This is a genomic window from Lentzea nigeriaca, from assembly GCF_016907955.1.
GTDB classification, from domain to species: domain Bacteria; phylum Actinomycetota; class Actinomycetes; order Mycobacteriales; family Pseudonocardiaceae; genus Lentzea; species Lentzea nigeriaca.
The window spans coordinates 1-163584 of the sequence record NZ_JAFBCX010000015.1; the positions used below are offsets into that span (position 1 = coordinate 1).

Below are 163584 nucleotides of genomic sequence, written 5' to 3' on the forward strand. Positions count from 1 at the left end.
AAGGCCCCCAGCTAGACCACTGGGTTGATAGGCCAGAGGTGGAAGACCGGTAACGGTTGGAGCTGACTGGTACTAATAGGCCGAGGACTTGTTACGAAGACGCTACGCATCCACTGTGCGGTTCTGGAAGAACAACCAGAACCGATGGTCGACGAGAGTCGGCTGGTTGTAATTTCATAGTGTTTCGGTGGTTATAGCGTTGGGGAAACACACCCGGTCCCATTCCGAACCCGGTAGTTAAGCCCTTCTGCGCCGATGGTACTGCACTGGTTACGGTGTGGGAGAGTAGGTCGCCGCCGAACTTAATGTGGCCCTGCGGGTCGAGTTGCCAAAAGCGACTCCCCGCAGGGTTTTTTCATGTTGAGCCGCCGACCGGGTGATGAGACCCGAGCGAGCGGGTGACGTGAGTCAGGCTCGGGTTGCCCGTCCCTACCGTGATCGTCATGAACGATCAGTGGGCAGGGGAGGCACCATTGCGGTGGCGAGCGCGCAGGAGGCGGGGCAGGCACGCCCGCGAGCCCGCGCCGTCCTCGCAGTCAATCCTGCCCGCAGTGCTCGGCGTCGTGCTGCTGGTGTGCCTGATTCTCCTCCTGCTGACGTACCTCTAGCGGGACTGCAGCGCGTCGAGCGCGACGGCCTGAGCGATCACGAGCCGGCGGTCGACGCCAGGATCCTGGATCTTGACGAGGTAGTGGTCTCGGATCCAGGTCTTCTTGTCGACGCTGAACACGGGAGCGCCGTTCTCCGTGGTGAAGTCGAAGTGATACCGCAAGGGGAACGGCGCTTCGCCCACGAAAGGGATCCACTGCCACAGCCGGCGAACGACCGCGACGATCTTGTTCCGCTCCGAGCCCGTCGTCGTTCCCCAGTTCGGCTGCTCGAGGTGCCACGTCGAGTTCATCAACGACCGCGCGAAGTCCTTGCGGAACAACCCGATCGACCGGCCGTTCGCGTCGGTCACGTCGTAGCCGCTGCCCAGGTCGAGCGCCTTGCGGGCGTTGAACTCGAACAGCACCTGGCTCTTCGACGAGTCGGTGTAGATCGTGATCCGCTCCTTGATCTTGAACTTCTTCTGCTCGGCGAAGCCGACCAGCTCGCCGGGTTGGCCGTTGTCGTCGACGAAGACCTCGTAGCGGTTGGTCATGAACGTGACCTTCTGGTGCACGTGCAGGACCTGCACGTTCTGCAGACTCACAACTCACCCTTCTCGACAGGCACCGGCCGCAGGTCCCCCGTGGGAAACCGCCGCTCATTGCGCTCGATCTTGGCGAACGCGGCCTCGACGAGGTCGACACCGAGCTTGTCCGCCAGCCTGGTGAGGTAGTGCATCACGTCCGCGAGCTCATCGCGCACGTTCCAGGCGAGGTCTGGGTCTTTCATCGCATTCTTCGCCTCTTCGGGCGTGAGCCACTGGAAGAGGTCGGTGAGTTCGCCGACCTCCGCGGACAACGCCATCACCAGGTTCTTGGGCGTGTGGTAGCTGTCCCAGTCGCGGGCAGCGGCGAACGCCCGCAACGCATCCCTCAGGTCCACGAGATCACGCTCACTCATGCCCACTAAGTACCACGTAGACGAACGAGCAAGAATGCCGGTCGATCAGGCATGGATCGTCCGCGTCAATGTTGATTGGCTCTGGTCATGTCAACATTGAGCGGAATCAAGCCGTCAACGATCCTCGTGCTCGGCGCCACCGGCAAGACCGGTCGTCGCGTCACCGAACTTCTCGGCCAGGCGGGGCGGCCCGCGTCGAGGTCGTCGGCGACGAAGTTCGACTGGACCGCCCCCAGTACCTGGGAACCGGCCCTCGCCGACACCACCGCGGTCTACGTCGTCCCGCCGGAGAACCCAGCACTGCTTGCGGAGTTCGTGGCTCTCGCGGTGAAGCTCGGGGTCACCCGGTTCGTGCTGCTGTCCATGCGCGGTGCACCGGACGACGACCCGTTCGAAGAGGCGATCAAGTCGTCCGGTGTCGAGTGGACGATCCTGCGGCCGACGTGGTTCATGCAGAACTTCGACGAGGACCTGTTCGCCGCGCCCGTCCGGCACGGTGAGCTGGCGGTACCCGCTGGTCAGGGCATCCACCCGTTCATTGATGTACTGGATATCGCCGAGGTCGCCGTCGTCGCAGTGACCGAAGCAGGGCACGCGGGGCAGACCTACGACCTGAGCGGGCCGGAGTCGTTGTCGTTCGCCGAGATGCTGGCGCGGATCGTCGAGGTGACTGGCGACCCGGTCCTCTACACCGACGTCGCCCCGGACGAGTTCGCCGCGTCGATGCGGGCGCTGGGCTACCCCGACGAGATCGCCGACCTCGTCACCATGTTGCTCGTGCGCATCCGCACGGGAGCCGAGGCGCACCTGTCCGACGGTGTGCAGCGGGTTCTCGGCCGTGAGCCGCGAACGTTCGCGGACTACTTGGGCAGCAGCAGCTTCGCCTGAAGACCGCGCGTGCCCTCGTTGGTGATCACGGCTTCGCAGAGCGCGCGCCCCGTGCGTGCGCGCCACTCCTGCGCCATGTCGCAGTAGCGCAGGCCCATCGCGTAGCTGAGCTGGCCGATGAGTTCGCCTTCGAGGAGCACCTCGAGGGTGTGCTCGCCGACGTGCGTGCCGTGGCTGATGCGGCAGTCGCGGAGTTCAGCGATGACATGGACGGGTGTCCGGCCGTTGACCACGCGGTGCAGCACGTGCTGATGGGCTTCCTCGCCGATTACAGTGACCTGCTGCTCGGCGGGCATCGTCGGCGCCGTGCCGAGGGCCTCGTGGTCGAGCAGCAGCAGCCGCGGAACTCCGAGGTGCAGGTGCACGCCGTAGTGGCGCTGGCCGCCGCCCATGATCCGGGCAGGACACGAGCCGACCTCGCCGCGTCGCGCCAGTTCGAGAAGAAGTGGCTGGTAGTCGGCTGCCTGGTCACCGCGCAGGTAGCCGGCGGTGATCGCGGACCCGTCACCGCGCAGCAGGTCGACCCGGACGGCGTGCTCGTCGTGCCGGTTGGCGGATTCCGGCACGAGCACCGCGGTCGCCGGAATGGCGTCGTCCAGGTAACGCGCGGACGCGTGCCGGGCGACCTCCGAGATGGCGTCCTGGTAGTGCGACTCCCCGACGATCGCGACCCGCCCCGCCGTGGACAGGCGCCGGATGCGGGTGCGGGTGCGCGTCGGGACGACCTGCTCGGAGGTCGCTCTGTTCTTGGTGCCGATGAACATCAACCCGAACAACGCGAGCCCGATGACGAAGCCCAGCGGGCCGAAAGCAACGGTCAGAACCAGCGCGAGAACGGCGACAGCGATCAGGACTGCGGCAGGCGAAGGCTCTGTGCGTTGCTGCATCGTCATGGGCCGTCCTCACGACTCGACATCCCCGTCACTCTCAGTGTCGGGGATGTCGGGCGATGTGTTTCAGAAATCGCTCGTTTGGCCTAGTACAACTGGCTTGGCACTCCAGCCCGTAACCGACAACGGTCGATCAGTGGACCAGGGTGAGGCGAGCGCGTCCTCGCGGTCCTGGTTCTCCGCCACCTGGCAGCGCAGTGAGGACGAGGCCGAACACCAGGCCGTTGAGCTCTTCCAGGCCGAGGTTCAGTTCTTTGGCGACGTGCAGGGGAGTCGAGCCGTTCTCGCGCAACACCTTGAACACCTTTGTGAGCAGCTTCGACGTCTCGCGGCGGGCCATGCCGCCCCTGAAGTCGTTGTGCGCCCTCGTCCTGGCCGTGAACCGGTCCTTCGCGACGTGCCAGTGCAGGTGGTTCGTGCCGGGCAGTTGCTCGTGCGGCATGAGGAACTCGGCGGCGAACTCCTCCGGCTCGTCGTGTCCCAGCAGGACGGCGAGCTGGACGGCCGCGTCGAACCGCGCCTGCTCCGGCGTCGCCGTCGGGTTGAGGAACACGTACGGGGTTCCGTTGTGCCAGAAGGAGAACGCTTCCTCGGCGGCGCAGTCGACCGGCAGCGAGAACACCCGGACGCCGTGGGACTCCAGCAGCTGCACCATGTTCGGTGCCGGCGCGATGTCGAGCCGCCACGCCCGGCGGGTGTCGCCCGGCGACGTCGTCGGCGGCGGCAGGTCCGGCTGGGGCAGCACGAACAGACGCTCCAGCCAGGCGTTGAACTCGATCGCGAGCTGCGCCGCGGCCTTCGCCTGGCTGTCGACCGCCGTGCCCTGCGGCCGGGGCGGTTCCGGTGCGGTGAGGAAGGCCGCGGGGAACCCGAGCGCACCGGCCAGCGACTCGGTCGTGGCGGGCTTGGGTCTGCGCAGGCCGCGTTCGTACTCGCCGATGGCCCGTGCCGGCACCCCGGACTTGCGCGCCAGTTCGGCCGCGGTGAGGCCGCGCCGGGTGCGGGCGAGCGTGAGTCGCGACGGGGTGAGCATGATCGAGCCATTCTCACCTCTGGCGCGGCCGGGCGCCACGCGGGGGCGGTGAGTCCGATCGGTTGCGCTTGGGCCGCTCGGACCACGGCGGTGGACAGCCTTGGCCTACGTGCGGGGTGACCGAGGCGAAGCCGCTGGTGGTCACCGGCGCCGTGGACGACGCCGAACTGCACCGCCTGACGGCGTCGTTGTTCAAGGATCTCCGCACGACCGGGCTGTGAAGGTCGTCCGGACCGAGACCGAAGCACCGGCCAACACCAAGTCGGGCACGGGGGCACAGCTCGGCGAGCTGATCATCACCCGGCACGTTCTCGACGGCGACGACCGCCACCCTGGGGAAGGTGATCACCGCCTACATCGGCCGCACCAAGGCCAGGTCGGTCGTCTGGCGGGACGGTGACCGCAAGGTCGAGCTCACCGGCGTAGCTCAGCGGCGCAGGGCGATGGGGAAGTCCACCTCCTCCGGACCGTCCACATTGGGCGTTCTGGTCTGCGGGAAGTTCATCGGCGGCAACGGGATCCGGTGCGCCCACCGTTCGATGATCTGGTTCTGAGGGGTGGGCTCCGGTTGCGACACCTCGCGCAACACCACGAGCCGATCCTCCAGCTGCACCGGGTACGTGACGAGGAACCACAGCTTGAGCCCCTCGCTGCGCGCGTTCTCGAACAGCGCGAACTGGTCGTGGTCGTTGTCCCGCATCATCGCGGTGATCGCGGGCCCCTTCGCGTAGTCGCTGCGCAACGGCGCGTCCGGCGACCCCGTTCCCCGATTGCCCTGCAACGTGCCGAGCAGGATCGGCCGCGACGGATGCCGCACCAGCCCGGCGTTCCAGTGATCGAGCCGCTGCCACCCCTCACCCGCCAGCAGCTCCCGCAACGTGCCGACCCGGTGGATCCAGTCGAGCAACCCCGGCGCGTTGGTGGGCCCGAACGGCGGCGAGGCGGCCCGCGCGTCGATGCCGGCGGCGATCGCCCGGTCCAGCACGGACAGGCGCAGGCCCAGCTCGGCCAGCCGCTCGTCGGTGGTCGGGGTCAGCTTGCGGAAGGCGGCGTTGGTCATGGGATCGACCGTAGCGACGGGGTCTGACAATTCCGGGAAACCGCAGGTCGGATACGTCGCGTCCAGAGTCAGGCCGCCACGGGCGTGAGCTGGTGCAGCACGTCCCGCTCACCCAGCCGTTCCTCCGCCCACTCCACCACGGCGTTCTCCTGCGCGAACACCACGATCTGCCGGTCCTCCGACAATCGCAGCAACAGATCCAGCACCGCCCGCGTGCGGGCATCGTCCGCCTGCACGGTGACGTCGTCCAGCAACAACGGACATGCCTCGGTCGCGAGGTGTTGAGCGAGCGCCACCCGCAGCAGCAGATAAACCTGCTCGGCCGTGCCCAACGACAACAACGAAGCCAGGTGCCACGACTCAGAGGCCGTGCACACGCGCACGGTCAGCGACAACGGATCCACGGCCGCGTCCACGTACCGCCCGTCGGTTACCAACGGCAGCCACGAACGAAGGGTGTTCTCCAGCGCCGGAGCGATCGTGCTGTGCACCTTCTCCCGGGCCGCGGTCAGGTAGCGCGAGGCCAGGTCGATCGCCTCGACCTCGGCTGTCACGTCGGCCAGCTCGGCGGCGGCGGCCTGCATCGCCTCCTCCGCCTCGGCGACGCTGGGCAGGTCGCGGGCGAGTTCGGCGACGGCCGCGGCCAGGGAGTCGCACGACGCGGCCAGGGAGGGGTCGACCGGGGCGCAGGCGGCGTAGCGCAGGGCGTCCGCCTGCAGGTAGGCGTGGTGGGTCTGGGCGGCGGAGAGCTTGGTCTCCAGGTCGTCGAGCGTGCCGTCGGCCAGGAGCACCTGCAGTTCGGCCCACGCGTTGCGTTCCTCCTCGGCCTCGCGCAGCCTCCGGTCCCAGCCGCGTTGCCACTCGGCGATCGCGCGCAGCAGGTCTTCCGGGCGTTCGCCGGAGCCGCCGATCGCGGTCACGGCCTCGCGCAGCAGGATCAGGGCGCGGTGGTGGGCGGCGGTGGCCTCGGCGACGGTCGCTTCCGCCAGGAGACGGTCCTCCAAAGCCTGTGCCAGCAACGGACGCTGAGCGGCCATCAACGCCTGGCGTGCCCGGACCTTGCAGTCGGTTTCGTAGTCGATCAGCAGGTTCGGCACGGACATCGCGTTGTCGACCTTGCCGCGGGCGGCCAGTTCCACGCGGACGACCTTCTCCGTGCGCGCCACCTCGCACAGCAGGTCGGCGTGCTCGGCCTCCCACGCGGCGCGGTTGGCCAGGCGCCACAACGTTTCGCGGTCCGGCGGGATGCCCAGCGACGCGCACGTGCCGGCGGCCTCGTCGTGGACGCGAACGGCTTCGAGGGCGACGGCGCGCTGTCCCTCGGCCTCCGCCAGTTTGCGGTCCGCGACGAACAACAGGCCTCGCGCCTGGTTGGCGGCTGCGGCGCGGTCGGCGGCGAAGGCCACGGCGGCTTCGCGCTGGGGTGCGTTGCCGCGGGCCAGGGCTCCGCCGACGCCGGCGACCAGCGCGGCGACGAGGACACCCGCGGCGGCCGTCTCCTGGTCCACCAGGAAGAGCAGCAGGCCGACCAGCGACGTCAGGCAGCTCAGGGCCAGCAGAGCGTTGCGCAGGAACGGGTTCGGCATCGCGATTTCCTGCACACGCGCGGCCGCGACGTCGGCCTCGACCTGAGCGCGCGCGGCGTTGGCGGCGGCTTCGTCCTGGTACTGGCGGGCGGTGTCCACCTCGATGGACGCGGTCGTCAGGCGGGAGCCGCTGGCCGGGTCCAGGCGTGTGGCCAAGCCGCGCAGGACCGCCGGTTCCGCGGTCGTGGCGGGCGACGGGCGGCGCTCGTTGTGGGCCGCGGCGACCGCGGCGGCGGTCTCGTAGGCGCTGGCGACGACGCGGAGGTCGTCGTCGACCGCGGTCTCGCCGAGCGGGAAGTCCGGAATGGCTTCCAGCTCGCCTTCCAGCGTCGCCGCCGAAGGTCCGGTCAGCACGCGCGGGGTGGGGGCGGCGCGCCACGCGGCCAGCGCGCGGTTGACCACGTGGGTCAGTTCCTCCTGCGCTGCCAGGCCGGACGGCGGTTTGTCGCCGAAGCGCTCCTGCAGTTCGGCCAGGCGAGCCGCGCGGGTGGTGAGCGCCTCCAACGTGAGAGCGTGCGACTGGACGGCCAACCGGGCGCGTGCCGCGGCGGCGGAACGGGCCTGGGCGCACAGTTCCAGATAACGCGAATGCTCCCGACGGGCCGCCACCAGGTCGGTTTCCGCTTCACGCAAGCGGTTGCGGGCGTTGTGCAACGCGTCGACAGGGGCGTTCAGCCGCAGCAACGCCTGCTCTACGGTGCCGTCGGTGCCCGCGGTGGCGGCGGCGCGGCGCAGGTGGTCCTGCAGGCCGTCGGCCGCGTCGAGCACCGACAACAGCTGAGCCTGGTCGACGCACGCGGTGGCGGCGAACGACATGCGGTCCAAGCCCACGTGGCGTGCGATGTCCTCGCAGGTGTCGTCGTCGAGGTCGCGGTCGACTGAAACAACCTCGCCGGAGTCCAGCGACACCGTCGCCGACACCCGCCACGACTCGCCTTGCCACGGGCGGTACCGCGGCGACGGTTCGCCGCACAGGGCCGCGCGGATGGCGGCGTGCCAGGACGACTTCGCGGACTCGTTCGCTCCCGACACCACGGTCAGGCCCGCCGCCAGCGGCAGCGTCCTGTCGTGCAGAGGCCCGAAGGCGTGCGCGGTCACCGATTCGATCCTCATCGCTCCTCCAACGCGCGCAGGCCCTTGGCGAGCACCCGGCCGCGCAACGCCGTGTCCAGGGACGGATCCGCGAGCACGTCACGCACGAACTGGCCGCGCACGGTTCGCTCAGCGGCCACGGAATCGAAGTCCAGCAAAGGAAACGCCTCGGTGTGTTCCGCCAGCAGCCCGAGCGACTTCGACGCCGACACGTCGAACACCTCGCGCGACACCGTTCCGTCCTCGTGCACGGTGCACAGAACGGCTCCGCGCTCGCCGGTTTCGCCCGGTGTCAACGGATCCGGGTTGCCGGGGAACGTGTACCGCGCGGCGTGCTCCGGCGTGTGCACATGGCCCAGGAAGGCGTGGTCCAGTCCCGTGATCGCGACGTCGTCCGGCGTGGATCCGTGGCACAGCGCCAGGTTCACGCCGGACCGGTTCACCGCGAAACCGTCCAGGAAGTCGCGCGCGGGACCAGGTCCCACGTGCGCGGCGCCCCACAGCGTGACGCCGTCGGCGAGCTCCACGGGCGTCAGGTTCTCCGAGGAGAACACGTGCACGTTCGGCGTCCAGTCCACCTGCTGGTAGACCGACTGCGCTCCGTACCAGTCGTCGTTGCCCGGCGCCAGGAACACCGGCACCGAGCAGTCGAACGACGAGCGCAGGAACGAGGCCGTGGAGGGGGAGCAACGATCGTGCTCGTACAGGTCGCCGGCGCAGAGCATCGCGTCGACGCGCGATTCCTCCGCGAGATCGACGATGCGGCCCAGAGTTTCGCGCAACGCCCGGCGTCGCGCGGGACCCGCGTTGGCGAAGCGGGTATCCAGGTGCAGGTCCGCGAACAGCAGCAGTTTCACGGGAGCCCTCGGGTGAGGTCGATGGTGCCGGACAGGGTCAGGGTCGGCTGAAGCGCTTCGACGACGGACGTGGTGTCCGTGTGCCAGCCGCGCAGTTCCGCGACGGTCGGGGTCAGTTCGTAGCCGTGGTGCCGGATCGCGCGGCTCAGCGCGTGCCATAGCTGCGAGGCGTCGTGCGCCACGTCCGCGTCCACATGGGACGGGAGATTGATCAGCAACGCGTGCACGGGCTGGTCGGTGTTCTCGGCACCGCAGGCGCGGGCGACCGACCGTTCCACCGCCGTGCGCAACAGCTCGGCGCAGCACCGGATCCGCACGCCGTCGAGCTGCTCCGGGCGCGCCAGCAGGTTGCCCACGCAGATCAGGCGGTCCTGGACGTCGGAAGGGAGACTCATCGCTGCAACCACCCCGCGAGCAGTTCGGTGTCGCGGATCAGCACGTCCAGATCGCCGCCGTCGCCACCGACACGGCACGCCTGCAGCAGGTCCACCGCCCACGAGCCGACGACGTCCTCCAGATGCCGCAACAGCTTTCCCTGCTCGGCGAGGTCGTCGAGCACGGCCAGCGCGATCTTCTGCCTGGTCGTCAACGCGCACTCCAGTACGCGTTCGACCTCGGCGTGCGGCATGCCGCGCCCGAGCCGTTCGCGCCGGAACCGGGCGTGCGAAGCGGCTTCCAGCGCGGCCCGGCAGCACGACGCCACGAGCTCGGCCCTCAACGCCTCCGGCAGGTCTTCGTCACCACGCATCGCACGCGCGTCGTTCAGGCACCGGCCGACGGGATCGTCGGACATGCGCACCTGCACGACGGATTCCTCGCCGCGGCACACCTCCCAGACGGTCGCCGGGAGCCTGAGCCGCCGCAGCGCCTCCACCAGCCGTTCGTCGTGCGTGAAGACGACGACCTGACGGGTCAGCCCGACGTCGGCGAGAACCTGGGCCAATCCGTCCACTTTGGACGGATCCATCGCCTGCACCGGGTCGTCGATCACCACGAACCGGAACGGGCTCTCGTCCACCATCGCGCGCGGCAGGAACAACGCGAGCCCCAGCGAGTGCAGCTCACCCTGGCTCATCACCGCCAGCGCCGAGTTCGAGACGCCGTCGACCGACACGTCCAGCTCGACGTTGCGCGTGCCGCCGAGCCGCACCGCGCCCAGGTCGACGTTGCTCTGCTGCCGCAGTCGTTGCCAGATCCGTTGCGACTCCTTGGCGAACGGCGCGATGCGCTCGGCCCGCAGCGTCGCCGCGGTCTTGCGGATCCAGTTCTCGGCCTCGGTCACGTCGGCGAGCACCTCGGCGTCCGCAAGCGCTTGCTGCGCCTGGGAGTGCCATTCGAACAACGCGATCGCCATCGGCCGCCACACGAGGTCGCGCCGGTCGATCTGCTCGCGTGCCACCGACTTCACCGTCTCGATCGTCGCCACGAGCTCGGCGTAGCGGTCGAAGAGCTCGCGCCGCAGCCGCACCGGGTCGTCGATCGAGACGCAGTCGTACCACGCCTGCCAGGCCTGCAGCGCGGAGGTCGTGTCGAGCATGTCCTGCGCTTCCAGCAGCACGTCCGGCGCCGGCTGGCACAACGCCCGCGCGGCCGCGACCGCCACGTCGAGCCGGTCCGCGGCGTCGTGCAGCTCCGCGGCGGCCTTGGCGAGGTGCTCGGCGCGTTCCTTGGCCTTGGCGAGCCACAGCCCGTCGAGCCTGCCGAGGTCGCACACCGGGCACGCCTGGTTGCCGCCGGACTCCTGCAGCTGGATGGCGAGCCGCAGGATCTCGCTGCACCGCAACGAGTCCTGCGCGTTGTCCGTCGCCACCATGGTCACCGCGCCGAGCGCCAGGTCCAGGGTCTCGCGGCACCGGTCGATCTCGTCGTCGGGCGGCGGCGCCAGGTCCACGATCTGGTGCAGCAGGCTGGTCCCGCCGGCGACGTCCGCGCCCAGCGCCAGGTCCGCGATCGCGTCGAGGTCGGGGGAGTCGCTGCCGAGCAGCTCGGCGGCACGGCGGGCGCGTTCGTCAGGGGACGCCGCCAGCTCCGCGCGCACACGTTCCCGCCGGTCGTAGGGACGGGCGACGATCTCGGCGAGGCGTTTGCGGTGCTCGGCGAGAGACTGCTGTGCCTCGGTTATGGCTTCCAACCCCAGTAGACGGTGCAACGCCTCGTAGAGGTCCTCAGGCTGTGCGTCGAGGACGGTCCCCAGCTCGCTGTAGGGCAGGAACGGCCGGTAGGTCTCCAGCGCGTCGTGCCATCTCCGGCCGTCGAACGGCTCGTCGTCCTGCGTCCACTCGCCCTGAGCCAGGTCCTCGTCGGCCGCCCAGCGTCTTCGGATCGTCGTCCGGTCCGCTTGCCCGGCTTGGACGAGCTCCAGTTCGACGGCGGTGTCGTTCTGGTGCAGGTTGCGCCAGCCCTGCCGCCACACGTCGTGCCGTGCACGGGTCCAGCGGGCGTTGTAGCCGGTCAGCGCCAGTTCCGCGGCCTCGGCGAAGCTCGACTTGCCAGAGCCGTTGCGTCCGGTGACGACCGTCAGACCCGGTCCCGGCGCCAGCGGCAGGCGTGCCTGGGGACCGATGCCGCGGAAGCCGCGCACCCGGATCTCGGACACGAAGATCCCCTGGCCGGGCCCGTCCGTCTGCTCCTTCGGCGCCTCCTCCTCGGCGGGCACGCCGGTGAGCGCGCGGTCCAATGCCGCTTCCCCGCGGCACGCCGCGATCACCAGTTCCGCCGCACGTGGGGTGAGATCGTCTTTGGCCAGTCGCCCGGCCATCAGTTCGAGTAACCCGGCTTCACCCGCCACGGTCACATTTCCTCCAGCTGCCACCACTCGATAGGGCGGCAACTTAGGCACCAAATGAGACCTACTGGTGAGTACTCACACGATCGGGTGGTGTTACATAGGGTGACTAAAGTAGTTCGGCCTCGTTATGGACCCCACACCTCGAGCGCCCGGATCACGAAGTACGCGTCGGGCACGTAGGTGCCGTGTTTGGGGTACGTGGTGAACTCCGCCTCGGTGGAGCAGTTCTCCCGCTGATAGACGGTCGCGTCCCTGCTCAGGCGGTTGACGAAGGACTTGCCGACGACGTTCAGCGGGATGCACTCGCCGGGGTTCGCGGTCTCCAGGTCGAGGCGCTGGACGGCCCCCGTGTAGTCGGGCCCGGCCCACACGCAGAACTCGCCCTTGTCGCAGCTCTTGTCACTCTGCGCTACGGCGATCCCACTCGAGGCAACCGCTCCTGCGGTGATCACCAATGCGGCGATGAGGCTCTTCGTCGACATGTGGGCGCACCTCCGTCTGGATCAGTGTGCGTCCGTTTGGGTCAAACCGCCAGACGATCTTGGAGCGCTTTGGCGTCGCGCGGGGCGTAGGCCTTGGCATCGTTGTCGAAGTAGACGAACACGTCGTGGTGCCGGCGCCACTTTCGGATCTTGGTCGCCCACATGTCGAGGCCTTCGTCGGTGTAGCCGCTGACGTACAGCTCGTCGTGGCCGTGCAGCCGCACGTAGACGAAGTCGCTCGTGACCTCTTCGATCAACGGGTACTTGCCGGCCGCGTCGGCGATGACCAGTGCGATGTCGTGGCGTTTGAGCAGGTCGCAGAACTCAGGTGTCGTGAAGCTGTCGTGGCGGATCTCGAGCGCGTGCCGCATCGGGCGTTCGGCGTCCGTCGTGGTGTGGGCCGGATCGACGCGGTGGTCGTGGCGTTTCGCGATCTCGGCGGCTTCGGTGGTGGTGCGGGGGAGGCCCTCGAAGAAGCGGGTCAGCAGGTCGGCGTCGAACTGCAGCGTGGGAGGGAGCTGCCAGAGGATCGGGCCGAGCTTCGGGCCCAGCGCGAGGACGCCGGACGCGAGGTAGTTTGCGAGGAGCTCCTTGCCGTCCTTGAGGCGCTTCATGTGCGTGATGAACCGGCTGCCCTTCACCGCGAACACGAAGTCGTCCGGGGTCTCGGCGGCCCACTTCTGGTAGCTCGACGGGCGTTGCAGCGAGTAGAAGGAGCCGTTGATCTCCACGGAGTTGAGCTGCTCGCTCAGGTAGGCCAGCTCGCGCTTCTGCGTGACGCCCTTGGGGTAGAACGTGCCGCGCCAAGGTGGGTACACCCACCCCGAAGTACCGATCCTGACCTCGCCCATGTGGTTATCGTGGCACGGTGGAGGCTTACCTACAGCGCATCGGCGCATCGCGGGACTCGTCGTTGGCGGAGCTGCACGAACGGCACCTGCTGAGCGTCCCGTTCGAGAACCTCGACACCCACATGGACACGAGGATCGTGCTGAAGATCCCGTGGCTGTACGACAAGATCGTGGTGCGGCGGAGGGGCGGGTTCTGCTACGAGCTCAACGGGTTGTTCGCGGAGTTGTTGCGGCACTTGGGGTACGACGTCCAGCTGCTGGCGGCGCGGGTGTTCAACGGCGAGGCGTTCGGTCCCCTGTTCGACCACCTGGCGCTGCTGGTCGACGACGCGTGGCTGGTGGACGTCGGGTTCGGGGCCTTCACGCTGCACCCGCTGTCGTGGACGTCGAGGGAGGACCAGGAGGACCCGTTCGGCGTGTTCCGGCTGGTGGATGCCGGCGACGACGTGGACGTGCTGATGGACGGTCAGCCCACTTACCGGCTGGAACGGCGGCCGCGCTCGCTGGCCGAGTTCGTGCCGACCTGCTGGTGGCAGCAGACCGCGCCCGAGTCGGGCTTCCGCAAGGGGCCACGGGCGACGCTGGCGCGCCTGGACGGGCGAATCACGGTGACGAACGAGAAGGTCGTGATCACGAAAGACGGCCACAAGACCTCGACTCCGGTCGAGGATCCTGCGGCCGCGTTTCTTCAGTACTTCGGCATTCACTTCCGGCAGAGCAACGCGTCCGGTGTCCTGCGCCAGTTGTAGGCGACACCGGCGATGTGCTCGTCCTGCGCGCACTGGCCCTTGTAGTGCCCGTTGGCCCAGTCGCCGCCCTGGTCCGGCAGGTTGTCGCCGCGGTCGAACCACAGCACCCGTGAGTTGCTTCCGGTGGCGATCGGTGCGCAGATCAGCGTGAAGCTCACGTACCCGACGGCCGCGTTTCCTTGCGGACATTGGAGTTTCGTGTAGCCGACGGCCCAGTCGTCGGTCACGTGCTGCTCGTTGGTGACCCTGGTCGTATTGCTCCACTGTGGACCGCTGACGCACAGGCCGCGGTTGCCGGTGTGGCTGACGCCGACGAGCTTTTCGTTCTGCGGACAGGATTCCTTGAGGAGCATGTTCCACCGGGTCTCGCGCGGGATCTGTCCGGTTCGTTGCGGGGCATTGACGAGACGGTTCCAGGCCGGCGCGCGCCAGTCGTCGCCGTCGTTGACACCCATGCGGTTTCCGTCGGCGTCCCAGTGCAACAGTGCCCAGCCGTTGCCACGACGGTTGTCGTGGAACCCGACCAACGGCCAGTACGCGAAGTCCGCGTCCGCCGCGATCAGGTGGTTCACGAACCGCTCGAACCAGTCGCGCGCCTTGGGGTTGCTCTCCTCACGGCCGCCGACGCCGAACTCGCTGATCCACAACGGCGCGGTGAAGTGCTTCTGCGCCTCGGTGACGTAGAACGCCTGGCGCTGCAGGACATCCGTCAGCTCCTGCGGCGACAGGTCCTGGTAGCGCGGGTCGCTCGTCTCGCCGGTTCCCGTCGCGCCGCTGTGGTTCGGCCCGGTGTAGCCGTAGAAGTGGGCGGAGTAGACGAGCTTGTCGGGGTTCGCGAGCGTGTGGCTGAGGTATCGCACGGGCTCCAGCGTCGGCCGTCCGTGCGCGAAGCCGTCGACGGGGATGCCGGTCCAGTTGATGCCTTCCACGATGACCAGCAGATCGGGTGCCGTCTGCTGGATGCGGTCCGCGGCCTGCTGCGAGGCCTTGTGCCAGTCGTGGTCGTTGCCCCAGCCCCAGTTCGGGTCGTCCCAGATGTTGCGGCGCACCTCGTTGTAGAGGTCCGCGCCGACGACGCGTTTGTTGGCCTTGTAGCGGCCGGCCATGAACGCCCAGTCGTTGATCCACTGATCCGTGCTCTGGCTGGTGTTCCACCGCTCGTTGCCGTCGACGCCGCAACACCACCTCGACGTGGTGGTGTGGTTGTTGAGGATGACGGCGAGGTTGTTGCGCGTCAGTTCTTCGATGACCGCGTCGTAGATCTCGAGCGGCCGTTTGCCGTTGAGCAGCGCGTCTTTCAGGCCGTTGACCGGGTTGGTGTCCTTGATCATCTGGTTGGAGAACGGCAGCCGGACGCTGTTGACGCCGATCTCCTTGAAGCCGCTGATGATCGTCGCCAAGGTCGTGCGGTCCAGCCCGAGAGGGACCTGGTCGGCCTTCTCGCCGGCGTGGTGGTTGGAGGGGTCGTTGATGTCGCCGGAACCGTTCCAGGTGCCGCTCGCACCGTGCCAGTTGCCGGACTTCAGCTTGAAGCGGTCGCCGTTGGCGTCGACGATCCACCGTCCGCGCGTGCTCAGCGGGCCGGTCCAGGACGCCGGTTCCGCCTGCGCGGGAGCTACGAGACTCGCGGCCAGGAGCAGGGTGGCCGAGACGCGAGCAATCTTCACGTATGTGACGCTAGCGGCACGCCGAGGCGTTGCGCCAGCTTTTGGGCGTTGCCCGGCGCGGCACCTTTCATGGTGTTGTCGAAGTAGACGAACGTGTCGCGGTCCCAGTCGCGGATCTTGCTCGCCCACTCGTCCAGCTGTTCGTCGCTGTAGGAGCTGATGTACAGCTCGTCGTGGCCGTGCAGGCGGATGTAGGCGAAGTCGGCGGTGACGGCCTCGATACACGGGAACGTCGGCGCGTCGGACACGACGTGGGCGACGTTGTGCTGCTGCAGAAGATCGAAGTAGGCGTCGGTGCGGAACGACTCGTGGCGCGGCTCGAAGGCGTGCCTGCCCGGCGGGAGGGCGGCGAGGAAGTCCTTCAGGACCGCGGGATCGAAGCGCAGGGTGGACGGCAGCTGCCAGAGGATCGGGCCCTGCTTGGTGCCGAGCGCGAGCGAGGACGTGAAGTTCTGCAGTGCGTCCTCGATGTGGCGCAGGCGTTTGTGGTGCGTGATCAGTCGCGAGCCCTTGACGGCGAACAGGAAGTCGTCCGGGGTCTCGGCCGCCCACTTCTGGTAGCTCGACGGTGGCTGGAGCCGGTAGAACGAGCCGTTGATCTCGATCGTGCCGAAGTGCCTGGCCAGGTGGCTGAGCCAGCGCCGTTGCGGGATGCCGCGGTAGAAGCCGTCGCGCCATTCCGGGTAGCGCCAGCCCGACGTGCCGACCCTGATCACGCGTTCCGGATATCCAGGCCGGGCTGTAGCTACTCTGTAGCACTTTTGTGCTATTTGAGCTACAGTTGGGTCATGCAGCTCAAAGCCATCGGACAGCGTGAGCTCCGCAACGACAACGCGGAGATCATGCGACGGGTCGAGGCGGGTGAGGGCTTCGTCGTCACCCGGAACAACAAGCCGGTCGCGCAACTCCTGCCGTATCGGGAGGAAGTCGTGTCCCGGCCACCGCTGGGTGATGTCCAGGTGCTGTTCGGAACTCTGCCGTCGGTCGACCTCGACCGCTGGGAGGCCGACCGGAAAGCGGCCGACGAGGTCTTCGGTGAGGACGACCCGATGGAAGACCCGTGGCAGACCTGAGCCGCTGCCTGCTCGACACCTGTGTCCTGATCAGGCTCGAGCGGGCGAATCTGGGCCCCTACCTCAACGCGCAGCCGTTCCTCAGTGCGATCACGATCGCGGAGCTGGCGTTCGGGCTGGACACCGACGACCCGGTCGAGCGCTTCGCTCGCACCGAGCGGTACTACGCGGCCGTGCAGACGTTCGAGGTGCTGCCGTTCGGAGTCGAGGAGGCCAAGGTCTACGGGCAGATGGCCTCGCTGGTGCGGCGTGCCGGCCGCAGCCCTCGTCCGCGGCGGATGGACCTGCAGATCGCGGCCACCGCCGCGGTCGCCAAGATGCCGGTGCTGACGATGAACGTCAAAGACTTCAAGGACATCGAGCGGCTCGTGGAGGTCGTGCCGATCCGTCAGGCCTGATCCGAACCAACCGCCGCAGCTAACCAATATATCGCCGCCTGACCAGCACCTTAGCAACGAGTCTTTGGACTTCGCCCGCAAACGTCTCATTGCAAGGGCAGCCGATATATCAGCGCGGGAGCGCGGTGAGGAACGACCGGACCTGCTCCAGGTGATCGATGCCGATGCCCCGGCGTGGGTCGACCGGCACCAGGAGCGTGCCCGGCCGGGCAGCCGCCCACTCCGGATCGCGCGGCTGGAACTCGTCGTCGAGCCACGCGATCGGCCGCGTGCCCGCCCACTCGGTGATCGCGGGAACCTTGCCGTGGTTGCCGTCGCGGTGGTCGGCCCCACCGCCGCCGAAGTCGATCCACTCGAGCTCGGGCAGCCCGAGACGCGGCCCGATGAACTTGTTCGCCTCGTGCTCCCACGTCGTCGCCCACACCAGGTCCGCACCCGTCGCGGCGGCGAGCGACAGCAGCCACGGTCCGTGCGACGGATCCAGCCACACGCGCAACGGCCGGGAGAAACCCGCGGGCCGGATGCGGTGCGTGGTGTAGCCGGCCGGACGCCGGGTCGGCTTCGCGAGGTACGGGTTCAACGGACCGTCGACGTCGAGAAGGATCGCTGGCCGGGACATCATGACCTGATCGAAACATCCGGACTGCTAATGATCCCGCGAATTCTCCCGATACGGGACACATGACTCTCACGGAGATCGCGGCCTGGTGCACGGCAGACCACGTGCGGGCCGCGCTCGAACGTCAGCTCGAAGGCGCGCTGGTGGAGGTCCCCGAGGACGACGACTCGCCCCGCCGGGCGTTCAGCGAGGCGTTGCGGCGGTCGTTGATGCTCCGCCAGAAGCACCCGTTCGACATCGTGGCCCTCGGGCTGCCCGACCTGCTGCGCTACCGCGACCTGGTGGCCGGGTCCGAGGTGACGTTGCGTGCCACGAACATCGAGGCCTACTTCATCCGGCAGGACGGCAGCGCGGAGCAGTACCAGCCCGAAACCGAGGACTGAGCCCGAACCGAATCGATGGCGAGTCGATCGGCGTTGCGGCAACGCGTGGACCGCCTGCAGGAACTGCGATCCCGGATCGACCGCATCCAGGTGACATCCGGTTCGGCGACCGCGCGGCCAGACGATAACGAGGACGAGTCGTACATCAGGTCGGCGTGGTGACGGTGACCGGCTTCGATGTTCTGCCGACCGAACTGCGGTCGCACGCGAGCAAGCTCGACGGGCTCGCCGAGCGGCTCGGCCAGGCCCTGCACGCCGCTCGGCACATGAGCATGGACGGCGCCTGCGGCGGCGAGGCGCCGGAAGAGCTGGTCTGCCAGGCATGAAGAAGCCCCGGCCCCGTCGAGGGAACCGGGGCTTCAGCAGGCCCTGCTAGGCGGGCACGGACGCCACGCCGGGCGCCAGGAACCGCTTGCCCGTCACCTTCTCCGAGATGCCCGTGCGGTCCAGGTAGGGCGTGATGCCGCCCAGCCAGAACGGCCATCCGGCGCCCAGGATCATGCACAGGTCGATGTCCTGTGCCTCCGCGACCACGCCCTCGTCGAGCATGATCCGGATCTCCTCGGCCAAGGCCTCCAGCGCACGGGTCTTGACCTCATCGCCCGTCAGCGGGGAGTCACCGAACTCCCAGAGCGCCAGGACCTCGGGGTCGACGGTCTGGTTGCCGGAGGCGTCCCACTGCCAGACGGCGCCCTTGCCCGCGGCGACGAACTTCTTCATGTTCTCCGACACCGAGAAGCGGTCCGGGAACGCGTTGTGCATCGTCTCCGACACGTGCAGCGCGACGGCGGAACCGACCAGCTGCAGCAGGATCATCGGCGACATCGGCAGGCCGAGGGGCTCGGTGGCCTTGTCTGCGACCTCGAAGGAGGTGCCTTCGTCGACCGACTTGATGACCTCGCCCATGAAGCGGGTCAGCAGGCGGTTCACGACGAACGCGGGCGCGTCCTTCACCAGCACCGAGGACTTCTTCAGCTGCTTGCCGACCGCGAACGCCGTCGCCAGGGTGGCGTCGTCGGTCTGCTCGGCGCGCACGATCTCCAGCAGCGGCATGACCGCGACCGGGTTGAAGAAGTGGAAGCCCACGACCCGCTCGGGGTGCTTGAGCTTCGACGCCATGTGCGTGATGGAGAGCGACGAGGTGTTCGTGGCGAGGATGGCCTCGGGGGAGACGTGCTCCTCGACCTCGGCGAACACCTGCTGCTTCACGGCGAGGTCCTCGAACACGGCCTCGATCACGAAGTCGGCGTCGGCGAACGCGGCCTTGTCCAGCGAACCGGAGACCAGCGCCTTGAGGCGGTTCGCCTCGTCGGGCGAGATGCGCTTCTTGCCGGCCAGCTTGTCGATCTCACTGTGGACGTAGCCGACGCCCTTGTCCACGCGTGCCTGGTCGATGTCGGTCAGCACGACCGGCACGTGCAGGCGGCGGATGAACAGCAGCGCCATCTGCGAGGCCATCAGACCGGCGCCGACGACGCCGACCTTGGTGACCTTGCGCGCCAGCGACTTGTCCGGCGCGCCGGCCGGACGCTTCGCGCGCTTCTGCACCAGGTTGAACGAGTACAGCCCGGCACGCAGCTCGTCGCTCATGACGAGGTCCGCGAGGCCCTCGGTCTCGGCGGCGTAGCCCTTGTCGAGGTCGTTCTCGCGCGCCAGCTCCAGCAGCTCCAGCGCCTTCAACGCACCCGGCGCCGCACCCTTGGTCTTGCCGTGCACGATCGCCTTGGCGCGCGCGACGGCGGCGTCCCACGCCTCGCCGCGGTCGATCTCCTTGCGCGGCACGGTGATCTCACCGCGCACGACACCGGACAGCCACAGCAGCGACTGCTCCAGGTAGTCGGCGGAGTCGAACAGCACGTCCGCGATGCCCAGCGCCAGAGCTTCCTTCGGCTTGAGCATCTTGTTCTGGTTCAACGCGTTCTCGAAGATCACCGTCACGGCGTCGTTGGCGCCGATCAGGTTCGGCAGCAGCTGCGTACCGCCCCAGCCCGGGAACAGGCCCAGGAACACCTCGGGCAGCGCGATCGCGGCCGCGTTCGACGCCAGCGTGCGGTAGTGGCACGACAGCGCGAGCTCGAGCCCGCCGCCCATGACCGCGCCGTTGACGAAGGCGAAGGTCGGGATGTCCGAGTCGGTGAACTTCTTGAAGACGTCGTGGCCGAGCTGGCCGATCGTCACGCCCTGCGAACGGTCGGAAGCCTTCTCCACGGCCGTCAGGTCGGCGCCGACGGCGAAGATGAACGGCTTGCCGGTCACCGCGATCGCGGCGGGCTGGGCCGCATAGGCCTCGTCGAACGCCGCACTGAGCGACACCAGCGACTGCGGACCGAACGTCGACGGACGGGTGTGGTCCAGGCCGTTGTCGATCGTGATGAACGCGACCGGCTTGTCCAGGCCCGGCACGGAGATCAGACGGGTCTTGGCAACGGTGACGACCTCGTCGGGGAAGATCGCCTTTGCTTCCTCAGCGGTGATGGTCACTTGCCACTCCAGTTCGGGTTCTCCCAGATGACCGTTCCACCCATGCCGATGCCGATGCACATGGTGGTGAGGCCGTAACGGACGTCCGGCCGCTCGGCGAACTGACGCGACAGCTGCGTCATCAGGCGCACGCCGGAAGAAGCCAGCGGGTGACCGGTGGCGATCGCGCCGCCCCACATGTTCACGCGCGGGTCGTCGTCGGCGATGCCGAAGTGGTCGAGGAACGCGAGCACCTGGACGGCGAACGCCTCGTTGACCTCGAACAGGCCGATGTCCTCAATGGACAGGCCGGCGCGCTCCAGAGCCTTCTCGGTGGCCGGAACCGGGCCGATGCCCATGACCTCGGGCTCGACACCCAGGAACGAGTAGCCGACCATCCGCATGCCGATCGGCAGGCCGAGCTCGCGCGCGGTCTCCTCCTCGGCGAGGATGCAGCCGGTCGCGCCGTCGTTCAGACCGGCCGCGTTGCCCGCGGTGATCCGGCCGTGCGGGCGGAACGGCGTCTTGAGCTTCGCCAGGTCCTCGACCGTGGTGCCCGGACGCGGCGGCTCGTCGGCGGTGGCGAGGCCCCAGCCGTTCTCGGCGGAACGGGTCGCGACCGGCACGAGCTCCGGGCCGATCTTGCCGTTCTTCAGCGCGTCGGCGTACTTGGCCTGCGAGGCGGCCGCGTAGGCGTCCGTGCGCTCCTTGGTGATGTGGGGGAACCGGTCGTGCAGGTTCTCCGCGGTCTGGCCCATCACCAGAGCGCTGGTGTCGACGATCTTGTCCGACAGGAAGCGCGGGTTCGGGTCGACGCCCTCGCCCATCGGGTGGCGGCCCATGTGCTCGACACCGCCCGCGATGGCGATGTCGTAGGCACCGAACGCGATGCCGCTCGCCGCGGTGGTGACGGCGGTCATCGCGCCGGCGCACATGCGGTCGATCGAGTAACCGGGGACCGACTTCGGCAGGCCCGCGAGCAGCGCCGCCGTGCGACCGAGCGTGAGGCCCTGGTCGCCGATCTGCGTGGTCGCCGCGATGGCGACCTCGTCGACGCGCTCCGGCGGCAGCTCGGGGTGCCTGCGCAGCAGCTCACGGATGACCTTCACGATGAGGTCGTCGGCACGGGTCTCGGCGAAAATCCCCTTGGGGCCGGCCTTGCCGAACGGCGTCCGGACGCCGTCGACGAAGACCACGTTCCGAACGCGTGCCGGCGCTGCTGGTGCGGCCACGGCGTCTCCTCCACTTGTGGTGACAACTCTGTCCACCGGGCAGGGGGTGCGCGACATCCCTACCGGTCGGTAACGCCAACTCTAGCCCTAGTTACTGGTGGGTAACCACAGCGGCACCCCTGTTCGTTGCGTCACACACCTTGCGCACGATCAGGAACAGTGGCAACCCGACCGGAGCCAGCAGGATCGTGATCACCAGAACGGGTGCCATCACCAGCGGATGGACGTTCAGGCGACGCCCTTCCAGGTACATCCAGCGCCCGACGAACAGGTCCCACGCGATCATGTGTGCCCACACCAGCGCCGCGCCCACGTCGGTGCTCATGAACTCGGCCAGCGCCGGCAGCTCCGGACGTGTGACCAGCGGCAACAGCTCGGGCAGCACCGGGATCATGAGCACGACGTAGATCGCCACCACCGGCAGGATGATCAGGTAGGAGTCGGCGATCCGCTTCGTCCACGACCACTTCGGCGCGAAGATCATGAGGGCCCAGAACGGTGCGGCCAGCAGGAACGTCAGGCTGAACAGGGTGGCGGTCATGCGGTCACGAGCTCCTTGTTGTTGTTCTGGCCGTGCGGCTGCCGTGCCCACACGATTCCCAGTGCGGTGGCGACGACGAGAGCGGCGGCGACGATCAGGGTGAGGCCGTCGGGGTTGACGATCGACTGGCCGCGCAACGCCTGCCAGGTGACGAGAACGGTCAGGCCGAGGTAGCCGCCGCTCAGCGCCCAAGCGAGGCGAGTGTTGGCCCACCGGCCGGCGAAGAAGATCAGCAGGGGCAGGACCTGCACCGCGTGCATGCCGATGAAGTGTCCGATGCGCAGGTCGCCGTGCACGGTGCTCCAGCCGGTGAGAGGCATGTACGAGCCGCCGTCGGGGCCGCCGATCGAGTGGCTGCCGATCACGCCGCCCTCACGCGACTGGCCGGCGCGCGGCTGGGTCATGAGGAAACCGACGCTCATGCCGACGAGCGCGACGATCAGGCTGAGCCGGATCGCCCAGCTCTGGGCCGGGTTGTCGAACTTCTTGCGGAACAGCAGGATCGCGATGACCAGGCTCGTGCTGAACAGCACCATCGCCAGCGCGCCCATGGCCCCGAACAACGCTCCGTCCAGCGGTGTCTCGAAGTTGAAGTGGCTGCGCTTACCTCTGGTGACCTGGAGGACGATGATCGCCATCTCGGCGACACCAGCCCCCGCGAACACAGTGCCGAGCCACCACGCGATCTTGTGCAGGCGCCCCTCGAGCAGGCTGGTGAACCACGCCAGCGAGGCGCTGTAGAGCGTGAACGACACCGCGAACTTGAACGGCTTGAACCAGATCGGCGAGTCGAGCAGGACCCGGTCGTCCAGCAGCATGCCGAGCGCGGCGATCGGGGTGAGCACGACCATCGACAGCGTGAAGAGCATTAACGGCCGGTGCCAGTGGTACGCCGTCTTCAACATCTGAACCCCCTCCAGAATGGATAGCGGAACTCTCCGCTATCGGGAAGGTACACTATCCATATGCGTGTTGGCGAGCTTTCGAAGATGTCCGGCGTCCCGGTGCCGACGATCAAGTACTACCTGCGCGAGGGACTGCTGCCCGCCGGCGTGCTGACCAGCCCAAACCAGGCGCACTACGACGACGAGCACCTCCGCCGGCTACGGCTGGTGCGCGCTCTCGTGGACGTCGGCGGTCTCTCCATCGCGGCGGTGCGCGAGGTCCTCGGCGCCATCGACACCCGCGGCGACTCACTGCACAACAAGCTCGGCGCCGTGCAGGAGGCCATCAGCGAGCCGGGCTCGGTCGAGCTCAACCCGCTCGCCGTCGAGGACGTCCGGGCCTTCTTCGAACGGCAGGGCGAGCGCAAGTGCGTCGACGTCACCGAAAGCAACGTGACGCACATGCTCGCCTCCGCGCTGTCGGCCGCGCGTTCAGTCGGCCACGACCACTTCCACGAGCTGCTCGACCCCTACCTGGAGGGACTGAAGATCATCGCCCAGGCCGACCTCGAGTACATCGCGCGGCGCGGTTCGTCCGACGACGTCATCGAGGGGATGGTCGTCGGCACGCTCATCGGCGATGCCGTCATCAAGGCCGTGCGGCGCCTCGCGCACGCCCAGGTGTCGCGCGACGTGATCGGCGACGGCTCCGACGACTGACGTGCCGAACTGATACATCGGCCGATATATCAGTTCGGCGTAGACGTGAATCATGACGACTCGTGTGCCGTGGGACCCCGACGACTACCTTTCGCTCGCCCGGCGGGCCTGCTTCATCTGCGAACTCCTCACCGGCAATCCGGACTACCCGCACCACGTCGCCCACCGCGACGAGGTCGCCGTCGTCTTCGCGAGCAGGTTCCCGTCGGTCTTCGGGCACTTCCTCGTGGCGCCGGTCGACCACCGGGAGCACGCCGTGGGCGACTTCACGCCGGACGAGTACGTGGCGCTCCAGCGGGTCGTGCACCGGGCGGGCACCGCTTTGAGTGAGCTGTTGCCGGTCGAGCGGCTGTACGTGCTGTCGCTCGGCAGCCAGCAGGCCAACCGGCACGTGCACTGGCACCTCGCGCCGTTGCCACCGGGCGTTCCCTACGAAGATCAGCAGATCGCCGTCTTCGAGCCCTCTCGCGGCCACCTCGATCTGCCCGACGACGAGGTCGCCGACCTCGCCAGGCGCCTCGGCGAACGCATGGCCGACTGATATATCGGTTACAACACGCCGTGCCACCTGCGCCTTAGCAACGACTCTTTGGACTTCGTCCGCAAAAGACTCATTGCAAGGGGCGCTGCCACCGGACCTCGCCGTCATGCCACTGGTCGGTGGCGGTGAGATCCGCTGAGGTGGCCACGGCGGCGGACGCATGGTGGTCGGGGTGGATGTGCGCGATCACGGTGTGAACCGGTTGCGTGCGGAGCCAGCCGACGAGACCTCGTGTTGCCTCGGTGGCGATGCCGCGGCCCTGCCACAGCGTGCCCACGACCCACGCGATCTCGGCGGTGTGGTTGGCGACGGTCGCTTGGACCGTGCCGGCGAGACAGCCTTCGTCGCGCACGAAGATCACCCAGTTGAGCCAGCGTTCGGCCGGGTCGGGGGAGCCCGCGACCAGTCGCTCGTAGCGGGCGAGGAGTGCTTCCGGCGAGTACGGGGCGCCGCCGATGAACGTGTGTAATGCCGGGTCGGCCAGCACCTCGGCCATCTCGGCGGCGTGCTCGACCCGCAGCGGAAGCAGGTCCAGCCGGGCGGTGGCGATCGGCGGCGCCTCGGTCGGGCGCGAGTCCGTGCGGTCGTTCGTCACGCGCCAGATGATCGCCCAGCTATCCTTTGCAATGGGTCTTTTGCGGACGAGGTCCAAAGACCCATTGCTAAGGAGCAGGTCAGGACTGTGGGAGGAACTGATATATCGGTGGTCAGGCGGTTGTTAAAGGGCGTGGCGGGATCTTTGCCCTCTGCAGGGTGGCGGTGAGTACGTCGTCCAGGGGCGTCGCTGTCAGGCCGAACGTCGACTCGATGCGGGACGCGTCAACGACGAACGGACGGTGCGACATGTGGTGCGTTTCCCACAACTCGTCCCACAGCGGGGCGGTGGCGCCCAGCAGGGTGAGCTCTCGGTCGGTCATCTCCGCGAGTCGTGGTGCCGGGGCCTCCGCCAGCTCGGCGAGCCGGGTGGCCATGGCTCGGACGGAGGAGATCACGACGGGTGCGTGCCAGGCCTGGCCGAGGGCGCGTTCGTCACTGGCGACGGTGACCAGGGCGCGCGCGGCGTCGCCGACCGGGGTGAACGAGTGCGGGGTGTCCAGCGCGGCGGGCACGACCGCCGGCAGTCCGGCCAGGACCTTGGGGACGACCATCGCGTTGAAGATCGAGAAGGCGTCGGGGCCGATGAACTGGCCCGCGCGCACCTCGGTGACGCGGACTCGGCCTTCGTCGTGTGCGGCCTTGGCCTCGAGCCACATGCGGGCGCGCACCTCGCCCTTGGGGCCCGTTGCGGCCAGCGGGTGGTCCTCGGCGAGGGGACCATCGACGGGGCCGTAGCCGTACAGGTTTCCCAGCATCACATAGGTGGTGCCGGTGCGTTCGGCGGCGGACAGGATCGCGCCGAACAGCGGCGGGACGGTCTGTGGCCACGTGTGGTACGCGGGCATGGCGGCGTTGATGATCGTGGTCGCGCCGGCCGCGACCTTCGTCAGGGCGGTGACGTCGCCGGCGTCGAGGGCGATCCTGGTGACCTGGGGGTGTTCGGGGCCGCCGCCGCCGGTGCGGCTGACCATCCTGACCTCGTCACCGGACTCGGCGAGCAGCAGCGCTGCGGCTGTGGCCGTGGCACCACGGCCGATGATCACGTGCATGATCCTCTTTTCGGGAACATCGGGTTCTGCGGATTTGCTTGATCCACTGTGGTGCGCGCGGTTCGTTCGCGGCACCAACCCGCTTGCCACGTTCCCGGAGGTTCTGGCCATGCATCGTGTCGTCTTCGTCGTGGTCGCGCCGGTGTTCTCGTTCGACCTCGCCATCGCGCGGATGGTCCTCGACGCCGCCGAGGGGTACGAGATCATCACGTGCACGGCCGACCCTGGACGGGTTGAGGCCGTCGGAGGTCCGGACGTCGTCGTCGACCATGATCTCGCCGCTGTCCGGGACGCCGACACGTGCATCGTGATCGGCGGTGGTGGCCGCGACACCGACGTGAGGGTGCTGGAGGCCGTCCGGGTGGCGGCCGAGGCGGGTGCGCGCATGGCGGCGATCTGCACCGGTGCCTTCGTGCTCGCCCAGGCGGGAGTGCTCGACGGGCGCCGTGCGACCACGCACTGGGGGCTGACCGACGAGCTCGCACGTCGTCATCCCGGCGTGATGGTTGTGCCCGACGTGCTGTACGTCGCCGACGGTCCGGTGCTCACGTCGGCCGGTGCCGCGGCGTGCATCGAGCTGTGCCTGCACCTGGTCCGCACTGATCTCGGTGCCGCCGCGGCGGCAGACGTCGGGCGACTGGCCGTCGTGGCCGCGCCGCGGCCGGGGGACCAGGCCCAGGTGGTCGACACGCCACTGCCGACCACCGGGGACACCTCGCTCGCCGCCACCCGTGCGTGGGCGCTGCTCCGGCTCGACGAGCCGCTCACCCTCAACGACCTGGCCACGCACGCCCGCGTGAGCGTGCGCACCCTGACCCGGCGTTTCCACGCCGAGACCGGGCTGAGCCCGCTGCGCTGGCTGTTGCACCGGCGCATCGACCGCGCCCGTCAACTGCTGGAGACCAGCACGATGCCGATGGACCTGGTGGCCCGTCACAGCGGACTGGGCAGCGCCGACTCGTTGCGGCAGCACCTCGTCCGCCGGACGGGTCTCACCCCGACCGCCTACCGCCGGTCGTTCAGGTCGACGGAGCGGTCGCGCTCAGCGCCTTCGCCATCGCTTCGAGGGTGAGCTCGATCTGCCACGACCGGGCCCCGCCGTCGCGCAGCACGCCTGCCACGGACTCGGGGGACAGGTCGGCCGGCGGTTGCCAGCAGGTGCGGCGCACGAGGTCGGGCAGCAGCAGGTTCTCGACCGGGAGGGTGTTGGCCTCGGCGATGGTCGTCAGGGCCGCGCGTGCGGCGGCCAGGCGGGCTGCGGCGTCCGGGTCCTTGTCCGCCCAGCGGTTGGGCGGGGGCGGGCCGTCGTGCTGGCCGGCGGGCTCGGGGAGCTCCGACTTGGGCAGGCCCGCGGCCTTGCGCAGCGCGTTCATCCACACGCCGGACATGCGGCGCTGGGCTCGGCCGCGGAAGACCGGCAGCGCGAGCAGCTCGGCTTCCGAGGCGGGGTTGCGGGCGGCCGCCTCCATCAGGGCGGAGTCCGGGAGGACTCGGCCGGGGGCGATGTCGCGTTCGCGGGCCACGGCGTCGCGGGCTTCCCAGAGCGCGCGGACGAGGGCCAGTTGACGCTGGTTGCGCACGCGGTGGATACCCGACGTGCGCCGCCAGGGGTCGGTACGGGGGCGCGGCAACGGCGCCGTCCGTACCGCCTCGAACTCCTCGAGCGCCCAGGCGAGTTTGCCCTGGCGCTCCAGCTCGGCCTCGAGAACGTCGCGGAGCTGAACGAGCAGCTCCACGTCCAGAGCGGCATACGTCAGCCAGTCGGCAGGAAGGGGGCGGCGCGACCAGTCGGCCGCGCCGTGCCCCTTCTCCAGCCGATAGCCGAGCAGTCGCTCGACCAGCGTGCCCAATGCCACGCGTTCGAACCCAGCCAGCCTGCCCGCCAGCTCGGTGTCGAACAGGGCGCCGGGTCGCAGCCCGAGTTCGGCGAGGCACGGCAGGTCCTGAGACGCCGCGTGCAACACCCACTCAGTGCCGTCCAGCGCCTGCACCAGTGGGTCTAGCCGTCCGCCCAAGGCGATCGGGTCGACCAACCAGGTGCCAGCGCCCTCCCGGCGCAGTTGCACCAGATAGGCACGCTGTGAGTAGCGGTAGCCCGAGGCTCGCTCGGTATCCACCGCGACCGGGCCCTTCGCCCCGGCGAGCGCGTCAGCGGCTCGCCGGAGCGCAGCAGGATCGGCGACCACGGGCGGGACCCCATCAGCAGGTTCCGTCAGCGGTACCGGATCTGGTCCGGTCGGTGCGGTTGGCTCGTCGGCGGGAACATCCACAGCGGATGACCCTACGACGAACGCACCACTCACAGGTGTTCTCGGCCGGTTCAGTGCTTCAAACCGGTATCTAGCGGATCACGCCGGCACGCATGGCCAGCGCGACCATCTGGGCGCGATCCCCGGTGCCCAGCTTCCGGCCGATCCGCGACAGGTGAGACTTCACCGTCAACGCGGACAGGCTCAGAGCCTCGCCGATTTCCTTGTTGCTCTGGCCATCGGCGACCAGCTGGAGCACCTCGACCTCACGCGCGGAGAGTTCCCGCGGCGTGTTGTCGGTGCCAGGCACCCGAGTACCCGCTGCGAGTACTGGTGCCACGCTCGGATCTGCGTAAACGCCGCCATCGAGAACCCGGCGCACGCCGTCGGTGACCACCATCGGCGAGGCGGACTTCAGGAGGTACGCCTGAGCGCCCGCCTGGAAGGCCGACCTGACCGCGTAGGGGTCGTCGGAGGATGCGAGGACCACGATGCGGGGCCAGCCCTGGGCACGGAGTTCCGTGACCAGGTCGATGCCGGTGCCATCCGGCAGACCCAGATCGAGGATCGCGAGGTCGCAAGGACCAGTAGCGAGTGCCCGCGCCCGAGCCTCCGCCACCGATGCGGCCTCATGCACTGTCCCGGCCCCCATCTGGGTGAGCCGAGCTGATATCGCCTCCCTCAGCAGTGGGTGGTCGTCGACCACCAGCACTGAAAAAAGCTCCTCCCGCGGGTGCGGGACCATGTTCGCCGGCAACGAGCCGGCTGGCGTGGTACGAACGGCCTGACCTAAGCCGACGGCAGCCACGTCACTACCTCCCTGGAGTCGGTCGTGCCCCCCGACCGGCACCGGGACTTTCGCCCAATCAGCCGCGCCACTGATCGACCGAAAGTGGTGTCGTCTGGGGCAGCGTAGCCGCCCAAGCGGGTCTACGGGACGATCAATCGGGTATCTATCCCTATTGAGTTGTGACAGATGGCCTCAGTTGTCACACGATTGGCTGACAGCTGGATAGGGGGAGTAACGCGAGATGCCCTCATGACGACGTATAGGAGTTGGTTGTGCCTAGCCTGACCGGTCCCGATCGAGCGCGGGCGTTGCTGCAGCGTGTGCCTCTCGTCGACGGCCACAACGACCTCCCGTGGGCTCTCCGGGAGTTCGGTGACGGAACGGGCGAGGACGTCTACACGACCGCCGCGAAGATCGATCTCACGGAGCGTCATCCCAGCTTGCACACGGATATCGTGAAAATGCGCGAGGGTGGCCTCGGCATGCAGTTCTGGTCCGTCTGGATTCCCGGCAGGCTGGCCGGCGACGGAGCCGTGACCGCCGTCCTGGAGCAGATCGAACTGGTCTACGAGCTGGCCGAGCGGTACTCCGGTCACCTGGGCATCGCCACCACCGCGGACGAGGCTGAAAAAGTCTTCGCGTCCGGGCGTGTCGCGTCCCTCCTGGGGGCGGAGGGCGGACATTCCATCAACTCTTCACTCGGAGTCCTGCGCGCCCTGCGCCGTCTGGGCGTCCGCTACATGACGCTGACCCACAACGACAACACGCCGTGGGCCGACAGCGCCACTGACCAGCCTGAACACGGCGGGCTCACCGAGTTCGGGCGCGAGGTCGTGCGCGAGATGAACCGCATCGGCATGCTCGTCGACCTCTCGCACGTCGCATCGAGCACGATGCACGCCGCGCTCGAGACGACCGTCAAGCCCGTCATCTTCAGCCACTCGTCGTGCCGCCACGTCGCCGACCATCCGCGCAACATTCCGGACGACGTCCTGGTGAAGCTGAAGGACAACGGTGGTGTGGCCATGATCACATTCGTTCCGAGCTTCGTTTCACCCCAGTTCGCTGAATGGGACGCAGCCCTTCGTGACGCCATGACGGCCGCCGGTGCGAACCACGCCGACATGACCGAGCGCAAGACGTTCAGCGAGAAGTGGATCGTCGACCACCCGGCGCCGACGGCCACGCTCGACGACGTCGTCGCGCATGTCGAGCACGCCCGTGAGGTCGTCGGCATCGACCACATCGGGCTCGGCGGCGACTACGACGGCGTCACGGCCCTCCCGGAGGGGCTCGAGGACGTCTCGACCTACCCGAACCTCATCGGGGCGCTGCTCGACAAGGGCTGGTCAGAAGACGACTGCGCCAAGCTCGCCGGCGCGAACATCCTGCGCGTGCTGCGCGACGCCGACAGCTGATCGGTCGTCCGTCAACCGATATATCAGTTCCCGTGACGGACGCTGCCTGCCGCTGACCTGCGCCTTAGCAATGAGTCTTTGGACTTCGTCCGCAAAAGACTCATTGCAAGGGTGCGGGGCTGTGCAACGAGACGTTTGACTTCGTTCGCAAAAGAGTCGTTGCAAAGGGGCGGGCGGCCCGGAGGGCGGGAGGGGACTGATATATCGGTGGTCAGGAGCGTTGGCCGAACATCGTGACGCCCACTGGTGGGAGGCCGACGGCGGTGGCCATCAGTTCGTAGAAGGCGGTGCCGTGTTCGGCCAGTTCGCCGTCGAGGGCGGTCCAGGAGGCGCGCAGTTCCAGGTCGTCGGTGCGGGCCGGGCCGGCGATGTCGCCGAAGCGGGCCGACGACGTCTGGGTGACGGTGCCGCCGAGGGCGGTGAAGCGGGCGCCGGACTGTTCGAGGGCCTCGGTCAGCCAGGACCAGCCGACCTCGGGCAGCAGGGGATCGGAGGCGAGTTCGTGGTCCAGTTCGACGCGCACGTAGGCCACCACGCGCAGGACGCCGCCCCATGCCTCGTCGCCGTCCGGGTCGTGCAGGAGCACCAGGCGGCCTGTCGACAGCTCGTCCGACGGGCCGGTGACCTCAGCCGTCAGCGCGTACGCCCACGGCGCAAGCCGCTGCGGTGGGCGGACCTCGGTGAGTTCGATCTCGGGCCTGTGGCGAACCGACTTGAGCGTCCCCACCGCCCGGCGGAAGATTTCCGGCTCGGTCACACAACTGACTGTAGGCCTCGCAAACCGACCGAGTGACGGCGGCACGCCGGGACGTGGGACCATGAAGGGAAAGAAAGAGAGATGACTGCACAGTGTCTGATCTTTTGGCACCCCTTCTCGTCGCCGCGCGTGGCGGCACCCCGTCGCACACCCCTGTCTGGTTCATGAGGCAGGCGGGGCGGTCGTTGCCCGAGTACCGGGCGCTTCGTCAGGGCACCGCGATGCTCGACGCGTGCATGGATCCGGAGATGGTCTGCGAGATCACCATGCAACCCGTCCGGCGGCACGGCGTCGACGGCGCGATCCTCTTCTCCGACATCGTGGTGCCGCTCAAGGCCGCCGGTGTCGACCTCGACATCGTCGCGGGCACCGGGCCGGTGGTCGCGAACCCGGTCAGGACGCTCGAGGACGTCGAGAAGCTTCCCGAGCTGCGCGCCGAGCAGGTCCAGCCGGTCGCGGACGCCATCGGGCTGCTGCTCAAGGAGTTGCCGGAGCAGGTCGCGCTGATCGGGTTCGCGGGAGCGCCGTTCACGCTGGCGAGCTACCTCGTCGAGGGTGGGCCCAGCAAGAACCACGAGCTCACCAAGGCACTCATGCACGGCAACCCCGAGTTGTGGCACGCGTTGCTGGCCAAGATCGCGGACATCACCGCGGCGTTCCTGCACGCGCAGCTCGACGCCGGGGTGCAGGCGGTCCAGTTGTTCGACTCGTGGGCGGGGGCGCTGTCCGAGCGCGACTACCGCGAGTTCGTGCTGCCGCACTCGAAGCGGGTGCTCGAGACGATCAGCACCGTGCCGCGCATCCACTTCGGCGTCGGCACCGGTGAGCTGCTGCCGGCGATGCGCGAGGCCGGGGCGGACGTCGTCGGTGTCGACTGGCGGATTCCGCTCGACGTCGCCGTGGACCGTCTCCAGAAGGCCGCTCCCGAGCTGCCGAAGCCGGTGGTGCAGGGCAATCTCGACCCGGCGTTGTTCTTCGCGGGCTTCGAGGCCGTCGAACGCGAGGTGCGGCGCATCCACGCCGAGGGCAAGGCGGCCGCGGGCCACATCTTCAACCTCGGCCACGGCGTCCTGCCCGACACCGATCCGGAGATCATCACCCGTACCGTCGAACTGATCCACAGCTTGTAATGCACGGAAGAGCACCGCACGTCGCCGTCGTCGGGGGAGGCATCTCCGGGCTGGCCGCCGCGCACCGGTTGCGCCTGCTGCTCGGGCCCGACGCCAAGATCACCGTGATCGAGCAGTCCGACCGGCTCGGCGGCAAGCTGCGGACCACCGAGCTCGCCGGTGTGCGGTTCGACGTGGGCGCCGAGGCGTTCCTGCATCGCAAGCCGGAGGCCCAGGAGCTGATCGACGAGGTCGGGCTGCAGGACGACGTCGTGCACCCGACCGCGGCCAAGGCGTCGGTGCACGCGGCGGGGCGCACGCACCAGCTGCCCGCGCACACGTTCATGGGCGTCCCGGCGAGCGTCGAGACGGTGCGGCACATGCTGTCGTCAGAGGGCGCGCTGCGGGTCGAGATGGAACCGACGCTGCCGCCCGTCGACCTCCACGGCGGCGACGTCGCTGTGGGCACGCTGATGAAGGACAGGTTCGGCCCGGAGATCGCCGATCGTCTCGTGAGCCCGTTGCTGGGCGGCGTCTACGCGGGCCGCGCGGACGAGCTCGGCCTGCGCGCCACGATGCCGCAGATCGCCACGCTGCTGGACAAGGGCGTCGGCTCACTGCTCGCGGCCGCCGCGATGATGATGCCCGCGCCACCGCAGCCGAGGGCCGCGCGCCCGCCGGTGTTCGCGTCGCTGCGCAACGGCGTCCAGTCGCTCGTCGACCGGCTCGCCGAGGTCGCGAAGCCCGAGATCAGGCTGGGCCTGCCGGTGCGCGTGCTGTCCTGGCAGGGCGACGGCTGGCGGCTCGAGATCGGGTCGGCCGCGACGCCCGAGTACCTGGAGTGCGACGGCGTCGTGCTCGCGGTTCCCGCTCCGTCGGCGCGCAAGCTGCTGTCCGAGATCGCGCCGCAGGTGTCCGCCGCGTACGGCAAGGTCGAGGTCGCCTCGATGGCCGTCGTCGCGCTGGCACTGCCGCCGGGTACCGAGCTGCCGGACCGCTCCGGCATCCTGATCGCGGAGGGGGAGCGGTACAGCGACCGCATCACCCCGTTCACGGCCAAGGCGTTCACGTTCTCCAGCCGCAAGTGGTCGCACGTCGGCGAGCCGGTGATCCTGCGGGGTTCGGTCGGGCGGCACGGCGAGACGGCGTTGCTGCAGCGCAGTGACGCGGACCTCGTGAAGGCCGTGCGCAACGACCTGTACGAGCTGACCGGGATCAAGACCGAGCCCATCGACTACGTGGTGCAGCGCTGGGGCGGAGGCCTGCCGCAGTACGGCGTCGGGCACGTCGACCTCGTCGAGACCATCGAGAAGGGCATCGGCGACGTCCCCGGCCTCGCCGTGGCGGGCGCCACGCTGCACGGCGTGGGCGTGCCCGCCTGCATCGCCACCGCCGACGCGGCCGCCGCCCGTGTCGCAGCACACCTGCTGGGCCGCGTTCGCCGCTGAGTCAAGTCTGGGAAGATGGGGTCATGGCGCGCCTGAACTACAACGAGCTCAACGACACCATCCGCTACACGATGTGGTCGGTGTTCCGGGTCGAACCCGGCAAGCTGCCGGAGGACCGTTCGGCGGCTGCCAGCGAGACCCAGAACTACCTGGACGCGTTGGAGGGCAAGGGCGTCACCGTCCGCGGTGTCTACGACGTGGCCGGTCTGCGCGCGGACGCCGACTTCATGATCTGGTGGCACGCCGAGGAGATCGAGCAGGTGCAGGCCGCCTACACGGGCTTCCGCCGCACCCCGCTCGGCAAGGTCTCCACGCCGGTCTGGTCGCAGGTCGCCCTGCACCGGCCAGCGGAGTTCAACCGCAGCCACATTCCCGCGTTCCTCGCCAACGAGGAGCCGCGCAAGTACGTCTGCGTGTACCCGTTCGTGCGCTCCTACGAGTGGTACCTGCTGCCCGACGAGGACCGCCGCAAGATGCTGGCGGACCACGGCAAGGAAGCCCGCGACTTCCCGGACGTGCGCGCGAACACGGTCGCGTCGTTCGCGCTGGGCGACTACGAGTGGATGCTCGCGTTCGAGGCCGACGAACTGCACCGCATCGTCGACCTGATGCGGCACCTGCGCGGCACCGAGGCGCGGCTGCACGTGCGTGAGGAGATCCCCTTCTACACGGGCACCCGCGTCCCGGCCGCCGAGCTCGTGACTAACCTGCCGTAACCCGGTACGCGCGGATGATCGTCAACTCGAAGGCGTTGCCCTTCGAGTCCGTCGCCGCCGCGCGCAACGAGGCGAACCTCGCGTCCGCCGGGTGGTAGATCAACGCGCTCGCGCCGCTGATCCCCGCCCGGCGCCAGGACGCGCCGTCGTCGAACGAGTACTCGACCCGCAGGTCACGGAGCTCACCGACGTCACCCTGCGACTGCGTGAGCAATCCCAGGCGCTGCAACGTTCCCGCAGGCACAGCGCCGTGCGCGTCGAGCTTCGGCTCGAACCGCACGACCGACATCGGCAGCGTCGCCGGCGCGGCGGCCGCGGCCGAGCGGAACGTCCACACCGCCGACACCCGCGTGCTCAGGTCGAACTGCGTACCGCGCTCGATCGACCGTTCCACCCGGTAGTCGGACGCCTGCGCGGGCAACCCCCGGTAGACGTCGCTGTTCTCACCCACCAGCACGCCGTCGCGGTACAACGCGGTCCGCTCGGAGTCGCGAGTGGAGCGGCCGTAGCCGTGGTTTCCGTCGGCGAGCAGCGGAAGGTTCAGCAACAGGTCCGTGCCGGTGCGGGTGGACGGGTGCGGCAGCCCCGGCCCGTACACCGGCTGTCCCTCGACGTGGGTGTACGTCCGGCCCGCCTCGTACGTCCGGTACGGGCTGACGAAGTACGCCGTGCTGTCCTCCTGGTCCACCCTGACGGTCGACTGCCATCGCACGTCCTCGGCCGTGACGAACTCCGTCACCCGGAGGTCTTCCGGCAGCATCCAGTCCCAGTCCAGGCCGCGCACGCCGAACGTGGTCAGCGGCGTCTGGGCCTTCAGCGAGAACGTGCGGGGCCGGTCGGCGTGGACCGTCGTCTCGATCCGCGCGAGCTCGTCGAGGCGAGGCGCCCGGACGAGCCCGGTCGGGTAGCCCACCACCTGATACGCGAGCCGGTAGGTCTTCAGCTGCTCGCGCCGCGCGATGGTGTCCTTGGTGACGAGGGACGAGAACTCGTTGCCGGGCAACGGGGAACCGAGCTGCTTGGTCTTGATCCGCACGCCTTCACCGAACGAGTCGAAGCTGCCCGCCGTGACGGCGCCGTTCAGGACTCGCCGGTACATCACCTTGGTGGACGGGTTGATGGCGTTGGGGTCGGGCGTGGTCAGCGAGATCGGCCGGGTCTCCCTGGCGTCGATCCGGACCGTGGTGACGGGCTCGGTCACGGCCATGCCCGGATGCACGATCTTGTTCGTGAGGAGCTGGCCGGCGCCGTCGAACTCCTTGATCTCCGAGTCGATCAGGTAGGTGCCCCTCGGCAGCCGCAACGCCTGGAACCCCGTGGCGGGCACGATCTTCGAGTACGGCACGTCCAGGCCGGTGACGAGGGTGGTGCCGGCGAACGGGTTGCCCCCGTCGGCCCCGATGTGGATCAGGGCGAGCCAGTTGCTCTCGGGTTCGCGCTCGAGGGCGACCGGTGTCCGGACCCGGTGCGGGCCCGACGTGGCGAGGACCTCGCCGGTGAGCATCCCGTCCGACGATCCCGCGCGCGGGTCGCCGGTGACATCGACGGACGAGGTGCCCTTCGCCGGCACGGTGACCTTGCCGGTGCTCAACGAGAACATGCCGGGCGCCGCGGCCGAGTCGATCGCGAGATCGAGGGTGACCACCGCGGCGGACGAGTTGGTGTAGGTGATCGTCTTCGTCACCGGGACGTTGCGGTCGTGCGGCCACTGGTGGCTGCCGAGATCGAGGGTCGCGGTGTCGGCGACGACCGGCTGCTCGATCGCCTTGGCCACGTCGATCCGGCCGGTGCCCTGGTCGAAGACACTGAGCCCGGCGGTGGGTTTGGCGGTCGACGCGAGCGCGGCCTTGAGCTGTCCCGCGGTCCAGTCCGGGTGCTGCTGCTTGAGCAACGCCGCCGCGCCCGCCACGTGCGGGGTCGCCATCGACGTGCCGTCCTTGGCGACGTGCTCGGAGGACCCGGCCTTCGCCGCGACGATGCCCACGCCGGGCGCGGTCACCTCGGGCTTGATGTTGCTGTGGGCGCCGACCTTCGGGCCGCGGCTGGAGAACGACGCGAGCTTGTCGTCGCGGTCGACGGCGCCGACGGTCAGCGCGGCTTCGGCGCTGCCGGGGGAGTTCACCGAGCCCGGTTCGCCGTCGTTGCCCGCCGCGACGACGAACAGCACTCCGTGTTTCGCGGTGAGGTCGTTGATCTCCTGCTCGAGCGGGTCGATCTCCTCGGTGTCGTCACTGCCGAGGCTGAGGTTGACGATCCGGGCACCCTGTTCGACGGCCCAGCGCAGGCCGTTGATGATCGCCGAGTCCCGGCAGCCGCGCGAATCGCAGACCTTGGCGTCGATCAGTTGCGCGCCAGGGGCGACACCGCCGTACGTGGTGCCGCCGCTCGCGATGGTGGCGGCGACGTGGGTTCCGTGTTCGTTGTGGGTGTGGTCGTCCTCCAGCGTGAAGTTGCGGAAGGCGATCTCCTTGCCCTGCAGGTCGGGATGCCGTTCGTCGACGCCACCGTCGACGACCGCGACCTTGACGCCCTGGCCGGTGATGCCGCGCCGGTGAGCGGCGGGTGCGCCGATCTGCTTGACGCTGCGGTCCAGCGCGGGCTCGCGGCGGCCGTCGAGCCACACCTTGTCGACGCTGTTCTTGAGCGACGACCAGTCGTCGGCCGCGAGGCGAGGTGAGCCGTCGACGAGCAACGGTGTCCGGTCGCGATAACCGAACTCCCGCAACGAGGTAACGTCGAAGAGACGTTGGTCGAGCCGGTTCGCCGCGAGCGGTGCCGCGGCGTCACTCGGGATGACGAGCGTGTGGCCGTCGGGCTTGCGGTGGGTGCGGAACGTGATCTCGGTCCGGTCTTCACCCGGCTTGATCGCGGTGACGAAGCCGTCGGGACCGAGTGAGACCTTGTCGCCGGTGACGAGCGTGATCTCCTCGGCTGTCGCATGTGGACTGTCAGCGGCCGACGCGACGGCGGGAACGGTGGCCAAGGTGAGCGCGATTACCGCGCTCAGAGTTCTGATGCGCATGTTTTACCCCCAGGACACAGGAAGTTAGCTTCCTGTCACGGGGAGTGCGCAGAGCTGAATGGCCGAATCGGAGGGTGATCTCGGCCGCCCGGCACGGACCGGGCGGCCGAGAACCGGGAACTAGCTCACCTTGTAGGCGTGGATCACCGTCACCTCAACGGTGTTGCCCTTGGCGTCCTTCGCCGTGGCCTTCAACGAGGTCCACTTGGCGTCCTTCGGGTGGTAGATCAACGCGCTGTTGCCTGCCACACCAGCGTTTCGCCACGACTTGCCGTCGTCGTGCGAGTACTGCACGCCGGTGATCCGCACCTTGCCCGTGTCGCCCTGGGACTGGGTGACCAGACCGAGGCGCTGCAACGTGCCCGCGGGCACCGCGCCGTTGTCGTCGAGTTTCGGCGCGAACCGCACGACCGAGAGCGGAATGGTGTCGACCACCCCCGGAGTGCCCTTCGACTTGAACGTCCACGCCGCGGACACCTTGGTGCTGAAGTCGAACTGCGAGCTCCGGTCGAGGCTCGCCTCGGCGCGGAAGTCGGCCTCCGGCAGCGGCACGTTCTGGAAGTTGCCGCCGTCGGTCTCGCCGAGCAGCACGCCGTTGCGGTACAGGGCCATCCGGTAACTGTCCACAGTGGAACCACCGCGGCCGTTGCTCGCGTCGCTCAGCATCGGCACGCCGATGAGCATCTGCGTGCCGTTGCGCTGGGCGTACGGGTACGGGGCCTCGGGCAGCGCCGGCGAGAAGATCGGCTGGTTCTCCCGCTCCTGGTAGGTCTTGCCCGGCTCGTACGTGCGGTAGCCGGACATGGCGTCCTCGCGGGCACCGTTCGCGTGATCGATGCTCACGATCGACTGCCAGCGCAGGTCCTCGGTCGTCACGTAGTCGACCGCCTTGCTGCCCGCCGGCACCGGGTAGAGCGCCGAACCGCCGCCGACGCCGTGCACCGACATCGGCAACTCGCCCTTGCTGGCCGTGCTGTCCGCCTTGAGGCCGCCGATGGTGGCCTCCACGCGAGCCAGTTCCTTCTTGCTCGGCGCACGCGTCAGGCCGTTCGGCAGACTGCCGCCGACCGGGTAGGACAACCGGTAGTAGGTGTTGGCGTCGGCCGCGGAGTTGGCGTGCAGCGTCGTGATCGACGCCAGCTCCTTCGGCGAGAGCGGCCCGCCGATCTGCCCCGCGGAGATGCGGTCGAGGCCACCGAACGAGACCAGCCCCGCCTGCACGGTCCTCTCACCGTGCGTGCGCTTCCAGGCCACCTCACCGGCCACGAAGCTACCGGTGGGCTCCGGTGCCTTCACCGACAGCGGCTGCGCCAGCCGCGCGTCCATCTTGATCGTCACGTCACCGGTCAAGTTCACCGTCGGCTGCAGCAGTATGTCCAGGCCGTTCGCCGAGCTGATCGACGAGTCGATCACGTAGGTGCCCTTGGGCATGCGGACCTTCTGGTCGCCGCCGCCGAAGATCGCCTTGAACGCCTCGACGTCCAGACCGTCGACGAACGTCAGCGCGTCCGGCGGGTCCTGCCCGTCGCGGCCGATCATGTCGATCGTGAGCGTGTAGCTCTCCACCTCGCGGTCGATGCCGACGAGGGTGCGGACGGTGTGCGTGCCGGACGTGGCGACGACCTCGCCGGTGTACGCGGCGTCCTGCGTGCCGACGCGGGCGTCACCGGTGACCTTGACGGCCGCGGTGCCCTTGGCGGGAACGGTGACCTTCGAGGTGCTCAGCGAGAGCATGCCCTGCGGCGCACCGCTGGTGAGCTTCACGTCGAGCGTGATGTCCGCGTCGGTCGGGTTGGTGTAGGTGATCGACTTGGTTTCCGGCTTGTCGTCGCCGTGCGGCCACTCGTGCCGCCCGAGGTTCACCGCGACGACGTCGGCGGTCAGCACCTGGTTGATCGCCTTGGCCACGTCGATGCGGCCCGCGCCCTGGTCGAACGCACTCACACCGGGCGTCGGCTTGGCCGTGGTGGCGAGCGCCGACTTGAGCTGGGCCGGGGTCCACTCCGGGTGCTGCTGCTTGAGCAACGCCGCGGCACCGGCCACGTGCGGCGTCGCCATGGACGTGCCGCTCGCCGCCAGGTGGTCGGTGGTGCCGGCCTTGGCGGCGACGATGCCGACGCCCGGCGCGGTCACCTCCGGCTTGAGCCCGCTGTCCCCGGCGCGAGGACCCCTGCTGGAGAACGGGGCGAGGCTGTCGTCGCGGTCCACGGCGCCGACCGACAGCGCGGCCTCGGCCGTGCTGGGGGAGCTGACCGAGCCCGGCGAACCCGAGTTGCCCGCCGCGATGACGAACAACGTGCCGTACTTGGCCGTCAGCTCGTTGACCGCCTGTTCCAGCGGGTCGATCTCCGGGGTGTCGCCGCCGCCGAGGCTCATATTGACGACCTGGGCGCCCTGCTCGGCGGCCCAGCGCATGCCGTCGAGAATCCAGGATTCCTGGCAGCCGTTCTCGACGCAGACCTTGGCGTCGATCAGCTGCGCGCCCGGTGCGACGCCGCCGTACTTCGCTCCCACGCTCGCGACGGTCGAGCCGACGTGCGTGCCGTGGCCGACCTTGTCGGTGTTGTCCGGGTCGGTCGTGAAGTTCTTCTCCGCGATCTGCTGACCCTTGAGATCCGGGTGGTTCTCGTCCACGCCGGTGTCGACGATCGCGACCTTGACGCCCTTGCCGGTGATGCCGCGCTGGTGGGCTGCCGGTGCGCCGATCTGCGCGACGCTGCGGTCGAGGCTCGGCTGCCGGATGCCGTCGAGCCAGATCTTGTCACCCGAGCCGGCCTGGGCCTTCAGCGCCGCCCAGTCGTTCGCCGACCGCGCCCCGAGTCTCGCCTGGCCGTCCACGATCAACGGCATCCGGTCCCGGTAGCCGAACTCCAGCAACGTGGTGACGTCGAAGAGTCTGCGGTCGAGCCGGCCCGCCGCCAGGGGCCCGAACGCGTCCTTCGGGACGACCGTGGTGTGGCCGTCGGTGCCGCGGTGGGTCTTGAAGGTCATGCCCCTGCGACCCTCACCCGGCTGAATCGCGACGACCTGCTGTCCCTGCCCCAGAAGGACCTTGTCGCCGGTGACGAGCGTGATCTCGTCGATCGCCTGTTGTGGACTGGCGTGCCTCGGTGCGGCCGCCGCGGCGGTGGCCGTTCCCGCGGTCAGCGCGAGCGCCGCGAAGGCGGCGCCCAGCACTTTCGCATTTCCGCGCATTCGAATCCCCTCATGGTTCGAAATGCTGCGCGCTGTGGTCCGCGCAGGCCGGAAGGCCTTCTACGGCAAATGAAAAAGGTCCCCCGACCCTTTCGAACGTATCGATGGTGGCGGGGGTCACACAGGGCTGAACGGGCGATTCTTGACGGTGTTGGGTTCGCCCGTCAGTTCGACTGCCAGAACTTCCAGCGCACCTTGCGTTTCGCCGACAGTTCTCCCGCGGCACGGCACCATTCGGCGAACGCCGCGGCGTCCTCGCGCGCGCGTGAGCCCGCGCGACGGGGGTTGTCCAGGGCATACGCGTCGAAGAGCGGCCGGAACCGGTCGCCGAGCTCGTCGGCGACGGCCGGGCCGAGCATCCGCACGATGCCGCGGCGTTTCGACAGCAACGCGCGGCGTTCGACGTCGAGTCGTTGTTCGTCGAATCCCGCCGGAGCCGGTCCGTTCGCGAGCAATGCATTTAGCAGCTCGGCCTGTGCGGCGGCAAGCCTTTCGCGTGCAGCCGAAGGATCATTCCCGTCGACGATTTCAGGCACGGTGTTTCTCCACGACGGCACGGATCGCGGCCAGCTCCGACGCGATTTCGGCGTCGGACGGGTAGTTGTCGTCGCGTTCCAGCAGAACGCCGGGTGGTTTCACCCGCGAGCACAGTTCGTCGAGCACTCCGAGCACTTCCGGCAGCACCGCGTGGGCGTGGGTGTCGTGGTAGACGTCGCCGTGGTCGACGCCGCCGGCCACGTGCACGTAAGCCAGGCGCTCCAACGGGATCTCGTCGAGGAACCGGTGCGGGTCCGTGCCGATGTTGCGGGCGTTCGCGTACAGGTTCGCGACGTCGACGAGCAGCCAGCAGTCTGTCCGCTCGACGAGCTCGGCGAGGAACTGGCCCTCGGACAGCTCGCCGTCCGGCCACTCGAGCAGCGCGGCGACGTTCTCCAGCGCGAGCGGGACCGGCAGGTTCTCCTGTGCCAGCTTGACGTTCGCGACGAGCACGTCGAGCGCGTCCTTCGTGCGCGGCACCGGCATCAGGTGGCCTGAGTCGAGGCCGCCCGCGCGGACGAAGCACACGTGGTCGCTCACCATCGGCGCGCCCACGGCCTCGGCGATCCTGCCGAGGTGCTCGACGCGGCTGAGGTCGACCGGGTCCGCGCCGCCCAACGACAGCGACACGGCGTGGGGGAGCACCGGGATGCCGCGCTCCAGCAGCAGCGTCACCGATTCCGGCAGATGTCCGATATGGAGGTTCTCGGCGACGACCTCGACGAAGTCCACGCCGGGCAGCCGTTCCACGGTCAGGTCGATCTCCGAGCGCCAGCCGATGCCGACGCCCAGGTCCGTGATGCCCGCCATCAGTCGCCTCCTCCTCCGCCACCGCCGCAGCCTCCGCCACCGCAGCTGCTGCCACCCGACGAGCAGCCGCTGCTGCTCGAAGAACAACTACTGCCACCACATCCGCTGCCGCAGCTGCTGCAACTCGACCCGCAGCCGCCACCACCGTCCGAAGAGGACCGGCGCTTGCGGTTCTGCTTGAGCGGCAGCATCTTGACGATGCCCTGGGAGAGCTCGAAGAGATCCGCGACGGCGTGGCCGTTCACCTTGCCGCAGAAACCATAGAGCGCCACCGCGTGCACCCGGTCGGTCGCCGCCACGTGCCGCAGAGCCTTCGCGCCCGCCTCGGTAACGGCTTTGCGTCCGCGCTGCCACACGAAGAACAGCAGGGCGATCGGCACTCCGAGGAAGAACGCCGGTGCCGTGAAGCCGAGCACGACCAGCACGATCGCGACCGCGAGCGAGAACCACCACCCCTCGTGGCGGCGGCGGGGCTGCTGCATCAGCTTCTGGTCGAGCAGATGCTGGTGCAGCCTCTTCATCTCCGTGCTGTACGCGGTGGACTGCACGACCGTGTCGAACCGGGCGCCGGTCCGGGCGTAGCTCAGGGTGCGCCGCTCGAGCTCCGTGAGCGCGCCGTGGTCGCCCAGGTGCACAGCCGAAACGAGGCCCTGCCGCGACACCCGCACGAGGTCCGCGTCGATCAGCCGCGCCAGCGCGGTCTCGGCGGCACGGCCAGGACCCGCGGTGAGGTAGCCGATCTCCTCGGGAGAGAGCCGCGTCCCCAGGGATGTCACCGGTGTGACCATGAGTTTCCCCCTCAACTGCTGGAAGAACTGCTGCAGCTGCTGCTACTGCTGCTGCAGCTCGAACTGCTGCAGCTACTGGAAGAACTGCCGCAGCTACTGCTGCTGTTGCAGCTGTTGCCGGAACAACTACTGCTGGAACAACTACTGCTGGAACAGCTGCTGGACGAGCAGGAGGACGACGCACAGCTGTGGTCGTAGCTGCTGCTGCAACCGCTGCCGCACCCGCCACCGTCCGAACGCGACTTCCTCTTGCCGTGGTGGTGGCGCATCGGGGCGATGCCCATCCCGACCCGCAGTCCGTACAACGCCACGGCGTCCACCCGGCCACGCGGGTTCCTCCGCGCGTACCCGAGGACGCCCTTGCCGATCGGCGTGAGCATCTTCTTGTCGCGCATCAGGAACGCCACGAACCAGGCGACGATCGTGACGGCCAGCAGGTTCCGGTCCCAGAACAACCCGGCCGCGAGGAACGCGATGCCGAGCAGCACCAGCAGGACCCGGACCGCCGCCACACCGCCGCGTGTCTTGCCCCACTGGCGGCGCACCACCGCCTTGTCGACGAGGCTCCGGCGCAGCGCATCCATCTCCTGGCTGTGAGCCGTCGGCCCCACCACCAGGCCGATCGGACGGCCCACCCCGCCCAGCCCGGCGAGGATGTACGCCTCCAGCGCGGTCGTCGCGCCGTAGCCGTTCTGGTGGACGGCGGTCACGAGCCCCTCACGGGAGAACCGCACGAGACCGCCGTCCATCAACCGGGCCAGCGCGACCTCCGCCGCCCTGCCCGGTCCCCCTGCCAGGAACCCGATCTCCTCCGCGGTCCAGGTCGCCTGGTGCGGTGTCGAAGACTTGGCCATCAGCACTCCCCTTCACTGGAGCCAGTGCATCTTCGACGTGAGATCTCCCCCTGGGTTCCTGGCGTTACCTGAATCAGACCGGAATCAGCCGCCCCCGCCGCAGCCTCCACCGCAGCCGCCGCCCCCGCCGCAACTGCTTCCGCAGGAAGAGCCGGACGAACACGAGGAAGAGCTCGACGAGCACGCGCTACCGCTGTAGCCGCCGGAACTACCGGCCGACGAGGCGAGCAGCGAGCTGCGCACCGCCAGGTCCGGGTACACCGCCAGGCCACCGAAGAGAACCAGCCCGGCCGCGCCCGCGTACAGCGCCTCGTCGGACGTGGCCGCCCTGCTGCCCGTGGTGCGCGCCTCGTCGAGCACGCGGTTCCCCTTGGAGGTGCGGATGTGCGTGCCGCGCCGCGTGAGGAGGAACAGCAGCACACCGGTGATGAAGAGCTGCAACGTCAGCCAGCCGACGGGCGCGGCGATCGCGAGGCCGTTGATCCAGCGCACGACACCGATCGCGAGCAGCACCCACAACGCGACGGATCCCTTGCGCAGAGCGCTCTTCGCGACGTCTGGATGGACAACCAGGCCCATCTCCTGGAGCCTGCGGCCGATCGCGAGGACCACTTCGTCCTTGGCGACGGACGGGATCATGAGCTTGACGGTGCGGTTGGTGTAGCGCTGGCTGTCGGTGACGACGGCGCGGTCCACCGGGTTCGACGAACTCGAGGTGGAGGTGACCTGAACGGTGCCACGCCGTGAAGTGCGAAGCTCACCCGAGGTGAGCAACCGCGCGATGGACGTCTCGACCACGCGCCTTGGACCGCCCGCAAGATAGGCGAGCTCGTCCATGTCCAGGGAGCGCACGGGCTGAGTGCTGTGCCTCGCCCGCACGCGGACCCGAACGATGATCGCGACCAGCACCGCAAGCGCCAGCCCGATCCAGTACAGCTGAAGGAACTCAGGTCCGGACAATCCCCAAGGCCTCTGCATGCGACCCACCCCCTGACTGCCCCGAAAATGCTTCGGTGGCGTCCATGGTGTGGTCCGGGCCACATGCCCGCAATGCTTGTTGACGAAGCCTTAGGGTTGTCCGTCTTCTGTCAATAAGTGCTGGTTATGGCAGCTTTTCAGCTGGACGAGCCGCCATCGACTCCGCTGGAGCCTTCGCCGTCGGTACCGAAGAAGATCATTACGCCTCCCAGGTCGGGGTCCGGTGCGACCGGACTCGGGACTCAGTCTCCTATTCGGACGGAACGAGTTTCAAGGAGACGGAGTTGATGCAGTACCGCTGGTCCGTCGGCGTGGGATACCCCTCACCTTCGAAAACATGCCCGAGGTGGCTGTGGCATGTGGCACACAACACTTCGACGCGGGTCATGCCGAGCGTGCGGTCCTCACGCAGGATGACAGAGTCTCCGGCCAGCGGCGAGAAGAACGACGGCCAGCCGCAGTGCGAGTCGAACTTGGTGTCACTGCGGAACAGCTCAGCTCCACACGCACGGCACTCGTAGACGCCCTCGGTCTTGGTCTCGGTGTACTCGCCGGTCCACGGACGCTCGGTGCCTGCCTGGCGCAGCACCGCGTACTCGGCGGGGTTCAGCTGGGCGCGCCATTCCTCCTCGGAACGCACGACTTTGGGGGTGGCGCCGACAACAGGTTCCATGTCCCTTTATAACGCGGGCACCCGTGCGGGGCTTCCCGGCGAACGCCGCGCGGGTCCCGTCGTAACACGTGCGTAAGAAGTTCTCGTTTGGCTCAGAAGATGATGCTGAGGATGTCGCCCAGCGCGAACCAGATCGTCAGGATGACGCCGAGCAGGATCAGCCCGACGACGATGACGGCCACCAGTCGCTGATGGCCCGTGGTGCGGTTCGCGGAGTCGGCGAAGTCCTGGACGCCCTCGAGGTAGCCCTCGACGGTGTAGCCAGGGCGTTCCCGCTTCATCCGGTCGAGGTGCTCGGCGAACGCCTGCGTCTCGGGGTCGTGCGGGTCGAGGCCGATCAGCTCCTCCTCGAACCTCTCGCGCTCGTCCTTCGAATCGCCCATAACGCTCAGCGTAGTGCCAGACCTCAACTCGCCAGCGCGAGTGAGGGCTTGACGGCACCGACCGCGCGGCCGTGGCCGAGGACCGGAACCGTGGCGAGGTCCTCGACCTTGCTGGCGTCCACGCCGAGCCGCTTGAGCACCGCCACGATGACGACCGCGCGGGCGCGCGACGAGCCGTCTGCGATCTTCAGCGCGACACCCTCACCGCTGGGCAGGCCGACGGCGTAGACACCTTCGGCGCCGTCCTTCGCGATCACGCCGGGCAGCGCGTCCATGAGGGCCGTGACGTCACGACCGGTGCCGCCGACCCACTGCGGGTAGGCGTTCATCGCGGCGGCGACGCGGTGTTCCAGCGTGCCCTCGGGCGCGGAGGCCAAGCGGCCGAACGCGCGCGCCAGGCCCGTGAGGCTGATGGCGAAGATCGGGGCCCCGCAGCCGTCGACGCCGACCTGGGCGACGGGCTCGCCGGCGACGTCCTCGATCGTCTCGCGCGTGGCGACCTGCAGCGCGTGGGTCGGGTCCAGGTAGTTGTCCGTGGGCCAGCCGTTGACGACGCAGGTGGCGAGCATGGCGGCGTGCTTGCCCGAGCAGTTCATGTACTTCGGAGCGGCGGACAGGCCGCGGGCGAGGTGCTGGGCGCGGGCCTCGTCGCCGAGTGGGAGGTCGGGCGTGCACTGCAACGCGTCCTCGCCGAGACCGGCGGAGGCCAGGATCCGCAGCGCGCCCTCGACGTGGAAGTCCTCGCCCGAGTGCGAGGCGCAGGCCAGGGCGAGCAACTCGCCGTCGAGGTCGAGTCCGCTGCGGAGCATCGCGAGGGCCTGCAGCGGCTTGTTGGACGAGCGCGGGAACGCGACGTCGTCAGGCCGGCCGATGGACAGGCTGGCGGTGCCGGACGCGTCGGTCGCGACGACGCTGCCGTGGTGCACGGATTCCAGGAAGTCGCCCCGCCAGACCTCTGCCACAACCTCGTGTCCCATGTCGCCCCTCCCGCAAGCCGTAGAAAACTGCCAACTGTCGACAGTTGACAACATGGATAATGTAACCAGGAGACGGCCGCTGCCGTCCAGAGCATGGAGACGAACGTGACACCTCCGCTGCACCTCAGTCTGGCCGGACAGGCCGTGGACGTCTTGCGCGAGCAGGTGCTGACTGGGGAAATCCCTCCAGGTTCGCGGGTCAACGAGGTCGAGGTGGCCCAGAAGCTCGGCATCAGTCGCGGGCCGTTGCGCGAGGCGATCCGGCACCTGGCGTCGGAGGGCCTCCTGACGCTCGTGCCACACCGGGGCGCGTTCGTGCCCGCCGCGGACTCCGACGAGGTCAAGGCGTTGTTCGAGCTGCGCACGGCCCTGGAGTGCGCAGCGGCGGAACTCGCGGCGTCGCGCCGCACCGACGTCGACCTGGTGCGGTTGCAGGAGGTGTGCGCGGAGAGCCGCCGCAACTACCGGGCGGGGCAGCCGTTCCCGTACCGGCTCGACCTCGCGTTCCACCAGACGCTGATCGACGCGGCCCGCAGCCCGCGCATCGCCGAGCAGGTCCGGCTCGTGCAGCAACGGGTGGTGCTCCTGCGCAGCGCCCTGGAGGACGACCCGTCGCACCAGCACGCGTCGATGGACGACCACGACGAGCTCGTCAAAGCCATCGCGGACGGGGACGCGGCCACGGCGTCGACCGTGATGCGGCGGCACCTCTCCCGCGTGTGTGCGCAGATGCTGACGAGCCTCGACCACTGACTTCGGTGGTATGACGCGGCCGTCGACGGGGTGGCCGCGGCCACGCAGCACCGAGTGCGCGCGCTCGCGGAGTCGGAGGGCTACGAGTCACCTGGCATGACCAGGTTGCAACAGGAGCTGACGATGGCCCTGCGGCTGTCAGCGTAGGACCGTGTCGAGGAACGCGTCGGCGTCGAACCGCTCCGCACCGGACGGCACGAGCCGGTAGCTGGCGTCGAGGAACTTCCGCAGCGTGCCCGTGGCCAGCCGGAACACGGTGACGTGCCGGTCGGAGATCAGCTCCAGCACCAGTGTCCGCCCGGCGGCCGGCCGCACCCGCACGTCGCCGATGCCCGCCATCTTCGTCATGCCCTCGGCGAGCAGGTCCCTGCCCATGATCCAGGTCGCGACCGCACCACCGGCGTGGAACTTCATCGTCACCGCGAACGGGTCGTCCGCCTGGTAGAGCAGCTCGGTCTCCACTCCGACGGTGCTGCCGTCCGGGCGGACGAAGTCGAAGACGGTGCGTGATGCGACCCGCATCGGGACTCCCTGAGGTGTTCGTTTGTGTTCGACAGTTCTCACGCAAACGACACCGAATCGGTTCACGGTGGCTTGTTGCCATTGCGAATTCCCTGCCTGGAGGCCCTGTGCGCACGGGCAGACCTGCAGACCGCGGTCGGTGAGCACCGGCGAGCGTTCCCGCACGGGCTGACCGCGGAGGAGGAGCTTGATCAGGCGTTCGGCGTTGACGTCCGCGCGCCGCAACGGGTTCGCCAGGCCTGCCTCATGGTGCGATCATGCGCACTTTCAGCGGCTGTCCACTTCGGAAAACCGAACCGATCCGATGAGTACCTGCTGATCGCCCACGGACGTGCGGAACTCGCCGGTCGGCCAGTGCTCGATCCGCAGCTCGTCGCCGGGGAACGTCGGCGCGGTGAACCTGGCGTGCAGCTCGGTGAAGTTTCGGCCGCGCACGGTGATTCCGAGCGTGCACAGGCCGTGCAGGATCGGCTTCGGGAACCCCGCACGCCGCGCGAACTCCGGGTCGTGGTGCATCGGATTCACGTCACCGGTCTCGCCGTACCGCAATGCCTGGACCTCCGACGTCTGGAAGTAGCTGACCTCGGCGTCGGTGTCCGGGACGTCGAACGTGCGGGTCTCGCCGCGTTCGCCGCCGAAGCCGCCTTCGCCCTTGACGAAACACGACGAGCGCGTCGAGGCGAAGTCGCAGTCCCACGTGCTGACGACGATCGCTCCCGAACCCTTGTCGTGGATCGCGGTCACGGTCTTGGTGACGACCGCCGAGCCGTGCGCGGGGAGCTTCCGGTGCAGCCACAGCGACTGCTCGGCGTGCAGGACCTGGGTCATGTCGGCGCCGGTCAGCCCCAGCTGCGGGCCGCCGTGCTGCAGCAACGGGATGGCGAACGCGGGGGAGTAGCCGCCCACCGCCGCCGCGTACACCCCGGCGTCGTCGGCCGACCAGGTGCGGACCTGTCGTTCGACGACGCCGAGGATGTCGTGCTGCAGCATTCCCCCAAGATAGAGCTAACCGAGCGTGCCCCGGATGTGAGCGTGGCCCTTGAGGAGGTTGCGGGCGATCGTGCGGCGCTGGATCTCGTCGGTTCCCTCGTAGATGCGCAGCAGCCGCAGCTCGCGGTACCAGCGCTCGATCGGCAGCTCGCGGGTGTAGCCCATGCCGCCGTGGATCTGCAGGACGCGGTCGACGATCTCGTTGGCCTTGATGCCGCCGTAGAGCTTCGCGATGGACTGCGCCTGCCGCGAGTCCTGCTTCTGGTCGACGAGCCACGCGGCGTGCAGCACGAGCCAGCGCAGCGCCTCGATCTCGACGGCGGAGTCCGCGATCATCCACTGGATCGCCTGGTACTCGGCGATGGGCTGGCCGAACGTGACGCGGTTCTTGGCCTGCTCGATCGCCATCTCGACCAGCCGCTCGACACTGCCCAGCGCACGGGCGGGCAGCAGGTAGCGGCCCTGGCCGATCCACTGCATCGCGAGGTGGAAGCCCTTGCCCTCCTCGCCGAGGATGTTCTCGTGCGGCACGCGGACGTTGTCGAACACGAGTGCCGCCGGACCCCACTGGCCCATGGTCGGGATCGGCTCGGACTTCCAGCCCATGTCGCGGTCGACGAGGAAGCACGTGACGCCGCCGTCGGCGCCCTTCTCCTTGTCCGTCACGGCGAACACCATCACGAAGTCGGCCTCGTTGCCCTGCGTGATGAACGTCTTCTCGCCGTTGATGACCCACTCGTCGCCGTCCCTCACGGCGGACGTGCGGATGGCCTTGGCGTCACTTCCGGCGCCGGGCTCGGTGATCGCGAAGCACGACACGCGTTCGCCGGAGATCGTCGGCAGCAGGTAGCGCTGCTTCTGCTCCTCGTTGCCGTGGAACAGGATGTTGTCCGCGTAGCCGCCGAACCGGAAGGGGACGAACGACCTGCCGAGCTCCGCTTCGATGAGCGCGGTCATCATCGCGCCGAGGCCCATGCCGCCGTACTCCTGCGGCGTGAGGACGCCGAAGAACCCGGCCTGCTTGGCCTTGTCCTGCAACGCCTTCAGCTCGTCCTTGGGCAGGCCCGGCTGGCCGGCGCGTTCCCGGCGCAGCACCTCCGGCTCCAGCGGGATGATCTCCTTGCGCACGAAGGTCCGCACCCAGTCGCGGATCTCCTTCTGCTCTTCGTCGAGCGTGAAGTCCATTTCATCTCCTTGAGGAACGCCCTAGAAAAAGGCACTGATGCCCGTCAGCTCGCGACCGATGAGCAGTTTCTGGATCTGGCTGGTGCCCTCGTAGAGGGTGGTGACGCGGGCGTCCCGGAGGTACTTGCCCACCGGGTACTCGTCGATGTAGCCGTAGCCGCCGAAGACCTGGATGGCGTTGTTGGCGACTCTCACGGCGGCTTCGCTGGCGTAGAGCTTGGCCATGCTGGCCTCGGTCCTGAACGGCTGGTCGCGGTCGGCCAGGTCGGCCACGCGCCAGGTGAGCAGCCTGGCGGCGTCGGTCTCCACGGCCATGTCCGCGAGGAGTTCCTGCACGAGCTGGAAGCCCGCGATGGGCTTGCCGAACTGCTCGCGCTCTCCTGCGTACTTGAGCGCTGCCTCGAAGGCTCCTCTGGCGGCGCCGACGCAGCCTGCCGCGACGGACATGCGGCCCTTGTCCAGGGCGCCCATCGCGAGTTTGAAGCCTTCCTCGCTGAGCAGGGCGTCGTGCGGGACCTCGACGTCGTCGAGGGTGATCTCGGCGGTGGCCTGGCCACGCATGCCGAGCTTGCCCTTGATCTCGGTGGCGGTGAAGCCGTTCGTGTCCGTCGGGACGAGGAAGGCACTGATGCCCTTCGGGCCTGGTCCGCCGGTGCGGGCGAAGACCAGCGCCACGTCCGCCCACGTGCCGTTGGTGATGAAGACCTTGCGGCCGTTGAGAACCCAGCCGGTGTCGGACCTGGTGGCCTTGGTGGTGAGGCTGCCGGCGTCGCTTCCCGTGCCGGGTTCGGTGAGCGCGAAACAGCCCAGCTTCGTGCCCGCGGTGAGGTCCGGCAGCCAGCGCTGCTTCTGCTCCTCTGTGCCGTGCTTCGCGATCGACTTCGCGACCAGCCCGAGCGACACCGAGATGATGCCCCTGACGGCGCTGTCGCCGCGCGCGACCTCTTCGAGCACCAGGCAGTAGGCGAGGTTGTCGCCGCCCGACCCGCCGTAGCGCTCGTCGATGCCGAGCCCGAGGAACCCGACCTCGCCGAGCGCGGGGACCAGCTCCCTGTCGATCGCCTCCTCGCGGTCCCAGCGTGTCGCGTTGGGGACGATGCGCTCATCAGTGAAGCGTCGCGCCAGCTCCCTGAGCTGCCGGTGTTCGTCCGAAAGCGTCAAGTCCACGGGCCCTCCCGAATAACCGAACAGTGTTAGGTTAACTCACATGCCCCGGCCGAGCACCCCTCTGCTGAGCCCCGATCGCATCAGGTCGGTGGCTCTGGCCATCATCGACCGCGACGGCCTCGACGGCCTTTCCATGCGCAAGCTGGCCGCTGAGCTGGGCGTTCAGGCGGCCTCGCTGTACGGGCACGTGCGCACCAAAGATCAGCTCCTCAACGACGTCGCGTCGTCGATCCTGTCGTCCGTCGACGTCTCGGGCTTCGACGTCGACTGGCGCGAAGGCCTGCTCCGGTGCGCGCGCTCGTACCGTGCGGCGCTCTCGTCGCACCCGAACATCGTCCCGTTCCTCGCCTACGGCCCAGCCCGGCGTGACGAGTCGCTGAAGCGGCTCGACGTGGTGCACGGTTCGCTGGTCGACGCCGGCTGGTCGCGCCGCGAGGCCACGATGATCGCCGCGGGCCTGATGTACATCGTGTTCGGCTCGGCCCTGTCGTCGTTCTCCAGCGGCTTCTCCGCCGACCCCGCCGACTACTCCGGCCGCTACCCGCACCTCGACCGCGCCCACCTGCTGCCGGGTGTCGCCCGCGAGCTGGACCGCGACAGCTTCGAGCTGGCGCTCGCGGCGTTCGTCCGCGGCCTCTAGTGTTCTGGCGTGGCTGCTGCGAAGTCGAAGGCGATCGAGCTGGAGGTCGGTGACCAGCTCGTGCGGGTGTCCAACCCGGACAAGCCGTACTTCCCCGCGCGGGGCATCACCAAGGGGCAGGTGGTCGAGTACTACCGCACTGTCGCGCCCGTGCTGCTGTCGGTTCTGCGCGACCGCCCCGTGGTGTTGAAGCGCTACGTCGACGGCGTCGAGGGTGAGGCGTTCTACCAGAAGCGCGTGCCCAAGGGTGCGCCTGACCATGTCGAGACCGTGACCGTGCGCTTTCCGTCGGGCCGTCCCGCCGACGAGATCTGTCCGACCTCCGAAGCCGTGATCGTGTGGGCGGCCAACCTCGGCACGTTCGACTTCCACCCGTGGCCTGTCCGTCGTCCTGATGTGGATCATCCGGACGAGCTGCGCATCGACCTGGACCCGCAGCCGGGCACCGGCTTCTCCGACGCGGCACGGGTGGCGTTGGTGCTGCGCGAGGTACTGGACGACGCCGGTCTGGTCGGCTATCCCAAGACTTCCGGCGGGCGCGGCATCCACGTCGCTGTGCGGATCCGGCCCGAGTGGGACTTCGTCGACGTGCGGCACGCGGTGATCGCGCTGGCTCGTGAGGTGGAGAAGCGGGCGCCGTCGCTGGCCACTTCGGCCTGGTGGAAGGAAGAACGAGGAGAGCGCGTCTTCATCGACTTCAACCAGGCGGCTCGTGACCGCACGATCGCGTCCGCCTGGTCGGTGCGGGGGACTCCGCGGGCGACCGTTTCGACTCCGGTGACATGGGATGAACTGTCCACTGTGGACCCGGACGACTTCGACGTGCTGACCGTGCCGAAGTACCTGGAGGAGCGGGGGAATCCGCACGCGGCGCTGGACTCGGAGGCGTTCGGGATCGAGACGTTGCTGGAGTGGTACGCCGCTGATCCACGCGGCGAGATGCCATACCCGCCGGACTACCCGAAGATGCCGGGCGAGCCGATGCGGGTGCAGCCGTCGCGCGCTCGCAAGCAGGAGTAACGGTCACCCGTTTGGTGCCGATTCAGCTCAGGTGACAGCGATCACGACCGTCGTCGCCGGCCTGGCCGAGACCGCCGTGAAGTGGGTGCGGGACTCTCCGGTGCCGATGTCGAAGCTCGCGCGGCGGCGCATCGAGGGCTACCTGAGCGGTCCTGACTGCGCCTCCCTGCTGGAACTGCTGTGCCAGCTCGAACACACCGAGCGCGGATTCTTCCGTCAGGCCGCGGAACGCGGAGCGCTGGCCGAGGCGTTCCGGCGGGAGTTCCAGCGGGCTGTCCGCCGGGAGAGTCAGGAGTCCCACGACTTCGCGTCCTCGCTGTGGGGCGTGATCGAGCAGAACGCGTCGTTCCGCACCGTCAACGCCCGTGACCGGATCCGGATCAAGGTGACCGGCCCGGATCGCCCGATCGCGGAACGGCTCGCGCTCGCGCTCGACACCGGCCGACGTGCGGAGTCGCGTGAGACGGGCTCGCTGATCCGCACGGCGATGGCGCGCGCCTACGACCGCATGATCATGCCGCACTCGAAGGCGGACTTCCGGTTTCCGCTCGAACAGATCTACGTGCCCCGCAACCTCAGCCTCAACGACGACGTCCGCGGCGAGGACGAGGTGGTGGACCGCCGGTTCGTCGTGGTCGGAAACCCCGGTGCGGGCAAGAGCACCTTCATCCGCCGGCTCCTGCACCGCGCGGCGTTGGTTCCGCTGCTGGTGCAGCTCAAGCAACATCAGCGGATCGACGACGACTTCGTCACGATCATCGTCAAGGAGTTGCGGCCGCTCACCCAGCGGGTGGTGCCACGCCGGCACGTCGCGGACCTGCTGGACGCGGGCGAGGCCGTGGTCGTCTTCGACGGGCTGGACGAGGTCGGCGACATCCAGGCCCGGCGTGCCGCGGTGGCGGCGATCGAGGCGTTCGCGGCGCGCTTCCCGTTGGCGCGCATCGTGGTGACGTGCCGTCAGGAGAGCTACCCGGTGGCCACGCTGGACAGCACGATGTTCCCGGTGTACCGGCTGCCCGACTTCGACCGCGGGCAGGTCGAGCAGTACGCGCGCACCTGGTTCACCCTGGTGTACGCGGAAGGCCGCGCGGACGCGTTCTTGCGCGACAGCGAACACGTCGAGGATCTGCGGTCGAACCCGTTGTTGCTTTCGCTGCTGTGCATGCTCTATCAGACCGAGGGTTACATTCCCGAGAACACGGCGGACGTCTACCGCGACTGCGCCGAACTGATGCTGGTGCGGTGGGACGCGATCAGCCAGGTGCCGTCGGTGATCCGATCGGTCAAGCTGGCGAAGTTCCTCGTGCAGGAGTTGGCGCAGCACTTCTTCTTCGCGCTGGACGGTCAGGGTGATGCGGGCGAGAAGACCTTGGTGCGCCTGGTGGTCGCTCATCTGCGGGAGCGTGAGGAGGAACATGCTCGGTCGTACCACCAGCAGGCCCAGGACTTCCTCGACTACTGCGCGGAGCGGGCGTGGGTGCTCACCCAGGTCGACACGTCGCTCGATGGCGAGCGCAGGTTCGGCTTCACGCACCGGACGTTCATGGAGTACTACACGGCGTGCTACGTGCTGCGCACCCGTGAGACCGCGGACGAGATCGCCGACTGCCTGCTGCCAATGATCATTTCTGGCAAGAGTTCCGTGGTGCCGCAAATCGCGTTGCAGATGTACGACATGAACCGTGCGGACGGCGGTGATGCGTGCGTGCGGTCGATGCTGGAACTCGCGGAGCTCGAACCAGCTGAAAAGGACGAGATCCAGGTCCTCCGGTTCTGCGTGGGCTTCCTGCAGCACAACAACCTGCGCAGAGCCACGTCGGAGGCGTTGCTCGAACGCGCCTTCGAGCTGTTGGGCAGGACAGGGGACGGCGACCTGTTCGACGCTCTTCTGACCGTGCAGCAAATGAAACGCACCATCACCACCGTGGCGGTGGCCGTGCTGGCGCGCACCGCGTCGGAGCTCGGCTCGGACCTCCGGCTGGGAGCAGGCCTGCTGGCGCCGGTGCTGTCCGTCGAGTATGAGGTCGCGCTGGGGCGGGTGCGGCACGGTTTCGGCTACCGGCACGAGGTGTTCGAGAAGACCTATGGTGCGGCGACGTGGATCTACGCCGCAATGCCCCTCGACAGCGGGAACTTCGTTCCGGGCCCTCTGGTCAAGAAGATCGGCGACGGAGGTCTCGATTCCAGGAGCCTGGAGCGGCTCCTCGCGGTGTGGGCCGGCGTGGTGCCGATCCCTGCCTCGGTGGTGCCGTCGATCGTCGAGGAGCTCAGCCGCGCGGACCTGACCGACGTGATGGACGGCTTGTACGGGTTCGACGGCCTGCGCGCGGTCATCGCGGTGGTCGCGGCTGCGGCGTTCGAGGCTGGAGTGGCGTGGCGTATTCCTGAGCCTCCCGGTTCTTCCAGAGCGGAGTTCGGCACGGTGCTGCAGCGCTACTGCGGTGATCGCGATGAGTTGATGGAGGTACGTCGTCTGCTCGACCTGTGGGCACGCGGCGAGACGTCGTTCGTCGACTTCGGCCGGTAATTCGGTTGCCCGCCGGGCGAGGATCGCGGCATGGAGCCCGACGGTGAGCTGTTGCGCGACCGGCTCGGCCTGCGGGGCGGCGTCGTGCGGTTCGAGGACGGCTCGCTGCCCGTCTTCGCCATCGGTGACGACCTGGTGCTGAAGCTGTGGCCGCCGGAGCACCACGACGAGGTGGCGACGGAGGTCGCGGTGCTGGAGGCGGTGCGCGGCAGGCTGCCGGTGCCGACGCCGGAGCTGCACGACACGGGGATGCTCGACGAGTGGGCCTACGTGCTGATGTCGCGGCTGCACGGCGAGGAGCCGAAGGTGCCGGACGTCGAGGTCAGCGCTCAGGTCGGCGAGATGCTCAAGGCGTTGCACGAGATCGCGCCGCCGGAGGTGCTGGGGCCGGGGGACTGGGCGGCGTTCGTGGCCGAGCGGCGCGCGAAATGCGTTGAACAGCAACGGAAGCACGGGCTGGGCGAGTGGTGGCTGGAGCAGATTCCCGAGTTCCTCGACGGTGTGGATCTCGGGGAGGCGGAACCGGTGTTGCTGCACACCGAGGTGATGAGCGCGCACCTGTTGCGGCAGAACGGGAAGCTGTCCGGGTTGTTCGACTTCGAGCCGGCGATGCGCGGGGCGTTCGAGTACGAGTTCGTCGGCGCGGGGATCTTCGTGACCAAGGGCGACCGGCGGTGCTGGAAGGCGATGGTCGACGCGTACGGGCGGACGCCGGAGCCGCGGCGCGTGATGGCTTACACGCTGTTGCACGTGTACAGCAATGTGCCGTGGTTCATGAAAGACCTGCCGCAGGCCGACACGCTCGACGAACTGGCCGTTCGGTGGTTCCGCGAGTGAGCCAACCGGCTGTATCGGAGGCTGATCCAGCCGCCGACCTCGTAGAATGAACAGAACGCGAGAGGAGGTCGCCATGTCCCAGCCCTATGTGGTGCGGTACGTCGGCGGTCCTCTCGACGGCCGGGTCGACTCGCTGCCGTCCACGCCGGAGGACCCGAAGCAGATCGTGACGTACGTGCATCTGCACGGCGGGCCCAAGATCGTTCACATCTACGAGCTGTCGTACGCGGTCGAGTACGGGTGCGAGTACCGGCTGCGCGCCGAAGAGGCCTGAGCAATCCTTACGTGGACACGTCCGGTCAAGAGGGTTTACCGTTTGTCATGAGAGCGCTCTCACACACTGTGGTGCGAGAGGAGATTCCATGCACGTGCGGATTCGAGGAGCTATCGGCATCGCGGCAGTAGCGGTGTCGCTCGTGGCGGCGGGGCTCGTCATGGCGCGGCCCGGGGTGTCCCACGCGGGGCACGGGTACGGCTACAGCGCCGAACAGGCGCGGGCGATGGTCGAGCAGCAGGCTGTACCGGGGTCGGAATTCCGGGCCACCTGCGCGGCCAGTCATCGCAGGCAAGATGACCCGATCGTGTTTCAGAACCAGCCGGGTGTCTCACACATGCACGAGTTCTTCGGCAACCGGACGACGGATGCGCAGTCGACGCTGACGTCGCTGAGGGCCGGGATGACGAACTGCAACCCGGTCTCGGACAAGTCGGCGTACTGGGTGCCCACGCTGTACAAGAACGGGCAGGCCGTCGCGCCCGACAGCGTGACGATCTACTACCAGGGCATCCACGACAAGGAGAAGGCTGTCGCGCACCCGCAGGGGCTGCGGTACGTCGTCGGCAACTCGAAGGCGACGTCGCCGGAGCAGAACCCGGCCGCGCGGTGGTCGTGCACCACGCAGTCGCCGTCCAACCGCGACTTCCTCGCCTGCCCTCCCGGCACCAAGGTCGAGACGTATCTGGACTTCCCGACGTGCTGGAACGGCCGAGACCTCGACTCGCCGAACCACCGCGACCACATGGCGTTCGCGGTCGGGCTGGTCTGTCCCGCCTCGCATCCCGTGGTGGTGCCGCGGCTCGAGTTCCTGATCACCTATCCGGTCAACGGCACCGGGTTGTCCTTGGGAGGCACGCTCGACGGGGTGAACGTGACCAGCGCGCCCGGTTACACGTTCCACGGTGACTTCATGAACGCCTGGGACGCGGCGGAACTGCAGCGGCGGGTCGAGAACTGCATCAACGCGGGCTACATCTGCGGGACCGACGGCAATCCGTGAAACGATCTTGCTGCCTACCCGGTGCTCAGAATTGTCAGGGGTGTAGGGCATGCTGGGGCACAGGTGTTCGAAAGGCGGGAGGCAGCGCGATGGCGAAGAAGAGCGGGCTGTCGGCGGAGGACGTCGACAGCCTGCGCTCGCAACTGGACGCAGGCACCCAGCCGCTGGTGTGGTTCACGGCGGCGGCGGTGGGCATGGAGGCGGGGAGATCGGCGAAGCTCCTCGCGTTCACCGAACCGGAGGAGGGCGATTTCATCCAGGTGCGCCCGACCGGGTCGAAGGACGAGATGTCGTTCTCCCCGGCGGAGTTGACGCTGGAGAAGCCCCCGCCGCGCAAGAAGCCGGCGGCCCCGCCTCCTGCGCCGCCGGAGCCGCCGCGAGAGACTGAGATCCTCCATCCCTACGTTCCGGAGGCGCCGGTGAAACCCGCGGCCCCCAAGCCGAAACCCGCTCCTGCCGTTGCCGAGCCGGCTCCCGCCAAACCGGCGCGCAAGCCGTCTGCCAAGGGCGCCACACCCGAGGTCACCGTCACGCTGGTGACGGCGGGCGAGGGCGAGTGGACGGTGGAGGTGCTGCAGGGCACGCGCAAGGCGATCCGCCCGACCCCGGTGTCGCCGGCCGCAGTGGCGCAGGCCGCGAAGCTGCTCACGCCCGAGGTCGCCGAGATCGTCGAGGGCGTGCTGAACGCGGCGCGTGCTCAGCAACTCGCCCGCGTGGAGCAGTTGCGCGCTGAACTGGAGGCCGCGCAGAAAGCTCTGGACGACCTGGGCGCGTAGCGCGGTCACGTGCTGCGACGCCTCGGTGGTTGTGCCGCCGCGTTCGGGTGAGAGGGCTTCCCAGGGCTCATGCCGGGGCGGACCGTGGGATTCGCGGATGTCCCGCGCAGGTCCGGTTTGGAGGACGGGGAGGCCCTGATGGGTACGTGTGGGTGCTGTTCCGGGTGCACGGGGCCCGGCTGCGGCTGCTGTTCGAGCTGCTGACACGAGATTTGCTCGGGGAGTCTTCCGCGTTCTGGCCGCGGGAGGCTCCCCGTGACGCGTTCGCCTGGCTGCAATGCCGGTCGCTCAAGGCATAGGCGCTCTCGAGGCTGGTTGGTAGTAGTTTCGGGTCGGATGATCATGCGTTGGTAGTACTTGCAGACGCCAAGCGTTGCCATGCCTGGCCGCGGGTGCCGCTGAACGGCAGGACGTCGGCCGGGAGCTGGTGCGGTACCACCGGACGGATGGACGGCTGGTGCACGTGCAGGTTCGCCGTCTCACCGTGCATGGACGCGACTCGACCAGGTCAGGGCGGGCAGACGGTCCCGTTCGACGGCACCTTCGCGTCGATCAAGTAGTCACGCACGGCGGTCGTGGCGCAGCCGGACAACGTCAGCGCCCCGTGCCCGCTGCCCTGCCAGCCGATCAGCGCCGAACCGGGCAGCCGCTGCGCCGTGTGCTCGGTGCCGGCCGCGGGCGTGGAGACGTCGTTGGCCGTGCTGAGCACCACGATGGGCGGGGCGCTCTTCAGCGGGTCGACCTTCTCGGTCTTGGGCGCCGGGAACGGAGCGCAGTGCAGCAGCTGGCGGGCGAACAGCGCGCCGAACATGGAGTACTTGCCCTGCCAGTCGGCGGTCAGGGCCTTCACCCTGTCGGGCGGGATGCGGGTCGCCGTGTCGTTGCAGCCGATCACGAGACCCGCGTCGAAGCGGGGCTTGTTCTCGTCGAGGTCGTTCACGACCGGGTCGAGCAGCGTGAACAGTCCGCTGCCGTCCCCGCCGCGGGCCTTCCCGATCGCGTCGGCGAGCTGCGGCCAGCGCGACCGGTCGGCCAGGCCGGTCAGGATCGCGTTGAGGGCGGAGCCGGCGGTGAGGTCGACGTACTCGCCACGCATCCGGCCGGAGCGCAGCTTGGTGAGCAGCGCCTGGACGTCCTCGCGCGGGTTCGCCAGGGCGCAGCCGCGGGTCTTGCAGTCGCGGGCGAACGCCTCGAACGTCGCCTCGGTCGCCGCCGCACGGGACTCCAGGACACCGACCTGGTCGAGCGTCGGGTCGGGGGCGCCGTCGAGCACCGTGCGGCCGATGCGGTTCGGGAAGCGGTGGGCGTAGGTGGTGAGGACACGCGAGCCCTCGCCAAGGCCGATGGCGTTGAGGCGGTCGGTGCCGAGGTAGTCGCGGAGACGTTCGAGGTCGGCGGCCGCCCGCCACGAGTCGAAGGCCGTCAGCCTGCCTTCGAGGTCGAGCACGCACTCCTGCGACGCCTCACCGGCGGCGACGACGAGGCTCGACTGCTCCGCCTCGGCGGGGTCGTACTCGACGAGCTGCGCGCGCGTCGCCGGTGGCACGCAGGAGATGCCGTCCGAACTGCCCGTGCCGCGCCGGTCCATGCCGATGATCGTGTACGTGCTGAGGATGTCCTTGGGCAACGACGCCGCGAGCCGCGCGGCCTTGAGCGTGCCCGGCTCACCGGCGGGGTCGTTGACGACGACCAGTGCGCTCTTGCCCGTTCCGACGCGCATCAACGCGATGCCGAGCGTGCCGCGGCCAGGACGGCCCGGCGGGTCGAGCACGACCGTCATGCGCGCGCACTCGTAGGCCTGGTCGCCCTGCGGGGCGTTGGCGCCGAGGCGGTCCTTCATCTTCTCGTTGCACGGCGACCAGCCCAGCGAGTCCTTCTTGTACTCGCTGAGCGGCGGCACGGGCTGCGGCCCCGCGAGCGTGCTCTGGTCGACCGGCTGGTTGTCCTCGCCCCTGACCGCGATCACCGGCCGGGTCGAGGGTCCCGCGCTGCACGCCGTCAGCACGCTCACTGCCAACAGGGCCAAGGCAGCGCGACGCACAGATGTCCTCACTCTCATTCACTCTCCGAGGGGGTGAGCCTCGCATGGTTCAGGTGAGAACACAGTGAGTGTGGTCCGTGTGTGATGGCTCACCGGCGTGCATATATGGGATGCCGCGCCCGAAAGCCCTGAGTCAGGATGAGTTCATGGCTCACGCTGATCGGCTCCCGGTCGCCCGCTTGATGGGCGGCATCCCGCCGACGGCGCTCGTGCTGCTCGGCATCGTCAGCGTCCAGGTGGGCGCGGCGGTGGCGAAACAGTTGTTCACGGTCGCGGGCGCGGCGGGAACGGTCACGCTGCGGCTGGTCGTCGCGGCGCTCGTGCTGGTCGCGATCTGGCGCCCGTCGCTGCGCATGGACCGCCGCACCCTCGCGGTCGTCGTGACCTACGGCGTCGTGCTCGCCGCGATGAACCTCTGCTTCTACCTCGCGCTCGAACGCATTCCGCTCGGCGCCGCGGTGACGATCGAGTTCCTCGGCCCGCTCTCGGTGGCGGTCGCGGGTTCCCGGCGCTGGCTCGACGGCCTGTGGGTGCTGCTCGCGGGTGTCGGAGTGGTCCTGCTGACCCGCGTGCAGGGCGGTCTGGCGTTGTCGGGCGTGCTGTTCGCGCTGGCCGCCGGCGCTCTCTGGGCGGCGTACATCATGGTCACGGCCAAGCTGGGCAGCAAGACCACCGACGGCAAGGGCCTCGCGCTCGCGATGGTGGTGGGTTCGGCGGTCGCGTTGCCGTTCGGCATCACGTCGTCCGGCACCGCGATGCTCGATCCGGTCGTGCTCGCGGCGGCGGCCGCGGTCGCGCTGATGTCGTCGGTGATCCCGTACTCGCTGGAGCTGGAAGCGTTGCGGCGCATGCCTCCGCGCGTGTTCGGCATCCTGATGTCGCTGGAGCCCGCGGTGGCAGCGCTGGCCGGTCTGGTGCTGCTGGGGGAGCAGCTCAAGCCTGCCCAGTGGGTCGCCGTGTGCTGCGTCGTCATCGCCTCGGTCGGGGCGACTCGATCGGCGCGGCCGGACGTCTAACGAGCGCGGAGCTCGCCCTTCAGCACCGACGCCACGTCGTAGCGGGCCGGGATCTCCAGCTGGTCGTAGCGGCACGACAGCGGTTCGCGGTCGGGACGCCACCGCGCGAACTGCCCGTTGTGCCGCAGCCGCACCGGGTGCTCGCCCTCGGTCTGGGTGTAGTGGATCTCCAGCACCCGCTCGGGGCGCAGCGCCACGTACTCGGCCTGCTTGCCGCGCCACCGGTTGATCTCGCCGGGAATCCTTTGGCCCGGCTGGGGATTCGCCCACGGGTGGTCGTCCGACTCGGTGATCAGCGGTGCGAGCTCGGTGGCGAGCTCACGGCGTTCGGCCGCCTTGAACGAGCCGCACACACCGATGTGGTGCAGCAGGTCGTTCGAGTCGTAGACCCCGAGCAGCAACGAGCCGACGGCGGTGCCGGGCTCGGTGTCCTTGTGCCAGCGCAGGCCTGCCAGGACGACGTCGGCGGTGCGCGCGTGCTTGACCTTGATCATCGTGCGCTTGCCGGGCGTGTACGGGCCGTCCGCCGGCTTGCCCATGACGCCGTCCAGGCCCGCGCCCTCGAACAGCGTGAACCACTCGCGCGCGGTCTCCACCGACGTCGTCGCTGGCGTGATGTTCAGGTCGGGGATCTTCAGCAGGGTCTCGCGCCTGGCCACGGTCGGCGATTCCAGGAACACCTCGGACCCCAGCGCCAGCAGGTCGAACGCGACGAACGTGGCCGGCGTCGACTCGGACAGCAGCGCCACGCGGGAGGCCGCCGGGTGGATGCGCTCGGACAACGCGTCGAAGTCGAGCTCGTCGTTGCGCGCCACCACCAGCTCGCCGTCGACGACCACGCGCTCGGGCAGCACCTCGAGCATCGAGGCGACGACCTCGGGGAAGTAGCGGTTGAGCGGCTTGCCGCTGCGGGACTGCAGGAAGACCTCGTCACCGGAGCGGAACACCACGCAGCGGAAGCCGTCCCACTTCGGCTCGAACACGAGGTCCGAGGAGTCCGGGATGCCGTCCACCGCGGTGGCGAGCATCGGCTGCAGAGGTGGCGTCAACGGAAGGTCCACGCGCACATCCTGCCTCTTCAGCTGGAATTCTGCCGCTGATACCGCAGCAGAAGGACGTCGTCCGCGCGCAGCACCGAGGCGAGCGCGAGATCCACGGGCGGCACCACGGGCCCGACCGCGATCCGCCCGGCGTCGCCGACGGTGAGCAGCGGCGACACCGTGAGGTTCAGCCCGTCCACCAGGCCCGCGGCGATCATCGACCCGAACAGCCGCGGCCCGCCCTCCAGGTTGATCTTGTGCAGCCCGCGCGCCGCGAGCTCGGCGACCGCCACCTTCAGGTCGACCGCCTCGTCACCGGCGACGATCACGTCCGCGGGCAGCTCCGGCAGCTCCGCGCTCGCGCAGGTGATCACGATCGGTGCGACCGCGCTGTTCGCGAACAGCGGCAGGTCCGGCGTGAGCGTCCCGCGGGCCGTGACCACGGCGATCGGCAGCGGTCGTTCGCGCCGCGCGGGCCGATATCCCTCGACCAGCACCGTTCCCGCGCCCACCAGCACGACGTCGGCGAGCTCGCGCCCGAGCAGGTAGATCTGCTTGTCAGCGGGCGAACCGAGCCCGGCGGAACGGCCGTCGACCGACACCGCACCGTCCACGCTGGACACGAAGTTCGCGATGACCCACGTGCGGCCCTCGGGATACGCGTAGAGCGACTCGAGGGCTGTGTCGGTCATCTCAACGCCCGGTGAGGGCCACAACATCTGCACGAACACATCCCATCACGCCGATAGGCTGCGGGCATGCGCTTGTCCGACCGGGATCCCCAGATCGGGGCTGACGAACTGATCGAGAGCCTGGTGCCGCCACCGAGGTTCGACCATGTCAGCTTCGACAGCTACCTCCCCAACCCGGACGAGCCCAGCCAGGCCGCCGCCGTCGAGGCGTGCCGCCTGTTCGCCGCGCGGGTGAGCGTTCGCCGCAAGAAGTGGTCGCTGTTCGGCGGCAAGGAAGACGAGGGCAAGCTCGGCCTCTACCTCGACGGCGGCTTCGGCGTCGGCAAGACCCACCTGCTCGCGTCGCTGTGGCACGCCGTCCCCGGCCCCAAGGCGTACGGCACGTTCGTCGAGCTCACCAACCTCGTCGGCGTCCTGACCTTCCCCGAGGCGGTGAAGCGGCTCTCGAACCACAAGCTGCTCGCCATCGACGAGTTCGAGCTCGACGACCCCGGCGACACGATGCTGGTCACCCGCCTGATCAAGGAACTGACGGCGCAGGGCGTCTTCATCGCCGCCACCTCGAACACGCTGCCGGACAAGCTCGGCGAGGGCCGGTTCGCCGCCGCCGACTTCCTGCGCGAGATCCAGTCGATGTCCTCGAAGTTCGACGTCGTGCGCGTCGACGGCCCCGACTACCGCCACCGCGGCCTGCCCGACGCGCCGCCGCCGATGTCGTCCGACGAGCTGGAGACCAAGGCCGGCGGCCTGGAGGGCTCGACGATCGACGACTTCGACGACCTCTGCAAGGCACTCGCCCGCATCCACCCGTCGAAGTACGGGCGGCTCCTCGACGGAGTCACCGCCGTGCACCTCAAGGACGTCAAGCCGGCACCGGACCAGAACGTCGGGCTGCGGCTCGTGGCGTTCGGCGACCGGCTCTACGACCGCGACATCCCGGTCGCGGTGTCGGGGCAGCCGCTGTCGGAGCTGTTCACCGACGAGATGCTGCGCGGCGGGTACCGCAAGAAGTACCTGCGGGCGGTTTCCCGCCTGGTGGCGCTAAGCCGCTGACCAGGCGATGTCCCGGCCCGCGCGGGCGTAGAACCGGTGCAGCTCAGCGTCGATCTTCGCGGAGTCGGCCTCGCTGAGCACGACGGACGGATCGGTGTGCGGCCACGACCGGGCGATCCGCGCGCGCAGCCCAGCCGGAGGGTGGTCGTGCCAGAGCGAGGCATCGGCGACGGACTTCTCCAGCACCTCGTCCACGTTCATCGTCGCCCGCCAGGCGTCGGCCGCCGCACGCCACCGAGCCGCACCAGGGTGGTTGCGCCCGGCCGTCTCGGGTTTCGCCCGCGTGCCGCGCTCGGCGGCCGCGATCGTTGCCAGCGCGACCAACGCGGCCCGTGCCGCGGTCCGCTAACGGCCAGGTGGGCGGCGTGCCCTCATAGGCGGTGTACTGCTGAGCATCGAGTCTGATCGCGAGCGCCTTCGAGAATCCCCCAGGCATGCGCGGCAGTATGACCGACTCCGGGTTTGACTCCGCTCGCATCCGAGTATCCACTGGGTGACGAGCGGGAATGATGACGTCCCCGATGTCTTCCGGAGGCACCCATGCTGAGTGAGGCCGAACGTCGCTCGCTCCAGGAGATCGAGCAGCGGCTGCTAGCCGAAGAACCCAGACTCGCGCGCACCATGAGCCGCCAGGTCCGGCCGTGGCTGTTCTACCTTCTGCTGCTCGTGTTCGGCGGACTCACCGTGCTCCTGATGGTGATCGGCGCGTTCGGCCCCGCGTTCCAGTGCATGCTGGTCACGGCCGCGGCGCTGGTGCTGCGCCGCTACCCGATCCGCCTCCGGTAGCCGGAAAACTCGCTGGCGTCCACGTCCGGCGACCCCGACTATCACCGGCGTGGGTTATCTGGAAGCGAATGGGCTCGCGTACGCGCTGCCGGACGGCAGGGAGCTGTTCCGCGACGTCTCGTTCAAGGTGAGCGGTGGCACCGTCGTCGCGCTGGTGGGCGCGAACGGCGTGGGCAAGACGACGTTGCAGCGCATCCTGTCCGGCGAATTCGCCCCGAAGCAGGGCAGCGTGCACGTGCAGGGCGGCCTCGCGGTGATGCCGCAGTTCATCGGCTCCGTTCGCGACTCCTCACTCGTCCGCGACCTGCTGCTCTCCGTCGCACCACCGGCGCTGCGCACCGCCGCCGAGGAGCTCGACCAAGCAGAGCTCGCGCTGATGGACACCGACGACGAAGCCGTCCAGATGCGTTACGCCAACGCCCTCACCGCCTACGGCGAGGCAGGCGGGTACGACATCGAAGTCCTCTGGGACACCGTCACCGTCGCCGCACTCGGCCTGCCCTACGACCGCGCACGGTTCCGTGAGGTGCGCACGCTCTCCGGCGGCGAACAGAAACGCCTCGTCCTGGAAACCCTGCTGCGCGGCCACGAACAGGTCCTGCTGCTCGACGAGCCGGACAACTACCTCGACGTCCCCGGCAAGCGCTGGCTCGAAGAACGCCTTCAGGCCACCGACAAGGCCGTGCTCGTCGTCAGCCACGACCGCGAGCTGCTGGCCAGCGCGGCCACCCACGTCGTCACGATCGAGGCACACTCCGCGTGGACGCATCCGGGTTCGTTCGCGACCTGGCACGCCGCCCGCCACAAGCGCATCGAGAAGCTGAAGGAAGATCACCGCCGCTGGAACGAGGAACACGAGCGCCTGAAGGAACTTGTGCGCACGTTGCAGCAGCAGGCCAAGTACTACGAGTCGATGGCGCCGAAGTACCGCGTGATGGCGGCTCGCCTGCAACGGTTCGAGGAAGCGGGCCCACCACCGGAGATCCCCACCGACGAGAAGGTCAACCCGCGGCTGAAGGGCGGCCGCACCGGCGATCGCGCGATCACGTGCGAGCAGCTGGAGCTGACGGGGTTGATGAAGCCGTTCTCGCAGGAGATCTTCTTCGGCGACCGCGTCGCGGTGCTCGGCTCGAACGGCTCTGGCAAGAGCCACTTCCTCCGGCTGCTCGGCGGCGACGACGTGAACACCACCGGCGCGTGGAAGCTCGGCGCGCGCGTGGTGCCAGGCCTGTTCGCGCAGACGCACGAACACCCGGAGTGGATCGGCCGGACGCTCGTGGACATCCTCTGGCACGGCGACTCACAACGGTCGGGCCGTGATCGGGGCGCCGCGATGTCGGTGTTGAAGCGGTACGGGCTCGACAAGGCGGGCGACCAGCGGTTCGAGAACCTCTCCGGAGGGCAGCAGGCGCGGTTCCAGATCCTGCTGCTGGAGCTGTCCGGTGCCACGCTGCTGCTGCTCGACGAGCCGACGGACAACCTCGACCTCGCGTCGGCGGAGGCGTTGCAGAACGCGCTGAACGACTTCGAGGGCACCGTCGTCGCGGTGACGCACGACAGGTGGTTCGCGCGGTCGTTCGACCGCTTCCTGCACTTCCGGGCGGACGGCCGAGTGTCCGAAGTGGACGAGCCAATTTGGACGTAGTCCCCGAAACTGCCGAAAGATCTTGCGAACGCCTTGTGGGAACAGAGAACGCCAGCGAATGTGATCGCGCATCCGTTGGTGTTCTCATTGGAGGTAGTTGTGCGCAAGAAATCCGGCAGGACCGTGCGGACGGTGGGCGGCGCGCTCGCCCTCGCGCTGGGAGCCGGGGTCGTTCTGGGGACGGTGCCGGCGAACGCCGACTGGTCCATCTATCCGATCCAGCTCGGCTACCACGGCAGCGCGCGGCCTTCGGACGCCGCCGCCCAGAACGAGACGCGACCTGCCGCTGACCGGGAGTGCTTCTCGAGGTACGGCTTCCGGGCTCGCGGGGTGACGCCTGCCTGGCTGGTCAGCAACAACGGCAGCTGGTACCAGTACTGGCGCTGCGACAGCAACTAGCGGCTGCAGCGTTTTCACCCGAACGAAGGCGCTGCTGGGAGTGACTCCAAGTCATAGCGTCAAAGGCCATGACTGCGTTCACCTCCACCGCCTACAGCCGGGACCTCGGTGACGAGCTGCGCCGGTTGCGTGAGACCTGCACGGGCCTGAACGGTCGTAACTTGGCCATAAAGCTTGGATGGGATCCAAGCAAGGTGTCCAACATCGAGCACGGTCGGGCCCGTGCCAGCGAGATCGACCTGGCGCAGCTCTTCACAGCCTGTGGGAAGGACATCGACTTCCTCGAGGACTTCAAGCGCCGCTACCGGCACGCGTTCGACCAGTACTTCGCCCAGGTACCCGACAACCTCCGCACGCTCGCGATGGCGGAGGCGACGGCCACCAAGATCACTGCCTACGACATCATGACCGTGCATGGCCTGCTGCAGACAGAACGCTACGCACACGAGCTGATGGTGCAGTCCGAGGTTGAGGCACCAGAGGATGTCGACAGGTTCGTAGCACTGCGCATCGACCGGCAGGCGGTCATGCGGCGGCCGAGTCCTCCTGAGTGCAGCTTCTACATCCACGAGTTCGCGCTTCGGATGCGGCTCGGCGACGCCCAGCTCATGGAGGACCAATACCTGCGGCTGCTATTCAACACGCACATCCTGCGGATCGTGCCCGTAACGGCCATGACGGCTGCCTTGTACACGAAGCGCACGTTGTTCGAGTTCAAGAACGCCTCGCCGGTCGCCTACACGGAGAGCGACCTGGCCAAGGTATTCGCGCAGGACAGCGCCGCCGTCACGCGCAGCAGGGCACTCTTCGAGCGGCTGGATGAGATCGCCTTGGATGCGGAACAATCTCGGAGCAAGCTGGCGGAGTACGTCAGCGGACTGCGAGGAGATCTTCATGGCTCAGGAACGGACCTGGCGTAAGAGCACGTACAGCGGAGGATCCGGCGACAGCGAGTGTGTGGAGGTGTCGCTGGCGCAGGACGTCTGCGTCCGGGACTCCAAGAACGCGGGTGGCGCGGTTCTGACCTTCTCTGCTGGTGCCTGGCAGGCGTTGGTCGGCCAGGTCAAAGCTCCCAGCTGACGAAGGCGCCGTCGTCGATCGACCCGCCCGCCTTCTTGTAGGTGGCCTGCGCCGCCGCGTCGCCCGCGGCGGTGCCGGTCCACATCGCGTAGCAACCCCGTTCCGCCGCAAGGGTTTTGAGGGCCTCGACCAACGCCGTGCCGATGCCGCGGCGCAGGAACGCGTCGTCCACTCCCAGCTCGTAGAGGAACATCTCGGTGCCCTTGTCCGGATGTGTGGTCTCCACTCCGGACACGAACCCGGCCGGCTGGTCGCCGACGTAGGCGATCAGCAGGTGGCTGTGCTCCTGGGCGAGGAACCGCGCGGTCGCCTCCGGCACCGGGGGCGCGTCGAACAGGTGCCCGGCGGCGAACACGTCGTCGGGTGAGGCGGCGCGGCGGATCTTCATACCGCCAGGTTAGGTCAACTTTTCTGAACGGGCCCGAAGGCGCGTCAGCGGTCCTCGACGACGGCGGGCAGCTTGCCGTTCTTGACGAGGTCGGCCAGTTCGGCGTGGTCGGCCTCGGTCTGGTCGGCGTAGTCGAAGGCGTACTTGGCGAACGCCTCGTCGAGGTCGTCGCCGCCGCCGTTCTGGAAGTAGCCGGCGAGCAGGCGCGGGTCGAGCGAGCGCGTGTGTGCGCGGGCCAGCAGAGCGCCCGCGAAGCGGCCGTAGTCGTCGAGGTCGTCGCGCTTCAACGTGGTCGCGTCGATCTCGCCCTTGCGGTTGCGGAACTGACGCACGATGAACGGGCGGCCCTCGATCGTCGTCCAGCCCAGCAGGATGTCGGTCTCCGCCTGCACGAGCCGTGCGCCGTGCACGATGCGCTTGCCCTCGTGCTTGGCGGGTTCGACGTCCAGGAACGGCTGCAGGGCCGACGTGCGGGCTTCCTTGGCCTGCAGCACCGACGCCTCGGAACCGTTGCCGTGCAACAGGATGAGGTAGTTGCGCAGGCCGACACTGCCCGTGCCGACGACGCGGAACGCCACGTCCGACACGCCGTAGCGCATGATCAGGTTGCGCCGCGACTCGCGCAGAGTGTCCACGTAGGACGGCAGCGCGGCGATCACGGCCTCTTCCGTCTCCGGAGAAACGTCGGTGAACGTCGGCGGGTTCGTGATGAACCGCCACTTCTCGCCATCGTGCGCGGTCCACTTCGCGGCGAAGCGGGCGCTGGTGTTCTTGCGTGACTTCTCAGCGGCCTTGGAGAAGTCGTTGATCAGGTCGTCGGCCTTCACCTTCGAGAGCACCGACTCGTCGCCCAGCGCGGTCCACGAGTCCAGGAACGGCTGCTCGGCGAGGTGGCGGATCGCGCCCCGGTACGCGCGCACAGCGTCCTCGGCGGCGTCACGGCAGCCCTTGTCCGACACGCCGCCAGTGCGGCCCGCCAGCACCAGCGAGGCGACCAGGCGCTTGAGGTCCCACTCCCAGGGGCCGGGCAGCGTCTCGTCGAAGTCGTTGATGTCCATGACGATCTGGCCTTCGGGCGTGCCGTAGAGGCCGAAGTTCGCCGCGTGGGCGTCACCGCACAACTGAGCGTGCAGACCGGTCGCGCACCCGGCGGCGAGGTCGCCCGCCTGAAGCCCGGCGGCCCCACGGAAGAACGCGAACGGGTTGGCGAGCATCCTCCCCACCCGCAACGGGATCAGGTGCTCCAGCCGTCCTTCGTTGCTGGCGTGCATGAACTCCAGCACCGACGGGCGTGAAGCGGCCAGCGACACCTCCCGGTGCGCCTTGAAATCCACAGAGGACCGCAACGCCCGCCCCTGCGCGTAGACCTCTTCCGGCTCGGTCCACGTGCCCAGAGCAGCGGCAGCCTCAGCCCGCACCCGTTCACCCATACGAGTAATCATGCCTCAGGTGAAAACGATGAAGGGAACCTTCATCCACCTCAGGTGTAGGAAGATTCCCTTCATCGAGCACCAAAACGGGCTAAACGGGACGTACTACCTCCGCGATCGCCTGGACGCCCAGGTCGATCTCGTCGCGGGTGATGACCAACGGTGGCGCGACGCGCAGGGTCGTCGCCTGGGTCTCCTTGCACAGCACGCCACGAGTGGCCAGCGCCTCGGAGGCCGCGCGGCCGACCGGGCCGCCGGGGGAGAGCTCGACGCCAGCCCACAGCCCGCGGCCGCGGACCTCGGCGATGCCGTGGCCGACCAGCTCGCCCAGCGAAGAATGCAGGTGGGCGCCCAGCTCACGGGAGCGCTCCTGGAACTCACCGGTCTCCAGCAGCCGCACGACCGCGCGGCCGACGGCGCAGGCCAGCGGGTTGCCGCCGAACGTCGACCCGTGCTCGCCGGGCTTCAGCACGCCCAGCACCGCGCGCGAACCGACCACCGCGGACACCGGCAGGATGCCGCCCCCCAGTGCCTTGCCGAGCGTGTAGAGGTCGGCGCGCACACCCTCGTGGTCGAGCGCGAACAGGTCACCGGTGCGGCCGAGGCCGGACTGGATCTCGTCGGCGATCATCAGGACGTTGTGCTCGTCGCACAGGCGGCGGATCCCGGCCAGGTAGCCGGCGGGCGGCACGACGACGCCTGCCTCGCCCTGGATCGGCTCGATCAACACGGCGGCCGTCCTGGACGAGATCGCGGACTCGACCTCGTCGAGGTTGCCGTACTTGACGACCTTGAAGCCCGGCGTGAACGGGCCGAAGTCGTTGCGCGCGGCCTCGTCGGTCGAGAACGACACGATCGTCGTGGTGCGGCCGTGGAAGTTGGACCCGGCGACGATGATCTCCGCCATGCCCTCCGGCACGCCCTTGACCTGGTACGCCCACTTACGCGCGACCTTGATCGCGGACTCCACGGCCTCGGCGCCGGAGTTCATCGCGAGCACCATCTCGGTGCCGGTCAGCGTGGCCAGCTCGCGGCAGAACAGGCCGAACTGGTCGTGGTGGAACGCGCGGCTGGTCAATGTCACGCGGCCGAGCTGCTCGACGGCGGCGGCCACCAGGGCGGGGTGGCGGTGGCCGAAGTTCAGCGACGAGTAGCCCGACAGGAAGTCGAGGTAGCGGCGGCCTTCGACGTCGGTGACCCACGCCCCCTCGCCGTGCGAGATGACCACCGGCAGGGGGTGGTAGTTGTGGGTGCTCCATTCTTCGTCGAGAGCGACGTAGTCAGCGCTAGCCAAATTCATGGTTCCCGCGGTCCGGTGGTCAGCGATGGCTGTCATCCTCCAAGGCTAAGGGGGTGAACAAGCGATTTCAGCCGTGAAGCATTGCGTCTGACGTCAGTTCGTTGCGCAGATTCACCGAACAGCGGCTGAACATTGCGCAACCGGCGTACTTGACGGTTCATCGATACTCTGCGGTGATGGCGAAGAAGTCGGTTCGTGAAGCTCTGCGACTCGATGAGGTGGATCTCTCCACCCTCGACCCGGCCGGGCGTCCGGTCGGTCCCAAGAACAAGAAGGAGGCGGCCGACGAGCTCGCCGCCACCGGGGCCGAGCTGGACGACCTGCAGGAGGCGTTGTACGCGGAGAACTCTCGCGCGGTGCTGCTCGTGCTGCAAGGCATGGACACCTCCGGCAAGGGTGGCGTCGTCCGGCACGTCGTCGGGCTGGTGAACCCGCAGAGCGTGCGCATCGCGTCGTTCAAGAAACCGACTCCCGCCGAACGGCGTCAGCACTTCCTGTGGCGGATCAGGAAGGTCCTGCCGGAGAAGGGACACATCGGCGCGTTCGACCGCTCCCACTACGAGGACGTGCTCGTGCCGAAGGTCGAGCGTCTGCTCACCGCCGCGGAGATCAAGAAGCGCTACCAGGAGATCAACGCGTTCGAGCGGGAACTGGCCGACGACGGAGTCGCGGTGATCAAGTGCTTCCTGCACATCTCGCCGGAGGTGCAGAAGGAACGGCTGCTCGCCCGTCTGGACGACCCGCGCAAGCACTGGAAGTACAACCCCGCGGACATCGACGTGCGCTCGAAGTGGTCGAGGTACCAGGACGCGTACACGCAGGCGTTGACGAACTGCCGGGACACGCCCTGGTACGCGATTCCGTCCGACCGCAAGTGGTACCGCAACTGGGCCGTCAGCCGGTTGTTGCTCGAGACCATGCGCGAGATGGACCCGAAGTTCCCGCCGCCCGCGTACGACATCGAGGCCGAGAAGGCCCGGTTGATCTCGAACGACCCGTTGCGCTGAGCGCAATCTTCGTTGCGCCTATTGCTTGAGTGCAGAGGTCTGGGCCACTGTGGGCTGCGCCGCCGCCAGAGTATCCCGGAGGTGCGGACGTGGGTGTGGACCGGCGACGTTTTCTCGGAGCCATGGGTGTGGGAGCTGGACTGCTGATGACCGGAGGAACCGCGGAAGCGGCGGCGGTGACGCGGAGAGTCTTCTTCGGCGCTTACACGACGTGGAGCGGTGGCGCCAAAGGCATCGGCATCGGCACCTACGACACGTCGAACGGTCAGCTGAAGACAACAGGCGTGATCAGCGGCGTGGTCAACCCGTCGTTCGTGATCGAGTCACGCGACGGCCGGTTCCTCTACGCGGTCAACGAGAACACCAAGGGCGAGGTCACCGCGATCGACGCCCGGTCGCTCAAGGTGCTGAACAAGGTTGCGACCGGCGGCGCCGACCCGTGCCACCTGACGCTCGACCCGTCCGGGAAGTTCCTGATCACCGCGGACTACTCGTCCGGCTCGCTCAGCGTCTTCCCGGTGAAGCCGGACGGCAGCCTCGGCGCGCGCACGCAGAAAGTGCAGCACAAGGGCTCCGGGCCCGACCCGGACCGCCAGGCCGGTCCGCACGCGCACCACATCGTGTTCGACCCATCGGGCCGGCACGCGTTCGCGGTCGACCTCGGCGCCGACGCGGTGTTCGCCTACACGTTCACCGCGGGCCAGCTCGAGCTCGTCTCGACGGCGAAGTTCAAGCCCGGCGCCGGACCACGCCACATCGCGTTCGACCCGAACGGCAGGACCGCGTACGTCGCGAACGAGCTGGACTCGACGATCGTGGCCTGCACCCACGCGGACGGGAAGCTCACGCCGGGGCAGGTGCTGAAGACCGCGCCGTCCGGGTCCGTGCGCAACTACCCGGCCGAGGTGCTGGTGTCCGGCGACGGCAGGAACGTCTACCTGTCGAACCGCGGTCACGACAGCGTCGCCCACTTCGCGGTCACCGGCTCGGAGCTCACGCTGATCAGCCACACGCCGGTCGGCGGCAAGTACCCGCGGCACATCACGCTCGATCCGTCCGGGCAGTTCCTCTTCGCGGCCAACCAGAACTCGAACAACGTGACGTCGTTCGCGGTGGACCGCGCTTCGGGCAAGCTGACGCCGTCCGGCACGCCGCTGCAGACCGCGATCCCGGTCTGCGTGCTGCCCACACGACTGGGTTAATGCTCTTCTAGTCGATTGTCCACAGTGGTACTCCGACTGCCATGAGTCTCATGGCTGGGGTACTGGCAATAGCGTTGATGGCGCCCGCGCCGATCGTGCCGGAGTACGTCGCACTCGGCGACTCCTACGCGTCCGGTGCGGGCGCCGGTTCCTATGTGGACGGCTCGTGCCGTCGGAGCTCGAACGCCTATCCGGCGTTGCGGGGCAAGGACTTCCTGTCGTTCAGGTTCGTGGCGTGCACCGGCGCTACCACGAAGTCGGTCACGTCGCAGGTCAAGGCGATCACCCCGGCGACGACGCTGGTCACGATCACGATCGGCGGCAACGACCTCGGGTTCGTCGACGTGATGACGACCTGCACGCTCAACGGCGACAGGTCGTGCGAGAAACGGGTCGCGAAGGCCAGGGGCTTCACCCGCGACCAGCTGCCCGCCCGGCTCGACGCCACCTACGCCGCGATCAGGAACGCCGCGCCGCGTGCCGAACTGGTCGTGCTCGGATATCCGCGGTTGTTCACGCCGAACGACAAGTGCCGCACGCTCTCGAAGCGGAAGCGGCAGGCGCTCAACGACGCGGCCGACGAGCTGTCCGAGGTGACCGCGGCGGCCGCCAAACGGGCCGGTGCGCGGTACGTCGACGTCAGGGAGGCGTTTGCGGACCACGGCGTCTGCTCCGGTGAGCCGTGGATCAACGCGCTGGTCAGCCCGACGCAGGACTCCTACCACCCGGCCAAGGCGGGCCAGTTCGCGTACTTCGAGGCGTTGACAGGCTGACTCTGTAAGTCGTAGCTTACCGTTCGTGGAGACTTACCAAGTGGCGTTCGCGGCGCTCGGCGACCCGACCCGCCGCGAGATCTTCACGCTGCTCGCGGCCAGGCCGCGGGCGGTGGGGGAGATCGCCGCCGAGCTGCCGGTGTCGCGGCCGGCCGTGTCCCAGCACCTCAAGGTGCTCAAAGAGGCACGGCTGGTCCGCGTCGAGGCGGAAGGAACTCGGCGGCGGTACTCCGTCGACCACGTCGGGGTGGCCGCGATGCGCGACTACCTGGACGACGTGTGGGGTCAGGCACTCGCGAACTTCGCTGCGGTTGTGGAGGAAGCATGACGGAGGTCAGGAGATCGGTGCTGGTGAAGGCCAGCGCCGACCACGCCTTCAAGGTGTTCACGGAGAAGTTCGTGACGTGGTGGCCGGCGTCACACCACATCGGCAAGGCCAAGCTGCGGGACGTCGTCGTCGAACCGCGCGAAGGCGGTCGCTGGTACGAGATCGGCACCGACGGCGCCGAGTGCGAGTGGGGCGAGGTGAAGGCCTGGGAGCCGCCGTCGCGGTTGCTGCTCGCCTGGCACCTCGACGGTGACTGGGACTACGACCCCGACCCCGCGCGGGCGTCCGAGGTGGAGATCACCTTCGCCTCCGAGGGCGACGGCACCCGCGTGGAGCTGGTGCATCGCGGGTTCGAGCGGCATTTCACCAAGCCGGAACGAGTCCGCGAGGGCGTCGGCGGCGACGGTGGCTGGGGCGGAATTCTGCTCGGCTTCGCCGACGCGTTCGTGTGATCATGCGCGGGTGAGTCTTCTGAAGGAGGTCACGGCCACCCGGTATGTGACGCCGTTCCGTGAGGGCGGGTCGATGCCGGGCTTGGTCGAGGCCGACGACCTGGGTATGTACGTGGTCAAGTTCCGCGGCGCCGGACAGGGCGTGAAGGTGCTGGTCGCCGAGATCATCGTCGGCGAGCTGGCGCGGCGGCTGGGCTTCCGCATACCGGAGATCGTGCTGGTGCACCTCGACCCGGAGCTGGCGCGCGCGGAACCCGACCAGGAGGTCCAGGAGCTGCTGCGGGCGAGCGGCGGCCTCAACCTCGGCCTCGACTACCTGCCCGGCTCGTTCGACTTCAACCCGATCGTGCGCGACCCCGGCGTCGAGCTCGCGACGAAGCTGCTGTGGCTGGACGCGCTGGTGCTCAACGTCGACCGCAGCTGGCGCAACCCCAACATGCTGCTGTGGCACCGGGACGTGTGGCTGATCGACCACGGCGCCTCGCTGTACTTCCACTACTCGTGGAGCCAGGACAAGCCCGCCACCAAAGACTTCCGGTTCGACCCGTCCGACCACGCGATGCTGCCGAACGCCGGTTCGCTGTCCGAAGTGGACGCTGAACTGTCCGCCAAGATCACGCCGGAGCTGCTCGACGAGGTGCTCGCCCTGGTCCCCGACGAGTGGCTGGAGGGAGATCCGGTAGAACTGCGGCAGCGTTACAAGGACTTCTTCACCTACCGGCTCGCCAACCGCGGCTGGGTCGACTCGCTGGAGGCAGCGCGTGCCGCACGTGTTTGAGTACGCGCTGCTGCGGGCCGTGCCGCGGCAGGAGCGGGGCGAGTTCATGAACGTCGGCGTCATCGTCTACTGCGCCGCACTGGACTTCCTGTGCGCCAAGACCTATGTGGACGGTGACCGGCTGCGGGCGCTGGACCCGCGGCTCGACGTCGAGATGCTGGAGACGTCGCTGCGGCACCTCACCAACTCGTGCGACGGCACGCCCGACGCCGGTCCGGTCAGCAGGACCACGATCGGGCAGCGGTTCCGCTGGCTCACGGCACCACGCAGCACGATCGTGCAGACCTCGCCCGCGCACACGGGATTCACCGACGACCCGTCGGCCGAGGTCAACCGGCTTTTCGAAGCGTTGGTGCTGCCGCCCAGGTAGGTTCGTCGCAACCTGTACGGGGGCATCGCGTCCCTAGTTGCAAAGCGAATCTAAAGCGATCGGGGTTGGCGACACATGAGCGCTGGGTATCACCACGGCTACCAGCAGCCGCGGCGTCCCATGCCGCCGCAGCGGCCGATGAAGAAGAAGAGGCGTCCAGGACGCGTCATTCTGGTGCTGCTGCTGGTCCTGCTGCTGGCCGCAGTCGGTTTCGGCTTCTACGTCGACTCGACGCTGAAGCGGATCGACGCGCTGCCGGACTACCAGGGCCGTCCTGCCGACACGCCCGGCACCACGTGGCTGCTCGTCGGCTCCGACGCGCGCGACGGGCTGACGCAGAAGCAGAAGGACGCGCTCGCCACCGGTGACGCGGCCGGACAGCGCACCGACACCATCATGATGCTGCACCTGCCGGACAACAGCGCCGCGAAGCCGGTGCTGCTGTCGATCCCGCGCGACTCCTACGTCGCGATCGAGGGCAACGGCCGCAACAAGATCAACGCCTCGTACGCGTTCGGCGGCCCCCAGCTGCTCGTGAAGACCGTCGAGGGCGCCACCGGCTTGCGGATCGACCACTACATGGAGATCGGCTTCGGCGGGTTCTCCGACATGGTCGACGCGGTCGGCGGCGTCGACATGTGCCTCGACGAGCCGATCAAGGACCCGCTGGCCGGCATCGACCTGCCCGCGGGCTGCCAGGAGCTCGACGGCCCGAAGGCGCTCGGGTTCGTGCGCACCCGCGCGTTCGCGACCGCCGACCTGCAGCGCGTGCAGAACCAGCGGAAGTTCCTGTCGGCGTTGTTCGAGAAGGTCAAGAGCCCGGCCACGCTGGCCAACCCGTTCCGGCTCATCCCGCTGATGAACGCGGCATCCGGCTCGGTGTCGGTCAACGAGGGCGACCACGTCTGGCACCTGGCGAGCGTCGCCTTGAACATGAGCGACGCGACGTCCGGAACGGTGCCGGTCGGGTCCACGCCGACGGTGCCCGGTGCGGGATCGGTCGTGCAGTGGAACAAGGAGAAGGCCTCGCAGCTCTTCGACCTGATCAGCAAGGACCAGCCGGTGCCTGCCGAGCTGATCGCTCCTCCGAAGTAGTACCTACTGCTTGGCGGGCTCGGAAGTGGGCTCCGAGCTGGTCAACCCGGCCTCCTGTGCGATCTCCTCGAGCTCGCGCAGGAGGTCGTCGTAAATCGGCGTCGCGGACATCGATGTCCCCCTCTTTCTGGATCTTCCCCCGTTCAGGTGACGGGAGCTTACGCCCCTGTACCCGTTCTTCACTCGCCATATGCCTTTGAGACGCTAAATGGTGGCTAAAGCCACCTCGTGACCAGGCGTTATGTGGGCCCGCCACATGTTTCTCACGCCGTGTGACCCCTACCGTTTCGGGTCATGTCGAGTGTCACGGGTCACACCGCGCTGGTCACCGGAGCCGCGAGCGGCATCGGCCTGGCCTGCGCCCGCGCACTGGCCGCGGCCGGCGCGAAGGTTCATCTGGTCGACCTCGACCCCGGCGTGCGGGACATCGCGTCCGAGATCGGTGGGGTCGGGCACGTTCTCGACCTGACCTCCTCGGTGGACGCGTTGCCCGCCGAGGTCGACGTGCTGGTCAACAACGCAGGTGTCCAGCACGTCGCACCGATCCACGAGTTCCCGCCTTCGCGGTTCTCCTCGATGCTCGAACTGATGCTCGGGGCCGCGTTCCGGCTGACCCGCCACGTGCTGCCGCACATGTACTCGCGCGGCTGGGGCCGGTTGGTCCACATCTCCAGCGTGCACGGTCTTCGTGCCTCCGCGTTCAAATCCGCCTACGTCGCCGCGAAGCACGGCCTGGAGGGGTTCTCCAAGGTCGCCGCTCTGGAGGGTGCGCCTCACGGCGTGACGTCGAACTGCGTGGCGCCCGGTTACGTGCGGACTCCGTTGGTGGAGAAGCAGATCGCGGACCAGGCTCGTGTGCACGGGATTCCGGAGTCCGAGGTTTCGGAGCAAATCTTCCTGCAGCGCAGTGCCATCAAACGGCTGATCGAACCTTCCGAGGTGGCCGACGCCGTGTTGTGGTTGTGCGACAACAGTTTTGTCACCGGTACGTCGTTGGCCGTCGACGGCGGCTGGTCAGCTCAATGAGGAGTTGTCGATGATCAAGAAAGTGGTAGGCGCGTCGCTCATCGGGACAACGGTGGAGTGGTACGACTTCTTCCTCTACGGGTCGGCCGCCGCCCTGGTGTTCAACAAGCTGTTCTTCCCCACGGCGGACCCGCTGACCGGCACGCTGCTCGCGTTCACCACGTACGCGATCGGGTTCCTCGCGCGGCCGTTGGGCGGTCTGGTCTTCGGCCACTTCGGGGATCGCTTGGGACGCAAGAAGTTGCTGGTGCTGTCGTTGCTGCTGATGGGTGGCGCGACGATGTTGATGGGTGTGCTGCCGACGTACGCGTCGGTGGGTGTGCTGGCGCCGTTGCTGCTCACGTTGTTGCGGCTGGTGCAGGGCTTCGCGTTGGGCGGCGAGTGGGGCGGCGCCGTGCTGATCGTGTCCGAGCACGGGGACCCGGCGCGGCGCGGGTTCTGGGCGTCGTGGCCGCAGGCCGGTGTGCCGTGCGGGAACCTGCTGGCCACTGCGGTGCTGGCGGTCTTGGCGGCGGTGCAGTCGGACGCGGACTTCCTCGCGTGGGGCTGGCGGATCCCGTTCCTGCTTTCGGGCGTGCTGGTCGTGATCGGGCTGTGGATCCGGCTTTCCGTCTCGGAGTCGCCGGTGTTCCTGGCCGCGCAGGAGAAGGCGCCGAAGCTGGAGAAGGCACCCGCGTTGGAGCTGCTGAAGCACAACTGGCGTGAAGTGCTCATCGCGATGGGCGCGCGGTTCGCGGAGAACGTGTCCTACTACGTGATCACGGCGTTCATCCTGGTCTACGTGGTGACCGGCCTCGGGCTGTCGAAGTCGGTGGGGCTCAACGCGGTCCTGATCGCCTCGGCCGTGCACCTGGTGACGATCCCGGTGTGGGGTCACCTGTCGGACCGGTTCGGGCGGCGGTCGATCTACCTGGTCGGCGCGGTCGGCATGGCCCTGTGGATCTTCGCGTTCTTCGCGTTGCTCGACACGAAGAGCCCGGTGCTGATCACGGTGGCCACCACGGTCGGGCTCGTGCTGCACGGTGCGATGTACGGGCCGCAGGCGGCGTTCTTCTCGGAGCTGTTCGGGACGCGGGTGCGGTACTCGGGCGCGTCGGTCGGCTACCAGCTGGCGTCGATCGTGGCCGGTGCGCTGGCCCCGCTGATCGCGACGGCGTTGCTGAAGGCGTACAAGTCGTCGGTTCCCATCGCGGTGTACGTGGTGATCACGTGCGTGATCACGGTGGCGGCGATCGCCCTGGCGCGGGAGACCCGTGGTGCGGATCTGGAGGAACGTGACAGGGTTGGGGTGTGACACGGCGGCGTGAAGCCGAACTGGCGGCGTTGTTCGAGACCGCGTCCGAGCTCGCGGGCATGCGCGACCCGGACGCGGTCCTCCGCTCGATCGTGCGCAGAGCGCGCACCCTGCTCGGCACCGACCTGTCGTACCTGACGATGAACGACCCGGCCGGCACCTACATGCGCGTGACGGAAGGGTCGTTCTCGCCGCTGTTCCAGAAGGTGCGGCTGGGCCTCGGCGAGGGCCTGGGCGGGCTGGTGGCGCAGACCGCGCGTCCGTACGCGACCGCCGACTACTTCGGTGACGCCAGGTTCAACCACACGCGGCCGATCGACTCGGCGGTGCGGGACGAGGGCCTGGTGGCGATCCTGGGCGTGCCGCTGAAGCTCGACTCGAAGGTCATCGGCGTGCTGTACGCGGCCGACCGGAGCTCGCGGGAGTTCCCGCCGGAGGAAGTCGCGCTGCTGCAGTCACTGGCGGACCACGCGGCGATCGCGATCGACACGGCGTCGTTGTTCGCGACCATCCAGTCGCACAACGAGGCCATGAAACGCGCCGAGGAGGCGCACGACCGGCTCACCGACCTGGTGCTGCGCGGTGGATCGTCGGCCGAGGTCGCGGCGGCCGTGGGGGAGTTGCTCGGCGGACCGGTCGAGGTGCTGGAGACGGTGCCTTCGCTGGCGGTGCGGGCCAACGGACGGGCCGTGCTGCTCGACTCCACGTGGGTGTGTGCGGTTCTGGCCGGTTCGGAACTGCTCGGCGGTATCACGTTGTCCGGGCGGCCCGATCTGTCGGACGCGGATCGGCGGTTGTTCGAGCGGTCGGCCGCCGTGACGGCGTTGCTGTTGCTGCTGCGGAGAACCGTGGCGGAGGCCGAGAACAAGGTCCGCGGCGAGCTGATCACCGACATCCTCGACGGGCGGGATCCGGCCGGACTGCTGGCCCGTGCACGGCGGGTCGGGGTCGAGCTGACCAAGCCGCACGTGGTGCTGGTGGCCGACGGGAACCTGTCCGGGGCCACGCACTACGCCTCTGTCCACAGAGGACTCGCCGGGTCGCGCGGGCGGGACGTCGTGCTGGCGTTGCCGTCGAGGTCCACGGAGGTCGCGCGCGAGGTGGCCAAGGCGCTGGACGCGACGGTGGGCGCGTGCGGGCCGGTCACCGGGCCGGTGGCGATCGCAGCGGCCTACGAGGAGGCGCGGCGCTGCCTGAAGGCGTTGCGGCAGCTGGGGCGCGAGAAGCAGGCCGCGACGATGGCCGACCTCGGTTTCGTCGGCGTGCTGCTGGGTGACCGTGCCGACGTCTCGGGGTACGTGCGGTCGGTGCTCGGGCCGGTGCTCGACTACGACGCCGAACGCGGCACGGAACTGGTGCACACGCTGGAGGTCTACTTCCGGTGCGGCGCGAACCTGAGTCGTGCCAAGGCGGAGCTGCACCTCCATGTCAACACGGTCACGCAACGGCTCGACCGGGTGTCGTCGTTGCTCGGCGACTGGCAGTCGCCGGACCGCGTGCTGGAGGTGCAGCTCGCCCTGCGGCTACTGCGCCTGCTGGGGTAGCGCGTCTGCGAGACTCTGCCGGCGAGCGGCGCCATGAGGATTCGCCAACAGAGTCCTGCAAGTACCACCACCTCGACATCAACAGGCGCGCAACTACCACCAACCTGTTCGATGGATGACGAAGGGGTTGGTGCTATTTGCAGATGCTCAACGCGCTGGGACGGCATCGCCCGCGGGGGCCTCCGAGTTGCCGAACGGCTTGGCGATCGCCATGTACACCAGGCCGATGCCGACGACGAGCGCGCCGCTGAGGATCACGACGTAGTTGTCGTACCAGGGCGCGTCCGGGGTGCGCGGCCAGACCATGTTCACCATCGCCGCGACGCCGTACGCGAGCGCGGCGACGTTGACGATCAGGCCCCACCGGCCGAGCGTGAACTCGCCGGACGGCACCCAGCCCTTGAGCCTCGCCCGCAGTGCCGCGAACACGACCATCTGGAAGCCCAGGTAGATGCCGAGCGTCGCGAACGACACGATCTTGTCCAGCGCGTTCGTCGACAGCATCGACGCGAACACGATGATCACCGGTATGACGCCGGCGAGCGCCAGCGCGTACGGCGGGATGTGCCGCTTCCGGTTGAACTTCGCGAGTGCCCTGTGCCCGAACAGCATCTTGTCGCGGGCGTAGGAGTAGGTCAGCCGCGACGCCGCCGCCTGCAGCGACATCGTGCAGGACAGGAACGAGATCAGCACGACCGCGATCACGATCTTGTAGCCGACCGGGCCGAACGCGTTCGTCAGGATGTTCGTGACCGGGTCGGCGTTCTCGCCGCTGATGACCTTGCCGAAGTCCGGCACCGCGAGCAGCAGCGACAGGCACGCGAACGTGGCCGCCGCGCCGCCGATGTAGATGGTGCGGCGCATGGCCTTCGGGATGACGCGGCCGGGATCCTTGACCTCTTCCGCGGTGTCACCGCAGGCCTCGAAGCCGTAGTACTGGTAGAGGCCGATGATGCCCGCCGCGAAGAACGCGGGCAGGTAGCTGCCCGGCTCGCCCGCGCCGAAGTTGTCGAACAGCACGCCGAGGCCGTGGAGCCGGTGGTTGACGAGCAGCCAGATGCCGACCGCGAGAGCGCCGACGATCTCGGCGGCGAACCCGAAGATAGCCGCCCACGACAGGATTCTCGTGCCCGCGTAGTTGATCAGCGTGGAGACGACGATGATCGCGATCGCGCACAGCACGGTGTTGCCTACGGTGGCGGTGTAGCCGAGAAGTGTTGCCAGATAAGGGCCCGCGCCGTAGCTGACGGACGCGATGGTGACCAGCAGGGCGATCAGGTAGACCCAGCCGGTCATCCACGCCCAGCGCTTGCCCCACAGGCGGCGGGCCCACGGGTAGACGCCGCCCGCGACCGGGTACTGCGCGACGAGCTCGCCGAACACGAGCGCGACCAGGAACTGGCCGACGCCCGCGACGACGAAGCTCCAGATCATCGGCGGACCGCCCAGGGCGAGGGCGGTGCCGAACAACGTGTACGTGCTGACCACGGGGGAGAGATAGGTGAAGCCCAGCGAGAAGTTCGCCCACGGGCTCATGTCCCGCTTGAACTCGGAGGTGTAGCCGAGGTTCTTGAGCCTGTCCTCTTCGGTGAGAAGAGCTGTCACTACGCCTCCCTGATCAGGTCTGCGGCGCGTTCTCCGATCATGAGGACCGTGACCATCGGGTTCACGGTCGGCATCGTGGGGAACACGGACGCGTCGACGACCCGCAGGCCCTCGAGTCCGATGACCTTCAGGTCACCGTCCACAACGGACCCGATCGCGCAGGTGCCCGCCGGGTGGTAGACGGTGTGGGCCGCCCTGCGGCCGTACTCGGACAGGGCCTCGTCGCTCGTGACGTCCGGGCCGGGCGCGATCTCCCGCTTGAGCCACGACTTCAGCGGTTCCTGTTCAGCGATCTTCCGCGCGATCTTGAAGCCGTCGACGAGCGTCTGCTCGTCGTAGCCGTCCGGGTCGGTGAAGTACCCGAAGTCCAGCGCGGGCTTTTCGGTGGAATCGTTGGACTTCAGCCACAGCCTGCCCTTGCTGTGGGGCCTGGGGATGTTCGGCGTCATGCAGACCCCGTGTTCCACCTTCGGGTAGCCGAGTCGTTCCGTGTTGGTGGTGAACGGGATCTGGTAGAAGTGGAACATCAGGTCCGGGCGCGGGTCGGCGGCGTCGCGGCGGATGAACAGGCCCGCGTCGGAGTCCATCACCGAGTTCTCCGGCAACGGTTTCGTGGTCTCCCAGACGATGACCGACTCGGGGTGGTCGAGCAGGTTCTCGCCGACGCCGGGCAGGTCGTGCTTGGGCTCGATGCCGATGCTGCTGAGGTGTTCGGCGTCGCCGATGCCGCTCAACATCATCAGGCGTGGAGTGTCGATGGCGCCCGCGCAGAGCAGAACCTCTTTGGTGGCCTCGACATAGCCCATGTCGGTGTGCACGCCGATCGCGCGGGTGCCGTCGAACTCGATCCTGCTCGCCCAGGTGTTGAGCAGCAGCGTGAGGTTCTTGCGGCTGTCGAGGATCGGGTGCAGGTAGGCGGTGGACGCCGACGACCGCTGGTTGTTCTTCTCAGGGTGGTAGGCGATGGAGAAGAAGCCGACGCCGTCCTCGAACGGCTTCGCGTTGAAGTTGTCGATCTCCGGGACGCCGGTGGCCTTCTGCGCGGCGGCCACGAAGTCCTTGGCGATCGGGTTCCTGTCCTTCTCCTCGACCGGGATGATGTTGAGCGCGACCTTGTCGTAGTACGGGCCGATCGCGTCCCAAGTCCAGCCGTGGCCCCAGTCGTCGAAGTCCTGGGGCAGCGGGTTGAAGCAGATCAACGTGTTGTGGCTGGAACAACCGCCGAGCACCTTCGCGCGGCTGTGCCGGATGTGCGAGTTGCCGCGCGGCTGCTCGACCGTGGGATAGTCGTAGTCGTACTCGGTCTCCAGCAGGTTGATCCAGTTGCGCAGGTTGAGGATCTTCTCGTCGCCGACGTCGGACGGACCGCCCTCGATGACCGCGACCGTCACGTTCTCGTCTTCAGTCAGTCTCGCCGCGAGCACACAGCCCGCCGTACCACCGCCGACGATCACGTAGTCATATGCGGTCACTGGGAATCCTTTCGTGCGAACCAGTTCTGGGCAGCAGGCTTGAGGTTCTGGTAGACGTGCTTGGGCTCGGTGTACTCGTGCAGGCCCGCGGTGCCGAGCTCACGGCCGACGCCGGAGCGTTTGAAGCCGCCCCACTCGGCCTGCGGCAGGTACGGGCCGAACTCGTTGATCCACACCGTGCCGTGACGCAGCTTCTTCGCCACGCGCTGGGCCTTGTCGAGGTCCTGGCTCCACACGCCGCCCGCGAGGCCGTAATCGGTGTTGTTGCCCAGGAACGTGGCCTCGTCCTCGGTCTCGAACCGTTCGGCGGTGATGATCGGGCCGAACGTCTCGTCCTGGACGAGCTTCATGTCCTTGTGGCAGTCCGCGTAGACCGTGGGGCGGAAGAAGAAACCGTTCTGCAGCTCGGGTTCGTCCGGGCGCTTGCCGCCGGCCTTGAGGGTGGCGCCTTCCTGCTCGGCGAGCTCGACGTAGCTCTCGACCTTGGCGCGGTGCTCGGCACTCACCAGCGGTCCGGACTCGGTGTCCTCGTCGAAACCGTTGCCCAGCTTGATCTTGTCGGCCCTGCGCGCGACCTCGTTGACGAAGTCGTCGTAGATGTCGGTGTGCACGATGAGCCTCGTTCCGGACGAACACACCTGGCCCGCGTGGAAGAACGCGGCGGTGAGCGCGTAGTCCACGGCGGTGTCGAGGTCGGCGTCCGCGAAGACGATGTTCGGGTTCTTGCCGCCGAGCTCGAGCGCGACCTTCTTCACCGTCTTCGCGGCCGACGCCATGATTCGCTGACCGGTCGCGAGGCTGCCGGTGAACGAGATGAGGTCGACGTCCGGATGCTCCGACAGCGGCGCACCGACCTCGGGGCCGGTGCCGAGCAGGAGGTTCGCGACGCCGTCAGGCAGACCGGCTTCCCGCATGAGCTCGAACAGCTTGATCGTGGTGAGTGGCGTGATCTCACTTGGTTTCGCCACCAGCGTGTTGCCCGCGAGCAACGCCGGCGCGATCTTCCACGAGATCTGCAGCAGCGGGTAGTTCCAGGGCGCGATCATGCCGCAGACGCCGACGGGCTCGTAGTCGATGCGGCTGATGACGTCGGGCGGCGTGCCCTGGACGATCTTCGGGTGCAACAGCCCGGAGAGGTTGCCGTAGTAGCGGAACACGGCGACGACGTCGTCCACGTCGATGCGGCTCTCGACCAGCGTCTTGCCGGTGTCGAGCGTCTCGGTGCGGGCGATGTCCTCCTTGTCGCGCTCCAGCAGGTCCGCGATCCGGTTCAGCACGGCGGCGCGGTGTTCCGGGCCCGAGTGCTGCCAGTCGCCGTGGTCGAAGGCGTTTCTGGCCTTCGCGATCGCCTGGATCGCCTGTTCGCGGGTTTGGTCCTCGACCTCGGTGAGAACACTCTGGTCGAAGGGGTTGATGATCTGCCGCACCGGCGACACTGACTGCCTCCCTGTTCGTGTGTCCACGAAGGACAATGGGGTGTAGCCGATCGCCGATGGCGGTAAACCGTGACGACCGTCTCCTACTTGAGATTCCTGCGCAGTCGGGTGAAAAGACGAGCGTTGCTCATTGCCACAATGCCGACAATGTCTTCTTCGTTCTGACTGTCTCGATAGGTCGCGACGAACTTTCTGTCCTCGATGGACCCATCTTCGAGGCGAACGTCGTTCGTCGCCCGTCCGATGAACTGGATCCGCACGCCGTACTGATCCGACCAGACGTAGCCGCCGTTGGTGTGCGTCGCGACCGTCTCGCCCGCGAGCAAGTTGCGAGTCGCAACTTGTGCCTGTTCGGTCGCGGACGTCCAGTGCTCGGCGCGGTGGCCCGCACAGTTCGCGACGTCGCCGACGGCCACGATGGTCTTCACGTTCGTCACGCCGCCCGCGTCGCACACGACGCCGTTGTCGACCTTGACGGGTCCGCCGGCGAGCCAGTCCGTCGCGGGGCGCATGCCGATGCCCGCGACGACGACGTCGGCGTCGACCCGACGTCCATCGGCAAGGTTGATTCCGCCGTCAATGTTGACTGAATCAACATTGACTCCCGTAATCAACGTTGACCCGTGGTCGCCGTGCAGCTGTCCACACGCGGCACCCATCTCCGCGCCCAGCACGCGCGTGAGCGGCGTGGGGAGTGCTTCGACGACCGTGACGTCCTTGCCCAGAGCGCGCGCACTCGACGCGATCTCCGCGCCGATGAACCCGGCGCCGATGACGCCGACGTGCTGGGCGTTGGCGAACGCCTCGCGGAGGCTGACGGCGTCGTCGAGGGTGCGTAGGACGCGGGTGTTCGGGATGGTCCGCGGGATGCCGCCGGTCGCGATGACGACGCCGTCGGCCTCGATCGTCGTGCCGTCGGCGAGCGCGACCTCGCCGCTGGAGAGAAGGGCGGTCGCGCGGTTGTCCAGGCGCCATTCGGCGTCGAGGGCGTCGAGATCCTCCTGGTCGGCGAGCGGTACGGCCTCGACCTTGCCGAGGAGGAAATCCTTCGAGAGAGGAGGTCGGTCATAAGGCAGATGGACTTCATCGCCGACGATGACGAGCCGTCCGTCGAACCCCTGCTGGCGCAGTGCCTGCGCCGACCTCAAACCGGCGAGCGAAGCGCCGATGATCGCGATCGTCCTCACGCCACGTCCTTGTTCACCTCGACATCGACATAGACCTCTCCATCCTTCACGTAGACGGGGTAGGTCTTCACCGGTCTTTTGGCGGGCAGACAAGTCGGCTCGCCGGTGCGAAGGTCGAACGACGCGGCGTGCAACGGGCACTCCACGAAGCAGCCTTCGAGCCATCCCTCGCTGAGGGAGGCGTCCTGATGGGTGCAGGTGTCGTCGATGGCGTAGAGGACACCGTCGGCGTTGAACACCGCGATCGGTGCATGGGGACCGACGATGCGCACCGCCTCCCCTGGGGGCAGGTCCATGAGAGCGCAAGCGCGGATCATCGTCGGCCTCCGTTGCGTGACGCGGCACATGTTCCGAATGACGCAACACAATCTGAGGCCCGCGCGACACGTAGTCAATAGTTCGAGAGAGTGTTTTGCCTGCCGGTTACTGTTGCGCCATGAGCAACTCCGACTCGGCAGCTCAGGTGCAGTCCGTGGACAGAGCTATCAGCGTGCTCGAACTGCTGGCCCAGGGCGAGGCCGGCATCACCGAAATCGCTGGTGAGCTGGGTGTGCACAAGTCCACGGTGTCCAGACTCGTCTCCGTGCTGGAGTCGCGTGGCCTGGTCGAGCAGCTCGGGGAGAGAGGCAAGTACGCGATCGGTTTCGGCGTCGTCCGTCTCGCCGGTGCCGCCACCGGCCGCATGGACCTGACCAAGCTCGGCCAGCCCGTGTGCCAGACGCTGGCGGACGAGTTCGGCGAGACCGTGAACATCGCCGTGCACGACGCCGGTGTCGCCATCAACATCACCCAGGCCCGCGGCTCGGCGGCGGTCTCGGCGGTGAACTGGATCGGGCAGCGCACACCGCTGCACGCCACGTCGTCCGGCAAGGTCCTGCTCGCCTACCTGCCGCTCGCCGAACGCAAGCGGCTGGCGTCGCTGCCGCTCGACGCGTACACCGAGAACACGGTCGTTGACGCCGGCAAGCTCCTCGCCGAGCTGGAGGTGGTCGCGTCGCAGGGGTACGCGGCCTGCTTCGAGGAGCTGGAGCTCGGGCTGCACGCGGTCGCCGTGCCGGTGCGTGGGCACCGCGGAGAGGTCGTCGCCGCGATGAGCGCGTCCGGGCCGTCGTACCGGTTGTCGCGGCAGCGGGTCGAGGACATCGTGCCCGCCATGACCGCCGCCGCGGCGGACCTCTCGGCGCAGCTGGGGTACTTCGCGGGCTGACGTCACGGGAGGCGCCGTGCCCACCTCCGGGCCGAAATCGGGTCCCGCGCACGGCGCCTCCTCCTCTCGTGGCTGGTCCGGGACCTGATGCGCCTGTGCCTGCTGCCCGGCCGCGTCTACCCGCCCTACGGCACGTGGCTCGGCAGCGCCTTCGCTCGTCTGCCCTGCGCGACGCGGCTGGCACCGGTGCTCACCGCCGCCTTGGCCGTCACCGGGCGGAGGGAGCGGGAGAGCCACCTGGCAGGCGCATATCAGCTCGTGGGCGCGCTGCACGACGAGGCAGGGCTCGAAAGGCCGGGTGCTCACCCAGGCGGTTTTCCTGCGCTGACCTGCGGCACAGCGCGTCACTCACGCTGGTGCGCCTTGCGGACCCTGGCGGGGGCCTTGATCCGCCACGCCTCCTCGACGAGTTCGGCCAGCTGGGCGGGGTCGACCTGGTCGAGGTCGACCAGGATCGCCCCGTAGCCGTCGTAGTGCGGCGTCGTGTAGAACGCCGGGTCGCCGGACGCCAGCAGCGCGGCTTTCTCGTCGAGGTCGCACATGAGCACGAGCCCGCCCTCGGCCTCGGTCCGCAGCCGGGCGAACCCCTTGCCGGCCACCTTCAGCGAGGGCGTGCGGAACCAGGTGGACTCCTCCACCTCCGGCAGGCGCTTCGCCGATTCGACCACTTCGTCCCACGTTGGCATGAGTTCATGCTGACGGCCGGGCTCGTGGGCAGCCTTGTACGAAAGGAAACCTCGAACGGCGGTATTGACTATCGGGGTGCACTGGCCGCACTTTGTTGCTGATCGCGGAACGGGTTCCGTTGCGCGCAACGGCGGCGAAGGGGTGTCCAGATGCCTGGAGAAGTGCCTCGCGTGGTGCTCGTGGGGGCGGGGATCGTCGGCTGTGCGCTGGCCGACGAGCTCACCGAACGGGGCTACACCGACGTCACGGTCCTGGACCAGGCGGAGGGCTTCGCCGCGGGCGGCTCGAGCAGCCACGCGCCGGGACTCGTGTTCCAGACGAACTCCTGCCGCAGCATGACCGCCTTCGCCCGCTACACGGTCGAGAAGTACACCGCGCTGGGGTGCTTCGACCAGATCGGCGGGCTGGAGATCGCCACCACCGAGGCCCGGCTGGCGGACCTGTCGCGACGGCACGGCTGGGCCACGTCGTGGGGTGTGGAGAGCCGGCTGATCGGGCCGGACGAGGTGGCACGGCTGCACCCGTTGCTGGACCGCGAGCAGATCCTGGGCGGGTTCCTGATTCCGAGCGACGGGCTGGCGAAGCCGGTGGCGGCGGCGGAGATCCAGGCGCGGCGGGCCATCGCGCGGGGTGCGCGGTTCGTGTTCCGGCAGAAGGTCGTGGCGGTGGAGACCTCGGGCGACCGGGTCACCGGGGTGCGGACCGAGACCGACACCCATCCCGCCGACATCGTCGTGTCGTGTGCCGGGATGTGGGGGCCGGTGCTGGGGGAGATGGTCGGGCTGACCGTTCCGCTGGTGCCGATGGCGCACCAGTACGCGTTCACCGGGAACCTGCCGGGAGCCGACGCGGAAGCGCTGGCGCGGCAACCCATCCTGCGGCACCAGGAAGCCGATCTCTACTTCCGGGCCCACGGCGCGGCGCTGGGCATCGGGGCGTACGGGCACCGGCCGATGCCCGTGGCCGCGAAGGACATCACCGGCTCGGAGCTGCCGTTCACCAAGGAGGACTTCGAGGCGTCGTGGGAGTCGGCCGTCGAGCTGATCCCGGCACTGGCGGAGGCCGGGCTGGATCGCGGGTTCAACGGACTGTTCTCGTTCACCAGCGACGGGATGCCGTTGCTCGGGCAACACCCGCGGCTGGACGGGTTCTGGGTCGCGGAGGCGGTGTGGATCACGCACTCCGCCGGAGTGGCGAAGTCGGTGGCCGAGTGGATCGTCGACGGGCAGCCGGAGCTGGACCTGCACTCCAGCGACGTCAACCGGTTCGAGCAGGTGCAGCTGGCACCGGACTACGTGCTGGAGCGCAGCTGCCAGAACTTCGTCGAGGTCTACGACGTGCTGCACCCGTTGCAGCCCATGGAAAGCCCGCGGCCGATCCGGACGAGTCCCTTTTACGCCAGGCAACAGGAGCTCGGGGCGTTCTTCCTGGAGGCGTCCGGGTGGGAGCGGCCGCACTGGTACGAGGCCAACGCGAGCCTGCCGGAGGTCGCCGAGGTGCCGGAGCGCAACGAGTGGGCGAGCCGGTACTGGTCGCCGATCTGCGGCGCCGAGGCGTTGGTGACGCGCAAGCGGGTCGCGATGTTCGACATGACGCCGTTGAAGCGGCTGGAGGTCGGCGGGGCGGGTGCGCTGGAGTTCCTGCAGCGCATGACGACCAACAACCTCAACCGCAAACCCGGCGCGGTGGTCTACACGTTGCTGCTCGACAACCGGGGCGGGATCAGGAGCGATCTCACCATCGCGCGCCTCGACGAGAACACCTTCCAGGTCGGTGCGAACGGCAACCTGGACCTCGACTGGCTCACCGCGCACGCGCCGGATGACGTCCACGTCAGGGACATCACGGCCGGTACGTGCTGCATCGGTTTGTGGGGGCCGAAAGCCCGCGATCTCATCGAGAGTCTGCCCACCACGCTGGACACGCGGAAGGGGTACTTCACGGCGCAGCGGGCGTTCATCAAGAACGTTCCGGTGACCGCATTGCGACTGTCCTATGTGGGCGAACTCGGCTGGGAGCTCTACACCACCGCGGACCTCGGCCAGAAGCTGTGGGACACGCTCTGGGAGGCCGGGCAGGAGCACGGCGTGATCGCGGCCGGGCGCGGGGCGTTCGCCAGCCTGCGGCTCGAGAAGGGCTACCGGTCGTGGGGCACCGACATGACCGACGAGCACGACCCGTTCGAGGCGGGGCTCGGCTTCGCGGTCCGCAAGGACAAGGACTTCCTGGGCAAGAACGCGCTGGAAGCCAGGACCTCGGCCAAGAAGCTCACCTGCCTCACGATCGACGACCCGCGGCAGGTCGTGATGGGCAGCGAACCCGTTTTCCACCAAGGAGAAGCGGTCGGATACGTCACGAGCGCGGCGTACGGGTACACGACCGGGCTCAACATCGCCTACGCGTGGCTGCCCGTCGGCGTCGACGAGGTGGAGATCGGGTACTTCGGCGAGCGCGTCCGGGCACGCGTGGCGCAGGAGCCGTTGTTCGACCCCGAGATGAAGCGGCTCAGGGGCTGACGTGGTGTACGACGCCATCGTCATCGGGCTCGGCGGCATGGGCAGTGCCGCCGCGTACCGGCTCGCCCAGCGCGGGAAACGGGTGCTGGGGCTGGAGAGGTTCACGGCCGTGCACACGCGGGGTTCCAGTCACGGCGGGTCGCGGATCACGCGGCAGGCCTACTTCGAGGATCCCGCGTACGTGCCGTTGCTGCTGCGGGCGCACGAGATGTGGGACCAGATCGAGCACGACAGCGGTGACCGGATCCTCCACCGGGTCGGCGGCGTCATCGTCGGCCCGCCGGACTCCCGTGCGGTCAGCGGCAGCCGGGCCAGCGCCGAGCAGTGGGACCTGAAGCACGAACTGCTGGACTCCGACGAGATCCGCGAGCGCTTTCCCACGATGCGTCCACGCGCGGACGAGATCGGCCTGTACGAGGAAGCCGCTGGGTTCGTCGTACCGGAGAACGCCGTGCGAGCCCACCTGGAGCTGGCCGCGAAGGCAGGCGCCGAGCTGCGCTTCGAGGAGCCCGTGCTGCATTGGGAAGAGGGCAGGGTGACCACGGTGCACGGCACGTACGAGGCCGAGCACGTCGTGGTGTGCCCAGGGCCGTGGGCACGGGAACTGTTGGAGGACCTCCAAATCTCGTTCGAGGTCGAACGCCAGGTCCAGTTCTACTTCACGCCCGAGGACAACTTCGCCGGCCACCCGATCTACATCTGGGACCGCGCGGACGGCACCGAGTTCTACGGGTTCCCGGAGATCGGCGGCGCGGTGAAGGTGGCGTTCCACAGCGGTGGCGCGATCTGCACGCCGGACACCGTCGACCGCACGGTCCACGACCACGAGGTCGAGGCCATCACGAACGCCACCAGGCCCGCGATGCCCGGCCTCGCTGGAACGTTCCAGCGCGCTGCCACCTGCATGTACACCAACACCGCGGACCACCACTTCGTGATCGCACGGCACCCAGGGCACGAGAACGTGACCGTCGCGTGCGGCTTCTCGGGGCACGGCTTCAAGTTCGTGCCGGTCGTCGGCGAGATCCTCGCCGACCTCACGATCGACGGGGCCACGCGGCACCCGATCGCCCTTTTCGACCCTGCACGCTTGAGAGGCGGAGCATGACCGGCAGCCTGATCTCCACCCTGGAGGGCCGCTACTACACGGACCAGGGGATCTTCGCGCAGGAGCAAGCCAGCATCTTCGAGAAGATGTGGTTCTGCGCGGTCCGTTCGGGCGACCTCCCGAACCCCGGCGACTTCCGCACCGTGCAGGTCGGGCGGGAAAGCGTGCTCATCGCGCGGGACCGCAACGGAGGCCTCAACGCGTTCCTGAACGTCTGCCGGCACCGCGGCGCGCGCATCTGCGTCGACGAGGCGGGCAGCGTCAAGCGGGCGTTCCAGTGCCCGTACCACGCGTGGACCTACGCGTTGGACGGCAAGCTGATCGCCGCGCCGAACCTCACGTCGATGCCGGACGTCGACCGGGTGGAATACGGGCTGACGAAAGTCCATCTCAGAGAATGGCTCGGCTACGCGTGGGTGTGCCTCGCCGACGAACCGCCGAGCTTCGAGGACGACGTGCTGCACGCGGTGACGGAACGTCTCGGCTCGCTGGAAGCGATCGACGGCTACGAGATCGACGAATTGTCCGTGGGCAAACGAATTGTCTACGACGTCAAGGCCAACTGGAAACTGATCATCGAGAACTTCATGGAGTGCTACCACTGCGCGACGATCCACCCCGAGCTGACCGAGGTGCTGCCCGAGTTCGCCGACGGCTACGCGGCGCAGTACTACGTCGGGCACGGCGCGGAGTTCGGTGACGAGATCAAGGGCTTCACCGTCGACGGCAGCGAGGGCTTCGGAAAACTTGCGGCGCTTGAGGAAGACCGCGACCGGAAGTACTACGCGATCACGATCAAGCCGCAGGTTTTCGTCAACCTCGTGCCAGACCACGTGATCCTGCACCGCATGTACCCCGTGGCGGTCGACCGCACGATCGTCGAGTGCGATTGGCTCTACGCCAAGGAAGTGGTCGACACCGGCCGTGACGTCTCTCGCTCTGTCGAGCTGTTCCACCGGGTGAACGAGCAGGACTTCGAAGCGTGCGAGCGTTGCCAGCCCGCGATGGCCTCACGTGCTTACGCGCGCGGTGGAGTGCTTGTGCCCTCGGAACACCACATCGGTGGTTTCCACGAGTGGCTGGTCCATAAACTGGAATCAGCCGACTAGGGGATCGACGCGTCACCCGTGCACGCGAAAGCTTGCACGGGTGATGGAGCAGACAGACTTCTTGCTCCCGGACGGGGAGCTCACTCTCCTTCGCCGCATCCGGCAACTGGCCGAGCGCGCGGAGCGGACGGCGCACAACCGGTCCAACCTCGTTGGCCCGCCGCCGTCGCAGGAGCACCTTGACATCCTCGCGGAGATCAGGAAGCTCACCGAGGAGCTCAACAAAGGCAGACGGGCCGAGGAGTTGCCCCGGCCCGCCAGACCCGCCGACGATCTGGTGCCGGTCAGCGGCGCTGACCGCGCACCATCTTGACGAGTCCCTTCATCGTCTCTTCCAGCCCCGAGCCGAACGGGTTGTCGTGCACCAGGTACGTCCACGTCGAGCTCGGGCGCTTCACACCGGCGTCGGCGAGGTCGTAGCCGTCGTCGGTGATCTTGGCTGCCTCGTACTTCTCCCTGGCCAGTTCCCACGACTCCGGCACGATCTTGTTGAACGCCGGGATCGCCTCGCGGTGGAACTCGTCGAGCGGGTTCTGCCGTGCCAGCGCGCGCAGGTGGATGCCCTCGCGCAGGTCTGACAGGAACGTCAGATGGTGCGTCCACAGGTCGTCGAGGAAGAACAGCGTGATCTTGCGGGCGGCCTCACCCGCCACCTCGTCGGACACGCCTTCCTTCTTGCCCAGCTTCTCCAGCGCGGCGTCCGTGCGCAGCACCACGTCGCGGTGCTGCAGCAGCAGGTCGCGCTGGTGCTCGATCAGCTTGTTGTAGCGCCACGTGTTGCGGTGGATCTCCAGGTTCACGCCCTCGGCGACGCGCTGCGCGTGCTCGAAGGTGTGCAGCAGGCCCTTGTCCCGCACCCGGCCGTCGTCGTCCACTTCGGACGGATCCTCGGCGTCCGGCGCGTACTGGGTGATCAGTTCGTCGTGCAGCGAGGAGAAGAACACCGAGCCACCGGGGTCGCCCTGACGGCCCGCGCGGCCGCGCAGCTGGTCGTCCAGGCGTGAGGACGAGTGGCGGCCGGTGCCGATCACGTACAGGCCGCCGAGTTCGGCGATCCGGTCGTGGTCCTCGCCTTCGTGGCCGCCCAGGCGAATGTCCGTGCCGCGACCGGCCATCTGCGTCGAGACGGTGATCCGTCCGTACGAGCCGGCGTCGGCGATGATCGACGCTTCCTCGGCGTCGTTCTTCGCGTTCAGCACCACGCACTCGATCCCGGCGTCGCGCAGCTTGGAGGAGATCCGCTCGGACTCGGCGACGTCGAGCGTGCCGACGAGGATCGGCCGTCCGGTCTCGTGGACGGTCTTGATCTCCTCGACGATCGCCTCTTCCTTCTGCTCCAGCGTCGCGTAGAGGCGGAAGTGCTCGTCCTCGCGGATGTTCACCTTGTTCGGCGGGATCACGAGCACCTCGAGCTCGTAGAACTCCCGCAGCGTCTCCGCGACGGCGACCGCGGTACCGGTCATGCCGCAGCGCGTCGGGTACCGCGACAGCAGCGCCTGCACCGTCATCGAGTCGAGGATCTCGCCCGACTCGGTCGTCTGCACGTTCTCCTTGGCCTCGACCGCGGCCTGCAGACCGTCCGGCCACCGCTGCAGCTTCGCCACGCGGCCGCGGGTGTCGTTGATCAGGTGCACCTTGCCGTCGCGCACGATGTAGTCGACGTCGCGGTGCAGCAGCACCTGCGCGTGCAGGGCGACGTTCACCTTCGACAGCGTCGAGGTCACGTGCTCCTGCGAGTACAGGTCGATCTCGCCGAGCGCGCGTTCGACGGCCTCGGAGCCCGCGCCCGTGAGGAAGACGTTGCGCTCCTCGTCGTCGATCTCGTAGTGCAGGTTCTGCCTGAGCCGCTTCACGAGGTCCGCGATGACGGGGTCGGCGGCCTCGGCGCTGGTCGAGCCGGCCAGCACGAGCGGCACGCGGGCCTCGTCGACGAGGACGGAGTCGGCCTCGTCGATGAGCGCGACCTCCGGCTCGGGGACGATGAGGTCCTCTGGCCTCGTGACGATCCGGTCGCGCAGGATGTCGAAGCCGATCTCGCTGACCGGTGCGTACGTGACCTCGCACTGGTAGGCCTCGCGGCGCTCCTCGGTCTTCGAGCTGCCGTTGAGCCAGCCCACCGTGACGCCGAGCAGCCGGTACAGCGGCCCCATCCACTCCGCGTCGCGCTGGGCGAGGTAGTCGTTGACGCTGACCACGTGGACGCGCTTGCCCTTGATCGCGAACCCGGCCGCGGCCATGGCACCGGCGAGCGTCTTGCCCTCACCGGTGGCCATCTCGACGACGAGCCCGCTGAGCATGCCCAGCGCACCCAGCACCTGCACGTCGAACGGACGCTGCCCGATGGCGCGCTCCGCCGCCTCACGCGTGAGGGCCACGAGCTCGGTGTCGTCGTGGTCCTCACGCAGCTTCACGGCGTGGGCCGTCAGTTCCTCGTCACTGAACGCCTTGAACGTGTCAGCGTGTTTTTCCACGTCCTTGAGCAGTGCCTGGAACGGGGCGAGGTCAACCGACGCCGGTTTCTGTGCGAACCGGCGCATCCGCTGCTTGAAGCGCGCCATGAGAGTGGTCACGACGCAGCAACGTACGGCATCGGCTCAGGGTTCCGCAGAGGTCTTGACTGTGAAGGTTCGATTTGTCCGGATTGCGCCGGATTTGCGCTGGTCAGCGATCGAACTCGGTCTCCCTGGCCACCTTCTCCCAGAGCGCGATCTCGGCTTTGACGTCCTCGAGGTGGGTGAGCACTGCGTCGACGGCGTCCCCGCCCAGCGGCAGCCTGAGCGGCGTCTCGGCGGCGTCGAGCGCGGTGAGGATGGCGGCGGCGGCCTTGTCCGGGTCGCCCGGCTGCTGGCCGTTGCCCGCCGTGATCATCTGCCGGGTCTTGCCGACCGAGTCGGCGTAGGTCTCGGTCTCCTTCGAGCCGCTGTAGCCGCTGAACAGGCTGGTGCGGAAGGAGCCGGGTTCGACGACGAGGACCTTGATGCCGAACGACTTCACCTCGTCGGCAAGTGCCTCCGAGAGGCCTTCGAGGGCGAACTTCGTGGCGCTGTACGCGCCGAAGCCCGCGAACGACAGCTGGCCGCCCATGCTGCTCAACTGGACGATGGCGCCGTTGCCCTGGGCGCGCATGTGCGGCAGCACCGCGCGGATGAGGGCGGCCGGGCCGAACAGGTGGACCTCGAAGAGGTCGCGGAGCTCCTCGTCGGTCGTCTCCTCCACGGCGCCCACGTGGGTGCGGCCGGCGTTGTTGACGAGGACGTCGATGCGGCCGTATTCCGCGATCACGTTGGCGACCGTCGTCCGGATGGCGTCGTGGTCGGTCACGTCGAGCGTGGTGGGGACGACGTGACGCGGGTGGGTCCGCACCAGGTCGTCCAGCGACTCGATGCGGCGTGCGGTGGCCACGACGAGATCGCCCGCTCCCACCGCGGCTTCCGCGATGGCACGGCCGAAGCCGCTGTTGGCGCCGGTGATCAACCAAACCCTGTCGGACACGCATTCCCCCTCGGTCGGCTCTGTGCGTCTGCGGGGAGTATTGCCTGTCCGGCCACGGGATCAAACGATTATCGAGCCCTTCGCGCGAAAGGCGGTCGTCGTTCCCGTTCATCACGACCAAGGCAATGGCTGCGCCGAGCGCTCCGGTCGCCAAAACGCGGCGACGGTGACAGCGATTCCAAGTCGTGGGCGGCCTTTCGGCGCTCGCCAACAGGGTGTTACCGCTGGTGGAGCTGGCCGGATTTCGTCCGGCCAGCTCCACCAGCAGGCCCAGATCAACTCACCGGGTGCGTCTCCGGGAGCTTGAGCGCCGAGAACAGCGTGACCAGCCCCATCACGCACAGGAACGCGGACACCGACATCGACGTGCCCGTCGCCCCGAGCAGCGCGGTCATGATGAACGGCGTGCCGCCGCTGACCAGGATCGACGCCAGCTGGTAGGCGAGCGAGGCGCCCGAATACCGCACGTGGGGCTCGAACAGCTCACCGAGGTACGCGGCGATCGGCCCGTACACGAGAGAGGACGCGATGCCTCCGACCGTTGCGGCGACGAACAGCCACAGCAGCGAGGCCGTGTCCACGAGCAGGAAGTACGGGAACGCCCACACGACCAGGCCGATGGCACCCGCGATGATCAGGGGGCGACGGCCGAGCCGGTCGGAGGCGTGGCCGGACCACAGGATCACCGGGATGCTCACGACCGACGAGAGCAGGCTGACGATCAGCACCGACTCGCGGGACAGGCCGAGCGTGGTCGTGGCGTAGGAGAGGACGCCCGCGATCGAGACGTAGAAGATCGCGTTGGAGGCGAACATCAGGCCGGCGCCGAGCAGGATCGGCCTGCGGTGGGTGCGCAGGGCTTCCTTGAGCGGTGCGGGAGCTTCGGTGCGGCGTTCCTTCAGCTCGCGGAAGACCGGGCTGTCCTCGACCTTCAGCTGGATGAAGAGGACGACCGGGAAGAGCAGGGCGCTCGCCAGGAACGGCACGCGCCAGCCCCACGCCGCGAAGGCTTCCTTGGACATCGTCGTGGTGGTCAGGATGAACGCCACGTTGCCCAGGAACACGCCGATCGGGACGCCGGCCTGGCCGAACGTGCCGGCGAAGCCTCGTTTCCCCGTGCCGGCCGACTCGGTGAGGAGCAGGACCACGCCGCCCCACTGGCCGCCCACCGCGATGCCCTGCAGGAAGCGCAGCAGGACGAGGAGGAGCGGTGCGCCGACGCCGATCGTTCCGGACGTCGGGAGCAGGCCGATCAGGAACGTCGCGGCCGCCATGAGGGCCAGGCAGATGACGAGAGCGGGCTTGCGGCCGAACCTGTCGCCGACGTGGCCGAAGACCAGGCCGCCGATGGGACGGGCGATGAAGCCCGCCCAGAACGTGCTGAAGGACAACAGGAGGCCGACGATCGGGGTGGCCTCGGGGAAGAACAGCTTGGGAAACACGAGTGCCGCAGCGGTTGCGTAGATGAAAAAGTCGTACCACTCGATACTGCTGCCGACGAGTCCGGCCGCCATGAGCCTGCGCAGGGTGTTCTTCTCCGGGGCAACACTGACCACGGGTTCTCCTTCACCAGGTGTCGATGAACGGGCGTTTCTTCCCTTGGGAGCGGGAAGTCGAGGGGGCGAGCGCGGTGGCGATCCAGCGGCGGGTGTCGGCCGGGTCGATCACGTCGTCGATCTCGAAGACACTCGCGACGTTCAGCGCTTTGCCGTGTTCGTACGCTGCGGCGACCATCTGCTCGTAGCGCTCCTTGCGTTCTTGCTGATCCTCGATGGCGTCCAGTTCGCGCTTGAACCCGAGCTTCACGGCGCCTTCGAGGCCCATGGGGCCGAACTCGCCGGTGGGCCAGGAGACGGCGAACTGGGGGACCTTGAGCGAGCCCGCGGCCATCGCCTGGGCGCCGAGGCCGTACGCCTTGCGAAGGACTATCAGTCCAAAGGGGACGCTGAGGTTGGCGCCCGTCACGACCATGCGGGTCAGGTGGCGGACGGTCGCCGTGCGTTCGGCGTCGGGGCCGACCATGAAGCCCGGGGTGTCGCACAGGGAGACGACCGGGAGGTCGAACGCGTCCGCCAGCTGGAGGAAGCGGGCGCACTTGTCGGCGGCGTCGGCGTCGATCGCGCCGCCCAGGACGTTGGGGTCGTTGGCGATCAACGCGATCGGGCGGCCTTCCACGCGGATCAGGGCGGTGACGATGGCCTTGCCGAAGGCTTTTCTCAGCTCGAGGACCGAGTCGGTGTCGGCGAGGGTGTCGATGACCGTGCGGATGTCGTAGGCGCGGAGGCGGTTCTCCGGGATGGCGTGGCGGAGGAGGCGTTGGTCCGCACAATTCCACGATCCGAAATTGTCGGTGCGGTCTGGGAGAATTGTTTCTAGGGGTTCCCCCGAGGGCGCTGGCGAAGGCTGCGCGCTCGGCGAGGGGACGCCTGCGGGAGCCTGGAAGGGCGGGACGCCTGCGGGGATCTGGAAGTAGGAGAGGTACTTCTTCGCGACGGCGACGGCTTCTTCCTCGGACGCCACGGCGATGTCCACAACGCCGTTCGGCACCTGGACGTCGAGCGGGCCGATGTCCTCCGGGCGGAACGTGCCGAGGCCGCCTCCCTCGATCATCGCCGGGCCGCCCATGCCGATGTTCGCGCCGTCCACCGCGATGATCACGTCGCACGTGCCGAGCAGCACCGCGTTGCCTGCGAAGCACCGGCCCGCGACGACTCCTACCAACGGCACCTGGCCGCTCAGCTGTGCGAACGCGTGGAACGAGCCGCAGTCGAGGCCGCTCACCATGCTGTGGTCGGTGTCACCCGGCCGTCCGCCACCGCCCTCGGCGAACAGCACCACGGGCAGGTTCTCCCGCTGCGCCAGCGCGAACAACCGGTCCTTTTTCTGGTGGTTGCGCAGGCCCTGGGTTCCGGCGAGCACGGCGTAGTCGTAGGACATCGCGACGATCCGCTGGCCGTTGACGACGCCGATGCCCGCCACCATGCCGTCGGCGGGAGTGCGTTCGATGAGTTCGGCAAGCGAGCGGCGCCGGCGTTGGGCCGCGATCGCCAAACCGCCGTACTCGACGAACGACGAGCAGAGGTCCGCGATGTTCTCCCGTGCGGTCCGGCCACCCGCGGCGTGTCGCCGCGAGGCGGCTTCCGGGCGATCGAAGTCGTGCCGCGCCAGGACTTCCGCGAGGTCCGGCCGGACGTGGTCGAGATCGACCTCCGAGCTGTCCTCAGTGGACTCACCGGAGCTGGAAGCGAGGAGCTGCCCTTCGGCGACCGTGTCGCCGGCCGACACCAGCACGTCGCCGGACACCCGCACGACGTGGTGCATCTTCATCGCTTCCAGCACCACGGAGTCCGCGGAGACCGAAACCACCGTGCCCGCCAGCGGCGCCTGCATGCCCTGGAGTGGCTCTTCGATCGCGAAGTCGGTCGTGGCGCCCACGATGTCGCGGGCCAGCAAGGACTTCAGGAACTCCAGGTTCGTGGAGACGCCCTCGATCCGGAACTCGCGCAACGCCCGCCGCGCCCGGTTCAGCGCCACGTCCAGGTCCTCACCGTGCACCACGAGTTTCGCGAGCAACCCGTCGTAGCGCGTCCCGACCCGGTAGCCGACGTACCCGTGCGTGTCGACGCGGACACCAGGCCCCGACGGCAACGCGAACGACGACAGCACGCCACCGGACGTCTGGTTCACGCGCACCTGCACGGCCGCACCGCGCTCGGCAGGCGTGTAGTCGACGTCGCCGCCCCAGGCCAGCAGCAGCTGCGTGCGCACGAGGTCCACACCGGACACCATCTCCGTCACGGTGTGCTCGACCTGCAGCCGCGGGTTGACCTCCAGGAACGCGAAGGAGTCGCCGGCCACCAGGAACTCGACCGTGCCGACGCCGGTGTAGCCGACCGCGGAGGCAAGAGCCTCGGCCGCCTCGTGCAGCGCCTTGCGCAGCGGCGGATCCAGCAGCGGCGCCGGAGCGATCTCGACGACCTTCTGGTGACGCACCTGCAGGGAGCAGTCGCGGTCACCGATCACCGAGGTTCCTACGAGCTGCACCTCGATGTGCCGGGCGGAAGGCAGCAACCGTTCGAAGTAGACGTCGCCGTTCCCGAACGCCGCCAACGCCTCCGCCCGGCACGCCTCGACGGCGCTGTCGAGGTCCTCCGGCGCTTGGACGGCCCGCATGCCCTTGCCGCCGCCACCGGCGACCGCCTTGACCATCACCGGGAACTCGCCGGGCGCGGCGTCCAGCACGGGAATCCCGAGCGAGGCAGCGAGTTCGCGCGCCCGCCGCTTGTCGCCCAGCAGCTCCAGGACGTCCGGACGCGGGCCCACGAACGCCAGTCCGCGTTCTTCGCAGGCCCGTGCGAAATCGGCGTTCTCCGAGAGGAATCCCCACCCCGGATGCACGGCCTGGCACCCGGCGGCCGCGTCGAGCAGCTGATCCACATCGAGGTACGGCGAATCTCCACGCAGCGCGACCGCGCGGTCCGCGAGCGTCACGTGCAGAGCGGAAGCGTCGTCCTCCGCGTACACCGCCACGGTGCGAATGCCGAGGTCAGCTGCCGCGCGCAGCACGCGAACAGCGACCTCTCCCCGGTTGGCGACGAGCAGCACGGCAATCCTCCTGAGCGACCGCTTAGTATGTGACGGCGGTCGCATGCTGCCATCTGAAGTCAACGGAAGTCCATACGGAACCGATCTGGGTGCTGAGGCGTCAACGGAACGCTTCACCGCATTTGGGCGATTCAGCAGGCAGACTTCCCCGCAAAGTGGCGAGTGGCTTCAGGAGGCCGCAGTGGTGTTCAAGAGGATGTTGCGCGCGTTCGGCGTGGGCGGGCCGACTGTCGACACGGTGCTGACCAACCCGAACGTCCGGCCCGGCGAGGTCCTGTCCGGTGAGGTGCGCATCGCCGGTGGCGACCACCCCGCGGAGATCGACCACGTCACACTGGCGCTGCTGACCCGCGTCGAGGTCGAGAGCGGCGACAACGAGTACAACACCAACATGGAGTTCCACAAGTTCTCCGTGGGGCAGCGCATCCTCGCCCAGCCGCACCAGAACCTCTCGCTGCCGTTCCAGATCCCGGTGCCGTTCGAGTGCCCGCTCAACGTCGTGGGCGGCACGCAGCTGCACGGCATGCAGCTGGGCCTGCGCACCGAGCTCGAGGTCCGCGGCGCCGTCGACCCCGGCGACCTCGACCCGATCTGGGTGCACCCGCTGCCGTCACAGGACGCGGTGCTGCAGGCGTTCGGGCACATGGGTTTCCGCTTCACCAAGGCGGACAACGAGCGCGGCCGCATCTACGGCGTGCCGCAGGAGCTGCCGTTCTACCAGGAGATCGAGTTCTACCCGCCGCCGCAGTTCGCCGGTCGCCTCAAGCAGGTCGAGCTGACGTTCGTCACCACGCCACACGAGCTGCACGTGGTGCTGGAGGCCGACAAGCGCGCCGGGCTGCTCCGTGCGGGCGGTGACGCCTACGGCCGTTTCGCCGTGTCGCACCAGCAGTCGATCGGCACGGACTGGACCGCCACGATCAACCAGTGGATGAGCCAGGTCTCCGGTAGCCGCTGGTAGTTCTCGAGCTGCGGACGGCGACGAGTGACGGGATGATTTTCTCCTGAGGTTCCTGGGTATGTCCTGGGAACAAACTTCAGGAGGCGACCGTGACCATCGAGAGCATTCTCGGCGCACTCGTCATCGGCCTGATCTTGGGCTTCCTCGGCAAGCTGTTCGCGCCGGGCAGGCAGGCCATCCCGATCTGGCTGACCCTGCTGGTCGGCATCGCGGCCGCGTTCATCGGGTCGTGGATCGCGCGGCTGCTCGGCGTGCAGGACACGCCGGGCATCGACTGGATCGAGGTGATCGTCCAGATCATCGTCGCGGCGATCGGCGTCTCGGTCGTGGCCGGCGTGTACGGCCGCAAGTCGGTCAGTTAGCACGACGAAGGGAACCTTCGTCCACCTGACGTGGATGAAGGTTCCCTTCATCGTTTGATCAAGCCGGACGGACCATCCTGAGGACGAGATCGGCGTACAACGCGCCGATCTCGTCCGGGGTCCGTTTGCCGCCCGGCTGGTACCAGCGCGCGACGTCGATGCACAGCGACAGGACGGCGAGCGTCGCGCCCTTCAGGTCCGGCACGTCGAACACGCCCTCCGCGACGCCGTCCGCGATGAACGACCGCATCTGCTTCTCGATGCCCCGGCGCAGCTGCGCCACCTGCGCGTGGTGTTCGGGCGTGAGCGCGCCGAGCTCGTACTGCACCACCCGCGCGGTCGTGTGGAACTCCGCGTGCCAGCCCGCGAAAGCCTTCACGGCGTTGCGCAGCCGTTCGACCGGGTCCGCTCCCGTGATCGAGGACAGCAGGTTCAGCGACGTCTCGTGGCCGACGAGCGAGATGTTGAAGAGGAGCTCCTCTTTGGACCTGTAGTGGATGTACACGGCCGCGGGCGACATTCCCGCCAGCGAAGCGATGTCACGGGTGGTCGTGGCGTGGTATCCCTTGCCCGCGAACGCGTGCGCGGCGGCGATGAGCATGCGGCGGGCGGCGTCCGGGGTGATCGAGCGCCACGTCTCGTCGAGCAGCGCGAACTCGTCCAGTCCGGTCGTCGTCATCGGGCCTGCTCCTCGCGTGTTGACAGGTGATGAATCGTACTGCACGCTAAGCGGGCGCTTAGCGCTAAGCAACCGCTTAGTATGGAGGTAGTCGTGCAGCGGACGCTGTTCAACGAGGATCACGCCGCGTTCCGGGAGTCGGCGAAAGCGTTCGTCGAGCGCACGATCACGCCGAACGTCGAGAAGTTCATCGAGCAGCGCGTGATCGACCGCGACGTGTGGCTGGAGGCCGGTCGCCAGGGCCTGCTGGGCCTCGAGATTCCCGAGGAGTACGGCGGCAGCGGCGCGAACGACTACCGGTTCAACACCGTGTTCGCCGAGGAGCTGTGCCGGGTCAACGCCGCTGTCGCGTCGTCGCTGGGCATCCACGGCGACGTCGTGGCGCCGTACCTCGTCGACCTGTGCACCGAGGAGCAGAAGCAGCGCTGGCTGCCCGGCATGTGCACCGGCGAGATCAAGACCGGCATCGCGATGACCGAGCCGTCCGGCGGCTCCGACCTCGCCGCGCTGAAGACCAATGCCGTGCGTGACGGTGACGACTGGATCCTCAACGGCTCCAAGACGTTCATCACCAACGGCTACACCGCCGACATGATCGTCGTGGCTGCCCGCACCGACCCGTCGAAGGGCGCGCGCGGCATCACGCTGTTCGCCGTCGAGACCGGCATGCCCGGTTTCGAGCGCGGCCGCAAGCTCGACAAGGTCGGCCAGCACCCGTCCGACACCGCGGAGCTCTTCTTCTCCGACGTGCGGCTCTCGCAGGAGCACGTCATCGGTGAGGAGGGCCAGGGCTTCATCTACATGATGGAACGCCTGCCGCAGGAACGGATCGGCGGCGCGATCTCCAACCTGGCGCACGCCCAGGGCGTGTTCGACGAGACCCTGGAGTACGTCAAGGAGCGCAAGGCGTTCGGGCAGGCGATCGGCAAGTTCCAGCACAACAAGTTCCTGCTGGCCGAGCTGCGCACCAAGCTCGACGTCACGCAGGCGTTCATCGACACCCTGACCATGCAGCACGTTCGCGGCGAACTGAGCTCGGTCGAGGCGGCGCAGGCCAAGTACTGGAGCGCCGACGTCGAGAACGACGTCATCGACGCGTGCGTGCAGCTGCACGGCGGCTACGGCTACATGACCGAGTACCGCGTCGCCCGCGCCTGGATGGACGCCCGCGTCACGAAGATCTGGGCGGGCTCCAACGAGATCATGAAGGAACTCATCGGCCGCGACCTGGGCCTGTAAGGAGATCGGCATGACTGAAGCAGTCATCGTTTCCACCGCCCGGTCGCCGATCGGCCGTGCCCGCAAGGGATCACTCGTCTCGTTGCGACCGGACGACCTGGCCGCGCAGGTGATTTCCGCGGCGTTGAAGGACATTCCGGCCACCGAGATCACGGACCTGCACCTCGGCTGCGCCGAGCCGCAGGACGAGCACGGCCAGAACATCGCGCGCCGCGTCGCCGTGCAGCTCGGGTACGACACGCTGCCCGGTACGACCGTGAACCGGTTCTGCGCCTCGTCGGTGCAGACCGCGCGCATGGCGTTCCACGCGATCAAGGCGGGGGAGGGGCACGCGTTCATCTCCGCCGGTGTCGAGTGCGTCTCCCGGTACATGCACTCCGGTGCGCCGTCGTTCAACCCGTTGTTCGACGAGGCGCAGCAGCGGACGTTGGACACGGCTGCGTCGAACGTTCCGTGGACCGACCCGCGGCTCGACGGCAAGCTGCCCGACTACTACATCGCGATGGGGCAGACGGCCGAGAACGTCGCCACGCAGCTGGGCATCTCGCGGCACGACCAGGACGAGTTCGGCGTGCGGTCGCACAACCTCGCAGAGAAGGCGATCGCGGACGGGTTCTTCGCCCGCGAGATCACTCCGGTGACGCTGCCGGACGGAACTGTCGTGTCGACTGACGACGGCCCGCGTGCCGGGGTCACCTACGAGGCTGTTTCCGCGCTGAAGCCGTCGTTCCGGCCTGAAGGCACGGTCACGCCCGGCAACTGCTGCCCGCTCAACGACGGCGCCGCCGCTGTCGTGATCATGAGCTCCACCCGCGCGAAGGAGCTCGGGCTGACCCCGTTGGCGCGCATCGTGTCCACGGGTGTTTCCGGGCTGTCGCCGGAGATCATGGGCCTCGGCCCGGTCGACGCCACTCGCCAGGCGCTGGCGCACGCTGGTCTGTCCATTTCGGACATCGACCTGGTGGAGATCAACGAGGCCTTCGCGGTGCAGGTGCTCGGCAGCCAGCGGCAGCTGGGCATCGACATCGACAAGCTGAACGTGCACGGTGGTGCCATCGCCCTCGGGCACCCGTTCGGCTCGACCGGCGCGCGGATCATGACGACGCTGATCAACGGCATGCAGGCCCGCGACGCCCAGTTCGGCCTCGAGACGATGTGCGTCGGTGGCGGACAGGGCATGGCGATCATCCTGGAGAGGCTTTCGTAGTGAGCATCCTCGACAAGTTCCGGCTGGACGGGAAGGTCGCGATCGTCACGGGCGCGTCCTCGGGCCTCGGTGTGGCGTTCGCGAAGGGCCTCGCGGAGGCGGGCGCGGACGTCGTGCTGGCGGCTCGTCGCGGGGACAAGCTGAAGGACACGGCGGCGCTGGTCGAGTCGGTCGGCCGTCGTGCTCTGGTGGTGCAGGCCGACGTGTCGCAGCCCGACGACTGCCGAGAGGTGGCGCGGGCGGCCGCGGAGTTCGGCACGGTGGCGGTGCTGGTGAACAACGCGGGTGTCGCGTCCGCGGTGCCGGCGTCGCGCGAGACGCCGGAGGAGTTCCTCGGTGTCATGGACGTGAACCTCAACGGCGCGTACTGGATGGCGCAGGCTGCCGCGTCGGTGATGAAGTCCGGTGGCTCGATCATCAACATCTCCAGTGTGCTGGGGCTGGTGACCGGTGGCATCCCGCAGGCCGCGTACTCGGCGTCCAAGGCCGGTCTGCTGGGCCTCACGCGGGATCTGGCGCAGCAGTGGACCGGGCGCAAGGGCATCCGCGTCAACGCGATCTGCCCCGGCTTCTTCTCCTCGGAGATGACCGACCAGTACCCGCCCGGCTACATGGAGAAGATGCAGGCGGCCCTGCCCGCCGGGCGCATCGGCGACCCGGAGGAGCTGGCCGCGGCCGTCGTCTTCCTGGCTTCGCCCGCCGGCGGCTACGTGACGGGCGAGACGCTCGTCGTCGACGGCGGCGCTGTCATCGTCTGATCGCTGGGAAGGATCGCCGCCGCCCGGCGATGCGCATCGCCGGGCGGAACTCGACGGCACGCACCACCGTGGCCACGACGCGGTGAGCTCACCGGGTCACAGGTAGATGGCCAGGGCGACGGTGACCACCCAGGTGATGCCCAGGGACTGCAGGACGCGGTCGGAGCGGGCAAGGTCGTCCGGAGCGCCTGCTTTGCCGCTGTCGACGTCGACGGCGTAGCGGAGGACGGCGATCACGAACGGGATCATGGAGAGGGCGGCCCACGAACTGCCGGTGCGCTGGCCCAGCTCGAACGCCCACAGGCCGTAGGTCATGTTCATGACCGCGGCCGAGGTGGCCCACACGAACCGCAGGTAGGTCGCCGAGTACTTGGTCAGCGAGTGGCGGATCGCGGCGCCGGTGTCGTGGAAGAGCTTGATCTCCGCGTATCGCTTGCCCGCCACGATGAACAGCGACCCGAACGCCGTCACGAGCAGGAACCACTGGCTGGGCGCGATGCCGGCGCCCAGACCGCCCGCGATGCTGCGCAGCAGGAAGCCCGAGGCGACCACGCACAGTTCGAGCACGGGCTGGTGCTTCAGGCCGAAGCAGTAGCCCAGCTGCACCGCCAGGTAGACCACCATGAGCACGAGCAGCTTCCAGCCCGCCACCGCGCCGACCGAAAGCGATGCGGCCATCAGCACTCCGGCCGTGGCGAAGGCGAGTGGCACGGGCACGATGCCGGCCGCGATCGGCCGGTCGCGCTTCTTCGGGTGGGCGCGGTCGGCTTCCGCGTCCTTCGCGTCGTTGATCAGGTATACCGCCGAGGCCGCGCAGCAGAACGCCACGAACGCCAGCGCGGCCGAGCGCAGCACGACGGTTTCGGTGATCCTGCTCGACGCGAACGGTGTGGCCAGCACGAGGACGTTCTTCGTCCACTGGTGCGGCCGCGCCGTCCTGATCAGTCCGCGCAGCACGGACGGCCGGGTCTCGGTGGTCGCGGTCATTGATGGCCCCACACCAGGCGGCGCACGCCGCGTGCCACCACGGCACCCAGTACGGCGCCGGCCAGCACGTCCGTCGGGTAGTGCACGCCCAGCACGAGCCTGCTGATCGCCATGGGAGGCACCAGAAGCGGCACCAGCGGCTGGTTGGTCAGCGCGCCGTAGGCGATCGCGGCGGCCGTGGTGGAGGTCGCGTGTGACGACGGGAAGCTCAGCTTGCTCGGGGTGCCCGCCAGCACCTGGACGCCCGCGTGGTGCGGACGCCGGCGCCGGATCAGGCGCTTGACCACGATGGAGGTAGCGTGCGCGGCCACCACGGACGTGGCCGCGACCGTCCACTCCGGACGGCGTCGGCGGTCGACGAGCCAGCCCGCCACGCCCAGCGCCACCCAGCCCGCGCTGTGCTCGCCGAAGAACGACAGCATCCGGGCCGCGCGCACCGCCGGTGGCTTCGCGAGCGCCGTCTGCACGGCGACCAGCACTTCAGCTTCACGATCGCTCATCGGACGCCTTCCCAGCCCATGCGGGTCTGCCTGTTGTGGGTGACGGTGTACTGACCGGCCTCGTACCGCGGCTTGGTCTGGTACACCTGGATCGGATACGCGCCGGGGAAGTCCCGCAGCCGCGCCGGCAACGCGGTGACCTCCTGCGAGGAGAGGACGTCGCCGAACAGCGCGCCGCGCACGGGTTGCCACGTCGCGTCGCTCAGGCCGAGCCACTGCGTGTCGCCCCACTGCACCGCGTAGGAGATCGGCTCGATCACGCCGTCCTGGATGCGCGGCTGGCGCTGGCAGGGGAACAGGAACGCGAACTGCCACGCCACCCCGACGGCCGCCTCACGCGGCAGGAACTCCCGCAACGGCACGTACTTCTGCGCGGCGGGCGCGGTGAACTCGCCCTCGCCGGTCAGCCGCACCTGCGTCGCGCCCTTCGGAGCCGGTGGCAGCACGAGGGTCCGCCGCAGCGCGCTGTCCACGTTGTCGGTGAGCACGCCGGTGCTGAGCACCTCCGCGTTGGAGGTCGCGTACTCGTAGGTGACCGGCGTGGGTTTCCCGGTCACGACGGTCGCGAGCTGGTCGGTCTGGATCGCGAACCACCTGTCGGGCAACGGGGGCAGCGCCCGTGGTGCCGCCACCTCGATCGCGTCCGCCGCGACGCAGCGTTCCGCGAGCGGGTCCCGCACGCTCGCGGCCCACGGCGACCAGGTGGGCAGCGTCCGCGCCGTCGCGACCGCGAAACCGCCCACCAGGTAGGTGATGTTGGCCGCGAAGAACAGCACGACCACGATCGGTATCGCGATGACCGTGGCGTAGGAACCCCTACCCCGCCGGTACAGGACGAACGCCACGATCGCGATCAGCAGGAGCCACCAGTACGGCTTGTCGAACTTGAGCACCGACAGGTGCGGTGGCTCGCCCGCGAACGGCAGACCGAGGTGCCACGAGTACGGCCACTTGTTGGCGCCGTGCCCGGCCAGCCCGAGCATCGCGACGACGCTGACGACGCCGCCCAGCAGCACCGGTACCGGCACGCGGCGGTCGCTGGTCAGCTCACGGATCAACGGCACCACGGAGAGCAGCATCAACGCGATGAACACCGAGCCGATGCCGGCGAGGCTGCCGAAGTGGTGCGTCCACTTGCTGGGCGTGAACCACAGCAGGAAGAACGCGAACATCGTCGACCAGCCCGCCAGCGCGAGCCGCGGCGGCACGTCGATCCGGCGGGCCCGCGCGGCCGTGACCAGCACGACGAACCAGACCAGCGCGACGACGCACACCAGTACCGGCGCCCGCTTGGCGTAGTTCGCCATGGCGTCGCCCTGGTTCAGCAGGAACATCCAGCGGACGAACTCCGTGTACCAGGACTCGGAACCCGCCATCTTCTTGAAGATCTCCTGTGCGTACAGGAAGTCGCGCAGGGTGCCGTCGGCGAACGCCATGATCATCGCGACCGCGCCGGGGGAGAGCACCGCGAGCGTCCTCGCGACGATCGTGCGCCAGCCCGCGTCCTTCGTCAGCAGCTTCCACGCGAACGGCAGGCCCGCGAGCAGTGGCGCCAGCGTCGTGAAACCGGTGGGGTGCGCGAAGAATCCGATGCCCGCGACACCCACGGCCGCGCCGAGCAACGCGAGTCGCTGCCGCTCGACCGCGATCGTCACGGCCAGCAGCGTGAGCATGCCGCACATCGTGACGACGCCTTCGGGCCGCACACCCATGTCCAGCGGCAGCCACCACGCCAGGAACGCCGCGCCCAGCACGACTCCGCTGAACTTGCCCGACACGTAACGACGTGCGGCGAACCACGTCACGAGTCCGAACAACAGTGCCGGGATGCGCAGCACCACCGGGGCGAAGCCGAAAACCTGCCACTTGGCCAGGAAGTAGTAGAACCAGGAGAACGGTGTGAAGCCCTGGTTGAGGATCTGGTAGTAGTTGCCGACATAGCCCTCGAACGGCACGTTCTTGGCCATCGCGCTGTAGTAGCCGTCGTCGTCGGACATCGGCGCCAGGAACACCCAGAGCACCATGATCGCGGGCACGACGAGGTCGACCGGGCTCAGCCGTAACCGGAACCGGCCAGGCTCGCGGTGCACGCGCCGATCCAGCAGCACGAGACAGGCGAAGGCGGTCGCCGCCGACAGCGCGAGCAACACCATCAGCACGATCTTGAGTGGTGCGGGACTCGTACTGAACTGGTCGTCCACCCGGATCCGCGCGGACAGGTCGGGAACGCTCAGGCTGGTGATCGAGGTCGCCAGCACGTGCACGTCCGGCATGGTCGCGGACCGGCCGATCTCCGTGCCGTTGCGCAGGATGCTCAGCCCGTCGTGGTCGCCGCGGATCCCGTACACGCAGTCGCCGGGAGGCACCGGCTCGTCCAGCGTGGCGACGCCGGTCACCAGCAGGCGGCCGTTCTCCGCCTTCACCACGAGCCCACGCGCCGGGTCCGCCGGGTTGACGGTCGCGAACACGACACCACCGGCGGCCTGCGCGGTACGCACGGTTCCGCAGCCGAAGCGCACGTCCATCTCGAATGGACGGTAGGCGCTGAGCGCGAGCATCGAGGACCGCGGCGCGGACGCGTCCTCCGGCCAGTTGACGGTCGGATCGTTGATCGTCACGGGCGCGAGCGGCATCAGCGCCGACAACAGCACGGTGAGCGCGCCGGACACGACAGCGACGGCGAGCAGCCGTCTCTTCTTCGGCACAGGCCCGGTGGTCGTAGCGGGCGCTTCGGGGGCGAGCGGAATCGTTTGTGTCGTCACGCGCCGTTGCCTTAGGGATCGGTGGGTGAGGCGTCAGAAACTAGCCACCGCCCGTTACGCGAAGAGCCCGAGCGCACCGCGCTTTGCTACGTCTGCGTTGCCATACCCCGGATTTGTGTTTCGGGCGGGAAAATCGCCAAGTTGTGGCGGATATCGTGCCGCCCATGGTCCGTGCGCTCAGCTTCGTCGGGGTGTGCGTCGTCCTGTCCGGACTTCTGGTCAACGCCTACCTCGCGGTTGTCGCACGCAACGTCTCACCCGCGGAGTACAGCGACTTCGGTGCCTTCTGGTCGATAGCGCTGCTCGTCGGGTTCGGTGCTTTCCTTCCGGTGGAACAGGAACTGGCGCGCCTCGGTTCTCGCGCGCTGCGCTCGGCCGCCGTGGTCGCGCTCGGCATGGCGGTCGTCGAATGCGCGTTGGCGGTGTTCGTGTCCCCGGCCGTCGTGGCGCTGTGCTTCCTGTCCGCGGGACAGTTCCTGGTGCGGGGTGTGCTGATCGGCAGCGGGAGGCTGGCGTGGCACGGCGGCCTGCTGGTCGTCGACACCGCCTTGCGCGTGGTGTTCGCGCTGCTGGCCGGATGGCTCGGAGCCACCACGAGCGCACAGTTCGAGTGGACGCTCGTGGCAGCGGTCGCGGTCGCCCACCTGCCGGTGCTGGCCGGTCTCTGGTGGCAGGGAGAGAGCGAGGTGCCCGTGCGCGACGTCGCGCGCGCGGTAGCACCGTTGCTCGTCGGATCTGTGTGTGCGCAGCTGCTGCTCAACGGCATTCCGGTGCTGGTGACCGCGGTCGCCGCTCCGGACGAACGTGCCAGGGCCGGCGTGTTCCTCGCCGCCTTCCTCCTCGCGAGGGTCCCGCTCTTCGTCGCGGTCCCGCTGCAGACTGCGCTGTTGCCGGTGATCACCGGCACGCCGGCGCGCGCTGTCGTGACACGTCTGGCCGCCGCGCTCGCGCTCATCGGTGCTGCCGGCGTCGCGCTGGCGTTCACGATCGGCCCGTGGCTGGTGCGACTCGTGTTCGGCCCTCTCTACGTCGTGTCCTCTGTGGACCTGGCGCTGGTGGCGCTCGGCGTCGTCGCCCACCTCGGGTTGATCGTCACGACACAGGCGCTGGTGGCGAGCGCGTTGCACAGCCGGGTCGCGTGGAGCTGGCTCGCGGGTGTTCTGGTCGCGGCCGTGACGTTCGTGCTCATCCCGGATCTGTTGCTCCGCGCGGAGATCGCGTTCCTCGCCGGATCACTCGCCGGTTGGCTGACCGGCCTCCGGCTGCTCATTTCCCCACGACAGGAGAGCGAACTGTGGTCGACGACCTCGTCATCGCCCTGACCTACTACTCGCCGTACGTGTCGGGCCTGACCAACTTCGCGCGGGACGTCGCGGAGGGGCTCGCCGAACGCGGAAAACGCGTCCGCGTCGTCACCACGCGGCACGACCCGATGCTGCCGCACGAGGAAACGATCAACGGTGTGCGGGTGAGCCGCGCACCGGTGCTCGCCCGGTTCGGCAAGGGCGTGATCAGCCCGGCGTTCGCCACGATGGTGCGTGAGGCCTCGGCGAACGCCCGCGTGCTCAACCTCCACCTGCCGATGCTGGAGGCCGGTCCGGTCGCGGCCCTCGCGAAGTGCCCGGTCGTCGTGACCTACCACTGCGATGTCAGCCTGCCGCCTGGCCTGGTGAACTCGGTGCAGGGCAAGGTGATCGACGCGTCCAGCCGGCTGGCGATGCGCCGCGCGGCGGCCGTCGCGGTGACGAGCGAGGACTACGCGCGGGAGAGCCGGCTGTGGCCGTCGATCCAGCCGCACATGGCCGCGGTACCGCCGCCCTGCCGCCCGGTCCCGGAGGGCGCACCGCGGTTCCGCGACGGCGACGGCCTGCACGTCGGATTCCTCGGCCGGATCGTGGAGGAGAAGGGCGTCGAGCACCTGGTCGACGGTTTCCGCGCGTTGAACGACCCGTCCGCGCGGCTGCTGATCGGTGGCGACTTCGGCAACGTCGCGGGCGGCAGTGTCATCGCCCGCGTGCGGGAGCACATCGACGGCGACCCGCGGATCAAGCTCCTCGGGTTCGTGCCCGACGAGGACCTCGCCGACTTCTACGCCTCCCTGGACGTGTTCGCGCTCCCCTCGGTGAACGCCTTCGAAGCGTTCGGCATCGTGCAGGTCGTCGCCATGCTGGCGGGGGTGCCCGTCTTGGCGAGCGACCTGCCCGGCGTGCGCATCCCGGTGCGGGAAACCGGTTTCGGGCTCATCGTGCCTCCCGGCGACGCGGCCGCGATCACCGCAGGGCTGCGGTCGTTGCGCGACGAACGACCGGTCTCCGACGGCACGGCCGCGGCGAAGTTCAGCGTCCCGGCCGTGCTCGACGCCTTCGAAGCGCTCTTCGAGAAACACGCTCGTTGACGGTCGGACCCGGAGGAGCCGGCCGCGGCCGGCGTCTTCCTGGCTTCGCCCGCCCGTGGTTACGTGACGGGTGAGCCGCTTGTCGCCGACGGTGGCGCCGTCCTCGTTTGACCCTGTTCGGCCTAGTGCAAAACGGCTCCCTGGACGCGTCTAATCCTCGTCAGGGGGCCGTTTGGCATTGAGGGGGAGCCGTGCAGGAACCGGAGTTCAAGGCCGTCGATCCGCGAAGACGTTTCCTGCTGTGGTTCGTGCCGCCGCTGACGGTGTTCGTGCTCGGACTGGTGGTGCTGCTGGTCTCCGGGCACCTCACCGGCCCGTTCCAGCACATCACCGTGGTGCGGGCGCTGCTCGCGTCCAAGCGCGACTTCTTCCAGGACGAACAGGTCAAGCGGATCCTGATGGCGCGCGGCTACCAGGTCCACGTGACCCCGGCCGGCTCGCGCGACCTGGCGCGCAAGCCCGACCTGGACTCCTACCACTTCGTCTTCCCGTCCGGGCACGTGGCGAACGAGCACGTGAAGACCCGGCGGACAGGAAAGCACGCGGTGCCGTTCCGGCCGTTCTTCACGCCCGTCGTGCTCGGCACCTTCCGCGGATACGCCGCGGCGCTGGTCAAGGCGGGCGTCGCGACACCGTACGACCAGGGCGAGCAACCGCTCTACTACGACCTCGACCTCAAGAAGTTCATGGCGCTGGTCGAAAGGCAGGCGCGGTGGAACGAGTTCGGTGCCGCCAACGGCAACCGCGTGATCATCCAGTCACCGGACCCGTGCAAGGCCTACTCGGGGGCCGTGCTCGCCGGGTTCCTCGCGTCCGCTGTCGACGACAACCCGCCCCAGACCGTCGAGGCCGCCGAGGAGCTGGCGCGCAGGATCAAACCGCAGGTCGACGCGCAGGGCCAGGCCAGCGAGGACATGGCGCCGAAGTACTTCGCGCCGGAAGGGCCGACGCACGCGGCCATCGCGGTGATCTACGAGCACCAGTACCTCGCCCACCAGCTGGAGAAACGCGGCGCCGACAAGGAACGCGTGCTGCTCTACCCGACCGTGCAGCACCAGAGCACGCCCGAGCTGATCTCGTTCACCCCGGAGGGCGACCGGATCGGTGAGCTGATGATGACCGACCCGGAGCTGCGCCGGCGTGCGGTCGAGCTGGGCTTCCACTCGCTGGGCTGGAACGGCGCGACGGAGCAGGACTTCGCCGGCCACCTCGCCGAGCGCGGGGTGCCGGAGCCGCCGAGCGGTGAGCGCGGCCGGGTGGCGCTGCCCAAGGCGGAGCTGTTCGAGCGCATGATCGACGTCGTGGGCGACTGCCGATGAGGGTCCTTCTCGCGGTGCTGTTGCTCCTGCTGGCGGCGTGCACGTCGAGCACGCCACCGCCTGTTCGGCTGAAGGTGCTGGCGAGTACGGAGCTCGCCGACCTCGGTCCGGTGTTGGCGGAACTGAGGCGCGCCACCGGGGTCGAGCTGGCGGTCGAGCACCGCGGCACGGTCGAGGCCAGTCGGTCGCTCGCCGGGTTCGACCTGGCGTGGTTGTCCACCAACAGGTTCCTGCGGCTGCGGGGTGCAGAGCCCGCGCTGTCGACGAGCATCATGACGTCCCCGGTGGTGCTCGGGGTGAAGCCCGGCAAACGGGCCGTGCTCGGCGATCGGCCGACGTGGGCGGACGTCGCGGACCGGGCCGCGGTGGGCGAATTCCGTTATGGCATGGCGGATCCGCGCGTGTCGGGTGGCGGGATGGCCGCGCTCATCGGTGTCGCCACGGCGGCCGCGGGCACCGGTGCGGCGTTGCGGACGGAGGACGTGAGCTGCGACCGGTTGCAGGGTTTCCTGGCGGGGCGTGTCTTCGACGTTGCGGACCCGATCGCCGAGTACATGCGTCGGTCCGATGTGGACGGAGTGGTGGCGCACGAGTCGGAACTGTTGTCGCTCAACGCTTCCGGCCGCGCCGATCCGGTGGAGATCGTGTACCCGCGAGACGGGATCGTGCTGTCGGACTACCCGCTGATGCTCGTCGATCCCGCGCACCGTGCCGTCTACGACAGGGTGGTGGAGTGGCTGCGATCGCCCGCGGCACAGCGGATGATCGCCGAACGCACCTGGCGGCGGCCCGTCGACCCGGCCACACCGCGCGACGAGAAGCTGCGCGCCGAGGTCGGCACCGCGCTGTACTTCCCGGACAGGCAGGAGGTGCTCGACCGGTTGCTGCTCTTCCACGACCGGGCGGGCGACGGCCGCCAGGTGATCTTCGTGCTGGACTACTCGACGTCCATGCGGGGCGCGCGGATCGCCGGCCTGCGGGAGGCTTTCGCGTCCCTCAACGGGTTCGACCGCTTCTACGTCGGCGAGACCGTCACGATCGTGCGGTTCGCGGGCACGGTACTGGAGGAGCGCTCGATCACCGTGCGCGGCCGCCAGGACCTCGACGCGCTGCTGGCCGTCGTGGCGTCCGACGACCTACGCGACAACACGGCGATCTGGGCGGCTCTGGACCATGCGCTGCGGCTCGCGCGCGGCGAGACAACGGTCGTGCTGATGACCGACGGCGAAAACAACGCAGGCCCTTCGGTGGACGAGTTTCTGCGCGTCGGGCGGGGCGAGGTGCCCGTGTACCCGATCAGGTTCGGCGAGGCCTCGGTGGCGGAACTGGACCGCGTCGCCCAGGCCAGCGGCGGCCGTCTCGTGGAGGCCGGCGCGAAGTCGTTGCTGGAGGCGGTGAGGGAGATCCGTGGATGTCGATAGGGCGTTGTGGTGGTCCGTCGCGTGGCCCTGGATCCTGTTGTGGGGCGTTACCCTGACGGCGTTCGTCGTCGTGGTCGTGTTGGCGGTTCGGTGGGCTCGGCGGCGCGCGCCGGAGTCCGAGGTGCCCGGCCTGCTGTTCTACGTGCACGGACAGCGGATGATCAACCTGTGCAAGGTGGGCCGCTACGACGACGCGGTCACCCGCCAGTTCGTCAAGCAGATCACCATCACCAAGAACGGCAAGCTGCAGGTGGGCCCGAGCGAGTTCGGCATCGGCGTGGACGGCTCGGTCGTGGAGCAGGACACCTCCAACTACGAGAAACCCGCGACCGAGATCGACGTCATCGGCGTGGTCCTGGCGGGCCTGCGCGCGGCACACGGCGTGGTGGAGGTCGACCTGCCCACCCAGACGATCGTCGCCGACGAGGCGTGGAGGCGCAGGAAAGCATTGCGGCTCAACGACATCCGTGACTATGTGTCGCTGCACGGCCGGTTCGAGCTCGGCGACGGAACCGACTCGAAGGCGGTGCTTCTGGCACCGGTCGGCTCGGCTCGGGTGCGGGTGGAGTGCGACCGGGCGAGCCTGCGCGACACCCTCCCGCCGGGGCAGTTCAACGCGCGGTGCCTGGGCAAGGTCCAGTCGTGGAACGCGGAGACCGGAGAGGTCGTGGTGCTCCCCGTCGTCGTATTCCAGTAGACGCGTCGGGGACGATCGGCACGTGATTTCGTTGGATCAGGTGCTGGTCGTCGACGTGGAGTCGACGTGTTGGGAAGGATCTCCGCCTCCCGGTGAGGTGTCGGAGATCATCGAGATCGGGATCTGCCCGGTCGAGGTCGCTTCCGGTGTGCGCGGGGAGCGGCGAAGCATTCTGGTGCGGCCTTCGCGGTCGTCGGTCAGTCCGTTCTGCACTCGGCTGACCACGTTGACGCAGGAACAGGTCTCCGCCGGCGTCACGTTCGCCGACGCCTGTTCGTTGCTGCCCAAGGAGTTCCGGTCGGACCGCCGGGTGTGGGCGTCCTATGGGGACTACGACCGCAAGATGTTCGAACGGCAGTGCGCCGACCTCGGCGTCCGGTACCCGTTCGGGCCGCGGCACGTCAACGTGAAGACGCTCTTCGCTCTGGTACACGCGTTGCCGCGCGAGGTCGGGATGGCCGAAGCGGTGCGCATCGCCGGGCAACGGCTCGACGGCACGCACCACCGCGGCCACGACGACGCCTACAACATCGCGGGCCTGCTGGCCGGGCTGATTTCACCTCTTCGGAGGATTCCAGTCCACGCCGACCGTGCAGACGCGGATTGAGTCCCGCCACACCGTGATGGCGAACGTGCCCGCGGCCGCTGGCACCCGCGCGAGGTACTCGGTGGCGCAGGCGAGGGTGTAGCGGGACCTCCAGTCGGCTTCTTTCCTTATGTACCAACCATGATCCTCCACCGTTTCGACGTAGGCGAGGGTGAGCCGGCCGTTCCGGCTGCGTCGGTGGTACTGGATGCTGTGGACGTACTCCATGCCGAGGACGGTCCTCACCAGACTCCGCCCGCGTGATTCACGAATGTCAGATCTGATCCGTAACGTTTGGGGTATGTCCGACCCCACGTTCCGGCAGGTGCGCCTTGGCGAGGCGCTGAAGAGGCTGCGTGAACGGAGCGGGCTGAGTCAACGCGAGGCGGCGTACCGGCTCAGGTACAACTACCAGAAGCTGAGCCGCATCGAGAACGGCCAGCTGCCGGAGTACCACGGCCTGCGCGCGATGCTCGACCTCTACGGCGTGCTCGTCGCGGAAGAGGCGCCCTACGTCGAGATGTGGGAACGCGCCAGCGAGAAGGGCTGGTGGCATCCCTACGGCCTCGAAGATCACGGGTACATCAGCCTGGAGCACGATGCCATCAGGGTGAGTGCCTTCTCGCTCGGTTACATCCCCGGTTTGCTGCAGACCGAGAGCTACATGCGCGCGGTGTTCCACGGGTGGCAGGTCCAGCGTTCGCGGAAGTGGGTCGAAAATCAGGTCGCGGTTCGAGTGCGGCGGAAGCAGCGGCTGGTCGGTGATGAGGCGCTCAAGTACCACGCGGTCATCGCCGAGGCGGCCTTCCCGCAGGCGGACCGTGAGCAGTTGCTGCACATCAACGAAATGGGCGTGCGGCCAAACGTGACTGTGCAGGTCCTGCCGAACACCGCAGGCTTGAACGACGGGCACAACGGAGCGTTCCTCCTGCTGGACTTCGCCTACCCCGGTGACATGACGGTGCTGTACGTCGAACATCCCGCTGGTGCTGCGCACGTCGAGGATGTTGAGCAGGTGAAGGCCAGTAAACTCGTCTTCAAGCACCTCTCGAAGCTGGCGCTGACGCCGGACGAGTCTGCCGAGTGGATCGGGAGGTTGGCTGCTGAGAGGTAGGGATCGACGTGTCTGCTGTGTGGCGCAAGAGCAGCCGCAGCAACGGCGCAGAGAACAGCGACTGCGTGGAAATCGCGCTGGACGGTTCCGCTGCCCGTATCCGCGACTCGAAGGGCCGGGCGGACGCCACGGTCGCGGCGCCCGCCTGGGCTGCGTTCCTTGACACCGTCAAGGGCGACCTGTTCAGAAGGTGATGACGTCGGCCGTGTCCGGGTTCGCCTTGCCCGCCAGCACGGACTGCCACACCTCGACCAGCTCGTCCGGGCCGCTGTGCCGTGCGACGCCGACCCAGCTGCCTGCCTGAGCGGTGAACGCGCGCCAGGCCGCACCGAAGCGCTCAGCGAAGCCGTCAGGCCCCCAGTCGGCGGCGCGCTTGCGCAGCTGCTCGGGAGCGAAGAAGAACTCCGAGCGCGGATCCGCCGAGGCCTTCTGCTGGGTCAGGCCGATCGAGACGTCCTTCACCAGCGAGGCGCCGAGGCGGTCGTGCAGGGTCGAGCGCAGGTCCGCCGAGCCGCTGAAGTCCAGGTACACCGAGGGTTCGACGTCCACTGCGGCGTCGTAGGGGAGCACGGTGTCGTAGAGGCCCAGGCCGGTAGTGAACTCGACGTTGCGCGGTGAGGTCAGGCCCACCAGTCGCACGCCGGAACCGCGCAGGCACTGGGCGGTGCCGAAGGCGGTCTTGCTGGAGGCGGAGGAGATCACGACGGTGCGGGCGCCGTGGAAGTCGTTGTCCGCCAGTTGGTCGGCCAGCAGGAACGACGTCATGAACAGCGGGCGGTAGAGGACCTGGAGGTCTTCCTGCTGCGGGTCGTAGGCGGGGTCGGTACCAGTCACCAGGTAGCTGTTGTAGACGGCTGGGAGCGACGCGCGGTGGTCGGCCGTGTCGACGAAGCCCGAAGAGGTCAGACGAGCGCGCACGACGAGGTGGCTCGCCATCGGCAGGTAGCCGTAGACGCGGGTGCCGGGCGGAAGCGCGTCCAATGTGGAGTCGACGACGTCGGCGAAGCCCCACAGCGGGATCACGCCGCGGCCGTCGGCGTCCACCGGGAAGAACTTCCAGTAGCCGATGAGGTCGCCGATCACGCCGTAGGTGACGTTGTTGGCGGTGAGGCCTACGCGGTCGATGCGGAGCAGCACCTCGCAGTCGCCCAATTCAGGCGAGAGCTCGTCGTGCAGGACTTCGGTTTTGGTGAGGTCGTCGCGGTCGACGACAACGGTCCAGCGACTGATCATTGCCAGGATTCTCCTTGGTCGGGAGGTACGCTCCGGTCGTGACCGTGCCTGAAAGACTGATCGACGCCGCTACCAGCCTCTTCGCGGACAAGGGGTACGAACGCGTCGCCGTGCAGGAGATCGTGGAGCGCGCCGGTGTCACCAAAGGCGCGATGTACCACTACTTCGGGTCCAAGGACGACCTGCTGCACGAGATCTACGGGCGGTTGCTGCGCATGCAGACCGAACGGCTGGACAAGATCGCGGAAGGTGCCGGGCCGATCACCGAACGGCTGCGCGAGGCCGCCATCGACGTGATCGTCACCAGCGTCGACAACTTCGACGCCGCCAAGGTGTTCTTCCGCTCGATCGACCACCTGTCGGCGGAGAAGCAGAAGGAAGTGCGGGCGGAACGGCGGCGCTACCACGAGAAGTTCCGCGGTCTGATCGAGGAAGGGCAGCGGGACGGGACGTTTCGCGCCGACGTGCCCGCGGACCTCGCCACCCACTACTTCTTCGGGTCGCTGCACCACCTGGGCACGTGGTACCGCCCGGACGGGGAGATCCCGGCCGGGCGGCTGGCTGAGCACTACGCGGATCTGCTGATCCACTCGGTCAGGGCACAATCACGCTGACGATCTCGGCGACGCACGCGGGCTTGTCGCTGCCCTCGATCTCGACGACGACCTTGGTCACGAGCTGCTTGCCCAGCGCGATGTCCGAGACGTCCAGCAGTTCCACGCCCGCGCGCACCCTGGCGCCGACGAGCACCGGCTGCGGGAAGCGGACCTTGTTGCTGCCGTAGTTGACGCCCATCTTGATGTTCTTGACGGTGTAGATGTCGCGCACCAGGTAAGGCACCAGCGACAACGTCAGGTAGCCGTGCGCCACCGGGCCGCCGAACGGGCCCTTCTTCGCATTCTCGACGTCGATGTGGATCCACTGGTGGTCCAGCGTCGCGTCGGCGAAGAGGTTGACCTGTTCCTGCGTGACCTCGTGCCACTCACCGAAACCGAGGTGCTCGCCCTTCGCGGCGACGAGCTCGTCGACACCCTCGAATACGCGCATCTCAGTCCTTCGGTCCGCCGGCGACGTAGATGACCTGGCCGGACACGAACCCGGCGCCCTCACTGACGAGGAACGACGCGGTGTGCGCGATGTCCTCCGGCTGGCCGACGCGCGCGACCGGGATCGTCTGCGCGGCACCGTTGATCAGGTCCTCGAACGAGATCTTCATGCGCTCGGCGGTCGCCTTGGTCATCTCGGTGGCGATGAAGCCGGGCGCGATCGCGTTGACCGTCACGCCGAACTTGCCGAGCTCGATCGCGAGGGTCTTGGTGAAGCCCTGCAGACCGGCCTTGGCGGCCGAGTAGTTGGCCTGGCCGCGGTTGCCGAGCGCGCTCGTGCTCGACAGGTTGACGATGCGGCCGAAGCCTTCCTTCGTCTGGTAGGCCTGGACGGCCTTGCTCATCAGGAACGCGCCGCGCAGGTGCACGTTCATGACGGTGTCCCAGTCCGAAACCGTCATCTTGAACAGCAGGTTGTCGCGCAGCACGCCGGCGTTGTTGATCAGCACGGTCGGCGCGCCGAGCTCCTCGGCGACCTTCGCGACCGCCGCGTTGACCTGCTCCTCGTCGGAGACGTCGACCTTGAGGCCGATGGCGCGCCCACCGCCCGCGACGATCTTGTCGGCGCCGTCGAGCACACCCTGCTCGTCGAGGTCGAGCAACGCGACGGCCAGGCCGTCCGCGGCGAGACGCTGCGCGACGGCGGCACCGATACCGCGAGCCGCGCCGGTGACGATGGCAACCCTGTCGGCCACGGGTCCTCCTTCGTTGGGGGATGGTGAGCTAAGCAAGCGCTTAGTAACGTACCTATCAGTCCGCTTGACGTCCAGCGCTGTGCGGACGACCATACCGACTGGTCGGAATGTTGCCCAGATCGTCGTCCCAGAGTCGTCTCAGCGAGGAGGCAGATGCCCGTGGAACTCACCGGCAAGGTCGCACTCATCACCGGTGGATCGAACGGCATCGGTGCCGCGTCCGCCCGGCGCCTGGCTTCGCTCGGGGTCCGTGTCGTCGTCGCGGACATCGACACCGACCAGGGCAAAGTCGTCGCCGGCGAGGTCGGCGGCGTGTTCGTGCGCTGCGACGTGACGCAACCGGCCGACTCCGCTGCCGCGGTGGAGACCGCCGTGCGCGAGTTCGGCGGGCTGGACATCGCCTTCCTGAACGCGGGCATCGGCACCGGGTGCTCGTTGGGCGACGACTTCGACGTCGAGCTCTACCGCCGTGCGATGGCCATCAACCTCGATGGCGTGGTCTACGGCGTGCACGCCGCGTTGCCCGAGCTGCAGAAGCGCGGCGGCCAGATCATCGCCACGGCGTCGATGGCCGGTCTCATGCCGATGCCCGGCGATCCGGTCTATGGCGCCAACAAGGCTGCCGTGGTCGGCCTGGTCCGTGCTCTGGCCGGGGCGTACTCGGATGTCCGGGTGAACGCGCTCTGCCCCGCGTTCGCGGACACCAACATCATCACGCCGCTGCGGTCGACGCTGGAGGACATCGGCATGCCGATCCTGCCGGTGTCCACTGTGGTGGACGCGTTCATGTCCATTGTGGAGGGTTCGGGCACCGGCGAGGCCTGGTTCGTGCAGTCCGGCCGGGCGTCGGAGCCGTTCGGCTTCCGCAACCCGCCGGGGCCGCGCGCCGCCGACGGCTCGCGGGTCGAGGCCGCCAAGAAGGACCCCATTTCGATCGCGCTCAAGGAGAGCTGACGTGCGTGCCATCCAGATCACCGAGTTCGGTGGACCCGAGGTGCTCCAGCAGGTGGAGCTGCCCGATCCGGTGCCGGGCGAGGGCGAGGTGCTGATCAACGTCTCGCGCGCCGGGCTCAACTACGCGGACACGCACCAGGCGGAGAACTCCTACCTGGCGAAGATGACGCTGCCGCTCGTGCCGGGCGGTGAAGTCGTCGGCACCACCGAGGACGGGCGTCGCGTTGTCGCGCTGACCAAGAACTCCGGCGGGTACGCGGAGAAGGCGGTCGCGCCGGCGTTGACGACGTTCGACGTGCCGGATGGCGTGGACGACCTCACGGCGCTGTCGTTGATCGTGCAGGGCGCGACGGCGTGGCTGCTGCTGCGGAAGTCGACCCACCTGGAGCCCGGTGAGTCGGTGGTCGTGCACGCCGCCGCCGGTGGTGTCGGCACGATCGCGGTGCAGCTGGCCAAGCTGTGGGGAGCCGGGCGCGTGATCGCCACCGCGTCCTCCGACGACAAGCGGAAGCTGGCGCTGGACCTGGGCGCGGACGTGGCGATCGACTCGCGCGCCGAGGACATGACCGCCGCGCTGATCGAGGCGAACAACGGACGGCGCGTCGACATCGTGCTGGACATGACGGGAGGAGCTACCACTGACCAGTCGCTGGTGGCGCTGGCTCCGTTCGGGCGGCTTGCGTTTTATGGCATGGCCTCGCGGGAAAGGCCGAAGCCGGTCGACCTCGGAGCACTGCTCGTGCACTCCACGACCGTTGCGGGTATGTGGCTCCCACACGCCCTGAAGGTGCGCGACGCCGAGCACGGCACCCTCGCCCACCGCGCGATGGCCGAACTGTTCCAGCTCGTCGTCGACGGCAAGCTGAAGGCGGTTCCCGGCGGCGAGTACGGCATGGGGCAGATCCGGCAGGCGCACGAGGACCTGCGCTCCCGCAGGACCGCGGGCAAGCTGCTGCTGGACCCGTCGCGGTAGCCGTTTCGGAGAGTACGCGGGGAGCTTTCGTACTCCATGAGAGTACGCGGGGTCCCCGCGTGACTTCCAGCATGCGGAAAGGGGGCGGTCCGCTGGTGCGGGCTGCCCCCCTTCTGCGTGGTGTTACTCGGAGAGCTCGGCGAGCTGGGCCTTCACCTTGGCCAGCTCGGCCTCCAGCTCCTCCATGCGGGTGCGGTGCTGGTCGCGCGCCGCCTCGAGCACCGTTTCGATGCCCTCCGCGATGTCGGAGTGCAGCTCCTTCGCCGCCTTGGCCACGGCGATGGCCGGGATGACGAGGCCGGACACCACGCGCTGCGTGCCGTGGACCAGGTCGGCCTGCCATTCACCCTCGGCGGTACCGGTCACCGTGAGCGTGAGCTCGACGGTGCGGGTCTTCTTCGCCGTGCTCTTGGGGCGGCCGGCCTTCGGCTTCTCCGCCTTCGGAGCCTCGGGCTTCGGAGCTTCGACCGGCTTCGCAGCCTCGGCCGCGGGGGCCGGCGCCGGAGTCTCCTCCACGACGGTCTCCTCGACTGCCTGCACCTCGGTGAGCGTGTCCGACACGATCAGGTTTCCTCTCTCCGCAACGGCATGACCCCGCGCACATCCTAGAACACTTGTTCGATCAGGCGTGAATGGGGTCGCTGCAGAGCCTAGTCAGTAGGGCGGGAGCTGGACGCGCCACTGCCGTTCGACGTCCAGGACGCCGGGCACCGAACGCAGCGACGGGATGGCGCGGACCTCGACGGTGCCGGTCACCACGCCCAGCGCTTCCAGGACCGTGTCCACGACCAGGCCAGCCTCCCGGAGGTCGTCGAGCACCTTCGGGAGGCTGCCTTCGGTCACGGACACCATCACCTGGTCCACCGAAGTGGTCATGGCGCCTGGACGAGCCCTGTGCCGATGTCGGTGGACGGCAGCGGCAGTCGCAGCGCGGTGCCGGCCAGGCGGGCCCACAGCTCGAAGCCGCGGGCGCCGGTCTTCTCGGCGATCAGGATCGCGACGCCCGAGACGTGCGGGGTCGCCATGGACGTGCCGCGGAGGCGGCGGTACTTCTCCGGGAGCTTGAAGGACGAGTAGACGTCCACTCCCGGTGCGCAGACGTCGATCTGCCCGATCTTGTCGACGCTGCCGGAAGAGAACTGCGCGATGGCCCGGTTCACGTCGATGGCGGCCACGGCGATGATGGACGGGCAGCGGGCCGGGTGGCCCACGGGTGCGATCTTGGCCGGGCGCATGGAGGCGTTGCCCGCCGCCGCGATGATCAGCGTGCCCTTGGCCATGGCCCGCTGGGCGACGGTCTCGTAGATCTGCGAGTACGGCGTGCCCGCCGGGACGTCGGCGCCCAGGGACATCGAGATGACCGCGCAGCCGTTGGCCACGGCCCAGTCGATGCCCGCGAGGATGCCGCCGTCGGAGCCGGAGCCCGCGTTGGACAGGACCTTGCCCGCGAAGATCTCGGCTTCGTAGGCGATGCCGTAGCCCGGCAGGGTGGCGGGCTTGCGCGGACCCGCCGACGTGCCGATGCAGTGCGTGCCGTGACCGTGGCCGTCCTGCACGTCCTCGCCGGTGATGAACGACTTCGTGGTGATCGAGCGACCTTCGAAGTCCGGGTGGTTCTTCTCCCAGCCGGTGTCGAGGACGGCCAGTTTGACGCCCTTGCCGGTCGCCGTGCTGACGTCTGCGCTCACCGCCTGCAGACCCCAGGTCAGCACCGACTCGTCGGCCGCCGGTTCCAGGTCTTCGGCCGGCGCGGCGTCGTAGGCGTGCACGACGCGTTCCGGCTCGACGATCTGGACCGGACCGGGACGCTCCGCCGCGCCGTTCAGCTCGGCCAGCAGGTTCGGGTCGGCGGACACGACCGCGACGCCCAGCTCGGGGAACACCTGGACGGTGTCCGATTCCAGATCGCCGCTGTTCGGGTCGAACCCGGCGATCGCGCCGAGCTCGGCCAGCCCCTCCTCGACGGCGTCCTCCTGTAACAGCACCAGGAATCGGCCGGTGGTCTCCACTTCCGCGGGTTGGGTCATGACGGATCGCCCCTACTCTCTGCTAGCCCTACTAGAGAGAGTCGTCATCTGGGGGCTTCTGTTTCAGGCCGTATGCCTTCTTCGCTGAAAGAATTCCCCGATCGGCTCAACGTACTTGGCCGCGATCGGCCCCAGGATCGCCATCAGCAGCACGTACGCGGTTGCGAGAGCTGCCAGCCGGTCGTTCACCTGACCGGACGCCACGGCCAGTCCCGCGATGACGATGGAGAACTCGCCGCGCGCCACCAGCGCCGCTCCCGCACGGATGCGGCCCATCTTGCCGATGCCCTGCCTGCGGGCCGCCCACCAGCCCGTGACGACCTTCGTGGCGGTCGTGATGGCGGCCAGCGCGACGGCGATGCCGAGAACGGGCGGAATCGTGCGCGGGTCGGTGTTGAGTCCGAACACGACGAAGAACATCGCGGCGAACAGGTCGCGCAGGGGTTCGAGCAGCCGGGTGGCGTTCTCGGCGGTCGAGCCGGAGATCGCGATGCCGAGCAGGAACGCGCCGACCGCGGCCGACACCTGCAGCTGCGAGGCGACGCCCGCCACGAGCAACGCGGAGCCGAGGAGCTTCAGCAGGAACACCTCGTGGTCCGGACTGTCCACAATGGCCGAGATGAACCTGCCGTACTTCAACGCCACCACCAGAACCACGGTGATCGCGAGCAACGAGATGCCGACCGACGTGAGCCCGCCGAGGAAGCTCACGCCCGACAGCACGGCCGTCAGCACCGGCAGGTAGACGGCCATCGCAAGGTCCTCGAACACGAGCACGGACAGCACGACCGGCGTTTCGCGGTTGCCCAGCCGGCCCAGGTCGCCGAGGACCTTCGCGACGATGCCGGACGAGGAGATGTACGTGACGCCCGCCATCGCGAGCGCCGCCACCGGGCCCCAGCCCAGCAGCAACGCGGCGATCGCGCCCGGTGCCGCGTTCAGCACGAGGTCGAGCACGCCCGCCATCCACGAGCGCTTCAGGCCCGTGGTGAGTTCGGACGCCGAGTACTCCAGGCCCAGCAGCAGGAGGAGCAGCACGACGCCGATCTCGCTGGCGAGGTGCGTGAATTCTTGAATGCCGTGTAACGGGACCAAGCCGCCGGCGCCGAACGCGAGACCACCGATGAGGTAGAGCGGGATGGGTGAGATGCCCATCTTCCAGGCGACGCGGCCGAGCAGACCCAGGCCGAAGAACACGCCACCCAGTTGGATCATGGCGATAGTTGTCTCGTGCACTGTGGTTAACCGCCGTGGAGGATCTCAGCGGCGGCGTCGAGGCCTTCCGCGGTGCCGACGACGACAGCGAGGTCGCCGTTTTCGAAGATGAAGTCGGGGCCGGGCGACGGGTGTGCGTTGCCCGAGCGCACGACGGCCACGATGGACGCACCGGTCCTCGTGCGCAGAGCGGTCTCACCGAGCGTGTGGTTCGCGAACGCGGTGACCGGCAGCTGGCGGGTGGTGATGCCGGTGATGTCGCGGTGCTCCTCGCGCAGGTGGGCGACGAGCTGCGGCGCGCCGAGCAGGCCCGCGAGCGTGTTCGCCTCTTCCGGTGAGAGGGGTATCGACGCGGCACAGGAATCGGGATCCGACGCCTTCGAGAGGATGAGCTCGAACCGGCCGTCCCGGTATGTGATCACGCCGACGCGACGTCCGGCGCGGATCATGAAGTCCTGGCGCGTTCCGATTCCCGGCAAAGGCGTGATCTCGACGTTCACACAGATCATGATACGTGGATGACACTGCGAGTACGCCCAGTGCGACGCGGGTGGGTGGTGCGCGACCGCGTGCCGGGTCCCGACGTCGACGAGTTCGCCGAACCCGGACAGGTGATCGGGGCGCTCGCCAGAGCCGGGCACGGGACGTTGCTGGGCGTGCAGCACCCGCACCGCACTCCGGCCGCGCTGGCCGCGGGGACGGGACTGCTGGACACGTTGCCACACGCCCGCGCGGAGCTCGCGGCGCTGATCCGGCGGGCGTACCGGGAGGTGACCGACGTCGTCGCGCCGTACCGGGTGGACGGACCGGACGGGACGGCGTGCGGGGTGCTGTGCCTCGTCGACCCGGACGCGATCGCGCACACCGAGGACGTCTACCCGGACGTGGTCGCCGAACGCGGCCAGGTGCTGGCCTCGCTCGGCACCGCCACGAGCGCCGCGATGCTCATCCCGATCACGCCGCACGACGGGCTGACCGATCTCGTGCTCGGCATGACCGGGGAGCCGGAAGTGTCCCTTGTGGACTCCGGCGGGCGCAGGCACTGGGTGTGGCTCGTGGGGCCGGGCGCGTTGCAGGACGCGTTCCTGGAGGCGGCCGGCGCGCATCCGTTGCTCGTGGCGGACGGCAACCACCGCGTGGCGGCGGCGCGGTCGGCGGGGCTCGCCGGTCTGCTGGCGCTCGTCACGTCCGGGCCGGGGCTGCGGGTCGGGCCGATCCACCGCGCGATCGCCGGAACCGGGTTGGGCGCGTCCGATCTGGTGACCGCGTGGGAACGGGTAGGGCTCACGGTGTCGTCGTTGCCCTACGTCGTCGACCCCGAGCCGGGTGTGGTCGTCGTGCGGTGCGCCGACGAGGTCCTGCGAGTGGAACTGCCTGCCGGACAAGGGATCGACCACGCCGTCGTGGAGTCCGTCCTGCTGGACCGGGCACTCGGGCTGGACCCCGAGAGCCCGAGCGTGCGCCCGGTCGTCGACCCCTCGGTCGAGGCCGAGGCGGTGTTGCTGATCGCACCGGTGCCGATGAAGGAAGTGCTGGCAGGAACCAAGATGCCGCGCAAGAGCACCTACTTCACCCCCAAACCGCGCAGCGGCTTGCTGCTCGCCGACCTGTCTCATCCTTAGGGCCCTGTCGGCCGGGTTCGTTCGGCCCTGTCGGACGATCGGGCCGCCGGAACAGACTCGGCGGATGCATCAGGACGCTTCGCCCTTGCTGCCACCGCCGCACGCCAAGATCGGGCTCGTGCACGTCAGGCATCTGCGGGCGATGACGGCCGCGCTGCGAGCCGTGGACTACCGCTACGGCGGTGGGTCGTGCCGTACCCAGGTGCAGGCGCTGTTGTCGTGGTGTGACAAGGCGTTCGCGCATTCGGCGAGTGCCGCGGTGCGCCGTGAGTTCCGCCGTGCCGTCGCCGAACTGCACGCGCTCGCGGGATGGACCGCCTTCGACGCCGGGCTCGGCGGGTCCGCGCACCGCCACTTCCAGCTCGCCCTGGACTTCGCCCAGGACGAGGATCTGGTGGCGAACATCCGCTACCGGATGGGGCGGGTCCACCTGCACCACGGTGGGCCCGCCGAAGCCCTCGGCATGTTCCGTCTCGCCGGTCTGGTCGGGACGAACCACCACACGGCCGCGATCCTCGCCGCGAACCAGGCGTGGTGCTACGCCGAGCTCGGGCAGCGCGGGCCGGCGCTGGCGTTGCTGGGGCGTGCGCACGACGAGTTCGCACGGGCGGATGTGGACAGTGCGCAGCCGTGGGCGGCGTTCTTCGACGTGCACGACCTCGCCGGGATCACCGGTGCCGTCTACACGACTCTCGCGCGCACGGTCGACACGAGCTTCGCGCGTCCGGCGATCACCGCGCTGGGGCAGGCCGTCACGGGCTATCGCGAGGAGATGGCGCGCAGCCGGACGTTCGCGCTGATCTCGTTGTCGCTCAACCATCTTCTGGAAGGCGACGCGGACGAGGCGGCGGCGGTCGCGGCGCTGACCGTGACGCAGTCCGCGGACATCCTGTCCGCACGAACGCGCAAGAAGCTCGAACCGCTGCACGCCGAGGCGGACAGGCGCCGCGCGACCACGCTGAGGGAGTTGATCACACCGTTGCTGACTGCTCCGTTGTATGCCGCGTGATGAACGCACAGACCCGATGGTTTCCGGCGGTTCCGGGGTCGTTGCCCGCGATCCGGGTCTTCGTGCGGGAGCTCGCCGGTGAGTCGGGCCTGAACGGTGACGACGCGCGGGACGTGCTGCTCGCGGTGTCCGAGGCGGCGGAGAACGCGGTGCGGTGCGCGGGCGCGTCCGTCGTGGGGGTGACGTGGGAGCTGCGCGATCACGCGGTGCTGCTGACGATCGAGGACGACGGAGTGTTCGACCACGGCGGTGCCTCCTCCCGCCCGCTCGGGTTGCGGCTGCTGTTCGGCATCGCCGACGAGGTGCAGGTGCGGCCCGGCAGACCGACCTGGCCCGGCACGGTCGTGCGAGCGCTCGTCCGGGTCTGGTCGCGTGCGGGCGTCCCGGATCTGCCCGCGCCACCGGGACGTCCGCGCGTGCTGATCGTGGACGGCGACAGGTTCTCCGGTCAGTCGCTGGCCGCGTTCCTGCACGCCGAGGGCTACGAGGCGGCGCTCGTGACGACGGTGGAGGCGGCCGAGGCGGCGCTGGAGAACCCTCCAGCGCTGGCGGTGGTCGACCTGTTGACGTCTCATGGTGAGGGGACGCGGTTCGCCGCCGTCGCGCGGGCGTTCGGAGTGCCGGTTGTAGCCGTTTCGGCGATCGAGTCGGCCACGTCGGTGGCCGATGCTTACCTACCGAAACCAGCGCATCCACTGCGTGTGCTCGCGGCGGTGCGCGACCTGCTGTCTCCCGATCCGTGAGGCGCGCGATGGAACCCGTACCAGGACTGCTCGAAGTGCGCCGCCGGGGCGCGTGGGTGACGCTGCTCGGCGAGGTCGACCTGACCACCAGTGGGCTGCTGCGGTCCGAACTGGCCCTGGCCTGCGCGTCCGGGGACGGAGGGGACGTCGTGATCGACTTCACGGACCTGACTTTCATCGGGTCGAGCGGTCTGCACGTGCTGATCGAGACGGCGACGAACCTGGGGGAACGGCGGCTCGTGCTGCTCGGCGGCGGGTGGGCTGCCTATGTCGTCAACCTGCTCGGCCTCACCACGCGGTACCCCAACATCGTCGTCGACGGGTGAGCCCCGGCGTGCGCGCTCATGCCGCGCTACTGTCGATCGCATGGCTGTACGAGCGATCAGGGGAGCCACGCAGATCGACGCGGACTCGCGCGAACTGCTGCTGGAGGCCACGGCCGAGCTGGTGCGGGAGGTGCTGGAGCGCAACGCCCTGTCGACCGACGACCTGATCAGCGTCGTGCTCACCGCCACACCCGATCTGACGTCCGAGTTCCCGGCCTACGCGGCACGCCAGGCAGGGCTCTCCGACGTTCCGCTGCTGTCCGCGACCGAGATCGCCGTGCCCGGCGCCATGCCGCGGGTGATCCGGCTGCTGGCGCACGTCGAGACGGACCTGCCGCGGTCGTCGATCAAGCACGTCTACCTGCGCGGGGCGGCCGCGCTGCGGACCGACCTGAACCACTGAGCGTGCTGATCAAGTGGGTGCGGTGCCGGGTCACCGATCGTGCGGCGTTCACCCTTGGCCAGGAGCGGTGGAAAGCGCTTGCTGACGTCCCGGGGTTCCGCGGCCAGTGGGGCGGGTGGAGCCGGACTCGGCTCGGCGTTGCGCACGTGTTCGCGTGGTGGTGGTCGGCTGACGATTACGCGGCGTTCCTCACCGGACCGCACGACGGCCTCGCCGCTGGGCAGGCCGGGAGCTACGCGGAGATCAGCGTGCGCCTGTTCGAGCTCGAGCTGATCATCGGTGCGGAGCCCGGTGCGGGGAACGTCGTCAGGCTGGCCCACTGCGATGTGCTTCCTGGCAGAGAAGAGCACTTCGTCCGCGCGCAGGCTGAGGTGTGGAATCCGGGTATGGAAGACGCACCCGGCATGCTCGGCGGGCTGTTCGGCCGCGACGAGCAGGAGTTCCTCGTGCTGACGTGGTGGCAGTCGGAGCAGGACCACGGCCGGTATCAGCGAGAGCGCTTTCCACGTTTGCGCAAGGCATCCGGTGCCGCGGAGGACCTCGCGGGGATCAACGGCGACCTCGTCGTTCTGGAGCCCACCTGGACCGTGCTGCCCTGAACGGCTGCCAGTTCATGGCCAGATCGTTGTCACGACCGCTCTGACGGACGGCCCGGTCCTACTGTGCCGGGTGGCAGAGCGGGGTACGTCCAGGGCAGAGGACAACGTGGCAGCTGACTTCTTCGTGTCGTTCGCCAAGCACGACATCGACTGGGCGCGCTGGATCGCGGCCGTGCTCGAGCTGGAGGGGTACGAGGTCGTCTTCCAGGAGCAGGACATGCTGCCCGGCCACAACGTCGTGCGGCAGATGCAGCTGGGGGCGGCGGCGACCCGCACGATCGCGGTGCTCAGCCCCACCTACGCGGACCGGCCCTATCCGCTGTCGGAGTGGGCGGCGGCCTACGTGCGCGATCCGGTGGGGGTGGAGCGCACGCTGATTCCCGTGCGGGTCAAGGAGTGCAGGCCGCCGGGGCTGCTCGCGGCGATCGTCTACATCGACCTCGTCGGCACCGATCGGGACGAGGCGAAACGGCGGCTGCTCAAGGGCATCGACCTCGAACGTCCGAAGCCGACGGAAGAGCCGCCCTTCCCGGGAGGGTGATCAGTGCGGGAAAAGCCGCTGCCCGGCCTGGCGCCTATGGGTGCCGTTGATCCCCGCGATCAGCGTCGCCGCCGCCTGGTCGCGGTTCAGGCCGACGAGGTCGAGGTACCGCACGTCGCGCAGCAGGCCCTCTGGACGGCAGTCGGCGACACGGACCGGGATCAGCTTGCGCCGCACTCCGGCCGGGTCGGCGTCCCACGCGGCGTGCCACTCGGCGGCGAGGGCGGTGTCGGCGAGGTAGGCGGGGGAGAGCACGACCAGCGTTCGACGGGAGAGGCGCACCGCCTCGTCGACGCGGTGCACGCGGTGGTGGCCGGGGAGGCGATCGCGGACCTCGGCCCGGACTTGGTGGCCCTCCTGCTCCAGCTGGAACGCGATCCACCTGGCCCAGTCGCCGTCGGTTTCGGCGGCGGACACGAAAAAGTCCCAGAGCATGAATTCCACCCGGACGTCGAATAGTTTCCGCTGTGCACTCCGAGTGGCAGAATAGTCGGCCTTCACGAGACTTGGGGTGTGGATGACTGTCTACGGCATCGACCTCGGTACGACCTATTCCTGCATCGCACGAATCGACCAGACGGGCCGCCCGCACGTAATCCGGAACGTCACCGGAGAGGAATCCACGCCGTCGGTCGTGTACTTCGAGACGCCCTACAACACGGTCGTCGGGAAGGAAGCGAAGAACGCGGCGCTGCGGGATCCCGGGTTGGTCGTCGCCCTCATCAAACGGGACATGGGCAAACGCGACGTGCGGCTCGACTTCCACGGCCAGGAGTACTCGCCGGAGGGCATTTCCGCGTTCATCCTGCGCGACCTGGTGAGGTCGGCGCACGAGGCGGGCGAGGTGGTCAGGGACGTCGTCATCACCGTGCCCGCCTACTTCGGCGTCGCCGAGCGCGAGGCCACCAGGACCGCCGGTGAGATCGCGGGCCTCAACGTCGTCAACGTCGTGCCGGAGCCCGTCGCGGCGGCGTTGTACTACGGGGTGCTCAACGCCGGTGCCGACCGGACGGTCCTGGTGTTCGACCTGGGTGGCGGCACCTTCGACACCACGGTGATCAAGCTGGTCGGCAACGACGTGACGGTGGTCTGCACCGACGGCGACCACGAGCTGGGCGGGGCCGACTGGGACGAGAAGCTCGCGGGTCTCGTCTGCGAGCGGTTCATGGCGGAGCACCCCGGCTCGGACGCGACCGAGAGCGAGGACTTCCTCCAGGACGTCGGGCTGCTCGCCGAGGACATGAAGAAGGCGCTGACCAGCATGCAACGGCGGCGGCAGCAGGTGCACTTCGGCGGGCGCAGCGCCCTGGTCGAGATCACCAGACAGGAGTTCGAGCAGGCCACGGCCGAGCTGCTCGGCCGCACGATGGACATCACCGCCCGCACCCTCGCGCTGGCCTCGCAACGCGGTGTCACGACGTTCGACGAGGTGCTGCTCGTGGGCGGTTCGACCCGCATGCCCGCGGTCGCCGAGGCGCTGCGGACCCGCTTCAGGTTCTCGCCGAAGGTGCACGAGCCGGACCTCGCCGTCGCGAAGGGCGCGGCGCTGTTCGCCCTGGCCCAGTCGCTGAAGATCGGTGGCAACGACGCGGATCGCCTCGGCCTGTCGAACGCGGCGGTCGAGGCGGTGGCGTCGCGCAAGGTCACCATCGTGACGCCGCGGGCGTTCGGCGTCGCGGTGGTCGACCCGGCGCACCCGGAGGACAGGAAGAAGTTCCTGGTCGCGCACCTGCTCGACGCCAACACGCCGCTGCCCGCGCAGGAGACGCAGCAGTTCCAGACGTTCGACCACAACCAGCGGTCGATCGACATCGAGATCTGGGAGCAGGCGGGAGCGATCGCGTCCGAGCTGCCCGAGCACAACAAGCAGATCGGCGGGGCGTGCATCGACCGGCTGCCGCCGTTGCCGAAGGACTCGCCGGTCAACGTCACGTTCCGGATGGACGAGAACGGCACGTTGCACGTCACGGCGCAGGACCTGCGCACGAACAAGACGGCGGAGACCGAGATCAAGATCGGTGACCTGACTAGGCAGGACGTCAACGCGGCCAAGGACGCGGTCGCCCGCATGTCGAGAATCTAGTAGAGCGTCGCCTCTAACCTTTGGTATGGGCCGGTCGTCCGCGTGTCGCGCGGCGTGTCGGCGATGTGATCGTGAGTTGGCGGTAGGTGGCGTGATCAGCAAACGTTTGCCTCGGCTCGCAACTACAACCAACTCAAGATCGCGGACCACACAACTAAGCCGCGACGGCCTACTAGTAGAGCGTCGCGGCTTGGTTGTGCTCCGTTGAGTCGGGCAGGGGGCTGGGCGGTCTGGTGCTCGTCACCGAAAGCCCGGATGGTCGCGCTCTCATGCACGTCGCTGCCGAGATGGTGGTAGAGAAATGCTGACGCGTTTGCTGATCACCCCAACTGCTGCCAACCGTGCGGTCGGCAGGCTGACCGCAAATTCCCCGGCAACATTCCGCGCCACACCTAGACGGACGGGCTCACGACAGCGGGCACGCTCGACACCCCGGACGGCAACGGCGCCAGGTCGCGCACCACGTCGTCGATCGCGGGCCCGACCCTGGCCACGAACCGGTCCCCGGACGCGCTCTCGCCGTCGGACGCACGCCGGCGGCGCAGCCACAGCAGCGCGGTGAGCTCGGCGCGCACCCGCCGGTCCAGCGCGGGGACCGACTCGCCGTCCAGCAACGAGTCGACCGAGTCGGCCACGGCCGGTACGTGCAGGTCGTCGGCGAGTGCGCCCGCATCGGCGAGATGGCCGCGGTCGCCGAGAGTGCGACCCCACGCCCAATGCACGTACATCGCCAGCATGGGGTCCTTCTGCCGTTCGCAGATCGCGAGAGCAGCGGCGAAGTCGCCCGGCGAGTCCTGGCCCATGCGCGCGGCGACCAGGGCCAGATGTAACCGGCAGTCCGCGAGCAACGAGCGGACGCCCGTGTCGAACGCCATCCGCCGTGCGTCGTCGTAGCGTTCCCATGCCTCGTGCAGGTCGCCGTCGGCGAGGGCACCGTCGCCCGCGAGCAGCAGGCTGACCACGACGGAGACCGACGGCGGCAGCTCCTCGGCGACGCGTCCGGCACCGCGCATGACCGCCGTCGCCGACCGGTGCCAGCCGCCCGCGGCCAGCACCCAGGCGAGCGACACCAGCGTCGTGAGCACCTCCGACCGCCTGCCGAGCTCGCCGAACGTCTCCTCGGCCAAAGCCAGGTTCGCCACCGCCTCGCCGTGCTCACCCAGTTCGGCGAAGCAGCGGCCGGTCTGCCGGAACAGCTCCGCGACCAGGTCGGGGGCGACGATGCCGGCCAGCTTGTCCGTGCACTCGTCGTAGAACTTCATGGCACCGGCCGGGTTGCCGTGCTCGAACTCGAGGTCGCCCTTGCGCAGCAGCGCCTCCGACACGAGCCGGGGGTCGTCCGCTGCCACCTCCATCACCGCGTCGTACCAGTCCTCGGCGTCGTCCGGCCGGTTGCGGGACCGCGCGATCATGCCCAGCGCCAGCATGCACACGGCACCGCCGCGGCGGCTGTTGAGCTCCTGCGCCTTGTCGATGCCGCGTTCGAAGAGCTCCTCGGCGCCCGCGATGTCCTCCCGCCGCAGCCGCACCAGGGCCAGCTGGATGACGAAGCCCATCGCGAGCAGGTCCGTGCTGGCGGCGAGACCGCGTTCGAGCACGTCGGCCGCTTCCTCCAGGAGCCCGGCCTTGGCCAGCACGCCACCGAGCACCAGCTGCGAGGTGCCTTCCAGCACCGGGTCCATCTCGACCGAGCGCCGCAGCGACTCGCGGGCCCCGCGCAGGTCGCCCTGGGCCGCCCAGATGCGGCCGAGCTGCTGGTGGGCGACGGCCTGGCCGCGCTGGTCGTCGAGGTCCTCCGCGAGCTCGATGAAGTACTCGTAGGCCTCGCGCGCGTCGGTGAGCTTGCCCAGCTGCAGCAGCGCCTCGCCCTGCAGCTGGACGCACGTGGCGAGCAGCCCCGCGTCCTCCAGGGTCTCCGCGTGGTCTCGCGCGTCGACGAAGCAGTCCCACGCCTGGTCGAACAGCCTTCGCGCGACGTGCACGGCTCCGAGCTGCAGCAACGCCGCGGCGAACACCCGCCGCACGTCGACGTCGGCCGCGCTCACCTCCTGGGCGCGCAGCTCGTGGCGTTCGGCGGCGGCGTGCTCGCCGCACGCGTGGGCGAGCTCGGCCAGGTCGGCGTGGATCGTGACCGAGTCGGTCTCCTCGCCGATCTCGGCGGCCACGTCGAGCGCGCCGTGGCTGAAGAAGTGGGCTTCCTCCTCGTCGCTGCGGGCCAGCGCGAGCCCGCCGAGGCGCTGGTAGCAGCCCGCGAGCACGGTCCTCGCGTCGAGCTGTTCGGAGATGCGGGCGTCGCCCGCGACCTTGATCGCCTCGCGGTAGGCGGCTTCCGCGGCGTCGGGATCGTGGGCGACGTGGGCGATGGTGCCGAGCTGCTGCAGTCCGGCGGCAACGGCGACCAGGTCACCGGAGGACTCCGCGAGCTGTTGCGCCCGCAGCTGCGCGGCGTGGGCGGCGCCGAACTGGCCACGCCGCAGCTCCACCACGGACGTCCGGTGGTGGAACGGCCGTGCGCGGGGGTCGTCCGCACCGATCAACGCCAGCGTTTCGGCGCACAGGTGCCATTCCCAGTCCAACGCGCCGATGCGGTCCAGGACCGCGCACATCTCGGCGCTGATCGCGATCGCCTGTCCCGTGAGACCCGCGGCCCAGCTGTGATGCCTGGCCTCCTCCAACGACGTGAGGCTGACGACCAGGTCGGACCGCCACAGTTCGGCCTGCCTGCGGTGATAGGCCGCGGCCCTGCGGTGTGCGGCGACGATCTGGTCGGGCCGGGCGAGCTCGGCCAGGGCGTCCGCGGTCCAGCGGTGCACCATGAACTCGTCGCCGACCGGGGTCAGCAACGTGAGCCGCATCAGCTCGGCGCACGCCTCCGTCAGCTCGGGCCGCACGAACGGCCGCATCGTCGAGAGATCCGTGTTGAGCTGCGCGTGGACGCGGTCGGGCAGAGGGAGGTCCGCGCGCGAACGGGCGGTGCCGTGCCGTTCCGCCTCGCACAACAACGCGTACGCGGTGGCCAGCCGGTCGCGCACAGCCGGTTCGGGAACCACGTCGGCGGCGACCACCCAGGCGAGGCCCTGAACCTCGACGGGCTGGCGGTAGACCGAGGCCGCGACCAGCAGTTCCGCCGCCGAGGGCGCGGACTCGGCGAGCCCGGCGCAGAGGTCCTTCAGCAGCACGTCGGCGGCAGCGATCGTAACGGTCGCGGCGATCGCCGAGTCGAGGCCGCGTTCGCCGTCCTGCCACCACCGCGCGTCCGGCGTGAGCCGCTCGATCCGCCGCACGACCGTGTCGAAGTGGGCACCGGAACCGCGCTCCGCCGTGTCGCGCCGCCCGCCGCGCAGCACCGCGTCGAGGTACTCCAGGGCACGTGGGTGACCACCAACGGCCTGGTAGGCGCGCTGCGCGTCGTCGGGAGGCAACCGGTCGAGCGCGGGCAGCCGGTAGATCAGCTTCCTCGTCTCGGCGAGCGACAACGGGCCGAGGTGGTGCGTCACGAGCTCGCGGTGCCGGGGCGGCACGCGTGTGGTCATGATCAACCGGGCGGGCGAGCGCAGTTCGAGCCACTCGGGCACGAAGTCGGGCAGCTCGTCCGAGTGCGGATCGCTCGCCGGGTCGTCGAGCAGCAGCACGATCTCGGCCTCGAGCCTCGGCAGCACGTAGCGGTCCAGCTCGTCGAGGCGGTCGCGCCACGGTTCCGACTGGTCGAGCAGGAACGCGGTGTCCTCGCGGGGCACCTTGTGCCAGCGCAACGCCCTGGCCAGCTCTTTCAGCACCTGGTCCGGTGTGCACCGGCCGTGCAGCGTCACCGGGACGATCGGCCGTGACTCGCCGAGCAGGTGCACGAGGGCGGCGGCGAGCGTGCTCTTGCCCGCGCCGCCCATGCCGTGGATCACGACGCCGCGCACCTCGCGGAGCTGCCGCAACAGCTCGCGCAGCTCCGCACGACGGCCGACGAAGTCACCGATGCCGAGGTCGACGATGCCCTTCGCGAGCACCGCGCGGGCCTGGTCGTCGACCGGGGCGACGTGGCCAGGATCGAACAGCCGGTGCTGCCGGACCCGCTGGAACAACGCCGGCGTGGCCCACTCGGTGAAGCGCCGTTCGGCGTCGATCAGCCTGCGCACCGCGGACACGGCGGCGAGCGGATCAGGTGCCTCCTGGCTCGCGAGCTCGCCGTAGACGCGAGAGAGGAACTCGGTCGCGTAGTCGTCGGTGACCGACGCCGTCATCGCGAGCACCGCGGGCACCCCGTGCTCGATCAGCCCCTGTGCGAGCCCCGGCATCGACGCGGCCGACTGCGCGGTGGCGCACCCGGCGAGCACCACGAACGGCACCACGCGGCCGGGTTCGATCAGCTCGTCCACGAACCGCCACGTCGTGAGCTCCTCCGCGCGGCCATCGGTCGTCTCCAGCACCAGCGCGCCCGGCCGGGCGTGGCACGAGATGTGCAGGACGTGGAAGTCCTCCTTGAGCGCCTCGCGGATGGCGTCGACCGAGCCCCAGTTGAGGATCCGCACGTGGGCGCGGTGGCGGCGGGCCCGGTGCACCTGGTCGAGGATGCGGGCGAGCTCGTACTCGTAGTCGAGCAGCTCGCCGCCGCCGGTGTCCGGGCTCGCGATCACCGCCAGCACCCGCAACGGGCCGGGCACGTCGGTGCGCGCGGTCGGCCCCAGACCCGGCTGATGCCGGTACACGCTCACACCCGGCCGCAACGCGAGCGGTTCGCCGTCGAGAACGAGGCTCTCCCACGGCAGGTCGGCGAGCCCGGCGCTGACGTCGAGCGCGATGTGCGCGGGACGGCCGGAGCGGGCCGACTCCCTGAGCCGGTCCGCGAGCGCCTTCGAGACGCTCGCCGGCAGGAACGCCTCGGCGAGCGTGGTGCCGAACGCGCGGGTGGTGGCGTCGAGGTCGCGTTCGCGGGCGGCCTGGGCGGCGTCGGAGCGCAGGACCCTGCCCGCGGTCGTGCGGGCCCTGCCGAGCTCCCACCACGCGTGGCGGACCCGTTCGGTGAGGCCGCGGTGAGCTGCGGAGATCTCCGTGTCGTCCGTGGCGAGCGCGGTCGTGGAAGGTCGGATCCGGATCGTCGTCCACAGCGGGCTGTTCGCGGTGCGGGCGCGGTCGGCGGGCACGACGAGCGAGAGGTCGGCTGGCCGCACTCGATCCGACGTCAGCTCGGCGACCAGGCCGGTGATCAGGGCGTTGAAGCTCGCCAGGTCGACGGCTTCGGCGAAGTTGTACGCCTGCCACGCGGAGAGAACGGGTGGCAGCCGGGCCTCGTTGTGGGACAGCACCGGCACCAGCCGGCGCAGCCTGCCGTCCAGCGCGCGCTTGGCCAGTGCCGCGTACTCCAGCGTGACGCGCGGGTCGTCGGAGTTGTTCTCGCTGCACACGACGATCGCCGTGGCGGCGGCCGCGATGCCCTCGTCGACGCGTCCGATGATCGATTGACCGGCCAGCACGTCCCATTTGTCGAGGAACACTCGCAATCCCGCGGATTCGAGCCCTTGACCCAGGTTCTCGGCGAAGAGTTCGTCCGCCGCGGAGTACGAGATGAAAATGGGCGGCTGCATCACGGGAATGGTGACACCACGCTGCGCGGCTCGGGGTGTTGGCCACTTGTTGTCCATGAAATGGCCAGCTATAGGAGGTCGCTCGGTGATAGGAAATGGAGCCATGCTTCCCGCAATGGGGCCGCCCGCCGAAGAAAGCAAATCCGAGCCGTTCGCCGACCTGGCCGAACGGCTCTCCGCTGTCGAGACCGCGGTGAAGGATTTCCATCGAAGGGCCGCACATCGTGAATCGGTGATAGACCGGCTGCACGAGGAGAACCAGTCGTTGCGCAACGGCATGCGCCGCGAGGTTCTCGACCCCGTCATCTCCGATCTCGTCCGCCTCTACGACGGGCTGAACGCGCAGGCGGAGCGGTTGTCGAGCGAGCTCTTCGCGAGCTTCGCCGACGACGTCGTGCTGGTGCTCGACCGGTGCGGGATCGAGGTCGTGGCGGCCGTGGCTGGGGAGGAGTTCCAGTCGGGGCTGCACGCCGTCGGCTCGGTCGAGGAGACCGCCGACCCGGCACTGCACAACACGGTCGCGGTCCCGCTGCTCGCCGGGCTGCGCGAGCGGGACACGGGCCGGATGCGCCGGCTCGCCAAAGCAGTGTTCTACCGCACGGAGCAGGCCGCGCGGGCCGAGCCGGCAGGGGCCTGAGGAGCACAGTGGGAATCTACGGAATCGACCTCGGCACCACGTACTCGTGCGTCGCGCACATCGACGACACGGGGCGCCCGACGATCGTCAAGAACGCCGTCGGCGAGGAGACCACCCCGTCGGTGGTGTTCTTCGAGACGCCGGACAACATCGTGGTCGGCAGGGACGCGAAGAGCTCGGCGAAGATCAGCCCGGAGCTGGTGGCGTCGCTGATCAAGCGCCAGATGGGCGAGAAGGTCTCCTACACCTTCCACGGCGAGGAGCACACGCCGGAGAGCATCTCCGCGGTGATCCTGCGCGAGCTGGCGCGCTCCGCGTCCGAGCACACCGGTGAGCAGGTGCGCGACGTCGTCATCACGGTGCCCGCCTACTTCGGGGTGAGCCAGCGGGAGGCGACCCGCAACGCGGGCGTGATCGCCGGGCTGAACGTGATCGACGTGGTGCCGGAGCCGGTGGCCGCCGCGTTGCACTACGAGGCGATGAACTCGGGCGAGGACCGCACGATCCTGGTGTACGACCTGGGCGGCGGCACGTTCGACACGACGGTCATCCGCCTGTCCGGCAACGACGTCCAGGTCGTCTGCACCGACGGCGACCACCACCTCGGCGGCGCCGACTGGGACGAGAAGATCGCGGACTTCCTGCGGGACGCGTTCGTCGCCGAGCACCCGGACGCGGGCGCGGGGGACAGCGAGGACTTCCTGCAGGAGCTCGCGAACGCCGCCGAGGACATGAAGAAGGCGTTGTCCGCCATGACCTCGCGCCGCCACAACATGCGGTTCGCCGGTGAGGTCACCAGGGCCGAGCTCACCCGTGAGATGTTCGAGCAGAGCACCGCCGAGCTGCTCGACCGGACCATGGACATCACCGCGCGGACCGTGGAGACGGCGAAGGCCAAGGGTGTCACCAAGTTCGACGAGGTGCTGCTCGTCGGTGGCGCGACCAGGATGCCCGCGGTCGCGGAGACGTTGCGCAGCCGGTTCGGGTTCGAACCCAAGATCCACGACCCGGATCTGGCGGTGGCCAAGGGAGCCGCGCTGTTCGGGTTGATCCAGTCGGTGAAGATCGCGCTGCCGGACGGTGACGGCAGCGGCGCGTCGCCGAGTGACGCCGCCGTCGCGCTGGTCGCCGATCAGCTGGGCATCGAGCCGGCCCAGGTGGCGAAGCTCGCCGAGAAGCAGGTCGTCACGGTGTCGCCGCGGGCGTTCGGCATCAAGGCGTCCAAGGGCGGCAGCGACGTGACGTTCGTCGACCACCTGATCAACGCGAACGACCCGCTGCCCGCGGAACCGCCGTCGCGCCAGTACGTGACCAAGTACGACAAGCAGGTCTCGATCCAGATCGAGGTGTGGGAGCAGGCCGGTGCGCGGGCATCGGAGTCGTTGGAGGACAACGAGAAGATCGGGGACGGCCTGATCAGCGGGCTGCCGCCGCTGCCGAAGGGTTCGCCGCTGGACGTGACGTTCACGATGGAGCGCAACGGAACGCTGCGGGTGCACGCGGTGGAGCTCAGCACCCGCAAGGACCTCACGATCGAGCTGATGATCGACGGGCTCAGCCGGGCCCAGGTCGAGCAGGCACGCGACGTGGTCTCGCGCTACAGCATCGGCGGGTAGCCGCTGATGGCGGACGAATTCGATGCCTATCGCGAGACGGTGCTCGACGCGGCGCGGGCGGCGGGCAACACGCCGCCCGCCGACCTGTTCGTCAGGTACGACCTCGATCCGCGCTCGGCAGGCGATCCCGAGGAGTTCACCCGCCGGGTCGAGGCCATCGTCAAGTACTGGCGCAAGCTCAAGCTGCAGAAGAAGTACGGCGCGCTGGCGACGGCACTGCTCGCGGCGGACACCGACCTGCGCCGCAAGGGACTGCTGAACCTCGAGGCGTTCACCAAGCGGCGCGAGGAGAGCAGGGGCGACGCCCACAGCCGGCTCAACGAGGAGATCGCGGTCATCGCGGCCGCGCGGCCCTGCATCACGCCCGCCGGCCTGCGCAGGCTGATCGCCTCGATGGACAACGTGTTCTCCGAGCAGGAGATCAGAGAAGCGCTGGGGCAGCACAACGTCCGGGTGATCGACCCGCCGTGGGACCTGCCGACCGGCGCGCCGATTCCCGCCGTGAGGTCGTTGCGCGCGCCGCTGACGGCGTTGGGCTTCAAGCTGTCGCCGGAGGCGTTGTTCGGCACCGACGCCGTGCGCAAGGGATTCACGCTGCGCAACGGTTTCCGGCTCGCCGACGGCCGCACGATCACCGCGGCCGCACTCCAGCAGGCCCGTGCCGAGCAGGCCCGCAGCAAGCAGGACGAGCGCAAGACCGCGATGGACAACGTGATCGCGATCCTGATCAACGCGGCCACCCAGGCGGGCAACCTGGACGCGCTGCTGCTGGGTGAGATCAGGGAACAGCTGCGGCCCGCGGTCGAGGAGGGCGCGGCGGACCGGCTCGTCGCGTTGCAGGCCACCAGGCTCGGCCTCGACGAGGGCGAGGCGATCGAGCTCGCGGTGACGCTGGCCGGGCAGCGCGGCGAGGTGAAGCGGGGTGACGACTCCGCGCAGCGCGTCACGGACGCCCTGCGTGACGGTGAGCTTCGCGAGGCGCAGAGGCTGCTCGACGCCCTGCCGTCCGGTGACTGCGCCGAGCAGCGGGCCCAGCTCGACGAGGCCCTGCGCCGCGTCGCGGACCTCGTCACCCAGGCAGAAGACGCGCTGCGCCAAGGTGATGGCGAACTGGCCGCCGGGATGTTCGCCGCGGCCGCCGAGCTTGCGCGTGACGATGACAGCCTCGAAGCGCGGCTCGCGGAGATCCCGCCACCGCCACCGGGAGAGGTGACCGCGGGCGTCGACGGCGAGCGGGTGGTCGTGCGCTGGACACCGAGCCAGGCACGCACACCGGGTGTGCGGTACCGGGTCGTGCGGTCCGCGCGTGCGCCGGCGGTGTCGAGCAGTGCGGGCACCGGCGTGACGGAGACCCAGGCGAACGAGGCCGTCGACGAGCTTCCGCCGCCCGCGACCCCGTTGCACTACACGGTGTTCGCGTCGCGCGGAGAGACGTGGTCGGTCGGGGCGAGCTCGCCCGTGCTGGAGGTGACGCCACCGGTGCGGGACGTCGTGCTGAGCGCCGACGAGGGGGTGGTGAGCGGGACATGGCACGCGCACCCCGACGCCACCGAGGTGATCGTGACGCGCGCGGACCGCACCGGGGCCGACCGTCGGATCCGGGTCGCCGCGACCACGTTCACCGACACCGACGTGGTCAGCGGCGAGACCTACGACTACACGCTTCGCGCGGTTTTTCTCAGCCAGACAGGGGAACGGCGGATGTCGCCGCCGGTGGTCGTGTCGGCCAGGCCCGACGCCAAACCCGTCGCGGTGACCGACCTGACGCACGAGGTCCGGCACGAGAACGGCAAGGCCGTCCTGGTCCTGGCGTGGCGGCCGCCTCCGTCCGGTGTCGTGGAGCTGCGCACGTCGCAGAGCGCGCCGCCGTGGCCGGTGGGCAGCCTTGTCTCCCGTGCCGAGGCGCAGGGGTTCGGGCAACCAGTCGGAGGGATCGCCGCACCCGGCGACGACGGCCGCGTCCGTCAGGTGCTGCCGGTGCGGTCGGGACGGCTGACCGTCACGGCGGTCACGGTGTCCGGCGACCACGCGGCGATCGGCGAGACGGTGACCCAGTCGCTCGTCGCACCGGTGACCGGCGTGAAAGCCGAGCGGTTCGGCGACCTGGTCCGGGTCCGCTGGGTGTGGCCGGACGGCGCGACCGCGGTGCGCGTCCGGTGGTGGCCGTCCGAAGAGGACGACAATCCCTTGCACGTGGACCAGCTGGAGATCTCCGCCCGCGTGCACACGGACTCCGGTGGTGCCGAGATCACCGCCGGGCCGGGTGCCACGACCGTCGCGCTGCAGACCGTCATGCGGGACCGCAACACCGACAGCGTGTCCGCCGCCGTGCTCACCCGCGTCTCCGGCCGTCCCGCGAACGTCGGCTATGTCGTTCGCGTGGCGGGACTTCCCGGCCGACGCCGTCTCGATCTCACGCTCACCAGCGACCAAGCGTGCCGCGTCCCCGCCATCGTTGTCGTCCACCGCGCGGACGGCGTGATCCCGTTGCGCGCCGACCGCGGCCGGGTGATCGCGACACTGCCGCCGCGCAACCTGACCGCGGGCGTCCCGGTGACCGTGTCGCTGCCGGAACGGGTCAGCCCGCTGTCCGGGCTCGCCTGCTTCCCCGACCCCGCCTCCACCACCGCCGACGAGGTGACCCTTGTTCCCCGCACTGCTCGGTAGCAGGCTGCACTGCCCGTACTGCTATCGCCCCTTCCGCCACAAGGAGATCCGGTTCCGGTGCTCCGGCCGGGTCGGGGTGAAGAAGCGCTGTGAGATGAAGCTCGACCGCGTGCTCGCCGACCAGATGGGCGACCACGACCCGCAGTACCCCGTGTTCGACGGCGACGGCCGCAAGTCCACCGCGATGCACGAGGTGTGCCAGGCGGAGACGCACTACCGGGTCTGCCCGCGGTGCCACAGCCAGCTGCCCGTCCAGTTCGGACAGATCGACAGCAGGCTGATCGCGTTGGTCGGCGCGAAGGACAGCGGCAAGACCGTCTACATGACGGTGTTGTTGCACGAGCTGATGAACGACGTCGGCGCGCGGATCCACGCGTCCGTGCTGGGCGCCGACGCGTCGACGAGCAACCGGTTCGAGACCGTCTACCAACACGCCCTGTACGACAAGCATGAGCTCTACGGCGCGACTCCGACGGCCAAGAAGGAACGCGGTGGCCGCCGGCCGCTCGTCTTCAACCTGACGATCGGTGGGCGCAGCAAGGTGCGCAGCACGCTGTTGTCGTTCTACGACACCGCGGGCGAGGACATGACCACCGAGAACAGCATCGACCAGAACGTGCGGTACATGACGAGCGCGGACGGCATCATCCTGCTGCTCGACCCGTTGCAGCTGCGGGGCGCGCGGCCGCACGCCGACGCGGACGCGTTGATGCCGGAGCTGGTCTCGGCGGAGGACTCGCCGACCGCGGTGCTCGCGAACATCATCAAGCAGTTGCAGGGCAGCACCGGCGTCAAGGCGGGCAAGCGGATCGAGAAGCCGATCGCGGTGGCGTTCACGAAGATGGACGCGCTGCAGGGTTCTCTGCCGCCGGGCAGCCCGTGGCTGCGCACACCTCCCAGCGGGGACAGCTTCAACGAACCGGACAGCGTCGAGGTGCACCGGCACATGCAGGCGCTGCTGCACGAGTGGGCCGGGCGCAACGTGGACGAGACGCTCGCGAACAGCTTCAGCCGCTACCGGCTGTTCGGCCTGTCCGCGCTGGGCGAGAGCCCGCGGCTGGAAGGCGGTGGCCTGCAACGGGTCTCCGACCGGGGCGTGCAGCCGCACCGGGTCGAGGACCCGTTCCTGTGGCTCATGAGCGAGTTCGGCGCCATCCGCAAGACGGTCAAACCGGTTGGTGAGTGATGGGGTTCAGCCAGCTCTACTACACCTCGTGCGAACGGGGTCTGTCCGGCCATCCCGGCTACCAGTTCAACGCCGCGACGCCCGGCGTGCGCCCGGACGTGATGGCAGAGGTGGCGTCGATGACCGCGTACAAGCCGCCGCCGACGCTCGCCTACGACGTGGACCCGGCCGTACTCGCGGCCGCTCCCGTGAACCTCTGCTACCGGCCGGGTTCCACGACCGTGCTGGCACAGGTCGCGTTCGTCGGCACCGACTACTCCCGCCGGTTCGGCAACTACTTCGCGCACGCGCTGGTCACCGAGAACCCTGCGGACTTCGGGCAGGCGCTGCCGATCGAGCTGTGGGGGTCGGCGCTGTGGACCCGCAGCGAAGCCGATGATGTCGCACTGCCGGTGCTCGGCGGTCTCGTGCCGGGAACGCTGGACCGGCACGAGGCGATGGAGTTCGTCGCCGGGCATCCCGGCGCGCGGCACCTGCCCGCGTTGCTGACCGCGATCGACCTCGCGGTCCGCAAGCAGGAGCGGAAGGTCGTCCTGGTCGAAAAGGACGCGGACGCCGTGGCGCGGTGGATCGCCGCCGCCTCGTATCTCCTGCCGCCGGAGACCGCGCGGCAGATGTCGTTCTCCACCTACGAGCACGAGCCGCGGCAGAGTCGCATGAACGTGGTCGGCACGCTCGCCGAGTCCGATGTGGACAGGAACGGGTTCGAGACGTACCACCTGTTCGACCTCGTGGCGGACGAGATCAGTGAGATCCCGGTGCACCCGCTGGCCCAGTTCCTGGTCGACATGGGTGTCGAGTCGGCGGAGGAGCTGTGGCGGCGGGCCGGTGAGCTCGGGGACGGCTCCGAACACGGCCTCGACGACTGGCATCCCGTCGTGCTGGCGGACAACGGCACGGATCGGGAAGGCATGGTGGTCGTCGCGCCGTGGCTCGCGGCACACGCACGTCGTCTCGGTGCGCCGACCGTCGACCGGATCGGCGCGTTGCTCGACGTCGAGGGCTGTCCGGCGGACGTGCTCGCGCCCCTGGCGGAGGCTGTTGGTGCCGTCGGTGCGCGCGGGTTCGCGGAGAACGTCGAACTGGCCTGGGCGCGGGCGTTCGTGGCGGGTTCGCCGACCGGGTCGGCGTTGTCGCTGCGCTCGGCTTCGGCGCGCGACTACGCGGCGGTCGCGCTGGCCGAGCGGTTGCCCGTGTCGTCGCCCGACACCGCGGCGGCGTTGCTGTCGTGGGCGTCCACCTGCGGGATCCGGGTGTCCGGTGACGTGCAGTTCCAGACGGGGCTGCGGGCGTTCGGTCCTGCGGTCTTCGACGAGAGCGCGCGGCTGCTGCCGTTGCTGCGGAACTGGCCTGATCTGCGGGCCGGGGTCGTGGCGCACCTGTCCACGGTCGTGCGGACCGATCTGTCCAAAGTGGTCGATCTGCTGTCGTCGGAGCTGGCCCCTGCGCTGGGGCTGCGTGAAGCACCGGGACTCACGACGGCGGTGCTCGTCGCGGACGCGGCCGCCGGGCGGATCCCGCCGAGCCGTGCGCTCGCGCGGATCGCGGACTCCGGCGTGGTGCCGCCCGAGGTGCTGACCAGGCTGTGGCCGAACGGCTGGACGCACCACGACGCGTTGCTGCTGCTGGAGAACGTGGAGAAGCGGCTGTTCTGCGAGTCGCCGCTGCTGGAGTGGCTGGACTCCGCGTTGCTGCTGCCGCCGTCGGAGACCGGCGGGGAGACCTACGACCGGCTGTGCGCGAAGGTGCGGGAGGAGCCGGTGATGGACGTGCTGCCGCGGGACACCGTCAAGCAGATCACCACGCGGTTCGAGACGGCCGCGCTGGTCGACCGGATGGCGAAGGCGCAGTCGGCGGGGCAGTTCGACCAGCGGATGAAGGAGTTCATCTTCGCCTTCCACCGCGTGCGCAGCGGGTCGCGCAAGGCGGAGATGCTGTCGATGGTGCTCGACCGGATCGGTGAGTTCCGGCTGGAGTGGTTCGCGTTGCTGTACGTGGCGCTCGGTGCGCTGCGCAAGGCGTACTGGGACGAAGCGGACCAGTCGCTGAACGGGCGTCGGCCCGACCCCGGCATCGCGGCCGACCTGCTGACGCTGGCGTGGCACCTCAAGAGCATCGGTTCGGTGCATGGCGCGAAATCGGCGCACAAGGCGTTGCAGGACAACACGTTGAGGTCGGTGGAGAAGTGGCGGCGCTCCGACGTGCTGCGGACGGCGGAGGTGCTGCGCCGTCGCGGGCCTGCTGACCTCGCGGACTGGTTCGGGGAGCAGTCGAGCACGTACGCGGGCAGCGCGATCGCGAGGTTCGTGCTCAAGCAGATGCGGAAGAGGGGAGCGAAGCCGTGATCGTGTTCGCGACCCTGCTCGCTCTGGCGATCCTGCTGCCGCCGCTGATCTCCGCGATGAGCTTCGCCCACACCGTGCTGCGTGCGTACGTGGTCGCGCTGGCCGGTGGATACGGCCTGGGCAAGAACGCGAACGCGGCCGTGGCGAAACGACCGGTGGCGAAGCGGACGCCGCGGGAGGAGCCGGCGTGGGACTTCTACCTGCGCGGCCAGGCGTGGCGCGACATCGTGCACGCGCACGGTGCCGGACTGCGTGCTCTCCGTGAGGCGATCTCCAAACGTGCCAAGGAGATCCACACCAAACGCTTCGCGGACCCGGTCGGCCGGAAGTGGATCGGTGTCATCCAGTACTTCGGCATGATGCTGGGACTGGCGCTGGCGTGCTGCGCGTTGCTGACCGCGGGCGTGGTCGCGGGATTGTCGTTGGTCGTGCTGCTCGGCCTCAGCTACGTCGCGTTGTACGTGCTGCGGCTCGTGGACGCCGCGATGCTGCGGATCCGCGGCATCACCATGACCTGCAAGACCTGCGGCCATCGCGTCACCGAGGTGCTGTACGGCTGTCCCGGCTGCAAGACGCTGCACGGCGACGTCCGGCCTGGCCGCCACGGGATGACCCACCGCCGGTGCAACTGCGGCAAGGCGTTCCCGTCGATGATGGTGCTGATGTGGTTCGTCAAGCCGGAGGACAAGCCCACGCTGTGGTGTCCCGGCCATCGCAGCGGTGACGAACCGCACGAGCTCAGCGGGCACACCGGCGAGACGGGTGAGATCGTGCTGCCGGTGTTCGGCGCGCCGAGTGCGGGCAAGACGCAGCTGATCACGGTGCTGATCATCGCGGTGGAGACGATGGTCACGCGTTCCGGCGGCGAGTTCACCTACGCCGACGCGCAGAGCCGCAAGGAGGCCGACAAGGCGCGGACCACGCTGATCGCCACCTCGCGCACCGAGAAGACCGCGCCCGCGCGCCAGTCGGGTGTCGCGCCGCCCGCGTGCTCGGTGCTCGTCTCCCCGCGCCGGGGAGCGCGCAAGCTCGTGCACGTCTTCGACGCGGCGGGGGAGATCTTCAGCAAGCCCAAGGAGATCCAGGAGCTCGAGTACTTCCGCAACGCGCGGACGTTCATCTTCGTGATCGACCCGACGTCGATCAAACCCGTGTGGGAGGAGTTCGACGCGGACGAGCAGAAGGAGCTCGACAGCCGTCGCGCGAGGCAGGAGCCGCACGTCACGTTCAGCGAGATCGTGTCGACGATGACGGCGATGGGCGTCGACCTCGGCCGGATCCGCCTCGCGGTCGCGGTGAGCAAGGCCGACCTGATCAAACGGCTGCTCATCGACGTGGACACCGGCGACTCGGACGCGATCAGGTCGTGGCTCGAGGGGCTGGGCCAGGGCAACATCGTGCGGCGCATGGGGGCGACGTTCAAGGAGGTGACGTTCTTCCTCACCTCCGCTCTCACCGACGACCACAACGACGCGCACCCGAGCGTCGAGACGTTCACCGAGCAGACCCTCGCCGACGAGGGACTGCGGCTCTGACTTCGAGGAGGGGGATCGGACGTGCAGAAACAGCCCTATCACCGGTGGCGGGTGGCGGCGTTCACGCTGACCGTGTCCATCGGATCCGTGATCGTGCTGGCGTTCCTGGCCGTGGTCCTGCTCACGTTGGTGGGCTTGGTGAGCGCGCCCTTCGCGTAGGCCGGGACGCCCGATGCCGGTCCCGGCCGCCGCACCAGGCACAATGTCCCCCGTGGGTGTCTCGGAGGGAGCTGTGGTGGGCCAGGGTCAGTTGCGCGGTGTGGTGGCACTCGACGGACCGTCCGGCACCGGCAAGTCCACCGTCGCCAAGCGCCTCGCGATGGCGCTGGACGCGCGCTACCTCGACACCGGCTCGATGTACCGGGCGATCACGGTGGCGGTGCTGCGCGCCGGGGTCGACCCGGCGGACGCGCCGAAGGTCGCCGAGGTCGCCGACGGCGCCAAGCTCGTGGTCGGCACCGACCCCTCGGCGCCCGGGATCACGCTGGACGGCGACGACGTGTCGGTGGAGATCCGCGGGCCGGAGGTGACGCTCGCCGTGTCGCCGGTGTCTGCCACCGCGCACGTGCGGGAGCTGCTCGTGGCGCAGCAGCGGGCGATCATCGCGGACGCCGTGGACAACGTGGGCGGCATCGTCGTCGAGGGGCGCGACATCGGCACGGTCGTGTCGCCGGACGCGCCGCTGAAGGTGTACCTGACGGCGTCGGAGGACGCTCGGGCGCGGCGCCGGACCAAACAGGACAACGCGGCCGGGCGCGAGTCCACTGTGGACGCGGTACTCGCGGACGTGCAGCGGCGCGACAACTACGACTCGACGCGCGCGGTGTCGCCGCTGCGGGCGGCAGAGGACGCGGTCGAGGTGGACACGACCGACCTCGACCTCGCGGGCACCGTGGACGCGTTGCTGGACCTCGTCGAACGGCGTGGGCTGCGGGTGACCGGGTGACGGTTCCTGAGGGCAGCCTCGGGTGGCTGTTCGACTTCGGACGCTGGATCGCGCGCGTTCCGTACGCGTGGCAGTTCCGGATTCGGGTGCACGGGCGCGACCGCGTACCCTTGAACGGCGGCGTGGTCGTCGTCGCCAACCACAGCTCGATGGCTGATGGGCCGATCCTGTTCGGTGTCGTGCCCCGGCGCATGACGTTCCTGATCAAGCAGGAGATGTTCAAAGGTGTCGTGGGCTACCTGCTGCGCAAGATCGGGCAGATCCCCGTCAAGCGGGGAGAAGCCGACCGCACGGCGCTGACCAGCGCGTTGTCCGTGCTCAAGGCCGGTGGCGTGGTCGGGATCTTTCCCGAGGGCACGCGCGGTGAGGGCGACGTGGCTTCGGCGCAGAACGGCGCGGCGTGGCTCGCGCGGGTCGGCGGCGCGGTGGTGCTGCCGGTCGCGTGCCGCGGCACGTACCAGGCCAAGGGCTGGCGGCCCACGGTCGACGTGCTGATCGGTGAGCCGTTCCACCTCCCGGAGGGGAAGGGGAAGGCCGCACTCGGCGTTGCCACCGAGCAGGTGCGCGATCGCCTGGCGACACTGGTCGCCGAACTCGATGGACTTCGTGTGAGTGAGGGAAGACGATGACGGACCTGGACGGCACCTGGGAGGACGAGGCCGACTGGTCAGCCTTCGACGACCTCGACGGTTCCGATGGCGAGGAGGCCGCGCCGCCGCAGCCGGTGCTCGCGGTGGTCGGACGGCCGAACGTGGGCAAGTCCACGCTGGTCAACCGCATCATCGGCCGGCGAGAGGCCGTCGTGCAGGACGTGCCGGGCGTCACCCGTGACCGCGTGGCCTACGACGCGCTGTGGAACGGCCGCAAGTTCACCGTGGTCGACACGGGCGGCTGGGAGCCGGACGCGGTGGGCCTGCAGGCCGCCGTGGCCGCGCAGGCCGAGCTCGCGATGGCGACCGCGGACGTGATCCTCGTGGTCGTGGACGCGACGGTGGGCGCGACGACCACGGAGGAGGCCGTCGCGAAGGTGCTGCGCCGGTCCAAGAAGCCGGTGATCCTCTGCGCGTCCAAGGTGGACGACGACCGGCTGATGGCCGACGTCGCATCGCTGTGGTCGCTCGGGCTCGGCGAGCCGTACCCGGTGTCCGGTCTGCACGGCCGCGGCTCCGGTGACCTGCTCGACGTGATCCTGCAGAAGCTGCCCGAGACGCCGCGCGACGACTTCGGCGCTTCGGCCGGCGGACCGCGCCGGGTCGCTCTGGTCGGCAAGCCCAACGTCGGCAAGTCCTCCCTGCTCAACCGCCTGACCGGCGAGCAGCGCTCGGTCGTCGACTCGGTCGCAGGCACCACGGTCGACCCGGTCGACTCGCTGGTCGAGCTGGACGGCGAGATCTGGCGGTTCGTCGACACCGCCGGCCTGCGCAAGCGGGTGAAGTTCGAGAGCGGCGCCGAGTACTACGCCTCGCTGCGCACCAAGTCGGCGATCGAGACCGCCGAGGTCGCGATCGTGCTGCTGGACGCGCACGAGCCGCTGGCCGAGCAGGACCTCCGGGTGCTGACGATGGTCGTCGAGTCGGGTCGCGCGTGCGTGCTGGCGTTCAACAAGTGGGACCTGGTCGACGAGGACCGCCGCAACGAGATGGTCCGCGAGCTCGAACGCGGCCTGGTGCGCGTGCCGTGGGCGGACAAGGTCAACATCTCCGCTCTGACCGGCCGCTCGGTGCACAAGCTCGCCCCGGCGTTGCGCACGGCGTTGAACTCGTGGGACACCCGCGTCCCGACCGGCCGACTGAACCAGTGGCTGTCGGACCTGATCGCGGCCACCCCGCCGCCGGTGCGCGGCGGCAAGCAGCCCAAGGTGCTGTTCGCGACCCAGGCCTCGACCCGCCCGCCGACGTTCGTGCTGTTCACGACCGGTTTCCTCGAGGCGGGTTACCGCCGGTTCATCGAGCGCAAGCTGCGTGAGGAGTTCGGCTTCCAGGGGAGCCCGGTCCGCATCTCGGTCCGTGTCCGCGAGAAGAAGAAGGCGGGCTCCGCCAAGAAGTGATCATCGCTCAGAGCGAGAACTTGTTCCTCGCTTCGGTGAGCCGTTCGACCAGCACCGCGCACTCGGCCTGAGTGTGCGTGCTGGTCACCCCGATCCGCAGCCTGCCTTCTCCGGTCGGCACGTGCGGGTGCACGAACGTTCCGACGAAGATCCCGTGGTCCATCAGCCAGTTCGAGACGGCCACGGTCTTGCGCTCGTCGCCGATCAGCACCGGGACGATGTGGCTGGTCGTGCGCATCAGGTTCAGCCCGGCTTCGGTGAGGCCGTCGATGACTGATCTGACGTTCTGGTCGAGCCTGGCGCGCAGCTCGCCGCCGTGTTCCTCGACGAGTTCGAGCGACGCGAGGCTCGCGCCCGCGACACCGGGTGCGCTGCCGCGTGAGCTCGTGTAGCTCGGGGCGAGGTAGCGCAGCTGACGTTCGAAATCCTTGCTGGTGAGGACGAACCCGCCGACGCTGCCGAGCGCCTTGCTCATCGTGCCGACCACGGCGTCCACCCGGTCCAGCACACCGAAGTGGTCGGCGACGCCCAGCCCGTTCGGTCCGATCGCGCCGAACGAGTGCGCCTCGTCCACGATCACCTGCGCGTCGTGCTCCTGGGCCAGCGCGGTGATCTCTTTGAGTGGTGCGAAGTCGCCGTCGGCGCTGTACAGGCCGTCGACCAGGATCACCCGTCGGCGCTTGTCCTTCTCCTTGCGCAGCAACGCTTCCAGCTTCTTCACGTTGTTGTGCGGGAACGTGCGCAGCTCGGCGCCGGACAACCAGCTGCCCATGTAGATCGAGACGTGGGCGGTGCGGTCGCAGAGGATGACGTCCTCGTCGGACGCGATCGTGGAGATCACGGCCAGGTTCGCGGCCATGCCGGACGGGAAGAGGATCGCGGACTCCTTGCCGGACAACGCCCTGAGCTTCGCCTCGATGCCGTCGTGCAACCTGGTGCGGCCGCAGAGCAGTTGCGCGCCATAGGTGTTCGTGCCGAACTCCTGGATCGCGTCGATCGCGGCTTGTTTGAGTGCCGGGTTCTGGGAGAGGCCGAGGTAGTCGCACGAGCCGAACATGAGCAGGTCGCCGTGCTTCGCGGTCGTGACGTGGTGGCCCCGGTTGGTCTCGATCACCGGGAAGAACGGGGAGACGCCCTCGTCCTCCCACTCGTCGTACAGGGCCGTCGACTTGCCGAACAACGTCACTGGATCCCCCTGGAGAGTGCGGTGCGGTCGGTCTTGCCGTTCACCGTGCGCGGGAGTTCGGCCACCACGGCGAGCGAATCGATGATCATGTAGCTGGGCAGGCGTTCGGCGCAGTGGCGTTTCAGGCCGATGAGCCCTGGGCGTTTCTCGTTGCGTGGCACGACGACGGCGTGGAGTTTCGCCTCCAGGCCGCTGCCCGTGACGACGACGGCCACGGCGCCGACGTCGGGGTGGCTGGCGAGTGCGGTCTCGATCTCGCCGAGCTCCACGCGGTGGCCGCGGACCTTGACCATGGCGTCGCGCCGGCCCGCGTACTCGAGCACCCCGTTCGTTCGCTTGCCGAGGTCTCCTGTGCGGTACGGGCCCTGGTGCGGTGGTTGGCCCCAGTAGCCGAGCATCACGGTGGGGCCGTCGACCACGATCTCGCCGTCGACGAGGTCGATCGTGTTGCCACAGCTGGGAGTTCCGATCGGCAGCGGGCGGCTCGGATCGACGTCGTGCACCTCGTGCGACGTGCAGACGTTCGTCTCTGTCGGCCCGTACCAGTTGAACAGCCTGGTGTTCGGCCATGCCTTGCGCAGTTCGAGCACCTGGTCGGACGGAAACGGCTCGCCTGCGAAGACGCAGACCCGCAGGGCGTTGTTTCTAGTCAGAAGGCCGCCTTGCCGCATCATCAGCAGCAACGCGGACGGCACGGAGTACCAGACCGTGATGCCGCGCGTGACGAGGAACTCCGTGAGCTCCGCCGGGTTGTAGGCGGCGCCGCTCGGCACGAGGTCGACCGCGGCGCCCGCGTGGAAGGCGCCGTAGAGGTCGAACACGCTCAGGTCGAAGTTGAACGGGGCGTGGTTGCTGAGCCGATCTCTTTGGTGCAGACCGGTTTCCTCTGCTGCCCAGGTGACGAACGCCTCGGCGTTGCGATGGCTGATGCAGACGCCCTTCGGGTCGCCGGTCGAGCCAGAGGTGTAGAGGACGTAGGCCGGGTCGTCCGGCTCCGGCTCGTGGATTTCAGGTGCTGTGCCTGTCGGCAGCGTGCTCGGGTCGGTGACGACGAGTTTCGGGCGCGCGCTTTTGATGATCTTGTCGACGCGCGCTTTCGGGTTGGCCGGTGCGATCGGGACGTAGATCGCGCCGATCCGCAGTGCCGCCTGCATCAGCGCGATCGTGTCCGCGCTCTTCTCGGCGTGGATGACGATGCGGTCGCCTTTGCGGAAGTCTCGTTCTTGCAGTCCTGCGGCGAGGCGGTTCGCGCGGTCGTCGAGCTCTTCGTAGGTGATTGTCGTTGCGCCGTCGTGGACGGCCGGTGCTTGTGGCGTGCGTCTGGCGGCTTCGCTGACGAGTCGGTGCAGTGCGGTCACAGGCCCAGCTCCAGTGCCGCGAGCTGCCGCTGGATGTCCGACGTGCCCGAGAAGATCAGGCCTCCCACGGCGTCCCTGAGGTGCTCCTCGATGCCCTCGCCGGTCTGGTAACCGCGGCCGCCGAAGAGTTCGACGGCGTCCAGTGCGGTCTGCACGGCTGCCTGCGAGACGGCGAGCTTCGACAAGGCCGCGGGAAGCACGGCGTCGTCGTCCTGGTCGATGGCCCAGCACGCCTTGTAGAGCAGCAAACGGGCGCTTTCCAGCCGTAGCTGCATGTCGACGATCCGGTTGCTGACGGACTGGAAGGTGCTGAGCCGCCTGCCGAACTGCTTGCGCCGCTTGACGTGCGTGATGCAGCGCTCGATGAGCCGCTCCTGCACGCCGAGGTAGATCGCGAAGAGGCAGGCGCGTTCCCAGAGCATGCCGTGCTGGAACACGAGGCTGCCGTTGCCCAGCGCCGCGTCCTCCGCCACCGCGCAGTCGTGGAACTCGACGGTGCCCGCCGAGCAGCCGTTCAGGCCGAGCTTGCCGAACGGCTCGCTCCTGACCAGGCCGGGCGTGCCGGCGTCGACCACGAACCCGGTGGTGCCGAGATGTCCTGCCTTGGGGTCCGTGACGGCATAGGTGACGTAGACGTCCGCGATCGGACCGTTGCTGACGAAGCTCTTCACGCCGTTGAGCACGTATCCGTTGCCGCTGCGCACGGCGGTGGTCTTCAGCGCGCCGATGTCGGATCCGGCGTCGGGCTCGGTCATCGCGTTGGCGCCGATGAGGGTGCCATCGCACAGTCCGGGGAGCTTCTTCTTCTGCGCGTCGCTGCCGAACTCGGCGATCGGCAGCGCCACGGCGAAGAGGTGCGCGCCGGCCGCGAAGACCAGCCCGGTGTCGTGGCAGCCGTATCCCGCGGCCTCGAAGACCAGGGCCGTGTCGAGCGCGCCGAGCCCCCGTCCGCCGTGCTCGACGGACACGGCGGCGCCGAGCACGCCGAGTTCGCCGAGCCGTTGCCAGTCGTATTCTCCGGCGTCCCGAATTGTCCGGCACCGGTCTCTTTGCGCGGCCGTCCGGCCGAACTCCATTCCACTCACCCGCGCAATGCCGTGACGAGCCCGGCGATGCTTTCCAGATCTCGGAAGTTCTCGGTCGTGACTTGGGCCGGCGGCACGCGCACGCCGAATTGTGTGCGCACGTACGTCACCAGCCGGGTGGTTTCGATGGACTTGAGGATCCCCCACTCCATCAGCGGTGTCGTGGCCGTGAGCTCCTCGTCCTCCCCGTCGAGGAACTCGTCGCGCACCAGTTCGGTGAGCTTGGCCAGCACTTCGCGGTGGTACTCGTCGGACATGGTTCCCCTATTCCACGTCGGTTCGGTCCGGTTCCTTCTTTCTACTGCTGAACCGGATTGTTCGGGGACCACGCCTGGACTTGTACGACGAAGCCTGAACAAAATGGGGAGCGGGGGAGGTAACCGACCATGGCTCGCAAAGAACGCCCACTCGACGAAGGGGACAGCCCGCTACTCCGTTTCGCGGCCGACCTGCGCGCCCTGCGCCGCGCGGCGGGCATGCCGACGTACCGCCAGCTCGCGGCCTTGACGCACTACTCGGCCGCGACGCTGTCCGACGCCGCCGGCGGCCGCAAACTGCCCACACTCGACGTGACCCTGGCCTACGTCCGCGCGTGCGGCGGCGACGAACCGTCGTGGAAACACCGCTGGACCTCGCTGGCCGCGCAACCTCCGGAAGACCGGACGAACCGCGCGCCCCAGGTCCGCGCCTTCAACGCGGCCGCCACGATGCTCGCCACCGTGGCCGAAGCGGGCGTCGTCCTGTGGCACATCCCGGACCAACGCGTCGTGACCGTTCTGCCGCTGCTGGGACCACCGTTGCGCGCGTTGGTCTTCACGTCCGACGACACACACGTGATCGGAGTGCACACGGACGGTGTCGTGACGACTTGGGTGATCTAGTTGCCCTTTGGCATGGGGTGCGGTTGGTTGGTTTCGTGGCCGTACGAGTGGTGCTAGCCGACGACGAGGCCCTGCTGCGGCGGGGCCTGAAGGTCCTCCTGGAAGCCGACGGCCGGGTGGAGGTGGTCGGCGAGGCCGCCGACGGCGCCGAACTGGTCGAAGTGGTCCTCGCCTGCCTGCCGGACGTCGTCCTGGTCGACGTGCAGATGCCAGGCGTGGACGGCCTGGAAGCGGTGCGGAGGCTGCGCACGTGGGCCACCCCGCCCGCCATCGCCGTGCTGACCACGTTCGACCTCGACGACTACGTCGCCATGGCCCTCGACCTGGGCGCCCAGGGCTTCCTGCTGAAGGACGCCGAACCGGAAACCCTGGTCCGCGCCGTGGTCGACCTGGCCGCGGGCGGCGCCGTCCTCGACCCCCGCATCACGGCCCGCCTGCTACCCCGCCTGCGCGGCTTCCGCGCCAACCGCCACCTCGACTCCCTGTCGGCCCGCGAACGCCAGGTCCTGGAACTCCTCGCCGGCGGCCGTTCCAACCACTCGATCGCCGAGGAACTCTGCCTCTCCGAGGCCACGGTGAAGAGCTACGTCTCGACCGTGCTGACCAAGCTGGGCGTGGAGAACCGGGTGCAGGCGGCCCTCGTCGCGCACCAGGTCGGTGTGTGGTGAAGCCGATCTACAACGAGCTCCTCACCGTGGGCATCACCACGGGAGTGATCCTGCTGACCCAGGACCGCCCGTTCCCGTGGTCGCTGTGGACCGCGGTGGGAGCCTCCTTACTGCTGCCCGTACGCCTGCGCTGGCCGTGGCTAGCCTCGCTGCTGTGCGTCCCAGGCGTAGCCGGCGGCCTGGGCTGGGCCCCGGCCCTCGTTGCCCAATACCACCTGGGCCGCAAGGAAAAGTCCCTCCCGGTCCAACTCTTCTGGGTGGTCCTGCAAACCGTGGCCGCCATCGCCCCGGTACTCCTGACCGAAACCATCCCCCTGGGCTCCCTGCTACTCGCCACCGCCTTCGCGTTCGGCCTGGCAGGCGCACCCACCGCCCTCGGCGCCCTGGTCACCACCCGCAAGGACCTGACCCGATCCCTCTACGAAACCCGCCGAGCCCGAGCCGCCGAACTGGAAGCCCAGGAAACCTCGGCCCGAGCCGCCGAACGAGCCCGAATAGCCCGCGAAATCCACGACGCCGTAGGCCACCACGCCACCCTCATAGCCGTGGAATCCGCAGCCCTGGCCGCCACCGCGACAGACCCGGCCGTCCGCGAGACAGCACAGCGCTTACGGGCCCTGGCAAAGGAATCCCTGTCCGAAATGCGCGCCGCCCTGGGCCTGTTGCACTCCGACACGTCCTACCCGTCCCTCCAGGAACTGATCGACCGCGCCCGCGTGGCCGGCGTCTCCGTGACCCTGTCCGAAACAGGCGACGCCTCCCTCTCACCAGCCGTCTCCCGCGCCCTGTTCCGAGTGGTCCAAGAGGCCCTGACCAACGTGACGAAACACGCCCCCGGAGCCGCCGTCACGGTAACCGTGGACCGCTCATCACCCGTACGCGTCTCCGTAGTCAACGGCCCAGGCACCCTGCCCGCCCTGGGCGACGGCGGCGGCGCGGGCCTGCACGGCCTGTCCGAACGAGTCCGCCTGGCAGGCGGCACCCTCACCACCTCCTACCGAGCAGACGGCGGCTTCAGCGTCTCCGCCGTCCTACCACCCGGTAAGTCGAAGGTTGACGGACAAGACTCGACTTTCGGCGGTGGTGCCCGCTCCTCGGCCAACGCATAGTTCTCGGTGTCGGTCGAGGATCGGGGGATCGGTCGGACCGAGGGACGCGGGGACCCGTACGCCGGGTCCCCGCCGTATTTCCGCAGCTCTACCCCAGTGCGGGGCCCCGTTTTTGATCTCTGTTCCCGGTGTTGTAGGATTCTTCCTGCACGCCGGGGAACCGGGAGTGTGGCCGGGACGTGGCGCAGTTTGGTAGCGCACTTGACTGGGGGTCAAGGGGTCGCAGGTTCAAATCCTGTCGTCCCGACGGTCTGAATCAGCCCGCTGATTCTGGGTGAAAGCCCAGGTCATCGGGCTTTTTCGTGCGCTCGAAACGATCTTCACTTGATCACCTATTTCATGATCAACAGGCTGATGAAGGAGCGAAACTGGAGCCACTGGCTCCTTCATTTTGGCTGACGCCAAATGGGGTCGCCACGAACGGGTGAACTTGCTGAACGGCGCTGAACAACCGTCAATCTGCGCGAACCGACGTCGTCGACATCAAACCGGCCTGGTGGCGTGCCGCCAGGACAGGCACTGGCCGAGGGATGTCTCGAAGCTGCGGCTGGACCCGTGCTGCGTCGTGCTGACCTGAACTGCGGCGAAGATCCTGTAAGACGTCGCATCTGGAGGGTTGGCGTATCTGGCTAGTGCCCGTACTTCACCTATCTCTGCTGAACGAACCGGACTTCTCATGCCGGGCGGGCGGACTTGGTCAAGGCGAAGCGGGTTCAATGGGTTCGTCAGGGAGTGCCTCAAGACCGCTTAGGTGTGAACTATGGTCACAAGGCCGCGCTGACCTGCGGAAACATGACTTTTGCAGGTTGGCGCGGTTTCGTTCAGGCCCGTTGGAAACCGTTCAGGTATGTTCAGCGCGTTGTCCTGCTCCCTGTTTGCTCCCAGCGCGTGCTCCCAAGGCTGGCTGCGGGTCCTCAAAAGGAGAAGTTTTCCCAGTGGTTTCTTCGAGCGCGAGCTGCCAACGGGCTTTCGCCTCGGCCGCCCAGCCGGGCTCGATGTTTGTCGCGAATGCGAGCAGGCCGTCGACGTGATGGACGAACCCGTCGATTGAGCAGAACCTGCGGTTGGCGACGTGCTGGGCCAGGTCGAACCTCTCGACGCCGCGCACGTTCTCGGCGATCCGGCTCCGCGTGGCGCGATTGAGCCGTACGTGATCACGATCCACGAGCAGGCCCAGGACGATCTTGCGGCTTCCCGGCGGGACCACGTGGGGTCTCCTTCTTGTGCAATGAGAAACCTGCGTTACGGAGAGCCTTGTCGACGTCGCAGATCAGCTGAGTTGTTTGACGGAGGCCGAAGTCCTCGATCGATGAGAATGTGAGGTCGTCGGCATAGCGCGTGTAAACCATCCGCTTGCGTGAGGTTCGAGTTCTTGTGCAGCACGATGCGCGCGGGCTGGTGGCCGTGGGTTGCTGGTACTCGGCCAGCGCGTCCAGCAGGAGGCGGCGGCCGTCGGCTTGTTTCAGGTGGGGCTGGGGGTCGCTCTTGAGATCTGGGCCGTTCCGCTGCGGACGACGACTCCGTTGCCTCGTTCGTTGAACACCTGGGCGACTGTTCGGAGCTACCGGACCAGGTCGTGCGGTGACGATCGCTGTTATCTAATGAGGGCGGGTGCCTACTCCAGCTATTGTGCGCTGCGGCTGGAGGCGAGGCTACGGAGTTCTGACGGGTCGCCCTCGGAGATGAAGCGGTAGCTCTGGGGAGGTTGGAACTTGGCAGTTCCACGCAAGGCAGCGAGTGGCCACGGTTCTTCGAGACGAAGTGGTTCTCCAACGTGGACTGCAGTGGCGAGGTCGGCACCAGCGAAGTACTCGTCGAACTCGTGGCGGAGAAGCCCGAGGTGCTTGCGGTGACGTCGCCAGATCCTTGACGGAGTATCGGTCTCACGTCTGACGAGCACTGCGGTGCCGACGACAGCCATCACCGGTGAGCTGGCGTAGAGGATCAGGTGCGTCCCGTCTGGAGCCGACAACCTGGTGCGTCGCAACTCGATGGTCTTGGTGCCGTCGAGAATGGCTTCGGCAAACCGAGGGCGAAGCGACAGCAGGAGTGGACGCAGATGGGGAGCCCACGTGCTGGCTTCGGCTGCTATCACTGTCACGGGTGTGACCTTAGCGGTACGTGACGGTGGATCGAGCGAACGGCGTCGCTATTTGTGGATCAGGTCATCGTGTCGTTGAGCTTCCAGCTGCGTAGATCGCGGAGAAGGTCGAGGCGGGGACGCGGACGGGGCCCTGAATCCTCTTGGGGCCGTCCAGGGACCTGAGGATCTCGAGGTATTCGGACCACAACACCGGGCGGCGGAACAGCTCGGTATAGGACACCCGCAAGCCTTGGACACTGCCCCGTTCGCCCGCCGCGCCCCGTACATCAGCAAGGCTGAACACGCCGTAGTGGGCGAACTGTGCATGAAGTTCTTCGGGAGGGCCGAACTCGATGGCGTCGAGGAGCGAGGTACCGATGAATCTAGCGGGACCGGTGGTCGGGTCCTGGGTGAGGTACCAGAGGATGCGGCCGGGGGCTTTCAGCACGCTCGGATGATTGCCGCGGTAGTAGACGTGTTCGCGCCCCAAGGCGAGTCTCGTCGAACGTTCGGTGAGTATCTGTGGTTCGCCGAGCAGCTCGGCGCTCCATCGCGGCTGGATGGCCACCGCGAAATGCGGCAAGCTGCTATCGGTGATCTTGGCGGGCCACCACGTTCTTTCGTACTGAGCTGCGGACTCGGGAGCGAGGTGTGGCGGAAGCAGCGCCACGGGATCAAGTCCGACGAGCGCGTGTCCTGCAGAGACGGCGGCGCTGATCTGCGCTCCCGTTCCTGCGGCCTGGATCACCCAGGAGTGCCACGCTCCTTCGATGCGCTGGTACCCCTCGTGGCTTACCGCGCGTTCGATCGCTGGTGAAAGATAAGGATCTTCGATGCGCACGACGTTGGCGTTCTCGTCGCGTGCGGTAACGCGAAGCATCCAGAGCAGGTATCGCGCCATGGTGTCGGCGTCGGCGTGGTCCTGGACCCTGAGCAGGGGTGCTTTCAGCACGTTGCCATCGAGCACCGAGGCGTAGCAGCCGATCGGGGTGTCGTCGCGACTGCGGACGATTGAGTGCGAGCGAGGGGAGCGCGCAAGCGCCTGCAAGCGGGCTTTGAGTTCCTGTCGTGTCTCGCCGGCGGCCTTGTCGAGAAAGGCCATGAGCACGGCCTCGGACTGAGCATTCGCAAGTTCGGTGCTGAAAGAGCTTCCCGCGATCACCTGCGGGCGGTAGGCGACTGAGTGTGCAAGTTCGTCGAGCTGGATCACGAGGTGATCAGGATCGATCACTCGAAGCCCCGTCAGCTCCGGAACGTGGTTGAGCCGAGCCAACACGGGCGCGACCCTGGTCCGCAGGCGCTCATCCCAGGTCAGGAAGACTCGTACTCGCGCTGCAGCGGTCTCGGCGAGCTGCCAGAGGTCCCCGACGTCCTGTGGGGTCAGGCTCTTGGCAGGGTCAGCTGAGTGCACTGCGACGTTGAGGAGTTCGAAGAGTTCTTCCGCGCGCTTCGGTGACCCTTGTGGGCGACGGTACCGAGCTGCTGCGTCGACCAGCCGCCCCCGAAGTTCAGCCGGGTGCCGGTCGAGATCGCGTTCAAGCCCGTGGGGAACGACAATCTCGATGCGGCCCAACACGTCTGGGGCAAGAAGTGCCTGCGAGCGATCCGCTTGTGGATGATCCTTTCGAGTACGCAAGTCCATGAGGATGTTGACGTCGATAGCAACTGCCAGCTCCGTCGGTTCTTCCAGGGGAGTGAACAGGTTGGCGTGGCCATGGTCGAGCCACCAGACGGTCATGGCAGCTTGATCTTCACCGCGGCCACGTGCGCGGCCGAGGTGCTCGAATCCAAGGCCGCGCCACACGCGCTGGATGTCGACGTAGTCGTCCCTGCATTTCGCGCGAATCCCCAAACGTGCCTGATGACGCCGGCCCACCTCGGCGACAAGGCGCTGAGCAACCCCGCTCCGGCGAAACTCCTTCGCGACACACAGGTGAACCAGCGTGACCTCATTGCGAGGAAGGCGGTAGACCGTGTAGCCGATCATCTCCCCGTCGCTCATCGCGGCGAGAAGCCAGCCGCGTTGCGCTGCATCGAAGTACGCGGCCCGCGGCAGCAACCCGAGAGTCTTGCGCGCCGTGTTGCCGAGTTCGACCGCGTGCTCGATGGTCTCGGTGTCCGAACCGGGCACGACCTCAATGACCACGTGTGCGGATGTCGATGACGGCATCGTTGCAGTTTGACTCAGGAACGCTGGTTCGTGACGCGCCGTGGTGTTCTCTCACCTGACAGGCCTACCTGCAGACGCACATATGTTCAGGTTGGTTGGCCTTGGGCTAGTGGGTCTCCCCCGCGGATGCAAACAGCTCCGGACCGAAGCCGACCGCATGATCAGCAAGACGTGGTTCCCGTCAGGACAGAACTGAAGTGGCTACTCCTGATCAACTCCATTTGGCTCGAGAAGGCATCCGATCACCCATCTAGCGAGAGGCAACGCGCCTACATCGAGGTGATCGCCCGCGTAGGTCACGAGTTGGATGGCTTCCGGATCGGGCGAATGGGTCTGCTGCACGAGTAGGTGACAGTTGTAGTCACGCAGCCTGACTGGCTGGCGTGGTCATGATTGCTTCGTATTCGATGGGGGTCAACCGGCC

General features: G+C 68.6%; 160 protein-coding genes, 1 tRNA gene and 2 rRNA genes. 87 read left to right on the forward strand and 76 right to left on the reverse strand.

The annotated features are described in order from the left end of the window. From JOD27_RS35240 to JOD27_RS35250, 3 genes are all read left to right on the forward strand, one after another. Positions 1–96 (forward strand): 23S ribosomal RNA (locus tag JOD27_RS35240); the annotation flags it as partial. A gap of 87 nt (positions 97–183) precedes the next feature. Next, positions 184–302: ribosomal RNA gene (rrf, locus tag JOD27_RS35245) — 5S ribosomal RNA — on the forward strand. 141 nt (positions 303–443) lie between these two features. Further along, the gene (locus JOD27_RS35250) at positions 444–608 is read left to right on the forward strand and encodes a hypothetical protein (protein ID WP_157985172.1); all 165 of its coding nucleotides are present in this window, start codon (positions 444–446) and stop codon (positions 606–608) included. Here the strand turns inward: JOD27_RS35250 and JOD27_RS35255 are convergent. Beyond that, positions 605–1195 carry an LURP-one-related family protein gene (locus JOD27_RS35255; protein WP_204766668.1) on the reverse strand — a complete coding sequence of 197 codons (591 nt, stop codon included), beginning with the start codon at positions 1193–1195 and terminating at the stop codon, positions 605–607. The two genes, JOD27_RS35250 and JOD27_RS35255, sit on opposite strands and share 4 nt — an antisense overlap. After that, complete coding sequence (locus tag JOD27_RS35260; RefSeq protein WP_109642528.1) at positions 1192–1551, reverse strand: nucleotide pyrophosphohydrolase; 360 nt, start codon at positions 1549–1551, stop codon at positions 1192–1194. Before JOD27_RS35260 ends, JOD27_RS35255 begins: the two co-directional genes overlap by 4 nt. Positions 1552–1638: 87 nt before the next feature. Between JOD27_RS35260 and JOD27_RS35265 the strand changes: the two genes are divergently transcribed. Continuing rightward, positions 1639–2439: a Rossmann-fold NAD(P)-binding domain-containing protein gene (locus tag JOD27_RS35265; protein WP_204766669.1), complete on the forward strand. Its 801-nt coding sequence runs from the start codon at positions 1639–1641 to the stop codon at positions 2437–2439. Here JOD27_RS35265 and JOD27_RS35270 read toward each other — a convergent pair. Beyond that, the gene (locus JOD27_RS35270; protein ID WP_204766670.1) at positions 2412–3332 is read right to left on the reverse strand and encodes a hypothetical protein; all 921 of its coding nucleotides are present in this window, start codon (positions 3330–3332) and stop codon (positions 2412–2414) included. The two genes, JOD27_RS35265 and JOD27_RS35270, sit on opposite strands and share 28 nt — an antisense overlap. 130 nt (positions 3333–3462) lie before the next feature. Beyond that, positions 3463–4362 (reverse strand): XRE family transcriptional regulator, encoded by a 900-nt coding sequence (locus JOD27_RS35275; RefSeq protein ID WP_204766671.1) that lies wholly within the window; start codon positions 4360–4362, stop codon positions 3463–3465. A gap of 217 nt (positions 4363–4579) precedes the next feature. Here JOD27_RS35275 and JOD27_RS35280 point away from each other — a divergent pair, with 217 nt between their 5' ends. Beyond that, positions 4580–4762, forward strand: coding sequence for a hypothetical protein (locus JOD27_RS35280; RefSeq protein WP_204766672.1), 183 nt, complete (start codon positions 4580–4582; stop codon positions 4760–4762). Between the two features lie 27 nt (positions 4763–4789). Here JOD27_RS35280 and JOD27_RS35285 read toward each other — a convergent pair whose 3' ends face one another. From JOD27_RS35285 to JOD27_RS35315, 7 genes are all read right to left on the reverse strand, one after another. After that, the gene (locus tag JOD27_RS35285) at positions 4790–5422 is read right to left on the reverse strand and encodes a hypothetical protein (protein WP_204766673.1); all 633 of its coding nucleotides are present in this window, start codon (positions 5420–5422) and stop codon (positions 4790–4792) included. Positions 5423–5490: 68 nt separating this feature from the next. Continuing rightward, positions 5491–8121, reverse strand: a complete 2631-nt coding sequence (locus tag JOD27_RS35290; protein WP_204766674.1) for an AAA family ATPase — start codon at positions 8119–8121, stop codon at positions 5491–5493. Next, complete coding sequence (locus tag JOD27_RS35295) at positions 8118–8957, reverse strand: metallophosphoesterase family protein (protein WP_204766675.1); 840 nt, start codon at positions 8955–8957, stop codon at positions 8118–8120. Before JOD27_RS35295 ends, JOD27_RS35290 begins: the two co-directional genes overlap by 4 nt. Further along, a complete protein-coding gene (locus JOD27_RS35300; RefSeq protein WP_204766676.1) occupies positions 8954–9352 on the reverse strand; it encodes a hypothetical protein in 399 nt (132 codons plus the stop codon). Before JOD27_RS35300 ends, JOD27_RS35295 begins: the two co-directional genes overlap by 4 nt. After that, positions 9349–11751, reverse strand: coding sequence for an AAA family ATPase (locus tag JOD27_RS35305; protein WP_204766677.1), 2403 nt, complete (start codon positions 11749–11751; stop codon positions 9349–9351). Before JOD27_RS35305 ends, JOD27_RS35300 begins: the two co-directional genes overlap by 4 nt. A gap of 119 nt (positions 11752–11870) precedes the next feature. Next, positions 11871–12227: a peptidase inhibitor family I36 protein gene (locus JOD27_RS35310; protein WP_204766678.1), complete on the reverse strand. Its 357-nt coding sequence runs from the start codon at positions 12225–12227 to the stop codon at positions 11871–11873. 41 nt (positions 12228–12268) lie between these two features. Beyond that, positions 12269–13078 carry a DUF72 domain-containing protein gene (locus tag JOD27_RS35315; protein ID WP_204766679.1) on the reverse strand — a complete coding sequence of 270 codons (810 nt, stop codon included), beginning with the start codon at positions 13076–13078 and terminating at the stop codon, positions 12269–12271. A 17-nt stretch (positions 13079–13095) separates the two neighbouring features. Between JOD27_RS35315 and JOD27_RS35320 the strand changes: the two genes are divergently transcribed. Then, positions 13096–13827, forward strand: coding sequence for an arylamine N-acetyltransferase family protein (locus JOD27_RS35320; RefSeq protein ID WP_204766680.1), 732 nt, complete (start codon positions 13096–13098; stop codon positions 13825–13827). On the opposite strand, the gene JOD27_RS35325 is transcribed toward JOD27_RS35320, so the two are convergent. Continuing rightward, the gene (locus JOD27_RS35325) at positions 13782–15494 is read right to left on the reverse strand and encodes a cellulase family glycosylhydrolase (RefSeq protein WP_307830509.1); all 1713 of its coding nucleotides are present in this window, start codon (positions 15492–15494) and stop codon (positions 13782–13784) included. The two genes, JOD27_RS35320 and JOD27_RS35325, sit on opposite strands and share 46 nt — an antisense overlap. Continuing rightward, on the reverse strand, positions 15491–16210 hold the full coding sequence (locus JOD27_RS35330) for a DUF72 domain-containing protein (protein ID WP_204766681.1): 720 nt from the start codon (positions 16208–16210) through the stop codon (positions 15491–15493). Before JOD27_RS35330 ends, JOD27_RS35325 begins: the two co-directional genes overlap by 4 nt. 72 nt (positions 16211–16282) lie before the next feature. Between JOD27_RS35330 and JOD27_RS35335 the strand changes: the two genes are divergently transcribed. Together JOD27_RS35335 and JOD27_RS35340 are read left to right on the forward strand one after the other, a co-directional pair. Continuing rightward, a complete protein-coding gene (locus JOD27_RS35335; protein ID WP_204766682.1) occupies positions 16283–16567 on the forward strand; it encodes a type II toxin-antitoxin system Phd/YefM family antitoxin in 285 nt (94 codons plus the stop codon). Then, positions 16555–16965, forward strand: a complete 411-nt coding sequence (locus JOD27_RS35340) for a type II toxin-antitoxin system VapC family toxin (protein WP_204766683.1) — start codon at positions 16555–16557, stop codon at positions 16963–16965. Before JOD27_RS35335 ends, JOD27_RS35340 begins: the two co-directional genes overlap by 13 nt. Positions 16966–17074: 109 nt before the next feature. Here the strand turns inward: JOD27_RS35340 and JOD27_RS35345 are convergent, their stop codons facing one another. Continuing rightward, the gene (locus JOD27_RS35345; RefSeq protein ID WP_204766684.1) at positions 17075–17587 is read right to left on the reverse strand and encodes an HAD domain-containing protein; all 513 of its coding nucleotides are present in this window, start codon (positions 17585–17587) and stop codon (positions 17075–17077) included. A gap of 59 nt (positions 17588–17646) precedes the next feature. Here JOD27_RS35345 and JOD27_RS35350 point away from each other — a divergent pair, with 59 nt between their 5' ends. Continuing rightward, the gene (locus JOD27_RS35350) at positions 17647–17967 is read left to right on the forward strand and encodes a hypothetical protein (protein ID WP_204766685.1); all 321 of its coding nucleotides are present in this window, start codon (positions 17647–17649) and stop codon (positions 17965–17967) included. 164 nt (positions 17968–18131) lie between these two features. Next, positions 18132–18293, forward strand: a complete 162-nt coding sequence (locus JOD27_RS35355; RefSeq protein ID WP_204766686.1) for a hypothetical protein — start codon at positions 18132–18134, stop codon at positions 18291–18293. Positions 18294–18339: 46 nt separating this feature from the next. Here JOD27_RS35355 and JOD27_RS35360 read toward each other — a convergent pair whose 3' ends face one another. From JOD27_RS35360 to JOD27_RS35375, 4 genes are read right to left on the reverse strand one after another with little or no spacing between them, the layout of a single operon-like run. After that, entirely contained in the window at positions 18340–20448 is a 2109-nt protein-coding gene (locus JOD27_RS35360) for a 3-hydroxyacyl-CoA dehydrogenase NAD-binding domain-containing protein (protein WP_204766687.1), read from the reverse strand. After that, positions 20445–21716 carry a thiolase family protein gene (locus JOD27_RS35365; protein ID WP_239570403.1) on the reverse strand — a complete coding sequence of 424 codons (1272 nt, stop codon included), beginning with the start codon at positions 21714–21716 and terminating at the stop codon, positions 20445–20447. Before JOD27_RS35365 ends, JOD27_RS35360 begins: the two co-directional genes overlap by 4 nt. 34 nt (positions 21717–21750) lie before the next feature. Further along, the gene (locus tag JOD27_RS35370; protein WP_204766689.1) at positions 21751–22200 is read right to left on the reverse strand and encodes an ABA4-like family protein; all 450 of its coding nucleotides are present in this window, start codon (positions 22198–22200) and stop codon (positions 21751–21753) included. Continuing rightward, positions 22197–23105 carry a hypothetical protein gene (locus JOD27_RS35375; RefSeq protein ID WP_204766690.1) on the reverse strand — a complete coding sequence of 303 codons (909 nt, stop codon included), beginning with the start codon at positions 23103–23105 and terminating at the stop codon, positions 22197–22199. The genes JOD27_RS35370 and JOD27_RS35375 overlap by 4 nt, the downstream gene beginning before the upstream one ends. A 60-nt stretch (positions 23106–23165) precedes the next feature. Here JOD27_RS35375 and JOD27_RS35380 point away from each other — a divergent pair, with 60 nt between their 5' ends. Both JOD27_RS35380 and JOD27_RS35385 read left to right on the forward strand, forming a co-directional pair. After that, positions 23166–23804, forward strand: coding sequence for a MerR family transcriptional regulator (locus JOD27_RS35380; RefSeq protein ID WP_204766691.1), 639 nt, complete (start codon positions 23166–23168; stop codon positions 23802–23804). A gap of 52 nt (positions 23805–23856) precedes the next feature. Further along, the gene (locus JOD27_RS35385) at positions 23857–24345 is read left to right on the forward strand and encodes an HIT family protein (protein WP_204766692.1); all 489 of its coding nucleotides are present in this window, start codon (positions 23857–23859) and stop codon (positions 24343–24345) included. A 70-nt stretch (positions 24346–24415) separates the two neighbouring features. Here the strand turns inward: JOD27_RS35385 and JOD27_RS35390 are convergent, their stop codons facing one another. Both JOD27_RS35390 and JOD27_RS35395 read right to left on the reverse strand, forming a co-directional pair. Then, positions 24416–24940 carry a GNAT family N-acetyltransferase gene (locus JOD27_RS35390; RefSeq protein WP_307830510.1) on the reverse strand — a complete coding sequence of 175 codons (525 nt, stop codon included), beginning with the start codon at positions 24938–24940 and terminating at the stop codon, positions 24416–24418. Between the two features lie 112 nt (positions 24941–25052). Further along, on the reverse strand, positions 25053–25991 hold the full coding sequence (locus JOD27_RS35395; protein WP_239570406.1) for an NAD-dependent epimerase/dehydratase family protein: 939 nt from the start codon (positions 25989–25991) through the stop codon (positions 25053–25055). A 109-nt stretch (positions 25992–26100) separates the two neighbouring features. Between JOD27_RS35395 and JOD27_RS35400 the strand changes: the two genes are divergently transcribed. Further along, entirely contained in the window at positions 26101–27063 is a 963-nt protein-coding gene (locus tag JOD27_RS35400; RefSeq protein WP_204766693.1) for a GlxA family transcriptional regulator, read from the forward strand. On the opposite strand, the gene JOD27_RS35405 is transcribed toward JOD27_RS35400, so the two are convergent. Together JOD27_RS35405 and JOD27_RS35410 are read right to left on the reverse strand one after the other, a co-directional pair. Further along, complete coding sequence (locus tag JOD27_RS35405) at positions 27011–28261, reverse strand: ribonuclease D (RefSeq protein WP_204766694.1); 1251 nt, start codon at positions 28259–28261, stop codon at positions 27011–27013. The two genes, JOD27_RS35400 and JOD27_RS35405, sit on opposite strands and share 53 nt — an antisense overlap. 70 nt (positions 28262–28331) lie before the next feature. Beyond that, entirely contained in the window at positions 28332–29048 is a 717-nt protein-coding gene (locus tag JOD27_RS35410; protein ID WP_015099292.1) for a response regulator, read from the reverse strand. Positions 29049–29311: 263 nt separating this feature from the next. Here JOD27_RS35410 and JOD27_RS35415 point away from each other — a divergent pair, with 263 nt between their 5' ends. Beyond that, positions 29312–30448: a dipeptidase gene (locus JOD27_RS35415; RefSeq protein WP_204766811.1), complete on the forward strand. Its 1137-nt coding sequence runs from the start codon at positions 29312–29314 to the stop codon at positions 30446–30448. Between the two features lie 211 nt (positions 30449–30659). Here JOD27_RS35415 and JOD27_RS35420 read toward each other — a convergent pair whose 3' ends face one another. Beyond that, a complete protein-coding gene (locus JOD27_RS35420; RefSeq protein ID WP_229813237.1) occupies positions 30660–31205 on the reverse strand; it encodes a DUF3000 domain-containing protein in 546 nt (181 codons plus the stop codon). A 92-nt stretch (positions 31206–31297) separates the two neighbouring features. Here JOD27_RS35420 and hemE point away from each other — a divergent pair, with 92 nt between their 5' ends. Genes hemE through hemQ form a run of 3 tightly spaced genes read left to right on the forward strand, consistent with a single transcriptional unit; the run spans position 31298 to position 34478 of the window. After that, positions 31298–32335: a uroporphyrinogen decarboxylase gene (gene hemE / locus JOD27_RS35425; RefSeq protein WP_204766696.1), complete on the forward strand. Its 1038-nt coding sequence runs from the start codon at positions 31298–31300 to the stop codon at positions 32333–32335. Then, on the forward strand, positions 32335–33762 hold the full coding sequence (hemG, locus tag JOD27_RS35430) for a protoporphyrinogen oxidase (RefSeq protein WP_204766697.1): 1428 nt from the start codon (positions 32335–32337) through the stop codon (positions 33760–33762). The genes hemE and hemG overlap by 1 nt, the downstream gene beginning before the upstream one ends. Positions 33763–33785: 23 nt before the next feature. Further along, the gene (gene hemQ, locus JOD27_RS35435) at positions 33786–34478 is read left to right on the forward strand and encodes a hydrogen peroxide-dependent heme synthase (RefSeq protein WP_204766698.1); all 693 of its coding nucleotides are present in this window, start codon (positions 33786–33788) and stop codon (positions 34476–34478) included. Here the strand turns inward: hemQ and JOD27_RS35440 are convergent. The 10 genes from JOD27_RS35440 to JOD27_RS35485 form a co-directional block, all read right to left on the reverse strand. Then, a complete protein-coding gene (locus JOD27_RS35440) occupies positions 34465–37500 on the reverse strand; it encodes a S8 family peptidase (RefSeq protein ID WP_204766699.1) in 3036 nt (1011 codons plus the stop codon). The two genes, hemQ and JOD27_RS35440, sit on opposite strands and share 14 nt — an antisense overlap. Before the next feature lie 120 nt (positions 37501–37620). Further along, a complete protein-coding gene (locus JOD27_RS35445) occupies positions 37621–40695 on the reverse strand; it encodes a S8 family peptidase (protein ID WP_204766700.1) in 3075 nt (1024 codons plus the stop codon). Positions 40696–40859: 164 nt separating this feature from the next. Continuing rightward, positions 40860–41231: an SCO6045 C-terminal-like domain-containing protein gene (locus JOD27_RS35450; protein WP_307830511.1), complete on the reverse strand. Its 372-nt coding sequence runs from the start codon at positions 41229–41231 to the stop codon at positions 40860–40862. Then, a complete protein-coding gene (locus tag JOD27_RS35455; RefSeq protein WP_204766701.1) occupies positions 41224–42042 on the reverse strand; it encodes an MbnB/TglH/ChrH family RiPP precursor modification enzyme in 819 nt (272 codons plus the stop codon). The genes JOD27_RS35450 and JOD27_RS35455 overlap by 8 nt, the downstream gene beginning before the upstream one ends. Then, complete coding sequence (locus tag JOD27_RS35460) at positions 42042–42818, reverse strand: TIGR04222 domain-containing membrane protein (RefSeq protein ID WP_204766702.1); 777 nt, start codon at positions 42816–42818, stop codon at positions 42042–42044. The genes JOD27_RS35455 and JOD27_RS35460 overlap by 1 nt, the downstream gene beginning before the upstream one ends. A 23-nt stretch (positions 42819–42841) precedes the next feature. Then, complete coding sequence (locus tag JOD27_RS35465) at positions 42842–43684, reverse strand: TIGR04222 domain-containing membrane protein (RefSeq protein ID WP_204766703.1); 843 nt, start codon at positions 43682–43684, stop codon at positions 42842–42844. A gap of 84 nt (positions 43685–43768) precedes the next feature. Continuing rightward, on the reverse strand, positions 43769–44662 hold the full coding sequence (locus JOD27_RS35470; protein ID WP_204766704.1) for a TIGR04222 domain-containing membrane protein: 894 nt from the start codon (positions 44660–44662) through the stop codon (positions 43769–43771). 250 nt (positions 44663–44912) lie between these two features. After that, entirely contained in the window at positions 44913–45335 is a 423-nt protein-coding gene (gene msrB / locus JOD27_RS35475) for a peptide-methionine (R)-S-oxide reductase MsrB (protein WP_089953332.1), read from the reverse strand. Positions 45336–45427: 92 nt separating this feature from the next. Then, entirely contained in the window at positions 45428–45718 is a 291-nt protein-coding gene (locus JOD27_RS35480) for a hypothetical protein (RefSeq protein ID WP_204766705.1), read from the reverse strand. Positions 45719–45741: 23 nt separating this feature from the next. Further along, positions 45742–46695, reverse strand: coding sequence for an asparaginase (locus JOD27_RS35485; protein ID WP_204766706.1), 954 nt, complete (start codon positions 46693–46695; stop codon positions 45742–45744). A gap of 93 nt (positions 46696–46788) precedes the next feature. On the opposite strand from JOD27_RS35485, the gene JOD27_RS35490 reads away from it, so the two are divergent. Beyond that, positions 46789–47448, forward strand: coding sequence for a GntR family transcriptional regulator (locus JOD27_RS35490; protein ID WP_239570408.1), 660 nt, complete (start codon positions 46789–46791; stop codon positions 47446–47448). A gap of 138 nt (positions 47449–47586) precedes the next feature. Here JOD27_RS35490 and JOD27_RS35495 read toward each other — a convergent pair whose 3' ends face one another. The 4 genes from JOD27_RS35495 to JOD27_RS35510 all read right to left on the reverse strand — a co-directional run bounded on the left by JOD27_RS35495 (position 47587) and on the right by JOD27_RS35510 (position 51312). Further along, positions 47587–47970, reverse strand: a complete 384-nt coding sequence (locus JOD27_RS35495) for an SsgA family sporulation/cell division regulator (protein WP_204766707.1) — start codon at positions 47968–47970, stop codon at positions 47587–47589. Positions 47971–48237: 267 nt separating this feature from the next. Then, a complete protein-coding gene (locus JOD27_RS35500) occupies positions 48238–48960 on the reverse strand; it encodes a MaoC/PaaZ C-terminal domain-containing protein (RefSeq protein ID WP_204766708.1) in 723 nt (240 codons plus the stop codon). A 15-nt stretch (positions 48961–48975) separates the two neighbouring features. Continuing rightward, positions 48976–50145, reverse strand: a complete 1170-nt coding sequence (locus tag JOD27_RS35505; protein ID WP_204766709.1) for an acyl-CoA dehydrogenase family protein — start codon at positions 50143–50145, stop codon at positions 48976–48978. A 21-nt stretch (positions 50146–50166) separates the two neighbouring features. After that, positions 50167–51312 carry an acyl-CoA dehydrogenase family protein gene (locus JOD27_RS35510; protein ID WP_204766710.1) on the reverse strand — a complete coding sequence of 382 codons (1146 nt, stop codon included), beginning with the start codon at positions 51310–51312 and terminating at the stop codon, positions 50167–50169. Between the two features lie 40 nt (positions 51313–51352). On the opposite strand from JOD27_RS35510, the gene JOD27_RS35515 reads away from it, so the two are divergent. From JOD27_RS35515 to JOD27_RS35550, 8 genes are all read left to right on the forward strand, one after another. Further along, a complete protein-coding gene (locus JOD27_RS35515) occupies positions 51353–51952 on the forward strand; it encodes a TetR/AcrR family transcriptional regulator (RefSeq protein ID WP_204766711.1) in 600 nt (199 codons plus the stop codon). A gap of 9 nt (positions 51953–51961) precedes the next feature. After that, on the forward strand, positions 51962–52972 hold the full coding sequence (ligD, locus tag JOD27_RS35520; protein ID WP_204766712.1) for a non-homologous end-joining DNA ligase: 1011 nt from the start codon (positions 51962–51964) through the stop codon (positions 52970–52972). A gap of 31 nt (positions 52973–53003) precedes the next feature. Next, on the forward strand, positions 53004–55499 hold the full coding sequence (locus tag JOD27_RS35525) for an NACHT domain-containing protein (RefSeq protein WP_204766713.1): 2496 nt from the start codon (positions 53004–53006) through the stop codon (positions 55497–55499). A 30-nt stretch (positions 55500–55529) separates the two neighbouring features. Further along, positions 55530–56336: an aminoglycoside phosphotransferase family protein gene (locus tag JOD27_RS35530; RefSeq protein WP_204766714.1), complete on the forward strand. Its 807-nt coding sequence runs from the start codon at positions 55530–55532 to the stop codon at positions 56334–56336. Between the two features lie 46 nt (positions 56337–56382). Then, positions 56383–56610: a DUF8847 domain-containing protein gene (locus JOD27_RS35535; protein ID WP_239570411.1), complete on the forward strand. Its 228-nt coding sequence runs from the start codon at positions 56383–56385 to the stop codon at positions 56608–56610. An 88-nt stretch (positions 56611–56698) separates the two neighbouring features. Further along, on the forward strand, positions 56699–57613 hold the full coding sequence (locus tag JOD27_RS35540) for a DUF1996 domain-containing protein (RefSeq protein ID WP_204766715.1): 915 nt from the start codon (positions 56699–56701) through the stop codon (positions 57611–57613). An 89-nt stretch (positions 57614–57702) separates the two neighbouring features. Then, entirely contained in the window at positions 57703–58389 is a 687-nt protein-coding gene (locus JOD27_RS35545; protein ID WP_204766716.1) for a DUF6319 family protein, read from the forward strand. Positions 58390–58535: 146 nt separating this feature from the next. Then, positions 58536–58688 (forward strand): hypothetical protein, encoded by a 153-nt coding sequence (locus JOD27_RS35550; RefSeq protein ID WP_204766717.1) that lies wholly within the window; start codon positions 58536–58538, stop codon positions 58686–58688. Positions 58689–58897: 209 nt separating this feature from the next. Here JOD27_RS35550 and JOD27_RS35555 read toward each other — a convergent pair whose 3' ends face one another. Then, positions 58898–60400 carry an alpha/beta hydrolase gene (locus JOD27_RS35555; protein ID WP_307830512.1) on the reverse strand — a complete coding sequence of 501 codons (1503 nt, stop codon included), beginning with the start codon at positions 60398–60400 and terminating at the stop codon, positions 58898–58900. 176 nt (positions 60401–60576) lie between these two features. Between JOD27_RS35555 and JOD27_RS35560 the strand changes: the two genes are divergently transcribed. After that, complete coding sequence (locus JOD27_RS35560) at positions 60577–61446, forward strand: EamA family transporter (RefSeq protein WP_239570413.1); 870 nt, start codon at positions 60577–60579, stop codon at positions 61444–61446. Here the strand turns inward: JOD27_RS35560 and JOD27_RS35565 are convergent. Both JOD27_RS35565 and JOD27_RS35570 read right to left on the reverse strand, forming a co-directional pair. Next, complete coding sequence (locus JOD27_RS35565) at positions 61443–62507, reverse strand: ATP-dependent DNA ligase (RefSeq protein ID WP_204766720.1); 1065 nt, start codon at positions 62505–62507, stop codon at positions 61443–61445. The two genes, JOD27_RS35560 and JOD27_RS35565, sit on opposite strands and share 4 nt — an antisense overlap. Before the next feature lie 17 nt (positions 62508–62524). Next, complete coding sequence (locus JOD27_RS35570) at positions 62525–63178, reverse strand: dihydrofolate reductase family protein (RefSeq protein ID WP_239570416.1); 654 nt, start codon at positions 63176–63178, stop codon at positions 62525–62527. Between the two features lie 66 nt (positions 63179–63244). On the opposite strand from JOD27_RS35570, the gene zapE reads away from it, so the two are divergent. Next, the gene (zapE, locus tag JOD27_RS35575) at positions 63245–64231 is read left to right on the forward strand and encodes a cell division protein ZapE (RefSeq protein ID WP_204766721.1); all 987 of its coding nucleotides are present in this window, start codon (positions 63245–63247) and stop codon (positions 64229–64231) included. On the opposite strand, the gene JOD27_RS35580 is transcribed toward zapE, so the two are convergent. Further along, positions 64220–64555, reverse strand: a complete 336-nt coding sequence (locus JOD27_RS35580) for a hypothetical protein (protein WP_204766722.1) — start codon at positions 64553–64555, stop codon at positions 64220–64222. The genes zapE and JOD27_RS35580 overlap by 12 nt on opposite strands. Positions 64556–64771: 216 nt before the next feature. On the opposite strand from JOD27_RS35580, the gene JOD27_RS35585 reads away from it, so the two are divergent. The 5 genes from JOD27_RS35585 to JOD27_RS35605 all read left to right on the forward strand — a co-directional run bounded on the left by JOD27_RS35585 (position 64772) and on the right by JOD27_RS35605 (position 68141). Next, on the forward strand, positions 64772–65017 hold the full coding sequence (locus JOD27_RS35585; RefSeq protein WP_204766723.1) for a DUF3040 domain-containing protein: 246 nt from the start codon (positions 64772–64774) through the stop codon (positions 65015–65017). A 49-nt stretch (positions 65018–65066) separates the two neighbouring features. Then, entirely contained in the window at positions 65067–66662 is a 1596-nt protein-coding gene (locus tag JOD27_RS35590) for an ABC-F family ATP-binding cassette domain-containing protein (RefSeq protein WP_204766724.1), read from the forward strand. A gap of 99 nt (positions 66663–66761) precedes the next feature. Further along, positions 66762–67061 (forward strand): hypothetical protein, encoded by a 300-nt coding sequence (locus JOD27_RS35595; RefSeq protein WP_204766725.1) that lies wholly within the window; start codon positions 66762–66764, stop codon positions 67059–67061. Between the two features lie 68 nt (positions 67062–67129). Next, a complete protein-coding gene (locus JOD27_RS35600) occupies positions 67130–67981 on the forward strand; it encodes a helix-turn-helix domain-containing protein (RefSeq protein WP_204766726.1) in 852 nt (283 codons plus the stop codon). Then, the gene (locus tag JOD27_RS35605) at positions 67956–68141 is read left to right on the forward strand and encodes a DUF397 domain-containing protein (protein WP_204766727.1); all 186 of its coding nucleotides are present in this window, start codon (positions 67956–67958) and stop codon (positions 68139–68141) included. Before JOD27_RS35600 ends, JOD27_RS35605 begins: the two co-directional genes overlap by 26 nt. Here JOD27_RS35605 and JOD27_RS35610 read toward each other — a convergent pair. The 3 genes from JOD27_RS35610 to rocD all read right to left on the reverse strand — a co-directional run bounded on the left by JOD27_RS35610 (position 68125) and on the right by rocD (position 71295). After that, the gene (locus JOD27_RS35610) at positions 68125–68529 is read right to left on the reverse strand and encodes a GNAT family N-acetyltransferase (RefSeq protein ID WP_204766728.1); all 405 of its coding nucleotides are present in this window, start codon (positions 68527–68529) and stop codon (positions 68125–68127) included. The two genes, JOD27_RS35605 and JOD27_RS35610, sit on opposite strands and share 17 nt — an antisense overlap. Before the next feature lie 44 nt (positions 68530–68573). Further along, positions 68574–69959 (reverse strand): DUF2252 domain-containing protein, encoded by a 1386-nt coding sequence (locus tag JOD27_RS35615; protein ID WP_204766729.1) that lies wholly within the window; start codon positions 69957–69959, stop codon positions 68574–68576. A gap of 91 nt (positions 69960–70050) precedes the next feature. Beyond that, on the reverse strand, positions 70051–71295 hold the full coding sequence (gene rocD / locus JOD27_RS35620) for an ornithine--oxo-acid transaminase (RefSeq protein ID WP_275591886.1): 1245 nt from the start codon (positions 71293–71295) through the stop codon (positions 70051–70053). A 140-nt stretch (positions 71296–71435) separates the two neighbouring features. Here rocD and JOD27_RS35625 point away from each other — a divergent pair, with 140 nt between their 5' ends. From JOD27_RS35625 to JOD27_RS35675, 11 genes are all read left to right on the forward strand, one after another. Further along, the gene (locus tag JOD27_RS35625; RefSeq protein ID WP_204766730.1) at positions 71436–72266 is read left to right on the forward strand and encodes a PPK2 family polyphosphate kinase; all 831 of its coding nucleotides are present in this window, start codon (positions 71436–71438) and stop codon (positions 72264–72266) included. A gap of 146 nt (positions 72267–72412) precedes the next feature. Then, complete coding sequence (locus tag JOD27_RS35630) at positions 72413–73468, forward strand: lactonase family protein (RefSeq protein WP_239570418.1); 1056 nt, start codon at positions 72413–72415, stop codon at positions 73466–73468. A 50-nt stretch (positions 73469–73518) separates the two neighbouring features. Then, on the forward strand, positions 73519–74241 hold the full coding sequence (locus JOD27_RS35635; protein WP_239570421.1) for an SGNH/GDSL hydrolase family protein: 723 nt from the start codon (positions 73519–73521) through the stop codon (positions 74239–74241). Positions 74242–74266: 25 nt separating this feature from the next. After that, entirely contained in the window at positions 74267–74569 is a 303-nt protein-coding gene (locus JOD27_RS35640; protein WP_204766732.1) for an ArsR/SmtB family transcription factor, read from the forward strand. After that, on the forward strand, positions 74566–75021 hold the full coding sequence (locus tag JOD27_RS35645; protein ID WP_204766733.1) for an SRPBCC family protein: 456 nt from the start codon (positions 74566–74568) through the stop codon (positions 75019–75021). Before JOD27_RS35640 ends, JOD27_RS35645 begins: the two co-directional genes overlap by 4 nt. Before the next feature lie 10 nt (positions 75022–75031). Further along, complete coding sequence (locus tag JOD27_RS35650; RefSeq protein ID WP_204766734.1) at positions 75032–75799, forward strand: HipA family kinase; 768 nt, start codon at positions 75032–75034, stop codon at positions 75797–75799. Beyond that, on the forward strand, positions 75783–76169 hold the full coding sequence (locus tag JOD27_RS35655; protein ID WP_204766735.1) for a DUF3037 domain-containing protein: 387 nt from the start codon (positions 75783–75785) through the stop codon (positions 76167–76169). The genes JOD27_RS35650 and JOD27_RS35655 overlap by 17 nt, the downstream gene beginning before the upstream one ends. Positions 76170–76244: 75 nt before the next feature. Beyond that, entirely contained in the window at positions 76245–77264 is a 1020-nt protein-coding gene (locus JOD27_RS35660; RefSeq protein ID WP_204766736.1) for an LCP family protein, read from the forward strand. A 294-nt stretch (positions 77265–77558) separates the two neighbouring features. Then, positions 77559–78290 (forward strand): 3-hydroxybutyrate dehydrogenase, encoded by a 732-nt coding sequence (locus tag JOD27_RS35665; RefSeq protein WP_204766737.1) that lies wholly within the window; start codon positions 77559–77561, stop codon positions 78288–78290. A gap of 10 nt (positions 78291–78300) precedes the next feature. Further along, positions 78301–79584, forward strand: a complete 1284-nt coding sequence (locus JOD27_RS35670; protein WP_204766738.1) for an MFS transporter — start codon at positions 78301–78303, stop codon at positions 79582–79584. Further along, positions 79581–81128 (forward strand): helix-turn-helix domain-containing protein, encoded by a 1548-nt coding sequence (locus tag JOD27_RS35675; protein ID WP_307830513.1) that lies wholly within the window; start codon positions 79581–79583, stop codon positions 81126–81128. The genes JOD27_RS35670 and JOD27_RS35675 overlap by 4 nt, the downstream gene beginning before the upstream one ends. Positions 81129–81275: 147 nt before the next feature. On the opposite strand, the gene JOD27_RS35680 is transcribed toward JOD27_RS35675, so the two are convergent. From JOD27_RS35680 to JOD27_RS35700, 5 genes are all read right to left on the reverse strand, one after another. Further along, the gene (locus JOD27_RS35680) at positions 81276–82733 is read right to left on the reverse strand and encodes an APC family permease (protein WP_307830514.1); all 1458 of its coding nucleotides are present in this window, start codon (positions 82731–82733) and stop codon (positions 81276–81278) included. Further along, the gene (locus JOD27_RS35685) at positions 82733–84205 is read right to left on the reverse strand and encodes a GMC family oxidoreductase (protein WP_204766739.1); all 1473 of its coding nucleotides are present in this window, start codon (positions 84203–84205) and stop codon (positions 82733–82735) included. The genes JOD27_RS35680 and JOD27_RS35685 overlap by 1 nt, the downstream gene beginning before the upstream one ends. Beyond that, on the reverse strand, positions 84202–85641 hold the full coding sequence (locus JOD27_RS35690; RefSeq protein ID WP_307830515.1) for an aldehyde dehydrogenase family protein: 1440 nt from the start codon (positions 85639–85641) through the stop codon (positions 84202–84204). Before JOD27_RS35690 ends, JOD27_RS35685 begins: the two co-directional genes overlap by 4 nt. An 83-nt stretch (positions 85642–85724) precedes the next feature. Continuing rightward, positions 85725–86828: an NAD(P)/FAD-dependent oxidoreductase gene (locus JOD27_RS35695; protein WP_204766741.1), complete on the reverse strand. Its 1104-nt coding sequence runs from the start codon at positions 86826–86828 to the stop codon at positions 85725–85727. After that, positions 86825–87145 carry a bifunctional 3-phenylpropionate/cinnamic acid dioxygenase ferredoxin subunit gene (locus JOD27_RS35700; protein ID WP_189257075.1) on the reverse strand — a complete coding sequence of 107 codons (321 nt, stop codon included), beginning with the start codon at positions 87143–87145 and terminating at the stop codon, positions 86825–86827. Before JOD27_RS35700 ends, JOD27_RS35695 begins: the two co-directional genes overlap by 4 nt. A 119-nt stretch (positions 87146–87264) precedes the next feature. Here JOD27_RS35700 and JOD27_RS35705 point away from each other — a divergent pair, with 119 nt between their 5' ends. Then, positions 87265–88035 carry an IclR family transcriptional regulator gene (locus JOD27_RS35705; protein WP_204766742.1) on the forward strand — a complete coding sequence of 257 codons (771 nt, stop codon included), beginning with the start codon at positions 87265–87267 and terminating at the stop codon, positions 88033–88035. Between the two features lie 344 nt (positions 88036–88379). Here JOD27_RS35705 and JOD27_RS35710 read toward each other — a convergent pair whose 3' ends face one another. Continuing rightward, positions 88380–88721 (reverse strand): MmcQ/YjbR family DNA-binding protein, encoded by a 342-nt coding sequence (locus JOD27_RS35710; RefSeq protein WP_204766743.1) that lies wholly within the window; start codon positions 88719–88721, stop codon positions 88380–88382. A gap of 150 nt (positions 88722–88871) precedes the next feature. Here JOD27_RS35710 and JOD27_RS35715 point away from each other — a divergent pair, with 150 nt between their 5' ends. The 4 genes from JOD27_RS35715 to JOD27_RS35730 are packed head-to-tail and all read left to right on the forward strand — an operon-like array spanning position 88872 to position 93768. Continuing rightward, positions 88872–91238 (forward strand): GcvT family protein, encoded by a 2367-nt coding sequence (locus JOD27_RS35715; RefSeq protein ID WP_204766744.1) that lies wholly within the window; start codon positions 88872–88874, stop codon positions 91236–91238. A 1-nt stretch (position 91239) separates the two neighbouring features. After that, the gene (gene solA / locus JOD27_RS35720) at positions 91240–92346 is read left to right on the forward strand and encodes an N-methyl-L-tryptophan oxidase (protein WP_307830516.1); all 1107 of its coding nucleotides are present in this window, start codon (positions 91240–91242) and stop codon (positions 92344–92346) included. Further along, positions 92343–93455 carry an aromatic ring-hydroxylating oxygenase subunit alpha gene (locus JOD27_RS35725; protein ID WP_204766745.1) on the forward strand — a complete coding sequence of 371 codons (1113 nt, stop codon included), beginning with the start codon at positions 92343–92345 and terminating at the stop codon, positions 93453–93455. Before solA ends, JOD27_RS35725 begins: the two co-directional genes overlap by 4 nt. Before the next feature lie 43 nt (positions 93456–93498). Then, positions 93499–93768: a hypothetical protein gene (locus JOD27_RS35730; RefSeq protein WP_204766820.1), complete on the forward strand. Its 270-nt coding sequence runs from the start codon at positions 93499–93501 to the stop codon at positions 93766–93768. Here JOD27_RS35730 and secA2 read toward each other — a convergent pair. From secA2 to JOD27_RS35750, 4 genes are all read right to left on the reverse strand, one after another. Continuing rightward, on the reverse strand, positions 93740–96025 hold the full coding sequence (gene secA2 / locus JOD27_RS35735; protein WP_204766746.1) for an accessory Sec system translocase SecA2: 2286 nt from the start codon (positions 96023–96025) through the stop codon (positions 93740–93742). The two genes, JOD27_RS35730 and secA2, sit on opposite strands and share 29 nt — an antisense overlap. Positions 96026–96116: 91 nt before the next feature. Further along, positions 96117–96947, reverse strand: coding sequence for an oxidoreductase (locus JOD27_RS35740; RefSeq protein WP_204766747.1), 831 nt, complete (start codon positions 96945–96947; stop codon positions 96117–96119). Between the two features lie 275 nt (positions 96948–97222). Further along, positions 97223–98503, reverse strand: coding sequence for an MFS transporter (locus tag JOD27_RS35745; RefSeq protein WP_307830517.1), 1281 nt, complete (start codon positions 98501–98503; stop codon positions 97223–97225). Between the two features lie 10 nt (positions 98504–98513). Continuing rightward, a complete protein-coding gene (locus JOD27_RS35750; RefSeq protein ID WP_372441782.1) occupies positions 98514–101558 on the reverse strand; it encodes a carboxyl transferase domain-containing protein in 3045 nt (1014 codons plus the stop codon). Positions 101559–101733: 175 nt separating this feature from the next. Between JOD27_RS35750 and JOD27_RS35755 the strand changes: the two genes are divergently transcribed. Beyond that, entirely contained in the window at positions 101734–102513 is a 780-nt protein-coding gene (locus JOD27_RS35755) for a sporulation protein (protein ID WP_307830518.1), read from the forward strand. Positions 102514–102602: 89 nt separating this feature from the next. Continuing rightward, positions 102603–102875, forward strand: coding sequence for a GlsB/YeaQ/YmgE family stress response membrane protein (locus JOD27_RS35760; RefSeq protein ID WP_204766749.1), 273 nt, complete (start codon positions 102603–102605; stop codon positions 102873–102875). A gap of 58 nt (positions 102876–102933) precedes the next feature. On the opposite strand, the gene JOD27_RS35765 is transcribed toward JOD27_RS35760, so the two are convergent. After that, the gene (locus tag JOD27_RS35765; protein ID WP_204766750.1) at positions 102934–103554 is read right to left on the reverse strand and encodes a TetR/AcrR family transcriptional regulator; all 621 of its coding nucleotides are present in this window, start codon (positions 103552–103554) and stop codon (positions 102934–102936) included. 93 nt (positions 103555–103647) lie between these two features. Between JOD27_RS35765 and JOD27_RS35770 the strand changes: the two genes are divergently transcribed. The 3 genes from JOD27_RS35770 to JOD27_RS35780 are packed head-to-tail and all read left to right on the forward strand — an operon-like array spanning position 103648 to position 106758. Beyond that, a complete protein-coding gene (locus tag JOD27_RS35770; RefSeq protein WP_204766751.1) occupies positions 103648–104793 on the forward strand; it encodes an acyl-CoA dehydrogenase family protein in 1146 nt (381 codons plus the stop codon). A gap of 10 nt (positions 104794–104803) precedes the next feature. Beyond that, positions 104804–106000 carry an acetyl-CoA C-acetyltransferase gene (locus JOD27_RS35775; RefSeq protein WP_204766752.1) on the forward strand — a complete coding sequence of 399 codons (1197 nt, stop codon included), beginning with the start codon at positions 104804–104806 and terminating at the stop codon, positions 105998–106000. Further along, a complete protein-coding gene (locus JOD27_RS35780; RefSeq protein ID WP_204766753.1) occupies positions 106000–106758 on the forward strand; it encodes an SDR family NAD(P)-dependent oxidoreductase in 759 nt (252 codons plus the stop codon). Before JOD27_RS35775 ends, JOD27_RS35780 begins: the two co-directional genes overlap by 1 nt. A 96-nt stretch (positions 106759–106854) precedes the next feature. Here the strand turns inward: JOD27_RS35780 and JOD27_RS35785 are convergent, their stop codons facing one another. Genes JOD27_RS35785 through JOD27_RS35795 form a run of 3 tightly spaced genes read right to left on the reverse strand, consistent with a single transcriptional unit; the run spans position 106855 to position 110950 of the window. Next, positions 106855–107745, reverse strand: a complete 891-nt coding sequence (locus JOD27_RS35785; protein WP_204766754.1) for a decaprenyl-phosphate phosphoribosyltransferase — start codon at positions 107743–107745, stop codon at positions 106855–106857. Further along, entirely contained in the window at positions 107742–108245 is a 504-nt protein-coding gene (locus tag JOD27_RS35790) for a phosphatase PAP2 family protein (RefSeq protein ID WP_204766755.1), read from the reverse strand. The genes JOD27_RS35785 and JOD27_RS35790 overlap by 4 nt, the downstream gene beginning before the upstream one ends. Next, positions 108242–110950, reverse strand: a complete 2709-nt coding sequence (locus JOD27_RS35795; protein WP_204766756.1) for an arabinosyltransferase domain-containing protein — start codon at positions 110948–110950, stop codon at positions 108242–108244. Before JOD27_RS35795 ends, JOD27_RS35790 begins: the two co-directional genes overlap by 4 nt. Positions 110951–111171: 221 nt before the next feature. On the opposite strand from JOD27_RS35795, the gene JOD27_RS45435 reads away from it, so the two are divergent. From JOD27_RS45435 to JOD27_RS35815, 6 genes are all read left to right on the forward strand, one after another. After that, entirely contained in the window at positions 111172–112329 is a 1158-nt protein-coding gene (locus tag JOD27_RS45435) for a lipopolysaccharide biosynthesis protein (protein WP_239570427.1), read from the forward strand. Then, positions 112302–113402 carry a glycosyltransferase family 4 protein gene (locus JOD27_RS45440; protein WP_307830519.1) on the forward strand — a complete coding sequence of 367 codons (1101 nt, stop codon included), beginning with the start codon at positions 112302–112304 and terminating at the stop codon, positions 113400–113402. The genes JOD27_RS45435 and JOD27_RS45440 overlap by 28 nt, the downstream gene beginning before the upstream one ends. 191 nt (positions 113403–113593) lie before the next feature. Continuing rightward, the gene (locus JOD27_RS35805; protein ID WP_204766758.1) at positions 113594–114721 is read left to right on the forward strand and encodes a hypothetical protein; all 1128 of its coding nucleotides are present in this window, start codon (positions 113594–113596) and stop codon (positions 114719–114721) included. Then, entirely contained in the window at positions 114718–116142 is a 1425-nt protein-coding gene (locus JOD27_RS35810) for a vWA domain-containing protein (protein ID WP_204766759.1), read from the forward strand. Before JOD27_RS35805 ends, JOD27_RS35810 begins: the two co-directional genes overlap by 4 nt. Next, a complete protein-coding gene (locus tag JOD27_RS45445; RefSeq protein WP_239570430.1) occupies positions 116129–116839 on the forward strand; it encodes a hypothetical protein in 711 nt (236 codons plus the stop codon). Before JOD27_RS35810 ends, JOD27_RS45445 begins: the two co-directional genes overlap by 14 nt. 22 nt (positions 116840–116861) lie before the next feature. Beyond that, positions 116862–117446: a 3'-5' exonuclease gene (locus JOD27_RS35815; RefSeq protein ID WP_307830520.1), complete on the forward strand. Its 585-nt coding sequence runs from the start codon at positions 116862–116864 to the stop codon at positions 117444–117446. On the opposite strand, the gene JOD27_RS35820 is transcribed toward JOD27_RS35815, so the two are convergent. Further along, a complete protein-coding gene (locus JOD27_RS35820; protein WP_204766761.1) occupies positions 117396–117671 on the reverse strand; it encodes a hypothetical protein in 276 nt (91 codons plus the stop codon). The genes JOD27_RS35815 and JOD27_RS35820 overlap by 51 nt on opposite strands. A gap of 55 nt (positions 117672–117726) precedes the next feature. Here JOD27_RS35820 and JOD27_RS35825 point away from each other — a divergent pair, with 55 nt between their 5' ends. After that, complete coding sequence (locus tag JOD27_RS35825) at positions 117727–118539, forward strand: helix-turn-helix domain-containing protein (RefSeq protein WP_204766762.1); 813 nt, start codon at positions 117727–117729, stop codon at positions 118537–118539. An 8-nt stretch (positions 118540–118547) separates the two neighbouring features. After that, positions 118548–118733: a DUF397 domain-containing protein gene (locus JOD27_RS35830; protein WP_204766763.1), complete on the forward strand. Its 186-nt coding sequence runs from the start codon at positions 118548–118550 to the stop codon at positions 118731–118733. On the opposite strand, the gene JOD27_RS35835 is transcribed toward JOD27_RS35830, so the two are convergent. Then, the gene (locus JOD27_RS35835; protein ID WP_204766764.1) at positions 118723–119772 is read right to left on the reverse strand and encodes a DUF2855 family protein; all 1050 of its coding nucleotides are present in this window, start codon (positions 119770–119772) and stop codon (positions 118723–118725) included. The genes JOD27_RS35830 and JOD27_RS35835 overlap by 11 nt on opposite strands. Positions 119773–119810: 38 nt before the next feature. Between JOD27_RS35835 and JOD27_RS35840 the strand changes: the two genes are divergently transcribed. Beyond that, the gene (locus JOD27_RS35840) at positions 119811–120386 is read left to right on the forward strand and encodes a TetR/AcrR family transcriptional regulator (protein ID WP_307830521.1); all 576 of its coding nucleotides are present in this window, start codon (positions 119811–119813) and stop codon (positions 120384–120386) included. Here the strand turns inward: JOD27_RS35840 and JOD27_RS35845 are convergent. Next, on the reverse strand, positions 120367–120819 hold the full coding sequence (locus JOD27_RS35845; protein WP_204766766.1) for a MaoC family dehydratase: 453 nt from the start codon (positions 120817–120819) through the stop codon (positions 120367–120369). The genes JOD27_RS35840 and JOD27_RS35845 overlap by 20 nt on opposite strands. Position 120820: 1 nt before the next feature. After that, the gene (locus tag JOD27_RS35850; RefSeq protein ID WP_307830522.1) at positions 120821–121573 is read right to left on the reverse strand and encodes an SDR family oxidoreductase; all 753 of its coding nucleotides are present in this window, start codon (positions 121571–121573) and stop codon (positions 120821–120823) included. A 153-nt stretch (positions 121574–121726) separates the two neighbouring features. On the opposite strand from JOD27_RS35850, the gene JOD27_RS35855 reads away from it, so the two are divergent. Then, the gene (locus JOD27_RS35855; RefSeq protein WP_204766768.1) at positions 121727–122527 is read left to right on the forward strand and encodes an SDR family NAD(P)-dependent oxidoreductase; all 801 of its coding nucleotides are present in this window, start codon (positions 121727–121729) and stop codon (positions 122525–122527) included. 1 nt (position 122528) lies between these two features. Continuing rightward, complete coding sequence (locus JOD27_RS35860; protein WP_204766770.1) at positions 122529–123500, forward strand: quinone oxidoreductase family protein; 972 nt, start codon at positions 122529–122531, stop codon at positions 123498–123500. 123 nt (positions 123501–123623) lie between these two features. Here the strand turns inward: JOD27_RS35860 and JOD27_RS35865 are convergent, their stop codons facing one another. The 5 genes from JOD27_RS35865 to JOD27_RS35885 form a co-directional block, all read right to left on the reverse strand. Next, positions 123624–124061, reverse strand: coding sequence for a DUF6319 family protein (locus tag JOD27_RS35865; protein ID WP_307830523.1), 438 nt, complete (start codon positions 124059–124061; stop codon positions 123624–123626). 93 nt (positions 124062–124154) lie between these two features. Continuing rightward, on the reverse strand, positions 124155–124376 hold the full coding sequence (locus JOD27_RS35870; protein WP_239570435.1) for a hypothetical protein: 222 nt from the start codon (positions 124374–124376) through the stop codon (positions 124155–124157). Beyond that, positions 124373–125527 carry a S8 family peptidase gene (locus JOD27_RS35875; RefSeq protein ID WP_204766771.1) on the reverse strand — a complete coding sequence of 385 codons (1155 nt, stop codon included), beginning with the start codon at positions 125525–125527 and terminating at the stop codon, positions 124373–124375. The genes JOD27_RS35870 and JOD27_RS35875 overlap by 4 nt, the downstream gene beginning before the upstream one ends. 63 nt (positions 125528–125590) lie before the next feature. After that, positions 125591–126742 (reverse strand): cation:proton antiporter, encoded by a 1152-nt coding sequence (locus tag JOD27_RS35880; protein WP_239570437.1) that lies wholly within the window; start codon positions 126740–126742, stop codon positions 125591–125593. A gap of 26 nt (positions 126743–126768) precedes the next feature. Continuing rightward, a complete protein-coding gene (locus tag JOD27_RS35885) occupies positions 126769–127242 on the reverse strand; it encodes a cation:proton antiporter regulatory subunit (RefSeq protein WP_204766773.1) in 474 nt (157 codons plus the stop codon). Between the two features lie 18 nt (positions 127243–127260). Here JOD27_RS35885 and JOD27_RS35890 point away from each other — a divergent pair, with 18 nt between their 5' ends. The 7 genes from JOD27_RS35890 (at position 127261) to JOD27_RS35920 (ending at position 131985) form a co-directional block, all read left to right on the forward strand. After that, positions 127261–128364, forward strand: coding sequence for a DUF1015 family protein (locus JOD27_RS35890; RefSeq protein ID WP_204766775.1), 1104 nt, complete (start codon positions 127261–127263; stop codon positions 128362–128364). Between the two features lie 64 nt (positions 128365–128428). Then, complete coding sequence (locus JOD27_RS35895; protein WP_204766776.1) at positions 128429–129373, forward strand: NsdA family TPR-like regulatory protein; 945 nt, start codon at positions 128429–128431, stop codon at positions 129371–129373. Next, positions 129373–130116, forward strand: coding sequence for an ATP-binding protein (locus JOD27_RS35900; RefSeq protein WP_204766777.1), 744 nt, complete (start codon positions 129373–129375; stop codon positions 130114–130116). Before JOD27_RS35895 ends, JOD27_RS35900 begins: the two co-directional genes overlap by 1 nt. A gap of 8 nt (positions 130117–130124) precedes the next feature. Further along, positions 130125–130442, forward strand: a complete 318-nt coding sequence (locus tag JOD27_RS35905; protein ID WP_204766778.1) for an STAS domain-containing protein — start codon at positions 130125–130127, stop codon at positions 130440–130442. 40 nt (positions 130443–130482) lie between these two features. After that, positions 130483–130845 (forward strand): chorismate mutase, encoded by a 363-nt coding sequence (gene aroH / locus JOD27_RS35910; RefSeq protein ID WP_204766779.1) that lies wholly within the window; start codon positions 130483–130485, stop codon positions 130843–130845. 2 nt (positions 130846–130847) lie between these two features. After that, positions 130848–131444 carry a DUF4937 domain-containing protein gene (locus JOD27_RS35915; protein ID WP_204766780.1) on the forward strand — a complete coding sequence of 199 codons (597 nt, stop codon included), beginning with the start codon at positions 130848–130850 and terminating at the stop codon, positions 131442–131444. Positions 131445–131550: 106 nt separating this feature from the next. After that, positions 131551–131985, forward strand: coding sequence for a toll/interleukin-1 receptor domain-containing protein (locus JOD27_RS35920; RefSeq protein WP_204766781.1), 435 nt, complete (start codon positions 131551–131553; stop codon positions 131983–131985). Here the strand turns inward: JOD27_RS35920 and JOD27_RS35925 are convergent, their stop codons facing one another. After that, positions 131986–132420, reverse strand: a complete 435-nt coding sequence (locus JOD27_RS35925) for a toll/interleukin-1 receptor domain-containing protein (RefSeq protein WP_204766783.1) — start codon at positions 132418–132420, stop codon at positions 131986–131988. Between the two features lie 82 nt (positions 132421–132502). On the opposite strand from JOD27_RS35925, the gene JOD27_RS35930 reads away from it, so the two are divergent. After that, positions 132503–134068 (forward strand): Hsp70 family protein, encoded by a 1566-nt coding sequence (locus JOD27_RS35930; protein WP_204766784.1) that lies wholly within the window; start codon positions 132503–132505, stop codon positions 134066–134068. A gap of 392 nt (positions 134069–134460) precedes the next feature. Here the strand turns inward: JOD27_RS35930 and JOD27_RS35935 are convergent, their stop codons facing one another. Further along, positions 134461–139641, reverse strand: coding sequence for a CHAT domain-containing protein (locus JOD27_RS35935; RefSeq protein ID WP_204766787.1), 5181 nt, complete (start codon positions 139639–139641; stop codon positions 134461–134463). A 103-nt stretch (positions 139642–139744) separates the two neighbouring features. Here JOD27_RS35935 and JOD27_RS35940 point away from each other — a divergent pair, with 103 nt between their 5' ends. The 10 genes from JOD27_RS35940 (at position 139745) to der (ending at position 152620) form a co-directional block, all read left to right on the forward strand. Beyond that, entirely contained in the window at positions 139745–140278 is a 534-nt protein-coding gene (locus JOD27_RS35940; RefSeq protein WP_204766789.1) for a hypothetical protein, read from the forward strand. A gap of 8 nt (positions 140279–140286) precedes the next feature. Beyond that, on the forward strand, positions 140287–141894 hold the full coding sequence (locus JOD27_RS35945; protein WP_307830524.1) for an Hsp70 family protein: 1608 nt from the start codon (positions 140287–140289) through the stop codon (positions 141892–141894). 6 nt (positions 141895–141900) lie between these two features. Continuing rightward, positions 141901–144561, forward strand: coding sequence for a SaeA-related protein (locus JOD27_RS35950; protein WP_204766790.1), 2661 nt, complete (start codon positions 141901–141903; stop codon positions 144559–144561). Then, complete coding sequence (locus JOD27_RS35955; protein WP_204766791.1) at positions 144539–145747, forward strand: TRAFAC clade GTPase domain-containing protein; 1209 nt, start codon at positions 144539–144541, stop codon at positions 145745–145747. Before JOD27_RS35950 ends, JOD27_RS35955 begins: the two co-directional genes overlap by 23 nt. Next, positions 145747–148092, forward strand: a complete 2346-nt coding sequence (locus JOD27_RS35960) for a GTPase-associated protein 1-related protein (protein ID WP_204766792.1) — start codon at positions 145747–145749, stop codon at positions 148090–148092. Before JOD27_RS35955 ends, JOD27_RS35960 begins: the two co-directional genes overlap by 1 nt. Beyond that, a complete protein-coding gene (locus JOD27_RS46950; RefSeq protein WP_204766793.1) occupies positions 148089–149627 on the forward strand; it encodes a TRAFAC clade GTPase domain-containing protein in 1539 nt (512 codons plus the stop codon). The genes JOD27_RS35960 and JOD27_RS46950 overlap by 4 nt, the downstream gene beginning before the upstream one ends. A gap of 21 nt (positions 149628–149648) precedes the next feature. Next, positions 149649–149786, forward strand: coding sequence for a hypothetical protein (locus JOD27_RS35970; RefSeq protein WP_204766794.1), 138 nt, complete (start codon positions 149649–149651; stop codon positions 149784–149786). A 100-nt stretch (positions 149787–149886) separates the two neighbouring features. Next, positions 149887–150573 carry a (d)CMP kinase gene (cmk, locus tag JOD27_RS35975; RefSeq protein WP_307830526.1) on the forward strand — a complete coding sequence of 229 codons (687 nt, stop codon included), beginning with the start codon at positions 149887–149889 and terminating at the stop codon, positions 150571–150573. Next, entirely contained in the window at positions 150570–151202 is a 633-nt protein-coding gene (locus JOD27_RS35980) for a lysophospholipid acyltransferase family protein (protein WP_204766796.1), read from the forward strand. The genes cmk and JOD27_RS35980 overlap by 4 nt, the downstream gene beginning before the upstream one ends. After that, positions 151199–152620: a ribosome biogenesis GTPase Der gene (gene der / locus JOD27_RS35985; RefSeq protein WP_204766797.1), complete on the forward strand. Its 1422-nt coding sequence runs from the start codon at positions 151199–151201 to the stop codon at positions 152618–152620. The genes JOD27_RS35980 and der overlap by 4 nt, the downstream gene beginning before the upstream one ends. 7 nt (positions 152621–152627) lie before the next feature. Here the strand turns inward: der and JOD27_RS35990 are convergent, their stop codons facing one another. Genes JOD27_RS35990 through JOD27_RS36005 form a run of 4 tightly spaced genes read right to left on the reverse strand, consistent with a single transcriptional unit; the run spans position 152628 to position 156506 of the window. Continuing rightward, positions 152628–153806 (reverse strand): aminotransferase class I/II-fold pyridoxal phosphate-dependent enzyme, encoded by a 1179-nt coding sequence (locus tag JOD27_RS35990; protein WP_204766798.1) that lies wholly within the window; start codon positions 153804–153806, stop codon positions 152628–152630. Further along, positions 153803–155164 (reverse strand): AMP-binding protein, encoded by a 1362-nt coding sequence (locus JOD27_RS35995; protein WP_204766799.1) that lies wholly within the window; start codon positions 155162–155164, stop codon positions 153803–153805. The genes JOD27_RS35990 and JOD27_RS35995 overlap by 4 nt, the downstream gene beginning before the upstream one ends. Beyond that, on the reverse strand, positions 155161–156240 hold the full coding sequence (locus JOD27_RS36000) for an acyl-CoA dehydrogenase family protein (protein WP_204766800.1): 1080 nt from the start codon (positions 156238–156240) through the stop codon (positions 155161–155163). The genes JOD27_RS35995 and JOD27_RS36000 overlap by 4 nt, the downstream gene beginning before the upstream one ends. Positions 156241–156245: 5 nt before the next feature. After that, positions 156246–156506: an acyl carrier protein gene (locus tag JOD27_RS36005; RefSeq protein WP_204766801.1), complete on the reverse strand. Its 261-nt coding sequence runs from the start codon at positions 156504–156506 to the stop codon at positions 156246–156248. 129 nt (positions 156507–156635) lie between these two features. Between JOD27_RS36005 and JOD27_RS47290 the strand changes: the two genes are divergently transcribed. From JOD27_RS47290 to JOD27_RS36025, 4 genes are all read left to right on the forward strand, one after another. Then, positions 156636–157130: a helix-turn-helix domain-containing protein gene (locus JOD27_RS47290; RefSeq protein WP_204766802.1), complete on the forward strand. Its 495-nt coding sequence runs from the start codon at positions 156636–156638 to the stop codon at positions 157128–157130. 35 nt (positions 157131–157165) lie between these two features. After that, positions 157166–157798: a response regulator gene (locus JOD27_RS36015; protein WP_307830525.1), complete on the forward strand. Its 633-nt coding sequence runs from the start codon at positions 157166–157168 to the stop codon at positions 157796–157798. Next, a complete protein-coding gene (locus tag JOD27_RS36020) occupies positions 157795–158907 on the forward strand; it encodes a sensor histidine kinase (RefSeq protein ID WP_204766804.1) in 1113 nt (370 codons plus the stop codon). The genes JOD27_RS36015 and JOD27_RS36020 overlap by 4 nt, the downstream gene beginning before the upstream one ends. Before the next feature lie 173 nt (positions 158908–159080). Beyond that, a tRNA-Pro gene (locus JOD27_RS36025) sits at positions 159081–159154 on the forward strand. 594 nt (positions 159155–159748) lie between these two features. Here JOD27_RS36025 and JOD27_RS36030 read toward each other — a convergent pair. The 3 genes from JOD27_RS36030 to JOD27_RS36040 form a co-directional block, all read right to left on the reverse strand. Next, complete coding sequence (locus tag JOD27_RS36030) at positions 159749–160114, reverse strand: hypothetical protein (RefSeq protein ID WP_204766805.1); 366 nt, start codon at positions 160112–160114, stop codon at positions 159749–159751. Positions 160115–160531: 417 nt separating this feature from the next. Next, the gene (locus JOD27_RS47295; protein ID WP_372441781.1) at positions 160532–161008 is read right to left on the reverse strand and encodes an ASCH domain-containing protein; all 477 of its coding nucleotides are present in this window, start codon (positions 161006–161008) and stop codon (positions 160532–160534) included. Between the two features lie 64 nt (positions 161009–161072). Then, a complete protein-coding gene (locus JOD27_RS36040; protein WP_204766807.1) occupies positions 161073–163136 on the reverse strand; it encodes a GNAT family N-acetyltransferase in 2064 nt (687 codons plus the stop codon). Positions 163137–163584: the final 448 nt, after the last annotated feature.

What these genes read in the sequence shown, in the direction of transcription:
- JOD27_RS35250 (WP_157985172.1), top strand. Translation starts at nt 444, where the DNA reads ATGAACGATCAGTGGGCAGGGGAGGCACCATTGCGGTGGCGAGCGCGC.
- JOD27_RS35260 (WP_109642528.1), bottom strand. Translation starts at nt 1,551, where the DNA reads ATGAGTGAGCGTGATCTCGTGGACCTGAGGGATGCGTTGCGGGCGTTC.
- JOD27_RS35265 (WP_204766669.1), top strand. Translation starts at nt 1,639, where the DNA reads ATGTCAACATTGAGCGGAATCAAGCCGTCAACGATCCTCGTGCTCGGC.
- JOD27_RS35270 (WP_204766670.1), bottom strand. Translation starts at nt 3,332, where the DNA reads ATGACGATGCAGCAACGCACAGAGCCTTCGCCTGCCGCAGTCCTGATC.
- JOD27_RS35275 (WP_204766671.1), bottom strand. Translation starts at nt 4,362, where the DNA reads ATGCTCACCCCGTCGCGACTCACGCTCGCCCGCACCCGGCGCGGCCTC.
- JOD27_RS35285 (WP_204766673.1), bottom strand. Translation starts at nt 5,422, where the DNA reads ATGACCAACGCCGCCTTCCGCAAGCTGACCCCGACCACCGACGAGCGG.
- JOD27_RS35290 (WP_204766674.1), bottom strand. Translation starts at nt 8,121, where the DNA reads ATGAGGATCGAATCGGTGACCGCGCACGCCTTCGGGCCTCTGCACGAC.
- JOD27_RS35300 (WP_204766676.1), bottom strand. Translation starts at nt 9,352, where the DNA reads ATGAGTCTCCCTTCCGACGTCCAGGACCGCCTGATCTGCGTGGGCAAC.
- JOD27_RS35310 (WP_204766678.1), bottom strand. Translation starts at nt 12,227, where the DNA reads ATGTCGACGAAGAGCCTCATCGCCGCATTGGTGATCACCGCAGGAGCG.
- JOD27_RS35315 (WP_204766679.1), bottom strand. Translation starts at nt 13,078, where the DNA reads ATGGGCGAGGTCAGGATCGGTACTTCGGGGTGGGTGTACCCACCTTGG.
- JOD27_RS35335 (WP_204766682.1), top strand. Translation starts at nt 16,283, where the DNA reads ATGCAGCTCAAAGCCATCGGACAGCGTGAGCTCCGCAACGACAACGCG.
- JOD27_RS35345 (WP_204766684.1), bottom strand. Translation starts at nt 17,587, where the DNA reads ATGATGTCCCGGCCAGCGATCCTTCTCGACGTCGACGGTCCGTTGAAC.
- JOD27_RS35350 (WP_204766685.1), top strand. Translation starts at nt 17,647, where the DNA reads ATGACTCTCACGGAGATCGCGGCCTGGTGCACGGCAGACCACGTGCGG.
- JOD27_RS35365 (WP_239570403.1), bottom strand. Translation starts at nt 21,716, where the DNA reads ATGTCGCGCACCCCCTGCCCGGTGGACAGAGTTGTCACCACAAGTGGA.
- JOD27_RS35370 (WP_204766689.1), bottom strand. Translation starts at nt 22,200, where the DNA reads ATGACCGCCACCCTGTTCAGCCTGACGTTCCTGCTGGCCGCACCGTTC.
- JOD27_RS35375 (WP_204766690.1), bottom strand. Translation starts at nt 23,105, where the DNA reads ATGTTGAAGACGGCGTACCACTGGCACCGGCCGTTAATGCTCTTCACG.
- JOD27_RS35380 (WP_204766691.1), top strand. Translation starts at nt 23,166, where the DNA reads ATGCGTGTTGGCGAGCTTTCGAAGATGTCCGGCGTCCCGGTGCCGACG.
- JOD27_RS35385 (WP_204766692.1), top strand. Translation starts at nt 23,857, where the DNA reads ATGACGACTCGTGTGCCGTGGGACCCCGACGACTACCTTTCGCTCGCC.
- JOD27_RS35395 (WP_239570406.1), bottom strand. Translation starts at nt 25,991, where the DNA reads ATGCACGTGATCATCGGCCGTGGTGCCACGGCCACAGCCGCAGCGCTG.
- JOD27_RS35400 (WP_204766693.1), top strand. Translation starts at nt 26,101, where the DNA reads ATGCATCGTGTCGTCTTCGTCGTGGTCGCGCCGGTGTTCTCGTTCGAC.
- hemG (WP_204766697.1), top strand. Translation starts at nt 32,335, where the DNA reads ATGCACGGAAGAGCACCGCACGTCGCCGTCGTCGGGGGAGGCATCTCC.
- hemQ (WP_204766698.1), top strand. Translation starts at nt 33,786, where the DNA reads ATGGCGCGCCTGAACTACAACGAGCTCAACGACACCATCCGCTACACG.
- JOD27_RS35440 (WP_204766699.1), bottom strand. Translation starts at nt 37,500, where the DNA reads ATGCGCATCAGAACTCTGAGCGCGGTAATCGCGCTCACCTTGGCCACC.
- JOD27_RS35445 (WP_204766700.1), bottom strand. Translation starts at nt 40,695, where the DNA reads ATGCGCGGAAATGCGAAAGTGCTGGGCGCCGCCTTCGCGGCGCTCGCG.
- JOD27_RS35455 (WP_204766701.1), bottom strand. Translation starts at nt 42,042, where the DNA reads ATGGCGGGCATCACGGACCTGGGCGTCGGCATCGGCTGGCGCTCGGAG.
- JOD27_RS35465 (WP_204766703.1), bottom strand. Translation starts at nt 43,684, where the DNA reads ATGGCCAAGTCTTCGACACCGCACCAGGCGACCTGGACCGCGGAGGAG.
- JOD27_RS35470 (WP_204766704.1), bottom strand. Translation starts at nt 44,662, where the DNA reads ATGCAGAGGCCTTGGGGATTGTCCGGACCTGAGTTCCTTCAGCTGTAC.
- msrB (WP_089953332.1), bottom strand. Translation starts at nt 45,335, where the DNA reads ATGGAACCTGTTGTCGGCGCCACCCCCAAAGTCGTGCGTTCCGAGGAG.
- JOD27_RS35480 (WP_204766705.1), bottom strand. Translation starts at nt 45,718, where the DNA reads ATGGGCGATTCGAAGGACGAGCGCGAGAGGTTCGAGGAGGAGCTGATC.
- JOD27_RS35485 (WP_204766706.1), bottom strand. Translation starts at nt 46,695, where the DNA reads ATGGGACACGAGGTTGTGGCAGAGGTCTGGCGGGGCGACTTCCTGGAA.
- JOD27_RS35490 (WP_239570408.1), top strand. Translation starts at nt 46,789, where the DNA reads ATGGAGACGAACGTGACACCTCCGCTGCACCTCAGTCTGGCCGGACAG.
- JOD27_RS35495 (WP_204766707.1), bottom strand. Translation starts at nt 47,970, where the DNA reads ATGCGGGTCGCATCACGCACCGTCTTCGACTTCGTCCGCCCGGACGGC.
- JOD27_RS35500 (WP_204766708.1), bottom strand. Translation starts at nt 48,960, where the DNA reads ATGCTGCAGCACGACATCCTCGGCGTCGTCGAACGACAGGTCCGCACC.
- JOD27_RS35505 (WP_204766709.1), bottom strand. Translation starts at nt 50,145, where the DNA reads ATGGACTTCACGCTCGACGAAGAGCAGAAGGAGATCCGCGACTGGGTG.
- JOD27_RS35515 (WP_204766711.1), top strand. Translation starts at nt 51,353, where the DNA reads ATGCCCCGGCCGAGCACCCCTCTGCTGAGCCCCGATCGCATCAGGTCG.
- JOD27_RS35530 (WP_204766714.1), top strand. Translation starts at nt 55,530, where the DNA reads ATGGAGCCCGACGGTGAGCTGTTGCGCGACCGGCTCGGCCTGCGGGGC.
- JOD27_RS35535 (WP_239570411.1), top strand. Translation starts at nt 56,383, where the DNA reads ATGAACAGAACGCGAGAGGAGGTCGCCATGTCCCAGCCCTATGTGGTG.
- JOD27_RS35540 (WP_204766715.1), top strand. Translation starts at nt 56,699, where the DNA reads ATGCACGTGCGGATTCGAGGAGCTATCGGCATCGCGGCAGTAGCGGTG.
- JOD27_RS35545 (WP_204766716.1), top strand. Translation starts at nt 57,703, where the DNA reads ATGGCGAAGAAGAGCGGGCTGTCGGCGGAGGACGTCGACAGCCTGCGC.
- JOD27_RS35560 (WP_239570413.1), top strand. Translation starts at nt 60,577, where the DNA reads ATGGCTCACGCTGATCGGCTCCCGGTCGCCCGCTTGATGGGCGGCATC.
- JOD27_RS35570 (WP_239570416.1), bottom strand. Translation starts at nt 63,178, where the DNA reads ATGACCGACACAGCCCTCGAGTCGCTCTACGCGTATCCCGAGGGCCGC.
- zapE (WP_204766721.1), top strand. Translation starts at nt 63,245, where the DNA reads ATGCGCTTGTCCGACCGGGATCCCCAGATCGGGGCTGACGAACTGATC.
- JOD27_RS35585 (WP_204766723.1), top strand. Translation starts at nt 64,772, where the DNA reads ATGCTGAGTGAGGCCGAACGTCGCTCGCTCCAGGAGATCGAGCAGCGG.
- JOD27_RS35600 (WP_204766726.1), top strand. Translation starts at nt 67,130, where the DNA reads ATGACTGCGTTCACCTCCACCGCCTACAGCCGGGACCTCGGTGACGAG.
- JOD27_RS35605 (WP_204766727.1), top strand. Translation starts at nt 67,956, where the DNA reads ATGGCTCAGGAACGGACCTGGCGTAAGAGCACGTACAGCGGAGGATCC.
- JOD27_RS35610 (WP_204766728.1), bottom strand. Translation starts at nt 68,529, where the DNA reads ATGAAGATCCGCCGCGCCGCCTCACCCGACGACGTGTTCGCCGCCGGG.
- JOD27_RS35615 (WP_204766729.1), bottom strand. Translation starts at nt 69,959, where the DNA reads ATGGGTGAACGGGTGCGGGCTGAGGCTGCCGCTGCTCTGGGCACGTGG.
- rocD (WP_275591886.1), bottom strand. Translation starts at nt 71,295, where the DNA reads ATGACAGCCATCGCTGACCACCGGACCGCGGGAACCATGAATTTGGCT.
- JOD27_RS35625 (WP_204766730.1), top strand. Translation starts at nt 71,436, where the DNA reads ATGGCGAAGAAGTCGGTTCGTGAAGCTCTGCGACTCGATGAGGTGGAT.
- JOD27_RS35630 (WP_239570418.1), top strand. Translation starts at nt 72,413, where the DNA reads ATGACCGGAGGAACCGCGGAAGCGGCGGCGGTGACGCGGAGAGTCTTC.
- JOD27_RS35635 (WP_239570421.1), top strand. Translation starts at nt 73,519, where the DNA reads ATGGCTGGGGTACTGGCAATAGCGTTGATGGCGCCCGCGCCGATCGTG.
- JOD27_RS35645 (WP_204766733.1), top strand. Translation starts at nt 74,566, where the DNA reads ATGACGGAGGTCAGGAGATCGGTGCTGGTGAAGGCCAGCGCCGACCAC.
- JOD27_RS35660 (WP_204766736.1), top strand. Translation starts at nt 76,245, where the DNA reads ATGAGCGCTGGGTATCACCACGGCTACCAGCAGCCGCGGCGTCCCATG.
- JOD27_RS35665 (WP_204766737.1), top strand. Translation starts at nt 77,559, where the DNA reads ATGTCGAGTGTCACGGGTCACACCGCGCTGGTCACCGGAGCCGCGAGC.
- JOD27_RS35670 (WP_204766738.1), top strand. Translation starts at nt 78,301, where the DNA reads ATGATCAAGAAAGTGGTAGGCGCGTCGCTCATCGGGACAACGGTGGAG.
- JOD27_RS35700 (WP_189257075.1), bottom strand. Translation starts at nt 87,145, where the DNA reads ATGATCCGCGCTTGCGCTCTCATGGACCTGCCCCCAGGGGAGGCGGTG.
- JOD27_RS35705 (WP_204766742.1), top strand. Translation starts at nt 87,265, where the DNA reads ATGAGCAACTCCGACTCGGCAGCTCAGGTGCAGTCCGTGGACAGAGCT.
- JOD27_RS35710 (WP_204766743.1), bottom strand. Translation starts at nt 88,721, where the DNA reads ATGCCAACGTGGGACGAAGTGGTCGAATCGGCGAAGCGCCTGCCGGAG.
- JOD27_RS35715 (WP_204766744.1), top strand. Translation starts at nt 88,872, where the DNA reads ATGCCTGGAGAAGTGCCTCGCGTGGTGCTCGTGGGGGCGGGGATCGTC.
- JOD27_RS35725 (WP_204766745.1), top strand. Translation starts at nt 92,343, where the DNA reads ATGACCGGCAGCCTGATCTCCACCCTGGAGGGCCGCTACTACACGGAC.
- JOD27_RS35730 (WP_204766820.1), top strand. Translation starts at nt 93,499, where the DNA reads ATGGAGCAGACAGACTTCTTGCTCCCGGACGGGGAGCTCACTCTCCTT.
- JOD27_RS35765 (WP_204766750.1), bottom strand. Translation starts at nt 103,554, where the DNA reads ATGACGACGACCGGACTGGACGAGTTCGCGCTGCTCGACGAGACGTGG.
- JOD27_RS35775 (WP_204766752.1), top strand. Translation starts at nt 104,804, where the DNA reads ATGACTGAAGCAGTCATCGTTTCCACCGCCCGGTCGCCGATCGGCCGT.
- JOD27_RS35785 (WP_204766754.1), bottom strand. Translation starts at nt 107,745, where the DNA reads ATGACCGCGACCACCGAGACCCGGCCGTCCGTGCTGCGCGGACTGATC.
- JOD27_RS35790 (WP_204766755.1), bottom strand. Translation starts at nt 108,245, where the DNA reads ATGAGCGATCGTGAAGCTGAAGTGCTGGTCGCCGTGCAGACGGCGCTC.
- JOD27_RS45435 (WP_239570427.1), top strand. Translation starts at nt 111,172, where the DNA reads ATGGTCCGTGCGCTCAGCTTCGTCGGGGTGTGCGTCGTCCTGTCCGGA.
- JOD27_RS35810 (WP_204766759.1), top strand. Translation starts at nt 114,718, where the DNA reads ATGAGGGTCCTTCTCGCGGTGCTGTTGCTCCTGCTGGCGGCGTGCACG.
- JOD27_RS35825 (WP_204766762.1), top strand. Translation starts at nt 117,727, where the DNA reads ATGTCCGACCCCACGTTCCGGCAGGTGCGCCTTGGCGAGGCGCTGAAG.
- JOD27_RS35835 (WP_204766764.1), bottom strand. Translation starts at nt 119,772, where the DNA reads ATGATCAGTCGCTGGACCGTTGTCGTCGACCGCGACGACCTCACCAAA.
- JOD27_RS35845 (WP_204766766.1), bottom strand. Translation starts at nt 120,819, where the DNA reads ATGCGCGTATTCGAGGGTGTCGACGAGCTCGTCGCCGCGAAGGGCGAG.
- JOD27_RS35855 (WP_204766768.1), top strand. Translation starts at nt 121,727, where the DNA reads ATGCCCGTGGAACTCACCGGCAAGGTCGCACTCATCACCGGTGGATCG.
- JOD27_RS35870 (WP_239570435.1), bottom strand. Translation starts at nt 124,376, where the DNA reads ATGACCACTTCGGTGGACCAGGTGATGGTGTCCGTGACCGAAGGCAGC.
- JOD27_RS35875 (WP_204766771.1), bottom strand. Translation starts at nt 125,527, where the DNA reads ATGACCCAACCCGCGGAAGTGGAGACCACCGGCCGATTCCTGGTGCTG.
- JOD27_RS35880 (WP_239570437.1), bottom strand. Translation starts at nt 126,742, where the DNA reads ATGATCCAACTGGGTGGCGTGTTCTTCGGCCTGGGTCTGCTCGGCCGC.
- JOD27_RS35890 (WP_204766775.1), top strand. Translation starts at nt 127,261, where the DNA reads ATGACACTGCGAGTACGCCCAGTGCGACGCGGGTGGGTGGTGCGCGAC.
- JOD27_RS35895 (WP_204766776.1), top strand. Translation starts at nt 128,429, where the DNA reads ATGCATCAGGACGCTTCGCCCTTGCTGCCACCGCCGCACGCCAAGATC.
- JOD27_RS35900 (WP_204766777.1), top strand. Translation starts at nt 129,373, where the DNA reads ATGAACGCACAGACCCGATGGTTTCCGGCGGTTCCGGGGTCGTTGCCC.
- JOD27_RS35905 (WP_204766778.1), top strand. Translation starts at nt 130,125, where the DNA reads ATGGAACCCGTACCAGGACTGCTCGAAGTGCGCCGCCGGGGCGCGTGG.
- aroH (WP_204766779.1), top strand. Translation starts at nt 130,483, where the DNA reads ATGGCTGTACGAGCGATCAGGGGAGCCACGCAGATCGACGCGGACTCG.
- JOD27_RS35925 (WP_204766783.1), bottom strand. Translation starts at nt 132,420, where the DNA reads ATGCTCTGGGACTTTTTCGTGTCCGCCGCCGAAACCGACGGCGACTGG.
- JOD27_RS35930 (WP_204766784.1), top strand. Translation starts at nt 132,503, where the DNA reads ATGACTGTCTACGGCATCGACCTCGGTACGACCTATTCCTGCATCGCA.
- JOD27_RS35935 (WP_204766787.1), bottom strand. Translation starts at nt 139,641, where the DNA reads ATGCAGCCGCCCATTTTCATCTCGTACTCCGCGGCGGACGAACTCTTC.
- JOD27_RS35940 (WP_204766789.1), top strand. Translation starts at nt 139,745, where the DNA reads ATGCTTCCCGCAATGGGGCCGCCCGCCGAAGAAAGCAAATCCGAGCCG.
- JOD27_RS35950 (WP_204766790.1), top strand. Translation starts at nt 141,901, where the DNA reads ATGGCGGACGAATTCGATGCCTATCGCGAGACGGTGCTCGACGCGGCG.
- JOD27_RS35960 (WP_204766792.1), top strand. Translation starts at nt 145,747, where the DNA reads ATGGGGTTCAGCCAGCTCTACTACACCTCGTGCGAACGGGGTCTGTCC.
- der (WP_204766797.1), top strand. Translation starts at nt 151,199, where the DNA reads ATGACGGACCTGGACGGCACCTGGGAGGACGAGGCCGACTGGTCAGCC.
- JOD27_RS36000 (WP_204766800.1), bottom strand. Translation starts at nt 156,240, where the DNA reads ATGGAGTTCGGCCGGACGGCCGCGCAAAGAGACCGGTGCCGGACAATT.
- JOD27_RS36005 (WP_204766801.1), bottom strand. Translation starts at nt 156,506, where the DNA reads ATGTCCGACGAGTACCACCGCGAAGTGCTGGCCAAGCTCACCGAACTG.
- JOD27_RS47290 (WP_204766802.1), top strand. Translation starts at nt 156,636, where the DNA reads ATGGCTCGCAAAGAACGCCCACTCGACGAAGGGGACAGCCCGCTACTC.